Source organism: Streptomyces sp. NPDC058307, assembly GCF_042880295.1.
GTDB lineage: Bacteria > Actinomycetota > Actinomycetes > Streptomycetales > Streptomycetaceae > Streptomyces.
This window is the reverse complement of sequence record NZ_JBHVYZ010000005.1, coordinates 1-226880: the sequence shown is the minus strand read 5'-3', so window position 1 is coordinate 226880 and position 226880 is coordinate 1. Positions and strand designations below refer to the sequence as shown.

Sequence of the window (226880 nt, the reverse complement as noted above, 5' to 3'; positions counted from 1 at the left end):
CCTGGAGGCCTTCGAGAAGGCGCACGGCCTGGACTCCGGCCGGCTCGGCTTCGAGATCCAGATCGAGACCAGCCAGTCCATCCTCGCCACCGACGGCACCGCCACGGTCGCCCGTATGATCCAGGCCGCCGAGGGCCGCGCCACCGGACTGCACTACGGCACCTTCGACTACAGCGCCTGCCTCGGTGTCTCCGCCGCCCACCAGGCCAGTGACCACCCCGCCGCCGACCACGCCAAGGCGGTCATGCAGGTCGCGGCCGCGGGCACCGGCGTACGCGTCTCGGACGGCTCCACGAACGTGCTGCCGGTCGGGCCGACCGCGAAGGTCCACGACGCCTGGCGGTTGCACTACGGCCTCACCCGCCGCGCCCTGGCCCGCGCCTACTACCAGGGCTGGGACATGCACCCCGCCCACCTCCCGACCCGGTACGCGGCCGTGTTCGCCTTCTACCGCGAGGGCTTCGAGCAGGCCGCCGGCCGTCTCGCCCGGTACGCGGGCCGGGTCGGCGGTGACGTCATGGACGAGCCCGCCACCGCCAAGGCGCTCAGCGGCTATCTGCTGCGCGGACTCGACTGCGGCGCCCTCGACATCGGCGAGGTCGCACGGCTGACCGGTCTGACTCGGGCCGACCTGGAGGGCTACGCGGCGCCCCGGCGCGGTGATCTGACGGTCTCCACGAAGTAAGTAGAGGAGTTGGGGAAGACGTAGCGGCCCTGTCACAGACGCAACCGGCGGCTGGAGTTGTCACTCCTGCCCCGTAGTCTGTACGGCACGCATTGACGTGTCACAGAAACGGGGCAGCGGTGTCTTCGGGGGAGACCAACGGGAAGGGCCAGGACGAGGCCGGTCGGCTCCTGGCCGGGCGTTATCGGGTCGTGGCCCAGCTCGGGCGCGGCGGTATGGGCGTGGTCTGGCGGGCCGTCGACGAGGTCCTCGGCCGCGAGGTCGCCGTCAAGGAACTGCGCACCTACACCGACGCCGACGGCCCCGAACTGGCCGATTTGCGGCTGCGGATGCAGCGCGAGGCACGCGCGGCGGCCCGGGTCCGGCATCCCGGCGTCGTCGCGGTGCACGACGTGGCCGAGGTCGACGGGCGCCCCCTGATCGTCATGGAGCTGGTCGACGGCCCGTCCCTGGACGCCGTGCTGCGCAGCCGCGGCCCCCTCGACCCGCGTGAGGCGGCCGCGATCGGCGCCAAGGTCATGGACGCGCTGGCCGCCGCCCACGCGGTCGGCGTACTGCACCGGGACGTCAAGCCGGGCAACATCCTGCTCGACCGCTCCGGGCGGGTCCTGCTCACCGACTTCGGCATCGCCACCATGGACGACCCGGGCGACGGCTCGGCCACCAGCCTCACCCGCACGGGGCACCTCGTCGGGTCCCTGGACTACATGGCCCCCGAGCGCGCCCAGGGCGCCGATCCGGGACCGGCCTCCGACGTGTGGGGCCTGGGCGCCACGCTGTACGCGGCCATCGAGGGTGCCTCACCGTTCCGCCGTACGTCGACGTTCTCCACGCTCACCGCGATCGTCGGCGAACCGCTCCCCGAGTCCCACCGTGCCGGCCCCCTCGGCCCCGTCCTCCAGCGGCTGCTGGACAAGCGGCCCGAGGCCCGCCCGGGGGCCGAGGAGGCCCGCGTGCTGCTGCAGGCGGTGGCGGACGGTGCCGAGGCCGGGGCGGACAACGCCACGACAACCTTGCGCGGTACGGCGGGCTCGGCGGGGCAGGCCGGGACGGCACCCGACGTCCCGGCGGCGCCGGGATCCGGATCGCCGGCGAGGGATGAGGCCGAGCAGGACGGGCGGCACGAAACGGCGGGCCCCGCAGCGGCCCCGGGACCGGCGGCCACCCAGCCGACAGGGGCCGGGACTCCAGCCGTGGGTGCCACGGGACAGGTCGAGGCCCCGGCGCCTTGGTGGGTCGGGTCCGCTGCTCAGGGCGATGCCGTGGGACAGGCCGGATCGACTGGGCAGGGCTTCGCCCCTGCCTCCCCAGGCGGTGCTCCGGCACCTGGCTCGGCGGCATCCGCCGTACCCCAAGGCCCTGTTCCGGGACCGCCGGCACCCTTGGCGCACAGCTACGAGGCGCCCGTCCTTCGCGACACGCGCCCCATGGACCCCTCCCGAGCGCCCCGTCGCAACCGGCGCGTCCTGCTCTCCGCCGCGGCCGTCGTGGTCGTTCTCGCGGTGGCCGGCACGGTCGTCGCCCTGATGAACAACTCGGGCAAGGCCGAGGCCGACGCCCGCCCGATCGCGTCCGGCACGAGTGAGCCGGCCTCGGCCTCCGCCTCCGAGCGCACCGACGCCGACCACGCAGGCAGCGCCGCGCTCACGGACGGGGAGGCCAAGAAGACCCCGGGCGCGAAGAAGACCTCGGACCAGGGCGGCAGCGCCAAGCCCTCGAGCCGTGCCTCCGCGTCCGCCACGGCGAAATCGGCCGGCGGCGGCTCGGGTGGTGACCATGGCGGCGGCTCCGGAGGCGGCGCTACGACCGGCCACGACGACCCCAGCACCCCCGCCCCGGCACCGGCCTGCACCGCCATCGGCGGCGGCAAATACAACTGCACCGTCTGGAAGACCGCCAAGTCCTACACCGCCTCCGGCGCCGAGGCCGGCGTCCTCTACGCGGGCACCAACTATTTCTTCTGCCAGTCGAACCTGGGCCGCCGCGAGACCTCGGGCCAGTGGACCAACGTCTGGTGGGCGAAGACGGACGACGACAGCGGCAACACCGGCGTCTACGTCAGCGACGTCTACCTCAAGGGCGGCAACAACGACGAGCCGGTGCCCGGACTCCCGGTCTGCTGAGCCCTCACGTACCGCTCCAGGCCGGACTCCGTGACCCGCTTCTCCTCGGCGAACAGCCGGGTGCCCGCCGCGCACAGATGCCGGTCGGCGCGCGCCCGCGCCACGAACTCCTCCGGGGTGGCCCCGAACAGCTCCCGCAACCGGAACGATCCCACGAGGAGTTCGGTCAGCAGCTCCAGCTGGCCGGGGTGGGTACGCGGGGCGCCGGTGCCGTCGTGCAGGACGCCGTGGCGGTTGACGTACGAGTGGACACCGGGCAGGGTCACGCCGCCGGGCAGCTCGACCCGTACCTCGGGCGCGGGCAGCCAGGCCCGCCCGTAGTTGCCGTGCGCCAGGGGCACCCCCTCGCTCGCGTCGATGACCGTCAGTTGCTCGGCGTCCAGCCAGATGACGAACAACTCCCGTACGGCGTCCGGGGCGTGGAAGGGAGACGCCGACACGTATCCCATGCGGCTCACATGCGCGGAGACGCCCACGTCGACGCCGGTCACCCGTGCCTTCACCATCGGGATCGGCGAGGTGATCCCGAACTCGGCCATCTTGTGCCGCAGTTGCGCCGGACTGGCGTTGGAGCCGACCGCGAGGACGGGGGCGCGCTCCTCGTGCCACCTGTCCTCGCGGGGAAGAGGAACCAGCCGGTCACCGTCGAGCAGCGCGGAGTCCGCCGGCCAGGCGCCGGGGTACCGCAGCGGGTGATCGCGAGGTGCCTCGGCCAGGCCGAGGGTCTCCAGGGTGAAGTCCTCCATGACCGCTCAGTCCGCCGGCGGCAGCTCGCCCGAGCCCCGGGTGATCAGTCGGGTCGGGAGTTCGATCCGCTCCGGCGTCAGCAGCGTGCCGTCCAGCTGGCGGAACAGCCGCTCCGCGGCCGTACGACCCAGGGTCGCCGCGTCCTGCGCGACGACCGTGACGCCCGGCTGCAGCAGATCGGCGAGTTCGATGTCGTCGAAGCCGACGAGGGCGACCCGGCGGGTGTGCTCGGCGAGGACCCGGATCACGGTGACCGTCACCCGGTTGTTGCCGGTGAAGATCGCGGTGACGGGGGAGGAGCCGGAGAGCATGTCCTCGGCCGCCCGGCGCACCCGCTGCGGGTCGGTGACGCCCAGCGACGTCCAGGCGTCCGCCACCTCGATGCCGGCGTCCTCCATGGCGGTCCGGTATCCGCGCAGCCGCTCGACGGCCGTGTGGATGCGGGGCATGTCGCCGATGAAGCCGATCCGCCGGTGGCCGTGGGCGATGAGGTGGGCCACGGCGTTGCGGGCGCCGCCGAAGTTGTCGGAGAGGACCACGTCGGCGTCGATCCGGCCCGCCGGACGGTCCACGAACACCGTGGCCACGCCCGCCTTCAGCTCCGGCTCCAGATAACGGTGGTCGTCACCGGCCGGAATGACCACCAGGCCGTCCACCCGACGGGCGCACAGCGCCAGCACCAGCTCCTGCTCGCGCTCCGGGTCCTCGGCGCTGGAGCCGTTGATGAGCAGGGCGCCGTTGGCCCGGGCGATCTCCTCCACCGCGCGGCTGAGCGGGCCGTAGAACGGGTCGGCGAGGTCCTCCAGGACTAGGCCGATGCTGGCGGTACGGCCCTTGCGCAGTACGCGCGCGCTGTCGTTGCGGCGGAAGCCGAGGGCCTCGATGGCCTCCCGGACCCGGTGCTCCGTCTCGGGTGTGACCCCCGCTTCGCCGTTGACCACGCGCGAGACCGTCTTCAGCCCGACGCCGGCTCGCGCGGCCACGTCCTTCATGGTCGGCCGGTTGCCGTACCGGGTCGTGGCGAGGCGGTCTGCTCGGCTGTGGGTCTCGGGCACGATACGGCGTCCTGTCCTGTCGTCGACGGGGATGCGGCGTTCCATGATTTTGTATGAGGATGTGGCGTCGAGCATAGAGCCTGGACAACGTTGTCAGATGCGGGAGACACTGTCCACCGCAATCTGTCGGCCAGCGCCCCCACCGCGACACCGGCCTGTCCATTCCCAAGGTTGACCGGGGAGAACTGACACTGATGCACACCGACCTCGTGGCTGCGCTCGACATCGGCGGCACCAAGATCGCCGGAGCGCTGGTGGACGGCCACGGCCGGATCCTGCTCCGCGCGCAGCGCGCCACGCCCGCGCAGGAGGACGGCGAGAGCGTGATGCGGGCCGTCGAGGAGACCCTCGGCGAACTCACCGACTCGCCGCTGTGGGGACGCGCAGGCGCCCTCGGCATCGGCAGCGCCGGCCCGGTGGACGCCTCCACCGGCACCGTGAGCCCGGTGAACGTGCCCGGCTGGCGCGACTATCCGCTGGTCCGCAGGGTCCGGGAGGCGGCCGGCGGGCTCCCCGTCGAGCTGATCGGCGACGGTGTGGCCATCACGGCGGCGGAACACTGGCAGGGGGCCGCGCGCGGGCACGACAACGCGCTGTGCATGGTCGTGTCGACCGGGGTCGGCGGCGGTCTGGTGCTGAACGGCCAGCTGCATGCCGGGCCCACCGGCAACGCCGGTCACATCGGGCACATCAGCGTCGACATCGACGGTGACCCGTGCCCGTGCGGCGCGCGCGGCTGTGTGGAACGCATAGCCAGCGGTCCGAACATCGCCCGGCGGGCGCTGGAGAACGGCTGGCGGCCCGGTCCCGACGGCGACACCTCCGCCGCCGCGGTGGCCGACGCGGCCCGGGGCGGCGACCCGGTCGCCGTGGCCTCCTTCGCCCGGGCGGCCCGGGCGCTGGCCGCCGGTATCGCGGCCACCGCGACCCTCGTGGAGATCGACATCGCGGTCATCGGCGGCGGGGTCGGCAAGGCGGGCGACGTCCTGTTCGAACCGCTGCGCAAGGCGCTGGGCGACTACGCCACCCTGTCCTTCGTCCAGCGTCTGACGATCGTGCCCGCGCAGATGGGCACGGACGCCGGATTGGTCGGGGCGGCCGCGGCGGCGCTGGCGAAGCGGACCGACACGGCCGCCGTGGTCTGACACCGGGAAGTCCGGGCCGACAGGGTCGGAGAAACGTTCACTTGGCGGGCGGGTCCGGACACGGGCCCGCCCGCCAAGTGCGTACGGCAGCTCTCAGCAGCTCAACTGCGCGTCGGCCCAGTCGGCGTGGTCGGAGTCGATGCCGTCGCCGCCGTCGGTGACGACCAGCCTGACCAGCCGGGCACCGGTGACGTCCGCGGTGAGCGGTTGGGCCGGCATGGCGTTGGTCAGGACGCCGGTGGATGCCACCTTGGTGCCGTCCGCCCACACCTCGAAGGCGACCGTGCCGTTCGCGCCCTTCTCGTCGTCCACGCCGACCTGCGCGGTGACCGTCTCGCAGGCCGCGCCCGTGTAGTACTCGACGGCACTCTCGGCATGGACCCCGAGCCCCTTGGCGTACACCACCCCGCCGATGGTGAGCGGATGGCCGTCGCCCGCGGCGCTCTCCCCGTTGCTGGTGTTGCGTTCGACGGGACCGTAGCCGTTGGCGGCCGACAGCCAGGGCAGATCACCGAGCCCTGAGGTACCCGAGGGCGGCGGGACCACCACGGTCGCGGCGAAGGGCAGGGTGCTGTCGGCCCGGACGCCGGTGGGTGAGCGGTAACTCGCCTTCAGCGTCAGGTCGTACGACCCCGTCGGCGTCCCCGGCGGAGCGGTGACCGACCACTTCGTGCGCAGCGAACGGCCCGTGGGCAGGGCCGTGGCGGAGGTCGGTGTCGTCGCCCTCACGGTCCAGCCCTCGGGACCGGACAGCCGTACGGAGACCTGCCTGGCCGGGGTGCGTCCCAGGTCGGTGACCGTGGTCGTCAGTGCGGCAGGCGTGCCCGTCTGGACCAAGGTGCTGCCGTCCAGGCCGAGTTCGACGGCGGGCGGGTGCTGGCGCCACCCGCGGTCGGCCGAGACCCGTACGAGAACCGTCCCGTGCGCGGGGACGGTCGCCGAGATCGTGCCCGCGGTGTTGTAGCTCCGGTGCCGCCACAGGTCGCGCAGGGTGTACGCGTCGGCGGCGGGCAGGCCGACGGCCGCGGTGGTCGTTGCGATGCGCTGGGGGCTGCTCGACTCGTTGAACAGGGCGACCGTACGGCTGCCGTCCTTCATCTCCTTGGCGACGACCCAGCGCCCGCCCTCGGAGGAGACGACGCTGCCCTGCTTGCCCAGCGGATCCTGGTCGACGGCGATGACCTCCTTGTTGCCGAGGATCTCGAAGGTCTGTGCGGAGGCCGAGCGCAGGTCGCTGCCGATGAGCAGCGGGGCTGCCATGACGGACCACATCGAGAAGTGCGAGCGGTACTCGGTGGCCGTCATGCCGCCGTTGCCGACCTCCAGCATGTCGGGGTCGTTCCAGTGGCCGGGGCCGGCGTGCGCCGCGAGCGGCAGGTTCTGCTTGAGGATCGAGAGCATCGAACCCCAGGAGTCGCTGATGTCGCCGGTGGTGCGCCACAGGTGGCCGACGTCCGCCGCCCACTCCCAGGGCTTGTTCTGGCCCCATTCGCAGATGCTGTACACGATCGGTCTGCCGGTCGCCTTGAGAGCGTCGCGCATGGTCGTGTAGCGCAGCTTGGCGTCCACACCCTGGTTGTTGCAGTTGTCGTACTTCAGGTAGTCGACGCCCCAGTCGGCGAACTGCTGGGCGTCGCTGTACTCGTGGCCCAGCGCGCCCGGGAAACCGGAGCTGCTGCATGTCTTCGTGCCCGCGCTGGTGTAGATGCCGAGCTTGAGCCCCTTGGAGTGCACATAGTCGGCGACGGCCTTGATGCCGTTCGGGAAGCGGGCCGGGTCCGGGACGAGTTTGCCGTCGGCGTCCCGGTCCGGCAGGGCCCAGCAGTCGTCGAGGTTGACGTACTGGTACCCGGCGTCCTTGAGGCCCTTGTCGACGAAGATGTCCGCGATCCCCTTGACCATGGACTCGTTGAACTCGGCCCGGCAGTGGGTCGAGTTCCAGTTGTTGAAGCCCATGGGCGGCGTGAGGGCGAGGCCGTCGGCCAGGGCGGGGGAGGCGGGAGAGCCCGTGTCCTCTTCGGCCGCGACGGCCGGGGCCGCCCCGGAGGCCGCGAACAGCAGCACCGTGAGCGCGGTGACCATCCTTCGGCGGATCGTGCGGGTGTGAAGGTGACGCATCGTTACGTTCCTCCGAACCAGCGGAAGGTGCGATGACGGCATGTACGCGTCATCGTTTGGGCGTTTACGTTAGGACGTGTTGGACTCTGGTGGAAGGGAGCGGCCCGGGGTGCGGCAGCGTGACTCATTCCAGCCGGTGCCGTTGATCAGGCCATGAAGAAGCGCAGCATGCTCGCCATCGCCTCCCTCGCCACCGGCTTCGTCGTCGCGGCGATCACCCCCTCGCACGCCCTGGGTGAGGAACTCGATCACCTCGACGTCGACAAGAGCCTCAGCACCCTCGATCACACCGTCACTGCCGAGAGCCTGGACGGCCTGGACGAGACCGCTCTCGGGCAGAACGGCTGACGAGGACCGCACGGACCGCGGCACCGGGGTTCTCAGGACGAGGAGCCCCGGTGCCGCTTTTGCGCCCTCATCTGCGGCTGGTTTCCGTGGCAGGGTGGAACGGGCAAGCCACAGGGGGCCAAACAGAAGAGGGGGAGTCCGTGATCGTCTGGATCAACGGCGCGTTCGGTGCGGGGAAGACCACCACCGCACGGGAACTGATCGAACTGATCCCGAACAGCACGCTCTTCGACCCCGAGGACATCGGCGCGGCGGTCGTGCGGCTGCTGCCGCCCAAGCACCTCGCCGAGGTCGGCGACTTCCAGGACCTGCCGATCTGGCGACGACTGCTGATCGACACGGCCGCTGCGATGCTCGCCGAGCTGGGCGGGACCCTCGTGGTCCCCATGGCCCTGCTGCGCCAGGAGTACCGCGACGAGATCTTCGGCGGCCTCGCCGCCCGCCGGATCAGCGTCCGGCACATTCTCCTCGCTCCGGCGGAAACGATCCTGCGCGAGCGAATAGCCGGGCGGGAGGCCCCGCCGACCCTTCCGCTCGGCCAGCTGGGGCAGGGGCACTGGGCGTACGACCGCATCGAGCCCTACCGGGCCGCCCTCGCCTCCTGGCTCGCCGCCGACGCCCATCCGATCGACACCAGCGGGCTCACCCCGTACGAGACGGCCGTCCGCATCATCGAGGACCTCGGCGCCGGGACCGTGCCCGTGTGCGACATCGTGCAGACCCCCGAGCCCACCGCCGAGACCGTGGCCGCCGGGGTCCTCCTCTTCGACGAACAGGACCGGGTGCTGCTCGTCGACCCCACCTACAAGGCCGGCTGGGAGTTCCCCGGCGGAGTCGTCGAGCGGGGCGAGGCGCCCGCACAGGCCGGGATGCGCGAGGTAGCCGAGGAGACCGGCATCCGGCTGGACGACGTACCGCGTCTCCTGGTCGTCGACTGGGAACCGCCCGCGCCTCCCGGGTACGGCGGGCTGCGCCTCCTCTTCGACGGCGGGCGGCTCGACCCCGCCCGGGCGCGGGCTGTCCTGCTGCCGGGTCCCGAACTGCGCGGCTGGTGCTTCGCCAGCGAGGAAGAGGCCGCGGAGCTGCTGCCGCCGGTGCGCTACGAGCGGCTCAAGTGGGCCCTTCGGGCTCGGGAGCGTGGGGTGGCGCTGTACCTGGAAGCCGGAGTTCCGGTCGGCTGACCTCCGGATGGGCCCCGTCGGCGCGCACCGTCGACGGGGCTTCGTCATGTTCGAGCACGTTCGATTCAGGCAAGCGGGGTGCGAGAGCCCGTCAAGTAAATCGTCGCGATACCTCCATGTCAGAGCTAACGAAACGTCCCACCCTCGTCAACTCTTGGCAACGAGCGCAAACAATCCCCTTTCCGGTCATTTTCCGCCTTGACCGGTCTCTTGGCGGGTTGCGACAGTCCGCTCAGTCTCACGGCGCCGACAACGGCCGGCGACCGACGTCTTTCCCCTCAGGGAACACCCCATGACGAGACCCTGTCCGTTGGCGACGGCGAAAACTCCGCGCCGGCCCCAGCACATACCCGGGACGTCCGCACGATGACGACGCAACAGCAGCCGATGCCCGCCGACACCGGCACCACACAAGCCGGTGAACCCTCGCCGGACCCGCGGCGCGACGGCACGGTCATCACCGGGCGCTCGCCCGCCCGGATGGCCTGGCGGCGCATCAGACGTGACAAGGTCACCATGGCCGCTTTCGTGATCACGGTGCTCTTCATCCTGATCGCGCTGCTGGCACCGGTCCTGACGGCGGTCACCGGCTGGGGGCCGATCACCCCCGACGGCAGGGCGATCGACCCGGACACCGGCAACTTCCCGCGCGGGGCGCTGGGCGGCATCAGCCTCACCCACCTCCTGGGCGTCGAACCGGGCACGGGCTACGACCTGTTCGCCCGGATCGTCTACGGACTGCGCACCTCGCTGTTCGTCGGCCTCGCCTCGGCCGTCCTGTCCACCGTCGTGGGTGTCGTGGCCGGTCTCGCGGCGGGGTACTCCGGCGGCTGGGTCGACTCCGTGCTGTCGCGGATCATGGACGTGATGCTGGCCTTCCCGCAGCTGCTGTTCATCATCGCGCTGACCCCGGTCATCCAGAACGCGATGCAGACCAACAGCCACGGCGGCACCGACGAGAACCTCCGCCTGCTGGTCCTCGTCCTCAACATCGCGGTGTTCGCCTGGGCCTACACCGCCCGGCTGGTGCGCGGACAGGTCCTGTCGCTGCGCGAGCGGGAGTTCGTCGACGCGGCGCGGATCATCAGCGCGGGGCGGTGGCACATCCTCTTCCGGCAGCTGCTGCCCAACCTGTGGGCGCCGGTACTGATCTCCTTCGCGCTGGCCGTCCCGCAGAACATCACCACCGAGGCGGCCCTGTCCTACCTCGGCGTGGGCGTCATCCCGCCCAACCCGGACTGGGGGGCGCTGCTGTCGGACGCCTCGCAGTTCTTCCTCCAGGACCCCATGTACCTGTTCGTCCCCGGAGTCCTGCTGCTGATGCTCGTCCTGGCGCTGAACCTCCTCGGCGACGGCGTCCGGGACGCCCTGGATCCCCGCGCGGCCCGCGGCTGACGCGGTCCCCTCAACACCGGTCAACACCGGGGCGCACGGCCCCACTTGGGCCGCCGCCGAGTCCGTAGAAGAACGGAGTGTTACCTCATGACGCGCAGAAGGCGCTCGATCGCGCTCGCGGCCACCGCCGTGGCGATCGCCCTGGGGGCCACCGCATGCGGGGGCTCCTCCAGCACCACCGGAAGCGGCTCCCCGGCCAAGGGCGGCACGCTGACCGTCCTCGACCACGCCGACTTCGACCACCTCGACCCCCAGCGCGTCTACACCACCGAGGGTTCGAGCATGGACCAGGAGCTCGTGCGCACCCTGACCGGGTGGGACGAGACGGGCTCACAGCCCAAGCTCGTCGGCGACCTGGCCACCGACACCGGAACGCCCAGCAAGGACGACACGGTGTGGACCTTCCATCTGCGCAAGGGCGTCACCTGGCAGGACGGCAAGGCCGTCACCGCGCAGGACGTCAAGTACGGCGTCGAGCGGACCTTCTCGCCCGACATCAACGGCGGCCCGCCGTACGCCAGTCAGTGGCTGGTCGGCGGCTCCACCTACAAGGGGCCCTACTCGGGCAAGGAACTGGCCTCCATCGGGACGCCGGACGCGTCCACGATCGTGTTCCATCTCGGCCAGCCCGTCGCCGACTTCAACCAGACGACCGCCATGCCCGGCTGGTCGGCGGTGCCCAAGGCCCACGACACGGGGGCCACGTACGACACGCACGTCTGGTCCGACGGACCGTACATGATCAAGTCGTACACCAAGAACAAGGAACTCGTCCTTGTCAGGAACACCGCCTGGAAGCAGTCGACCGACCCGATCCGGCAGCAGAACGTCAACGAGATCGACGTGAAACTGGGTCAGGACCAGTCGGCGATCGACCAGCAGATCAAGTCCGACGCCGGTGCCGCCCAGACCTCGATCATGCAGTGGCCGATCGCGGGCTCCGACCTGACGACGATCTCCAGTGACCCGTCCCTGAAGTCGCGCCTCTACGACATCCCGGCCCCGGGCATCAACTACCTCGCGATCAACACCACCAGGGTCAAGGACCTGAAGGTCCGTCAGGCCATCGAGGAGGCGATCGACAAGACCACCGTGCGTGGCGCGTTCGGTGGCTCGGCGTACGGCGGCTACGCGAGCACCATGCTCAGCCCCGGTATCGGCGGCTACCGGAAGTTCAACTTCTACAGCACCAACCCCGCGGGCGACGCCACCAAGGCCAAGGCGTTGATGAAGCAGGCCGGCAACCCCAAGCTCACCATGTCGCTTGCGGTCGAGAACACCACCACCGAGGAGCACTTCGCCGACGCCGTGAAGACCTCGCTCGGCACGATCGGCATCACCGTGAACATCACGCCGATCGACGCGGCGAACTACTTCAGCACCATCGACAACGTGAAGAACCAGTACGACCTCACGTGGGGCGACTGGATCGCGGACTGGCCGAACGCCTCCACCGTGCTGCCCGTGCTCTTCGACGGACGGCAGATCGCGAAGCTGCCGCAGTCCAACCAGGACCTGTCGTACCTGAATGACCCCGCGGTCAACGGGCAGATCGACAAGATCGCCAAGATGACCGACGTCAAGCAGGCCGACGCGGCCTATGGCGCGCTGGACGAGCAGATCATGAAGGACGCCGCCGTGGTCCCGCTGATGTACATGAACTTCAGCGAACTGGCGGGCTCCAAGGTCGGCGGGGTCATCCCGGACCCCATCCTGGCCGAGCCCAGCCTGGTCCACGCCTACGTCAAGAGCTGACGCGCCAAGAGCTGACGCAGCCCTCCCAGTCCCGCCGGCGGCCCCGGCCGGCGGGCACACCCCCTCTCACGTCAGGGTCCAGCACGACATGCTTCGTTACCTCATCCGGCGCCTGCTGGCAGCGGCCGCGATCCTGCTGGTGATCACCGTGATCACCTTCGTGATCTTCTTCGCGCTGCCGTCCGACCCCGCGCTCCTGGCCTGCGGAAAGACCTGCTCGCCCTCCCGGCTGACCGAGATCAAGCATTCGCTCGGACTCGACCGGAGCTTCCTCACCCAGTTCTGGGAGTTCTTCAAGGGCCTCTTCGCCGGCCGGGACTTCGGCGACCAGAGCGTGCGGGTGCACTGCGGCGCGCCCTGTCTCGGCATCTCCTTCCAGACCGACACCCCCGTCCTCAGCACCCTGCTGGACGACTTCCCCGCGGACCTGTCGCTGGGCCTCGGCGCCGCGGTGTTCTTCCTGATCCTGGGCGTCGGCCTCGGCACACTCGCCGCGGTCCGCCGGGGCAGGGCGGCCGACAAGGCGGCGGTCGGACTCGCCCTGCTCGGTGTCTCGGTACAGATCTACTTCGTCGGCCTGCTGCTGCTCTACCTGTTCGTCGACAAGTGGCAGATCCTGCCCGCCTCCGGCTACACCCCGATCACCCAGGACCCGACCGCCTGGTTCCAGGGCCTGATCCTGCCGTGGGCCACCCTGGTCATCGTCTACCTCGCGCTGTACACCCGGCTCACCCGCTCCTCCATGCTGGAGGTCTTCGCCGAGGACTACATGCGCACCGCCCGGGCCAAGGGCCTGTCCACCGGCAGGGTCGTTCTCAAGCACGGTCTGCGGGCCGCGATCACCCCGATCATCACCATCTTCGGCATGGACGTCGGCTCCCTGATCGGCGGCTCCGCGGTCATCACCGAGTCGGTGTTCGGCATCAACGGCATCGGCAAGCTCGCGGTCGACTCGGTACAGAACTCCGACCTGCCGGTCATCCTCGGCACCACGCTCTTCGCGGCCACCTTCGTGGTGCTCGCCAACGTGGTCGAAGACGTGGTCTACGGCCTCGTCGACCCCCGCGTCCGCCTCGCCTGAGCCCCTCACCGCAGCAAGGAAAACCCCGTGTCCCTCCAGACCTCACCGCAACCGGCGGCCGCCGATCCCGCGGCCGCCCCCTTCCTCGACGTACGGGACCTGCGGGTGCACTTCCCGACCGAGGACGGCATCGTCAAGTCCGTCGACGGCGTCTCCTTCACCCTGGAGAAGGGCAGCACCCTCGGCATCGTCGGCGAGTCCGGCTCGGGGAAGTCGGTCACCTCGCTGGCCCTGCTCGGGCTGCACAAGGGCACGCGCGCCGCCGTCTCCGGCGAGATCAGGCTGGACGGCAGGGAGCTGGTCGCCCTTCCCGAGCGCGACATGCGCGCGCTGCGCGGCCGTACGGTCTCCATGATCTTCCAGGACCCGCTGTCCGCCCTGCACCCGTACTTCACCGTCGGCGCCCAGATCGCCGAGGCCTACCGGGTCCATCACAAGGTCTCGAAGAAGGAGGCCCGGGAGCGCGCCGTGGAGATGCTGAAACGGGTCGGCATCCCGCAGCCCGACCGCCGGGCGCGGGACTACCCGCACCAGTTCTCCGGCGGCATGCGCCAGCGCACGATGATCGCCATGGCGCTGGTCTGCGACCCCGAACTGCTCATCGCCGACGAGCCGACGACAGCCCTGGACGTCACCGTCCAGGCGCAGATCCTCGACCTGATCCGCGATCTCCAGGAGGAGTTCGGCTCCGCGGTCATCCTCATCACCCACGACCTCGGTGTGGTGGCCGACATCGCCGACGACATCCTGGTGATGTACGGCGGCCGCCGCATCGAGTACGGCACCGTGCACGACGTGCTCAAGGAACCCCAGCACCCCTACACCTGGGGCCTGTTGGAGTCGATGCCGCAGATCACCGGGGACGTCGGGCGACGACTGAACCCCATCGCGGGCTCCCCGCCGAGCCTCATCAACCCGCCCTCCGGCTGCGCCTTCCATCCCCGCTGCACCTACAAGGGCTGGGTGACCGGGGGGCGTTGCGCGGCGGAACGGCCCGAACTGGTGGCCGTCGCCGGAACCGGCCGGCACCTCGCCGCCTGCCACCTCACCCCGGAGACCAGAACAGAGATCCGCGGTCGTACGGCCGCCGGAGCCGCGCAGTGAGGGCGGCGGACGAACAGGAGCATGCCGTGAGCACCACACAGCCCGCCGCCGGGGAGCACCTGCTCGAGGTAAGCGGCCTCACCAAGCACTTCCCGATCCGCCACGGCATCGTCTTCCAGCGGCAGATCGGGGCCGTGCACGCCGTCGACGGCATCGACTTCACGGTCGGCGCGGGTCAGTCGCTCGGCCTGGTCGGCGAGTCCGGCTGCGGCAAGTCGACCACTGGCAGGCTGGTCACCCGGCTGCTGGAACCCACGGCCGGGAAGGTGGTGTTCGACGGCGAGGACATCACCCATACCCCGGAGAACCGGATGAAGGAGGCTCGCCGCAACCTCCAGATGATCTTCCAGGACCCGTATTCCTCGCTGAACCCCCGGCACACGGTCGGCACGATCGTGGAAACACCGATGCGGCTCAACGGCATCAACCCGCCGCAGGGTCACAAGAAGCGCGCCCAGGAACTGCTGGAGACGGTCGGCCTCAGCCCCGAGCACTACAACCGCTACCCGAACGAGTTCTCCGGGGGCCAGCGCCAGCGCATCGGGATCGCCCGCGCTCTGGCACTGCGGCCCAAGCTGATCGTCGCCGACGAGCCGGTGTCGGCGCTGGACGTGTCCATCCAGGCGCAGATCGTCAACCTGCTCCAGGACCTCCAGCGGGAGTTCGGCATCGCGTTCGTCTTCATCGCCCACGACCTCGCCGTCGTACGGCACTTCTGCGAACGGGTCGCGGTGATGTACCTCGGCAAGATCGTCGAGGTCGCCGACCGGCAGACGCTGTACACCGGGCCCCGGCACCCCTACACCCACGCGCTGCTGTCCGCGGTCCCCGAGGCCGACCCGGACGGCACCCGGCGGCGCGAGCGCATCCGGCTCGCCGGGGACGTGCCCTCACCGGTGGACCCGCCCTCCGGCTGCCGCTTCCGTACCCGGTGCTGGAAGGCACAGGACCGGTGCGCGACCGAGGAACCGCCGCTGGTGCGCCTGACGGGCAACGCCGAGGACCACCTGACGGCCTGTCACTTCCCGGAGGAGCCCAGCGTCGAGGCCCGGGCCGAGGACATCGTGCTCGATCCGGCGCTGACCGCATCGGGGGACAGTGCGTCGACTTCGTCGTGAGGGTAGGGCGTGAGCCTGCTCTCCTGCTCCAGCCGGCGGTTGAAGTCGCCGACCACGGTCGCCAGTCGGGCATGGCGTGAGATGAGGGCGGCGGCCGCCCTGGGGATCCCCTCGGGGCGGTTGCCGTCGGCGCACGCGCGGATGAAGTCCTCGCGTGCGTCCCTGGCGAGGCCGTACTGGTCCACGACCAGCCAGTGCACCAGGTAGGAGAGGGCGTAGGCGCGGTCGTAGCGGCGGTGGCGGGCCTGGAAGTCGCGTTCCTGCGCGGTGAGTCGGAAGCGGCTGGACAGGGACAGTCCGTAGTCGGCGAGGTAGAGCCGGCGTCCGTCGGTGAGGATGTTGCCGAAGTGGGCGTCGAAGTGGACGAGTTGCTGTTCGCGGAGGAAACCGGTGACGGCTTCGAGGCCCTGCTCCACGAGGGCGCAGGCCGAGTCGGCGTCCTGTGTGCGCAGCTGGGCGGAGAGCCAGTCGTGGACGGTGTGCGGCAGGTACTCCAGGAAGAGGGTCAGGCGCGCTGACGCGGTGCGCAGGGCCTCGATGCGCTGACGCCCGCCGCCCCAGTAGGTCACCGCCCGCTCCACGTCGGCGAGTGCCTCGGGCAGGGGGTGCGGGGTGTCGGGCAGCACCCGCCAGTGGTGCAGCAGCGGAAAGCCCGGGAAGCGATCCGAGCGCACCCAGTCGGTCGTCATCTCGTGCACGGCCAGCTCGCGCCATGCGCCGAAGCCGGGGCTGCCGATCTCGCCGATGCCGTAGTGGCAGTGGGCGGGCAGGTCGAAGAGGTTCGCCGTGGAGCGGACGTGGACCGGGTGGCGTTCGGTGTCGGTGAGCGGGACCTGTTTCACGAAGACCCGTACGCCGTCCACCTCCAGCAGCGTCGCCCGGCCACCGATCCCCGTGCCCGCGGGGGCGCCCGACGCCACCAGGTCCGCGAGGTCGCCGTCGCTCAGGAGGGCGAGGGAGGTGGCGGTGTCGGCGTGGGTGCTCAGGCGGGCGGGGGAGTCCATGGTCCCATGATCGGGTCCCCGTGACCGAAGCAGGCCAGGTTCGCGCCGAGTGCCGCCAACTTCGCGAAGGAGTCCAGGGCCTGGGCGCGGTCGACGTTGAACACGCCCAACATCACCTTTCCGTCGAACGGCGAGGCCGCCACCGCGTCCCCCGTGAACAGCACCCCGTGCTCCGGGAGATGGAGCGCGAGGCTGCCGGGGGTGTGGCCGGGGACGTGGACGACCCGGGCCCCGCCGCCGAAGTCGAGAACATCGCCCTCGGACAGCTCGGTGAGCTTCGGCGGCCTCGCGAACTCGCCCTGCGGCAGGTGCCGTAGAGCTTCCGCGTGCAGGGGGCGCTCCCAGTCCTCGAACACCGGTGGCGGACCCGGCACTTCGCCTCGTACGGCGAGGGCGTCGAGCCGGTGCGCGAGCACCTCGGCGCCGGTCACGGCGGCCAACTCGGCCGCCCCGCCCACGTGGTCCTCGTGGAAGTGGGTGAGCACGATCCGTCGCAGCTGCCCCTCGACGCGGGCGGCGATCGGCGCGGCGGAACCCGCAGGGCCCGCGTCGATCAGGGTCGACTCGTCGCCGTCGCGCCAGAGGTAGGCCTGGCCGACGGGGAAGCGCAGGAGGTGGAGGTGCGGGAGCAGCTCGATGACGTCCATGGGACGACCGTAGGAAGGCCCCCGTCCGTGGACGAGGGCCTTCTGCCGACAGCAGAGCTACCGGATCAGCTCGCCGCGTAGTTGCGCAGGAACAGGGCCTCCGCCACCGACAGGCGCTCCAGCTCCTCGGGGGAGACGCTCTCGTTCACGGCGTGGATCTGGGCCTCCGGCTCGCTCAGGCCGATGAGCAGGATCTCGGCGTGCGGGTAGAGCGCCGCGAGGGTGTTGCACAGGGGGATGGAGCCGCCCTGTCCTGCGTACTGCATCTCCTGGCCCGGGTAGGCCACCGCCATCGCGTCGGCCATCGCCGCGTACGCCGGGCTGGTGGTGTCCGCGCGGAACGGCTGGCCCTGGCCGATCTGCTCGGTGCGCACCAGCGCGCCCCACGGCGTGTGCGTCTCCAGATGCGCCTGGAGCAGCTTGGTCGCCTCGGCCGCGTCGATGCCCGGCGGTACCCGCAGGCTGACCAGCGCACGGGCGCTCGCCTGCACCGACGGGGTGGCGCCGACGACGGGCGGGCAGTCGATGCCGAGGACCGTCACGGCCGGGCGGGCCCAGAGGCGGTCGGCGACCGTGCCGTCACCGATCAGCTCGACGCCGTCCAGGACCTTGGCGTCCGCCCGGAACTGCTCCTCGTCGTACTCGAGGCCGTCCCAGGACGCGTCCGGCGTGAGCCCGTCGATCCTGGTCGTGCCGTCCTTCCCGCGCAGCGAGTCCAGTACGCGGATCAGCGCGGCCAGCGCGTCGGGGGCGGCGCCGCCGAACTGGCCCGAGTGCAGGTTGCCCTCCAGGGTGTCGACCTGGATCCGCATCATGGTCATGCCGCGCAGGGTGGCGGTGACCGTCGGCAGGCCGACGCGGAAGTTGCCCGCGTCGCCGATGACGACGGTGTCCGCCTCCAGGAGCGCGGGATGTTCCTCGGCGTACCGCTCCAGGCCGCCCGTGCCCTGCTCCTCCGAGCCCTCGGCGATGAACTTGACGTGGACCGGGATCCCGCCGTTGGCCTTGAGGGCGCGCAGCGCGAGCAGGTGCATGATCACGCCGCCCTTGCAGTCGGCGGCCCCGCGCCCGTACCAGCGGCCGTCGCGCTCGGTGAGCTCGAAGGGCGGGGTCGTCCAGCCGGCCTCGTCCAGCGGCGGCTGCACGTCGTAATGGGCGTAGAGCAGGACGGTCTTCGCGCCCTCGGGGCCGGGCAGGTAGCCGTAGACGGACTGGGTCCCGTCCGGGGTGTCGAGCAGGGCCACGTCCTGGAATCCGTCGGCAATGAGCGCGTCCGCGACCCAGCGGGCGGCGGCCTCGCTCTCGCTCCTCGGGAACTGGTCGAAGTCCGCCACCGACTTGAACGCCACCAGTTCGGTGAGCTCCGCCCGCGCCCTGGGCATCAGCTTGGCGACGGTCTCGGCGACCGGATTCGACGACATGGGCACGCTCCTTGTGGGTGCGACGTTGTACCTGTGAGTGCCGTAGATCCTCCCACAGTGGTCTGTGGGCGGGCCCGCCGTAGGATGCGGGAGACAGGTGCGGCAATGGCTTGATCGGGAGCAGCAGACCATCGTGAGCAGCGAGAACACTTCGGCGGGCGATTCTTCGGCGGGCGACTCCGCAGCGGACGCCCCCACGGCGGACGACTCTTCGGCGGACGGCGTCCAGGACGAGGGACGGCGGGTGTGGGACGTCGTCGTGGTGGGCGCGGGACCCGCGGGGGCCTCGGCCGCCTACGCGGCGGCGGTGGCCGGGCGGCGCGTGCTGTTGCTGGAGAAGGCCGAGCTGCCCCGGTACAAGACGTGCGGCGGCGGGATCATCGGCCCCTCGCGGGACTCGTTGCCGCCCGGCTTCGAGCTGCCGTTCCGGGACCGGGTGTACGCGGTCACGTTCTCGAACAACGGCCGCTTCACACGGACCCGGCGCTCCAAGCAGATGCTGTTCGGGCTGATCAACCGGCCCGAGTTCGACCAGCAGCTCGTAGAGCACGCGCAGAAGGCGGGCGCCGAACTGCGCACGGGCGCCACTGTGCAGCGCGTCGAGCAGCACGGCCCGGCGGTGCCCGACCGGCGTACCGTCGCCGTGGTCCTCCAGGGCGGCGAGACGATCCTCGCGCGGGCGGTCGTCGGGGCCGACGGCAGCGCCAGCCGGATAGGCGCGCATGTCGGAGTGAAGCTCGGCCAGGTGGACCTCGGCCTGGAGGCGGAGATCCCGGTGCCGGAGACCGTCGCCGAGGACTGGAAGGGGCGGGTGCTCATCGACTGGGGCCCGATGCCCGGCAGTTACGGCTGGGTCTTCCCCAAGGGGGACACCCTGACGGTCGGCGTGATCTCCGCGCGCGGTGAAGGCGCGGCCACCAAGCGGTACTTGGAGGACTTCGTCGGGCGGCTCGGCCTCGCCGGGTTCGAACCGAGCATCTCCTCCGGCCACCTGACCCGCTGCCGTGCCGACGACTCGCCGCTCTCGCGCGGGCGGGTGCTGGTGTGCGGTGACGCGGCGGGGCTCCTGGAACCGTGGACCCGCGAGGGCATCTCCTTCGCGCTGCGCTCCGGGCGGCTCGCGGGGGAGTGGGCGGTGCGGATCGCCGAGGCCCACGACGCGGTGGACGCCCGCCGCCAGGCGCTGAACTACGCGTTCGCCGTCAAGGCGGGCCTCGGCGTCGAGATGAGCGTCGGCAAGCGGATGCTGACCGCGTTCGAGCGCCGACCCGGTCTGTTCCACGCGGCGCTGACGGGTTTCCGGCCCGCGTGGAACGCGTTCAAGGAGATCACCCAGGGCTCGACCTCGCTTGGCGAGCTGGTCCGGGGCCGGCCGATGGCCCAGCGGGCCCTGGCCGCGCTGGACCCGCGTCCCGAGCGGCCCGCGGGCGGCGAGGTCACTTCGTGAGCGTGACCCGGAAGACGGGGTGGTCGGGGGCGATGCGGAGCAGGTCGGCGTCGGGGGAGTCGGGACCGACGCCGTTGAAGAAGACGCCGACCTCGGCCTTCCAGCGCTTGAGGTAGGCGCGCAGGAGCGGGACCTTCTCCTCGTCGGCGACCTCGGTGGCGGTGAAGGCGTCCACCTTCTTGCCCAGGTGCAGCTCGCCGCCGCCGGCCGCACGCATGTTGTGGGTCCACTGGACGTGGCCGCGCGGGGCGACCAGGTACTGCTCGCCGTCCAGGGTCATCAGATTGACCGGGGTGGTGCGCCATTCGCCGCTCTTGCGGCCGCGGACGGCCAGGACGCGTGAGCCCCAGACGCTGAGCCCGCGACGGGTCAGGAAGGCCACCGTGCGGTTGAGGACGTTGACCGTGAACCAGCCGGGCTTCTGTACGTGCGTGGACATGTGACCCCCAGGATTCGGGAGAGCGTCGCTCTCTTTTGTGAGCACCGCTCTCTTCCGGTGTCCAGTCTGGCACCGGGGCGGGCGTCAGGGCAAGAGCGGTGCTCTCGTTTGTGTGCACCGCTCTCATTCCATGGGAGACTGAGGCCCATGAGTACCGCACAAGGCGCCCGCGCCCGAGCCCGGATCGAGGTCACCGCCACCATCAAGGACGAGGCGCGCAGACAACTCGCCGCGGAAGGCGCCGCCAAGCTCTCGCTGCGGGCCGTGGCCCGTGAGCTCGGCATGGTCTCCTCCGCCCTCTACCGCTACTTCGCCAGCCGCGACGACCTCCTGACCGCTCTCATCATCGACGCCTACGACTCGCTGGGCGAGAGCGCGGAGCACGCGCACGCAGCCGTCGCCCAGGCGGGGCCGACGGAACGCTGGGTGACGGTGTGCGAGGCGGCACGCGCGTGGGCGCTCGCACACCCCCACGAGTACGCCCTGATCTACGGATCCCCGATCCCGGGCTACACCGCACCGCAGACGACGGTCCGGGCCGCCTCACGCGTGGGTCTCCTCCTCATCGGCATCACCCGCGACGCACACCGCGGCCCTGGCCTGACCGGGCCCGCACTCGCCGACGAACTGCGCCCCGAGGCCGAACGCATCGCCGCCGACCTCGCCCCCGACCTCCCGCCCGAGGTCGCCACCGCGCTCGTCGCCGCCTGGGCCCAGCTGTTCGGCCTGATCGGGTTCGAGCTGTTCGGCCAGTTCAACCGGGTGGTGGAGGACCGCGAACGGTTCTTCCGGCACGCCGTGACGCACCTCGCGCGGGGCGTGGGACTGACATGAGCGAGGGGAGCCGCGTCCCCCACGCGGCCCTCGCGCAAGGGAGGCCGTCGTACTCCGCCGGGAGTACGCGTGATCACCGCCCTCGGGGGACGTCCTCGCCGGCCCGGGACGTCTAGCGTGGCTGTCATGGACGGTGAGCGGGGCGTGCGCGGGGGCGGTTCGCCGCGGTGGTCGCGGCACGGGCCGTCGTGGCGGCGCGGTGCCGGCGACGACGGCCAGGGCACCCGGTGGCCGTGGCCGTCCACCCTGCTGATCACGTTCTTCGTGCTCGGGGGGTCGAACTACGCGGCCCATCAGCAGGTCGGCGACCGGGCCGCGCTCGATGTGTTCGCGCGGGTGCTGCTGGTGACCGGCTCCGGGCTGCTGTTGTGGCGGCATCGGCAGCCGGTGCTCGTCGTCTTCGGTACGGCGGCTGCCGCGATGCTGTACCTCGGGGCCGGGTATCCGTACGGGCCGGTGTTCCTCACCGTCGCCCTCGCCTGCTTCAGCGCCGTCGTGGCCGGGCACCGCAAGGCCGCCTGGACCGCGCTCGGGATGCTGTGGGCCGGGCACGTCCTGGTGGCTCACTGGCTCTACCAGTGGCTGCCCCCGTCCAGGGATCCGGCCGCGCCCTGGGGGCAGGAGGGCGTGATCGCCGCCTGGGTCGTCGCCATCGTCGCCGTCTCGGAGCTGGCGCGGACCCGCCGTGAACAGTGGGCCGGGGAACGGGCCGAGCGGGCCCGGGCCGCACAGCGGCGCGCCGACGAGGAGCGGCTGCGGATCGCCCGGGAACTGCACGACGTCCTCGCGCACAGCATCTCCGTCATCAATGTCCAGGCCGGGGTCGGTCTCGCCCTCCTCGACAGCGACCCCGAGCAGGCCCGCACCGCGCTCACCACCATCAAGGCCGCCAGCAAGGAGGCGCTCGGCGAGGTGCGGCAGGTGCTTGACACCCTGCGCACCCCCGGTGACGCGCCGCGCGCCCCCGCGCCGGGCCTCGACCGCCTGCCCGAGCTGGTGTCCCAGGCGGCCGGCGCGGGCCTCACCGTCGAGGTCGAGGGATCGGCGCCGGCCCTGCCGCCCGGCGCGGACCTCGCCGCCTTCCGGATCGTCCAGGAGGCGCTCACCAATGTCGTACGGCACTCGGGATCGCGGCACGCGCGCGTGCGGCTCGATCGCGACGAGGACGCGCTACGGCTGCGTATCGACGACGACGGGCCCGCGACCGGCGCCGACGCGGGCGGCAGCGGCAACGGTCTGGCCGGAATGCGGGAGCGAGCCGCCGCACTCGGTGGCACGATCGAGGCGGGCCCGCATCCAGGGGGAGGGTTCCGGGTGCTCGCCGTGCTGCCGCTCGAGGTGAAGGCCAAGGAGGACGACCGGTGATCCGCGTACTGCTCGCCGACGACCAGTCCCTCGTGCGGGCCGGTTTCCGGGCCCTGCTCGACGCACAGCCGGACATCGAGGTGGCGGGGGAGGCCCCGGACGGTCAGGAGGCGCTGCGCAAGGTGCGCGAACTGCGGCCGGACATCGTCCTGATGGACATCCGGATGCCGCTGCTCGACGGCCTCGCCGCGACCCGGCGCATCACCGAGGACGACGCGTTGAAGGACGTGAGGGTGGTCATGCTCACCACCTTCGAGCTCGACGAGTACGTCTTCGAGGCGATCCGTTCCGGCGCCTCCGGCTTCCTGGTCAAGGACACCGAACCGGAGGAACTCCTGCGCGCGGTCAGGGCGGTGGTCGACGGCGACGCGCTCCTCTCGCCGGGGGTGACCCGCCGTCTCATCGCCGAGTTCGCGGCCCGCTCCAAGGAGCCCGCGGCCGAGGGCGTCCTCGCCGGACTCACCGAGCGGGAACGGGAGGTGATGGCCCTGGTCGGCATCGGCCTGTCCAACGAGGAGATCGCCCGCCGCCTGGTCGTCAGCCCGCTCACCGCCAAGACCCACGTCAGCCGCACGATGGTCAAGCTCGGCGCCCGCGACCGCGCCCAACTGGTGGTGCTGGCCTACGAGTCGGGGTTGGTGCGGCCCGGCTGGCTGGGCTGAGGGCTCTCCCGCCGGAAGCGCACCAGCACACTGATCACCCGGGCGAAGAAGACCAGGGGTGCGATCGCGAGCCCGATGCGCAACAGCAACTTCTCCACGATGTCCGGCAGTTGGAACAGCAGCGCCGGTCCCGCCACCGCCCCGAACAGCACCGCCGCCGCGAACAGCGCACTGCACAGCGCGTATCCGATCTCGACGGTGATGGCATCCCGCTCGGCCTGGTTCCGGCGTCCCCCGTAAGTCTCCACTCCCCGAGTGTCACAGCCGTGTGCCCGGCGGAGCAAGCAGCTCGGCCGGGCACACGGTGTCGGAGGCGTCCCCCTAGTCACGTACGCTGACGCGCTCCGCCTCCCGCACAGTGGACTGGGCGACCACCACGGACCGCTGCGGGCGACGCGGGGTGCGCACTCCCGTGAGGGTGATCAGCAGCCCGGCCGCGGCGATGGCCGTGACCACGACAAGGCCGGGGCGGTAGCTGTCGAGGACGGCCTGCGGGGTGGCGTTCTCGGGGGCGCCCGCCGTCACCACGGCGGTCACGACGGCCAGGAAGATCGCCCCGCCGACCTGGACCGAGGTGTTGAGCAGCCCGGAGACCATGCCCTGCTCGTGGTCCTCGACGCCGTTGGTGGCCTGGATGTTGAGGGAGGGGAACACCAGTGCGCAGGCGGCGCCGATGAGCAGCATCGACGGCAGGATCGCGGCGGCGTACCCGGGGTTGAGGTCGACACCCAGGAACAGCGCGTATCCGACGACCATCAGTGCGAAGCCGGCCGGGATCAACCGCTGGGTGCCGAACCGGTCGACGATCGAGCCGACCTTCGTCGAGGACACGGCCACCAGTGCTCCCGCGGGCAGGAAGGCGAGCGCGGTGTGCAGTGCCGACCAGCCGAGCAGGGACTGCATGTACAGGGTCACGAGGAACTGGAAGCCCACGTACGAGCCGAAGAAGGCCATGGCACCCAGCTGGGCGCGGATCTGGGTGCCGGAACGCAGCACGCCGAGCCGGACCAGCGGACCCGGCGAACGCCGCTCGACCAGGACGAACGCCGTCAGCAGTACGGCCACGGCGAGGAAGGACAGCAGGGTGCGGGCCGAGGCCCAGCCGGACTCCGGAGCCTGGACGACGGTGAAGACCAGCAGCAGCATCGAGGCGGTGCCGAGAACGGCGCCGGGGATGTCGTATCCGTTGTGGTCCTTCTCCCGGGCGCTGCGCGGCAGCAGCCTGAGCCCGGCGAAGAGCGCGATCAGGGCGATGGGTGCGGGCAGCAGCATGGTCAGGCGCCAACTGGCCTCGGTGAGCAGGCCGGACAGCACCAGGCCCATGGAGAAGCCGGTGGCGGCGCAGGTGGTGTAGATGGAGAGCGCGCGGTTGCGCAGCGGGCCCTCCGGGAACGTCGTGGTGATGATGGACAGGCCGGCCGGAGCGGTGAAGGCCGCGCTGAGGCCCTTGATGAAGCGGCTCGCGATCAGCAGCGGGCCCGAGTCGACGAGACCGCCGAGGAGCGAGGCGACCGCGAAGACGCCGAGGGCCACCAGGAAGACCTGGCGCCGGCCCAGCAGGTCGGCGGCGCGGCCGCCCAGGAGCAGCAGGCCGCCGTAGCCGAGGATGTAGCCGCTGACGATCCATTGCAGCGTCGAGGTGGAAAGGCCCAGGTCGGCGCCGATGGACGGCAGCGCGACACCGACCATCGACACGTCCAGGGCGTCCAGGAACATCGCGGCGCACAGCACCAGCAGGGTGCCCCAGAGCCTGGGTGTCCAGCGGACCGCTGAGGACGGGTCCGCGGGGGTGGTGAGCGGAGAGGTCATGGCGAAGACACTACATGCGCATGCATCGAATGCAAACGCATTTAATTCCGATGCAATAATTCGCCTTCTCTGCTACGGTGCCGCGCATGGTGGCGAAGAAGCCCGAGCAGGCACTCGCGGAGCAGTGGCGGGACATCCTGGCGCTGCACGCGCGCACCCAGTGCGAACTGGACCGCGCTCTGCATCAACACGGCCTGTGCGCAAGCGACTTCGAGGTGCTGGATGTCCTGGCCCACGACGGCTGCGCCTACCGCGTGCAGGAGATCTCCGAGCGGGTCCATCTGAGCCAGAGCGCGCTGTCCCGGCTGATCGCCCGGCTGGAGAAGGACGGGCTCGTCGAGCGCGGGATGTGCGCGGAGGACCGGCGGGGCGTCCGCGTCTCACTCACCTCCAAGGGGCGCGCGTTGCATCGTGACGCCCTTCCGGTGCAACGCGCGGTTCTCACGCGGATGTTGGAATCCTCCTAGATCACGCCGGACTTCTCCCGCCACAGTGCGGCGACCGACGCGTCACCGCTCACCCGTGGGTACGGCAGCCGGTTCCACAGGGCCGCATACAGCCGCGCGGCGGGCCCGGACACCTCGCAGTCGGCGTCCCCCGCCTCACCGCGTTCGGTCGCCGGTGGCTCCTCGGTCAGTCGTACGGTCCACACGGCGCCGTCCGTGTCGCTCGCCCGCACCCGCAGCACCCGGGGCTCGGCGCTGCGGACCCGGCTCTTGTCGCGGGCGTGGAAGCCGCGCAGCAACTCGTCGATGCCGTCGGCCGCGAAGTCCCGCTCGAATTCCTCGGGGGCGCCGCCGCGCGCCGCCTCCGCGTCGAAGCGGTGCACGGCCGTCTCGTGCGCCTGCCGCCGGGCCCAGAAGGCGAGCGGTGAGGGGGCGGGCAGGAAATGCCAGCACCGCAGGTCGGGCGCGGCGGAGCCCAGCGTGTCGACCAGACGACGGTGACCGGCGCGGAACCAGGCCAGCAACTCCTCCCCGTCCAGGACCGGTTCGTCGCCGAAGGGGCGGAAGGCGGTCTGCTCCTGGGCCACGAACGCCGTGGCCCAGCGATGCACCGAGCCCGTGTGCCGCAGCAGGTCCCGCACTGCCCACTCGGGGCAGGTCGGCACCTTGGCGTCGGTGCTGGCCTCTTCGGCGGCCGACGCGAGCAACTGGCCCTCGCGGTCCAGGATCCGGATGAACTCGGCTGTCTCCATGGAAGGAGTGTGCCCGACGGCGCCGGGCCACCGGCTCCGCCGGGTTACCAGTCGCGGGCCGCCTGCAGCAGGTGGTCGCGGACCAGTGCCACGTGCGGATTGCCGGAGGTGCCGGGGCGCTGCACCAGGAAGGCCGTGTTGACGGGCGGGTCGTCGGGGTCGTGGAGCAGGACCAGCGCCCCCGACGCCAGTTCCTCGGCGCACAGATAGCGGGGGAGCACGGTGAACCCGGTTCCGCCGACCACCGCGGCCTTGACCGCGTTCAGGTCGGGCATGGTGACGGCCGGCTGCTGCACCAGGCGCCGGCCGAAGACGTGCCGCCAGTAGCGGCGGACGATGGGCAGGTCCTCGGCGTAGGCGACGAGAGGGACACCGTGCAGCGCTGCCGCGAGATTTTCCGGTGCGCCGAGCCGCTGGGCCCGGGCGGGGGAGGCGACCAGCACGAACTCCTCGTCGTTGAGCGGCAGGGCGGTGAGCGTGCGGCCGCGCGGCCGGAACGTGGCGATCACCAGGTCGTGGCGGCCCGCGCGCAGGTCGTCCAGGAGCGGTTCGGTCAGACTCGGTGTGATGCGCAGCCGTACCCCGTGGTCCACCAAGGGCGCGACACCGGGCAGGACGCACCGGGACAGCAGCTCGGCCGGGCCGGCGAGATGCACCGGCTCGGCAGGCGCGTCCTCCGTGCTCCCGGCGTGCCCCGCCACCGCGGCGAGCGAGTCCAGGGGCTGCATGATCCGGGCGGCGAGCTCGTCCGCGTACGGCGCAGGGGTCACGCCCCGCGCCCGGCGCTCGAACAGCTCGCGTCCCACCTGCCGTTCCAGGGTACGGATCTGGGTGGTGACCGTGGGCTGGGAGAGGCCCAGGAGACGGGCCGCGGCGGTGAAGGAGCCGGTGCGGTACACGGTGAGGAACGTCCGCAGCAGGTTCAGGTCCAGCGGGGCGCCGACGGTCTGCCCCGCATCCTCGGAGTCATTGGTGTTCCTATCCCTCATATATGCGAGCCTATTGGATTTCTATGGCCGAACAGGACTACGGTTTCAGCATGTCGAAGATCCTCTTTGTAATGACCGGCGCCGACCACTGGACCCTGGCCGACGGCACCCAGCACCCGACCGGCTTCTGGGCCGAGGAGGCTGTCGCCCCGTACGAGGCCTTCAAGGCCGCGGGACACGAGATCGTCGTGGCCACCCCGGGCGGTGTCGTGCCGACGGTGGACAAGGGCAGCCTCGCGGCCGAGGTGAACGGCGGCCAGGAGAACGCCGACCGTATCGCGGGGGTGCTCGCCTCGGCCCCCGAACTCCAGGCCCCGCTGCGGCTGGACGAGGTGAACCTCGACGACTACGCGGCCGTGTTCTACCCCGGCGGCCACGGGCCGATGGAGGACCTCGCGGTGGACGCGGTCTCGGGCCGTCTGCTCACCGGCGCCCTGGAGAGCGGCAAGCCCCTCGGAGTCGTCTGCCACGCCCCGGCCGCGCTGCTCGCCGCCACGAAGGCCGACGGTTCCAACGCGTTCGCCGGGCGCCGCGTGGCCGCCTTCACCAACGCCGAGGAGACTCAGGCGGGCCTCGCCGACAAGGCCAAGTGGCTGCTCCAGGACCGGCTCACCGAGGCCGGCGTCCAGGTCGAGGTGGCCGAGCCGTGGGCTCCGCATGTGATCGTCGACGGCAACCTGGTGACCGGGCAGAACCCGGCGTCCTCCGCGCCGCTGGCGGTGGAACTGCTGAAGAAGCTGGGCTGAGCCTCTGAGGCTCCTCAAGTCGCTTGGCGGCCACGGAACATGACCGTCACGATGACCGCATGTCGGCAATCGCGGGACTGAACAAGAAACACAACTTCGTGCTGCTCGTCCGGGACGCGGACGTCATCGCGGCGGCCCTGCGCCAGGCGCCGGCCGAGGCTCCGCCGGAGGAACGCCCCGGGCTGGAACGCGCCGTGGCACTCGTCGAGTCCACCGCCGCCGAGACGGTGCTGCGCGCCCGCTGGGCCCGCTCCAGGCTGGCCGCCGTCGGCTTCACCGGTGACATCGCCTCGGTGGCGGCGGTACGGGCCCTGCGCAAAGCGGAGCCGAAGCTGAGCCTGTTGGCGGCCGTGCAGTTGCAGAAGGAGGCGGTGGCTCATCCGGAGTGATCCGGATGAGCCTTTCGTTGTGTGGAAAGCGAGGGGTGCGGGGCGGTCGGCGCGTCCTGGGGGTCTTCGGCTTTGTGGGGGTTGGCGGGCGCGGGGCGCGTTTTGCGCTCCGGCGGTGATCCGAGGGAGCACCGCTGTGTCCCCTCGCGGTGCTGACGGCTCTGCGGGAGCGTGGGCGGAGTCGGGGCGTGGTCGGGTGTACTGCGGCGCGTCGGGTGCGCCCCGTGATGGTCGCGGTGGTGGGGGCGTTTCGTGGTCCGGCGGTGATCGGAGGCGGGGCGCCGGACTGTTCCGTCGCGGTGGTGATGCCCTGTAGGGGGCCTGGTCAGGCCGTTGCCGCGCGTCGGGTCAGCGCGGCGATCACCGCGGCGGTGGCCGCGAGTGCCGCCACGCTGGTGAGGGCCACGGGGAGTGAGAACCAGTCGGCCATGAAGCCGATGGCGGGCGGGCCGAGGAGCATGCCGCCGTAGCCGAGGGTGGAGGCGATGGCGACCCCGTCCGGCCCGGCCAGCCTGCCCGCCCGCTCGACGGCGACGGGGAAGAGGTTGGCGAGACCGAGCCCCGTGATCATGAAGCCGAGCAGCGCCGCCCAGACGGACGGGGCGAGGGCGCCGAGCAGCATGCCGAGCGCGGCGACGGTGCCGCCGCCCACCAGCGTGCGGGTCTGGCCGAGTCGTTCGAGCAGCCTGGTGCCGGTCAGCCGGCCGATGGTCATGGCGAGCGCGAAACACGAGTAACCGACCGCCGCGACGCCGGGCGTGGCGTCCAGGTCGTGCTCCAGATGCAGGGCGCTCCAGTCGGCCAGGGCGCCTTCGCCGTAAGCCGTGCACAGGGCGATCAGACCGAAGGTGACGACGAGGCCGCGGGTGCGGGTGCCCGGCGGACGGGGTGCGGACTTGTGCTGCGGTGTGTCCTGCGGGGGTGTCGGGGGTTGGATGCGCAGCAGGGTCCGGCCCGCGACGGCGGTGACGAGCAGACCGATCACGGTGAGCCCGAGCAGGTGCCGCGTGGGCGACAGGCTCCCGGCGACCAGCCCGCCGAGCCCGGCACCGAGCATTCCGCCCAGGCTGAAGGCCGCATGGAAGCTGGGCATGATCGGCCGCCGCAGCGCGGCCACCAGATCGACCGCCGCGCTGTTGAACGCCACGTTGATGCTGCCGTACGCGGCGCCGAAGACGAGCAGTACGGCGCCGAGTGCCGGCGCGGAGTGGGTGAGCGGCGGCAGGGCGACGCTGAGGGAGAGCAGGACGGCGCAGACGACGGTGACCCGGCGGGTGCCGTAACGGCGGCACAGCCGTCCCGTGAGCATCATGGTGATCACCGCGCCGGCCGAGACACCGAGCAGGGCGAGGCCGAGGGCGCTGGCGGAGGCGCCGGTCTGCTCCTTGATCGCGGGGATGCGGACGACCCACCCGGCGAAGATGAAGCCGTCGACGGCGAAGAAGACGGTGAGGGCGACACGCAGTCGGGTGAGGGAGTTGTCCGGCACGGCGATGCGGGTTCGCATTTTGTTTATCAGCGGCACAAAGTCAGGGTAGGCGTGTGCTCGATTGTGGGCAAGGGTGTTCGGGTGAGCGTGCGAGGGGCTCGTGGGTCACCGTCGTCAGATCTCCACTCATCTGCATGCCGACTTCACCCGGTTGCTCGTGAGTGGGCCCGGTTGCGTTGGATGCTGGACGTCACGGAGCTGTCGGGCGGTCGGCTCGGACCGGTTCTTCGGACTGGTTCGGCGGACCGGTTCGTCGGGGTGGTTCCCGGGGCGGAAGGAGCTCTCTCGGTGGTTCTTGGCGCGCATGCGGGCAGGGCGGCGGGGGCCGGCGCGGTCGAGATCGCGCGGCTGGGTGGGCTGTGGCGGGTGACAAGGCCCTGGCACCCGGGGCTGCGGCCGTACTTACGCAGCTATGTCGGCTACTGGGAAGCGGTGGCCACCCCGTACGAGGCCAGGCTGGTGCCGACGGGGCGTGCGACCCTCCTGATCAGTTTCTCGGAGCCGTTCTCGCAGGTGCGGCGGCTGGGGGCGCGGGGCGGCGGCAGCGGGAGCATCGGGTCGCTGGTGGTGGGGCTGGAGGACCGGCCCGCGATCTGTACGCATCCCGGCGGCCAGGAGGCGATCCGGGTGGAGTTCACGCCACTGGGCGCTTACCGGCTGTTCGGCATGCCGATGAGCGAGTTGACGAACCTGGCCGTCGAGGTGCGGGACGTCCTGGGACCCGGGGCCGGCGTACTGGTGGAGCGGATGGCAGCCACACCGGACTGGGCGGCCAGATTCGACCTGCTGGACGCGGCGCTGCTCGCCCGGCTCGAGCACGGCCCGCGGGCCACGCCCGAGGTGGAGCATGCCTGGCGACTGCTCTCCGGCGGCGCGGGGACGATCCCGATCGCCCGTATCGCCGCCGAAGTGGGCTGGAGCCAGGGGTACTTGATCCGCCGGTTCACCCAGCAGATCGGGCTCACCCCCAAGGCGTCCGCCCGGGTCCTGCGCTTCCGTCACGCCGTGGCGTTGCTCGGTCGCGGGACCGCGAGTCTGACCGAGATCTCCACGGCCTGCGGCTTCTACGACCAGGCCCACCTCAACCGCGAGTTCCGGGCCATCGCCGGGACCACGCCGGGACAGATGGTGGCCGCACGCCGGGTGGAGGGGGCGGTGGCTCTGTCCGGGAGTGCAAATTCTTCCAAGACCGCGGCGACGGCGGGCCGGTAGCCTCCCGCTGGTGCACCCGACGGCCGGTCGGACGGCGCGGGGGACCGTCCGACCGGCCCGGGCACCATCAGGCCGGGGGAAGCCCCCGACGAGGCCGCCGCCATCGACTCGGGAACCGGATTGACCGACAACGGCCTACGGCCGCGCGGGAGTTCGCCCGCCCTGCCCCCGTGACTTGTCCCCGGAGCAACGGGCCGTGGGGGAGACGAGGGGCAGGCGCTCCATCGAGTTGGGCGCGGCCTGGTTCATCGGCGGGCTGCTCGTCGCCGTCGTCACCTTTGGGCAGGTTCAGGGCGTGGGTGTGTACGTCGTGGTCTGGGGCCCCCTGGCCTCGGGCCCCGTGGTCTGGGGCCCCTTGGTCTACGGCGTGCACCGGGTCGGTTCCGGGCTCCAACTCATCAGGAAAACCCGGGGTGTTCGTGAGTCGGTACCCGGTCTCCTGAGCCGCGCGATCTCGGCATCGTCGATGCCATTCCGCAAACCCTCTCGCCCGGGGCAGTTCGCAATGACGCGCTCGGCGAGCAGTGCCTTCCCCGGGGCCCGGGCATGCGCGGGCATCCACCGGCCCACTTGGGTGATCGCGCGCAGGTGCTCCTGCGACTCGCGGGTGGCCACGTGGACGACGTCCGAACCGTCCAGCCGGACGAGGCGGACGGTGGCGCCGAGCACCTCCGACGCCTCGTCGGGATACGGCCGTACCCGCGCACGCCCGGGCTGCTGTCCAGGTGGGTCTGGAGGAGGGCGCGCCCACTGCTCCGAGGACCCGCAGTGCCCTCGCGCAGGGCGCCCCGCGCCCCGAGCGGTTGGCCGATCCGAAGTCGATGTACGCCCACCCATTGACCTTCGATGACACCTACATCTAGCCTCCGTCCTCATATGTAGACGATGTCTTTGTATGAGGACCGAGTTCAGTGGGATGACCTACCGGAATGCTCCGTTGAACTCTCCTCACCGCACTGCCGGTTCAAGGGAGAACTGACACATGCCGCTCGTCGTAGTCGGGATCAGCGTCCTCGTCCTGCTCTTTCTGATGACGAAGCTGAGACTCAACGGCTTCGCCGCCCTCCTCCTGGTCGCCGTCGGTGTCGCCCTGGTCCAGGGGATAGCGCTGGAGGAGATACCGGACGTCCTCTCCGAGGGCATCGGGGGCCAGATCGGCGACACCATGCTCACCATCGGGCTCGGCGCCATGGTCGGCCGGGTGATGGGGGACTCCGGCGCCGCCCAACGGATCGCCGGCAGGTTGCTCGACGTGTTCGGCCCGCGCTGGGTGCAGGTCGCCATGGTGCTGTCCGCGATGCTCATCGGCGTGACCATGTTCTACGAGGTCGCCTTCGTCATCATCGTGCCGGTCGCCTTCACCCTCGTCCGGGTCACCCGGGTCAACCTGCTCTGGGTGGGGCTGCCGATGTCGATCGCCCTGTCCACCATGCACAGCTTCCTGCCGCCCCACCCGGGCCCCACGGCCGTGGCCGCCACCTTCCACGCCTCCGTCGGACTGACCCTGTTCTACGGCCTGTTCATCGCGGTCCCGGTCGGCGCGTTCATCGCGCTGCTGTGGCCCCGCCTGCCGTTCGTCCGGCGGATGAACCCCGAGATCCCCAAGGGCCTGGTCAGCGAACGGGTCTTCGAGGAGGAGGAGATGCCCGGCATGGGCTGGTCGCTGGCGGTGGCCCTGCTGCCCGTCGTGCTGATCGCCGGTGCCGCGGTGACCGACCTGGCCACCTCGGGGGACAGTGCCGGACTGCACTTCGTCGCGTTCATCGGCTCCGCGCCCATCGCCCTGCTGCTCACGCTGCTCGTCGCGGTATGGGTGTTCGGGCCGCGGATGGGACGCAGTCTGGCGGAGGTCAGCACCTCGTGCCGGGAGGCGGCCCAGGCCATGGCGATGATCCTGCTGGTCATCGGAGCGGGCGGTGCCTTCAAGAACGTCCTGGTCGAGGGCGGCATATCCGACTACATCAAGGACGCGACCGACGGCTGGTCCATCTCCCCGATCATCCTGGCCTGGCTGATCGCCGCGATCCTGCGCGTGGCCCTCGGCTCCGCGACCGTCGCCGTCGTCACCGCCTCCGGCGTGGCACTGCCGCTGCTCGCGGGAAGCGGCGTGCACGCCGAGGTCATGGTGCTCGCCGTCTCCTGCGGGTCGATCGCCTTCTCGCACGTCAACGACCCGGGATTCTGGATGTTCAAGGAGTACTTCAACCTGTCCGTCATCGACGCGATCAAGGCACGCACCACGTACACGACGGTCCTCGCGCTCCTGGGCCTCGGCGGTGTACTGGTCCTGGAACAGGTGCTGGACGCCCTGAACGTCTGACCTCTCCCCACACTCGTCAGAACTCGTCAGAAAGACACCGCCTCGCCATGAGCCAGCCCGTCGTCACGAAGTTCTCCGTCCATCCGGTCGCCGGCCGGGACTCCATGCTCCTCAACCTCTCCGGCGCCCACGCCCCCTACTTCACCCGGAACGTCGTCGTCCTCGAGGACTCCGAGGGGCGCACCGGCCTAGGCGAGGTGCCGGGCGGCGACGGCATCACCCGGACCCTCCGCGACGCCGAGCCCCTGGTCGTCGGTGCCCGCGTCGGCGACTACAAGCGCGTCCTGCGCTCCATCCACGACACCTTCGCCGACCGCGACTCGGGCGGCCGCGGCGCCCAGACCTTCGACCTCCGTACGACCGTACACGCCGTCACCGCCGTCGAGTCGGCGCTGCTGGACCTGCTCGGACAGCACCTCGACGTCCCGGTCGCGGCCCTGCTCGGTGACGGCCAACAGCGCGATGCGGTAAGGGTCCTGGGCTATCTCTTCTACGTCGGCGATCCGGACCGCACCGACCTCGGCTACGTCCGTGAGCCCGACGCGGACATCGACTGGCACCGCGTCCGGCGCGAGGAGGCGCTGACCCCCGAGGCGATCGTCCGTCAGGCGGAGGCCGCCTACGACCACTACGGCTTCCGCGACTTCAAGCTCAAGGGCGGTGTCCTGCCGGGCAGCGAGGAGGTGAAGGCCGTACAGGCACTCAAGGAGCGCTTTCCCGAGGCCCGGATCACCCTCGACCCGAACGGCGCGTGGTCGCTGCGGGAGGCGGTCGAGCTGTGCCGTCCGCTCGTCGGCACGCTCGCCTACGCCGAGGATCCGTGCGGTGCGGAAGGCGGTTACTCCGGCCGGGAGATCCTCGCCGAGTTCCGCCGGGCCACCGGGCTGCCCACCGCCACCAACATGATCGCCACGGACTGGCGGCAGCTGACCCACGCCCTGGCCCTGCAGTCGGTGTCCATCCCGCTGGCCGACCCGCACTTCTGGACCATGCAGGGCTCGGTGCGGGTCGCCCAGCTGTGCCACGCCATGGGACTGACCTGGGGCTGCCACTCCAACAACCACTTCGACATCTCGCTCGCGATGATGGCGCACTGCGGTGCCGCCGCCCCGGGCGAGTACAACGCCCTCGACACCCACTGGATCTGGCAGGAAGGCATGGAGCGGCTCACCGTCGAACCGCCGCGGATCAGCGGCGGCGAGGTCGCCGTCCCGGACACCCCCGGCCTCGGCGTCCGGCTGGACCGCGACCGGCTCCGGGCCGCACAGGAGCTGTACGAGGAAGTGGCCTCGGCCGGCCGTGACGATGCCGCCGGGATGCAGTACCTGATCAAGGGCTGGACGTTCGACGCGAAGCGACCGTGCTTGGTGCGCTGAGTTCCGCGTGGTCGAAGTCGTCGACGTGGGCAGGGCCCGCTACAACAACCTCAGCGACCTGGGGCCATCCGCTTCGGTGGGGTGGCAGCGGCACCTGGACCGGTGCCCAGGCGACCGCCCTCGTGCGGCAGTTCGATTGTTCCTCGGCCAAGTTGTCCACCGGCGGCGGGCACTTCTGGCCCTACGGCCTGAACTACGAGAACGGGTTCTCCGGTACGGCGGCCGACCGCCACGTGCGGATCGTCGCCGCGATGGTGCGTGACGGTCTGTGAGCTGAGCGGTTGGTGTCCGGGGACGAAAAACGTCCCCGGACACAGTGCCGGTGCGCAGGACCGGTCCCCACGGGGAAGGGCCCTGTCGTCCGGCACGTCACCCGCGCGCACTGGAGGCTCCCTTGGACGCCCACGGCACCCACGACACTTCCCGGCCCGGCCCGCTCTCCCGGCGCAGATTCCTCCAGGCCGCCGGCGTGACCGCCACCGCCACCGCCGTCGCGGCCGCCGCTCCACCCGCCTCGGCGGCTCCCTCTCATACGGCCACGGCCACCCTCACCCTGACCGCCGTCACCGGCGGCTCCGCGACGCTCTCCCCGGCCGGTGACCGGCTCGTCGCCGAGGTGCAGAACGTGCTCTGGTCCCTTCCGCGCACCGGTGGCACCGCCCGCGCGCTCACCCCGCCCGGCCTGGAACCCACCCGCCCGCAGTTCTCGCCCGACGGCAGCCGTCTCGTCGTCTGCGCCTACCGCGGCGGCGGCTTCCACCTCTGGACGTTGCGGGCCGACGGCGGCGACGTACGGCAGCTCACCGACGGGCCCTGGGACGACCGAGGCCCCGCCTGGTCGCCGGACGGCACCCGGATCGCGTTCGCCTCCGAGCGCGGCGGCGACACCGTCTCCGGCAGCCCGTACCGCATCTGGGTCGTCGACGTGCGCTCCGGAGAGCTGACCCGGCTCACCGGGCACCCCGGACAGCACGGCCCGGCGCAGGGCGGTGCCTGGGAGGACTTCGACCCGACCTGGTCGGCGGACGGCGAGCGCGTGCTGTTCGTCCGCGCGGCCGTCACCGCCTCGGGCGCCCTGCGCGCCGACACCGTCGCCTCGGTCGCCGCCGACGGCTCGGGACCGGTCACCGTGGAGCACACCGACGACTCCGGCGCCCAGCTCATGACCCCGGCCGTCTCATCCGGCGGCACGCTCGCGTATCTGCGCACCACGCCCGCCCCCAGCGCCTCGTGCACCCTTGTCGTGGACGGCACGCCGGTCGCCGTCGACGGTGACGTGCTGCCCGCCCCGCCCCGCTGGACCGACGGCGAACGGCTCCTGCTCGCGGTGGACGGCCGCTTCCGCCTGACCGACCCCAAGGCGCCTGCGGCGGGGGAGGAGATCCCGTTCACGGCTCAGATGCCCGTGGAACGGCCCCGCTACCGGGGCAAGGCCTACGACTTCGAGGGCACCGGCATCCGGCGGGTGCGCGCCCTGCATCTGCCCGCGCTCTCGCCCGACGGCCGCAGCATCGCCTTCGCCGCGCTCAACTCCCTGTGGACCGCCGGGACATCGGGCGGCCGACCGCCTCGGAAGATCCTCCACGTCCCGCCCACCCGCTATGTGTCGGGGCCGACCTGGACACCCGACGGCACCGCCCTGCTGTACTGCGACGACCGCGACGGACTGTTCGCCGTACGCCGCCGCGACCTCGACTCCGGCGAGGAGACCGTGCTCGCCGACGGCGGCCGGGTCTTCCCCGCGCTCTCGCCCGACGAGACCCGGCTGGCCTGCCTGGACATGTCCGGCAACCTGGTCGTGCGCGACCTGCCGGACGGCGGCGAACGCACCCTCGTCGCCCCGCTCGGCGCGGGCGGGCTGCCCGGCCGCCCCAGCTGGTCCCCCGACGGCCGGTATGTCGCCCTGTGCGACCGCAACCGGCTCAACCAGCGCTTCCGCGAGGGCTACAACCTCATCAGGGTCGTCGACACCACCACCGGCACCGCCGCCCTGCACGCCCTCGCCCCGCACACCTCCCTGGCCGACCGCTACGACTCGGGCCCGGTCTGGTCGCCCGACGGCCGCTGGATGGCCGTCGTCGCCGAATCCGCCCTGTGGCTGCTCCCGGTCCGCGCGGACGGCACCCCCGACGGGACGCCGCGCCGCCTCACCACCGAGCCCGCCGACCACCCCTCCTGGTCCGCCGACGCCCGCACCCTGCTCTACCTCTCCGCCGGCACCCCGCGCCTGATCGACGTCCGCAGCGGCAAAGCCCGTACCGTCAGGGTGCCGTTGGGCTACCGGCGCCCCCGCCCCGCCGACACCCTCGTGCACGCCGGCCGGTTCTGGGACGGCACCGGAGCGGACGTCCGCGAGGACATCGACCTCCTGATCCGGGACGGCCGTATCGCCGAGGTCTTCCCGCACCGCGCCGGGCGGCCGGCCGCCCGACGGGTCGACGCGAGCGAGCGCACCGTGCTCCCGGGACTGTGGGACGCGCACACCCACCCCTGGCAGAGCACCTACGGCGGACGGCAGACCGCGCTCCAGCTCGCCTACGGCATCACGACCGCCGTCTCGCTGGGCGGCTTCGCCTACGAGCAGGCCCGCATCCGCGAGGCCGTCGCCGCGGGCGCGCTCGCCGGGCCGCGGCTGCTGGCCACCGGCGAACTGCTCGACGGCGCCCGCGTCGCCTACAGCATGGGCCGTGCCCACCGCACCCCCGAGGGGCTGCGCCGCTCGCTGGCGCGTGGGGCGGCGCTGGACTGGGACTTCGTGAAGACGTACGTCCGTGCCCCGGGCTGGGTGATGAAGGAGGCCGCCGACTTCGCGCACGAACGGCTCGGGGTGCGGTGCGGCAGCCACCTCCTCGCCCCGGGCGTGCAGCTCGGGCAGGACCTCACGACCCATCTGCAGGCCACGCAGCGGCTGGAGTTCGGGCATGCGACCACCGCCACGGGCCGCGCCTACCAGGACGTCCAGGAGATCTACACCCAGGCGGGCTTCCACCTGATCGCCACCCCGTTCACGGCGCTCGCCCTGCTGGGCGCGGACCCCGCGCTCGCCGAGGACCGCCGGGTCACCACGCTGATGCCGCCGTGGGACACCGCGCTGGTCCGTCAGCAGGCCGGACTACCGCCCACGTCTGCCCAACTCGCCACTCTCGACCGTGAGTCGGCCATCTATCGGCGGATCCTCGCCGACGGCGGTCTCGTCGCGCTCGGCACCGACCAGCCGCTCGTGCCGGTCGGACTGCATCTGCACCTCGCCCTGCGGGCCCTGCACCGCGGCGGACTCTCGCCGGCCGAGACCCTGCGCACCGCCACCCTGCTGCCCGCCCGCGTCTTCGGCGCGGACGCCGACCTGGGCACGCTGGAGGAGGGCAAGCTCGCCGATCTCACGGTCGTGGACGGTGATCCCTTCACCGACTTCGACACCCTGATCCGCACGGTGGCGGTACTGCGCGGGGGTGTGCTCTTCGAGCAGTCGGACCTCGTGGACGCCTTCGACTCCGTGCGGCGCTCAGACGCGTCCTCCGGCGCGTCCTCCGACGCGGAATGGCTCGAGGTGAGCCGGCAGATGCGGCGTGAGGGGTGCTGCGACCCGGGGGTCGAGCAGTGAAGGATCTGACTTGTCCGATTCCGGTGCGGCGCGCACCCTGGGTCTGTGAGGCACCTCACCGCGCGAATTGAGCAGGAATGGCCACTTTTGATCAAGGCAACGGTCACAGCGGGTGGTCATCGGATGTCGCGACGGTCACCCTCAGCCTGGACGGCGTGGTCACAGGATGGAGCGAGGGCGCTCGACGACTGCTGGGCCACCGCGCCCCGGAGGCCGTAGGGCGCGCCGCGACCGATCTGCTGCACGGTGCGGGAGTTCCCGGGGCGACCGGGCTCTCCCTCACCGGCTCCCAGGACTGGAGGGGCACGGCGGCACTGCGGCATCGGGACGGCCACCGCGTCGAGGCGATGCTGCACGCCCAGCCGTCGCTGGACGCCGATGGCAGGGCCCGGTCCTTCGTCGTGGCCCTCCTGCCGCACTCCGGCCCGCCTCTGGTGCAGTGGGCCTTCGACCAGTCCTCGATCGCGCTCTCGACCCACGCCACCGCGTCCGGCGCATGGCAGCGGAACGCGGTCGCACAGAGCGGAAGGCAGGGCGCTGCCGAGACGGACGGCGAGTGGCAGGCCCCCGCCCTCGCCGACGACGGCTTCCTCAGGAGCGTGCGCCGGGTCGCCGAGGAAGGCGTCCCGCTGCGCTACGAGTGTCTGGCCCCCGAACCGTCCTGTGCCCCCGGTGCCACACCCGCCGCACCCCTCCTCACCTCCGCCCACCACCGCGCCTGGGTCATCGAGCTGTGGCCCGTCCGCGACCCCGGCACCGGCGAGGTCGTCGGGGTCGGCACCGCCGCGTTCGACAGCACCGACCAGCACACGGCCCGGCAGCGGCTCGCCCTGCTGCAGGAGGCCGGCGTCCGCATCGGCACCACCCTGAACGTGACCCGCACCGCCCAGGAGCTCGCCGACCTCGCCGTGCCCCGCCTCGCCGACTTCGTCAGCGTGGACCTCCTCGACTCCGTGCTGCGGGGCGACGAACCCGTACCGGGACCGGTCGACGCGGCCGTGGTACTGCGCAGGGCCGCCCATCAGTCCACCGCCGAAGGGGAGGACGTACCCGAGGCTGCCATCGATCTGGGCGACATGGACACCTACCCGCCGTTCTCCCCGCCCGCCCGCTGCCTGGCCGACGGGAAACCGGTGCTCAGCGGCGTGGACGACCCCGACTTCGCCGCCTGGATCGCCGGGCACGAGACGCGCACCGCCCGCGTGGCGGAGTTCGGCTTCCACTCCGTCATGGCCACCCCGCTGCGCGCCCGCGGCATCACCCTCGGAGTGGCGGTCTTCACCCGGGTCAAAGGCTCCCCGCCCTTCGAACCGGACGACCTGCTCCTCGCCGAGGAGCTCGCCGGCCGGGCGGCGGTCGGCGTCGACAACGCCCGGCGCTACACCCGCGAACGCACCAACGCCCTCACGCTCCAGCGCAGCCTGCTGCCCCGGGATCTGCCCCGACAGGCGGCCGTCGAGGTGGCGTACCGCTATCTGCCCGCCGGGACCGGCGCGGGCGTCGGCGGCGACTGGTTCGACGTCGTGCCGCTGTCCGGGACCCGGGTGGCCCTGGTCGTCGGGGACGTGGTCGGCCACGGCATCCACGCCTCCGCCACCATGGGCCGGCTGCGCACCGCCGTCCGCACCCTCGCCGACGTCGACCTGCCCCCGGACGAACTCCTCACCCACCTCGACGACCTGGTCACGCACCTCGCCACGGACAAGGAGGACACCGCCCCGGACGAGCCCTACCTCGTCAGCGGCGAGATCGGCGCGACCTGTCTCTACGCCGTCTACGACCCGGTGTCCCGCGTGTGCACCCTCGCCAGCGCCGGTCACGTCCCGCCCGTCGTGCTGCTCCCCGACGGCACGGCCCGCGTGGTCGAGCTGACCCCCGGCCCGCTGCTCGGGGTCGGCGGGCTGCCCTTCGAGTGCACCGAGATCGAGCTGCCCGAGGGGAGTCTGCTGGCGTTCTGCACCGACGGCCTGGTCGAGACGCGCAACCGCGACGTGGGCCTGGGTCTCGAAAGGCTCTGCGACGCCCTGTCCGGCCCCGTCACCTCGCTGGAGGCCACCTGCGACACCATCCTGAAGGCCCTGCTGCCCGCAAGCCCCGCCGACGACGTGGCGCTGCTCCTGGCCCGCACCCGTGCTCTGCACGCCGACCAGGTCGCCGCCTGGTCGCTGCCCTCCGACCCGTCGGTCGTGGCCGACGCCCGCGCCCAGGCCACCCGCCAGCTCAGGGCGTGGGGCCTGGAGGAGGCAGCGTTCGTCACCGAGCTGGTGGTGAGCGAGCTGGTCACCAACGCCATCCGCTACGGCGCCGTACCGATCGGCCTCCGGCTCATCCGCGACCGGACCCTGATCTGCGAGGTCTCCGACGCCAGCAACACCGCCCCGCACCTGCGCCGTGCCCGCACCTACGACGAGGGCGGTCGCGGGCTGCACATGGTCGCCCAGCTCACCCAGGGCTGGGGCACCCGCCAGACCCCCACGGGCAAGACCATCTGGGCCGAACAGTCCCTCCCGGCCGGCTGACCATGGCAGAGCGACCCGGAACCGACGACGCCGGCCGTGGTACCCACACGCTCGGGCTCCTCTACCCGCCCGCCGGCCGCCTCGGCGAGTACACCACCATGCAGCTCGCCTTCGTCGGCGGGGTGGCCGAGGCCGCTGCCGCGCAGGGCTACGACCTGCTGCTCGCACCCGCCGGGGCCCATCACGACCCCTCGTTCCCGCGCATGGTCGACGACCGGCGGGTGGACGGTGTCATCGTCATGGAGATCCGCCGGGAGGACGACCGCGTCGAGTACCTGGCCGAGGCGGGTTTCCCGTTCGTGGCCATCGGCCGCAATCAGCGGGCCGACGCGGCCGGCTGGGTCGACCTGGACTTCGCCGGTCTGGCCGGCGGCTGCGTCCAGCACCTCGCCGACCTCGGCCATCGCAGGATCGCCTTCGTCAACCGGTCCGAGCAACTGTTCGACAGCGGCTACGGCTTCGCCCGGCTCGGGGACGAGGGCTACACCGAGGCGATGAAGAAACTGCTGCTCACCCCGCACGCCTACCTGTGCGACGACCACGTGGGTTCGGGGGAGGAGGTCGTGGAGCGGATCCTGAGCGACGACCCGGCGACGACCTCGCTGGTCACCATGAACGAAGCGGCCCTGGAGGGCGTCTACCGCGGACTCACCCGGAACGGCCGCAGCGTGCCGCGCGACTTCTCCGTCGTCGGCGTGGCGGCGAGCCCCTGGGCCGAACAGGTGAACCCGCCCCTGACGGCCGCCGAGATTCCCGCCAAGGAGATGACCCGGGTCGCCGTGGACCTGATGGTGCGGCGGCTGCGCTCACCGGACGCGCCTGCCCGGCACGTCCTGCTGAAACCGCTGATCACCCTGCGCGGGAGCACGGGACGCTGCCGACCGGTGCCGGGCTCGGAACCCGAGTCCGAACTCCCCGACCTGCCCGATTTCCCCGATATAGACCTGGATTTCTGATACGTCGGTCTCTGTGCCCGATCATCGAACCTCTGGGAGCAGACCATGTCGTACCCCGTCGACCGCCGTGGCTTCCTGCGTGTCACCGGCGCGGCGGCGGCCACCGCCGCCCTCGGTCTGACCTCGTGCAGCTCCGACACCTCGGGACCGGTGACCCTGAAATGGTGGGACTACTTCACCCTGGACAACTTCCAGCCCGGAATGAACCGCCTGATCAAGGACATCGAGGCCGGTGTCCCCGACGTCAGGATCGAGCGGCGCACCTTCCCCTTCGCCGAGCTGGAACGGCAGCTCACCCTCGGCGCGATCTCCGGCGACCTGCCCGACCTCGCCATCGTCGACAACGTGTCCATGAACACCCTCGGCGGCAGCAGGCTGCTGGCCGACCTCACCGCCCGAGTCGAGAAATGGGGCCAGGCCGACCAGTACTACAAGGGCCCGTGGCAGGGCTGCCAGGTCGGCGGAAAGACCCTCGGCATCCCCAACAACAGCAACTGCCTCGCCCTCTACTGCAACACCCGCCTGCTCAAGGCCGCCGGCGTCGAACCCCCCACCACCTGGGAGGAACTGGCCTCCGCCGCCCAGAAGCTGACCAGCGGCGACCGCTACGGCCTGGCACTGAGCGCGATCAAGACCGAGGAGGGCGTCTTCCAGTTCCTGCCGTTCCTCTGGCAGGCGGGCGGCGACCTGGACACCTTCGCCACCCACGGCCCCACCGCGCTCACCTTCCTCGACCAGCTGATCGCCAAGGGCTCCCTGTCCGAGCAGTGCGTGGGCTGGACCCAGCAGGACGTCAACACCCGCTTCCTCAACCAGCGGGCCGCGATGCAGATCAACGGTCCCTGGCAGATTCCCGCCCTCAAGCAGGCCGACTTCGACTGGAACGTCGTCGCCCTGCCCCGCGACAAGGAGGCCGCCACCTGCCTGGGCGGGGAGAACTGGGTCGTGATGGCGAACAGCAAGCACGTGGACAAGGCTTGGGAGGTCCTGCAGTACACACAGCGCCCCTCGGTCCTGGTGCCGTACCTGGTGTCCTTCGGTGACCTCCCCGCCCGCAAGGACCTCGCCGACCGGGGCAGCTGGGCCTCCGACCCCGCCCTGCGGCTCTTCCTCAGCCAGCTGCCCCTCGCCCGGCCACGCCAGTACGGCGCCCACTACGCCGAGGCCTCGCAGGCCGTCGCGGAGGCCGAGCAGGCCGTCCTCACCGGATCCGCGTCCCCGTCCGCCGCGGCCAGGACCGCGGCCGGAAAGATCGACAAAGCTCTGGGCGAGCAATGAGACGACCCCTCTCGCCCTCCGCGCACCGCCGCCGCACCGGCTACCTGTTCTGCCTGCCGGGCATGGCCTTCCTCGCCCTCTTCCTGGCCTACCCGCTCCTCTACACCGTGTGGACCTCCGTCCACGACGTCGACCTGGGCCAACTCCTCGGCGGGGCCGCGCGGTTCAACGGACTGGACAACTACCGGACCGTGACCGACGACCCGGCCTTCTGGCACTCGGTGCGCCTCTCCCTGGTCTTCACCCTCGGCTCGCTGCTGCTCCAGTTCACGATCGGCTTCGCCCTGGCCCTGCTCTTCGCCCGCCCGTTCCCCCTGGGCGGCCTTCTGCGCTCCCTCCTTCTGGTCGCCTGGCTGCTGCCCCCGGTGGTCAGCGGCACCCTCTTCCGCTGGATGCTGGACGCCGAATCCGGCGCCTACAACGCCCTGTTGAAGCCGGCCGGCCTCTCCCACGACTGGCTCACCGACCCGTCCACCGCGATGGCGGGGGTCGTCTTCGCCAACGTCTGGGTCGGCGTGCCCTTCAACATGCTGCTGCTCCTGGTCGGACTGCACACCATCGACCCCGAACTGCACGAGGCCGCCGCCATCGACGGGGCGAGCGCCTGGCAGCGCCTGCGCCACATCACCCTCCCGCTGATGCGGCCCGTCTCGGTGACCGTCCTCCTCCTCGGCCTCCTCTACACCTTCAAGGTCTTCGACCTCGTCTTCGTGATGACCGGCGGCGGCCCAGTCGACGCCACCCGCGTGCTCTCCCTCTACGTCTACGAGGTGTTCTTCACGTTCTTCCGGTTCGGCCAGGGCGCGGCGGCGGGCCTGCTGCTGCTCGTCGTACCGCTGCTGGCGGGCGTCTGGTACGTACGACGGCTGCGGCGCGAGGGCGAGGCGCCGGCGGGAGGTGCCGTATGAGACCACCGCGCCATCCCTGGCTGCTGACCGCGCTCGCCATGCTGATCACCGCCGTCTTCCTGCTGCCGGTGTACTGGATGGTGAAGACAAGCCTCACCCGGCCGGACCGCGTCCAGACACCCGACCCGCAGTGGGCGCCCACTCCCGTCACCGGCGAGAACTATTCGACGGCCCTGGGCTACGAGGGCCTGACCCGGGCCCTGTTCAACAGTCTCGTCATCTCCTGCGGGGTGGTCGCGCTCACCCTGCTGCTCGGTGTCCCGCTCGCCTACGCCCTCGCCCGGGTCCGGATGCGGGGTTCGGGCGCGATGGTGCTGGCGCTCCTCGTCGCCCAGCTCCCGCCCGCCATCGTGCTGGCGGCCCCGCTGTTCATCCTCGAAAGGCGGGCCGGTCTCACCGACACCTACCTCGGCCTGATCGCCGCCGACACCACACTTACGCTGCCCTTCACGGTGATCGTGCTGCGTCCCGTGATACGCAGCGTTGCCCCGGAGCTGGAGGAGGCGGCCCTGGTCGACGGCTGCGGAATGCCCGGCGTGCTGCTGCGGGTCGTGCTGCCGCTCATGGTGCCCGGTGTGGTCGCGGCGGCCGGACTGTCCTTCCTGATCGGCTGGGGCGAGTTCCTGTTCGGGCTCACGCTCGCCGAGCGGCCCGACGTCCAGCCCGTCACCGTCCTGCTGAACGCCTTCGTCGGGCAGCACGGGACCTCGTGGGGCGCCCTGATGGCCACCGCCACCCTCATCAGCATCCCGGTGGTCTGCGTCTTCGCCGTCTTCCAGCGCTTCATCGTCGGCGGGCTCACCACGGGCAGCGTGAGGGGCTGAACGCCATGCATCCTCGCGACCGCACGCCCTGGGTGGCACCGCCCCCGCCTCTGGTCCCGGTGCTGCTGGACCCCCTGGCCGGTGCTTCCGTCGCCTTCGCCGACAAGGACGGCGTGACCCTCGACGTGCACACGGCGGCCGGACGCACGGGCACGCTCCGGCTGCGCCCCGCGACGGCCAACTCCCTTCGGATCACCCTGCGGTTGGACGGCGTAGCCATGACACCCAGGGTCTGCGTCGTCACCGCACCGGCGGACACCGGCTGCCTGGTCGAGCAGTCGGCGGACGCCGTCACCCTTCACCTGGAGTCGTTGTGCCTCGAAGTCCTCCTGAGGCCCCTGGCCATGGGATTGACGAACCCTCAACTCCGGCAGGCGACCGACGTGAGCGACCCCAGCGGTCGCAGGACCGTCCTGCCCCTCGGCGTCACCGAACTCGCCGAAGGTCAACTCGCCTACCACGACAGCTGGTTCACCGAGCCCGACGAGCACTTCTACGGCCTGGGCGAACGCTTCACCGGCCCGGACCTGCGCGGCCGGCGCGTGGACTGCTGGGTCGAGGACGCCCAGGGCTCGACCGGCACCCGCTCCTACAAGGCGGTCCCGTTCCTGCTCTCCAGCCGGGGCTACGCCGTCCTCGTGGACACCACCACCGCGGCCTCCTTCGACCTCGCCCACAGCAACACCGGCGCCTGGTCGCTCACCGTCCCCGATGAGGAACTCGACTACTACCTGATCACCGGCACCCCCGGCCAGTGCCTGCGCACCTACCGCGACCTGACCGGCCCCGCCCTGCTGCCCCCGCGATGGGCCTTCGGCCCCTGGATCTCCGGCGGATTCCGCCGGGACAGCGCGGACGAGGTACGCGAGCGGGCCCGCCGCATCCGCGAACTGGGCTTCCCCTGCGATGTGTTGCACATCGACACCTACTGGCAGCGACCCGGCTGCTGGTCGGACATGGAGTGGGACAGCGAGGCGTTCCCGGATCCCCACGGGCTGATGACCGACCTGGCCGCACAGGGCTTCCACGCCTCCCTCTGGATGAACCCGTACATCAGCGTCTACAGCCCGCACTTCTCCGAGGTCGACAGCAACGGCTGGTTCCTGCACACCACTTCGGGCGGCACGTGGATCGGGCAGGTCTGGGGCGGCGCGCACCCCGACTCGGCCGTCCTCGACCTGACCCATCCGGGCGCCGTCGACTGGTTCCGGGGCCGGGTCCGCCAAGTCCTGGCAACCGGGGTGGCGGTCCTGAAGACCGACTTCGGCGAGGCGGTCCCCGTGGAGGCGGTGGCGTACGACGGGATGACGGGCGACCGACTGCACAACCTCTACCCCCTCCTCTTCAACGACCTGGTCGCCGAGGTCACCCGGGAAGTCGCGGGCCACGGCCTGACCTGGGGCCGCTCCACCTGGACCGGCGGCCAGCGACACGGCGCCAAGTGGACCGGCGATTCCAACGCGAGCTGGCAGGATCTGGCCTCGACCCTGCGCGCGGGCCTGTCGCTGTCCTTCTCCGGGCATCCCTTCTGGAGCCATGACATCGGCGGCTTCCACGGCACACCGGATCCCGAACTCTTCGTCCGCTGGGCCCAGTTCGGCCTCCTGTCACCCCTCAGCCGGTTCCACGGCATGACGTCCCGGCTGCCCTGGGACTTCGGTGAGGAGGCGTACGCGGCCGTCCTGCACGCGGCCCGGCTGCGCACGAGCCTGCTGCCGTACGTCCACCGGTCCGCCGCCGACGCGGTCCGCACCGGGGAGCCGCTCGCCCGCCCCATGGCCCTGGACCACCCGGACCGCCCGGACGCCCACGCGGCCGACCTCCAGTACCTGCTGGGCCCGGATCTGCTGGTCGCCCCGCTCTACGCGCCGGGTGGGCGCAGGCAGGTGTGGTTCCCGCCGGGGGAGTGGCTGGCGTACGCGGGCTCCGGAGGACCGATCGCCGGCCCCGCCTGGCTTCGGGTCCGTGTCCCCCTCACCGCCGCCCCGCTCTGGCTGCGCGCCGGGGCGCACGTTCTGTGAGCGGGGGGTCGCGCACCGCCCCGGTGGCGTGCGCCGACTGTCCGGGGTGCTGCGGAGGTGGGACTCTGGGACGGGAGAGGTATCCGCCGAGGGGACTCGGGAGGGCCCGATGGGACGTGACGTGCCGGCCCTGGTGTTCACGCGGGAGGACCGCCGACGGTACCGGGACAAGATGCACACCTGCCTCGACGTCCTCGCGCAGATGCTGCGCGAGTCCGGTTTCGAGAGCGAGCGGCCGCAGGTCGGGCTCGAGATCGAGCTCAATCTGGTCGGGCCGGACGGTCTCCCGGCGATGCGGAACACCGAGGTGCTCCAGGCGATCGCCGACCCCGCCTGGTCGACCGAGCTGGGCCGCTTCAACCTGGAGATCAACATCCCGCCCCGCCGCCTGGTCTCGGGCGGCCCCGGCTCCTGGGAGCAGGAGATCCGCGACGCCCTCAACCACGCCGAGGAACGCGCCGCGGCGGTCGGCGCGCACCTGATCATGGTGGGCATTCTGCCGACGCTGGGCGAGACGGACGTCGGCGAGACCGCCCTGTCCGGCGACCCGCGCTACCGGCTGCTCAACGAGCAGATCTTCGCGGCGCGCGGCGAGGACCTGCACATCAAGGTGGACGGCGTGGAGCGCCTCGCGATGTACGCCGACGCCATCACCCCCGAGGCCGCCTGCACCAGCACGCAGTTCCATCTCCAGGTCGCCCCCAAGGAGTTCGCGGACTACTGGAACGCGGCCCAGGCCGTCGCGGGCGTGCAGATCGCCCTCGCGGCCAACTCGCCGTTCCTGTTCGGCCGGGAGCTGTGGCGCGAGACCCGCATCCCCCTCTTCGAGCAGGCCACCGACACCCGCCCCCAGGAGATCAAGGCGCAGGGCGTACGGCCCCGGGTGTGGTTCGGGGAGCGCTGGATCACCAGCGTCTTCGACCTGTTCGAGGAGAACGTGCGCTATTTCCCCGCGCTCCTGCCGATCTGCGACGACGAGGACCCGCAAGAAGCCCTGGACAGCGGCGGGGTCCCGGAACTCGGCGAACTGACCCTGCACAACGGCACGATCTACCGCTGGAACCGCCCGATCTACGCCGTCACGGACAGCGGCCCGCACCTGCGCATCGAGAACCGGGTGCTGCCCGCCGGACCCACGGTGGCCGACATCATCGCCAACGGCGCCTTCTACTACGGCCTGACCCGCGCCCTCGTCGACGAGGACCGGCCGGTGTGGACGCGGATGTCCTTCTCGGTCGCCGAGGAGAACCTGCACACCGCCGCCCGTGACGGCATCGACGCCCGCCTGTACTGGCCGGGTGTGGGCGAAGTGCCGGTCACCGAACTGGTGTTGCGGCGTCTGCTGCCCCTCGCTCACCGGGGCCTGGAGCTGGCCGGCATGGACACGGCATGGCGTGAACCGCTGCTCGGCGTCATCGAGCAGCGGTGCGTCACCGGCCGCAACGGCGCCCTGTGGCAGGCGGAGACCGTCCACCACCTGGAGAAGGCGGGCTGCGACCGCCAGGAGGCGCTGCGGCGGATGACCTTGACGTACATGGACTACATGCACCTCAACGCACCCGCACACACCTGGCCCGTGGACTGATCAGCGCCACTTCTCCGCAGCCGTCAACGGCACCGCCGAAGGACGCTCCACCGACGTCGACAGCTCGATCCGCCGCCCCTCGGCCGACGAGCGCAGCAGCGCGGTCATCGTCTCCAGTACGTGCAGGGCGAGTTCACCGCTCGCGCGGGGCGCCCTGTGCCCGTCCGCGGCGGCGAAGTCGAGCAGTCCGACACCCCGCGCGGCACCGACGTATCCGGCCGAAGGCGGAAGGGTGCGCCACTGGGAGCCGCCGAGTTCGAGGAGGCGTACCTCGCCGTCGAAGTGGTTCGGGTCCGGGACCGCGAGGGTGCCCTTCTCGCCGTGGACCTCGATCGGCGCGGCCGTGGCGGCGACACCGTCGAAGCTCGTCGTGATCGTCGTCAGGACCCCGCCCTCGTGTTCGAGGACACCCGAGACATGGCTGTCCACCTCGACCGGTATTCGCTCGCCCGCGCGCGGGCCCGACCCGATCACCCGCTCGGTGCGCAGCCGGCTGGACGCCCCGATCACGGCACGCACCGGCCCCAGCAGATGCACCAGGGAGGACAGGTAGTACGGGCCCATGTCCAGCAGGGGGCCGCCGCCGGCCGTGTAGTAGAAGTCCGGGTGCGGATGCCAGCGTTCGTGGCCCGGGGTGACCATGACGGCCGAGGCGAACAGCGGGCGGCCGACGGCCCCGGCGTCCACCGCCGCCCGTGCCGTCTGCACGCCGGTGCCGAGGACGGTGTCCGGCGCGCATCCCACCCCGACCGCCGCCTTCGCCGCGGCGTCCAGGACGGCGCGGGCGTCGGTGAGTTCGGCGGCCAGCGGCTTCTCGCCGTAGACGTGCTTGCCGTGGCCGATGGCACCGAGGGCGATCTCGGCGTGCGCCGCGGGGACGGTGAGATTCAGCACCGTGTCGACGTCCGGGCTGCTCAGCAGTTCCTCGACGGACAGCGCCTGCACTCCGGGCAGTTCGGCGGCGACGGCGGCCGAGCGGGAGGCGTCCAGGTCGGCGACCGCGGTGACGCGCACGGCGGAGTGGCCGACGAGCGTGTCCAGATAGGCGCGGGAAATGACGCCGAGCCCTACGACACCTATGCGGTGCGCGTCGCCCACAGCATGCCCCTCTCGATGACGGTACGGACGTTGAGGTTCTCGAGGACGTCGAGGCTGTGCCCGGGGGTTGTCACCACGACACGTCCGGCACCCCACTGACGGGTCCAGACCGCAGGTGAGGTGACCGGGCGGTGCCAGGGCTGCCACGGCTGCGCCGGGTGGGTCGTGGTGGCGAGGACGTCGATCAGGTCGTCGTGCAGCACCCAGTACTGCTCGGTGTGCAGCTCGAAGTCCTCGAGGCCCACGGTGACGGGGTGCTCGCGGCCGAGCTCGGTGAGGGTGACGGTGTACGGCAGGAAGTTGTCCTCCTCGCCGCCCCGCCGCTCGCACGGTTCCTTGCCCGGATGGGTCACGAACTGGCCGCCCACCAGATGGAGGTAGTCGGAGGAGGCGCGGAACGAGTCGGCGATTCCGCCGTGCCAGCCGGTGAGACCGGTACCGGCCGCGACGGCCGCGCTCAGCCCCGACACCTGCTCGGCGGTGATCTCGGACATGGTCACGCACTGCACGACGAGGTCCGTGGCGGCCATCTCGGCGCTGTCGGCGTAGACGTCGGTCGACTCCTCGATCCGGACGTCGTAGCCGTTGCCCTCCAGAAAGGGCAGGAACAGCTCCGTGGCCTTCACCGGCTGGTGTCCCTCCCAACCGCCGCGGACCACAAGGGCTTTCTTACGCGTCATCTTGTTCCTTCGTGAGGCAGAAAAGGGCTCCTGGGGAGTTCCCCCGCACGGGCCCGGGGAAATCCCCCCTCCGGGGGCCAGGATTTCGACAACCTCGGTATTGGTATGGACCTGTCAATAATGAGTGGCTAGGCTCTGCCGAGCCACACCACTGAGAGCGCTCTCAGAGAACTCTGCTGTTCCACCCCCACCTTGTTGGAACGACGAAGGGCAATCTCCATGAGACGCAGTCGAATCATGCGCGCGGGCCTGGCTGTACTGGTCCTGCTCGGTGTCGGGGCGACCGCGGGCACGGTCCCCGCGGCCGCCGACGACAAGCAGCCCGCCTCGGCCGGACTCCTCACGGCGATGCAGCGGGACCTCCACCTCACGAAGGCACAGGCCGAGGCGAGGCTCGCCGCCGAGCAGCGAGCCACGGCTCTGGAGCCCAAGGTCCGCCGGGCCGCGGGCAGTTCGTACGGCGGCTCCTGGTTCGACGCCGCCAAGGGCACGCTGACCGTCGCCGTCACCCCCGACGCCTCCACCGCCGCCCTGCGCGACATCCGCGCGACCGGTGCCGCGGTCCGCACCGTCGCCCACAGCGCCCGGGAACTCTCCGCCACCCAGGCCCGGCTCGACAAGCTTCCCGCACCGGACGCCGTCAGCAGCTGGCACGTCGACCCGAAGGCCGGCGCGGTGGTGGTGGACGTCGTCAACGGCCGACAGACTGACAACGATGTCCGCGCGTTCATCACCCGTGCCCGTAAGGCAGGCCCCGTCACCGTGCGAGAGGTGCCCGCCGCACCGACCACCTTCGCCGCCGGAACCGTCGGCGGCGACCCGTACTACACCGGCAACGTCCGCTGTTCCATCGGCTTCTCGGTCTACGGCGGCTTCATCACCGCCGGCCACTGCGACCAGCACACCGGCAGCGTCTACGGCTGGGACCGCAGCTACGTCGGCACCTTCCAGGGCTCGTCGTTCCCCGACAACGACTACGCCTGGGTCAACGTCGGCAGCGGCTGGTGGACCGTCCCGGTCGTGCTCGGCTGGGGCACCGTCTCCGACCAGCTCGTGCGCGGCTCCAACGTGGCGCCCGTCGGCTCCTCCATCTGCCGCTCGGGCTCGACCAGCCACTGGCACTGCGGCACGGTCCTCGCGATGAACGAGACCGTCAACTACAGCCAGGGCGCCGTGCATCAGATGACGAAGACCAGCGTCTGCGCCGAACCCGGCGACTCCGGTGGCTCGTTCATCAGCGGCGACCAGGCGCAGGGCGTCACCTCCGGCGGCTGGGGCAACTGCTCCAGCGGGGGCGAGACCTGGTTCCAGCCGGTCAACGAGATCCTCAACCGGTACGGCCTGACCCTGCACACCGCCTGAGCGTCCGGGTGGGTCCGGCCTTCGGACCGGGCCCGCCCCCCGCGCCCGGCTCAGGTGACGTCGGCCACCGAGAAGATCCCCGGGCCGCTGACCCCGTACAGCACGTTCCCCACCAGCAGCGGCGGCACCGAAGTCGGCGACAGTTCCTCGAAGGAGCGGCCGGCCGTGTCGAAGGACGGGGCGGTGCGGCCGATCTCCTTGCCGGTCCTCGGGTCGAGGGCCACGATGCGGGTGTCCGGCAGCGTGACGTACAACCGGCCCGCGTGGTACGCCGGTTCGCTGAACACGCGCAGGTCGCGTGAGCTGGACCACAGCGGCTTGCCCCGCTTCACGTCGAGGGCGAGCAGGGTCTCGTTGCCGTAGTCGAAGATGTACATGGTGTCGCCCTGCACCAGCGGCGGCGCCTCCGGCTCGACGCTCCAGGGGAAGTCGATCCGGCGGGTCTTCCCGCTTGCGAGGTCCTGGACGAAGAAGAGCGCGGACACACCGGAGTCGTCCTCCCAGCGCGCGTAGTACGCCGTGCCGTCGCGGACCGTCGCCAGCCACAGGTCGCCTTTCGGCGCGTCGACACTGCCCAGGGTCCGGCCGGTCCGCGCGTCGAGGCGGGCGATGCGGCCCTCGCCGCCGCGCAGATCGGCGTAGAGCGTGTCCCCGGGGCCTTCGTAGAAGGGGCTCGACGAGGTGGAGGCCAGCTCGCGCCGCCACAACTCCTTGCCCGTGCGCGGCTCATAGGCCGCGAAGCGTGCCGTGTTGGTGGGACTCGGCTCGTGCAGGGGCACGAGCAGTACTCCGCCCAGTGCATCGAACTCGCCGAGCGGGCCCTTCAGTTGCCACAGCCGCTTGCCGGTCTTCCCGTCATAGGCGTCGATGCCCTGCGAGCGGTCCGTGCCGTAGACGAACACCACACCGTCATGGACGACGGGCCTGCGCACCGAGAAGCTGCTGACCTGCTTGCGGCTCATGGACTTCGTCCACTCGATGTTTCCCGTCGCCGGGTTCAGCCGCATCAAGGCGACCTGCTCGGAGGCGCAGAAGACACCCAGCGCGTCCAGAGTGCATGAGGGACCGATGCCCATCGGCTGGTCCTTCCCGTCCGACCCCACCGCGTTGTGCCAGGGCCGCCAGCCCGCCGGTGCCGTTATGCCGGGTGCCGTCGCGCCGGGCGTCGTCCGCGGGGCGAGAGCGTCGAAGTCGTCGACCGTGCTCGCCGGCTCGTGGCCCACCACGGCGACCGCGGCTGCCCCAGCCCCGCCGAGGAGTGCCAGGACGGCGACGGCGGCCCACAGTCTCCTCCCACGGCGCCTGCGGGGGACCGTCCCGGCATCGCCGAGCGGCGACGTCACCACGTCCGTCGGCGTCAGCCGCGGGGGCGGGGAGGGCTCTTGAGCCTCCTGCGCCTCGGGCAGTTCCTCCGGGAGGCCCGCCAGCCTCTCCAGGACCTCGCCCGACGTCGGCCGGTCCGCGGGTTCCTTCGCCAGACAGCGCGAGACCAACGGGCGCAGCTGCTCGGGCACTTCACCCAGCCGCGGCTCGCCGTGCACGGTGTTGTACGCGGCCAGATAGGCGTTCTCCGCCTCGAAGGGGCTGTGCCCGGTGGCCGCGTACACGAGGACCGCGCCCAGCGAGAAGACGTCCACCGCCGAGCCGACCTCGTGCGGGCGGCTGAACTGTTCCGGTGCCATGAAGGGCGGCGAGCCCATCACCATGCCGGTCTGGGTACGGACATCGCTGTCGGCCGCGCGCGAGATGCCGAAGTCGATGACGCGTACGGCGCCGTCGTCGCCCTCGCTCTCCAGCAGCAGCACATTGCTCGGCTTCAGGTCCCGGTGCACAACCTCCGCGCGGTGGATCTCCCGCAGCGCCTCCGCGAGTTCGGTGCCGAGGCGGCGCAGTGCGGGCCAGTCCAGCGGTCCCGACCCGTCGACCAGCTCCGCGAGGGTACGGCCCGGGACGAACGCGGTGGCCATCCACGGCCGTGCCGCCTCCGGGTCCGCGTCCACGACCGGCGCCGTGAACGCGCCGCTGACCCGGCGCGCGGCGGCGATCTCCTGCCGGAACCTGGCCCGGAACTCGGGGTTGTCGGCGTACCGCGTGTGAACGACCTTCACCGCGACGGCCCGTCCCGAGGCCGACCGGCCGAGATAGACCACGCCCATGCCGCCGGTCCCGATCCGCGATTCGATCCGGTAGCCGCCGACAGACTCCGGATCGCTCTCGCGCAGGGTCACCATGTCTCCTTCACCGCTTCTGGCCAGGACGGCTGCGGTCCGGACGCTTCTGACAGGGACCCCTCACTCTAGAGGGGCGTCGCCGCGAGGGGACGCCGATCCCGGCCTCGCCGTCCGGCCTGACGCGGCGGCATCAAGGTTCTCAAGGGGAACGTGCGGGTTCGATCCCGGCACCTGGCCCTATTCTGAGGAGGCATGAAGGGGGCTCGGGGCGGGAGTGCGTTCGGTGAAGTACCGGAATCCGAGGGGTCGTTCGGTCCGCTTGTCGTCGCCGGACCGCCGATGTATCTGAGGGCCGCGCATGTCGACCTTCCCGCGGAGAACCCCGACCCCACCGTGCTGCCCACGATCACGCTTCTGGGACGCGGCTGGGGCCCCGGCAACGACCCCGGGGAACTGCCGCTGCCTCCCGGGCAGTTGCTCGCGGGCCAGTACCGGCTGATCCGGCCGCTCGGCTACGGCGGCATGGGGGAGGTGTACCTCGCGCTCGACACGAAGGTCGACAACCGCGAGGTCGCCATCAAGATGCTGCACCCGGATCAGGCGGCCACCGCGGCCGCCGCGCTGGCCCGGGAGCGGCGGGCCCTCGTCGACCTCGGCCACGACGACATCATCCGCGTCTTCAACTACGGCCATCACCCCGGGGTGGGTGACTTCCTCGTCCTGCAGTACGTGGACGGGCTGACGCTGGAGGAGGTGCGGGCGCGGGCGAAACTGAACCCCGGGGAGTTCGGCGACCAGCGCTTCCACGAGTTCGTGCTCGCCTACGGTGTGCGGATCCTGTCCGCCCTCGCGTATCTGCATTCCGGCCGACCCGGCAAGGTCTACGGCGACCTGAAGCCGGACAACGTCATGCACGACGGCACCACGACGAAGATCATCGACGTGGGCAGCGTACGCCCGGCCGGGGTGCCTGGGATGACCACCGCCGGCTTCAGCGCCCCGACCGTGGGCCCGAACGGCGAGTCCCGGCAACAGGACGACCTGTTCAGCCTCGGCGAGACGTTGCGCCGACTGAGCGGACTGGGCACGTCGGCGCAGGATTTGGCTCGCTTGGGGGACCTTGGGATGGTGGGGGAGGGGTCCGGCGGGTCGACAGGGTTGGGTGCTGGGAGGGCAGCGGGGGCGGATGGCGGAACGGCGCCGGCTGCCGAGGTGGCGCGGGCGGCAGGGGGCGCCCTGTCGGCCGCCGAACGGACACGGGTAGCCGAGGAGGTTCTGACCACGGGCGGGACGCCGACCGTTGGGAAGGCCCTGGCTGCCGATGTGACCTCGGGCGACGGGAAGACACCCGCTGTTGCGCAGGGGACGGCTGCCGAGGGGGCACTGGACGTCGGTGAGGCGTCGGGTGTGGCTCAGACAGGGGGTGCTGCCCAGAGGACGGTGGATGTCCAGGCGTCGGGCGGCGAGGAGAGGTTGGGCGTCGGTGAGGCCTCGGCTGTGACTGAGACGCCGGACGCCGAGGGGCCGTCACGCGTGGAGGGGGTGGGCGGCGAGGAGGTGCCGGGAGCCGGTATGGCCTCAAGCGTGACTGCGGCGCCGGGCGCCAAGGGGCCGTTGTACGGTGAGGTACCGTCGGACGCCGGTGAGACGACGAGTGTCGCCCAGGGACTCAACGCCGGGGCGGCACGGCGGGTCGGTGAGAGCTCAGGCGTGGGGCGGACACCCGTCCCCGCGCCGACGCAGTCGCCGCGGACACCCGTCCCCGCGTCGACGCAGTCGCGGGACGATCCGGGCTCTCCGGGCCCTGCCCGGACATCGGGCGCCGGCCACCTGTCCGGCCACGGAGAGGCACAGGGCGACGCCGGGGTTCTTTCGGGGGCCGGGGAAGCGCCCGGCAAGGAACCGTGGGTGCCCGGCGACGCCACCGCCCCCGTGCCCCGCGGGCTCGGTCTCCTCTCGCTCGCCCGGGTCCTGCACCGCGCCACATTGAGCGAGCCCGCGGGGCGGTTCGCCGACGCGCGGGAGATGGAGCAGCAACTACGGGGCGTGTTCCGTGAGTTGAGGTCACTGCGCACCGGTGCCGAGACCTTCGAGCCCTCGCCGCTCTTCCTCCAGTCGCCCTACGCCCTCGACGGCGCCCTCGGCTCCGCGCCACCCCTCGCCCACTGGGCCGTCCCCGACGCGCCCTCCCCGTTCGCCCCGCCCTCGCCCGCCGCAGTCGCCCAGCGTCTGCCCGTCCCGCGCCCCGACCCCCACGACGAGCACCACGCCGAACTGAGCAGACTCGCCGACGCCGACCCGGAAGCCCTGCTCCAGCACATCGGCGACTGGCCGGACTCCACGGAGGTCCATCTCCTGCGCTGCCGGCTGCGGTTGCGCAACGCTGCCGACGGACCGGAAGCCGCCGAGCGGGAACTGCGCGCGGCCGAGGCACGGATCGGCCCCCGACGCGCCCCCTACGACTGGCGGCTGGACTGGCACCACGGGCTCCTCGCCCTCGCCCGCGACCAAGTCGCCACGGCCAGGCGGCACTTCGACCGGGTCTACGCCGCGATCCCCGGCGAGTACGCGCCCAAGCTGGCCCTCGGACACTGCGCGGAACGCCTCGGACGCCGGCACGAGGCCCTGACCTTCTACGAGGCGGTCCGGCTGCGCAACCCGTCCCTGGGCAGCGCGGCCTTCGGCGCCGCACGGGCCCGGCTGGCTCTGGACGGCGACAGGGCGCGCGAGGAGGCCGTACGCGAACTGGACGCCGTACCGCAGCACTCGCGGCACCGGACAGCCGCTCGTACCGCGGCCGTGCGGATCGGTATCGAGTACGTGCGCAGGGCCGCGCACGACGACGAGGTGCCGCAGCGGCTGAGCGAGGTACTGGAGCGCCTCGCCCTGCTCTTCCACGCGCACGGCCTGACCGACGAGGAGGCCAGGGTCCGGATGAGCGTCGAGGTCTGGGAGGCCGTCGAGGGCGCCCTCGCCCGTGGCGCCCTCGACGCGGCGGGCCTCGCGGCCCTGTCGGCCGGTGCGGACCCCCGGCTCGGCCTCCCGTCCGACGAGCACGGCCTGCGGGAGGACCTGTCCCGCCGCTACGTCACCCTCGCCCACCAGGCCGCCCGCTCCATCGCCCCCGACGACGCGGCAGTGGCCGAGATCCTTCTGGACCGCGCCTACGAGGTCCGCCCGTTCGCCTACCGACACCACAGGGACAGCCCATGGCTCGGCAAGAGAGTCGCCCACTGGCTCCGGACGGTCGCGCACGCGCCGTCACACAGGACACCCTCCGCGCCGTCGCACAGGGCACCCTCCGCCTCACGCGGGCCGTGGCCGCCGTAACCGCCGCACTCGTCCGCCGTATCCACCGTTACGCCTGGCCCTCCCGCGTCGGCCACCGCAACCGCGCTTACCTGCGGGACCGGCTCGTCGCGCTGCCGCTGCTCGCCGTGGTGGCCTTCGGCGCGCTCGGCTGGGCCTACGCGGGCGTGCGCGGCGACTCCGCGTACATCCGGGAACGCGCGGCGCCCGCGCTGGTCGACCTCGCGGACGCCCGGGCCTCGCTGCTCATCGCGCAGGGCGAGGCCGAGCGGAATCTCGCCGAGGGACGGGCGGCCGAGCTCAGCGGGCTCAGCGAGCGGTACCGGACCCGGATCGCCCGCGCCACGCAGAGCCTGAACCAGGTCACCCGCAGCGGGGCCCTCACCGTCGCCGAGGAACAGAAGCTGCGGGTCGTGTCCGCGCTGGTCGTCGACTACACCGGCTGGATCGGACGGGCCCAGGGCCATGCGACCGACCCGGTCCTGCGCGACGCCGAACTCACCTACGCGCGCAGCATGCTCTGCTCGCAGGCCGTGGTGGCGACCGGCAAGGATCCTTATCCGAGCTGTCCGGCCGCGACCGGCTCCGGCGCGACCTCGATCGTCGACCGGGTGAGCGGACTGGAGGGGCGGCTGCGCGCGCGGCTCGCCGACCGGGCCGCCTGGGGCGCCGGCACGATCGCCGCGACGGTGATCGCCGCGCTCGCCTTCGCCCTGCTCGCCGCCGGGCTGTGGCGGACGGTGTCCTTCCTGCGCCGCCGCTTCCGGATCCGGCTGAGCATCCCCCTCGCGGCCGCCGCCCTGCCGTTGCTCGCCGTACCGCTCCTGACGGTTGACGCCCTGCTGGCCCTGGACGCCCAGCACGAGACCGTCCCCGTCGCGGACGCGCTGGCGAAGCGGACCTCGCCGAGGACGGAGACGGTCGCCGAGGAGAGGCCCTTCGCCGGACCGGAGCCGCAGGCCATCGAGACGCTCGGAGCCCGGATCGACGAGGACCTGGCCGACGGGCGGCTCGCCTACCTCGACGGCGTCGCCCCGTTCGTGTTCCCCACGGGCCTCGCCGGCGCGGCCGTGATCGCCGGCACCCTGCACGCCTATCGCCGCGAGTACCTGGTCGTCACCCGCGCGGGAGCCGTCGCATGAGCCGGGTCCTGCGCGTCCTCCTCGTGGTGTGTCTGCTCGCGCTCGTCCCCGGCTGCGGTGCGGACACCCGCGACCCGCTGGTCGTCCTCGGACCCTGGACCGGCGAGGAGGGCAAGGCCTTCGAAGCCGTCCTCGACAAGCTGGACGACGGGACCGGACGGACTTACACCTACGAGGGGACCCGCTCACTGCGCGAGACGCTCGTCTCACAGCTGGAGGCGGACGACCCGCCGGACGTGGCGGTCCTCAACAGCATCGGCGAACTCACCGAGTACGCCCGCAGCGACCAGCTCAAGCCGCTCGCCGCGGAGACCGCCCAGCGTGCCTACCCGCCCTGGGTGCCCGTCATGATCGTGGACAACAAGGTGCGTGCGTACTGGGTGCCGCTGAAGGCCGACCTCAAGAGCCTGGTGTGGAGCAAACGGGACGCGCCCGACGACAAACCCAGCTGGTGTGTGGGGCTCGCCTCCCAGGCCACCTCCGGCTGGCCCGGCACCGACTGGATCGAGGACCTGGTGCTCCACCAGGCGGGCCCCACCCTCTACGACGCGTGGGCCCGGGGTCTCCTGGACTGGCGCGACCCGGCCGTCGAGCGTGCCTGGACCACGTGGGCGCGGATGCTCGGCAAGCGTCCCCCGGAGTCGGTGGAGCGGTCCCTGACCACGTCGTTCGAGGGCGTGTCCGGCGCCGGCGGACAGCCGCGCGGTCTGCTCCGCTCACCCGGCTTCGACTGCACGCACGAGCATCAGAGCGCCTTCATCCGGTACGTCTACGCGGGCGACGACGTGAAGGTGGAGCCGTCGGCCCGCTATCTGGACGGAGAGCCCGCATACCAGGACGACTTCGAGGTCGCGGGCGACATGGCCGCCGTCTTCAGTGAGGACCCGGACGCCCAGCAACTTGTGGAGCGGCTGTCGAGCCCGGCCGGGAGGAAGATCTGGCGGGCGCAGGCGGCTCCCTCGGTACGACCGCTGTTCCCGGACACGGCCGGGTTGTCCCCGCCGACCTCCGCGACGCCGGTCGAGCAGAAGATCGACTCTCTGCTCACCTCCCACGCCCGCACCCTGTGCTTCGACGCCTCCGACGTGATGCCGCCCGAACTGCGGGACGCCTTCCACCGAGCGGTCCTGGAGTTCTTCCGCGACCCGACCCAGCGGCAACTCGACTCACTGCTCCAGCAGTTGGAGACCGTACGCGTCCAGGTGAACTCGGCCTCCGGCACCGACCGCACGTTCCGGCCACCGCAGAGCATCTGCGCGTGACGGTCCCCCCTGCCCGTGTCGTGGCGGAGCGCGCGGCCGGGGGAACGGCCTGACATGGTGGTGTCATGTGCTGGAGTGCGAGCGCGGTGTCGTGGCGGCCGCGGCCATCGCGTCCGTCGGGGCGGCCTGCCTGATCCGGACCCGCGGAGCCGGGGACCTGCCCCTCGCCGCGCTGCCCCTGCTGCTCGGCGCCCACCAACTGGTCGAGGCCCGGATCTGGCACGCGGGGGCGGGACCGGCGCGGCCACCGTCACCTGGGCCGTCATCGCCCTGCCCGTGCTCGCCGTATGGGTGCCGGTGGGCGTGTGGTGCGCCGCCCCGCGCCGAGCCGGACGCCGGGTCGCGGTCCTCGTGGCGGTGGGCGCGCTGACCGCCGCCCTTCTCGGCCACGGTCTCGCCACCCGCCCGGTCCGGGTCGAGATACGCGGCCACACCATGGCCTACGTCATCGGACTGCCCAGGGCGGAACTGCTCGTCGCCGGTTACCTGATCGCCACGGTGGGCGCGCTGCTGCTCTCCGGCGACCGGTGGCTCACCGGGCTCGGAGTGCTGGCCGGGGCGGGCGCGCTGGTGTGCTCGCTGTTGTGGCGGCTGGAGTTCGTGTCGACCTGGTGCGCGTTGGCGGCGGTCTAATCGGTGGTCCTGTACGGATGGGTGAGCAGGCGTCCCGCCCCGAGGGCGGCTCTTCCGGCGATCAACTCCCACCCGTAGACGTGTCGTTGTCGCGCCATGCCCAGCCGGCCCCTGGACTGCCATGGCCAGGAGGGACGTTCACGCGGGCGGCCGTCCCGAGCTCTCCCGGATCACCAGTTCCGGCGCGGAGACCGGATGCGGAGTGATCGGCGCGGACTCCTCCAGCGCCGCGTGCAGCAGGGCGAACGCGGCCCGGCCCAGACCCGTGAAGTCCAGGCGTACGGTCGTCAGGGACGGCGTCAGATAGGCGGAGTGCGGGGCGTCGTCGAACCCGGCCACGCTGACCTCGCCCGGCACCGGGCGGCCCGCCTCGTGGAGAGCGCGCAGCACGCCGAGTGCGAGGTCGTCGTTGCCGCACAGGATCGCCGTGACGGACGGATCCCGGGCGAGTTCCAGGCCGGCCGCGTGACCGCCGCCGGGGCCCCAACTGCCCTGCACCGGACGGGGTTCCGGAGCACCGGCCTCCTTCAGGGCCTGCCGCCAGCCACCGGTACGGGCGCTGGTCGGTCGGGTGCCGGACGGGATGGCGACGTAGTGCACGGTCTCGTGGCCCAGGGACAGCAGATGCCGGGTTGCCTCGTAGGCGGCCTCGCGGTCGTCGGTCCACACCCACGGCCGGTTGTCGGTGGGCGTGCTCGCCGGGGTCTCGACCACGCCGACGAAGGGCAGCCCGGCCGGGACCGCCTCCAGGGCCCGGACGCCGGCCGGATCGTAGGCGATCACGATCAGTCCGCCGCCCATGTCGGCGGCACGCTGCACCTCTGCGGCGACGGCGGCCTCGTCGGCCGATTCGAGGACGCCCACGCCCACCGAGTAGGTGGCCGCGCGGGCCGCCTCCTCGACACCCTGGAGGATCGAGGCGTAGCCGTAGTGGGTGGTGTCGGCGGTGAGCACGGTCACGGCCCTGCTGCGGCCCCTGGCCAGGGCGAGCGCGGTGGCGTTGCGCCGGAAACCCAGCTCGTCGATGGCGGCGAGGACCCGCTCCCGCGTCGACTGCCGCACGCTCGGGTGACCGTTGATCACCCGGGAGACGGTCTGGTAGGAGACCCCGGCGGCCGCGGCGACATCACGGATGCTTGCCGGACTGCTCGTGTGACCGGTCACATTCATTCAGGGATTCTTACCGGCGCCAGTCGCGGCGTCAAGCTCGCACCCGAGCCCGTAGACCCTGTGGACCCTGTGGACCCTGTGGACCCTGTGGACACGGACACTGTAGAACGAGCCCGACGGCTGTGCGTCATGGCCGCCGGGCTCGCGGCGGCGCGACCGCGTCAGCGGGGCCGGTACGCCCTCGGCAGAGGCATGCCGCGCTCGGCCATGATCTGCCGTACCCGGTTCGGATAGTCGGTGATGACACCGTCGACGCCCATGTCCATGAGCGCCTCCACGGTGGCCGGGTCGTCACAGGTCCACGGGACGACCTTCAGGCCCCGGGCATGGGCCTCCTCGACCATGCTCCGGTCGGCGTAGAAACGGAAGCCGGGGTCGCCGACCTTGCCGCTCTGCGGGAAGCCGTAGTTGGGGGAGAGGGTTGTCACGCCGGGGATCGTGGCGGCTGCCCTGACGAAGTCGCCGCCGTAGTCGTCGGCGTCGATCCCGCCGAGCCACGGGGACGCGCCGGCCTTGCCGACCTGGAGGAAGTCGTAGTTGGTGAGCGCGACGAGCGGCCACTTCGGAGCCAGCTGGTGCATCGCCCTGAGCGCGCCCCAGTCGAAGGACTGGATGGTGACCTGCCGCTCGATGCCCGAGCGGTGGATCTCCTCGAACACGCGCCGCACGAACACCTCCCGTGGCGCGGTCTGTTCGGGTGCGCCGGCCTCGACCTTCGTCTCGATGTTGAGCTCGACCCGCTTGGCGCGGTAGCTCTTGACCAGGTTCAGCACGTCCTTCAGCTCGACCATCCGGAAGCCCTTGACCACCTCCTGCTCGGGGAAGCCGGGCAGCTGCTGGTAACCGCAGTCCATGCTCTTGATCTGAGCCAGCGTCAGATCCTTGATGAACTTGCCGACATACGGGTACATCGGGTCGCCGGCCGTCACCGGCCCGGTGTCACGGCACTTGACCGCGCTGATCTGCCGGTCGTGGTTGACGACGACCTTGCGGTCCTTGGTGACATGGGTGTCCAGCTCCAGCGTGGACACCCCGAGTCGCATCGCCTTCCCGAAGCCCTCCAGGGACTCCTCGGTCGTCATGCCGAGGCCGCCGCGGTGGGCCTGGAGGTCGAAGTGCGGCTTCGGTGAGGGCAGTTGGTGGCCGTCGTACGCCGTCGCGGGCCTGGCGGCCGACAGCGCGAGCACCGGCACCAGCGCCAGGCCGGCGAGGACATGTCTTGAGGACATCGACACCTCACTCTGTGGGTCGGGACGCCCACAGACGCTAGTGAGCTGACAGACCGGTTCAACCCCTCGGACGTGATCCCACCGTGAATGTCCCAGGAACGCGGTCCCTGTCGGCCGTACGGCATCCGGATACGCGGCGTCAGGGCGTGGGGATGCCCCGGGGCGGGCCGGACGGTCGAGACGGACCGGGACGCTCGGCGCGGTACAGCGGCCGGCGCGGATGGTCGTCGGGCAGGTGGGCCGGCCGCTCGGGGCCGCCGAAGAAGGCGTTGTGCATGCCCCAGCGGGCGGTGCGGAAATGCTCCGGACCGGTCAGCTCCTTGACACGTTCGCCGGTCCGCACAGTGCTGAGGCTGCGGGCGCCGCGCGGGCCGGGCCGGCGGCGCGAGCTGGTGTGGGTGACGGTGTCACCGGCCGTACGGACGCTCATCCGGGACCAGCGATACGGCAGCCGGAGGCCGACGCGTCCCGTCACCACCGGGATCTGCCGGGAGGCGTCCATCGACGGGACATCACGCCACGCCGCCGGTGCCCGCCCACCGAGTACCGGCGCAGGGCGGTCTCCGGAACCCTCTCGACATACGGCCCGCCCGCCAGCCACAGCCGGCTGGCCCGGTGTATCCGGAACGCGACCAGCCCGATCCAGGTAAGCCCGTCGCGGGTGTGGCAAAGAACGGTCGCTTCCGGCCGGGCGGTGGTGTCTCGGGGCGAAGGGACGGCGTCCCAGGACGAAGAACGGCGTCCGTCGAGCCGTGCGGCCCGGCAGACGCCGTCCCTCCTGTCGCGTCGGCGTCAGTTGCGGCGACCGGCGGCGGGATCCTGCACCGCGGTGTCGCGGCCATCGCCGGTGTCGCGGTCGTCGCCGGAGACCGGTGCGGGCGCGGCCGGTGTCTCCTTCGCACGGTCCGCGTGCCCGGGCCACCAGGCCGCGTGGCCGATCAGGGCGGTGATGCTGGGAGTGAAGAACATCGCCATGACGAAGGCGGCGACGGCGATGCCGAAGGAGACCGCGAAGCCCATCTCCGTGAGGAGGGCGTTGCCCGCCAGCATCATCGTGGCGAACGTCGCAGCCAGGATGAAGCCCGCCGCGGCCACCGTGGGACCCGCGTGCCGCAGCGCCATACCGGCCGCCTCACGTGGTTCGCGGCCCTCGCGGGCCTCCTCCCGCAGCCGGGCGATCATGAGGATGTTGTAGTCGGTGCCGATGGCGACCACGAAGAGATACATGATCACCGGCAGCATGAACATCAGCCCCGAGTGTCCCTGGCCCTCCTGGAAGATCCAGACCGTGGCACCGAGCGTCGCGCCGAAGCCGAGGCCCACCGACGCCATCAGGTACAAGGGCGCGACCACGCTGCGCAGCAGCAGGCCCAGGATGAGCATGATCAGGGCGGCGGCGACGGGGAAGACCGTCCGGTAGTCGTGGTTCACCGCCGTGTCGATGTCCTTGAAGATCGAGGACATGCCGCCGACCACGGCCTCGGTGCCGTCCGGGGCGTCGGAGTGCGCCACCTCACGGACCCGGCCCACCGTCTCGAGGGCCTTGTCCGTCGACGCCTCGTACTTGAGGGTGACGGTGAAGTCGACGGTCGTGCCGTCCTTGTTCTTCTGCGCCAGGCGAGAGTTCGCCACACCGTCCACGGCCCCGAGCTTCTTCACGTACCCGTCGAAGACCGTCGTGTCGATCGGCTTGCCGTCGGTGCTGGACAGGTAGACGTCGGTCGGCGCGGCGGCGCCCGCCGAGTACGCCTTCTGCATCTCGTCCTGGACGACCATCGACTCCTTGGTCTTGGGCATGGAGCCGGACGCCAGGTCGAACGTGGCGTTGTAGCCGAACGTCCCGAGCGACAGCGCGACCAGGATGAGCCCGGAGAGCCCGGCGGTGAGCGCCGGACGGTTCCGCACGCCGCGCCCCAGGGCGGCGAACCGGGCGTTCTCCGGTTCGCGTTGCCAGGACTTGGACGGCCAGAACACCTTCGGGCCGATGAGGGAGACGACGGCCGGGATCAGTGTCAGGCCCGCGATCAGGGTGACGGTGACCGCGATCGCGAGCGCCGGACCCATCTGCTTGAGGAAGCCCAGCGTCGACAGGACCAGCGCGAGGAAGGCGATGATGACCGCTCCGGCGGCGGAGGCGATGGCCTCACCGACCCGGTCGACGGCGTTGATCATGGCCTGCTTCGGTTCGTCGCCGAGACGCAGGCGTTCTCGGTAGCGGAACATCAGGAACAGGAAGTAGTCGGTGCCCACGCCGAAGAGCACCACGATCAGGATCGACGAGATCGAGCTGTTGGCCTGGAGGTCGAACAGCTTGGTGGCGTAAGCGATGAGCCCGTTGGCGATCGCCGACACCAACCCGATCGTGATCAGGGGCAGGAAGGCCAGAATCGGCGCCCGGAAGATGATCAGCAGCGTCACCAGGATGATGAGGAAGGTGCCGATGCCGATCAGCGCCTCACCGCGCTTGGACGAGTCCTGCTGGTCGAGGGCCTGGGCGGCGGAGCCGCCGAGCTTGACGTCGAGATTCGTGCCCTTGGCCAGTTGTTTGACGTCGTCGCGCAACACCTTGGCCGCGTCGGCCTGTTTCGGCTGGCCGGCGTTCTTGCTGTCCATCTGGACCAGGGTCAGGGCGTACCTGCCGTCTGAGGACGGCTGGCCGGGGACGACCTTCTGCACCTGGTCGATCTTCTTCTTGCCCAGCTCGGAGGTGATCCGGGCGACGTCCTTCTGGTCGGCGGCGGTCAGTTTGCCGCCGTCGGTGCGCTTGTACAGCGCGATCGCGGACGGGGTGAAGGCGCTGGGGAACGCCTTCTCCTGGAGTTCCGCCGCTTTGATGGACTCGTAACTTCTGGGGAGAAAACTGCTCTCGTCACTGTTCGAGGGCAGGCTCGGAGCGGTGGCCACGATCGCCACAGCTGCGATCAACCACGCAACGATCGTCCAGACGGGATGTCGGACGACAGCGTTGCCAATACTTCGGAACATGCGGAAGGTCCTCCTGGGAAGGAAGATCACCGCAGCCCGGGGAGCGGACCCTGGCATCGGCGACCCCCGGCCCGTCCCTCAGGGTCCCCCCGTTGGACCGGCCGGAATGGTTGTCTTGAGCTCTCATCGTAGAGATCAAGGATCGAGATCGCTTGACCGGGAGTCAGTTTGAACCGGGTTCTGCCGGAGCCTGGCTGGGAGCAGGCCGGAATCGTGAGTGCCTCCTCGGCGTCGTACCCGTGGATCCAGGCAGGTGGGTGCCGTTCCGGCGGGCGGGGCTGACGTGCCGGAGGCGGGTGGTGCTGGTGGTGCCAGCGTTGCTGGCGGACTCGTGCGTCCCAGGGCGGGTCGCGGCCCGTCGACGGGCCGGCCGGACAGGGGACTGGGGCGGCGGTGTCCTCGACTGCTTGGGCCGCGTCCTGAGGGAAGAACAGGGCCATCGGGTGGGCGGCATCGCCCGGCAGCGTGTCTCCGGCCCCGGCTTCACCGTCGGAGTGCCGCCCGGTCCAGCCACGCCCAGCGCCCGGCGCACCCCCTGCGCGATCCGGCCCGTCACCCCCTGGCCCCGGTCGGCGAACCCGGCCCGGAACTCCTCGACCGTGGCCGTCGCGCTCCACGAGTCGTCCGGCCCGCTCGCCCGGTCGGAGCATCCCGCTGTAGTTCTCGTCACCCGGACCCCTCTATATTTACTAGGACGTCCTACTATTTTCTCAGCCCGTGTTCTTCCGACGTGCCCCGGGAAGGCTCCGCCATGAGCGACCTGCATCGCCCCGTCCACCCCGTCCGCCTGGTCACCGCCTCGGCGCTCTTCGACGGGCACGACGCCTCGATCAACATCATGCGACGGATCTTCCAGTCGCAGGGCGCCGAAGTCATCCACCTCGGGCACAACCGATCCGTCCGCGAAGTCGTGGACGCGGCTCTCGAAGAGGACGCGCACGGCGTGGCGGTCTCGTCCTATCAGGGCGGACATGTCGAGTACTTCGAGTACCTGGTGGCCTCGCTCCGCAAGCAGGGCGCGGAGCACATCCGGGTGGTGGGCGGCGGTGGCGGGGTGATCGTGCCGGAGGAGATCGCCCGGCTCCGGGAGAGCGGGGTGACGATCTTCTCGCCCGAGGACGGCCAGCGACTGGGCCTCGCCGGGATGGTGAACACCGTCGTCAGGGACTGCGACTTCGACCTCTGGGACGGCAAGCCGGCCGACCTCACCGCGGTTCTGACCGGCGACCGTTTCGCCGTAGCCCGCGCCCTCACCGGGGCCGAACTCGGCAAGCTGTCCCCGGAGTTCCGGCAGGAGCTGCGGGCAACGGCGGCGGCGCGGCGCGTGCCGGTGCTCGGTATCACGGGCACCGGCGGCTCGGGGAAGTCGTCGCTGACCGACGAGCTGGTGCGCCGGTTCCGTGTCGACCAGCGGGACACCCTGCGCATCGCCGTGATCGCCGTCGACCCGACCCGGCGCAGGGGCGGTGGTGCGCTGCTCGGCGACCGGATCCGGATGAACTCCCTCGACGGAGACCGCGTGTTCTTCCGCAGCCTCGCCACCCGTGGCAGCCGCGAGCTGCCCGAGCACCTCTCCGACGTGATCGACGTCGTGAAGGCCGCCGGCTTCGACCTGGTGATCGTGGAGACGCCGGGCATCGGGCAGGGCGACGCGGCGATCGTGCCGTTCGTCGACGCCTCCCTGTACGTGATGACTCCGGAGTTCGGCGCGGCCTCGCAGCTCGAGAAGATCGACATGCTCGACTTCGCCGACGTCGTGGCGATCAACAAGTTCGAGCGGCGCGGTGCCAAGGACGCCCTGCGGGACGTGGGCCGCCAACTGGTCCGCAACCGCGAGGCGTTCGGTCAGCGGCCCGAGGACATGCCGGTCTACGGCACCTCCGCGGCCACCTTCAACGACGACGGCGTCACCGCACTCCACCAGCACCTCACGGCCGTTCTCGCGGAGAAGGGACTGCCGCTGCCCGAGGGCACCCTGCCGCGGGTCGACGTACGCCACTCCTCCGGTATCCGGCAGGTGGTTCCGCCGGACCGGGTGCGCTATCTCGCCGAGATCACCGAGGCCGTCCGGGCGTACCACGCCGACACCGAGCGGCTGGCCGAGGCGGCCCGGCGGGTGCAGCGCCTGGAGCTGGTCGGGGCCGAACTCGCCGACGCCGGCTCCGACCCCGCGAACGTGCACGCGCTGCTCGACGACGCCCGCACCCGCCTCCCGCACGACCTCGTCCGGCAGATCGAGGACTGGCCCGCCGTCATCGCCTCCTACTCCGGCGACGAGCAGGTCGTGAAGGTCCGCGACCGTGAGATCCGCACCAAGCTGACCCGTGAATCCCTGTCGGGCAACAAGATCCCCCGTGTCGCCCTGCCCCGCTTCACCGACCACGGCGAGCTGGTGCGGTTCTGGCGGAACGAGAACCTGCCGGGCCACTTCCCCTTCACGGCAGGGGTGTTCCCCTTCAAGCGCGACGGCGAGGACCCGGCGCGCATGTTCGCCGGCGAGGGCGACCCGTTCCGCACCAACCGCCGCTTCAAGCTCCTGTCGCAGGGCCAGCCGGCGACCCGCCTGTCCACCGCCTTCGACTCGGTGACCTTGTACGGCCGCGACCCCGACGAGCGCCCCGACATCTACGGCAAGGTCGGCACCTCCGGCGTCTCGGTGGCCACTCTGGAGGACATGAAGGCGCTCTACGACGGCTTCGACCTGGTGGCGCCCACGACCTCCGTCTCCATGACGATCAACGGACCGGCACCGGCGGTCCTGGCGTTCTTCCTCAACACCGCGATCGACCAGCAGATCGAGCGGTTCCGCGCCACCGAGGGCCGTGAGCCCGCACCGGAGGAGGCGGCCCAACTGCGGGCGCACGCGCTGGCGAACGTGCGCGGCACCGTGCAGGCCGACATCCTCAAGGAGGACCAGGGCCAGAACACCTGCCTGTTCTCCACCGAGTTCAGTCTGCGGATGATGGCCGACATCCAGGAGTGGTTCATCGCCCACCAGGTCCGCAACTTCTACTCGGTGTCCATCTCCGGCTACCACATCGCCGAAGCCGGCGCGAACCCCATCAGCCAGCTCGCCTTCACCCTCGCCAACGGCTTCACCTACGTCGAGGCGTACCTCGCGCGCGGCATGCGCGTCGACGACTTCGCCCCCAACCTGTCGTTCTTCTTCTCCAACGGCATGGACCCCGAGTACTCGGTCCTCGGCCGGGTCGCCCGCCGTATCTGGGCGGTGGCGATGAAGGAGAAGTACGGCGCGGGGGAGCGCAGCCAGAAGCTGAAGTACCACGTCCAGACCTCCGGACGCTCCCTGCACGCCCAGGAGATGGACTTCAACGACATCCGCACCACCCTCCAGGCGCTGACCGCCATCTACGACAACTGCAACAGCCTGCACACCAACGCCTACGACGAGGCCGTCACCACCCCCACCGAGGAGTCCGTACGCCGGGCCCTGGCCATCCAGCTGATCATCAACCGGGAGTGGGGCCTGGCGATGAACGAGAACCCGCTCCAGGGGTCGTTCATCATCGACGAACTCACCGACCTGGTCGAGGAGGCCGTGCTCCAGGAGTTCGAGCGGATCAGCGAACGCGGCGGCGTGCTCGGCGCGATGGAGACCGGCTACCAGCGCGGCCGCATCCAGGACGAGTCGATGCTCTACGAACAGCGCAAGCACGACGGCTCGCTGCCCCTGATCGGCGTCAACACCTTCCGCAACCCCCACGCCGACACCGCCGAACCCGGCGTCGTCGAACTCGCCCGCGCCACCGAGGAGGAGAAGCAGTCCCAGCTGGTACGCGTACGTGACTTCCACGCCCGCCACCACGAGGAGGCCCGGGCCGCCCTGGACGCCCTCAAGGAGGCGGCGGTACGCGGCGAGAACGTCTTCGCCGTACTCATGGACGCCACCCGCGTCTGCTCCCTCCAGCAGATCACCGAGGCGTTCTTCGAGGTCGGCGGCCAGTACCGCCGCAACGTCTGACCGTCCTGCGGTGAGCCTCATCCGCCGAGCGCCTCCTGTTCGGTCCCGGCCGGTGCCCGATGGCGCCGCAGCCCGGGAAGAACAGGAGGAGGGCGAGTGCCGCCACGACGGTCAGGGCGCCGCCGCCCGTCACGGTCCAGGTGACACCGAGGGCGGCGCCGACCGTGCCGTGCAGGAGGTCGCCCAGCCATGGCCCTCCGACCGCCACCACCGTGTCGATCCCCTGGAGCCGCCCGCGCATCCCGTCGGGAACGGCCGTCTGCAGCACCGTCCTCCGGAACACACCGAGCGCGAGGAGCGCGCCACCGGCCGGCGGCCGCCGTTTGCTCCGCACCATGGAGCGAGGCTGCGGGCTCCCCTTGGGGCAAGGTCAACCAACGGGGGCGAGCACCTCGGGCGCCACCTTGAGGAAGTTGCCGTTCCCCCCGGTCCCTCGCGAACAGCACCCGTGGTCGGATCGTGCGCGAAGATCCGCCGCCGCGTTCAACCCCGCGGTGACCCGGTGCTTCCCCTCACCACCAGTCGGGTCGGGACGAGGTCGGTGCCGGGTCGGCCGGTTCCGCCCGCGCGGATCTGCTGGAGCACCTTCTGGACGCAGCGATGGCCCACCTCCGCGAAGTCCTGGTGGACGGTGGTGAGCGGCGGCACGAAGAACGCCGCGTCGGGGATGTCGTCGAAACCGACCACGCTGACGTCGTACGGCACGGACAGCCCCCGCTCGTGGAACGCGCGCAGCAGACCCAGCGCCATCTGGTCGTTGGCGGCGAACACCGCCGTGCAGTCCGGCGGTTCGGCGAGCACGAGCCCGGCCGCGTAACCGGACTCGGCCGACCAGTCGCCGTACAGCGCGGGCGGCACCGGCCGCCCGGCCTCCCGCAGGACCGCACGCCAGGCCTGGGTCCGGCGCTGCCCCGCGAAGGACTCCTGGGGGCCGGTCACGTGCCACACGGTGTGATGGCCCAGGTCGAGGAGGTGCTGTACGGCCTGTCGCGCGCCGTCGGCCTGGTCGGTGTCGACCACGCTGTAGCGGTCGCCGGCGTCGGAGTCCACCACGACCACATGCACCCCGGGCGGCAGCTGCACCGTCCCGGTGTCGAGGAGATGGATCTCCATGATGACGATGACCGCGTCCACGGCCAGCTCGCCCATGCGCGTGAAGGCCCCCAGGACATTGTCCTGCGTCGGGACGTCGATGGGGATCAGGGTGATCGCGTACCCCTCGGCCGCCGCGTGTGTGGCGATCGCCTCCACCGTCCGGCTGTTGCCGGTCGAGGACAGGCTGAACAGGATCACGCCGATGGTGTTGAACTGGCCGTACCGCAGCGCCCGCGCGGCACTGTTGGGCCGGTACCCCAGTTCCCGCATCGCCGACAGCACCTGCTCGCGCGTGGAAGCGATCACCCCGGGCTGACCGTTGGCGACCCGCGAGACGGTCTGCGAGGAGACGCCCGCGAGCTTGGCCACGTCGGCCATGGACACGCGCTGCTTGCGCCGGCCTCCGGGGACACCGGAACCGCCCCGCTCCACCACTGCTGCCTCCTTCATTCGCACACGAACGTGTTGCGTGTCGCACCGGATGTTACGTGTGGGAAACCTTGACGGTCGCCGAGCCGGATGCCACGATTCCGGCGCCGTCATGTTTACGTAAACATGCTGTCATTCCGAAAGGGTTTGGTCGATGCGCAAGACCCCCGCCAGCACCCGTCGCGCCCCGAGGCTGCGTGCCTCGCTCGTCGCCCTCGCGATCGCCGCGGTCAGCGGCGCCACCCTCACCGGCAGCCCCGCCTCCGCCGCCGCGCCGACCACCGACACGACCCAGTTCAAGGGCGTCAACTGGGCCGACCCGCGCGACAACTTCGCCGACGACGAGCTCCAGTTGTCGGGCCTGTCGACCTCCGACACCTACGCCCAGACGTACACCAAGGCGAGCCGCATCATCTCGGCGTTCCGCGCGAACCTCGGCGCCAACACCGTCCGGCTGCCGATCAACCCGTACACCGTCAACGGCTCCTACTGGAAGTCGTACCGGGGCGTCATCGACGCCGCGACGGCCCACGGCTTCAAGGTCATCGTGTCCTACTGGGAGGGCACGGGCGACCGCAAGGACGGCTTCATCGACGACGAGGCCACCTACTGGCCGATGTGGAACACCGTCGTCAAGGCCTACAAGAACAACTCCCGGGTCTACTTCGAGCCGATGAACGAGCCGCACGGCTACACCGACGCCCAGTGGGCCGACATCGCCGCGAAGTGGCTGGACACCTACAAGTCGGTGCCGCGCAACCGCGTCTTCGTCAGCGGCGCCGGCTACAACGACCACGTCACCACCGTCTGCGCCGACCCGCGCCTGAAGGGCACCTACCTGTCGCTGCACCACTACGGTTTCTGGAAGTCGTACGCCACCTACGACGAGTGGGTGGCCGACCTGAAGGTCCGCATCGGCGACTGCGCCAACCGGACCGTGGCGGACGAGTTCGGCGCGCCGATGACGACCGGTCTGAACTACAACGTGAAGACCCCGGACGACAACTTCGTCAACTTCATCCAGGCCGTCACGGACACCTTCCGCGAGCTGAAGATGGGTTCGGTGTACTGGCCGGGCCTGCGCACCGACGACATCTACTCGGTGCAGAAGCTCGTCGGCCCGGCCAACCGCCCGTGGCTGCAGACCACCAACCAGTCGGGCGCCGACCGCCTCGCCTGGGCCTGGGGCCGCGGCAAGCCCGTCAAGGGCTGACCCGTTCCCCGGCGGCCGCGGTGCCTTCGGGTACCGCGGCCGGCCGCTGTCCACGGTGGCTGTTCGGACATGGCCGACTCGCGCCCTTCCCACGCCCTCCCGCACTGCCCAGACTCCTGGACAGGGACACCGGGGGGGGTACGGCCGCTCGCAGACGGCGGGCGCTGAGGATCAAGTGGGGCGAGCGAGGCGGCGCGGTGGCGCTGGTCCTCCTGGTGGTGTTCTGGGCGAGCGTGTGGCCGTATCTGTTGGGTTTCCTGCTGGTCGGTGTCGTCGGCACGATCGGCTGGCGGCTGTGGCGGACGGACCGGCTTCTGCGCGGCCGGGACCGGCGCTGGCGCGAGGAGGACGCGGTGGAGGCGGGCCGCCGGACTCTCGCCGAGGTGGACGTCATGACGGGCACCGAGTTCGAGGAACTGGTCGCCGCGCTGTGCCGGCGGGACGGGTGCACCGAGGTCCGCCGAGTGGGCGGCGCGGGTGACAACGGCGCCGATGTCCTCGGGCGGCTGCCGGACGGCCGGACGATGGTCGTCCAGTGCAAGCGGTACGCACCGAGCAGGGCGATCCCGAACCGCGAGCTGCGCGATCTGCTGGGCGCCCGGGTGCACTTCCGCACCGACGTGGCCGTCTTCGTGACGACCTCGCGCTTCACCGGCCCCTCCGAGAGGTTCGCGCTGGAGCACGGCATCCTCGCCGTGCACCGCGACCTCCTCGGCCTGTGGAACAACGGGGCCTCCCTCGTGTCACTGGGCGAGGTGAACGGCAGGGGCCAGGGGGACGCACGGCATCGGGCCCGCTGGAAGAAGGCGTACGGCGGCTAGGGGACCCGTCCCGAGGAGACGCAGGTCACATCTGTACCTGTCACAATCCGCCGGTCCATCCAGTCATAGGTGTGTAGCCATCGACAACGGCAGAAGGAGCACACCATGGAAGCCCGACTCGACGTCTTCGCCAGCCCGCTGGCCGGCAAGCTGCTGAAGCACTTCGCCTCCGCGGGCAAGGTGGTCTCGGACTCGGGACTGCCGGTGACGACCCAGGAACTGGTGAAGATCCGCGCGAGCCAGATCAACGGCTGCGGGTTCTGCCTCGACATGCACACCAAGGAGGCCGCCGCCGCGGGCGAGACCGCGCAGCGCCTCCACATGGTCGCCGCGTGGCGTGAGGCCAAGGTCTTCACGGAGGCCGAGCGGGCCGCGCTGGAGCTGGCGGAGCAGGGCACCCGCCTCGCCGACGGGACCGGCGTCCCGGACGAGGTCTGGGAGAACGCGGCCAAGCACTACGACGAGGACCAGCTCCTCGCCCTGGTCTCCCTGATCGCCGTCATCAACGCCTTCAACCGGCTGAACGTCATGACCCAGCAGCCGGCCGGCGACTACGTGGTCGGTCAGTTCGGCTGATCGTGAGGACCTGATCTGAGGACCGGGTGACCGGCCAGGGGGCTGCAGACCCCTGGCCCGACCCCACGGCCTCAGCCGGTCAGCGGGTAGTGACAGGCCACCTGACGGCCGGAGGCGTTCGCCGTGAGCCGCGGGCGTTCCACCGCACACAGCTCCCGGGCGTACGGGCAGCGCGTGCGGAACGGGCACCCCGTCGGCTTGTCCGCCGGACTGGGCACCTCACCGGTCAGCACGATGCGCTCCCGGGGCGGTCCGTCCTCCGCGAGCGTCCCGTCGTCGATGTCCGGTACCGCCGACAGCAGGGCCTGCGTGTACGGATGGGCCGGGTCCGAGTACAACGCCTCCGTTCCGGCGAGCTCGACGATCTCACCGAGATACATGACGGCGATCCGGTCGGACACATGACGGACCACACCGAGATCGTGCGCGATGAAGACGTACGTGAGGCCGAAATCGTCCTGGAGGTCGGCGAACAGGTTCAGCACCTGCGCCTGGATCGACACATCCAGCGCGGACACCGGCTCGTCGGCCACGATCAGCTTCGGATTCGTCGCCAAGGCGCGTGCGATGCCGATGCGTTGGCGCTGACCGCCGGAGAACTCGTGCGGGTAGCGGTCCAGATGGGCCGCCGCCAGTCCTGCGACGTCGAAGAGTTCCCGGACCCTGCGGCGGACCGCGGTCGCGTTGCCGTACCGGTGCACGAGCAGCGGCTCGGCCACGATGTCCCCGGCGCGACGGCGGGGGTTGAGCGAGGCCTGCGGGTCCTGGAAGACCAGTTGCATGCCCGGGCGTACCGGGCGCAGCCGGCGCGCGGACAGCGTGGAGATGTCCTGACCGTCGAACTCGACGCGCCCGCCCGTGAGTTCGGTGAGCCGGACCAGGCACCGGCCGAGCGTGGACTTGCCGCAGCCGGACTCCCCGACCACGCCGAGGGTTTCGCCGCCGCGCACCGCAAGGGAGACCCCGTCGACGGCACGCAGCACCTGGCGTCTGCCCCGCACGGGGTAGTGCTTGGTGACGTCCGTGGCCCTCAGGAGGACCTCTCCGGCGGTCGGTGCGTCCGTGTCCACCGCCACGATGTCCTGTGCCGTCACGACGCCGCCTCCGTGTCTCTCGCGCTCACTCTCAGGCCGGCCCGGTCGCCGGACGGCAGCCAGCAGGCGTCGAGGTGGGTGTCACCCGACAGAACGGGCCGCTCCTCGCACCGGTCGTGCCGCAGCCGGCAGCGCGGCGCGAACGCGCACCCCTCCGGGATGCCACCCGGTGCGACCGGCACGCCCGCGATGGTGGGCAGCCGCCGCAGCCGGGGACCGCCCACCCGGGGCACCGAGTCGAGCAGACCCCAGGTGTACGGGTGTCGCGGACCGTGGAACACCGCCCGCCGCGGGCCCTCCTCGGCCGCCCGGCCGCCGTACATGACCAGGACCCGGTCGGCGATCTGGGAGACCACGCCCATGTCGTGGGTGATGAGCACCATCGCGGAGCCCCCTCGGTTGAGTTCCCGCACCAGGTCGAGGATCTGGGCCTGGACCGTGACGTCCAGTGCCGTCGTCGGCTCGTCGGCGATCAGCAGTGAGGGGCTGCAGGACAGCGCCATCGCGATGACCGCGCGCTGCCGCATTCCGCCGGAGAACTCGTGCGGATAGGCGTTCACCCGCGAGGCCGCGTCGGGGATGCCGACGTCCGAGAGCAGCCGGACGGCACGCGTGTGTGCCTCCTTGCGGGAGACCTGTTCGTGCGCCCGGATCGCCTCGGCGATCTGCCAGCCCACCGTGTACACCGGGGTCAGCGCGGTCATCGGGTCCTGGAACACCATCGCGATCTCCCGGCCCCGCACCGCACGCATCTCCCGGTCGGGCAGAGTGAGCAAGTCCCGTCCACGGAAGAGGACTTCACCCGACACACTCACGTTCGGGCTGGTCAGCAGCCGCAGCACGGCGAGCATCGACACGCTCTTGCCGGAGCCCGACTCGCCCACCACGCCCAGGACTTCGCCGGGAGCGACCGAGAAGGAGAGACCGTCCACGGCCGTGACGAGGCCCTGGCGGGTGCGGAAGCGGACGCGCAGGTCACGTACGTCCATCAGTGGTTCAGGCATGGCGGGCCCTCGGGTCGAGTCGCGCGTACAGGATGTCCACCAGGGCGTTGGCGAGGACCACGAAGAACGCCGCGTACAGCACCGTGCCCATGATCACGGGCAGGTCCAGGTTCTGCAGCGCGTCGAAGGTGAGCTTGCCGATGCCGGGCAGACCGAAGACCACCTCGGTCAGGAGCGCGGCCCCGCCGACGAGCGCGCCGAAGTCCAGGCCGAACAGCGACACGATCGGGATCAGCGAGCAGCGCAGGGCGTGCCGGAGCAGGATCCGCCGCTCCGGCAGGCCCTTGGCGCGGGCCGTACGGACGTAGTCCTCGTTCAGCGCGGTGACGACCTCGCCGCGCAGCAGCCGGGCGTAGATCCCGGCGTACAGCAGGGCGAGCGTCAGCCAGGGGAAGAGCATGTGCAGCGCCCACTGGCCGGGGTCCTGGCCGAGACCGACGTAGCCGGGCGGGGGCACCCAGGAGAAGACCGAGTCGTGCAGCTGTTTCTGGGTGAGGAGGTTGACGACCTCGCCGAGCCAGTAGGCCGGGAGCGAGACGCCGACCACGCCCACCAGCATGATCAGCGGGTCGGCTGCCCGGCCGCGCAGCGCCGCCGCGGCCGTGCCCATGAGGATGCCGGCCGTCATCCAGATCAGGGCCGCGCCGATGACCAGGGACAGGGTCACGGGGGTGGCCTGGATGATCTGCGGGATTACCCGGGAGCCGCGGTTGACGAACGACTCCAGATCACGGTCGACCAGCAGGTGACGCATCATCAGCAGATAGCGGACCGGCATCGGCCGGTCCAGGCCGAAGGAGTGCCGCACCTGGGCGAGGGTGGCCGGGTCGGCGTTGCGGCCCGCGATGCGTGCCGCCGGGTCGACGCCCGGGGTGGCGAAGAAGATCAGGAACACCAGCACGCTGATCGCGAACATCACCAGCAGGGCCGAGCCGAAGCGCTTGAGGGCGAAGACGAGCATGGTCACACCCCTCCGCGCAGCCGGGCACTCGGGTCGAGCGCGTCACGCACCCCGTCGCCGAGGACGTTGAGCGCGGCCGTGGTCAGGGCGATCAGCAGACCGGGCGCGATCGTCACGGCGGGCCGGGTGTAGAGGAGCCCCAGACCGTCTTCGATGATCGTGCCCCAGCTGGCGTCGGGCGGCTGGACGCCGACGGACAGGAAGGACAGCGCCGACTCGGTGAGCATGGCGAGCGCGGTCATCAGCGGGACGAACACGATCGCCGTCGGCACCACGTTCGGCAGCACCTCCCGGCGCAGGATGCGCGAGGTGGGCGCGCCGGAGCCGACGGCCGCCTGGATGTACTCCTTGTTGCGCAGCACCAGCACCTGACCGCGCAACGGCCGTGCGATGTACGGCACATAGATCGCCGCGATGATCGTGACGGGCAGCCAGAGGCTTCCCGCGTCGACGGTGACCGGGCCCAGCTCGAGACCGTTGGTGAGCAGGACCACCGACAGGCAGATGGCCAGCAGATAGACCGGGAACGCCCAGACGACGTCCAGGACCCGCGAGATGACGGCGTCCACGATCCCGCCCGCGTACCCGGCGACGACCCCCACGGCCGTACCGACGACGCAGGTCAGCAGCGCCGCCGTGAACCCGATGAACAGGCTCGTACGGCCGCCGTACAGCAGCCGGGCCAGCACGTCCCGGCCCTGGTTGTCGGCGCCGAGGAAGTAGTGGGCGGGGTCCCAGGTCGGGCCGATCGGCGTGACGCCGAGTCCGAGGCCGGTGCTGCTCGGGGTGAGCACCGGCACGGTCTTTCCGGCCACGACCGTGGTGCCGGAGACATGGGACTGGAAGGGGTCGGTGTGGGCGATGTGGTCCGCGTAGAGCGGGGCGCACAGGCTCGCCAGCACGACGAGGAGCAGGACCGCGGCGGCGGCCAGTGCCGTCCGGTTGCGCAGCAGGTCGCCGGCGGCGGTCCGCCAGGGGCCCGGCGAGCGCCGGGCCCCTGGCGACGGGGAGAGGGTCACTTCACCCACAACTGCCCGACCAGCATGTAGAACTGCTTGCTGAACCGGTAGTCGCCGACCCGCGTCGACGTGAAGTCGATCAGCTTCGGGTTGATCAGCGGTACCACCGGCGACTGGCCCATGACCGCTTGGTCGATGGCCCCCCACTGCTTGTCGGCGCTCGCCTTGTCGGTCTGCGAGGTCTTCAGAGCCGCCTGCATCGTGGCGTCGACACCCTTGTCGCAGAACCCGGAGATGTTGATGCTGGAGTCGCTGCCGGGGTGGTAACTCGCGCAGGAGAGCAGCACGTTGAGGAAGTCGGAGGCCGCGGGATAGTCCTGGTACCAGGACGTCAGGGCGAGTTGCACCTTGTTCTTGGTGTTCTGGATGTAGGTGAACTGGATGTTCGCCGACAGCGGCTTGAGCGTGGCCTTGTAGCCGAGCTGGGTGAGCAGGCTCTGCAGGTACTGCCCGATCGACTTGTTGACGTCGTCGTCCTGGACGACGATGCCGACCTCCTGCCCCGCGGTGCCGGACTGCTTCACCAGCGCCTTGGCCTTGGCGAGGTCAGCGGCCTGCCAGGTCGTCCCGCCGCCCTTGGTGTAGTCGCAGGAGTCGACGTGTCCGGGGAAGCCGGGCGGCAGGACCGTGCACGCGGGAGAGGCGAGGTTGGTGCCGCCGTACAGCCGCACCACGGCGGACCGGTCCACGGCCCAGTTGATCGCCTGACGCGCCGACTTGTTGTTGAAGGGAGCCATATTGACGTTGAGCGTCGCGTACCAGAACGCCGTCAGCGGGCTCACATGCGCCCGCGAGGCGTACTTGGTGCCGATCTCGTTGAGACGGTCGGCGGGCGGCGCGTCGAACATCCAGTCCGCCTGGCCGTTCTCGACGGCGGTCACCTCGGACTCGACGGTCTGGCCGAAGGTGTAGTCGATGGCGTCGGGATAGCCCTGCGGCTCCGCCTGCCGTGACCACTCCTTGAAGTGCGGGTTGCGGACCAGCTTGAGCGCCCGGTTGGGGTCGTACGACGTCGCCGTGTACGGCCCGGTCGACGGCAGCGGCCTGGTCCCGGCGTCCTTCGTCGGCGAGTCCTTCGGTACGACGACGGCGTGCGGGACGGCCAGTTTGTACTCGAACTCAGGGTCCGCGGCCGTCAGGTTGATCGTGACCGTGTTGGCCTTGGCGTCACCGATCACGCCCTTGGACAGGGTGCAGGAGGCGGGTGCCTTCAGACAGGCGTCGGCGCCGACGATGCCGTTGTAGAAGGTGCCCGCGGTGGGGCTGGAGACCTTGAAGATGCGCTGGAAGGAGGCCACCACGTCATCGGTGGTGAGGGCTTTGCCGTTGGAGAAGGTGATGCCCTTGCGGAGCGTGAAGGTGTAGGTCTTGCCGCCGTTGGTCACCTTCGGCATGGCCGTGGCCAGGTCGGGGACGACGGTGAAGGACTCCTGTCCGTCGACCTTCTTGAAGGCGAGCAGCCCGTCGTACATCGACTGGAACAACTGCCAGTACTGGAGCGTGTAGTTGACCTGTGGGTCGAAGCTGCCCGCGGCCGCGTGGGCGACGAGCTTGAGGGTGCCGCCCTTGTGCTGCGTCTGGAACGCGGAGGACCCGGAGCCGGAAGCGCTCGGGCCGGAGGAGGAGCCCGGGTCGGAGGAGGACGAACAGGCGGCCGCGGTGAGCGTGAGGGCGACGGTGGCGGCGGCGAGCGCGACCCGTCTGGTGGTGTGGGACATGGCTGGGAACTCCCGGGTCGGTCAGTCGGTGGAGTCGAGGAACTCGCCGACGACCCGGAGGTAGAGGTCCTCCTCCTCGACGTGCGGCATGTGGCTCGAATGCTCGAACATGTGCCAGCGCACATCGGGGATGAGGTCGGCGAAGGGGCGGAGGGTCTCGGGAGTCGCCTCGTCGAAGCGCCCGGACACCAGCAGCGTCGGCACCTCGATCAGGTGGAGCCGGTCTATGACCGACCAGTCCTTGAGGGTGCCGACGACATGGAACTCGTTCGGGCCGTTCATCGTGTGGTACACGGTCGGATCGGCCGCGATGTTGTCCCACGTGGCCTGCACCTCCGGCGGGTTGGGTGTCAGACGGCACACATGGCGTTCGTTGAAGACCTGTTCGGCTGCCCGGTAGTCGGGGTGGTCCGTGGTCCCGGCCGCCTCGTGGGCGTGCAGGGTGTGCTGGACCTCGTCCGGTAGTTCGGCCCGCAGTTCGGCGGCCGCCTTGAGCCACAGCCGCATGGACGCGGGGGAGTTGGCGATGACCAGTCCCCGCAGCCCGGCCGGGCGGCGGACCGCGTGCTCGGCGGCGAGCATGCCACCCCAGGACTGACCGAGGATGTGGTAGCCGTCGGCGATGCCCAACTCCGCGAGGAGGTTGTCGAGTTCGTCGAGGAAGAGCTGGACGGTCCAGAAGTCGGCGCCCTTGCCGGGCAGATGGGTGGAGAACCCGGTGCCGAGCTGGTCGTAGTGGATCACGGGGCGGCCCTGCTCGGAGATGCCCGCGATGCTGAGCGTGTAGTGGTGGCCGGCGCCGGGGCCGCCGTGCAGGACGACCAGGGGTGTCCTGCCCGGTTCGCCCGTGATCCGGTACCAGGTGGAATGGCCGTTGAAGTCGACGGTTCCGGTGTGCTTCGGTTCGGGGATCGCCACGGGGAAGCCTCCCAGACCGGTCGGAACCAGCCGACCGCTGTCTGAAAATCGTTGGGATGTGACGGATGGATGCGATAGTGAGGGGGCAAAAGGTCAGTCCACAAGACCTTTTGGCGGGGTGAGGGAAAGAAGTAACAGCGGGTTCACGTGGCCCGTGCGCGTTTACACATACGACGACTTGCGGGAGGACAACTGACATCCGCACCTGAACCAGGCGACGAGTTCTCGCGCGTCCTCGACCGTGTCCTGCTCGGCGACGGCCCGTCGTCCTCGCTGCGTCCGGTCCGGGTGAACTCGGCGGTCGACGAGGTCGCCGACCGGCTGCTCACCGCGATCGCCGTCGGGGACTTCCTGCCCGGCGAGCGGCTGCCCGCCGAACGCGAACTCACCGCGCTGCTGCGCGTCAGCCGCCCCACCGTGCGCGAGGCGGTCGCCCGCCTCCTGGCGTTGGGCGTCATCGAGATCCGCCGGGGCCGCAGCGGCGGAGCGTTCGTCCGTGACAGCTGGACCGAGTCCTCCGGCGCCGCGGTCCGCCGTACGCTGCTGCCCCGCTGGGAGGAGTTCGAGCAACTCTTCGACCTGCGCGGGCTGGTGGAGGGCATGGTGGCCGCGACGGCCGCCCGGCGCCGGCGCCCCGAGGACCTGGAGCCGATGCGCGAGGCCCTCACGGCACATCTCTCCGCCGCCACACCCCGTGAGGAGCAGGCCGCAGACAGCGCGTTCCACCGGGCGATCTGCGCGGCCACCCACAATCCGCAGATCGCCCAGCTCAGCCGGGACCTGCTGACCAGGGTCAGCCTGGGCTTCCCGATCGAGCCCTGGGGCAAGGGCGAGCGCTCCCACCACGAACAGGCAGGTCACGGGCACACGGCGCTCTACGAGGCCGTCGCGGCGGGCGAGCCGGAGCGCGCGGAGGGGATAGCCCGGGAGCACTTCATGATCAGCGCCGACATGATCCGGGAGGTCCTGGCCCGGGTACGGGCGGCCGAACCTCCCTGACCCGGGCTACACCTCCCGGTGATCGATCCCCAGCAGACTCGCCGCGGCCCCGAAATCGGCGCCGTGGTGACCCACCGCCAGCGACCAGTGGTGCCCGACCCCCGTCGCGCTCCACGCGTCCACCCATTCGCCGGGGTCCCGGCCGAAGTCGACCCTGCTGGTGGTGTTGCCGATCTCCAGCAGTGGCCCGGGGACGACCGTGCCCTCGGAGGTGATGAACGACAGGCTGCCGTCGGCGTCCTGGCCGAGGCCCAGCAGGGTCACGGGGCCGTGCCGGACGTCGAACTCCACGCTGACACCCCAGCCACGCTTGCCGTGGTAGACACCGAGGCCGCGCAGCAGCGGATCGCGTGCGCTCAGCGCGAGGTGGGCGGGTCCGTCGTGGCCCATCTCCACCACCCCGTCCTCGAAGTTCAGCGCCTGGATCTCCGTGAAGGAGCCCCCGGCGCCGACGCTCTGCGAGGCCAACTGGGCAAGACTGGTGCGCAGTTCGAACTCACCGGCCGCGGGCACACCCCGGGCGGTGAGCAGCGAGGCGCCCAGGATCATGCCCGCGCCGAGCCGCTCGTGCTGCTCGCCGTCGAGCCCCCGGTGGTAGTACGCGAGGGTGTCGAGGCCGAAGTCCTCCACCAGCCGGTCGAGAGCCACCGACACGGTCGCGCCCCACGCGAAGTCCTCGTCCACCACGCTGTCGTCGACGGTGAAGATCCGGCGGGCGAGCTCCACCCGCTCCCGGGTCTGCGCCTCGGTCACCTTCTCCACCCGGTGCCGCAGATCGTCGAACTCCAGCACCTCGACGTGCGAGCCGAACGTCGCCGACAGCAGCGTCGGATCGGTCTGTACGTCGAGCATCCCGGGATACACATGCCCCATGAGCCCGTGCCGGGCGTGCCGGAGCGCGGCCCGGACGTGCGCGGCCCGCACCCACCGCTCGATGCGCCGCCAGGCCGACTCCTGCCGCAGCCAGCCCGACACCGACCGGAACGGGATACCGGCCCGGCGGAAGACGTTTCCGACCTCCGGCACGGAGCACTGCGAGCAGTACGCCAGCCAGTTGCCGGTGTCGAAGGAGGCGTGGTCCATCCGCTCGGACGGCTGGAGGTCGACGACCAGCACCGGTGTGTGCGTGCGCTGCGCGATCGGCAGCACCATCGACGAGGTCAGGTAGGTCGTCAGGAACAGCACGATCAGATCGCAGTCCACCTGCCGGAGCCGTTCGGCGGCGGCCGCGCCCTCCTGTGCGTCGGAGACGAACCCGGCGTCCGTCACCTCCGCGTCCAACTGCCCCAGCCGCTCGGCGACATAGGCCGCCGACTGCTTCAACTGGGGCAGCAGTCCGGGGAACTGCGGCCAGTACGTGCCGAGCCCGCCGGAGACCAGTCCGATCCGCGGGCGGCGCCGGGTCACGGGCGGGAGCAACTCGCCCAGACCGGGCCCCCGTTCACCGGCGTACGTCGTGGTGGATTCGGTCGTCGCCATGGTCGGCGCTCCTTCGGGATTCGGTTCAGGTCTGCGCGACCTTCAGGTCCGCCGGTGCGGTGGCGACCGGGGACGAGCGGGGAACGAGGACACGCACGATGTAGAGGCCCGCGACGGCCGACAGCCCCATGCAGCCGGTGATCACCCACAGCAGCAGGCTGGGGCTCCGGTCGAGCAGCGCGGGCGTGACGAACGCGACGCCCGCGAAGACCCCGCGCGAGACGGCGTAGGTCATCCCCTGCGTGGTACCACGGGTCTCCGCGGGCAGCGTCAGTTGCGACCACACCTTGTAGTTGGCCTCGCCCGCGAAGGGATAGGACAGCTGGTAGAGGATGTAGAAGACGAGGAAGCCGACGATGACGCCCACGGTCAGCGAGGCGATGGCGAAGGCCGCGATCTGCACGACCGTGGCGACGTAGAACATCCGGTCGCGCCGCGGGCCGTCGGCGATCTTGACGAAGGCGAGCGTCAGCACCAGACCGATGGGGAGACAGGCGAGGTTGATGCCGGTCGCCACGCTCTGCGAGGCACCGCTGACGGTGACCAGCAGATACGTCGTGAACTGGCCCATGGTGTTGGCGCCCAGACCCCAGGTGACGTAGAAGGCGAAGGTCGCGAGCATCGGCACCAGCGCGGCCCGGGTCCAGACGTTCTTCAGCGCGACACCCTGCTGCTCGCCCGGGACCTGGTCCTGCTCCGGATTCGGCCCGGTGGCCAGTTCCAGCCGGGAGCGCAGATGCCAGGTGACCAGGGCGGCGACCGCCAGATGGCCGGTGATGAGGCGGGCCCCGAGCATGCCGGTGTCCGACAGGGCGAAGCCGACGAAGACCACGACGATGATGCCCAGCATCCACATGACCTGCGTGAAGGCGATGAGCCGCCCCCGGGCGTAATCGGGGGCCGCGTCCGAGACCACGGCCAGGGACGTCGGCAGGTCGGCACCGGCCGCGAGACCGGCGAGCAGGACACCCACCAGCAGGGTGATGTCGTCGGGCGCCAGCGTGATGACGATCGCCCCGACGGCGTAACAGAGGATGTCCAGGTTGTAGAGGCGGCGTCGGCCGAAGACGTCGGCGAGACGACCGCCGACCAGGGAGCCGACCGCGATGCAGATGGTGACGATCGCGCTGATCGCACCGGCCATCCACACGCCCATGTCGTAGGCGTCGCGGTAGATGGCCAGGTTGACACCGATGCTGACGATGAGTGCGGCATCGAGGTAGGACGCCATGCCGGAGAGGGTCGCGACCTTCCACAGGCGCTTCTCGATGGGCGGTTCCGGCTGGTTCGGGGCAGGCGAGGTTCGGGCCATGATGCGGCTCCGTCTGGGGAGAGAGGGTCCGAGCGGAGGGGGACGTCGCTGTTCTCGGCCGATGTCCAGCGACTATAGGAGGGTAAAAACGTTCCAACAAGACGTCATGCGGCCATCCGTGGAAACGACCTGACGGCCCCGCAGCTCTGGTGGGGGCCGTGGGGGTGTCCTACGGTGAGGCTGACGTAAAACGTTTTTGATCCGTGAGAGTGTCCGGGCCGTAGTCGGAAGGACCCATCCGTGATCTCTCCAGCCCTGCGACAGCTGTTCGACAATCCGCCCCGGGACTTCGGCCCCACCCCGCTGTGGTGGTGGTCCGGCGCGAAGGTCACCCGTGACCGCCTGGCCTGGCAGCTGCGCCGGTTCGCGGACGGCGGCGTCCACAACCTCGTGGTGATCAACCTGGCACCGGCCGGCCCGACCTTCGGCGCCCGCACCGACGACCCCGTGTGGTTCGGCGAGGAGTGGTGGGCCCGCTTCCAGGAGGCCTGCGAGATCGCCGGGGACCTGGGCACGCGCCTGTGGTTCTACGACCAGATCGGCTTCTCCGGCGCCAACGTCCAGGGCGGCATCACCCGCCGGCACCCCGAGGCGGCGGGCCGCGCCCTGCGCTCGCGCCGGGCGGTCGTCACCGGCGGCACGGTCACGCTGGGGGGCACGGAGACACTGCTGGGCGCGTACGACAGCACCGGTGCACGCCTGCCGGTCCACCGTCCGGCATCAGGGCGGCCCGGCCCCGCCGGCCATGCAGGACCGCCACGGATCGAGGCCCCCGACGGCACCGAGGTGCGCCTGGTCCTCGCCGTCCCCACGGCCTTCGACTACCTGAACCCCGCGGCCGTCGCTCTCCTGTTCGACGCCATCCATCACGAATACGACCGCCGCGTACCCGACCACCTGGGCAACGTCATCGCCGGCAGCTTCCAGGACGAGCTGCCCGCCACCAACTCCTGGACCGGCCGCTTCCCCGAGGAGTTCCGCTCCCGGCGCGGCTACGACCTCCTCGACCACCTCCCCGCCCTCTTCACGGGGGACGACTCCGAGCGGGCAGGGCGGATCCGCGCCGACTACTACGCCGTCCGCGCCGAACTCACCGAAGAGGCCCTCTTCCGTCCCCTGGCCGCCTGGCACGAGGAGCGCGGCCTGCTCCTGGGCTGCGACCAGAGCCACCCCGCCCGCTCCGGCTTCCCGGCCCAGTCGACACAGCTCTACACGGACTACTTCCGCACCCACCGCTGGTACAGCGCCGCCGGCAGCGACCATCACGGCGACGCCAAGGTCCACTCCTCCATGGCCCACCTCTACGGCCACGAGCGCGTCTGGATCGAGTCGTTCCACTCCTCCGGCTGGGGCGGCACCCTGGAGGAGACCTACGACTGGCTGCTGCCGTTCCTGCGCAGCGGGGCCAACTTCTACAACCCGCACGCCAGTTACTTCGGCACCGCGGGCGGCTGGTTCGAGTGGGCGCCGCCGTCCACCGACTGGCGCCAGCCCTACTGGCGGCAGTACCCCGCCTTCTCGCGGGCCGTCGCCCGGATCTGCTCGATCCTGTCGTGGGGCACCTACAGCGCCGACGTCGCGGTTCTGCACCCCACAGCCACCATGCAGTCCCTCATCCCCCTCGACGCTCCCGTCCAGCACTTCGGCGACGGCCGCCTCGGCGAGGCCCACGCCGACGTCGACGAGACCCAGCGCCACTACCTGGAGCTGTGCGGCACCAACAACTGGCTCAGGCCCGCCGTGGGCGCCCTCGACCGCCACGGGATCTCCTTCGACGTCATCGACGACGCCTCGATCCAGGGCGCCAAGGCCGGCGACGGGGCCCTGCGGATCAGGGACCTGGCGTACACCACCGTCCTGCTGCCCTCGGCGAGCGTCCTGGAGCACGAGACGGCCCGCCGACTGGCCGAACTCCTCGACACCGGAGGACGGGTCGTGGTCGTCGGCCGCCCTCCGGCACGGGCGGCCGGACTCGCCGGTGACGACTCCGTCGTGGCCGCGCTGCTGGACCATCCCCGCCTGGAGCGGGTGACCGACGCCGAGGCCGGTGCGGCGGCGGTGGCCGACCACGCCGGATACGCGACGGGCCAGGTGCCGCTGCTCGTCAGGAGGAAGGGCGACGCGGCGGTCGCGCTGGTCACCGGGGCGTTCCCCGACGCCCGGACGCATCCGCCCGGGGACCACCACGAGATCGACCCCGGACGCTACGCCCGCACCTCCTCGGTCACCGTGCGGGCCCCGGTGGCCGAGGCCGAGATCTGGAACCCGGCGACCGGCACCCGCCGCCCGGGACGCGTCACCGTCACCGACGGCGTCTCGACCATCGAGGTCCCGCTGGAGGGCGCACCCGCCGCCCTCGTCGTATGGCGCGAAGGCCCTCCGGCGGACGCCGTACCCCCGCCGCCCACGGGGCCGACGGAGTCCGTCGACCTGTCCACCGGCTGGGAGGGCCGTCTCGTACCCACCATGGACAACACCTGGGGCGACCTGGCCCTGCCCGCCGGATCCCCCCTCGCCGAACCGCAGATCTGGACCATGCGGTGGACCGAGACGGAAGCCTCCTGGGAGCCGGTACGGGCCACCTACGGCAACCGCGTCCGCGTCCTGGCGCCCGTGCCCCCAGCGCAGGCGCCGACGCCTCTGGACAGTGCCGCCGTCGAGCAAGTCCTGTCCGGAGAACGTGAGTTGGCTTCCGCGGACTGGGATGTCTCGCTGTACTCGTCGAGCCGTGGCATCCCGGACCCCGACGGTCTGCTCGGCAACAAGGGCCTGGTGCCGGAGGAGTTCGTGCGGGTGCCGGTGCCCGTGAGCGGGACGGTTGCCCGGGTCAGGGCCGTCGTGGAGACCGACCACCGCGGGCCCGCCGACCTGCATGTCGGCGCGGCGGCGGCCAAACGCGTGTGGTGGAACGGCACTCTGCTGGAGAGCGGCGGCGGCTATCTGTCGTCGGCCCGGGTGGAGGTCGGACGGGCCCGCAACGTGCTGGAGTACGAGCTGTCCGACGCCCAGGACCGGCCGCAAACCATCTCGGGCGCCGCCGACACCCCGCTGGGCAGCTACTTCTGCCTGTCCCGCCCGGACGGGTTCGCGTCACGCCCGCTGTTCATGCGCCTGCCCGACGGCGTACGACCGGACGGCAGCGTGAGCTACCGCGGCCGGATCACCGCCCCGGACCGGGCAGCGACGGCGGTCCTCGTCGTGGGCGCCGCGGTGGGCGTGACCGTCCTCGTCGACGGAGCCGTCGTGGCACGGCAGGAGAAGGTCGAGTACTACGAGTCCGACTGGGGCGCGGTACCCGCGTTCTTCCGGCACGAACTGACGCTGGACGGCGGCGATCACGTGCTCGACCTGGTGGCCGACAGCGTCGACGCGCGGGACGGGATCTACGTCGACCTCGTGGCGGACACGAACGCCCTGGTCAGTGGCCCCGGTTGGGAAGCCCGGACGGGGGAGTGGCACGGGCGGACCGTCGAACACAAGGGCCGCTGGGGGGAGTTGCAGCACTGCGGCGCCGCGGTACGACCCCACCCGCTGCCCGGGGCCGAGTGGCTGGCCGGCGCCCCCGTGCTCGGCTTCGCCGTACTGCCGCTGCGGTCCACCGACGATCTCCGGGAGGCCGAACAGCGCTTCCGGTTCACCGTGCCGGCGGGGACCGTGTCACTCGACCTGCCCCTGGAGCTTCCCTCGCGGGTGAGCATCGACGGGGGCCCCGAACTGTCCCTGCAGGGCGATGAGTTGATGCTGGACCGGCCACTCGACAAGGCGGCCGAGTGCGAAGTCGTCACCGCCCCCACGGCCGTGCTGCGCGGTGGCTCCGCCTGGCGGGGGCCGGTACGGGTACGCACGGTACCGGCACCCCTGCCGCTGGGGGACTGGGGCGAACTGGGGCTGGGCGGCTGGAGCGGGGGTGTGACCTACGCCCGGACGTTGGAGGTGCCGGCCGGGCCGGACCCGGTGCTGGATCTGGGTCGGGTGCGCGGCAGCGTCGAGGTGTGCGTCGACGGCGAACCCGTCGGCGAGGCGTTCTGCGCGCCGTACCGCTTCGAACTGCGCGGCACCGCCGGGCGTACCGTCCGCCTCGAGGTGACCGTCCACAACACCCTGGCCCCGTACCTGGCCGAGGCCACGCCGACCGCCTGGGCCTTCCCCTCCCAGCTTCCCTCGGGACTGCTGGGACCGGTGCGGCTAGAAAGGCGCGTCTGAGGAAGTCCGGGTGGAGTCCCGCAGGACCAGTCCCGGCGCGAACACCCTTGCCTCGTGGGCGTGTTCCGCGCGGGCCTCCACCTCGTCCAGGAGCATCTCGACGGCCGCCCGGCCGAGTTCCTCGACCGGCTGGCGGACCGTCGTCAGGGTCGTGCCCACGAAGCTCGCGATGTCCAGGTCGCCGTAGCCGACCACCTGCACGTCCTCCGGGACCTTCACACCGCGCTCGCCCAGCGCCCGGCACAGGCCCGCCGCGAGGAAGTCGTTGGTGCAGAACACGCCGTCGGGCAGCTCGTCGAGGCCATGGGCTATCTCGCTGCCGTACGCGACCGTCATCTCCTCGGCGACGACCTGGCCGAGGCGGGCATCGCGCCGGGTGCGCACGGCCTGACGGGCGCCCTGGTAGCGGTCGGCGCACTGACGGATCGTGCGCTCACCGTTGACGACGAGGATGTCGCGCGCCCCGCGGTCCAAGAGGTGCTGCACGGCGATGCGGCCGCCGGCGATGTCGTCCACCGAGACCGAACAGCCCTCCTGGGCGGGAATCGCACGGTCCGCCAGCACCAGCGGGATACCGCGCTCGCGCAGCCGCGACAGCCGCGTGGGATCGGCGCTGAGCGGGACCACCACCGCGCCGACCGCCCGCTGTTCGACGAGCATGGTGAAGTAGCCCTGCTCCCGCTCCGGCGCGTCCCCGCTGTCGCACAGGACGAGGGAGTAGCCGTGTTCGTACGCCGCGTCGGCGGCGCCACGTGCGATGCGCGAGTAGAAGGAGTTGGCCACGTCCGGCAGCACCAGGCCGATCGACGACGAGTGTCCGGTGCGCAGACCGGCGGCTCCCGGATGGGGAACGTAGTCGAGTGCGGCGACCGCGACGCGGACCCGCTCGGCGGTGCGCGCGTTGACCCGCTCGGGTCGGTTCAGGACGTTGGACACCGTGGAGACCGAGACCCCGGCGGCGGCCGCGACGTCCTGGATGCGGGCGGGGCGAACCGACATGGCGTCCACCCCTTCGCTGCTCCCCATGGGCGACGCAAGTCTACTCCGGTCGTGAGTAAAACGTTTTCCGCCCCAGAGGCAGAGGAGCGGGGCGCATCGAAAATCCGGTGGACCTGCACACCGTTCACCCCTCGGTCACGCGGAAACCGAAGGGAGTGGTCATGGCCGCACCGGACGGGACGCTGCTGCCGCAAATCCTGTGAAGAAACAGGTGGATTGAGTGACCGTCTGGCGCCGCTGGTGAAGACGGACACCGGCACATGCCATGAGCTGCGGTCGGCTGAGTGGCCGTGTTCATGACCGGCGTGCTTCCATCCGGTGTCCCCCCTCCTCGAGGATTGCTCATGCGAAAGGAACCGCGCGCCATGAACGTCACCCCCCACATCGAGGCCGCCGAGCTCACCGACGCCGACCTGGACACCGTCTCCGGTGGCGTCACCGCCGCGGCCACTGCCGGTCTCCACCTGCGCGTGGCGCACCTCGAGGTCTGCGCCGACGCCGGCGCCCTCGTCTCCGCCGAGGGTGTCGCGGTCGGCGTCAAGGCCCACGCCGGCGTGAACTGACCGCACACCCGCCACGGGCCCCGGATCGGCCGATCCGGGGCCCGTTGTGGTCCGGCGAGACTCCGTCCGTCTCGAAGCCGAGCCCCGGCCGGACGGTCGGTGCCATGCTGGCAGCCTCGGAGCGTTTCAGGAGGCCCTCATGCACGAGCAGCCGTCCCTTCTCGCCGCCCTGGTGTCCGCCCTGCGGACCGGTTCGATCGAAGTCGTCAATCTCACCTCGCCCTTGTCGTCGTCCACACCGGTGATCCAACTGCCGCCGGAGTTCGGCCAGACGGCGATCTTCGAGCTGGAGGAGATCAGCCGGTACGACGACCGTGGACCGGCCTGGTACTGGAACAACTTCCGCAGCGGGGAGCACACCGGCACCCACTTCGACGCCCCGAACCACTGGGTCACCGGAAAGGACCTCGCCGACGTGGCGTCCGTACCGCCGCAGCGGCTGATCGCCCCGGCCGCCGTACTGGACTTCACCGCCGCGGCGGCCAAGGACCCCGACTTCCTCGTGGAGGTGGACCACGTCAAGGCCTGGGAGGAGCACAACGGACCACTGTCGGAAGGGGGTTGGCTGTTCCTGCGCACCGGCTGGGACGCCCGTTCGCACTCCCAGGAGGACTTCCTCAACGCCGACGAGAACGGCCCGCACACTCCGGGTCTGTCCCCCGACTGCGCCCGCTGGGTGGCCGAGGAGTCGCCGGTGATCGGCCTCGGTGTGGAGACGGTCGGCACGGACGCCGGGCGCGGGCACACCTTCGACCTCGCATTCCCCTGTCACTCCTACCTGATGGGCAGTGACAAGTACGGCCTGACCCAGCTCCAGAACCTCGCAGCGCTGCCCGCCACCGGCAGCGTCGTCGTCGCGGGGCCGCTGCCCATCGTCGCGGGCTCCGGCTCGCCCGCGCGCGTGCTGGCGCTGGTGGAGCGGTCATGAAGGTCGCGGAGGCCGTCGGTCGGGCCCTGTACGCGGCCGGGGTCGAGCAGGTCTTCGGCGTGGTGGGATCCGGGAACTTCCATCTGACCAACGCGATGGTCGCGGCCGGCGCCCGCTTCGTCGCCGCCCGCCACGAGGGCGGTGCGGCGACGATGGCCGACGCGTACGCGCGCGTGAGCGGCACGGTGGCCGCGGTCAGCGTCCACCAGGGGCCCGGGCTCACCAACGCGATGACGGGGATAGCCGAGGCGGCCAAGAGCCGTACACCGCTGGTGGTGCTGGCGGCCGAGGTGACCAGGCCGACCTCCAACTTCTACGTCGACCAGGACGCGCTGGGCGCGGCGGTGGGCGCGCTGCCGCTGCGGATCACCTCGGCCGAGGACGCCGTGGCACAGGCGTGTGAGTCGGTGCGGCGGGCCCTGCACGAGCGGCGCACCGTGCTCCTCAACCTCCCTCTGGAAGTCCAGGCGTCGGACTCCCCCGAGGGTGCCCTCGCTCAGGCGGCACCACCGCCGCCACGACCGGCGGTCGAACCGGCCGCATCCGAAGTGGCGGCGCTGGCGCGGGTGTTGGAGCAGGCCCGGCGGCCGGTCTTCGTGGCCGGGCGCGGCGCACGCTCGCCCGCCGCCCGGGACGCCCTCGAAGCCCTCGCCGAGCGCTGCGGCGCGCTGCTGGCGACCTCGGCCGTGGCGCGCGGCCTGTTCCACGACAACCCCTGGTCACTCGACGTGTCCGGAGGCTTCGCCTCGCCGCTGGCGGTCGAACTCATCGGCGGCGCCGACGTGATCGTCGGCTGGGGCTGCGCACTGAACATGTGGACCATGCGGCACGGCGCCCTCATCGGCGCCGACACGACCGTGGTGCAGGTCGACGACCCCTCGGCACTGGGCGCGCACCGGGAGCTGCATCTCGGGGTCACCGGCGATGTCGAACTCACCGCGCGGCACGTCCTCGCGGCCTCCCGCGGCAAACGGCAGGGCCTGCGGACCCCTGACATCGCCGCGGCCGTCGCCGCTCGCGTGCGCTGGCGTGACGTGCCGTACGAGGACACCAGCACCCGCGACCGGATCGACCCCCGCACCCTCAGCATCGCCCTCGACGACGTCCTCCCGGCGCAGCGGGTGATCGGCGTCGACTCCGGCAACTTCATGGGCCACCCGAGCATGTTCCTGTCCGTGCCCGACCAGGACGGCTTCTGCTTCACCCAGGCCTACCAGTCGATCGGCCTCGGCCTCGCCACCGCGATCGGCGCGGCCCTCGCCCGTCCGGACCGGCTGCCGGTGGCCGCGCTCGGCGACGGCGGCGCGCTGATGGGCGCCGCCGAGCTGGACACCGTACGGCGGCTCGGGCTCCCCATGGTCGTCGTGGTCTACAACGACGACGCCTACGGAGCGGAGGTGCACCACTTCGGCCCCGCCGGACACCCGCTCCACACGGTGGAGTTCCCGCCGACGGACATCGCGGCCGTGGCCCGCGGCTACGGCTTCGAGGCGGTGACCGTGCGCACGCGCACGGATCTGAAGGCCGTGGAGGACTGGGTCGCCGGCCCACGATCCGCCCCGCTGCTCATCGACGCCAAGGTGGTGCGGGACCGCGGGGCGTGGTGGCTGGAGGAGGCGTTCCGCGGACACTGAGGGCCCTTGTGACCGATCCCCGGAAAAAGCAGGAGCGGGATCGCCCTCTCCGTGCCAGCCTGGCCGACCGGACGACTGGACGACTGGACGACCCAGGGGAGCACCGATGACCGCAGGACCGCGCCTCACCCCGCTGCTCGACCAGTTCGACTGGTCCTGCGAGCGCCTGGCCGCGCGCCTCGCAGGGCCGGTCATGGACAGCGGCGACGGCTCACGGACCCCGGTCGGGGCGATGACCGACGAGGAGTACCTCTGGGAGCCGGTGCCCAACTGCTGGTCGGTCCGGCGGCGCGCGGACGGACCCGGGGCGCGGGCGACCTTCCTGGCCGGGACCGGCGACTGGGGCAGGGACGCCGCGCCCTACCCGCACCCCGTTCCGCCGCCGTTCACGACCCTCGCGTGGCGGCTGAGTCATCTCAGCGAGATGCTCCTGCTGCGCGCCGACCACACGACGGGCACCCACACCCTCACCCGGGACGACTACCGCGTCAGCGGCACCGCCGCCGACGCGATCGCCGCCTTCGACTCGGCCGTCGACGCCTGGCGCACGACGCTGCGCACCACCGACGACACCGACCTCGACACCGTCGGCCGCTCCACCTACCCGCACGGCAGCGACCCCGAGGAACCCTTCGGGGACATCGTGTGGTGGGTCAACCAGGAAGTCCTGCACCACGGCGCCGAGATCGCCCTGCTGCGCGACCTGTACCGGGAACGACGGCACTGACCGGCCCGTCCGGACCGCCGGGTCAGACCGCGGGCGCCGGATAGGTCGGGTACTCCACTCCGGTCACGTGCTGTACGACCCGGACCACCTGGCAGGAGTAGCCGAACTCGTTGTCGTACCAGAGGTAGAGGATCGCGTTGTCCCCGTCGACCTTGGTGGCACCGGCGTCGACGATCGAGGAGTGGCGCGAGCCGATGAAGTCGCTGGAGACCGCGTCGGGGGCCGTCGTGAAGTCGATCTGGCGCTTGAGCGGGGAGGTCAGCGAGACGTCCCGCAGGTGGTCGAGGACCTCCTCGCGGGTGGTCTCACGGCCCAGGCGCAGGCTCAGGATCGCGATGGAGACGTCCGGCACCGGCACCCGGATCGAACTGCCGGTGATCGGTGCCTTGAGGTCGGGCAGCGCCTTGGCCACGGCGGAGGCGGCGCCCGTCTCGGTGATGACCATGTTGAGCGGCGCGGAACGGCCCCGGCGGTCCGCCTTGTGGTAGTTGTCCAGCAGGTTCTGGTCGTTGGTGAACGAGTGGACCGTCTCCACATGGCCGCGCAGCACGCCGTACTCGTCGGCCATCGCCTTCAGCGGCGGCACGATCGCGTTGGTCGTGCACGACGCGCAGGACAGGATCTGCTCGTCCGGCTTGATCGTGTCGTGGTTGACGCCGTGCACGATGTTGGGGACGTCGCCCTTGCCCGGTGCGGTCAGCACGACCTTGTCGATGCCGGGGCGCAGGTGCTGCGAGAGGCCCTCGCGGTCACGCCACTTGCCGGTGTTGTCGATGAGGATCGCGTTCTTGATGCCGTACGCCGTGTAGTCGACCTCGGACGGGTCGTTCGCGTAGATCACCTTGATGGTGTTGCCGTTGGCGATGATCGCGCTCTCGGCCTCGTCGACGGTGATCGTGCCCTGGAACTGGCCGTGGATGGAGTCCCGGCGCAGCAGCGAGGCCCGCTTGATGATGTCCTGGTCGCCGCCTCCGCGTACGACGATCGCGCGCAGCCGGAGGCCGTTGCCGGAGCCCGCCTTCTCGATCAGCAGCCGGGCCACCAGGCGGCCGATCCGGCCGAAGCCGTAGAGGACGACGTCCCGCGGCTCACGGCGGTCGATCTTGTTGCCGCCCGTCGCGCCGGCCACGGCCTCGGCGGTGAACTCGGCCACCGACAGGCCGCGGTCGTCGGCCTGGTAGATCTCGGCCAGCCGGCCGATGTCGATCTGCGAGGGACCGAGGTCCAGCGTGGTGAGGGCCTGGACGAAGGGCAGGGTGTCGGTGACGGAGAGCTCCTCGCCGGCGATCTGCCGGGCGAACCGGTGGGTCTTGAGGATGCTGACCACCGACTTGTTCACCAGGGAACGGCTGTGCAGGAGAACCGTTACATCACGCTCCCGGTGCAGCCTCCCGATCATCGGGATCATCGATTCCGCGATCTCCTCGCGGTTCTTCCAGTCGGTGAACGAGTCGTCCTTGACAGTCACAGAATTCTCTTTCGAGCTAGGCGGCGCTCATATGCTAAACCCCCTGACGCGGTGATCGATCGTCGGGGTGTCACGGTTCACTGGCCCAGCAGCCGCGGCCGTGTGGCGTCCGGAACCGGCCGCAGCAGCGAGGGGTGCGCGTCGGCCACCCGTTCCCTCGCGAACGCGGCCACGATCCGGCGGGCCAGCAGGGGATCGGCCGGCAGCGTGTGCGCGGCGAACCAGCGGGCGGGCGCCGGGTCGGGGGAGGGCTCGACGAACTCCGCGCCCGCGTAGTCGTCCAGTGGCGGGTCGTAGATGTAGCCGCAGACCACGTCGTGCCGCACGAGCCGCCGTACGAGGGCGTCGCGGTCGTGGACCAGGAGCGGCACCCGGAAGAGGGGCAGAGGGCCGTCGTGGGCCGTCCGGTCGCGCAGTGCCGGTGAGGCCCAGGGCGTGCCAGCCAGCAGGGCGACCCCGGCCCTGCGCCGGGCCAGGTCCTCGTCGAGCCGGGCCATCCGCAGGCCCAGCCGGCCGCGGACCAGCGAGCCGTGCCGGGAGCGGTAGCCGCGCAGATCGACACGGACCCACCGCTCGTAGGCGGTCAGGCTCGGTGCCTCCCGGGCGGAGGTGGCGAGCCGCGGTGCGTGCAGCTCCATCCGGAACGCGTCGCGCTCCATCAGCCCGAGGCGCTCCATGGTCCGCCACACCGGGCGCACCAGATGGAGCGAACGGACGGCGGACCGGGCCAGCGGGCGCAGGGTGGTGGTCAGGTCCTCACGCAGCCGGCCGGGGGTCAGCAGGTCGTCCCGCAGCAGCTCCAGCTCCCGGCGGGTGCGCGCGTCCTCGACGGCGAGAAAGCCGCCCGCCATCCCGGCCACGTGCTTGGACAGGCTGAACGCCGCCGCCCTGCCGAAGGTCCCGACCGGCTGCCCGTCCACATGGCTGGCGATCGCGTGCGCGGCGTCCTCGAACAGCGGGATCCCCAACTGCTCGCAGCGGCGCCGCAGTTCGAGGACCCGGTCGGGCACGCCGTACCGGTTGGTGGTCAGGACCGCGTCCACGTTGCGCCAGGTCGACTCCGGCACGACGGCCGGGTCGATGTTGCCGTCCCACACGGACACGGGCGCCTGCACGGGGCGCAGCCCGGCCGCGAGGACCACGAACAGGATCACGTCGTCGTTCACCGGTGACATCAGCACCCGCGGGCCCGGCCGGCACCAGCGCCTGAGCGCCAGGTACAGGGCCAGTCGGGCCGAGGGTGTGTGGACGCATTCGCGTCCCAGTCGCCGGGTCATCGTCGCGGCCAGCCGCGAGCCGTACGGCATCGGCACCCCTTGTGTCGATGGGCCAGGAAAGGGCCGTGGAGGAGAACAACACGCCCGGACGTCGAGTCGGCAGCCTCAGCTCGCCAGCGGGCCCGCGCGGTCGGAGTCCGAGCGGTGCCCGGATGTCCGCAGGGTGCCGACCGTCTTCAGGAGGCGGTCGGCGGGCTCGCGCAGGGCCGGGTGGGCGTTGACCGTGTTGCGCAGACCCCGCACCGGCCGACGCCACAGACGGTGGGCCGTCGCGACTGGATGGGGACGGGTGGCGAATCCTTCCGCCACGCGCAGCTCACGGGTCTTGAGCCAGTCCTTCCACTCCTTGTCGCCGCGCCCCATGTCCATGAGCCGGGCCCCGCGCCGGCCCGCCGCCTCCGCCATCCGCAGGTGCATGATCAGGCCGGGGGAGTAGTAGCGCAGCTCGGGGTCGTACGCGGTGAACCAGGGGGCGAACACCGTGCGCGAGGTCGGCCCGAAGTGGGCGGCCACCGGCCGGTCACCGGCGTACACCACCGACAGGACCCCGGTGAAGTGCTCCTCGCGGACCTGGAAGAGGTCCTCCACGAGGTGCACGATCCACGGTCGCGCGAACCGGTCCATCCGGCCCGTCCTGCGGTACTGGGCCGACTTCCACCGCATCAGCGTGCGCAGCGCGTCCGGGTCCCGCTCGTCGAACACGAACCGCAGCTCGCCGAGGTCGCGGGTGAGCCGGCGTTCCTTCTTCAGGGTCGTCTTGGCGAGCCCCGGGTACGCGCCGCGCAGCCACTCGGGGTAACTGTCGCTGCCGACCTTCAGGTCGATCACCGGGGAGGCGAACTTCCCGGTGACGTAGGGGGCGAAGGGCTGCTGCTCCTCGACGAGATGGTCGAACTCGAACACCGAGAGCCGGCACGCCTTCAGCAGTGCCGGGGTGTCCCAGGTGACCCCGGGGCGGTGCACGAGGCCCTGGCAGTCGGACAGCCCGAGCCCGATGGCCCGCCCGACGCCGAAGGAGCCCCGTTCGTACGGGAGGAAGCCCACGGCCTCGCCGTGCTGGTGCAGGATGGCCACCCGGGCGCCGCCGCGGTGTCTGCCGATCCCGGCCGCGAACTCCGGTGCCAGGAACGGGTTGGCGTATTCGGGCGACTCGTCCATCGCCCGGTGCCAGGCCGTGCGGAGCGAGGCGGCGAGTTCTTCGGGTCTGTGGATCGTTATGTCCGTATCACTGCTCATGGATCGCATGGGCGACCGTTCCCCCCAGTTTCCCCCCACGACGCGGCGTCCGCGTCCCGCCGATCGAAGCGTCGGCAAGGATCAAACGTCGCCAAACAGTACGCATGCTGTCAAGGGTGCCAGCCGTAACGGAAGAGTGCGGAATCGGATGCGCCTGGTTCCCGCCGCCGGTCACGACAGCAGCCGTCGTTCCTTGGCGACGGCCACCGCGCCCGCCCGGGTCTCGACGCCCAACTTGCCGTAGATCCGTCCCAGATGGGTCTTCACCGTCGCCTCGCTGATGAACAGGGTCCGGGCGATCTCCCGGTTGCCGAGGCCACGGGCGAGTTGCGCGAGGATCTCGTGCTCGCGGGCGGACAGGGCCGGACGCGGGCTGCGCAGCCGGGTCAGCAGCCGGTCGGCCACCGGGGCGGACAGCGCGCTGCGGCCCGACGCCGCGTCACGGATGGCCGAGAACAGCTCCTCGGGCTGTTCCGCCTTGAGGAGATAGCCGGTGGCGCCCGCCTCGATGGCCCGGGTGATGTCGGCGTCGGTGTCGAACATGGTGAGCACCAGGACGCGGGGGCCGTTCCCGGACGGTGCGGCCAACCGCCGGATGGCCGTCACCCCGTCCATGCCGCCGTCCAGTTGGAGATCCATCAGTACGACGTCGGGGTTCAGGTGGGCCGCCATGGCGAGCGCCTCCTCGCCGGTCGCGGCCTCCCCGACCACGTCGATGCCCTCCGCGCTGGAGAGCAGGGCGCGCAGCCCGGCGCGTACGACGGCATGGTCGTCGCAGATCAGGAGCCGGACGGGGGAGGCTGGCGACAACGTACTCACAGGGCAGGCTCCTTGACGACGAGCGGGACGGCGGCCGACACCACGGTGCCCTCTCCCGGCGTGGACTCCACGGTGAGCGTGCCGCCGGCCTGCCGGGCCCGGATCCGCATGGCGGGAAGCCCGTGCCCACGCGTAGTCGACCGGAACGCAGCCGGTTCGGCGGTCTGCTCGAACCCCCGCCCGTTGTCGGCGATGTCCAGCGAGACCTGGTCCTCCAGCCACGTCAGCGTGAGCGCGGCCCGGGTCGCCGCCGCATGCTCCCGTGCGTTGGCCAGCGCGCCCTGGGCGATCCGCAGCAGCGCCGCCGCGACCCGCTCCGGCAGCGGCCCCTGTTCCCCGTCGAGCCGGAACTCCACGGCCAGCCCCGGGCCGCTCGCACGCCGGGCCAGCTCGCCGAGGGCCTGCGTGAGCGAAGCCTCCGCCAGGTCGGCCGGGGCCAGGTCGTGCACGAACCGGCGGGCCTCGGCGATGCTGCGCGAGGTGATCTCCGCCGCCGCCGTGACGTGCTCCCGAGCCGCGCCCTGGTCGGTCCCCCACACCCGCTCGGCGGCCTGGAGCAGCATCCGCTGGCTGGACAGCTCCTGCGCGAGGGTGTCGTGGATCTCCGCGGACAGCCGCTGCCGCTCCGCGAGGACACCGGCCCGCCGCTCGGTGGCGGCGAGTTCGTGCCGAGTGCGCACCAGGTCCTCGATCAGTACGCGCTGCCGGGCGCCCTGCCGTTGCAGGTGCACGAGTACGGCGGTGGCGACCGCAGCGACGGCCGGCGGGGCCACGACCATGTTCGGGTTGAGCGGCCCGTCGGCCACCCGTATCTCCGAGAGCACGACCAGCGCGGTGAGCACGGCCGCCGCCGGTACCGCGATCCTCGGCGGCAACGCGTGCAGTCCGGCGAACAGCAGCGGCATCACACACCAGGTGGCGCTCGGCGCGAGCGCGAGCAGGACGGCCCACACGGCGGTGACCGAGCTCAGCCACGCCAGATGACGCCGGGTGGGCGGCAGTCCCGGGAGGGGCGGCGGGGCCACCAGATGCCCGAGGACGTACAGCACACAGAAGAAGGCAAACAGCGCCACCACCCAGCCGGTGCGCGCGCCGCCCTGGTCGCGGCTCAGGAAGCGGACGAACGACGAGCCGAGCAGCACGAAGAACGCGCCGTGCACGACCGCGCCCAGCCAGCGCTCGTCCGGATCGGTGTGGTTCATGCTCCGTGTCTAACGTGCCGGACGCCGGACCGCATCAGCCGATCGGCTGACATGGCGGTCGCCCGAACTTCCCCGGGGCAGGAGCCTGTTGGCCGATCCGGACCGTCGACCGCCGCCCCGAGGCTTGGCAGCAGAGCGAAGACCTGCGAAAGGCCTCACGATGCCCGCCAAGAACCTCACCGCCAACCGTGCCGCCCTCGGCCACCGCGTCGGCTACGCCCTGCGCCACCCCGACCGCGTTCCCCGCCATGTGGCCCGCGCCGCCCGCGACCTGTGGCTGCGCCGCCGGCACCCGGACCACATCTCCTACTACCGGGCCGTGATGCGCTCGGACACCCGCACCGACCCGGACGCGGCCGTCGGCAGCCGCAGCCGGGAACGCTGGCTGGCGCTCGGCGCTATGCAGTTCGACTACCTGCTCGGCCACGGGCTGCGCCCCGAACACCGCATGCTGGAGATCGGCTGCGGCAACCTGCGCGGCGGCTGGCGCTTCATCCGCCATCTGGAGCCCGGCCACTACTACGGCATCGACATCTCGCCCGACATCCTCTTCGCCGCGCAGGACACGATCACCGAGATGTCCCTCCAGAAGCGGCTGCCGAACCTGACCCCGGTCCGCGACCTGACGCTGGGCTTCCTGCCGGACGCCCACTTCGACGTCGTCCACGCGCACAGCGTCTTCTCGCACTCGCCGCTGCAGGTGATCGAGGAGTGCCTGGCCCACGTCGGCCGGGTCCTCGCTCCGGGCGGCTGGTTCGACTTCACCTTCGACCGCACCGAGGGCGAGGAACACCATGTGCTCCGGGAGGACTTCTACTACCGCGTCGAGACGCTCGTGGCCCTGGCCGAGAAGCACGGCCTGCACGCCCGCTTCATGGACGACTGGGAGGAACTCCCGCACGGCCAGTCCAAGATCCGGGTGACACACGGGGACGCGATCCGGTGAGGGCCGAGGGAATGTCCTCCTGGCCGGTGTCGCAGTTGAACCAACAGGCCCTCACGTGCATCCGCTGCGCGTCGGGGACGATGGCGCGCGCTGCGTCGGCACGCATCGGATGCGGTGGGGCGCAGGGCGCTACATGCGCGGGCGGCGCAGAGCGGTCTTCCTCAGTTGCTTATGCCTCATGGTGACCTGGTGGTGGTGCCGTAGCCGGGCATGCGGGTGTCATCGGAGCCGGGGCGGGGGGTCAGGGTGTCCGCAGTGTCGCTGCGGCCTTGTACGTGCGCAGCACCGGGGCCGTTTCGATGTGCGTTATCGCTTCCCGCGTCAGACGCCGCGTCAGGTACGTGTGGAGCGCCTCCGCGTCCCGGCACAGCGCGTGGGCGACCAGGTTCGTCGGTCCGGTCGTCGCCGCGACCACCGCCAGTTCCTCGTGGCCCGCCAGCGCGGTCGCCACCGTGTCCAGGTGCGCGGGCGAAATCTGCATCCACAACAGCGCCGACACTGTGACGCCCATCAGTGCAGGGTCCACGTCCACGTCGAAGAACAGCGCGCCCCGCGCCCGCAGTTCGGCAAGTCTGCGGGCTGCCGTCGACGCCGTCGTGCCGGCCGCCGCCGCCAGATCCGCGTAGCTGATCCGTGCGTCCTCGCGCATTGCGCCCAGCAACACCCGGTCCGCGTCGGTCAACACGTACGGCTCTTCCTCGGGGGCGGCGGTGCGCCCTCTCGTACCGACTGGATCCTGTTCGGCGCGCAGCCGGTCCTGCTGGCACTGGTCCAGCACGTTCACCCGCCCCCGCCACGCGGTCGGGCCGCCGAGGTAAGTGTGCAGCAGGTAGTGCGCGGAGACGGAGGTGATTCCGGCGGTGCGGGGGATGTCGCGCAGCAGCAACGCGTGCGCGTCCGGACCGGACGGCGGTGTGTGGATGATGGCCACGATCTCCGTGCCGCCGGATGTCAGCCGCACCCACGAGGTGTCCGGCCGGCGCGCGAGCGCCACGGCGATGTCGTGCGCGCTGCGCGTCGCGGCCGTCAGCCGCACAAACCATTGGTGCACGCCCGCGCTGCGCGGCGTTGGCAGCGCTACCACTCGCATCCCGGCCTGCGAGTACAGGCGTCGGTAGCGCCGGACGATGGTTTGCGTTGAGGAGCCGAGCACCTCGGCGATGAGCGTGAACGGCGCCCGCGCGTTCACCTGCAGGGCATGGATCAGGCCTAGGTCCACATCATCCAACTTGAGCATATCGAGCAAACTAGTCGATCCAAATGGAAGTAATCATCCATCGATTGCGAAAAAATGGAAGCTCACGCGGATGGGCGGGCACGGTGGTCACCGGCCTGTCGCCGTCTGTATCTGGGGGAACGTATGTCCCGCACTGTCCGCACACCCGCTCCAACCACCGACCCCGCCCTACCGCCGACCGCCTTCAACAGCGCGCCGTACCGATGGCGCTGGATCGCGCTCGCCGCGCTCCTTGCCGCCGAGGCCATGAACCTCCTCGACGCCACGATCGTCCAGGTCGCCGCCCCCGTCATGCACACCGACCTTGGCGGAGCGGACGCCACCATCCCGTGGTTCAGCGCCTCCTACACCCTTGCCTTTGCCCTCGGCCTGCTCAGCGGCGGCCGCCTCGGCGACATCCACGGCCGCAGGCGCGTCTTCTGCGCCGGGGTCATCGCGTTCGCCGTGACCTCCCTGGCGTGCGCGCTCGCTCCCACCGCCGTTGTCCTCATCACCCTGCGCGCCGTGCAGGGCGCCGCCGCGGCCGCGGTCATCCCGCAGACGTTCGGGCTGATCCGCGCCATGTTCACCGGCCCGGAACTGTCCAAGGCCCTCGGCATGATCGGTCCCGTCATGGGGCTGTCCGCCGTCGTCGGCCCCGCGCTCGGCGGCGTCCTCACCCACGCCGACCTGCTCGGCGCCTCCTGGCGCGCCGTCTTTCTCGTCAACCTTCCCCTCGCCGCCGCTGTCCTGGCGGCCACACCCTGTCTGCGCGAGGACCGCGCCCCCGTCCGCCCCCGCCTCGACCCGGCCGGCACCGCGCTGGCCATGGTGGGCACCGCCCTGCTGGTGTGCCCGCTCGCCACCGGCCACCCGGGGCCCGCCGCCTGGGCGACCGCCTCGTCCGGCGCCGCTGTCCTGACGGTGTTCGTCGCCCAGCAGCGCCGCACCGCCCGCCGCGGAAAAGCCCCGCTGATCGAACCCGCCCTGCTGCGCGGCCGCTCCTTTCCCGCCGCACTGGCCACGTCCACGCTGTTCTTCGCTGTGATGAACGGTGTCATGATCACCGTCGTCCTCCACCTGGAGCTCGGGCTCCACGAGGGGCCGCTCACCGCCGGACTCACCCTCCTGCCCTGGTCCACGGGACTGGCCGTCGCCTCGTGGGTTGCCGGAAGCCGCCTCGTCCCCCGATACGGTGACCGCGTCATGCACGCCGGCATCGCCACCCTCGCCGGCGGACTGGCCGCAGCCGCGTTCGCCTACCGCGCCGCCGCCTCCGACGCCTACCCGACGGCCCTCCCGTTCGCCCTCGCGCTGGCGGGTCTGGGCACCGGACTGTTCACGCCGCCGTTCTTCACCACCGCGCTGTCGGCCGTCGGGCCGCAGGAGACCGGATCTGCGGCGGGACTGCTCAACGCCGTCCAACAACTCGGCGGAACCCTCGGTATCGCCCTGGTCGGCGGGACCTACCTCGGCACGACCGGCGGCCCCCGCACCGCGGCCGGAAACGCGCTCGGCGCGGCCGCCGTGCTCCTGGCCGCCACCGCTGCGGCCGCCGGTGTGATGACTGGCCACACCCGACCGGCTGTTCCCGCCGACGAGGAGGCGGGCTGACGTCGTACCAGCGGAGCCGACTGCGTCGGGAGAACACCGACCTGCGCCGCACCGTGGCCCTGTACGAGGAGGCCATCCGCCAGCTGGCCCTCGAAAACGACGGCCTGCGCAGCGGCAGCACTGTCGTCCCCCTGCCCACCCGCACCGTGCCCGCCTCGCCTTGACCCGGCACAGCCTGGAGGCGCCTGTCGTGCGGACCGGGGCGGACCTGGTGAGAAGTGGCAGAGTGACGCTGAATCCTCCGATCGAGCCGATGCTCGCCGAAGCACGGTGTGCCTGGCCCCGTGACGGGACGCCGGGACCATGCCCTTACCGGTGGTGTCACAGCACTGGGCGGCATCGGTGTCCCGACGATCCTTCTGGGTCATGCCGTTCCGTTTCGGCCCGAGCGATGTCCGATGACTATCGTCCCCCTACCACGCAGCCGCCTTGATCACGTCCACTGCGATGTCCTCGACCGACCGGCCGTCGGTCGGTATACGGACCGTGCCCGCTGGAGCCCTCTCGTCCAGTTCCCGTGCGTTCCGCAGGCTCCGCTCGATGTGGGCGGTGAGCTGCGAGCCGATTTCGCGTTGGGCGAGGCGTTCCCGCACGGTCGTCTCCCCTGCCGTGAGCAGGACGCAGGTGGCTCGGACCTCGCCGCCGCCCATGGCCCGGCTGATCATCGGCGCTTCCAGGATGCTCACCGTGTTGGAGTAGACGAGGCGATGCTGGCCGAGAGCGGCGTAGTTCGACCAGACCGCCGCGGTGTTCCGTTCGGTGATGGCAGCGCGGTGAGGGTCGCCCTGTGGGGCCGGATGGATCTGGTCCATGTAGTCGCCCTCGATCAGACAGTGGGCCGTTCCCCTTCCCTGCAACGCCGCAGACACCTCCCATGCAACGGTCGTCTTTCCGACGCCCGCCCCACCACCTATAAGCAACAGTTCGTAAGCGGTCATGGTTGGGCAGCCTGACAGAGTCCGGGCCGCCTGGTCGACCGGAAACAAACGGGTTGCCGTGGAGGTCCGTGACACGGGTGCTCCCGCCATGCCAGGCCAACCAGTTGACGGTGTCGCCTCAGACGATGCGCACGTTGGTGGACCAGCAGTTCCCGGGTGGCAGTGTCTGCCCGTCATGAACGTCGCCCGCGCAGGGGGCGGTCAACGCTCTCTTGTGTGCGCGGATGTCGCGCAGGTCGGCCGACGCGATCTTCAGGAGTGTGGTGCCGTGTGTTCCTCGACGATCAGTCCCGCGGGAGCGGAAACCGATTCGATGCGGCCGTCGGAGGCGAGGGTGATGTCGAGTCGCTCTCCCGCCACGCTGAGTCCTGCAACGGTGAGGGCGCCGACGGGGAGTGGGCCTGTAGGGCGGAGGTGGAGACGGCCGGCGGGGACGTTGGGATCGAGCCCGGTCAGTGCCGTCATGAGGGCGACAGCGGATGCCGCCGACCATGCTTGTGGTCGGCAGGCGGCGGGGTAGGGCACGGGTGCGGGGGTGTCCGCGCGGGCGTCGCCGCCCCACAGTTCGGGCAGGCGGTAGTCGAAGGCCGGTGCCGCGTCGAGGATGCCCTCGATGAGGCGTGCGGCGGCTTCGTGGTGGCCGGTGCGGGCGAGGCCGGTGACGGCGATGGCGGTGTCGTGGGGCCAGACGGTTCCGCAGTGGTAGCGCAGCGGGCCGAAGCCGCCGGACTGGGACGACATGGTGCGCAGTCCGTAGGCGTCGGACATGTCCGGGGCGGCGAGCCGTGCGGCGACGGCGGCGGTCTCCTCAGCGTTGAGGATGCCGGTGGCCAGGAGGTGGCCCATGTTGCTCGTGACGGCGTCGACCGGGCGGCCCGCGCCGTCGAGCGCCATGGCCGGGTAAGGGCCGTGCTGGTCGGAGACCCAGAACCGGGTTCGGAACCGGTCGGCGAGGTCGGCCGCGAAGGTCCGCCAGCGTGCGCTGTCCGGCAGGGCGAAGGCGTCGAGCAGTGCCGCCCCGGCGAGGGCCGCCTCGTAGGCGTAGCCCTGTACTTCGGCGAGAGCGAGAGGAGCGTCGGCGAGGCGGCCGTCGGCGAACCGGGCGGCGTCGCCGGAGTCCTTCCAGCCCTGGTTGGACAGACCGGTGCCGCTGTGGTCGATGTAGGAGAGGAACCCGGCTCCGGCCCGGGCGGCGGCGTCGATCCAGTCGAGCGCCGCCTTGAGCGTGGGCAGCAGCGGTTCGATGTCGGCGGCGGGCAGGCCCCAGCGCCATGCGTCGTGGAGCAGGCAGATCCACAGGGGTGTCGCGTCGACCGTGCCGTAGTAGACCGGCGGCAGGACAAGGCCCATGCCGTCGTCGAAGACCCCGCGCCGCACCTCGTGGAGGATCTTGCCCGGTTCTTCCTCCGTCGCCGGATCGGTGCGGGTGCCCTGCTGGGCGGCCAGGGTGCGCAGGGTGCCCAGTGCGAGGTCGGTGCCCAGCGGCAGGAGCATCCGTGCGGCCCACAGGCTGTCCCGGCCGAAGAGCGTGAAGAACCACGGGACGCCCGCGCCGAGGAACGTGTCACCGGGCGATGCGGCCATGGCCATACGCAGCGACTGGAGGTCGTCCAGGCTCTGCTCGACGAGGGCGGGCAGGCGGCGGTCGTCGGCGGTGACCTCCGGACGCTGCCAGGTGGGCCGGGGGCCGGCGGCCGTGACGACCGCGGCCGTGTCAGAGACCTCGACGGCCAGGTGCAGGTCGACGTTCTCGCCCGGCTTGACCGTGAGGGTCCAGGTCAACGTGGAACGCTCCACGTCGACCACCGCGCCGGGGGCGCTCACGGTGACCGCGACGCCCTTGTCGCCCCAGCACAACACGCCGTCGCCGGACGGCAGTTCGCCTGTGGGCCCAAGAGGGGGCCGGGGCGCCAGGCCCGCCTTCGCGTGCTCCAGCGTCACAAGGTCCCCGGCGATTTCGACCCGGACGGCGAGATGCACCGGTGCCGTCGCGGTGGAGCGCACGGTCAGCCGTTCCGTGAGCCGGCCGGGGGCAACGGTGCGCCGCCGGTCGACCCGGACGGTCGGGTCGGGAACGGCGTCGCCGAGCGACCGGGCCAGGCCGACGAAACGACTGTGGCCGGGTCCGTCCGTCGCGTTCATGACCGCGACGACCGGCAGCCAGCCCCCGTCGCTGTCCGTCGCCCTGCCGCTGTCCGCGACTGCGGCACCGTCCACCGCCCCGACGTCGGGGCGCAGCGTCACGCGCAGCAGACTCACCGCGCGCACATCCGCGTGGAAGAGCCCCTGCACCGCGGCCCCGGGAGCGGAGGCGTCGAGGTCGCCGTCCGGCCCGGACAGGACGACCGTCGGGGCGGCGAGGGTGACCGAGAGGTCGTGCAGGAGCGGCTGCCGCTCGGGTGAAGTCATGGAAGCTCCGTCCGGTGCCCTCGTGTCTCGTGGGCGGTTTGTGAGGGCGGTTCGTTACTGCGCCGACTCTTGACAGGCCGGGCGCCGATCGCCACAGTAACCGATTGGAACGCTAAATTTAACGTTCAAATCAAAGCGTTACGGCGATACACCGCGGTACCACCACGGCGGATACGCTGCGGCGCAGAGAATTTATGGAGGTGGCTTCGCGATGGCGCGAGTAACACTCGAGAGCGTGGCGCGGCATGCCTCCGTGTCGATGCAGACCGTGTCCAACGTGATCAACGCTCCGCACCGGGTGCGACCGGAGACCCTGGCCCGCGTACAGGCCGCCATCAAGGAGCTCAACTACCGCCCGAACCAGGCTTCCCGGACGCTGCGGACCCGGCGTTCCCGTCTGATCGGCGCCCGCATCGAGCCACCGCGCGACGGCGTCAACGGCGCCGTCCTGGCCCACTTCCTCCAGTCGCTGACCGCCCGTACCCAGGAGGCCGGCTACCGGATCGTGGTGTTCACGGCCACCCACGACGACCACGAGTGCTCCCTGTACGAGCAGCTTCTCGACGATCACGACCTCGACGCCTTCGTCCTGCACGCCACACACGCCGGCGACAGCCGGACGGCGTGGCTGACCGAGCGCCGGGTGCCGTTCGTGACCTTCGGCCGACCTTGGGGGGCCGAACCGGATGCCCCGGAGCGGCACGGTTGGGTCGATGTCGACGGCGCGCAAGGGACCCTTGCCGCGACCCGGCACCTCATCGACTCCGGCCACCAGCGGATCGCCTTCCTCGGCTGGCCGGACGGTTTAGAAGTCGGCGACGACCGGCGCACCGGCTGGGCCTCCCTCCTCGCCGTGTCCGGAATCGACGTGCCTGTCGGCTACGACGCGGGCGTCCCCGACGGGCTCGACACCGGCCGTAAGGCCGCCGCGACGATGCTCGACCTGCCCACGCCGCCGACCGCCATCGTCTGCGCGAGCGACTCACTGGCACTTGGGGCCTGGACCGAGATCACCGCGCGTGGACTGCGTCCCGGGGTCGATGTCGCGGTGGTCGGCTTCGATGATTCCCCGACCGCGGCGGTCGTCGGCCTCAGCAGCGTGGCCCAGCCGTACGACGAGGCCGCCGCCGCCTGTCTGCGGATGCTCCAGGAACTGCTGGCCACCCCCGAACCGCCGGCCGCCCCGCCGACCCCGGTCCTGCTGCCGCCCCGGCTCGTCGTCCGGGCGAGTGGCTGAGCCGGTCCGCGGCACCCGCACCCTTTCCACCCTGCCGAACGGCGCCCTGTAGGCCGTTCCAGCGGCACCCGCGATCCCTTCACAGCCGCCAGTGCGGCGACGGGACGTGGTCCCCTCTACCACCGGCGCGTCAGGCCGGCCTGCACAAGGAGATTTATCATGAGAAATCCGCGTACCCGTTGGGCTGTTGGTGGCGTCGCGCTGCTGTCGCTCAGCCTGTCGGCCTGTGGTGGCAGCGGCTTCGACAGCGGCACCGACAGCCAGCAGTCGGCCGGCCCTGCCTCGATCAAGGTCCTCATCGCCTCCAGCGGCGACGCCGAGACGAAGGCCGTCACGGACGCGGCCAACGCGTGGGGGACGAAGTCCGGCAACAAGGCGACCGTCACCCAGGCCCAGGACATCGCCCAGCAGTTGGGTCAGGGCTTCGCCTCGAACAACCCGCCGGACGTCTTCTACGTCGACGCCGCGCGCTTCGCGACGTACGCCAGCGCGGGCAGCCTCGAACCGTACGGCGACAGCTTCGCGGGGAAGGACGACTTCTACCCCGCGCTGCGGCAGGCGTTCACCTACAAGAGCAAGCTCTACTGCATCCCCAAGGACTTCTCCACGCTCGGTCTGCAGATCAACACCACGGCATGGGCGAAGGCCGGCCTGACCGCCGCGGACTATCCCACCACCTGGCAGCAGTTGGCGTCCGTGGCGAAGAAGCTGACCACGGGCAAGCAGGTCGGACTCGCCCTGGGCGACACGCGCGACCGGATCGGTGCCTTCATGGTCCAGGCCGGCGGCTGGGTGACCAACAAGGACGCCACCAAGGTCACCGCGGACTCTCCCGAGAACCTCAAGGCCCTGAAGTTCGTCCAGTCGTTGCTCGCCGACGGCTCGGCCAAGTACCCCAAGCAGCTCGACTCCGGCTGGTCGGGTGAAGCCTTCGGCAAGCAGAAGGCCGCCATGACGATCGAGGGCAACTGGATCGCCGGCGCCATGAAGAGCGACTACCCGAGCGTCAAGTACACGACCGTCCCCCTGCCGACCGGTCCCACGGGCAAGAAGGGCACGCTCGCCTTCACCCAGTGCTGGGGCATCGCGGCCAAGAGCAAGCACAAGGCCGCTGCCCTCGACTTCGTCAAGGCGATGACAGCGAAGGACAACCAGCTGACCTTCGCCAAGGCGATCGGCGTGATGCCGTCGCGGCAGTCCGCCCAGGCCGAGTACGTAGCCCAGTTTCCGCAGGACAAGGCGTTCATCGACGGCGCCGCGTATGCCCAGGCCCCGGTGAACGTCGCGAAGATCGACCAGGTGCTCGCCGACTTCGACACCGGCCTGCAGTCCCTGCCGGGCGGCGACCCGAAGCAGATCCTCGCGCGGCTTCAGAAGAACGCGCAGGCGGTCGTAGGCCAGTAACCCGGACAGTCCGGACACGAACAAAGCGAGAGTGAACCTGCGATGAGTGAACCGAATCCCGGGCCCGCCAAGGGCCCGGGCAGCGGCCCGGCACCAGGCCGGGCGGCAGACACCGCCAAGGCCGGCAAAGGCCGCGTCCGACGTGACCGAGCCTCCCGCGGTATCCGGGGCGGGGAGGGTCTGGCCGGCTGGCTGTTCGTCTCACCCGTCCTCGTCGTGCTCGGACTCTTCCTGGTCGTGCCGATCGCCATGGCGCTCTGGGTCAGCCTGTCCGACTGGAAGGGCCAGGGCAGCCCCTTCTCCTCGGGCGTGCACTTCGTCGGCGGAGAGAACTACGGGCAGCTCGTCACCAAGTCCGGCCTGGCGCAGAGCGACTTCATGACGAGCCTGCGCAACAACGCCTACTACGTGCTCTTCGTCGTCCCGCTGCAGACCGCGCTCGCGCTGGGCCTGGCGCTCCTGGTCAACGGGAGACGGCTGAAGGGCAAGGGCTTCTTCCGGACCGCGTACTACTTCCCCTCGGTGACGAGTTCGGTCGCGATCTCGGTCGTCTTCCTGTTCATCTTCTCCTCCAGCGGAGTGGTCAACTCCCTGCTCGCGAAGGTCGGAGTCGACGGACCGGCCTGGTTCGCCGATCCGCGCGGCATCATCCATCTCGCCCTCGGCGCCTTCGGCGTGAACCAGGACGCGCCACCGTCCGCACTCGCCGACACCACGGTCGGCGGACTGTCTCTGTGGGACTGGATCTCCGGCCCCAGCGTCGCCATGACCGCGATCATCGTGCTGGTGGTGTGGACGACGGCGGGCACGTTCATGCTCATGTTCCTCGCGGCGCTGCAGGACATCCCCCTCGAAGTCGAGGAGGCTGCCGAGATCGACGGCACCGGGCGCTGGCAGCGGTTCCGCCACGTGACGCTGCCCATGCTCAAGCCGACCCTCTTCCTCGTCCTGACCCTCGGACTCATCGGCACCTGGCAGGTCTTCGACCAGATCTACGTCATGAGCCAGGGCAGTCCGGGAAAGACGACACTGACCCCCGCGTTCCTCTCCTACCAGACCTCGTTCATCAACAACGAGTGGGGACAGGGCAGTGCCATCGCCTTCATCCTCTTCGCGATCATCGTCGCGATGACGCTCCTGCAGCGGTTCGTCCTGCGGGACAAGGACGAGGCCCGCGCCAAGGCCACCACCCGGCGCGCGGCGAAGGCGGCACGCTCCGGGTCCGGCCCGACCACGGGAGCGGCCTGATGACGCACCCCGCCGCAATCGCGCCCACCACCGAGGCCGCTCCGGCGGCCACAGCCGACGTCCACCACAGAGGCACGCGATGAGCACACCACACAGGCTCGCCGACGCGGACACCACAGCGCACACCGGCGACAAGCGCACCACCCGCACTGCAGGCAACCGCACCCGCCACGGCAGCCGCCTCACCCGCGCGCTCGGCTACACCGCCCTCGTCGTCGTCGCGCTGCTCTACATCTACCCTTTCCTCATCCAGCTCGCGACGAGCTTCAAGACCGACGCGGACGCCACCAGCCACCCCCTGTCGCTGTGGCCGACCCACTTCACGACAGCGGCGTTCAGCCGGCTCGCGGAAGCCGACTATCCGCGCTGGTTCGCGAACTCCGTCGTCGTCGCACTCTTCGTCACCGCGGGCCGGGTCTTCTTCGACTCCCTCGCCGGATACGCACTGGCCAGGCTGCGCTTCCGCGGCCGGGGAGCCCTGTTCGCCGCCGTCATCGCGGTCATGGCCGTACCCCCCGTCGTCCTGCTCATCCCGAAATTCCTCGTGCTCAACCAGATCGGGATGTACGACTCCTACTCGGGCATGATCGTCCCGCTGCTCGCCGATGCCGCGGGGGTGTTCATCATGAAGCAGTTCTTCGAGTCGATCCCCGTCAGCGTCGAGGAAGCAGCTCGCATCGACGGCGCGAGCACCTTCCGGATCTTCTGGTCGGTCGTGCTGCCGATGGCCCGCCCGGCCCTCATCACCCTGACCATCCTGTCGTTCCAGGCATCGTGGAACGAACTGCCGCACTTCATCGTGTCCCGTCAGAGCCCGGACCTGAACACCCTCACCACCGGGGTCGCCTCACTCGTCTCCGGTCAGCTCGGCCAGGGCAACCAGTACCCGATCAAACTCGCGGCGACCTTGCTCATGACCATCCCCGTCGCACTGGTCTTCTTCGCCTTCCAACGGCACTTCGCCCGCGGCGGCACGGAGGGCGCGACCAAGGGATAGCCGGGCCAGAGCCCCGATGCGACACGCCCCACCCGGCCGGCCCGGTCGCTTCGACCAGCGGCGGTGCGGACCATGCGCCCCCTCCGACAGGACCGAACCACATGAGCAACCCGCCTCTCGCCAACGAGGCCGCGAACGACGCCTGGTGGCGCTCCGCGGTCATCTACCAGGTCTACATACGCAGCTTCGCCGACGGTGACGGCGACGGCACCGGTGACATCGCCGGCCTACGCTCCCGCCTGCACTACCTCGCCCACCTCGGCATCGACGCGATCTGGATCAACCCCTGGTACCCGTCCCCGCTGGCCGACGGCGGCTACGACGTCTCCGACTTCCGCGACATCCACCCCGCATTCGGCACCCTCGACGAGGCCCGGAAGCTGATCACCGAGGCCCACGAACTGGGCCTGCGAGTGATCCTGGACATCGTCCCGAACCACGTCTCCGACCAACACGCCTGGTTCCAGGAGGCGTTGGCGGCGGCGCCCGGCTCCCCGGAGAGGGAGCGGTTCATCTTCCGAGAGGGGAGAGGGGAGAACGGCAGCGAGCCCCCCAACGACTGGCACGCGGCCTTCGGCGGCCCCACCTGGACCCGCACGCCGGACGGCCAGTGGTACCTCCACCTCTTCGCCCCCGAACAGCCCGACCTCAACTGGGACAACGACGAGGTCCGGGTCGAGTTCGAGTCGATCCTGCGCTTCTGGTTCGACCTGGGCGTCGACGGCTTCCGCATCGATGTCGCCCACGGCATGGCCAAGGACCCGGCCCTGCCGGACCTGGGCCTGACGGAGTTCTCCGTCATCGCCCACGAGGACAACCACCCGCACTGGGACCGCGAGGGCGTCCACGACATCTTCCGCAGCTGGCGCGCCATCGCCGACAGCTACCCGGACCCCCGCGTCCTCGTCGCCGAGGCCCACGTCCGCCCCGGCCGCCTGCCCGACTACCTCCGCCCCGACGAACTCCACACCGCCTTCAACTTCGACTTCCTCAAGTGCGCCCTGGAAGCAGACAAGTTGAGGGAGGTCATCGACCGCACGATCACCGATCTGGAGACGGTCGGCGCCCCCGCCACCTGGGTCCTCTCCAACCACGACGAAGCCAGGCACGTCACCCGCTACGGCCGCGCCCACACCGGCGTGACGACCCCCATGCACGACCAGGGCCACCCCACCGACCTGGCCCTCGGCACCCGCCGGGCCCGGGCGGCGGCCCTGCTGATGCTGGCGCTGCCCGGAGGCGCGTACATCTACCAGGGCGAGGAACTCGGTCTCTACGAGGTCGAGGACCTCCCCGAGTCGGCCCTCCAGGACCCCACCTGGGAGCGCTCCGGCCACACCGTCCGAGGCCGCGACGGCTGCCGCGTCCCCCTCCCCTGGACCGGCGACACCCAGCCCTTCGGCTTCGGCACGTTCCTGTCCGCCGCCCCCTGGCTGCCGCAGCCCGCCGACTGGAAGTCGTACACCGCCGAAGCCAACCAGGCCGACCGCACCTCCATGCTCCAGCTCTACCGCTCCGCCCTGCGCCTGCGCCGCACCAACCCCAGCCTGCGGGGCGAGGAGTTCCGCTGGCTGGACAGCCCGCCCGGCACGCTCCTCTTCGAACGCGGCAACGGCCTGCTGTGCGCGGTCAACCTCTCCGACCAGCCGATCCCACTGTCCGACGCCGGCAGCCCACTGCTCGCCTCAGGGCCGTTGGACAAGGCCGGACTGCTGCCCCCCGACACGACGGTCCTGCTGCATTTGGACTGACTGACGGTCGGCGACGGGATCACCGCAGCCGACCTCCGTCGCGCGCCCAGCCGCGCCCGAATACGCCAGGGCTTGTCCGGTGTTCACTCCCCGCCGACCGGACAGGCCCTGGTCCATCTGTGGCGAGCTCGTGATTGGCATCGAATGAGTCTTCTGGCCCCGGCGGAACGAGTCCTTTGGCCGGGGGGCGATCTCTGGGGCCGGTTGCGAACGACTCGATTGGCCTCACTGGGTCGAGCCGTGTGCGGCCTCGCGGGGGTTGACCGTTCCGCTGACATCCCGTTGCGCCCCCTTCGCCCGTGCCTGGCTGGAGTTGAGGAGTGGGAGGGCGGGATGGGCGGCGGCCGTGGCCGGGATCGGGTGCCCTCGCGGTGTTGCGCGCCGGGCGGAGCCGCTGCACCCGGGCCGTCGGCGGTGCGGCGGCCACGGGCAGGAGCGGTCGGGGCGGAGTCGGCGGTGTGGTCGAAGCCGCGCAGCAGAGGCCAGGTCGGCAAGCGGACCGCGCTGACGCAGATGGAGCGGATTGCCGACCTCACCCGCGAGCACCGCAGGGCGACTGTTGCACTCGTCCGGCAGAAGAGGCCGATCATGGCGACCACGCTGGGCTGCTGCGCGAGCACGGCCGGGCCGGCCTGCGGCCGCGTGGCCCCAGCTGTCTGGTGAGCGCGCGGTAGGCGATGTCGGGTGGCTGGGGTCCGGTGATCTGGAGGCGCAGGTTCCACTGCTTCACCGGGCCCCAGCTATGAGGCCCGGTTCCCGGGAAGGTGGTAGTTACACCGTTTGGGCGGTGGGATGTCCTGATCCGGAACATGTGTGTGGGCTCCGAATACACCCGGAGCCCACACACATGTCGCTGACAGCTGGGGGGTGTTACCAGCGATACCAGCGGCCCTTGCGGCCGCCTGTGTCAGCGGAGCGCATGACGAAGCCCAGCAGCCAGACGACCAACACGATGACGGCGATCCACCACAGTGCCTTCAGCGCGAAGCCCGCGCCGAAGAGGATCAGTGCCAGAAGAAGAACGAGAAGCAGGGGAACCATAGTTATCAACCTCCGTCGCTCCTGATGCCCGGCGAATGCAGGAACACACGGTCGATTTCCCTGGTTTCTTCACGGCCCTTGCGGGCAGTGAACTCAGTTTCTCCACGGCCTTCGCCTCACCGTCCGGCCGAGTGGAACGCAGAATTGGCCGGGCGGCACCGGCGCCCCTACTCGGACGCCGGTGCCATGTGCGACGTGGTCGTGCTCGGCGGTGCTGGACGAACCCGGTGTACGCGCGGGTGCCGCCGGTGCGTGACGTGTTCGACCCTTCCGCCAGCGAACGATCGGCCAGTTGGCAGATCCACTGGTCGGCACCCGATCGGCGCAGCCTGGCGGCCGCAGGGCGGGTCCTGGCACGGTTGGCCCCGGGCCGCTTGCCCGATGGCGCGGCCCGCGCGGACACGAGGGGGACCGTGCGGGCGTGAAATGCAGACCATGGATCTTTCGGTGTAATCGTGCTGATGCTCAGGATGATCCCTTTGGCCTACGACCTGGTGCACGCGGGCACGGACAACTCCGAGCGCACCAAGCTGGGTCGACGGTGGTTCCACCACATGGCGGGCACGGGGAGTTCCGGTACTGGCGGGAGTCCCCTCACACGGGAGCCCGGGCCAGTGAGGCCGGCCGGGGAAATTGCCTACCGCCGGGGCCGGTGAGGGCACAGACTCGTGCCATGGCTGACATGGGGGAGTTCCGGGACGCGGTCACGGCGTGGGCGGCCGGTGGTCCCGGTGACCCGGCACGCGAACTCGCCGCCCGGCTGTCCGTCCGGACCGTCGTCCTGCTCGAAGGGCCGAGCGACGTGGCGGCGGTCGACGCGCTCGCCGCGAGCCGGGACCGGGACCTCGCCGCCGAGGGGCTCTGCGTCCTGGCGATGGGCGGGGCGATGAGCGTCGGCCGCTTCGCGGGCCTACTCGGACCGTCCGGTCTGGGCCTGCGCCTGACGGGCCTGTGCGACGAGCGGGAACAGCCCTTCTACGCCCGGGGCTGGGAGCTGGCCGGCGCGGCACCGGACGGGTACTTCGTCTGCGCGGCGGACCTGGAGGACGAACTCATCCGCGCGCTGGGTGTGCCACGGGTGAAGGAACTCGTGGGCGAGGAGGGCGACCTGCGGCCCCTGCAGACCTTCCTGTCCCAGCCCGCCCAGCAGGGCCGCCCGCCTCAGCAGCAGCTGCGGCGCTTCCTCGGCACGAAGAAGGGCCGCAAGATCCATTACGGCCGCGTCCTCGTCGAGGCCCTCGACCCCGACCGCGTACCCGCCCCGCTCGACGACCTGTTCGCGACTCTCTGACGGAGGCCTCCGACAAGGACCTCCGACCGCGGACCTCCGACCGCGGACCTCCGACCGCGGACCTCTGCGCGGTGTGCGTGTCGTGGTCACCGATATCACCGCCCGGGGTCTTGTTAGGACAATCGCCGGGGATCTAGGGTCGACTCCGGGGAGCAAGCGCTTTCCCCGCACGTCAGCGTCCCCTTGCCGGACGTCCGAGGAGGACCCGTATGCCCCGTCCAGCCCGCCGCCGCGTCGCCGTGGTCGGCACCGGCGCCATCGTCAGCGGCAGCCATCTGTCCGCGCTCAGGGCCCACGCCGAGCGCACAGAACTGGTCGCCGCCGTCGACGTGGACCAGGGCAGACTCGACGCCTTCCGCGAGCTCGCGGGCGGCGAGGTCGCCGGGTACACCTCGATGGCCGCGATGCTGGACGCCGAACGCCCCGACCTGGTCCTCATCGGCACCCCGCCGTCGCTGCACAGGGAGCAGACGGTGGCCGCCCTCAAGGCCGGCGCCTGGGTGCTGTGCGAGAAGCCGCTGACCCTCTCGCTCGCCGAGTACGACGAGATCGCCGCGGCCGAGGAGGCGTCCGGGGCCTACGCCTCCGTGGTCTTCCAGCACCGCTACGGCTCCGGCGCCGTCCACGCGCGTGAACTCCTCACGAGCGGCGAGCTGGGCGCCCCCCGGGTCGCGCACTGCCAGACCACCTGGCACCGGGACGCCGCCTACTACGCCGTACCGTGGCGCGGCACCTGGGCCAGTGAGGGCGGCGGCCCCACCATGGGCCACGGCATCCACCAGTACGACCTCCTCCTGCACCTGCTCGGCCCGTGGGCGGAGATCCGCGCGATGGCGGCCCGGCTGGTCCACGACACCGAGAGCGAGGACGTCTCCACGGCCCTCGTCCGGTTCGAGAACGGCGCCCTCGCCACCGTCGTCAACAGCGTGCTGTCACCCGACGAGGTGAGCCGCATCCGCATCGACTGCGCCGACGCGACCGTCGAACTCACCCATCTGTACGGCCACCGCAACGAGGACTGGACCTACACGCCCGCCCCCCACGTGGCCGCCGACCGCGTCGACGCCTGGCGCACGCCCGCCGCCGACGTGCCCAGCTCGCACACGGCCCAGCTCGGCACGCTCCTCGACGCGTACGACAACGGTGTCAGGCCTCCCGGCAGCGGCGCCGACGCGCGTGCCACCCTCGAGTTCGCCGCCGCGCTCTACAAGTCCGCGTTCACGGGGCGGCCCGTGCACGCGGGCGAGATCGTGCCGGGCGACCCCTTCTACCCGGCCATGCACGGCGACCACCCCCACTGGGCCCCCAAGGAGCGCGCATGAGCATCCGCGTCAGCCACGTCCACGGCGAGCACATCGCCGTCGAGGCGGCGAACGGCACGGAGATCCTCCGCTACGTCTACCGACCCGACCCCGAGGCCTTCGAGGCCCAGAAGCCCTACGCGCATCCGGTGCGCACCCTCGGCGGCCGCACGGTGACCGGCTACCGGCCCAACGACCACCGCTGGCACAAGGGCCTGCAGATGACGGCGAGCCATCTGTCGGGGCAGAACTTCTGGGGCGGCAACTGCTATGTCCACGGGCAGGGTTATCTGCCCCTGCCGGAGCGCGTCGGCTCCATGCGGCACGACGGCTTCACCGCGTTCACGGCTTCCGAGGCCCGGCTGGACGTCACCGAGGCGCTGACCTGGGTGGAGAACGGCGGCGCGGAGTGGGCCCGCGAAGAGCGTGGCCTGGCCGTGCACTCGGTCGACGAGGCCGCCGGCTCCTGGGCGCTCGACTGGTCGATCCGGCTCACCAATCTGCGCGCCGAGCCGCTCGCCTTCGGTTCCCCCACCACCGCGGGCCGTGAGATGGCCGGTTACACCGGACTCCAGTGGCGCGGTCCCCGCGACTTCACCGGCGGCGCGGTCTTCGCCCCGGACACGGACGGCGACGCGGACAAGCTGATGGGCAGCCAGAGCCCCTGGCTCGCCTTCACCGCCGAACACGACGACGTGGACGCCCACTCCACGCTCGTCTTCGCGCACGCCCCCGAGAACCTCGACGCGGGGACCGCGATCCACGAGTCGCACTGGTTCGTGCGCTCCCAGCCCTTCCCGACGGTCGCGTTCTCCTGGGCGTTCTTCGAGGAGTTCGAGCTGGCGCCGGGGGAGTCCTTCGCGTACCGCTACCGGCTGGTGGTGGCCGACGGCGCCTGGGACGAGGGACGCGTCTCCTCGTGTCTGGAAGGCCTGCCCTGGTGAAGCCCGGCCTTCCCCACCCCCTGCCGGGCGCCGTGGGACTGTCCCACCTGAGCGCCTACGACTGGGAGGCCGCCGACGGCGTGTGCGGCGGCAGCCCGCATCTGCACCTGGTGTGCACGGAGGCGTACGTCGTCACCGGCGGCCTGGGCGCGGTGCAGACCCTGAGCCCCGACGGATACCGCGAGATCCCGCTGGAGCCCGGCTCGATCGCCTGGTTCACACCCGGCACCGTGCACCGTATGGTCCAGGGCGGCGATCTGCGCATCACCGTGCTGATGCAGAACAGCGGTCTGCCCGAGGCCGGGGACGCTGTCTTCACCTTCCCGCCCGAGGTGCTCGCCGACTCCGCGCGGTACGCCGCGGAGGCCCGGCTCCCGCCCGGGACCGGACCTGACACGGCCGCCGCCGCCCGGCGCCGCAGGGACCTCGCCGTCGAGGGCTACCTCGTGCTGCGCGAGGCCCTGGCCGACGGCGACAACGGCCCGTACCTGGAGTTCCAGCGCTCGGCCGCCCGCCTGGTGCGGGACAAGGTGCCTCACTGGCGCGAGCTGTGGCAGGCCGGCGCCCTGGCCACCGCCGAGCGCACCGGGGCCCAGCTCGCCGCGCTGGCGTCCGGGGAGCCGTCGTACCTCGGCGAGTCGACCGCCCACGAGGCCACGCCGACCCGGCTCGGCGGCTTCGGGATGTGCGGCAGACGCGACGAGTACAACCTGCCGGGGACGACACTGCCGTCCCACGGCGAGTAACCCCGTTCCTTCTGGCGGACCTCGCGCCGGCCGGGGCCGGGGCCGGGACTCCGGGGGCACCGCTGTCCGCGGCGGTGGCCCCGGCGATCGGCGCGGGCGTTCTCATCGGGGGTGTGCGGGCCTGCGCCCGTCCCGAAGTCGGTCACCGACTGCCCGAACGCCGTGCGGTACGTCGGCGGGAGCGCCCTGGTCCTGCTCGCGGTGGCCACGGCGGTCCTGTGCGCCTGGATGCTGGTACCGCTGGCCTCCTGGTGCCCGGCCACTTGCCGAGCCGGATGGCGTCCGTCACGGCCGTCACGGCCCGCAGGTCACCCGGCGAGCTGGCGCTCTCCACGAAGCCTCAGGCGAGCACGGCCCCCGACCCTCAGCCGATGCGGGCCCCCGAGCCGCTCACCCGGATCCGGGAGTCGCCCGCGCGCAGGGTCACCGTGAGCTCGCCGGGGCGGCCCAGGTCCTCACCCTGGTGCAGGGTGAGCACGGCGTCCTCGGGGACCAGGCCGAGCTCGCGGACGTATGCACCGAACGCGGCGGCCGCGGCCCCCGTGGCCGGGTCCTCGACGACGCCGCCGACGGGGAACGGGTCACGCACGTGGAAGACGGTGGCCGACTCTCGCCACACCAGCTGGACGGTGGTCAGGTCCAGCCGGTGCATCAGTGCTTCGAGGCGGGCGAAGTCGTACGCCAGGTCCGCGAGGCGTGCCCGGGTCGCCGCCGCCAGGACCAGATGACGGGCACCGGCGAACGCGATCCGGGGCGGGAACGCCGGGTCGAGATCGGTGGCCGGCCAGTCGAGCGCGGCGAGCGCCTCGGTGAGGTCGGCCTCGGAGACCGCCTTGACGTGCGGCTCGACACTGGTGAGCGTGGCCACAGCCGTCCCGCCCTCCTCGGTCACCGCCACCGGCACGGTCCCGGCGCGCGTCGCGAACACCAGCTCCCCGGGTCCGATCCGCTCCGCCAGCGCGAGAGCCGTCGCGACGGTGGCGTGCCCGCAGAACGGCACCTCGGCCTTGGGGCTGAAGTAACGGATGGTGAACATCCGCCCCTCCGGCCCGGCAAGACCCTCCGGGGGAGCGGTGAGGAACGCGGACTCCGAGTATCCGAGCTCGGCGGCGACGGCCAGCATCTCGCCGTCGTCCAGGGCGGAGGCGTCCAGTACGACACCTGCGGGGTTTCCGCCCTCGGGGCTGCTGGAGAAGGCGGTGTACCGCAGGACCTCGGTGCGCGGCGCGTTCGTCGTCATGCTGACGGAAACGGGAGGCGGGCCGACGGCTATTCCCTGACCGGGTCCTCAGCCGAGGGCCCGGTCCAGGTTGAAGGCCGCGCTGATCAGGCCGAGGTGGGTGAACGCCTGCGGGAAGTTGCCCTGCTGCTCACCGGTGTTGCTGATCTCCTCGGCGTACAGGCCCAGATGGTTGGCGTAGGTGAGCATCTTCTCGAAGGCCAGCCGCGCCTCGTCGATCCGCCCGGCGTGCACCATCGCCTCGACGTACCAGAACGAGCAGATCGAGAAGGTGCCCTCGTCGCCGCGCAGTCCGTCGGGGCTCGCCGTCGGGTCGTACCGGTAGACGAGGGAGTCCGACACCAGCTCCTCGGTCAGCGCGTCGAGGGTGGACAGCCACTTGGGGTCGGTCGGCGCGATGAACTTGGTCAGCGGCATCATCAGGACGGCCGCGTCGAGCACGTCACCGTCCTCGTGCTGGACGAACGCCTGCCGGGTCTGCGACCAGCCCCGGTCCATGATCCGCCGGTAGATCGTGTCGCGGCACTCCCGCCAGCGGTTCAGGTCGGCGGGCAGCCCGCGCCGGTTCGCCATGCGGATCGCGCGCTCGATCGCCACCCAGCACATCAGCCGCGAGTACAGGAAGTTCTTGCGGCCGCCCCGGGTCTCCCAGATGCCCTCGTCGGGCTGGTCCCAGTGCTCGCACACCCACTCCACCAGCGTGCACACGTCGTCCCACTGACCGCTGGAGATCGGCTTGGCCCACTTGTCGTACAGGTAGACCGAGTCGATCAGGGCGCCGTAGATGTCGAGTTGGAGCTGGTCGGCGGCAGCGTTGCCGACCCGGACCGGCGCGGAGCCCCGGTGTCCTTCCAGATGGCCGAGTTCACGCTCCGTCAGATCGGTGCGGCCGTCGATGCCGTACATGATCTGCAAGGGCCCGGAGTGGCCGTGACCGGACGGGCTGACGTGCCGGATCAGGAAGTCCATGAACGCCTCGGCCTCGCTGGTGAAGCCGAGCCGCAGCAGCGCGTACACGGCGAACGCGGCGTCGCGCACCCACACGTACCGGTAGTCCCAGTTGCGCTCGCCGCCGAGCTGTTCGGGCAGGCTCGTGGTCGGGGCGGCCACGATGGCGCCGGTGGGCGCGTAGGTGAGCAGCTTGAGGGTGAGGGCGGAGCGGTGCACCATCTCCCGCCAGCGGCCCCGGTACTTGGAGGCGGACAGCCACTGCCGCCAGTAGGCGACCGTGCTGTTGAACTGCTCCTCGGCCTCGGTGCGCGCGCACCGGCGCGGGGTCACCTCACCGCCGACCTGGTCCAGTGCGAACACCGCCGACTCGCCCTCGGAGAGCGTGAAGTCGGCGCGGGCGTCCGGCCCTTCGGTCTCCAGCGGCACGGTCGCGGTCAGGCCCAGCGACAGCTTGGGGGACTCGAAGACCGCGACGTCCCCGACCATGCGGAGGGTGTGCGGCTGGGCGCCGTAGTCGAAGCGCGGCGCCACGCGGGTGCGGAACGGGATCGAGCCGCGGACGCACACCACCCGCCGGATCAGCCGGTGCCGCTCGGTCTCCACCATGTCGCCGTCGACCGGCATGAAGTCCTGGACCTCGCCCACCCCGTCCTCGGTGTAGAACCGGGTGATCAGGACGTTGGTGTCGGGGAAGTAGAACTGTTTGGTCCGCGCCGGCACGGCCGCCGCCAGTTCGAAGGCGCCCCCGCGCTCCGCGTCCAGGATCGACGCGAAGACACTCGGCGCGTCGAAGGACGGGCAGCAGTACCAGTCGATCGTGCCGTCGGTCCCGACCAGCGCCACACTGCGCAGATCGCCGATCAGACCGTGCTCGGCGATCGGCAGGTAGCCCGTGTCATCCCCAGGTGATCCGCTCATCGCAGCCTCCTGCGGATCAGCCTAAGCACGATCGGCCACGGGTGTCAGGGGAACGGCCCGCCCGCCGCGGGGACCCGGTCCTCACACCGTGAGGACCCGCACCCCCGCCTCCTCGAAGGCCCGGACCGTTTCCGGCGCCGCCGCCGAGTCCGTGACCAGCGTGCCGACCTTCTCGGCACCGCAGATCCGGGCGAACGCCCGCTGCCCCAGCTTGCTGGAGTCGGCGGCCACTACCACCCGCTCGGCCCGCTCGCACAGGAGCCGGTTGATCGCGGCCTCCGCCTCGTCGTGGGCGGCGGCCCCGTGCGTGACGTCGAAGGCGACGACACCGAGGACCGCGACATCGAGGGTGATCTGACCGAGCACCCCGTCCGCGAGCGGCCCGACGAGCTCGTACGACTGCGGGCGCGCGACCCCGCCCGTCAGCACGATCTTGAACTGGGGGCGTACGGCCAGCTCATTGGCGATGTTGAGGGCGTTGGTGACGATCGTCAGCGCGGGGGAGCCGCTGGAGAGGTCCCCGCGCACGGCGAGCGCCCGCGCCACCTCCGTGGTGGTCGTGCCGCCGGTCAGCCCGACGGCCTCGCCGGGCGCGATCAGCTCCCCGACCGCCTTCGCGATGCGCTGCTTCTCGGAGGCGTGGCGGGCCGTCTTGTACCGCAGCGGCAGCTCGTACGACACCCCGTGCACCACCGCCCCGCCCCGGGTGCGCACCAGCATCTGCTGCTCGGCCAGCTGGTCGAAGTCTCGGCGGATCGTCGCGGCCGAGACCTCCAGGTCGGCGGCCGCCTCCTCGACGTCCAGCCGGCCCCGCTCGACGAGCAGCTCCAGCAGCGCCTTCCAACGGGCGTCCCGCGACATCCGCACCCTCCGCTCTCCATCTTTCGGCGACCTTAGCGCACCGTCCTTGCGTCTAAATGCTTGATTGTGCTCGAAAGAGGGCTATATCTTGCACGAACAATCAAAGTGAGGAGGGCGTGCCGCATGACCCATGTCGAGGACGAGCTGACCAGCCAGCCTGAGTGCTGGACCCGCGCCGCCGCGGAGGCCGCGCGCCACTCCGGCGCGCTTCCGGCGGCCGGGGAGCGGGTCGCGATCGTCGGGTGCGGCACCTCGTACTTCATGGCGCAGGCGGTGGCGGCGCTGCGCGAGGGCGCCGGCCAGGGCGAGACGGACGCCTTCGCCGCGTCGGAGTTCCCGCGCGGCCGCTCCTACGACCGTGTCGTCGCCCTCACCCGCTCCGGTACGACGACCGAAGTCCTCGACCTGCTGGACCGGTTGAAGGGAGACACCCGCACCACCGCCCTCACCGCCGACCCCGCCACCCCCGTCATGACCGCCGCCGACGAGGTCGTCGTCCTCGACTTCGCCGACGAACGCTCCGTCGTCCAGACGAGGTTCGCGACCACCGCCCTCACCCTGCTCCGCGCCCACCTTGGCCTGCACAGCGACGCCGTCGTCGCCGACGCCCGCACCGCGCTCTCGACACCCCTCCCGGAGGGCCTCGTCGAGTGCACGCAGTTCACCTTCCTCGGCCGGGGCTGGACCGTGGGACTGGCCAACGAGGCCGGACTGAAGATGCGCGAGGCCTCCCTCGCCTGGACCGAGGCCTACCCGGCGATGGAGTACCGGCACGGCCCCATCAGCGTCACCACCCACGGCACCGCCACCTGGATGCTCGGCGAGGCACCCGAGGGACTGGCCGCACAGGTCGGGGAGACCGGCGCACTGTGGGTGCCGGGCGCCCTGGACCCGCTCGCCGAACTGGTCCGCGTGCAGCGCCTCGCGGTGGCCGTCGCCGCGGCCCGGGGCCTCGACCCGGACCGGCCCCGCCACCTCACCCGCTCGGTGATCCTCGCCCGCCCCTAGGAGACGTCGTGCCCCTGGCCACCACCGGCGAGCTCGTCATCCGGGCCGCCGCCACCCGCTCCGCCGTCGCCGCCTTCAACGTCATCACCCTGGAACACGTCGAGGCCGTCATCGCCGCCGCCGAGTCCCTGGACGCGCCCGTCGTCCTCCAAGTCAGCGAGAACGCCGTCAGGTTCCGCCACGGCCGCGTCCTCCCGCTCGCCCGCGCCGCCGTCACCGCGGCCCAACACGCCGCCGTACCCGTCGCGTTGCACCTCGACCACGTCCAGAGCGACGACCTGCTCCACCAGGCCGCGGACGCCGGCTTCACCTCCGTGATGTACGACGCGGCCCACCTGCCCTACGCCGAGAACCTCGCGGCGACCCGGGTCGCGGCCGACTGGGCGCATTCCCAAGGGCTCTGGATCGAGGCGGAGTTGGGGGAGGTGGGCGGGAAGCAGGGCCGGCCCCCGCTGGACGCCCACGCCCCCGGCGCCCGCACCGACCCCGCCGAGGCCCGCGCCTTCGTCACCGACTCCGGTGTGGACGCCCTCGCCGTGGCCGTCGGCAGCGCCCACGCGATGACCGAACGCACCGCCACGCTCGACCACGAGCTCCTGAAGCGTCTCTCCACCACTCTGGACGTCCCCCTCGTCCTGCACGGCTCCTCCGGAGTCCGCGACGAGGAACTCACCGCGGCCGTCGCGGGCGGCATCGCCAAGGTCAACGTCGGCACCGCGCTGAACCTCGCGATGACCGGCGCGATCCGGGAGTTCCTGGCGGCTCACCCCGGGGCGGCCGACTCGCGCACGTATCTGAGCGCGGGCCGGGACGCCATGGTGGAGGCGGCCCGGCGGATCATCAGGCTGCTCGGGCGGTGAGGACGGGCTGGTAGAACCCGCTGTCGGCCGGATCGTGCCACCGCACGCCGACGAAACCGGCCGCGGCCACGAACTCCGTCAGCTGTGCGCGTGTCAGCGCCCACGAGGTCGTACGCCGGACGCGGACCGCCCAGTCGTCCCGGTCGCCGGGCAGCAGCTGGAAGTGCTCCTGCTCGTAGTGCTCGCCGTCCTCGTGCCAGTGCCACAGCTGGAAGGTGATCACCCGGCCGTCGGAGGTCTCGGAGACCTGCAAAGGCGCGGTCGCGGGCCTGGTCCGGCGGATCTCGTCGTAGTCCCTGAGAGTGAGCAGCAGCAGACCCCCGTCCCGCAGAACCCGTCGCATGTCCGTGAGCGCGGCTTCCGCGTCCGATGCCGTCAACAGGTGCGCCATGGAGTTGTCGGCGCAGACGACCACGTCGAAGACGGACGGCACGAACGGCAGCCGGCGCATGTCCGCGGCGGCTGCCGGCACCTTCGTCCCACGGGCCCCGGCCTCCCGGGTGGCACGTGCGGCGGCCACCGGACTGAGATCGCTGCCGACGACCCGGTGCCCGGCCAGCGCCAGCCCGATCGCCTGGGTCCCGATCCCGCACGAGCAGTCCAGCACCCGGTGCGTCCCCGGCCCCAGCAGCGCGCCCAGTGCCGCCGCCTGCCGCGCCATGCTCATGTCCCAGTCCGCGAAGATGCGGTGGTAGTCCGGAGCCAGCGAGTCGTAGAAGTCCCGCGCCGAAGAATCAGCCACTCGGCCTTTTTACCGCCTTGAGGACCACGAACTTGGGGTCGCTTGCGACCAGTTGGCTGTTGCCGAACAACTTCCGCAGCTTCACGTGGTACCCGAGGTGCCGGTTCCCGACGACCCACAGCTCGCCGCCGGGCCGTAGCGCGCTGCGCGCTCCCGTGAACATCCGCCAGGCCGTCGCGTCGGTGGTGGCCTGGTGGGAGTGGAACGGCGGGTTGTTGAGGACGAGGTCGACGCTGCCCGCCGGGACCCCCGTCAGACCGTCCCCGACCCGGAACTCCGCGTGCCCCGACACCCCGTTCGCCTTGTACGTCCCCTCCGCCGAGGCCACGGCCTGGAAGGACTCGTCGACGAAGAGCACCTCGGCCTCGGGGTTGGCCAGCGCCATGGCCGTACCGACGATTCCGTTGCCGCAGCCCAGGTCCACGATGCGCCGGGAGCCGCGGCTGTCCGGCAGGTGCTTCAGGAAGAACCGGGTGCCGATGTCGAGCCGGTCCGCGCAGAAGACGCCCGCGTGATTGACGACGGGACGCCCGGAGGCGGCACCGATACCGTCCGGGAGGGTGTAGCCGTACGGCCAGGGGTTGGCGGGCCGGTCGAGCGACGGCTGCGGTGTGCAGAAGACGAGCCGGGCCTTCTTGTCGGCGAGCGAGGTGCGGGTCGGCCCGAGGATCCGCTCGAACAGCCGGAGCGTCGAGGTGTGGATCTCCTTCACCATGCCGGTGCCGACGACCACTGTGTCCTTGTGCACCGCGGGCGCCAGCCGCGACAACTGGTCCTCCAGCAGGGCCAGGCTCTTCGGCACGCGCACCAGCAGGACGTCGACGCGGCCGGGCGGCGGGTCCTGAGTGGTGAGCAACTGGACGGCACCGGGCTCGACACCCGCGCGTTCGAGGTTGGCGCGGGTCGCCTCCTGGCCGAGGAAGGAGTCGGTGATCTGCACCGGCCGATGCGCCGCCAGCGCGGTCACCAGGGCGCCCCAGCGGTCCCCGACCACGACGACCGTGCCGGACAGCGGCACCCCCTCGTCCGCGAGATGCCTCAGCAGATACGCGTCGGAGGCGTCCCAGGCGCGCAGCCGGTTGTGCGGGTCCTCGGGGAAGCGGGTGAGGGCGAGCTCGCCCCAGGGAGTCGTCATCAGGTCGTCCATCGTGCGTCCAGGCTAGCGGAGCCGCAGCTCAGGCCCGCTCGGGCAGGATGGAACCATGGAAGCCGAGCTGTTCCCCAGGGATCGTACGGAGGTCGCGCCGGGTGCGGTGCACGTTCCGGACTGGCTGGGGCCGGAGCGGCAGCGCGAGCTGCTGGCGGCCTGCCGGGAGTGGGCGCGCCCGCCCGCCGGACTGCGCACGGTCCGCACCCCGGGCGGCGGCACGATGACCGCACGGCAGGTCTGCCTGGGCCGGCACTGGTACCCCTACGGCTACGCCGACACGGTCGTCGACGGCGACGGGGCACCGGTGAAGCCCTTCCCGCACTGGCTCGGCGAGCTGGGCCGGGAAGCGGTGCGGGACGCCTTGGACACCGAGGTCTCCGGATACGACATCGCACTGATCAACTTCTACGACGGCGACGCCCGCATGGGCATGCACCGCGACAGTGACGAGAAGTCGGACGCGCCCGTGGTCTCCCTGAGCCTCGGCGACACCTGCGTCTTCCGCTTCGGCAACCCCGAGACCCGGACCAAGCCGTACACGGACGTCGAGCTGTGCAGCGGCGACCTGTTCGTGTTCGGCGGCCCGTCGAGACTCGCGTACCACGGGGTGCCCCGTGTGCATCCGGGCACCGCCCCGGCCGAGTTGGGGCTGACCGGGCGGCTCAACATCACGCTGCGCGTCAGCGGCCTCTGACCGGGGTGGCGAACGGATCATGGGAGACTCGCCCTCATGAGCGGCAAGGCGGACCCCCGGCCGGCGGGGGAAGGGACCACCTCGAGGGCGCGGCTGGACCGGGGGCGCGGTGCGCTCGGGCCCGCGTTGGAGCTCGTGCACACCGGGCGCGCCCCCACGCGGGCCGTGCTCACCGCCGAACTCGGGGTGACGCGGGCGACGGCCGGCGCGGTCGCCGCCGAGCTGGAGGCGCTCGGACTGATCCGCGTCGACGCCCGGCCCACCGCGGCCGCCGGTTCCCAGGGCCGGCCCTCGCACCGCCTCGCGGTCGCGGAGGACGGCCCTGTCGTGCTGGCCGCGCAGGTGCACGCCGACGGTTTCCGGGCCGCCCTGGTCGGTCTGGGCGGCCGTATCGTCGCCACCGCGCCCGGCTGCGAGACCGTCGACGCCGACCCCGCGAAGGTCCTCGGCTCCGTCGTGGAGGCGGGCGCCGACCTGCTGCACACGACCGGCAGACGGTGCGTCGGCGCCGGACTCGCCGTGCCGTCCGCGGTCGCCGAACCCGAGGGGCTCGCCCTCAACCCCCTCCACCTGGCCTGGCCCGCGGGCGCCCCGGTCCGCCGCATCTTCGACGAGTGCGTGCGTGCCGCGGGCATCACCGGACCGGCCTTCGCGGGCAACGACGTCAACCTCGCCGCCCTCGCCGAGCACCGGCACGGCGCGGGCCGCGGCGCCCGTGACCTGCTGTGCGTGGCGACCGGACACCGGGGTGTGGGCGGGGCGCTGGTGCTCGACGGGCGTCTGCACACGGGCAGCGCGGGCCTGGCCCTGGAAGTCGGCCACCTCACCGTGAACCCCGAGGGCCGCCCCTGCTACTGCGGCAGCCGCGGCTGCCTGGACGTCGAGGCCGACCCGCTGGCCCTGCTCACGGCAGCGGGACTCGACCCCGGCCCCGAACAGTCCCTGCTCCGGCAGGCCGACGACCTCGTCCGCGACCACTACGACGACCCCGCCGTCCGTACGGCGGCCCAGGCGCTGATCGACCGTCTGGGCCTGGGTCTCGCCGGTCTGGTCAACATCCTCAATCCGGACCGCATCATCCTCGGCGGCCTGCACCGCACCCTCCTGGACGCCGACCCCGAGCGCCTGCGGGCCGTCGTCGCCGAGCGCAGCCTGTGGGGACAGAGCGGCGGCGTCCCCATCCTGGCCTGCACGCTGGACCACAACAGCCTTGTCGGAGCGGCCGAGTTGGCGTGGCAGCCGGTGCTGGACGATCCGCTGCGGGCACTGAGCCGTGGCTGAGCTGCTGGAGGCGGAGGGGCTGCGCCTGCTCGAAGTGGCGCCCCCGGTGGTTCCGCCCGGGACGCGGACGGCCATGAACCGCGAGTGGGACCAGGCGGTCCTGGCCAACCCGGCGCTCTTCGACGGTCCGGTGGCGGTCTGCGCGGGACTGACCCGGGAAACCCCGGACACCCTGCTCCTCTCCTGGTCCCGCGTCACCTATCGCTACTTCGCCCTGCGCCGCGTCCCGGGCGCCACCACCCTGCGGTCCCTGTTCGTGAGCGTGGTGCAGCCGACGCGGGACGGACGCGTACTGGTGGGCCGTATGTCGTCGTCCACCGCCACGCCCGGCCGCTGGCAGTTCCCCGGCGGCTCGGTGGAACCGCCCACCGGCGACGCACCGCTCGACGAGGACGCACTGCGCCGCCACGCGGCCGTGGAGCTCGCCGAGGAGACGGGCGTCGACCTCCCGGCCGCCGACCTCACCCGCTGTCTGATCACCCACGGCGAGGAGGGCCAGATCGGCGTCCACTACCTGGCGCCGCCCCTGCCCGCGCCCCGCCTCCACCAGCGTTTCGAGGCAGTCGTGGCCGCAGAGACGGCACGAGGGCGGGCCCCGGAGTTCGACCGGATCGCCCTCGTCGGCTCACCCGCCGAACTGGCGGACCTCACCGGTCCGCACGTCGACTACCTGGAACCCGTCGTCCGTTGGGCGAACCGCCGAGTAGGCTCGTGACATGCGGATCTCCGTCTCCTCGGACATGGACGAACCAGTGGCGCGCACCCTCGTCGAGGAGCTGCGCGCGCGGGGCCACGAAGTGGTCGCCCACGGCGCCCTGAGCCCTGGCGCCGACCCGCAGTGGGCCGTCTGCTCCGAGGCCGCGGCCCGCGAGGTGGCCGCGGGGACGGCCGACCAGGCCGTCGTGTGCTGCTGGACCGGCACCGGCGCCTCCATCGCCGCGAACAAGGTCCCCGGCGTACGGGCCGCCCTGTGCACGGACGCCTACACCGCGGACGGCGCCCGCCGCTGGAACGACGCCAACGTCCTCGCGCTCGGCCTCCGCCTCACCTCCGAGCCGCTCCTCAAGGAGATCCTCGACGCCTGGTTCACCGCCGAGCCGAGCGAGGACGCCGAGGACCGGGAGAACGTGGCCCGGGTGGGGCGCCTGGACACCGGCCGGGCTTAGCAGCGCGCGTCGCTCAGCCTGTCGCTCAGGCGCTGAGCGCGCCCGCCACCTTCAGCTCCCCGTGGTCGACCAGCCATCGCACCGACTCCAGTACGGCGGCCTCCGGTTCGTAGCGCGGGGCATACCCGAGGAGGGTCTTGGCCTTCTCGATGGTGAGGCACTGGCTGCGGTGCAGGTGCTCCCAGCTCACCTCGGCGTGTTCCGGGGCCGTGGTCCTGCGGAACTGCTCCCAGGTCACCGGCTCCAGCGTCGCGGTCCGATCGAACCAGCCTGCCGCGACGCGGGCGTATCCGCGGACGTTCAGCGCGGTGGGGGCGACGATGTTGAAGTCCTCTCCGGCCGCCGCGTCCCGGTGCTCGATCGTCCGCTCGAAGGCCTGCGCCACGTCGTCCGCGTGCACATGGTGCATCAGCTCGACACCGCTGCCGGGGATCCGCAGCGGCTGTCCCGCCGAGAGCGCGTACCAGACAGCCGGGTCGAGGCTGCCCAACGGACCGATCGGGTGCCAGCCGGGGCCGACGATGTGCCCGGGGTGCAGCGACGTGGTCACCAGGCCGCCGGAAGCGGTCTCCTCCTTCAGCATCCGGGCGATCCGGTCCTTCTGGATGCCGTACTCCCCGACGGGCGGGGTCCCCGTGGTCTCCGAAATCGGCAACTTGTCGGCGGGGCCGTGGCGCCACACGCTGCCGCAGTGCAACAGGTGCCCGGTCTCGCCGCGCAACCGCTCGACCAGCGCGGTGGCCGAGTCCAGGGTGAAACAGACCAGGTCGACGACGACATCCGGGCCCAGCCCGGCAACCCGGCGCCCGAAGCCGCCCTCCCTGTCCTCCTGCTCCCGGTCGGCGACCACCTGACGCACGTGCTGCCATTCGGGGGCCTCGGCGTAGGCGGTGCGCGTGCCACGGCTGATGTTGACCACTTCATGGCCGGCCCGCACGAGGCGGGGGACCAGGAAGGTGCCGATGTGCCCGCTTCCGCCGATGACGACGACTCGCATGTTCTTCCCCTCGCTGTCGGGTCGGTCGGGTCAGTCTGGGCAGGCCACCGGCGGCGCCGTCAAGCTGAGAGGACGCGGGCAGGCGCGGCGGTGAAACTACTGCCCTCGGTGGACATCTCTATGGCGAGGGCCGTTGTCAGTGGCCGCGACTAGCCTGCGGGACATGATCGACACGACCGAGGGCGACCGCGCCTTCCCGCCCGCCCTGGCCGACGTGGCCCGCGTGCAGTTCGACTACGACGACGGCGAGGGCGTCGACTTCGAGCCGTACGACGCCTTCGACTCCGCCGAGGAGACCACCGACTGGCTGCGCCACTGGACCGGCAACCAGGAACTGGACGGCGACGCCTACCGGGTCTTCGGACAGGACGGTACCGGTGGTCTCGCCGCTCTGTGGCGCGTACGGCCGGGGCGGCCCCTCGTCGAGCAGCCCGTGGTGTTCCTGGGCTCGGAGGGCGAGCGCGGTGTGGTCGCGGCCAGCCTGTCCGACTTCCTGTGGGTGCTGGCCGACGGCCTGGGGCCGATGGAGGTCGTGGAGCATGAGCAGTACGACGCTCGCCCGAACGAGGCGCTGACCGAAATCGCCGAGCCTCACGCGAGCACCCCGCGCCGTCCTACCCGCGACATCGTCACCTCCGCCCGGTCGGAGTTCCCGACCTTCTCCGAGGACATCGACGCCCTCTGCCGGTGAGCGCCCGCTGGCGGAGAGCGGCGTCAAGAGCCGCTCCACTCCACGGCCAGGGCCCGACCGGGGTTGTCGACGAAGATGTGCCGCACCGCTTCCTCGCCCAGCTCGGCGGCGAGCCGCGGACGCACCCGGCGCAGCAGATACGGCATCCCGGGGCCCCCGTCGACCGACCGGGCGGCCGCGGTCGTGGTGTCGCCGCCGAGGAGCAGACGGTCCCCGTGACCCGCCTCGGCGAGGGCGCGTACCGCATCCGGCATGCGCCAGTCCGTGGCGTGGTTGGCGCGCGACGGCCCGTCGAAGGCGAGGTAGCAGCCCGAGGCCGCGGCCTGGGCGTGCACGGTGAAGTCGGGAGAGCGGTTGAGGTGTCCGAGGACGACCCGCTGCGGCGGCACCCCCAACTCCCCGCACAGCAGGTCCAGTACGTCCAGCGCACCGGTCCCCAGCTCCAGGTGGACGGCGATCGGCGCCCCCGTCGCCCGATGGGCCTCGGCCGCCGCGGACATGGTCCAGCGGGCGTGCGCGTCCAGGGCGTGGAACCCGCCCGCCACCTTGATCAGCCCCGCGCGGACCCCCGACTGCCCTATGCCCTCGGTCAGTTCGGCGACGAACACATCGGCGAGCCTGCCGCGCAGTCCGGCGAGCGTGGCGTCGTCGTAGTGGACGGCCTGGTGCAGCCCGGTCGCGGCGACGATCCGCACCCCGGTCTCCCGCGACAGCGCAGGCAGTTCGGCGGCCCGCCGTCCCAGCCCGTACGGCGTCCACTGCACTACGGCGCCACCGCCCTGCGCCGCGAACGCCGCCAGCTCGGCCCGCGCCGCCGAGACATTCCGCAGTTCCTGCCCGGGCAGTCGGGGACTGCCGAAGAACAGGTGGTCGTGCGCGTCGCACACCCCGAGTTGCTCGGCGGGCACGTCACCGGCCACCGTACGGACCGCGGCCGCGCTCACCACTGCCGTCCCCGCGGCAGCCGCCCCCGGCCCGGCGCCGACACATGCAGCACCTCGAACACCTCACCGTCCGCCGTGGGCGACTCATGCGTCCAGAGCGAGAAGTGGACGAGCTCCCAGCGGGCGGTATCCACTGCGGCCACCGCCAGCACCGCGCCGTCCTGCCCGGCCAACCGCTCCGTCTCACCCACCGCGTCCGCCATCGCCTGGGCCAACTCCCCGCCCTCCGGCACCGGTTGACACCGCCGCACGGCCCATCGGGCGGGAGAGCCGGCGGCGCCTCCCTCCTCGTACGACAGACCTGTCCACTGGCGCACCGACGGCCGCCCGAAGTCGTCGCTGAGCCCCTGGAAGGCGCCTCCCCAGAGGAAGGTGTTCATGCCCTCCACGGTGTTCCAGAGGTAGAAGGGCGCGTACTGGTTGACGGGCGAGCCGTTCACCCCGCGCTCGCGCATCAGATACGACTTGAGACCGAGCCCCTCCCAGTCGTCCAGCACGTGCCCGATCCGGGCCACGCGCGCGCGGACGACGTCCATCTCGTAGTCGGCGGGCAGGGTGAGTGCGTACTGCATCGCGTGCATCGGTCGCCTCCTCGGGCGGGACGGTCCTCGTCGAGCGACGTGAAGGAACTGGCTTACGACGCCTGGGGATTCAGCAGCGAGAGCAGACCCCGCACACCCGTGTCGAACGCGGCGGGTGAGCCGGACGCACGGGCCAGGACATAGCCGCCCTGGACGGTCGCGAGCACGGTCGCCGCGATCTCCTCGCCGTCCAGCGACGCCGCGAACTCGCCCTGTTCCTTGCCCTCTTCGACGATTCCGGCGATGCGCTCACGGATCCAGGCGATCGTCTCGTCGACCGGGGCGCGCATTTCGTCGCTGGCGACGACATCCGGATCCATGGTGAGCCGGCCGATCGGACAGCCGCGCAGTACGTCGCGCTCGCGCCGCAGATACGCCTCGATGCGCTGGTACGGCGTGCCGGGCCCGCCGAGTACTCCCTCGGCGTTGGCGCGCAGCTCCTCGGCGCTCCTTCGGATCGCCGCGAGGGCGAGGTCGGGCTTGCCCTTGAAGTGGTGGTACATGCTGCCCTGTCCGGCACCCGCGCGCTCCAGGATGGCCTTGGGGCTCGTCCCCGCATAGCCGCGCTCCCACAGCAGCTCACGGGTGGACTCGATCAGTCGGTCCGAGGTGCTCATGCGGTCACTGTACATACTAGTAGTTACAGAAGTCGAGGTCTTTGGGAGCAGGCGCAACACACCCGCGTACTCCCCGGGGGGTACACGCACTGCCGCTGGCCGTACGACGACTCGACCCCCTCCCCGGAGCCAGTCTCGAAGCAGCGCCGAAGGACACCTTCAGACTCCAGGGAGATGAACCGACATGCAGACTCTCGCGAACTGGGACGGCGGCCCGGGCCCGTGGATCCTCTTCTTCCCGTTGATCTGGGCGGCCGTCGTGCTCGGCGTCGTCACGGTCCTGCGCCGCACCGCGTGGCGCGGCCGCCGCGGTCTCTGGCGTGCTCCGGCCGACGCCGGCCCCTCCGGGGACTCGCCGATCGCCATGCTCGGCCGCCGCTTCGCCTCCGGCGAGATCGACGAGGACGAGTACTGGCGCCGGCTGTCCGTCCTGGACGAGCAGTTCGGCCGTGCGGCGGGCAAGGGCGGTGCGGCATGACCGTCACGACCGCCTCGACGAGGACGTTGCCGGCCGCCCGGGTGGTGGACGCCGTGAAGGTGTACGGCAGCGGCGACACCGGCGTGCGGGCCCTGGACGGGGTGAGCGTCGACTTCCCGGCCGGCCGCTTCACCGCGATCATGGGGCCCTCCGGCTCCGGCAAGTCCACCCTCATGCACTGCGCGGCCGGCCTCGACACGCTCACCGAGGGCGCCTCCTACATCGGGGAAACCGATCTCGGCTCCCTCGACGACCGTCGCCTGACCCGTCTGCGCCGGGACCGGGTCGGCTTCGTCTTCCAGGCGTTCAACCTGGTGCCGACGCTGACCGTCGAGGAGAACATCCGACTGCCGCTGGACCTCGCGGGCGGCAAGGGCGACCCCGAGTGGATCGACGCGCTGATCGACGTCGTCGGCCTGCGCGACCGGCTCCATCACCGGCCTTCCGAGCTCTCCGGCGGGCAGCAGCAACGCGTCGCCGTGGCCCGGGCGTTCGCCGGCCGGCCCGATGTCGTCTTCGCGGACGAGCCCACGGGCAACCTCGACTCCCGCTCCGGCGGAGAGGTCCTCGGCCTCCTCGGCAGGACCGTGCGCCAGACGGCCCGCACGGTCGTCATGGTCACCCACGACCCGGTGGCCGCCGCCCACGCCGACGAGGTCGTCTTCCTCGCCGACGGACGGCTGGTGGACCGGATGGAATCCCCGACCGCCGACAGGGTCCTGGACCGCATGAAGGCCTTCGAGGTGCCGACCCGCGCGGATGTGTCACCCCGGGTGGGGGTGCTCTGCCGGGAGGGGGTGCCCTCCCGGACGGAGACGACGTCCCGCGCGGAGGTGCCCTCCGGGGAGGGGGTGCCCTCTCGGCCGGAGGTGTCGTCCCGGGTGGGGGCGCCTTCCGAGGAGGGGATGCCCTCCCGCGCGGAAGTGACGTCCAGCGCGGAGGTCTCGTCCCGGGCGGAGGGGGTTTCTCGGTCTGAGCCGATCTCCCGGATGGAGGGGGTTTCTCGGTCCGAGTCGATCTCCCGGGCGGAGGGGGTCTCTCGGTCCGAGTCGATCTCCCGGGCGGAGGGGGTCTCTCGGTCCGAGCCGACCCCCCAGACGGAGGCGTCCCCCCGGACCGAGGCGCCCCCGCGCGCGCAAGCCCCCACGCAGCCACAGGCGTCCTCGCCGACCCGAGTCCTCCCGGAACCGGAGACTCCCTCTCCGACCCGAGTCCTCCCGGAACCGGAGACTCCCTCTCCGACCCGGACGGAGGATCCCTCATGAACGCCTCCCTCCGCCTGAGCGTGTCCTCCCTGCGTGCCCACAAGCGCCGCTTCGCCGGGACCTTCCTCGCCGGAACACTCGTCATGGGCGACACCCTCCGCGCCAACTTCGACACCATGTTCGGCAACGCGACCAGCGGCACCGACGCCGTGGTCCGCAGCGCCGAGGCCATCACCACGCCGGGGGAGAGCCAGGGAGTGCGCGAGCCGGTCGCCACCGACCTGGTCGAGGCCGTCGAAAAGGTCCCCGGCGTCGCGGCCGCCGCACCCGACATCCAGGGCGCCGGCCAGCTCGTCGGCAAGAACGGCAAGCCCATCGGCGGTCAGGGTCCGCCCACCCTCGCCGGCAACTGGATCGACGACCCGAGGCTGAACCCGTATCAACTCGCCGAGGGCCGCGCGCCGGAGAGGTCCGGCGAGGTCGTCGTCAACCGCGGCACCGCCGAGAAGGGCGACCTGAGGATCGGCGACACGACGGTCCTGCGTACGCCCGACCCCGTCGAGGTGACCGTCGTCGGCCTCGCGACCTTCGGCGGCGAGGACGGCATGGCCCAGGTGACCTTCACCGGCATGACCCGGGCCGACGCCGAGAAGTACCTCACGGCCGGGCCCGGCGAGGCCTCGAGCATCAAGGTGCGCGCAGGTCCCGGTGTCGGCCAGCGCGAACTCGTCGACCGGCTCACACGCGTACTGCCCCAGGGCGTCGAGGCGATCACCGGTCAGGAGTCGACCGAGGAGAACACCGACATGATCTCCAGCCAGTTCCTGACCGTCTTCACGACCTTCCTGCTGGTGTTCTCGGGCGTGGCCCTCCTCGTCGCCACCTTCTCCATCCACAACACCTTCGCGATCGTCGTCGCCCAACGCACCCGGGAGAACGCCCTGTTGCGGGCACTCGGCGCCTCCCGCCGCCAGATCACCGCGGCGACCCTCACCGAGGCCAGCGTCGTGGCCGTCACCGCCTCCGCCGCGGGCCTCGCGGGCGGCCTCGGGATCGCCGCCGGCCTCCAGGCACTGTTCCCGGCAATCGGATTCCCCTTCCCCGACGGGGACTTGGTGGTCAGCACGCTGTCGATGCTGCTGCCGCTCGCGGTCGGCGTCGTGGTCTGCCTCGGCTCGGCGCTGCTGCCCGCCGTACGCGCCGGACGCACGGCGCCTCTCGCCGCCCTGCGCGAGACGGCCGTCGACCGGTCGGGCGCCTCCCGCGTCCGTCCCGTCACCGGAGCCGGCCTGGCCGCGCTGGCCGTGGCCGTCACCCTCACCGGCGTCCTGGTGTCACCGTCCCTCTGGCTCGCGGGAACCGGCGCGCTCCTGGCGCTCGTCGCGTTCGTGGTCCTCGGCCCGGTCGCCTCCACGACCGCCGTACGTGTGCTCGGCGGCCCCCTCGACCGGCTCCGCGGCGTCACCGGCTCCCTCGCCCGGCGCAACGCCCTGCGCAGCCCCAGGAGGACGGCCGCCACCGCGAGCGCGCTGATGATCGGCGTGGCCGTGGTCTCGCTGTTCACGGTGTTCGGGGCATCCTTGAAGGCCACCATGGACCAGACCGTCTCCCGGTCCTTCGCGGGCGATGTCGCCGTCAGCACACCGTCGTTCGGCGCGGGCGGCAGCGGACTGAGCCCCCGGCTCGCCCGAGCCGTCCAGCAACTGCCCGAGGTGGACACGGCCGTGGGTCTCGGGCGCGGTGTCGCCGAAGTCGACGGCGAGGGACGGGCGTTGACCGTCACCGACCCGCTCGCCCTGGAGCGCACCTTCGACCTCGGCACCGTGCGGGGCTCCCTGCGCGACCTCGGCACCGACGGCATCGCCATCACCGAGGCGGAGACGCGAAAGCAGGGCCTCACGACCGGCGACAGGGCCCGACTCACCTTCACCGACGGCGAGAAGGACATGTTCACGGTCCGCGCGGTCTACGGACGGTCCGAGCTGGCGGGAGACTACGTCATCACCCGCGCGGCCTGGGCCCCGCACCGCACGCAGGACTCCGACACGCTCGTCGCGGTCTCCTTCAAGGACGGTGTGAGCACCGGCGCGGGCAAGGCGGCGGTGGAGAGGGTGGCGGCACGGTACGGCCATCCCGAGGTGCAGACCCGCGACGAGTACGCGCAGTCCTCGGCCGGCGCGATCGACATGATGCTCACCCTGGTCTACGCGCTGCTCGCCCTCGCGGTCCTCATCGCGCTGCTGGGCATCGCCAACACGCTGACCCTGGCGATCCACGAGCGCACCCGCGAACTGGGTCTGCTGAGGGCCGTGGGCCAGACCCGTTCCCAGCTGCGCGCCATGGTCCGCTGGGAGTCCGTCCTGGTCGCCGCCTTCGGCACGGTCGGCGGACTCACCCTCGGCGCCTTCCTCGGCTGGGTCCTGGTCAAGGCATCGGACGGCACGAGCGACAGCACCTTCGCCTTCGCGATGCCACCGCTGCAACTCGCGGTGGTCGCCCTGGTGGGCCTCGCCGCGGGAGCCCTCGCGGGCCTGCGCCCGGCCCGGCGCGCCGCCCGTCTCGACGTACTGCGGGCGATCGCCACCGAGTGAGACCGGCAAGAGCCGACGTCGGCCCCGGCCGACCGGACCTCGCCGTGCGCGAAGTCCGAGGGTCACCGAGTCGGCGCGTCGGCCGCGGGAGACCCGGAGGGGCGCGCCCCGTGGGCGCACGAGCGGAAGAAGGAGCCGTCACCGCCCGGTCAGCCGGCAACGGCCGACCGGGCGGGAGCGTGTTCGGGCCTGCGGCTGTCGACCCGCACCTCGGCGAACCTGAGCGCGGTCTTGTCGAGGACGGTGCGCCGCGGTGGCCGCGTGGCGGAGGGCGTCGGGAGGGTGAACCACACGAACTTCCCCGACTCGCCGTCCGGCCGTACGCCCCAGCTCTCGCTGACCGCGGCGACCATCGCGAGCCCTCGCCCGCACGTGGCGAGCGGTTCGGTGTCCTTGATGTCGGCCACGACCGGCAGACGCGGGTCGTGGTCGTGCACCGAGACCATGAGCCGGTCGAGCAGCAGCTCGATCTTCACGGTGCACGTCTTGTCGGGCTGGGCATGGCGGTGGACGTTGGTCAACAGCTCCGTCACACCGAGCACGGCCCGGTCTATGAGGGGATCCAGATGCCAGTAGCGCAACTGTGCGGAAAGGATTCTGCGGACCTGGCCGATCCGCGACGGCAGAGCCTGGAGCTCCACCGTGCAATGCTTGCTTGGGTGACTGATCACGGCTGCGACTCCCCGACGTGAGGTCCGGAAGAACACGGAGTTCGGATCGATCCGGCAGGTGCCTTTCGTGAAACGGCCGCCTGCCGTCGTGCCCGGCGGGCTGTGTACAGCGTGATCGCCGGTAAACCCAGAGTGATGTGAGATCAGCGTGACGCAAGAGGTACGACTTCGCAACTCGCGGTGACCTATTCGCTACGCCCCGCAGCCCTGCGTACGGCCTCGATGAACCGGCGTGCCGCGGGCGGCCCCGGCTTGCCCGGAGCGGGGTCGTGCTCGCCCAGGGTCAGCAGATACCGGTTGCCGTTGAGGTCCGCGAGAGCCCGGTCGTCCGCGGCGAACCACGGCTTGGAGGCGCGCACCGCCTGTACCGGCGCGCTGTCGATCTCGCTGCCGTAACTGGTGAGCAGTTCCAGTCTGCCGTCGTTGATCCGGACCTGACCGGCCCGGGTGAGCGAGCGCAACCTCTTCCCGATCCGCACGCCCATAGCCGTGAACTCCGGCTCCGCCATGCCGCCCCGCCCCCTTGTGCGCGTCGGTGTGCCGGTCCCTGCTCCCGCGTGGGGTTCCCGCGTGGGCCGAGAGCCGGCTTCTGTCGTGATCCAGTGTGCGCGCCCCCGTCCGAGACCTCCGTCCCGCCCGGTGCAGTCTGCCCGCCACGGGCGTCGAGCACCAGTGCGCATGACATCTCGCCGGGGGCGCCCGGAGCACTCGTCCGAATGCGCCCCCGCCGCCGCGCTCCGCTGCGACCCCAGGGTGCCTTTGGGGCCCTCAAAGGAGTGTTTATGCAGGTGAGAAGCGTGCGGAAGGTGTCTATGATCGAGACATCGGCCGCGCGACGCGCCGTCGGCGCGCAGTGTTAGGAGCCCCGCCGTGAGCACCCCCCAGCAGACCCGGACCGGCGCCACCCTCGACGTCGACCGCAGTGACACCGCCTACCGCGGCTGGCTGAAAGAGGCCGTCCGGAAGGTCCAGGCCGACGCCAACCGCTCGGCCGACACGCACCTTCTGCGCTTCCCGCTGCCGGAGAGGTGGGGCATCGACCTGTACCTGAAGGACGAGTCGACCCACCCCACGGGCAGCCTCAAGCACCGGCTCGCCCGCTCGCTGTTCCTCTACGGCCTGTGCAATGGCTGGATCAGGCCGGGCCGCCCGGTGATCGAGGCGTCCAGCGGCTCCACCGCCGTGTCCGAGGCGTACTTCGCGAAGCTGATCGGCGTGCCCTTCATCGCGGTCATGCCGCGCACGACGAGCGCCGAGAAGATCCGCCTCATCGAGTTCCACGGCGGCCGCTGCCACTTCGTGGACGACCCGCGCACCATGTACGAGGAGTCCGCCCGCCTCGCGGTGGAGACGGGCGGCCACTACATGGACCAGTTCACCTACGCGGAACGGGCCACGGACTGGCGCGGCAACAACAACATCGCCGAATCCATCTTCCGGCAACTGGAGTTGGAGCATTTCCCGGAGCCCGCGTGGATCGTCGCCACGGCCGGCACCGGCGGCACCTCGGCGACCCTCGCCCGGTACGTCCACTACATGCAGCACGACACCCGCATCTGTGTGGCCGATCCGGAGAACTCCTGTTTCTTCGAGGGCTGGAGCACCGGCGATCCGGACGTCACCTGCGACTGCGGCTCGCGCATCGAGGGCATCGGCCGACCGCGCATGGAGCCGAGCTTCGTACCCGGGGCGATCGACCGCATGATGAAGGTCCCGGACGCGGCCAGTGTCGCCGCCGTGCGCGCTCTGGAGCGGGCCATCGGGCGCCGGGCGGGCGGCTCGACGGGCACCGGACTGTGGAGCGCGCTGAAGATCGTCGCGGAGATGGTGGCCGAGGGGCGCCGGGGGAGCGTCGTCACCCTGCTCTGCGACCCCGGCGACCGGTACCTGGACAAGTACTACTCGGACACCTGGCTGGCCGAGCAGGGCCTGGACATCGAGCCGTACACAGCGGCGATCGCCGCACTGCTGGAAACGGGGGTCTGGCCCGGCCAGGCCGCTCCCGTCAGCCCCTAGGGTCCTGGGCCCTGGTCGACGAGGGTCCGCTTCGGGCGGACCACGCAGAACTCGTTGCCCTCCGGGTCGGCCAGCACCGTCCACGACTCATCACCGGTCTGTCCGACGTCCGCCCTGCGGGCGCCGAGCGAGAGGATGCGCTCGATCTCGGCCTCCCGGTCCTCCGCACCGGACGTCAGATCGAGAGGCAGGCGGTTCTTGACCGACTTGCGGTCCGTCACCGGCATGAAGCAGATGCCCATCGCCGCGCTTTCGTCCGGGCCGATCACGACCTCCCGCTCCCGCTCGGACAGGATCCGCCGACGCAGCACACCGGCCCAGAACCGGGCCAGGGCGGGCAGGTTTCGTGTGCGTCGATCACAAGGTGATGCAGAGTGACAGGCACGCCTGAGAGTGTGCCCGTGGGACGGTCGGACACGCCGTGTGCCCGCCCCGGCGGTGAACGCCCGGGGCGCCCGGCTAGGAACCCTGTACCCCGAGCCGCCGGTCCAGCGTCCGGACCGCGTCCCGGAAGGCCCGCCCCAGCCCGGCCCGCCCCAGCTTCGCGACCACGCGGAACGCCGCCGTGCCGTCGGCGGCGAAGGTCCAGCGCACGTGGGTGCCCGCCCCGGCGGGAGTGAGCCGCCACTCCTCGGCGATGGCGCGGGCGCCGGGAGCGTTGGCCACGTCGACCCGGTAGGCGTACAGCTCGGGGGCCTTCGCCGCGAGGATCGTCTCCCGGAAGCGCCCGCCGCCCTTGAGGTGGATCTCCCGGGTCGAGCCGTCCCCGGTCGAGCGGGCCAGCGTCACCGCGGAGAACCATTCCTCCCAGCCCGGCACGTCCTCGGCGAGCGCCCGGTGGACCGCCTGAGGCGGAGCCGACATCTGCTGGACGAACACCAGCCGTACGGGTGCGGTCGCGATGAAGTCGAGTCCCACCTCGCGCAGTTGGTGAGCCATGGGCAACCCCCCAGGTGTGATCGGGAAGGGTCACCCTAGTTGACGCTCAGTCAGATGTCTGTACCGTCAACGGACTCGCCCGCCACGACCAGCCGCCGCAGATGCTCCGAGATCTCCGCACGCGCCGACGCCGGCAGCCCCGCGTCCGTCACCAGCGTGTCGACCTGCTCCAGCGAGGCGAATGAACTCAGGCCCACCGTGCCCCACTTGGTGTGGTCGGCGACCACCACGACCCGCCGAGCCGACTGCACCAGACGCCGGTTGGTCTCGGCCTCCGCGAGGTTCGGCGTCGACAGGCCGGCCTCGACCGATATCCCGTGCACACCGAGGAAGAGCACGTCGAAGTGGAGCGCCCCGATCGCCTGGTCGGCCACCGGCCCCACCAGCGAGTCGGAGGGAGTGCGCACACCGCCGGTCAGTACGACGGTCGCCGCACCCTGACGGGGGCCCGTGGTGCGCTGCGCCGCGTGGAACACGTCGGCCACCCGCACCGAGTTCGTCACGACGGTCAGATCCGGCACGTCGAGCAGATGGTGGGCCAGCGCGTACGTCGTCGTACCGCCCGACAGGGCGATCGCGGTACCCGGGGCGACCAGCTCCGCCGCGGACCGCGCGATGTCCTCCTTGGCGGTCAGCTCCAGCCCCGACTTCGCCTCGAATCCCGGCTCGTGGGTGCTCGCCTCGACCACCGGGACCGCGCCGCCGTGCACCTTCTCCAGCACACCCTGGCGGGCCAGCGCGTCCAGATCACGCCGTACGGTCATGTCCGACACGCCGAGCTTGCGGGTCAGCTCGTTGACGCGCACCCCGCCTCGGCGCCGGACCTCGTCCAGGATCAGGGCGCGCCGCTGCTCCGCGAGGAGGTTCTGATTCTCACTCACGTACGCTCCGGTCCTTTCGCCTGCGGCTGTCCGACACGCCCTGCGCACCCTCTCCGACAAGCACATTTTGCCGGTCCCTGGCTGCGCGGGACGACCCATACTCGCACGTGCCCCCACCCGGAGCGCCACCGACCGCCCTGTCCCACTCGTGCCACCGGGGTGACACCCGGGCTCCGGCTGTCGCCCGGATCGGGGAGATTCCGTGACGAGTGGTGTGCGCGACGCGCCGAACGGGAGATCCTGGTTCCCGCACGGACAGATGCCGACAGCGCGTCACGGGGGAAGTGCAAAGACAGTGGAACGTGTCCCGGCCATGGGCGCGGACGGCTCGCCCGCCCGGCCCGCAGCATCCGGAACCGCCCTGGAACTCCTGGTCCACGGAGTGGGCGGCACCACGCCGGAGAAGATGCTCGACGATCCGCGCACGGTGCGGATCACCGGCGACGACATCGCGGCCGTCTTCCGACGCGCCGACGACGTCGACGCGGAGAAGGGACAACGCGACGGCCCGGTGCCCGAGGCGTACGTCTGGTGCAACCTCACCTCCGGCAACGGCACCCGCGCCCTGTGGCTGCTGTTACTGCCGTTCATGGTGGTCAACCTCGCCCACTGGATGCGCCCCACCGCCCGCGGCCGAAAACGGACCGTGCGCCTCTACGGCCTCCTGGTCCGGCTCGCCGGCCTGACCCTGACCGTTCTGCTGGTCGCCGCCGCCTGCGAGGTCGCCCTGGACCTCGCGGCCTGGCAGTGCGCGGGCACACGCGCGTGCGCCGAGTCGCACTCCTGGCTGGGCTTCCTGTCGCCCGACGTGTCGGACGCCGGCTGGTGGAGCAGACCCGGTCGCCGCCTCGCCCTCGCGGCCCTGGTCCCGGCCGCGCTGACCGCCCTGCTCTGGTACCTGTCCCACCGCACCTGGAGCGCCTACGAGTCCCAGCAGCCCATGTCCCGCAAGGGCGAGCCCGAGGAGGACCACGGCCGCACCGCGCTCAGCCGGCCCGGCTTCTGGTACGGCCGCCGCCTGGTCGCCCGCCTGCGCGCCGCGCACACCGCCGCCGGCCTGCTGACGATCGCCGCCGCGGTCAGCTCCACGGCGGCCCGCTTCGACCGCGAACCCGGCGGCCCCGTGCTCCTGGACACGCTGGGCCGGCTCCTGCTGGCCGGTCTCGTCGCCGCCGGGGTCGCCGTAGTCTGGGTGGTGTGCCGCCGCGGCCGCACCGAGCGGTATCTCGACCGGCAGCTCGACCAGCGTCTCGTACGGCGCCTGCCGCTCGCCGCGCTCCTCCTGCTCGCCCTGGCCGCGGTGTACGCCGGGTGGGAGCGGCCGGGGTGGCAGTCGCACGGCCGACTGTCGGGGGACGCCACCTTCGGCGGCATCGCCTTCATGCAGGGCCTGCTGGTGGTCGCCCTGGCCGCGGTCGCCCACCTGCTCTACCGCACGCATCCCGACCCGCGCGCCGCGCTGCGGGGCCTGGCCGGACCCGCCGTGGCGACGCTGGCCTGCGCGCTGGGCGGCGTGATGTCCGGCGGCGTCTCGCAGCGCGTGGCGGACTGGCTGGACGGCACCGGCGCCACCATCCTCGGCCCGCCGGTCCTGCTGACCTGGCAGGCGTCCGTGATCCCGCTGGTCCTTCTTGTGCTGCTGGTGCACTGCGCCTGGCTCGGCCGGCGCACCTGGCGCTCCGGACGGGCCCAACTGGGCGCGGTCGAGAGCGAGTACCCCGCCGAGCCCAAGGACGCGGCACGCACCCGCCGCATCGCCCGCACCCGCGCGATGGCGGCACTGACGGACCGGGGACCGCGCCTGCTCGGAGTGACGTCGGCCAGCACCCTGCTCCTGGGAGCCGGGGCCCTCGTCGGCGCCCTGACCTCCCGCAGGACACCGGCCCAGGCCGCCGAGGGCGCGTACGTCTTCGTCCAGGGCGCCGCCGACACCGCGCAGGCCCTCGGCTCCTGGCTGATCGGCCTCGGCTTCATCCTGTTCGTCACCTGGGGCCGCCGCGCCTACAAGGACCCCTCCGCGCGCCGGACCATCGGCATCCTCTGGGACGTGGGCACCTTCTGGCCGCGCGCCGCCCATCCCTTCGCCCCGCCCTGCTACGCCGAGCGCGCGGTACCGGACCTGACCTGGCGGATCGCGACCTGGACCCGGGCCACGCGCGGCCGACTGGTCATCTCAGGACACTCCCAGGGCAGTGTGCTGGCGGCCGCCGCGGCCTGGCAGCTGGAGCCGACGGTCCGCAAACGCGTCGGCCTGCTGACCTACGGTTCCCCGCTGGAGCGCCTCTACGGCCGCTGGTTCCCGGCCCACTTCGGTCCGGCCGCGCTCTCCGCGCTGCACCACGACGTGGACTGCTGGCGCAACCTCTACCGGCTCACCGATCCCATCGGCGGCCCGGTCCGGCTGCCCGGCGACTGCGGCCCCGAGGTGGACCGGGCACCCCTCAAGGACCCGCTAGCCTACGGCCGCACTGAGTTGCACCCGCTGCCCGCGCCGATCCTCGGCCACTCCGACTACCAGGCCGACCCGGTCTTCGCCGAGGAGCGGGCGAGACTGCTGGGCCGGCTCCAGCCGGACGTGCCGGGCCCGCGGCCTCAGGAGGACTCGGGCAGGTCCTCGGCGTAGAGGAGGGTCAGATCGTCCGTGGTCGGGTCGGCCACCTGGGCGACCCGGCTCGCGTGCCGCTCCACCATCGCCTCGAAGGTCTGGCGCGCGGTACGGCCGTTGCCGAAGGCGGGCCCCTTGGGCAGCACGGTGAAGTACTTCAGCAACGCCTCCGGGGCGCCGGGCGCCAGCCGGTACTCGTGCTCCTCGGCCTGCTGCTCCACGATGCTGAGGAGTTCCTCGGGGTTGTAGTCACTGAAAGTGATGGTCCGTGAGAAACGGGACGCCACACCCGGGTTGACCGACAGGAACCGCTCCATCTCGGCGGTGTAGCCCGCGACGATCACCACGACCGACTCGCGGTGGTCCTCCATCAGCTTCACCAGCGTGTCGATGGCCTCCTTGCCGAAGTCCCGGCCCGAGTCCTCCGGCGACAGCGCGTACGCCTCGTCGATGAACAGCACTCCGCCGCGCGCCTTGTCGAAGGCCTCCTGGGTGCGGATCGCGGTGGAACCGATGTGCTCGCCGACCAGGTCGACACGGGACACCTCGACGAGATGTCCCTTCTCCAGGACACCGAGGGAGGCGAGGATCTCGCCGTAGAGCCGGGCGACCGTCGTCTTGCCGGTGCCGGGGGAGCCCGTGAAGACCAGGTGGCGCTTGACGGACGCCGCCTTGAGGCCCGCCTCCTGGCGTCGCCGGCCCACCTCGATCATGTCGGTGAGCGCCCGCACCTCGCGCTTGACGCTGTCCAGGCCCACCAGCGCGTCGAGCTCACCGAGAACGGCCTTCGAGGTGCGCGAGGGCTTCTCCGGCTCGGCGGGGCCGGTCGGCGGCTCCGGCTCGGTGACCCGCTGCCCGGGGATCGTCCCCAGCAGACCGGGGGAGCCGGACTCCGTCTGTACGACCGTCTCGCGGGCCGCGGGCGGCGTCGGGCCCCCGCTCTCGTCGCTCGTGCAGTCCTCGACGACGGGGCCCGCTCCGGCCGCCGCGTCGGGGGCGTCGGCGAACTCGTAGCCCCCGCGCGCGCAGCGCTCCGTGCGGCACTTCCTGAGGGTCGTACGGCAGCCGTCTATGACATGGAAGCCGTAGCCGCCGCTGCCCGTCACCCGGCAGTTCAGGAAGCTGCCGCGACCGCCCGCCGACACGTAGAAGCCCGCCTCCGCGGGGGAGTCGACCGTGCAGCGCTCTATCGTCGGATCGGCGCCCTTGGTGACGATCACGCCGGTCTGGGTGCCGTCGACGGTGCAGTTGTTGAGGGTGCCGCCGCTGCCGTGGTCACGGAACCAGGCGCCGGTCGCCGCGTCCCGGATCCGGCAGTCGTCGAGCTGCGCGGTGGCGCCGTCGCTCACGGACACGGCCGTGTTGCGGACCTGGGAGATGTCACTGTCGACGACGTCCGCGCGGGAGCCGCGGTCGAGGACGAACAGGGCGTCCGGCACGTCGTGCACCCGGCAGGAGTCCAGTACGGCGGTGGCGCCGTCGCTGATCCAGACGGCCGGGTAGTCGCCGGTGCTGTCGAAGATCTCGCACTGGTTGGCGTCCACGCGTGTGCCCGGATCCCACACCGACAGGCCGTTGCGCCCGAACTGACGGACCGTCGTGCGGGTCAGGGTGAGCACCGAGCGGGAGCGCAGGTCGACCGCGTTCTCCGGGATGTCGTGGATATGGCAGTCGGCCAGGGTCAGTACCGCGTCGGTGTCGAGCGTGACGCCGTCGCCGGTGGTGCGGTGCACATCGCAGTCGGTGAGGTGCGCGGTGGCCCGGCCGGTGATCTGCACCCCGCTGCCGCGGACCTCGTAGACCTCACAACCCACGGCCTCCAGCGCGGAGTTCTCGCCGGTCGCCGCCAGCCCCGCGCCCGAGGTGTGGTGGACCCGGCAGCGCTCCAGGCGGGGGTGGGCGCCGCCGCGCACCGAGACACCGGACTGGCCGGCCGCCACGATCTCGCACTCCTCGAACACCCCGCCCGCGCCGTCCAGTACGGCGATGCCGATGCCGGCCGGGTTGTCGACGGTGCAGCGCCGTACGGTCGGGCGCGCGCCGCCGCGCACCTCTATGCCGGCCGCGGACCGCGTGACGATCCGGATGTCGGCGAGCTCCGGGGTGCCCTCCTCGACGAGCAGGGCGGGCGCGGCCGCGTCCTGGCCCTCCACGTGCAGGTCCTGCACCACGGCGGAGGCCCGCACCGTCAACGGCACCCCGTCCAGGGGCGCGATCCGCACGGAACCGGGCGACCCCTCGGGGCCGCGCAGGGTCACCGCCCGCTGCACGACGAGGTTCTCCCGGTAGGTGCCGGGCGCGACCGTGAGGACGTCCCCGTCCGCCGCGGCCTCCAGGGCAGCGGCGAGTGACGCGTACTCACCTGTGCGGCGCCGCCACCGCGATGTACCGGTGTGCGTCACCTGGACCGTGCCCTGTGCCATGGCGTTGCTGTGCCCCCACCTCGTCGTACGCGGGTTTCTGCTGCCGAGGAACCTCGGCCGGTCCACCGTAGCGTGCGCGCGGGTGGTGGGTTGACCAGAGCCGTGAGGCCGTCAGCTGCCGGTGCCGGTCCGGCCCCAGTCCGGGCCCGCGCGCTCCCAGGCCTGGTCCCAACGGGCGTACCGGCGACGGACCATGCGCCAGACCGCGAGCCGTCTTGCGCACTCGATCAGGCCCGTGGTCAGCAGGGCCGCCCCGGTGCCCGCGAGGACGGCATGGGTGGTGGCGGTGGCCGAGTCCAGCGGCCGGGCCGCGGTGCGGCCGTGGAGGTCCGTCCACATGCTGAAGTGGTCGCCGCGGTGCGGGGTCCGGAGGGCGGCCATCACCGTGCCCTGGTGCGTGGTGCCGTCCGGCGCGGTCCAGCCGGCCACCACTCGGCTGCGCACATCCCGGCCCGAGGCGGCCTCGGGGTCGGTGTCCAGCGGCGAACGCTCCAGCTTGCGGATCACGGTCGCCGTCACCAGCCGACGGGAGTCCTGCTGTTCACGGACCGATTGCTGCAGCGCTCGCTGGGCCGCGTCCCCGGTGACGGAGCCGATCACCGGTCCGACGACCAGGATCAGCAACAGGGCCAGGAGGCCGGCCCAGGCCTCGGCCAGGTCGGTCCCGCGGCGCAGCGGGTTGCGCCGCCAACGCCACAGTCCACTGATCGCTCGCACCGTCCGCACCCCCTTCCCGCTCCGTGATAACCCCCGACCAAGTCGTTCACGCGCGGGACCGGCCGAAGAGAGAGCGAAATCACCTGCGGCCGGGTCCTCTCATGAACTCGTCATGAAAGCCCCAACGTGCAGGCCCCCGGGCGGTGTTCCTGTGGCCGGGGCCCGGGCGGATCTTTGACGGAACTTTGTCCGCCGGCCGCCGCGCCGCCCCTGTGCTCGCTGCCCGCTCGCTGCCTATTCGAGAATCGTCACCGGGTCACCGACCCGGATCGTGCCGCGGGAGCGGGGCACCAGGTTCTGCCCGAAGACGAGCTTGCCGCCGACGCGGCGGTGCCGGCCCAGGCTGTGCAACGGCTCCTTGCCGCGGACGGCCCGGTCCTGGTCGGTGGTGGTCACCACGCACCGCCCGCACATCTTGGCCACCCGGAAGGTGACGTCCCCGATGGCGACGAGCGACCAGTCGTCCTCGGCCCAGGCCTCGGTGCCGCCCACCACCACGTTCGGCCGGAAACGGTTCATGGGCAGGGGGCCCTCGGCCGCGTGCGGGCCTTCGGAGATCAGGGAGTTGAGGGCGTCGAGGGAGGCCGCGGAGGTCAACAGCAGCGGGTATCCGTCGGCGAAGGTCACCGTCTCGCCCGGCAGCGCGTACTCGGGCTCGACCGGGCGGCGGGTGGCGGGGTCGTCCATGTGGACCAGCCGGGTCGGAGCGCCGAGGTACTCGGTGCACCACGCGTGCGCGGCCGCGTCGGCGGCGGGCACGCCCTCGACCTTGTCCCCGAAGATGTCCAGCGTGACGGTCTCGCCCGGCTCGGGGACCGGCACGGTCAGCGGATCCAGACCGGGCGCGGACAGAACGACGCCGCCGCCGGGCATCAGCTCGGCGGCGGCCTGCGCGAGACGCGGCTGCTGTCGCTGGGTGACGACCTTTCCCCCGTCGTCGACCAGCGCCCAGCGCCGGTCACCGGCCAGCCCCCAGGGCTCCACCTCGGCCTCCCGGAGCGCCAGACCCCGGAACGCCTTGACCGGATGGACATGAACCGACAGCAGCTGCGCATTCCCCATGAGGCCATCGTGCCAGGCGGCACCGACAGCCCGGGAGGGGAATCAGTACCCGCGGTACTGCTGGTTGTTGTACGGATCCTGGTAGGGAGCCGCCGCAGCGGGCCGGGGAGCCGCGGGGCGCATCGCCTCGTAGCCCGTGCCCATGCCGGGGCCGGCCGGACGCGGCTGCTGTTGCTGCGGCCCGGGATAACCGCGCGGCGCGGCGGCCTGCTGCGGGATGTACGCCCCGGGCGCCTGCTGCAGCGGAGAGGGCTGCTGCGCCTGCGGGTAGCCGTAGGAGGAGTAGGAGGGACCCGCATAGGAGGGACCCGCGGGAAGAGCGGGCAGCGCGGACGGCAGCGCGGGCAGGTGGCTTGCCGGGACGTCGTACGCGGCCGGGACCCGGATCGGGGCGATCTGCGGGGTGCCCCGCTCGGCCACGAGTGAGTCGTAGATCGGAGTGTCCGGGAAGGAGGCGGAGTAGTAGCCGCCGCCATAAGTGGAGCGGGGGGAGGTCATGGCACATAAGTTAAGCCCACGATGTGCTGGTTGGGGAGACCGATAAGAGGGTTGTTTTCCGTGTCGGCAGTGACGTGGGACCCCCAATGCGAGCGAACTCGGCAAAAAAGGACGCCAATCCAGGTCCCGTCCTGGTAAAAGCCGAGTTCCGAGCGGGTTACCGCCGGTTGGCCGGTGATCTTCCTGTGCGCGGGATGGGAGTTCGCCGTCCCGGGGGAATAGGTTGAGCGGGTAGAACTCGAAGGGCCGCCGGGGCGCGTCCTGGCCTGCCGACACCTGATGGGGGCGGACATGTCAATGCCGAAAGGCTCGAACGCTCCGGTGCCCACGACGGCACTGCGCGTCGAATTGGGCTGGCGCACCGGGCCGGGGGTCCCCGACGCGGATGCCTCGGCGCTGCTGCTCGTCGGCGGAAAGGTCCGTTCCGACGCCGACTTCGTCTTCTACAACCAGCCGCAGCACTCCTCCGGAGCCGTGCGCCACGAGGGCAAACGGACCGACGGCGGCCGGGTGACCGACACGCTGCTCGTCGATCTCGCGCGCGTGGAGCCGTCGGTGGAGACCGTCGTACTCGCCGCTTCCGCGGACGGCGGGACCTTCGCCCGAATCCCCGATCTTTACATCGAGGTACAAGATGCGGCGCAGGGCACAGTGGCGGCACGGTTCGACAGCACGGGCGCGACTGTAGAAACCGCTTTCGTGCTCGGGGAGTTCTATCGACGGCAGGGCGCGTGGAAATTCCGTGCCGTCGGTCAGGGCTACGACAGCGGACTGGAAGGGCTGGCAACGGACTTCGGTATCACCGTGGACGAGCCCCAGCAGACGGTGCCGGTGACGCCACCGCCCGCCCCCTCTTCGCCACCGGTCCGCCTCTCCAAAGTCACGCTGACCAAGGCGGCTCCCTCCGTCTCCCTCGCCAAACAGGGCGGCACCTCGGGCGCGATGCGCGTGAACCTCAACTGGCAGGTGCACAAACAGTTCTCGGGCTGGAGCGGCAAGCGCGGCCGCGCGGTGGCCATGCACGCCGACCTCGACCTGGACCTGTGCGCCCTGTACGAACTCGCCGACGGCCGCAAGGGAGTCGTACAGGCACTGGGCAACGCCTACGGAGCCCTGTACCAGCCGCCCTACATCCACCTCGACGGAGACGACCGCACCGGTGCCGTCGCGAGCGGTGAGAACCTCACCGTGAACCTCGACCGCAAGCGCGACTTCCGGCGCATCCTCGTCTTCGTGACCATCTACGAGGGCGCGCGTTCCTTCGCCGACCTGCACGCCACGGTCACCCTCGAGCCGCAGCACGGTGCCCCGATCGACTTCTCCCTCGACGAGTGCACGGTGCCCTCGACGGTGTGCGCCCTTGCCCTGATCACCAACACCGGTGACGACCTGGTCGTCCAGCGCGAGGCCCGCTATCTGGTGCCCGAGCGCGGAGTGAGCCCGCAGCGGACGGTGGACCACGCCTACGGCTGGGGCATGAACTGGACACCGGGCCGCAAGTGAGACCTCAGCGCTCCTCGCCGACGACGGCGTCCGGGCGGGCGTAGGTGCGGCCCTTCCAGGCCGCGCCGCGCCCCCGGTAGTGCTGCACCGCCGAGTCGACCGTCATCAGGAGATAGAGGAACGCGGTGAACGGCAGCAGGGGAGCGAGCCACAGGGGCTGCCGGTAGTAGCGGAGCATCGGGACGTAGGTGCCCGTCATGACCAGCCACGCGAGAGCACCGGGCACCACGGTCGCCGCACTGCCCGTCGCCAGGCCCGTGACGAGGGCGATCGGCGGCACGAGATAGACCAGCGCGAGCCCGGCCACCGTTCCCAGCAGCACCAGGGGGTTGTGGCGGAGCTGGGCGTAGGCGCTGCGCGACACCATCCGCCACAGGTCGTGCAGCCGGGGATAGGGGCGCACACTGTCCACCCGCTCGGCGAGGCCCAGCCAGATGTGGCCGCCACCGCCCTTGACGGCCCGCGCGAGGGCCACGTCGTCGATGACGGCATGCCGGATGGCGTCCGGGATCCGCGCCCGCTCGGCGGTGTCTGCGCGCAGCAGGACACAGCCACCCGCCGCGGCCGCCGTCCGCGCGCCCTTCCTGCGGATCCGGCGGAACGGATACAACTGCGCGAAGAAGTAGACGAACGCCGGCACCACGAGCCGCTCCCACAGGCTCTCCACCCGCAGCCGTGCCATCTGCGAGACGACGTCGAAACCCCCTGCGTGCGCGGCGGCGACCAGCCGTCGCAGACTGTCCGCCTCATGGGCGATGTCGGCGTCGGTCAGCAGCAGGTACTCGGGCCCACGCGCGCGTGCCAGCCCGACGCCGTGGCGTACGGCCCACAGCTTGCCCGTCCACCCCGCCGGCGGCTCACCCGGTGAGGACACGGTCAGCGGCAGTCCGCCGTACCGGTGCGCCAGTTCGCGTGCCAGCTCTCCGGTGCCGTCGGTGCTGCCGTCGTCGACGAGGAAGACCTCCGCCCGCCCCGGATAGTCCTGGGCCAGGAGAGAGGGCAGGCTCACGGACAGCACCTCCGCCTCGTCGCGGGCCGGCACCACCACGGCCACGGACGGCCAGACCCCGGGATCCCGCTCCGGCGGGAGCCTCACGTCCGTGCGCCAGAAGAAGCCCTGGCAGAGCAGCAGCCACAGCCAGGCGGCGAGGGATACGGCGGCGGTCCACGCGATGGCGCTCACGCCCGCAGTCTGCCCCACGGAACCGGCCCCCAAGGGCTCATCGTCTATCGTGGCCGGGTGAAGATCGCGCTCTTGGACTCCGGAATCGGTCTGCTGGCGGCCACCGCCGCGGTACGGCGACTGCGCCCCGACGCCGATCTCGTGCTCTCCCTCGACCCCGACGGCATGCCGTGGGGTCCCCGGACACCGGACGACATCATCGGGCGCGCCCTCACCCTCGCCGAGGCCGCCGCCGCCCATGGTCCAGAGGCGCTGATCATCGGCTGCAACACCGCGACCGTGCACGCCCTGACCGCCCTGCGCGCCCGTCTCGAACCGGATCTGCCGGTCATCGGCACCGTTCCCGCGATCAAGCCCGCCGCGGCGGCCGGCGGTCCCTTCGCCATCTGGGCGACCCCCGCCACCACCGGCAGCCCCTACCAGCGCGGTCTCATCGAGGAGTTCGCCGACGGGGTGCCGGTCACCGAGGTGCCCTGCCACGGCCTCGCCGAGGCGGTGGAGCACGCCGACGAGGCGGCCGTCGACGCCGCCGTCGCCGCGGCCGCCGCCCTGACCCCGGCAGACGTGACGACCGTCGTCCTGGGCTGCACCCACTACGAACTGGTCGCCGAGCGCATCCGCACCGCCGTGCAGCGCCCCGGCCGTCCGCCGCTCGTCCTGCACGGCTCCGCCGGAGCGGTCGCCGCCCAGGCGCTGCGCCGGATCGGCGAGCAGCCCGCTCCCGACGCCGCCGCCACCGGCACCCTCACGGTGCTGCTCAGCGGACGCGAGGGCGCCGCCCTGCCCGCGCCCGCCCTGGCCTATGCGGAGGGCCGGCTCCTGCGGACGGCCACCCCCGCCCGCTGACCACCTGTCGGCGGCCGGAAAGTTCTGCCCGGAGCAGTCACTCTGCGCGACGAGGTACCAGCGCGGCGAAACCTGAGTAACCTCGTAGGCATGAGGGACCACCCCCACGGCGAGCACACCTCGCAGCACACCGACGTCTGGACCGGCCGCGCCTCCAACCGGATCCAGTGGCTGCTGGCGCTCGGGGGCGCCGCGATCCTGGCGCTCGGCGTCGAGCTCGCCGTCGACTCGGCGTGGACCTCCGGCGCCGCCCCCCTCGTCATGTCCGTGGTCGGCTGCATCGCGGCCGGACTGCTGGTTCTCTTCCTCACGCTCGCCTTCGTCCATGTCGCCCTCAAGGTCGACATGGACTCCCTGGAGGTGCGCTGCGGCCACATCGGTGTGCCGCGCCGCCGGATCCCGCTGGAGCATGTCGCCGGAGCCGAGTTCATTCCGCACGTCACCCCGCGTCAGTGGGGCGGCTGGGGCTACCGCTGGCGCCCAGAGAAGGGCACCGCCGTCGTCGTACGCCGTGGCGAGGGCGTGGTCCTTCAGCTGTGGGACGGCCACACCTTCACGGTGACCGTGGACGACGCGGAGGCCGCCGTACGCATCATCCGCGACCGGCTGCGGCCCCGGTCAGCGGGTCCGCGACGCTGAGACCGGGCCGATCGCTCACTTCTCGGCCGGTTCGTCGGTGAGCGGGTGGGCCGTCGTCAGGCCCGCCAGGAACCCGACGCCCACCGACACGATCGTGAAGCTCAGCGCGTTGCCGACCGCGGCGATCGCCGCCAGCGCCGTCAGGGCCGCTCCCGCCGTGAGGACGACCGGCGTGGGACGGGGAGAGCGCCACAACGCGTACAGCAGCCAGCAGAAGGCCGCAGCCAGCAGCAGCACCCCGATCACCCCCTGCTCGGCGGCCATCTGAAGCGGTGCCGAGTGGGGTTTCCCGTCGGGCAGCAGGGACTGGCCCGCCGTCGTGCTCAGCTCCTCGAAGCGGCCCGGACCCACCCCCAGGGCGGTGTTCTCGCGGGCCAGATGGAGGGCGTCGTGCCACAGGCCGATCCGGTGCGAGGTGAGCCGGCCGCGCAGGGAATCGGCGAGCCCGTCAGGTACGGCGTTCCCGGCCACCGCCCAGGCCAGTCCCGTCACCGCGGTCGCGGCGAGGGCGAGAGCGGCGATGCCCGGACCACGGTGGCGCATCCGGCCCGCGGCGAGCGAGCACAGCAGCACCGCGACGCAAGTGACCAGCCCTGACACCGAACCCAGGGCGGCCGAGGCCACCGCGATGCAGGCGGCCAGCAGCCGCAGCAGGAGCCGCAGGCCAGGAGAGCCGGTGGTCCAGGCGGCGCAGCAAGCGGCACCGGTGGCGAGCGTCAGCAGGGCGGCCGTGGCTCCCGCGTGACCCAGCGGGCCGACGATGTCCGGTCCGGGCGCGAGATGCGGAAGTCCCACCGTCAGGCCCAGTCCCGTCAGCGCGGCGGCGCACGGGGCGGCGACCGGCAGCAGCGCCCCCGAGATCCGGCCGGCGGCGTACCCCGCGGCGACGGCCAGCAGGGCGAGCAGCACACCCTCCGGACGTCCGTCGTGCGCCGCCGCGGTGATCAGCGACCAGGCGGCACAGGCGCCGAGCACCAGTACGCCCACCACGTCCGAAACGTTTCGTCTGTCGCCGTCCTCCTCGGAAGAACCGGCCACAGACGTGATCCCCGTGGAACCCACCCCGCCCCCCGAAACCCCGGTCCCCCGATCTGTGGCCCCGCCGCCCGGACGCTGTCGGCCCGTACGACAGGGACTCCGGCACACCGTAACGGCTGATGGGCGAATTGTGGACGACTCGTGCGGGAACTGCGCGGCCCGGGTGCGCGGGCGGCGCCACCGCCGGCAGGCGGACCGCGCTGTGGACGCCGAGGTCAACCGCCGTACACTCCCGGAGTGACCGTCACCGCAACTTCCGTGGACGAGTCGGACCGGCTGGAACCGCAGTCCGCGCCCGCCTCCCGCTGGGCCGTCCGGCTCCGCCGTCTCGTCCCGGCCGCCGCCGCGGCACTCTCCGGAGTGCTGCTCTACGTCAGTTTCCCGCCACGCACCCTGTGGTGGCTGGCCCTGCCCGCCTTCGCCGTCTTCGGCTGGGTGCTGCGCGGCCGCGGCTGGAAGGCGGCCTTCGGTCTCGGCTATCTCTTCGGCCTGGGCTTCCTGCTGCCGCTGCTGGTGTGGACCGGCGTCGAGGTCGGCCCCGGGCCCTGGCTCGCGCTGGTGGCGATCGAGGCGATCTTCGTCGCGCTGGTCGGCGTCGGCATCGCCGCCGTCTCCAAGCTGCCCGGTGCGCCGGTGTGGGCGGCCGCCGTGTGGATCGCCGGAGAAGCGGCACGCGCGCGTGCGCCGTTCCACGGCTTCCCCTGGGGCAAGATCGCGTTCGGCCAGGCTGACGGTGTCTTCCTGCCGCTCGCCGCGGTGGGCGGCACGCCCGTGCTGGGCTTCGCCGTCGTGCTGTGCGGCTTCGGCCTTTACGAGCTCGTCCGTCTGGTCGTGGAGCGGCGGAGCATCGGCGCCGTACGGCGTCCCGCCGCGGTCGTGGCCCTGCTGAGCGTGGCCGTACCGGTGCTCGGCGCGCTCGCGGCCCGGACGCTGGTGAGCGACAAGGCCGAGGACGGCACCGTGACCGTCGCGGCCATCCAGGGCAACGTGCCGCGCGCCGGGCTGGAGTTCAACGCCCAGCGGCGGGCCGTGCTCGACTACCACGCGCGCGAGACCGAGCGGCTGGCCGCCGAGGTGAAGGCCGGCAGGATCGCGAAGCCCGACATCGTGCTGTGGCCGGAGAACTCCTCCGACGTCGACCCCTTCACCGACGCGGACGCGGCCGTGGTCATCGAGCAGGCGGCCAAGGCCATCGACGCGCCGATCTCCGTCGGCGGCGTCGTCGAGCGGGCCGGCAAGCTCTACAACGAGCAGATCCTGTGGGACCCGGTCAAGGGCCCCACCGACACCTACGACAAGCGGCAGATCCAGCCGTTCGGCGAGTACCTCCCGCTGCGCTCCCTCGTCGGCGCCATCAACAAGAACTGGACCTCCATGGTCCACCAGGACTTCAGCCGGGGCACCAAGCCGGGTGTGTTCCAGATGGCCAACGCCAAGGTCGGCCTGGTCACCTGCTACGAGGCCGCCTTCGACTGGGCCGTGCGCTCCGAGGTGACCGACGGCGCACAGCTGATCTCCGTGCCGAGCAACAACGCGACCTTCGACCGCAGCGAGATGACCTACCAGCAGCTCGCCATGTCCCGGGTGCGCGCGGTGGAGCACAGCCGGACCGTCACCGTGCCGGTGACCAGCGGCGTCAGCGCGATCATCATGCCGGATGGACGGATCACCCAGCGGACCGGCATGTTCGTGCCCGCCTCGCTGGTGCAGAAGGTGCCGCTGAGGTCCACGCAGACCCCGGCGACCCGGCTCGGCATCCTGCCGGAGATGGCCCTGGTGCTGGTCGCCGCGGGCGGGCTCGGCTGGGCGATCGGCTCGGGGCTGCGCGGGCGTCGCGCCGAAAGCGTGTAACCGTACGCCGGTCCTGCGCCCTCCGGAAGATCACCGAGGTGTCTTCGACGGCGGTTAGGGTCGGCGCATGGCTACTCCTGATTTCATCCGGACCCTCCGGACGTCCATCGGTCACGATCTCCTCTGGCTCCCCGGCGTCAGCGCCGTCGTCCTCGACGACGAGGGCAGAGTGCTGCTCAACCGCCGCTCGGACACCCGCAAGTGGTCGCTGATCGGCGGCATCCCGGAACCGGGTGAGCAGCCCGCGGCCTGTGCCGTGCGGGAGGTCGAGGAGGAGACGGGCGTGCACTGCGTCGTCGAGCGGGTGATCGTCGTCCAGGCGCTCAAGCCCGTGACGTACGACAACGGCGACATCTGCCAGTACATGGACATCGCGTTCCGCTGCCGGGCCGTCGGCGGTGAGGCGCGGGTCAACGACGACGAGTCGCTGGAGGTGGGGTGGTTCGCGGTGGACGCCCTCCCCGGACTGAACGAGTTCGGGCTGCAGCGGATCAAGCAGGCGCTGACCGACGCACCCACATGGTTCGACTCTACGAGTTCCGAGTGAAGTATGGGGTGTGACCACATGTGGTGCGCGGTGGGTCCTGCCTAGAGTCGGAACATGACCGCCAGCAGCGCCCTCCCGGGCCCCCACGCCTCCACGCTCGACCTCGGCGGCCGCACGGCCCTCGTCACCGGCGCCGCCGGCGGCATCGGCCGTGCCTGTGCGCTGCGGCTCGCGGCGGCCGGGGCCAAGGTGAGAGCGGTCGACCGGGACGTGGCCGGCCTGGACGCGCTCGCCGGGCAGTCCGCAGGACTGGCGGGCACCGTCGAGCCGCACGTCCTCGACCTCACCGACCTGGACGCCGCCGAGGACGCCGCCGCGGGCACCGACGTCCTCGTCAACAACGCCGGCCTCCAACTGGTGCGTCCCATCGAGGAGTTCCCGCCCGAGGTGTTCCACACGGTGCTCACCGTGATGCTGGAGGCGCCGTTCCGACTGATTCGCGGCGCCCTGCCGCACATGTACGGACAGGGCTGGGGACGGATCGTCAACGTGTCCTCGGTGCACGGTCTGCGCGCCTCGCCCTACAAGGCTGCCTATGTGGCCGCCAAACACGGTCTGGAGGGGCTGTCCAAGACGGCCGCCCTCGAAGGCGCCCCCCACGGAGTGACCTCGAACTGTGTGAACCCCGCCTATGTGCGCACCCCACTGGTCGAGCGGCAGATCACCGACCAGGCCCGGGCGCACGGCATCCCCGAGGAGCGGGTGGTGTCCGAGGTGCTGCTCCAGGACAGCGCGCTCAAGCGGCTCATCGAACCGGAGGAGGTCGCCGAGGCCGTGGCCTACCTGTGCGGCCCGCACGCGTCCTTCGTCACCGGTACGTCGCTCGTCCTCGACGGCGGCTGGACCGCGCACTGACCGGCATCCGGCCGCACGCCGCCCCGCCCGGAGTTTTCCACAGGCCTGACGGGGTGAGCGTGCGATGAGCAATCCTGTGGGCATGTCCAGCGATCACGCGCAGTCCCTCGAGCGCCCCGCCGGCAGTGCCGAGGCACCCTTCCTCGCACTGCTGGCCAGGGGAGCGTCCGCCGACGCCTACGAGCAGCCGGTGCTGATCGCCCGCGCCGAGGGAAGCCCGGCCGAGCGGATCGCCGCGCTCGAAGCGGCCAAGGCGGTCGCCCTGCGTGTGCGCTCCGAGCTGGAGGGACGGCGGCGGCGGGAGGCCGAGCTGTCCGCCCTGTTCGAGACCGCCCACGACCTGGCCGGGCTGCGGGACCTGGACGCGGTGCTGCGGGCCATCGTGCAGCGCGCCCGGTCCCTGCTCGGCACGGACGTGGCCTACCTCAGCCTCAACGACCCGGTGCGGGGCGACACCTACATGCGGGTCACCGAGGGCTCGGTCGCCGCTCGCTTCCAGCAGTTGCGGCTCGGCATGGGCGAGGGGCTCGGCGGACTGGTCGCCCAGACCGCCCGCCCCTACGTCACCGACGACTACTTCAAGGACGACCGCTTCCAGCACACCCTCACCATCGACGCGGGTGTACGGGACGAGGGCCTGGTCGCCATCCTCGGCGTGCCGCTGACCCTGGGGCACCACGTCATCGGCGTGCTGTTCGCGGCGGACCGGCGGGCCCGGGTCTTCGAGCGGGAGCAGATCGCGCTCCTCGGGTCCTTCGCCGCGCTGGCCGCGGCCGCCATCGACACCGCGAACCTGCTCACCGAGACCCGCTCGGCCCTGACCGAACTGGAGCGGGCCAACGAGATCATCCGGGACCGCAGCGGTGTCATCGAGCGCGCCTCCGACGTCCACGACCGGCTCGCCGAACTGGTGCTGCGCGGTGGCGGGGTGCACGACGTGGCGGCGGCCGTGTCCGAAATCCTCGACGGCACGGTCGAGTTCACCGAGATCGCGCCCACCCGGGCACTGGAGACGTCCCGGGCCGAAGGCCACGCCGTACGGCAGGGCGACGACTGGATCGCCGCAGTCGCCGCCGGCGGGGAACTCCTGGGCGCGCTGGTGCTGCGCGGACACCCGGGGCTCGACCCCGTCGACCAGCGCACCCTGGAACGCGCCGCGATGGTCACCTCGCTGCTCCTGCTGGCCAGACGTTCCGCCGCCGAGGCCGAACAGAGGGTGCGCGGCGAGCTCCTGGACGACCTGCTCGACGCGCGCGACCGCGACCCCCGCCTGCTGCGCGAACGGGCCGCCCGGCTGGTCGCCGACCTCGACGCCACCCACGTCGTGCTGGCCGCCCGTCTCGACGGCCCCGCGGCCGACGCCGACCAGGAGGCGGCGGCCCGCAGACGCCTGTGGTCCGCGGCCTCCCACCTCGCCGCCACCCGGCACGGCCTGGCCGCCGCCCGCGACGGCGGCACCGTGCTGCTGCTGCCCCTCACCGCCGGGGACACGGCCACCGAAGTGGCCCGCCGCACCGCCGGGCACCTCGGAACAGCCGTCCACGAGGCGGTGACCGTCGGCGCCTCGGCCCCGGTCCGCGACCTCGCCGTCCACCCGGACGCCGTGGCCGCCGCCTACGAGGAGGGCAGGCGCTGCCTCGACGCGCTGCGGCTCCTGGGCCGCTCAGGAGACGGCGCCGCCGCCGAGGACTTCGGCTTCCTCGGGCTGCTCCTGGCCGGTGACAGGGACATCGCGGGCTTCGTGGACCGCACCATCGGCCAGGTGGTCGCCTACGACGACCGGCGGGGCACCGATCTGCTGCGCACCCTCGACGCCTACTTCGCGTGCGGGATGAGCCCGGCCCGCACCAAGGACGAACTGCACGTCCACGTGAACACCGTCGCCCAGCGCCTGGAGCGCGTGGGCCGTCTGCTCGGCGAGGACTGGCAGAGCCCCGCGCGCGCGTTGGAGGTCCAACTCGCGCTGCGGCTGCACCGGTTGTCGGCGCCGACACGCCCGTGACCCCCGCACGTGGGGGCGTACGGGGGCCGGTCGGATCCGGGGCGGGTTCAGGCGGTCCGGGCGTCCGCCGCGGGGGACGCGGCGGCCGGCTCCGGTTCGGCGTCCGGCTCGACGTCGGCCAGGTCCCGGTGGCGGGTCTCCTCGGCGACACCGACGGCTATGACCGTCAACACGGCCGCGGCGATGACGTAGAGCGCGATCGGGGTGGAGCTGCCGTAGTCGGAGAGCAGCGCGGTGGCGATGAGCGGGGCCGGGGCGCCTGCCGCGACGGAGGCGAACTGGGCGCCGATGGAGGCGCCGGAGTACCGCATCCGGGTCGCGAACATCTCGGAGAAGAAGGCCGCCTGGGGCGCGTACATGGCGCCGTGCAGGACGAGACCGACGGTCACCGCGAGGATCAGGTTGCCGAAGCCGCCGGTGTCGACGAGCCGGAAGAACGGGAACATCCACAGCCCGACGCCGACCGCGCCGAGCAGGTACACCGGGCGCCGGCCGACGCGGTCCGAGAGGGCACCCCAGGCGGGGATCACCGCGAAGTGCACCGCCGAGGCGATGAGCACCGAGTTGAGGGCGGTCTGCCTGGAGACTCCGGCCGACGTGGTGGCGTAGACGAGGATGAACGCGGTGATGACGTAGTAGCTGATGTTCTCCGCCATCCGCGCGCCCATCGCGACCAGTACGTCACGCCAGTGGTGGCGCAGCACGGAGACGATCGGCAGCTTCTCGGCCGCGCCGTCCTGCGTCGCCCTGCGGGCCTCCGCTTGCGCCAACGCCCGCTTGAAAACGGGGGATTCGTCGACGGACAGCCGGATCCACAGACCGACGACCACCAGGACGCCGGAGAGCAGGAAGGGAATCCGCCAGCCCCAGCTGCCGAACGCGGCGTCCGACAGAACGGCGGTCAGCAGGGACAGCACACCCGTGGCGAGGAGTTGCCCGGCCGGCGCGCCGGTCTGCGGCCACGAGGCCCAGAAGCCGCGCCGCCGGGCGTCTCCGTGCTCGGACACGAGCAGGACGGCGCCGCCCCACTCTCCGCCGAGCGCGAAGCCCTGGACCAGGCGCAGCACGGTCAGCAGCACGGGAGCGGCCGCGCCGACGGTCGCGTGCGTCGGCAGCAGCCCGATCGAAAACGTCGCCCCGCCCATCAGCAGCAGGCTCAGGACCAGCAGCTTCTTGCGTCCGAGCCGGTCACCGTAGTGCCCGAACACCAGGGCACCGAGCGGACGGGCGGCGAATCCGACGGCGTACGTCAGGAAGGAGAGCAGCGTGCCGACGAGCGGATCGGAGTCGGGAAAGAACAGCTTGTTGAAGACGAGGGCGGCCGCGGAGCCGTAGAGGAAGAAGTCGTACCACTCGATGGTGGTGCCGATGAGGCTGGCGGCGACGATGCGCTTCAAGTTGTTCGGCGTCGGGGGAGCGGATGCTGCGGAGGCCATGTGCGCCACTTCCTCGTGTGCGGTGGGGACGGGTACGTGTTCGCACACCGTAGGAACGCGCACGTCGAGGGCACATGTGGCGGCGCAACATAGTTCTGAGGGTGGTTATGCGTGTCGCGACCACGTCTGAGTGGAAGTCAGCACCGCGCCTCTGCAGTGGGAAGCAGGCCAAGGGGTGGCGGTTGAGTTGACGATCACGCCCCGCCGGACGCGACGGCCCGTCAGTGGCGCACCTTCACCTTGCTGGGCGCGGCCACCCCGAGCGCGGCCACGGCGATCTGGATCAGCCACTCGATCCAGTCGACGCCGTTGGTGTCGGCGACATCGAGACCTGCCCGGTGGGTGCGTGAAAGTCCCGCGTGGCCAGGGTCGTACCTCACTTGGCGGCTGGCACTCGACCGCGGTGACATCCTCACGCACCCGCCGCCGCCAACGACGAGTGCCAGGCCCACTTTGCCCCGCGGACCGCAGAGCATCCAAGAGGGGCGCGGCGCGAGATGGCCCACCGCCGCCTCTGTGCGGCGGTGGGTCGGGCCGTGCGCCGGGCATCCGGGACGACCAGTGTGGAGCGGGCCGGCAGCACCCGGACCACCGATGGACCCTGCCGGAGCACCGATGGCAACTCGCGGATCAGTTCCGCGAGTTGCCGAACAGCAGGCGGTAGCCGATCAGGAGCACCAGGGAGCCGCCGATCGCCGCGCCCCAGGTGTAGAGGTCGAAGAAGTGGCTCTGGACCGGGCGGTCGAGGAGACGCGCGGAGAGCCAGCCGCCGACGAACGCTCCCGCGACACCGATGAGAGTGGTGCCGATCAGGCCGCCCGGGTCACGGCCGGGCAGCAGGATCTTGGCGATGGCTCCGGCGAGCAGACCCAGAATGATCCAGCCGATGATGCCCACGTTGTAGTCCTCCAGTCGCGTCGGACCGAGTGAAATCCACCGGGGCTCCGACGCTTCGGTTGCCTGATTGCGCAAGCCTATGGACCGGCGCCGGGGAGGAACGAGGTCCGAGGTGTGCTGGTGACAAGTCGTCGATGTTCTTTCACACACTTATTACATTGCGCAAGCGATGAAGTGGAGGTGCTCGCACGATCCATACCCCAGCCGCTTACACTGAGACAGCACACGTGCGTTGACAGTGACCGGGGCGGGACAGGAGGGGACCGTGGCGACACTCGCCGGTGGCTTCGAGGATCCGTCCGTCGAGGTGCTGACCGAGGCGGCCGCCGCGTTCGGACTGCTCGCCTCCTCCGCCCGGTTGCACATCATGTGGGCGCTGTCCCAGGGCGAGAGCGACGTCACCCACCTCGCCGACCGGGTCGGCGGCGCACTGCCCGCGGTCAGCCAGCACCTCGCGAAGCTGAAGCTCGCGGGACTCGTGCGCTCCCGCCGCGAGGGCCGACGGCAGGTCTACTACGTCGACGACCCGGACATCGTGACCGTGGTCCGCGTCATGGTCGGCCAACTGACCGCCCGTACCGGCCCGGTGGCCGCGCACAGCACCGCCTCACGCGGCTCTTAGTCCGCCTCCTGTACGAAGGGTGCGGGAGAGAGGGGCGAGGCATGGCGGATGCCCGGGCGTCGAGGCGCCGGCGCTGGATCCCGGTGGTGGTTCTCGCCCTGGCGCTGTACGTCATCGTGCGCGCGGCGAACACCTCGCAGGGCGATCCGTCGGCTCCGGCCCCGACGGACATCCCCACACCGACCCCCACGACCGACGCAGCCACGCCTTCGAAGGCGTCTTCGGTCACGTCGTCGCCCGCGCCTTCACCTTCCGCGACGACCTTTTCGCCGTACGACCCCGCCGACTACGCCCCCCAGGTCCGCAGCCGTGCCCGCCAGACCGGTGTCGACGCCCGGCTGCTGATGGCGATCCTCTACAACGAGGCGTACAAACCGCACGTCCCGTCCCTGGAGCGGGCCTGGCAGAAGGTCAAGCCGGACGCGGCCTTCGGTATCGCCAACATGCACCGCGCCACGTTCGACGAGGTCAAGAAGGGCCGGGACTTCGCGCACCGCGGCTGGGAGGAGCTGCCCGACGACCGGGACCTCGCCATCGAGGCCGAGGCCTGGTACCTGCACGACCTGGCGGCCGCACTGCCGACCACCTGGGCCGCGCCGTATGCCAAGGACGAGCTGCTGGCCCTCGGCTACAACACGGGCGCGGGCAACATGCTGGCCTTCGCGCGCGGTGTGACCCCGGGCGGCCAGGCCCAGTCCTACCTGGAGAAACTGGGTGCGAACTGGGCGAAGGCGGCACGCGCCCTGGGTGAAGGCTGAGGTGCCTCGGAGGTTGCCGCGTTCCTCCATGAGATCTCTCACCCGTGAAATGCGATGGTGTCCGTGCTGGCCGGGCCAGGGGTTTGTTAGATTGCGCAACTACGCAACCTAGGCGAGTTTCCCGCTTCGCCTGCCTTACACCGCCGCGCACGCCCGGCCGCCCACTCGATGGCCCGGCCTGAGGGGCCCGACCGTTTCGTGGGAGTGGTAGATGAGCGACCCGTGGGACGGCCCGGGCGGTCAGGCCACGCGCAGCCGCACCGGCCGGGTGCCGGGACAGCGGGAGGGCGAGGCCGGCGCGCCACCGCGGCCCGGTGGCCGGGCCGCGGCCCGGGAGGCGGCCCGCTCGCACGGGGGCAAACGGTCGCGTCGCAGGACCCGTCCGGCACGGCGCGGCAGGCGGGTGCTGAAGATCGTCGGAATGTGTCTGGCGATCCTCGTCCTGGGCACGGCCGGGGTCGGCTGGTGGTTCTACCAGCACCTCAACGGCAACATCAACAGCGTCGCGCTCAACGGCAAGGGCGGCTCGGAGAAGGCCGACGCGTTCGGCCGCACCCCGATCAACATCCTGGTCATGGGCTCGGACGGCCGGACCAGCAAGGCGGACTGCAAGCTGGGCGGCGGCTGCTCCCAGACCGGCGTGCAGAGTGGGAACGGCAACGCGGACGTGCAGATGGTGGTGCACATATCCGCCGACCGCTCCAACGCCACCGTCATGAGCATCCCCCGCGACACCATGGTCGACGTCCCGGCCTGCAAGGACAGTGAGAGCGGCCAGTCCACGCCGGGCTACTACGGCCAGATCAACAGCGCCCTCCAGTACGGCCCCGCCTGTCAGGTGGCCACCATCCACCAGCTCACCGGCATCCCCATCGACCACTTCGTCAAGCTCGACTTCTCCGGCGTGGTGAAGATGTCCGACGCGGTCGGCGGTGTCTCCGTGTGCGTCAACAACAACGTGTACGACACCTACTCGCACCTGAAACTGTCCAGGGGCGACCACACCCTCAAGGGCGAGGCGGCCCTGGAGTTCGTCCGTTCGCGGCACGGCTTCGGGAACGGCAGCGACATCGGCCGTACGGTCTCGCAGCACATCTTCCTCAGCGCGATGATCCGGAAGTTCAAGAGCGCGGGCACCCTCACCGACCCCACCGCGGTCTACGGCCTCGCCGACGCCGCCACCAAGGCGCTCACCGTGGACGACGGGCTCGGCAGCGTCAAGAAGCTGATCGGGCTCGCGGCCGACGTGAACAAGGTCCCCACCAAGCGGATGACCTTCACCACGATGCAGACCGCCGCCGACCCGAACAACAGCAACCGCGTGGTGGTGGGCGCGGGTGCCAAGTCCCTCTTCTCCAGCATCGCCGACGACCAGTCCCTGACCACCGGTTCCGGCAAGAAGTCCTCGGCGGCCTCGGCGACGGCCACGGCATCGGCGGTGCCCGCCTCCGAGATCGCCGTGACCGTCGAGAACGGCACCGAGATCACCGGTCGCGCCTCCGACATCGCGAACGCGCTCACCGGCCAGGGCTTCAGCTCCGCCACGACCACCGCCAACGCGCCGAGCCCCGCGACAACCACCACCCTCACCTACGGCACCGGGCAGAAGGCCGAGGCGCAGACGGCCGCCAAGGCGCTCGGGCTGCCCACCTCGCACGTCGAGGCGGGCACCGGAACCGGCCTGACCCTGGTGATCGGCAGCGACTGGACGAGCGGCAGCACGTTTCCCGGCGGTTCCTCCTCGCCGACGCCGGCCGACACCAAGGCCGCCGTCTCCAACGCCAACGCGCAGACCGCCGACGAGGCCAAGACCTGCGCCCAGGTCAGCCCCTACAAGACGGTCTCCCTCCACGGGGTCGCGATGACACCGGCGCAGGCGTACGCGGAGGCCACCGGCAAGAAGGACTCCGACGAGTGAGGCCGGTACCGGGCCTGCGGGTTGTACAGTTGCGCAAGCTGGCAACAATGAGCGTAGAGAAGGGACGTGCGGCATGCTGCGCAACGGACTGGAGCCCTGGCACCTGCTGATCGTGGCGATCGTGATCATCGTGCTGTTCGGCTCGAAGAAGCTGCCCGAGGCCGCCCGCGGGCTCGGCAAGTCGATGCGCATCCTCAAGAGCGAGGCCAAGGCCATGAAGGAGGACGGCACCGCGCAGAGCACCGCCGCCCCGGCCTCCGCCCCGGCCGAGCAGACCGCGCCGGCCGTGCAGGCCGCACCCGGAGAGCCCGCGGCAGCGCATCGGACGGCCGAGGGCAACCCGGCCCACTGAGCTCCCGAACGCCGTCCTCGCCCACCCGTCGGGGAGCCGCCTGACGCCCGCTGTCGTGATCGGGGACGCGGCGAACGCTGTCGGTGGGGGCCACTAAGCTCCCGCCCATGAGTGAGGCAGGCGAGGGCCCCGGCAGACGAGTCGTCGACGGGCGCTTCGAGTTGGAGACCCGTCTCGGCGGCGGCGGGATGGGCACGGTCTGGCGGGCCAGGGACCTGGTGCTGCACAGGATGGTCGCCGTCAAGGAGGTCCGCCCGCCCGACCGGGACCTCGCCGAGTACGACCCCGACAGCGCGCGGATGCTGCGGGAACGGGTGCTGCGCGAGGCACGGGCCCTGGCCCGGATCGACCATCCGAACGTCGTCACCATCCACCACATAGTCGACGGCGGCAAGGGCACCTACCCCTGGATCGTGATGGAGCTAGTCGGCGGCGGCTCGCTCGCCGATAGGCTTGCCCAGGGGCCGATGCCGCCGGCCGAGGCGGCGCGGATCGGCAGGGGTGTGCTGGCCGCGCTGGCCGCAGCGCACGACGCAGGTATCCAGCACCGGGACGTCAAGCCCGCCAACGTCCTGCTGAGGTCCGACGGGCGCCCCGTCCTCACCGACTTCGGCATCGCCGCGATCCGCGAGACGACCAGCCTCACCGCCACCGGATCCATCATCGGCACCCCCGACTTCATGGCACCGGAACGGATCTCGGGCCACGAGGGCGGAGCCGCCTCCGACCTGTGGTCGCTCGCGATGATGCTGTACACCGCCGTGGAGGGACACCACCCGCTGCGCCGCGGCAGCACCCTCGCCACCCTCGCCGCGGTCCTCAACGAGAACGTGCCGCCACCGGTGCGGTCCGGTGCCCTGGGCGACGTACTCATGAGCGTGCTCGTACGGGATCCGGCGGCGCGGCCGTCGTCCGCCGAGCTGGACCGGTGGCTGGCCGAGATCGAGTCGGGGCGAGGCGATCCGGTGACCGCGTGGCACCCGCCCGCGACTCCCTTCGTCGGCGCCCCCGCCGGAACCGGTCAGCCGGTGACCTCACCCGTCCGCGCGGGCCGCGGGAACCGGACCGGACCTGGTGTCCTGCTCGGCGTCACGGGAACCGCCGTCGCGAGCGCCCTGCTCGTGATGTGGTGGCTGCTGCCCTCCGGAGGAGACTCGGGCGGTTCGGGCGGCACCGGGGACACCGGCGCCTCGTCCTTCGCCACCCCGGCCCCAGAGTCGACCGGCTCCGCGAGCGCGGCCCCGGCGGCTCGCCAGTCGAAGGACACGGCGGCCACGAGCCTGCTCACCCCCGACGGCATCCGCACCGCCGTCAAGGCGCTGCGGCAGGGGAGCGGCCGGGACAGATTCGGCGACTTCACCGTCTACGACGACTTCGTGTCGGCCGACATGATGGTCAACGGCAGCGACAGCAAGTACGACTCCTACACCTACCGCCCCGGGACGGGCGTGGAGAAGGGCATCATCAAGGGCACCCTGTCCGGCGGTGACCAGCCCTTCGACCTCGACGGCTTCGACTGGAACAAGGTGCCCAAGCTCCTCGAAGAGGCCCGCAAGAAGCTCAACGTCGACCAACCGAACACCCGTTACGTGCTGGTGAAACAGCCCAACGACACGTTCGACACCCCCCTCGGCATGGCCGTGTACCTGAGCAACGAGTACAGCCAGTCCGGCTATCTGGAGGCGACCCCCAAGGGCAGGGTGACCCGCGTGATGCCCGCGGAGGACTGAGGGTCCCGTACGACGACATCGGGGCGCCGTGGCGCCGCGGCGGGTCCGCTCAGAGGCGGATGACGACCAGTGCGGTGTCGTCGGCGTTGCCGGTGGGCGGGAGGAGGTCCGTCAGGAGCGCGTCGGCCAGATCCTCGGGGCCGGCGCGGCGGTGGCGGATGAGCGCGTCGGTGAGACGGGCCAGGCCGGTGTCGATGTCCTCGGTGCGGCGCTCGATCAGACCGTCGGTGTAGAGGACCAGCGTGGCGCCCTCGTCGAAGGGCGAGACGGCCTCCGGACGGGTGGCGTGCTCGGGGCTGGCGCCGAGCGGAGGGTCGGTGGCCCGGTCCAGGAAGGACACCGTGCCGTCCGGGTGCAGCAGGGCGGGCGGCAGGTGGCCCGCGCTGCTGTACGTGAGGGTGTGGTCGTCCCAGTCGATGAAAGCCGTCGCCGCCGTGGTGGACTCGGCGCCGTCCACGGAGCGGGCGTACAGCCCGAGGGCCTCCAGGGCCCGGGCCGGGCCGTCGGCGACGCGGGCGGCGGCGCTCAGCGCGCTGCGCAACTGGCCCATGACACAGGCGGCCGCCAGACCGTGACCCACGACGTCACCGACGGCGACGGCGAGGCGCTCGCCCGGCAGGTCGACCAGGTCGTACCAGTCACCGCACACGTTGAGGGCGCCGACCGCCGGCCGGTAGCGGACGGCCGCCTTGTGGTGACCCACGGGCCTCGGCGCGGGCAGCATGGCCTCCTGAAGAGCCAGGGCGACCTCCCGTTCGTGGGCGTGGGCCTTACGGAGGCGTTCGTTCACCTCCTGGAGTTCCCTGGCCCGGGTGTAGAGCTCGGCCTCCAGCACGTGGGCCCGGCCGCCGCTGCCCGGTCCGCCGTGGGCGCGGATGAGCTCGGTGACCTCCTCCACCCGGTGCACGAGCAGGGTCACCTTCCCGTCGGCGCCGAGGACGGGGGCGTTGACCGGGCTCCAGAAGTGCTCGTGCCAGTGGCCGACACGCTGGGCGTCCTCGATGTCGTAGCGGACCACCGCCATGGTGTCGCGCTCGCCGGTGGCCACCGCGCGCAGCATCGATTCCCGTGTCTCCCGCATCCCGGCCGCGGCCGCGTCATGGGGGTTCTCGGGGAAGACGTCGAAGATGTAGCGGCCCAGCAGCTGCTCACGGGCGCGACCGGAGAGCCGTACGAAGTCGTCGTTGACGTCGACGTACACCAGTTCGGGCGTCAGTAGCGCCACCATGCCGGGCAGGGCCCGGAATACCGCCGCGTAGTCGATCTGCGGATTCCTCATGTGCAGCCTGCCTCGACACGAGCCATCATGATGTGATTTTCCACGATAGAGGGGATCCTGCCGACGTCTCGACAGCTAACGTCATCAGGCGGCAGCGAACGACCTGGTTCGGATTCGTCATGGGCACGGCCCCCGCGGCCCCTGCGGCCGGTTCACCCGAGTCCCGGAAGGACCCACTCGTATGCGTTACGCAGTCCTCGGCACCGGAATCGTCGGCCGGACGCTGGCCGGCAAGCTCGCCTCCCTCGGTCACGACGTCGTCATCGGCACCCGCGATCCCAAGGCCACTCTCGCCCGTACCGAACCCGACGGCATGGGCAACCCGCCGTTCGCTCAGTGGCACGCCGGCCACGGCCAGGTGCGTCTGGAGACCTTCGAGGCGGCCGCGGCCTTCGGTGAGACGGTCGTCAACACCACCGCCGGCGAGCAGAGCCTCACCGCCCTTGAAGCGGCGGGCGCGGCCAACCTGAGCGGCAAGATCCTCATCGATGTCGCCAACCCGCTGGACTACTCCGCCGGGATGCCCCCGACGCTCGACCCGGTCAACACCGACAGTCTCGGCGAACGCATCCAGCGCGCATTTCCCGAGGCCAAGGTCGTCAAGACCCTCAACACCATGAACTGTTTCGTCATGGTGGAGCCCGCCCGGGTGCCTGGGGAGCACACCGTGTTCGTCAGCGGCGACGACACCGGCGCCAAGAAGGCCGTCACCGCGCTGCTGGGCTCCTTCGGCTGGCCCGAGACGAGCGTCATCGACCTGGGCGACATCACCAGCGCCCGTGGCGCGGAGATGCTCCTGCCGATCTGGCTGCGCCTGTACGGCACGCTCGGCCACGGCGACTTCAACTTCCATGTCCAGGGCGCCCGGCACGGCGGCTGATCCGGGGTCCACGAAGTCAGCGGGGAGGAGAGGTCATGAGCGAGCAGTCCACCGACCTGCGGGAGGCGGTGCGCCGACGCTATGCGGCGGCGGCCGTCCAGGTCACCGAGGGCGGTGAAGCCGGTTGCGGGCCGGAGCCGGTCGAGGCCGACGAGAACTTCGGTTCGACCAGGTACGGCGCGGACGAGCGCGGGACGCTGCCCGCCGAGGCCGTCGCCGCCTCCCTCGGCTGCGGCAACCCGATCGCCGTGGCCGAACTGCGCGAGGGCGAGCGGGTCCTCGATCTCGGGTCCGGCGGCGGCATCGACGTCCTGCTCTCCGCGCGCCGCGTCGGGCCGACGGGCAGGGCGTACGGGCTGGACATGACGGAGGAGATGCTCGCCCTCGCCGTGGCCAACGCGGCGAAGGCGGGCGCCACCAATGTGGAGTTCCTCAAGGGCACCATCGAGGCGATCCCGCTGCCCGCGAACACGGTCGACGTCGTGATCTCGAACTGTGTGATCAACCTGTCCGTCGACAAGCCCGCCGTCTTCGCGGAGACCTTCCGCGTCCTCAGGCCCGGCGGCCGCATCGGGGTCTCCGACGTCGTCGCCGACGACGCCCTCACCGCCGCACAGCGGGCGGAATGCGGGGAGGACGTCGGCTGCATCGCGGGAGCCCTGTCCTTCGCCGAGTACCGCACGGGCCTGGAGGCCGCGGGCTTTACCGGCGTCGAGATCGTCCCCACCCACCCGGTCGCCGACGGCCTGCACTCGGCCATCGTCCGCGCCACCAAGCCCGCCGCGGACCCCGACGGTACGGTCGGTGAGGCCACGACTTGACGCGGTGGCCTGCCGTCCCGGACTGGCTAGTTCTTGCGCATGCGGACGGCGACGAAGAACGGCGTCCGGTGGGTCTTGAGGTAGCGGCTCTCGTCGACACGGCGGGCGGCCTCCGTGGCCCGTGGCTCCACGAACCGCTCCAGGGCGAACCCGGCGTCGAGGAGTTCGCCCAGGAAGGTCTGCATCGTCATACGGCGGTAGGAGTGCGTGGTGCCGCTGTCCCCGAACCGCGTCTCGACACGGTCCTCGTCGAAGTAGGAGCCGCCGTGCCAGACCCAGTCTGCGGTCGGGTGCAACGTGGAGACCAGCAGGGTCCCGCCGGGGCGCAGGGTGCGGTGGACTTCGGCCAGCAGTTGCCGACGGGCCTCCAGATGATGGTGGACCAGGGCCATGACCGCCAGGTCGAACGAGTCGTCGGGCAGGAAGCCGAGGGGTTCCTCCAGGTCGTGGTGGTGCAGGGTGACGGCGTCGTCGTCGCCGACGCGATCCCGGGCATGGCGCAACAGGGTCCCGCTGCCCTCCACGCCGACCACCTCGGCCGCGCCTCGTGCCCGCAGTTCCGTGATGTAGTGCCCGGCACCGCAGCCGATGTCCAGGACGCGCAGCCCGGTGACCTCGCCGGCCAGGGCGAACATGGCGGGCCGGTCGGTGTGGGCGTTGTAGGGGCCGTCGGTCGCGTTGTCGGCGAAGTGGTCGCCGAGGGCGCCTTCGTAGGCGGTGTTGATGCGCATCACGGCATGCTGCCAGCGGGTTCAGGCAGGGACAACAGGTGATGGGGCGGGGCCGGGGTCCCCGGTCAGCCGTAGGGTCGGGAGGGTGGTCAGTCCTGCGGTGAGGCCGAGGGGGAGGAGGGCTGCGGGGATGGTTGTGCCGAGTGGGGTGAGCGTGTGCACGGGGCCCCAGGCGGAGGCGGTGTCGTCGATCGCTGTGCTGTGCGTGCTGCCAGCGGGTTCAGGCAGGGACAACGGGCGAGGGGGCGGGGTCACGGTCCCCGGTCAGCCGTAGGGTCGCGAAGGCCGCCAGTCCTGCCGTGAGGCCGAAGGTGAGGGCTGCGGGGACTCCTGTGCCGAGCGGGGAGAGCATGTGCACGGGACCCCACACGGAGACAGTGTCGTCGACCGCCATGTGCAGGACCTGGCTCGCGAACAGGCCCAGCACGGTCGCGCAGACCGTTCCCACCGCCATCGCCGGCGCGGTGGTCCGGGTGAGCAGGCCGGGCAGCAGGCGCAGCGACCACCACACCACCGCCAGCAGGAGCACGTCGGCGGCCCGGTACACCAGCCATCGGCCCAGCGTCGTGGTCGACGGACCGCTCAAGGCGCCGAGCACGAGCCACTGGCGCAGCAGGTCACCGGGCTCGGCCAGCGGGCCCGCGCCGCTGAACGCCGTCTGGATCCGGGCTGCCACCGAGTCGTACGACAGAACCACCAGCGACAGCGCGACCACCGCCGTTCCGACGCTCGCGGCCAGGCGGGCGGCACGCGGCGGCACACTGCGCCGGGGCAGCGGGTCAGCGCCCTTGGTGGTGACCCGCGCCACGACCACCGTGAGCAGGGCGGTCGCCAGCCCCGCGAACACCACGACCGGCCCGCTCGACCCGATCACCCATGCCAGCTGCGGCAGGACCCGGTAGCCGCCGCGCCCCCGGGACGCGATCAGCCAGGGCGCGGAGACCGTCACGGCCAGGGTCGCGGCCACCGGCCCCCAGGCCCACAGCGCGAGCAGCGTGGCCGGCGCACGGCCCTGCACGGGAGGGATCCTGCGCAGCAGGGGCAGTGCGCCGGCCAGGAAGAACGCGAAGAGGGCCACGAACCTGATCTGCATCGCGGTGCTGTACAGATCGGCGTACCGGGTGCCCTGGCCCGGGTCCATGCCCGCGGTCCCGTCGGAGGAGAGGACCGCCGAGGAGTCGTACGACCAGGGCGTGAGCCACCGCCGGAGTTCGTTCACCGAGTCCACGTCCAACACGCTTGTGCTGCCCCGCAGTTGCAGTGCCTGCACGCTCGCCCCCGCCCACCACAGCAACAGGGTGATCAGCAGCCCGCCGACCAGGGCCGGTATCACCGCGCGCCGATATGCCATGTGTGTCGTCCCCCGCCTCGGCCGTGTCCGTAGGTGTCTCGAACAGAGGAAGAGTAGGGGGTGATGATCGCGTGCGGTATGCGCGGGGTCATGGCGGTGACGGGGTGACGAAGAGGCGCTCGGCGATCTCGCTGTCGGATCTCGAGCCACTCCATACGGGTCCGGGACGGGTCGTTCCCCCGTACGGGCGCTGCCGTCTGGTTCTGCTCGACTGCTTCCCCGCCCTCAAGGTCATCGTCGGCACGGACGCCCGCACCCGGACCGTGCGCATCACCGACCTGCTGCCGCCCGAGAGCTATGACTGGGCCGGTCACCAGCTCGACGCCGAGTGAAACAGGCCGACCGGATGGATGAGAGCCTGGCATGGTCATCTATGGCGGCCGGCCGAAACAAGGAGCGACAACCATGCGGTACCGCACACTCGGCAGCTCTGACCTGAACGTCTCGGAGATCTCGCTCGGATCCTGGCTCACCTACTCCGGCGGCGTCGAGGCGGACGCGACCCGCGCCTGCACCGAGGCGGCGTTCGACGCGGGCATCAACTTCTTCGACACCGCCAACGCCTACGGCCGGGGGGCCGCGGAGACGGCGTGGGGCGAGATCCTCTCCGCCCACCCCCGGGACTCCTACATCCTGGCCACCAAGGTCTACTTCCCGATGTCGGACGACCCGGCCGACCGGGGACTGTCCCCCGCCCACATCGCCCAGCAGATCGACGCCTCCCTCAGCCGCCTGAAGACCGACCACGTCGACCTCTACCAGGCGCACCGCTTCGACTCCACCGTGCCGATCGAGGACACCGTGGAGGCGTTCCAGAAGGTCGTCGAGCAGGGCAAGGCCCGCTACATCGGCTTCAGCGAGTGGACCCCGGAACAGATCCGGGCGGCGATCGACCTCGCTGGCCCCGAACTGTTCGTCTCCTCCCAGCCGCAGTACTCCATGCTGTGGCAGGCCCCCGAGGCCGAGGTGTTCGGCCTGTGCGCGGCCAACGGCATCTCGCAGATCGTGTGGTCGCCGCTGGCCCAGGGCGTGCTCACCGGCAAGTACAAGCCGGGGCAGCCGGTGCCGGAGGGCAGCCGGTTCGCCTCCGCGGACATGGCGGTCTCGAAGGACCTGGTCTACAACGACACCATCCTCGAAGCGGTTCAGCGCCTCGTGCCCATCGCCGAGGAGGCGGGGCTGAGCATGCCCACCCTGGCGCTCGCCTGGGTCCTGCGCCGCGGCGAGGTCGCCTCGGCGATCACCGGTGCTTCCCGGCCCGACCAGGTCCATGCCAACGCCGCCGCCTCCGGCGTGGAACTCTCCGACGACCTGCTCGCCGCCGTCGACCGGGCCCTCGGTGATGTCCCCGTCACCGAACCGACCCTCGCCCCGGGCGCCGAGGCCGGCGTCAAGCACCGGTGAACGGGTTCCTGGGCTACTCCGTCCAGGCGGCGGTGGCGGTCCATCGTTCCTGCCACCGCCGTACACCCGAGCCGTTCGGTTTCCAGCGGTGGCAGAACTCCCTCAGCGCTTCGCAGCGGGCCAGCATGGCGGCCTGCCGGACCGGCCAAGGGGGCACGTCGTCGCCGTAGGCCCGGAAGAAGTGCGGGAGTGCCTGACGTTGGGCGGGGTGGTGCATCCGTACGATCCACTCGCACCAGGCCAGATCCTCCACCGGGTCTCCGACGTGGGCGAACTCCCAGTCGACGAGGGCGGTGACCGTGCAGGTGGCGGGATCCAGCAGCACGTTGTGGGGACCGAAGTCGCCATGCACGAGCACTTTCCCCGCCGTCGGCGCGCCCACCGTCGGCACGTCCGGCCCGGTTTCGTGGAGGCGGCGCAACACCTCTCCGCAGCTCGCGAGGACCGCTGCCGCTCGGCCCGAGTCGAGTAGTTCCTGGCCGGGCGTGCCCCGCACGAAGCCGAGCGTGAGGGTGGCGTCGTCCGCCGCCTCCACCGGCGGCACCGGCAGCCGGCCCCGGAGCCGGGTGAGCAGCACACGTTCGCGGTGGAGCCTGAGTTCGGCATCGGGTCCCGCGTACGTCTTCTTCACGACGGCACCGTCGCTCAGAGTGCGGTTGGTGTAACCGTGCTTCAACGGGCGCATACGCTGATCATCCCCCGACTGCTGGACACTTCAACTGCCGGCAGGTGATTGACGCCCCCGCGCCCCCTGCCTACCGTCGCCCCAACACGTCTGAACAGGCAGGTCGACGATGACGGACTCCTCGGGACCCCCCGACGACAGATCCCCCGACAAAAGATCCACCGCCCGGCAGCTCCAGGTGGAGACGCACGGGCTGGACGTGATCGGCGACGCCGAACGCAAGGGCACCCCGCGGACCCTGTTCTGGCCGTGGTTCGGCGCCAACGTGTCCGTCCTCGGCCTGAGTTACGGCTCGTTCGTGCTCGGCTTCGGGATCTCCTTCTGGCAGGCGCTGGTGGCCGGCGTAATCGGGATCGTCTTCTCGTTCCTGCTCTGCGGGTTCGTCGCGGTCGCCGGAAAGCGGGGTTCCGCGCCGACGATGGTGCTCAGCCGCGCCGCCTACGGGGTGCGCGGCAACCGCCTTCCCTCGGTCGTCTCCTGGGTGCTCACCGTCGGCTGGGAGACCGTGCTGTGCGCCCTCGCCACCCTGGCCACGGCGACCGTCTTCGGACGGCTCGGCTGGGGCGGGGGCACACAGACCCAGGTGATCGCCCTGATCGTGGTCGCGGGGCTCACCGTCGTCGGCGGGGTGATGGGCTTCGACCTCATCATGCGGCTGCAGACCGTGATCACGGTGGTGACGGGCGCACTGACCGTCGTCTACGTCGGTCTCGTCGCCGACCACATCCACTGGAGCACCGTCAGCGCCCTCCCGGCGGGCTCCGCCCAGGACTTCATCGGCGCGCTGGTCTTCATGATGACCGGCTTCGGCCTCGGCTGGGTCAACGCCGCCGCCGACTACTCCCGTTATCTGCCCCGGACCTCGTCGAGCCGGGGCGTGGTCGGCTGGACCACCTTCGGCGCCTCGGTGGCCCCGCTGCTCCTGCTGGTCTTCGGACTGCTGCTGGCCGGATCGTCCACCAAGCTCAGTGACGCCGTCGCCGCAGACCCGATCGGCGCGCTCACCACCCTCCTGCCGACCTGGTTCCTGGTGCCCTTCGCCGTCGTCGCCGTCCTCGGCCTGGTCGGCGGCGCGGTCCTCGACATCTACTCCTCCGGCCTCGCCCTGCTCTCGGCGGGCCTGAGGATCCCGCGTCCGCTGGCGGCGCTCGTCGACGGCGTCCTGATGATCGCGGGCGCCGTCTACATCGTGTTCTTCGCCGACGACTTCCTCGGCCAGTTCATGGGCTTCCTCACCACACTCGGCGTCCCCATCGCCGCCTGGTGCGGCATCATGCTCGCCGACCTCTCCCTGCGCCGCGGTGACTACGACGACGCCGACCTCTACCGCCCGAGCGGCCGCTACGGCGACGTACCGCCCACCCCGCTGATCCTGACGCTCCTCGCCACCGCCCTCGGCTGGGGCCTGGTCACCAACTCGGCCGCGAGCTGGCTCGATTGGCAGGGCTATCTCCTCGACCCGTTCGGCCTCGGCGGCACGTCCGGCGCCTGGGCGTACGCCAACCTCGGCGTCCTGGCCGCGCTCGCGGCCGGCTTCCTCGGCACCCTGGCCCTCGGCCGCGGACCGGTCCGCGCGCAGGAGGCCGTCGTATGACGACAGGGACGGCAGGGTGGCTCGCCGTCATCGACATGCAGCGCGTCTTCGCCGAGCCCGACAGCCCCTGGGCCGCCCCGCGTTACACCGAGGCGGCGGCAGGCGTACGACGACTGCTGCCGGCCTTCGCCGAGCGGGTCACCTTCACCCGCTTCGTCGCCCCCGACCAGCCCACCGGCGCCTGGCGGGCCTACTACGCGCGGTGGTCCTTCGCCCTGCAGCCGCCGCACGCCCCGCTGTGGCGCCTCACCGACGACTTCGCGGACCGGGCCCCGCACATCCTGGACGCGACCACCTTCGGCAAGTGGACCCCCGAACTCGCCACCCGTGTCGGACCCGAGGGCCGCCTGGTCCTGGCCGGTGTCAGTACCGACTGCTGTGTCCTGTCCACCGCCCTCGCCGCCGCCGACGCGGGTGTCGAGACCCTGGTGGTGTCCGACGCCTGCGCCGGGGCCGACGACGACTCGCACGCCAGGGCGCTGGAGGTGATGGCGGCGTACGGGCCGCTGATCCGGGTCGTCACCGTGGATCAACTGATCGGAACCTGACCGGACTTGGCGATATCCGGTCGGTACCGGGCGGCGCTCGGCCGTGTTGAATCGCTCGTAGCGCAGCACGGAAGGACGGCCCCACACGTCAGGAGGCACCGTGACCGCCGCACCCGAAACCGGCCCCACCGAGCAGGAGATCATCGAACGGGCCGTGGCCCTCAGACCCGCGCTGCTCACCCGCCAGGCGGAGACCGAGCGGCTCACGCACTACCCCGAGGCCACCCACGACGACTTCCTGAGGGCCGGTTTCTACCGCATCCTCCAGCCACGCCGCTACGGCGGCCACGAGTTGGGCCTGCCCGTCTTCTACCGCGTGGTCGTCGAGATCGCCCGCGGCTGCCCCTCCAGCGGCTGGGCCCTGTCCCTGACCGCCGCCCATGTGCTCCAGGTCTGCACGGTCTTCGAGGAGAAAGCCCAGGACGAGCTCCTCGGCGCCGAGGGCGACTTCCGGGCCGCCTCCACGGTCGCGCCCGTCGGCGTCGCGCGACCCGACGGCCCCGACCACGTGATCCTCGACGGCACCTGGCCCTACTCCTCGGGCGCCCCCTACTCCACGCACTACCTCGGCCAGACCCTGCGCGCCCCCGAGAAGCCCGGCGACCCGCCCGGCCCGCCCGTGCTCTTCGTCGCCCCGCGCTCGGTGTGGACGGCCCTCGACGACTGGCGCGGCTCCCTCGGCCTGCGCGGCACCGGATCCAACAGCATCCGCATGCAACAGGCCCGTGTCCCCGCGCATTTCACGCGCGAGACGAGCCTGCCGGACCTGCCGGTGGAGGGCGGAAGCGTCGGCTCGAAGCTGCACGGCAACCCGATGTACGCGGGACGCGCGCCCAGCTTCTTCCACGGCGAGCTGGCCGCCGTCATGATCGGCACCGCATACGCCGCCGCCGACGAGTACGCCCGGATCGTCGCCGCCCGCCCGCTGCTCCTGGAACCCGAGCGCACCCGCGCCGACCTGCCCGACTACCAGCGCCACCTCGGCGAGGCCCTCGGCATGATCAACCTGGCCGAGGCGGCCCTCCGGCAGAGTGCCGAGGACTGGATGGAGGCCTGCCGCCGCAACGTGAGCGGCGAGGCACCCTTCACCGCGGCCGAGGACAACCGGCTCGCCCTGACGTTCCTCAACGCCGGCCGCCTGGCCTGGGACGTCCTCCAGGGCATCCTGTTCCGCACGGCCGGCTCCCGCCACGCGCGCGACGGCGAACGGATGCAGCGCTACTTCCGGGACGCGGCCACGTACTGGACCCATGTGGGACCCGGCATGTACGAGCCCCTCGTGCGGCGGGTCGGATGCGACACCCTGGGGCTGCCCTCGGAGCACATCGCGCTGATTCCCTGACGTCCGAGCGCATGCTCTCGGCACCCTCGGGTACGCGAGCAGCACCGCGCCTCCGGGCGATCATGCCCGTGGGCGGGCCGCACGACCGCCGCTACCAGGGGATCTGCCATGGACACACCCGCCAATGACCACAGCGCCACCCCGGCCCAGCGGGCCCTGGACGCGCTGACGCAGAACACCGACGACGCGACGGCGCTGGACACGCTCGCGACCAGTGACGTGCTCATCCCGGTGCCCGACGACGCCGCGGACGAGGACTCGACCGTGGCGCTGCCCGTGCTGGAGCAGCAGGACGGCGCCCCCATCGTGCCCGTGTTCACCTCGGAGACGGAGATGGCCGAACTTCTGCCGTTCGTCTCCCGCTACCGTCTGGTGCCGCTGGGCGCGCTCGCCGCGCAGTGGCCGGACGGCGATCTCTCGCTGTCGATCGACGCCAGCTCCACCCACCCGCTGACGCTCACATCCGAGGGCGTGCGCACACTGCTGGCGCGGCCGCAGGGCTGAGCCGCACGCCGGGCCTCACACGGTGGGGCCCGGCCACCACATACGACGGAGGGAGAGCGGCCGGGCCCGCCGAGGGTGCGACCCGAACTCCCGCTGCCGCACCTTGGTTCTCGCATGCGGAAACAGAGATGAGCGGCGCCGACTCTGCTCATCCCCGGGCCGTGCGATCGCCGTGCCCCGACCATAGGACCGATCCGGCAGGCCGTCGCTCCGGAAAACGTGGCGCGTGTCCGCAAAACGCGGCGGATCGGCGGGCGGGCCGGCTCACGCGGCGCGCAGTGTCTGCGAGGGCGACTCCCCGTAACGCTCCCGGTACCGTCGCGCGAACCGGCCCAGATGGACGAACCCCCACGCGTGGGCCACGTCCGTCACGGTCGTCGTCCCCGGCGCCGCCGCCCGCAGCTGCCGGTGGACGCGCTGGAGCCGCACCTCCTGGACGTACGCCATGGGCGACATGCCGACATGCCTGCGGAAAGCTTCCTGAAGGGTGCGCAGACTGACCTGGGCGATGGCCGCGAGCCGGTTCGCGTCGTAGGGCTCGGCGGGCAGCTCCTGTACGGCGTCCATGACCCGCTTCACCGACGCCGGGCGCATCGGTGGGGGAGGCGCCTCCAGCGCTGCGCGGAAGGTGTGGTCGGTGGCGAGCAGCATCCCCTCCAGCAGGGTCTGCTCGAGACTGCCACGGATCATCGGATGGCTCAGCAGCCCGAGCGGGACATCCCGCTCCAGCAGGCTCCACAGCGCGAGGCGCACCCAGCTCAGGCCCGGCCCCCGCGAGACGTCCATGCAGGGCCCGAAGCGTGGTGGGCGCCGCACCGACCGGCCCAGCAGCACCTCCAGCTGCCGCAGCACGGCCGTCTTGTCGATCTTGACGGTGAGTGCCTGGCAGTCGGCGGACCAGGCGTCGATGTGGATGTCCCGCGCCGGATCGAAGACCAGCGCCCGCCGCTCGTCGGCGAACCCCACGTCACCGTGCCCCTCCCGGAGGCTGAAGCAGCCGCCGAAGGGGACGGCGACGTGGTACACGCCCGGCTCGCCGAAGCTCATCCGCATCTCGGTGCCGAAGCGGATGTCGCCGACGGTGAGCGCACCGAGTTCCACGACACTGAGCCGGGTGGCGAACTCCGAGGCGTGCCCGACGACTTCGAGCCGCAGGTCGTAGTAGTGGGCCGCGATGGCGTCGTGCGCCTCGTCCAGCGAGTTCGTGGAGTAGCTGCTGAACTCGGCCGCCACGTCTGCTTCCACGGCCACGGCGTCCCCAACTCCTCCCCGCTCGGCGTCTTCGGCGTCTGCTGTCCAGCATGACCCCAAGCCGGGACTACAACGCCTTTCCGGGGTTGAGAATGCCCCGCGGGTCGAACACCTCCTTGATCCGCCGCTGCAACGCGTGGGCGGCGGGCCCGAGTTCCTCGGCCACCCACTGCCGCTTGAGCACCCCCACCCCGTGCTCCCCGGTCAGCGTCCCGCCGAGCCGCAGCGCCAGCGCGAAGATCTCGCCGGCCGTCTCCCACGCGGCGTCCGGCAGCCCGTCCAGGGACCGGTCGACGACGATGATCGGATGCAGGTTCCCGTCCGCCGCGTGCGCGATGGTGAACACGGGCACGTCATGCCGGGCCGAGATCGCCCGGATCTCGCGCACGGCCTCGGCGAGCCGGGAGCGCGGCACCGCGATGTCCTCGATCAGCGGGCGGCCCAGCCGTTCCAGCGCGGGCAGCGCGAGACGGCGCGCGGACAGCAGGGCCTCCGCCTCTGCCGGGTCCTCGGTCACCTCCACCGTCGAGGCGAGGGGTGCCAGGAGCCCGGCGACCGTGGCTGCCTCGGCCGCCGCGCCCGCGCCGTCGCACTGCACCACCAGCAGCGCGGCGCCCCGCTCCCGCAGCGCGGGGTCGACGGCGTGCAGCACCGGCCCGTCGACCAGCTCGGCCAGCGCGGGCTCGACCCCGGCCCGGGTGAGGGTGTAGGAGGCCTCGGCCGCCGCCTCGAAGGAGGAGAAGTACGCGGCGAGCGTGGCCGTCGCGACCGGAACGGGCCTGAGCCGCAGGGTCGCCGAGGTGATCACCGCGAGCGTGCCCTCCGAGCCGGTCAGCAGCGCGGTGAGGTCGTAGCCGGTGACCCCCTTGACGGTACGGCGGCCGGTGCTGATCACCGTCCCGTCGGCCAGCACCGCCTGCAGGCCCAGCACGCTGTCCCGGGTCACCCCGTACTTCGCGCATCTGAGGCCGCCGGCGTTGGTCGCGATGTTCCCGCCGATCGTGGACAGGGCCGCGCTCGCCGGGTCCGGCGCGTACCGCAGGCCGTGCGCGCCCGCCGCCCGGTCCAACTCGGCGGTGATGACCCCCGGTTCGACGACGGCGAGCTGGTCGTCGGCCGACAGGTCGAGGACGCGGTTCATCCGGGACAGATCCAGGACGAGCACGCCGTCGCCCGCGGTCGCCCCGCCCGACAGGCCGGTGCCCGCCCCGCGCGGCACCACCGGCACCCCGAGGGCGTGCGCGTGCCGCAGCGTGACGGTCACGTCCTCGGTGCGCCGGGCGTGCACGACCGCGAGGGGTTCGCCGCCCGGTGCGGTTCCGGAGCGGTCGGTGGCGTGGGCGGCGAGCACGTCCGGGTCGGTGGTCAGCCGGTCGGGCGGCAGATCGCGGGCGAGCAGCCCCAGGAACTGCGCGGACACGGTGGTCTCCGGTGCTGCTGTCACGGGTTCAGTGCCTTCGTTCCGATGGCGAGCAGGGAGATGTCCTCCTGGGGCGCGTGCACGGGCGCGCACTGGATGTCCCGGAAGTGCCGCTCCAACGGGTTGCCCCGGGACAGGCCCGGGTTGCCCAGCAGCCGTACGGCGAGCTCCACGGCCCGCACCCCGTGCCGGTCGGCCAGCACCCGGGCGCCCAGGGCCTGTTCGGGGGTGTACGCCGGGTCGTCGGCGTCCAGCTTCGCGGCACCGTCGAACACCAGCTGCTCGGCGGCGGCGAGCAGGACCTCGATCTCCCCGGCCGTGCGGCGGAAGCGTTCCGTCCGGGCCACCGGATGACCGAGGTTGGCGGGCACGCGCGCGTGGGCGAAGGTGTGGAAGAACGCCTGCGCGGCGCGTGCCACGCCCAGGTAGAGGGCGGCGAGCGGCAGATGCAGGGCGGCGCCCGCCCGGTTGTCCTGTTCGGCGCCCGGCCCGTGCGGCGCGAGCCCGATCACGTGCTCGTACGGCACCTCGGCGTCCCGGAAGGTCACGTCGTGGCTGCCGCTCGCCCGCAGCCCCAACTGGTCCCAGCGGCCGGTGATCTCGACACCGGGCGAGTCACCGGGCACCAGGAAGGTGCCCACCCGCGGTTCCTCCTCGTCGGTGGTCGCCCACACCAGGAACCAGTCGAGCCCCTCGGCCCCCGTCACGAACCGCTTGGTGCCGCTGACCGCCCACCCGTCGGCGGTGCGCCTGGCCCGGGTCGCGGGCAGCCCGCCCCGCGCTGGGGAGCCCAGATCGGGCTCCACGCGCGCGTGGTTGAGCAGCACGGGACGCTCGAACGACTCCTTGACCACGCGCGCGTACAACTCCTCGGGCCAGTGCGGCTGTACGGCCTGACGGGCGTGGCCCGCGAGCGTCATCGCCGCGATGAGGGCGACGGACGGGTCGCCCCGGCCCAGGGTGTGCAGGATGCGCGCGCTCTCCTCGACGCCCGCGCCCCGGCCGCCGTACCGCTCGCCGATGGTGGCGGTGAGCAGGCCCGCCTCGTGGGCGACGCGCAGGGATTCGGCGGGGAAGGCGGCCGATCGGTCGTACTCCGCGGCCAGTTCGGCGATGCGTTCGGTCACAGCGCCTTCTTCAGGTCGGCGTCGAGGGCGGTGGTCCAGAACGACTTCACGTCCAAGTGCTCCTTCAGTGCTCCGAGTTCGGTGAACGCGTCGGCGACCTTCTGCTGCGAGGCGATGGTGTCGGCGCCCACCGTGCGGGCCCGGGTCGGGCGTTGCGCCTGGGCGTCCGCGAGGTCCTTCTTCGCCTGGGCGAGCGGCTGGTGGGTGGCGTCGGCGGTGACCTTCGCGAAGCCGTCGAGGTGTCCGTCGCGGACGTACGCGTACGCCTTGGTGATCCGGGCGATCAGATCGGCGGCGGCCGCCTTCTGCGCCGGGCTCTTCAGCACGCTGTCCCGCGCCGACCAGAGGAAGTTGCCGGACAGGATGTCCTTGCCCGAGCCGATGGTCGTGGCGCCCTGCTGGTGGGCGGTGATGATCGAGGTGCCGTAGGAGGCGAAGGCGTCGATGCCGCCGCCGTTGAGGGCGGCCAGGCCGTCATTGGGCAGCAGCGGCTTGGCGTCGATGTCGGACCACTTCAGGCCTGCCTGCTTGAGCAGCTCGTACAGGAAGTAGTGGGCGGTGGTGTTCTGGACGTAGCCGACCTTCTTGCCCTTCAGACCGGCGATGCCGGTGACCGCGGAGCCCTTGGGGACGACGACCTCCTGGTTGAGGGTCGCGCCCTTCTGCACGGCGACGACCTTGAAGTTGGGGCTGCCGTCGGCGGCGGCGAAGATCGGCGGGATCTCACTGGAGGAGGCGAGGTCCAGCGCCCCGGCCCGGATGGCCTGGAGCTGCTTGTCACCGCCTTGGAAGAGGCTCCACTTGACTTTGTACGGGGTGTCGTCGAGGTGGGCGTACTTCAGCACCGCCTCCTCGACCTTCCAGCCCGTGGCACCCACGGTGAGGGTGACGGTGGGGGACTCGGCCTGGGCGTCGCCCCCGCAGGCCGCCGCGAAGGGCAGCAGCAGGGCGAGGACGGCGGCGGACGTGCGCAGAGAACGGTGGAACAACACGGGGTCTCCATCAGGCTGCGTGGGCGCCGACGGCGCGGTGGGCGAGTTCCTGCCGGACCAGCGGCAGGACGTGACGGGCGTAGTCGATGGCGTCGTTGAGCGGGTCGTAGCCGCGGATCGAGAGCAGGTCGCAGCCGATGTCGACGTAATCGAGGAGGGCCTTCGCCACCGTCTCCGGGGAGCCGACCAGCGCGGTGGAGGCGCCGGCCGCGTTGGTGGCGACCGCGGGCGCGGTCCACAGGCAGCGGTCGTGGACCTCGCCCCGCTCGGCGATGTCGAGCAGCCGCTGCGAACCGACGTTATCGGGGCGGCCGGCGGTGCGGTAGTGACGCAGCGACTCGGCGCTCGCGGCCTGGTCCTTGAGCACCCCGAGCGTGCGGTGCGCCTTCTCCCAGGCCAACTCGTCGGTGGGCGCGATGATCGGGCGGAACGACACCCAGATACGGGGACGGGGACGCCCCGTGGCATCCGCGACCGCGTTCACGGCGGCGATCTGCTCGGCCGTCTCCTTCAACGGCTCGCCCCACAGGCCGAAGATGTCGCCCTGCTGCCCGCCGACCCGGTAGGCGTCCTGCGAGGAGCCGCCGACCGAGACCGGGATCAGCCCGTGGTAGGGCTTCACGTCGGAGGCGTAGCCCTCGAACCTGAAGTACTTGCCCTCGTGCGAGACCGGTCCGTCGGCCTGCCAGACCTTCCTCAGGATCTGGATGTACTCGTCCGAACGCTCGTACCGCTCCGTCTTGCCCAGGTAGTCGCCCTCCCGGCGCTGCTCCTCGTCGCTGCCGCCGGAGATGATGTGCACCGACAGCCGCCCCTTGCTGATGAGGTCCAGGGTGGCCAGCGCCCGGGCCGCGTGGGTCGGGAAGATCACGCCCGGCCGGTGCGCCAGGATGGGGCGGATCCGCTCGGTGTGGGTCGCGACGAACTGGGCGATCTGGAAGGCGTCCGGGGACGCCGAGTGGTAGGCGACCAGGGTGTGGTCGAAGCCGCCGTCGTCCAGGGCGCGGGCGTACCTGCGCACGAAGTCCGGGTCGAAGCCGGTGCGGACGCTCGCGGGACTGTTGGTGCCGGAGTCGGTGTGGACGGCACTGATGAACTCGACAGGCATGAGGAACTCCCGTGTCGTGAGGGTTACTTGAGGAGCGAGGTGTCGGCCGACTTCGCCACGTCGACGTTCGGGTCCAGGACCCCGATGCCGTTCATGAGGTCGGCCACGCCCTGGACGGTCCGGTTCACGTCGGCGGTGATCGGCAGGACCTTGCCGTACGCCGCCGAGGCCAGCGTCTTCGCCACGGTGGCGTCGGCGCCGTTGCGCTCCTGGATCGCCTTCGCGTAGGCGTCCTGGTGGGTGCTCGTCCACTGCAGGGCCGTACCGAGGCGCTTGAGGAAGTCGGCCAGCGCGGCCTTCTTGGCCGAGTTGCCGAGGGTTTCGTCGGAGGCGTTGATGAACCCGATGCCGCTGACCCGGCCGTCCGCGCCGTCGACCAGGAGCTTGCCGCCCTGCTCCAGACCGACGGCCTGGTAGACCCCGAAGGTGGCCCAAGCCTTGATCTTCCCGGAGGCGAAGGCGGCCTGTGCGTCGGTCGGGAGCAGGTACTGCACGTGGACGTCCTTGTAGCTGAGGCCGTTCTGCTTGAGCACGTTGGCCAGCAGGTACTCGGCGACACTGCCCCTGGCCGAGGACACCACGACCTTCTGGCCCTTGAGGTCCTTCACACTGCCGATGCCGGAGCCCTTGCGGACGACGATCCCGACATGCCTGCCGTCGTTCTGGAGCGCGGCCACGTTCTTCACCCGCACCCCGCCGCTGAGCGCCTGGAGCGCCGGCAGGTCCGCCGAGTAGCCGGTGTCGGCGGCACCCGCCTGCACGGCCTGGTAGAGCGGGGCCGCGCCCTGGAACTCGGCCCACTTCACCTTGTACTTGGCGCCCTTGAGGGCGTCGGAGGCGGCGACGATGGTCTGGAGGGTCTTGGCCTGGTCGCCGATGGTGAGGGTGACCTGCTTGGAGGACGAGGCCTCGGCGGAGGAGTCCGCGCCACAGGCGGTCAGCGTCAGCAGTGCGGAGAGGCCGAGCGCGGCAGCGGCGATTCTGCGGATCACGAGGGGGTTCCTTCCAGGGTGCGGGTCACGCCGAGCCAGTTCAGGAGGCGGGCGCGCAGGGTCACGAACTCGGGGGCGGTCAGGTCACGGGGGCGGGGCAGGTCGACGGTGAGCTCGTGGGCGATGCGGCCCTCGTCCATCACCAGGACGCGGTCGGCGAGCAGCAGTGCCTCCTCGACGTCATGGGTGACCAGGAGGATCGCGCAGCCGTGCCGCTTCCACAGCTCGGCCACCAACTGCTGCACCCGGCCCCGGGTCAGGGCGTCGAGGGCGCCGAACGGCTCGTCCAGGAGCAGCAGTTCGGGCTCCCGGACCAGGGCGCGGGCCAGGGAGACCCGCTGGGCCTGGCCGCCGGAGAGCGTCTTGGGCCAGACGGTCGCGCGGTCCGCGATGCCGACCTCGTCCAGTGCCTTGTCGGCGAGCGCCCGGTCCGGGCGGCCCGGCAGGCCGAGGACCACGTTGCGCCACACCTTCAGCCAGGGCAGCAGCCGCGGCGACTGGAAGGCGGCACTGCGCCGCGCGGGCACGGTCACCTCGCCGCCGATCTCCTCGTCGAGCCCGGCCAGGATCCGCAGCAGCGTCGACTTGCCGCAGCCGCTGTGCCCGAGCAGGGCCACGAACTCGCCCTCACGGATGTCGAGATCGAGCTCGTGCAGGACCGTGTTGCCGTCGAAGGCCCGCGAAAGGCCCCGTATCTCCACGCTGTTGGCCATGAGACTCACGCCCCGCCCTCGAAGTTGGCCCGCCAGGTCAGCAGGCGGCGCGAAAGGATCCGTACGGCGAAGTCGCAGGCGAGCCCGAGCAGCGCGTACACGACGAGGCACAGCACGATGACGTCCGTGCGGAAGTACTGCTGGGCGTTGCTCATCAGATAGCCGAGACCCGCGTCCGCGTTGATCTGCTCGGCGAAGACCAGCGCCAGCCAGGCGGTGGACAGCGCGTACCGGAGCCCCACGAGGGCGCCGGGCAGCGCGCTCGGCAGGATCACGTACTTGATGAGGCCGAGCCTGCCGAGGCCCATCATCCGCGCGGCCTCGACGAGTTGGGAGTCGGTGGAGCGGATGCCGCCGTAGATGTTGAAGTACAGCGGGTAGGTCACCCCGAGCGCGACCAGGGCGATCTTCGGGGTCTCCTCGATGCCGAACCAGACGATGAACAGCGGGATCAGTCCGACCCAGGGAATCGCGCGGAACATGCCCATGGAGGAGTCGATGACGTCCTCGCCGAGCCGGAACAGTCCGGCCAGCAGGGACAGGCCCAGGGCGATCGTCCCTCCGATCAGGAAGCCGGTGGCGGCCCGGCGGCCCGACGCGGCGATGGCGTCGGGGAGTTCGCCGTTCCTGGTGAGCTCGATTGCTTGCTTGACCACGTCGACCGGGGAGGCCAGCACGGACTCCGGCAGGACTCCGGTGGCCGAGGTCAGGAACCACAGGAGGACCAGTCCCACGGGGCCGACGGCCCGGCGCACGGAGCGGGGGAGCGTGAAGCGGCGGCCGGTCCTGGTGACGCCGCGAATGGTGACCCGGGTGGAGGGCGGGGGCGTCTCCAGGGCGGGCAGCTCCAACGGTTTCGTCGTCATGGCCGGCCTCCCGCCGCCGCCGCGCGGCCGGGATCCGCCGACCAGGCGGACCAGGAGCCGGGGAAGAGGGCGGCCTCGAAACCGGCGATCTGAAGCGCGGCGATCTGGTGGGCGGCGGTGACGCCCGAGCCGCAGTACACGCCGATGCGGTCCGCGGCACCGGCGCCCCGTTCCTCGAACCGCTTGCGCAGTTCGTCGGCCGGCAGGAAGGTCCCGTCCGCCGCGAGGTTCTCACCGGTCGGCGCCGAGACCGCGCCCGGGATGTGGCCCGCCCGGGGGTCGACCGGCTCCACCTCACCGCGGTACCGCTCGCCCGCCCGCGCGTCCAACAGCAGTCCGGAGACGATGAGTTCGGCGGCCCCGTCCGCGTCGACCACCGGAAGCGCACCCACCCGCAGGACGACGTCACCCCGCGGCGGATCGGCGACCGGTCCCGACTCCAGGGGCAGCCCGGCCGCACGCCAGGCGCCGAGGGCACCGTCGAGCAGTGTCACCCGGGTCAGGCCCGCGTAGCGCAGCAGCCACCAGGCACGGGCGGCTGCCGTGTTGCCCAAGTCGTCGTACGCCACGACCGGTTGGTCCTGCCGGATGCCCCAGCGCCGAGCCGCCTCCTGGAGGTCCTCGATCGCGGGCAGGGGATGCCGACCGCCCTGGGGACTGGGAGCGGAGGCCAGTTCCGTGTCCAGGTCGACGTACACCGCGCCCGGGACGTGTCCTTCGGCGTGGTGCGCGCGGCCGTGCGGATCGCCCAGTGCCCAGCGGACGTCGAGGAGGGCCGGGGGAGTGTCGGCGGCGAGGAGCTCGCGGAGCTCCGCGACGGTGGTCGTGACGGTCATGCCCGCTCCTCGGCGATCAGCGGCAGCTCGGGGGACAGGCGCAGCCGCTCCAGGAAGAGGACGACCGTGGCGGCGGCGGTGCGGTGCAGGGCGTCGTTGAGGACGTCGTGCCGGCCCCCGTGGAAGACCACGGTCCGCGCGTCGCCGTAGGCGCGGAGGGCCTCGTCGAGCGGGCTGACCACGTCGTCCTCGCCGTGCAGGGCCAGGACGGGGACGCTCACCAGGTCGAGGCGCGGTGCGGGCGGCTCCGGGACGGAGCCGAGCGCGCCGCGCCGGAAGTCCGGGTCGTTCGTCAGGCGACCCTGGTGGGTCGGGCAGGCGGTGCGGGCCCCGGCCTCGGCCTCCCAACTGCCCGCACTCCAGGCGGAGGTGGGCAGACCGGCCAGGATCAGGGCGTCGACGTCCCCGGCCCGCTCGGCGGCCAGCTGAACGGCGTACCGCGCACCGGTGTCCGATCCGACCAGCACCTTCGGGCCGGGCAGCGACTCGTCGGCGAGCAGCTTGGCCGCCTCGTCGAGCACGGACGGATCGGCGGACGCGTCACCGAGGGCGCGGACCCGGTAGGCGTCGAAGGCGAGCCGGCGGCCGAACCGCTCGTACACACCGCCGTGTTCGCCCCGGCCGGCCAGCACGATCAGCGTGCCACGCGCGGCGAGACCTTCGGGTTCGTCCCAGGAGGAGGGTGAGGGCATGAGGGGGCAACTCCCTTGTCGGGGCAGGAAAAAGAGCCAGGAAAAGAGCCAGGGAAAAGGGGCGGGACAGAGGTGGGGAAAAGGGGCAGACGGAGAGAGCTGTCACGTGTCAGCGCGGCAATGCGACGGAGAGAATGCGTGATCAGTTCAGCGGTGGCCGGGCACCGCGGGGAAGGTCAGCGACAGCGCGCGCTGCACGCCACGCCGAAGTCGATGACTCGGCGCTGCGTCAGAAAGGCAGCAGAAGCGGTCGTGTGCATGCGCCCATCATGACCGGCCGTGACGGACCGCGTCCAACGACGATTCCGCATCGAAACCGATCAGCAATCGAGATCGATCGTGTGGAGCGGTTAGTGTCGCGGCATGCCCCAGCCCGTCCTGGACCTCGTAGCCCTGCGCAGTCTGACCGCGATAGCCGACTGCGGCGGCTTCCACCGCGCCGCCCAGGTCCTCGCCCTGAGCCAGTCCGCGGTCAGCCAGCATGTCCGCAAGCTGGAGAAGACCCTGGGGCGTCCCGTCGTCGAGCGCGAGGGACGCGGCACCCGCTTCACCCCCGAGGGACGCCTGCTGCTCGAACAGGCCCGCAGGATCCTCGCCGTCCACGACGAGGCCGTCCGCACACTCCTCGGCGCCGAGGGCGACGTCGTGACCATCGGTTCCACCGAGCACGCCGCCGACCAGTTCCTGCCCCGGCTGACGGCCGCCGTGCAGCAGGTGCGTCCCGGCTGTCGGGTCCGCTTCCGCATCGACCGCTCCGCCCGGCTCGTGGAGGCCGTGGAGCGCGGGAGCGTCGATGTCGCGGTGTACGTCACCGAGGCCGCCGCGACCGAGGGCACCCGGGTGGGCGGCCTCCCGCTGACCTGGCACGCCGTGCCCGGCTGGGAGCCGCCGCAGGCCCCCGCGCCGGTTCCGCTGGTGGCCATCGAGGACCCGTGCGCGATCCGGCGCCGGGCGATCGCGACGCTGGCCGCGCGCGGGGTTCCCGCCGCGGTCGTCGGGGACGCGGGCTATCTCGCGGGCGTCCTGGACATCGCCCGCACCGGGCAGGGAGTGGCACTGCTCGCGGCGGTCGGACCCGCGCCCGACGGGCTGACCCCGTACGAGGGCCTGCCCGAGGTCACCCCGATCCCCATGAGCGCGCTCGCCCGCCCGGGCGCGGACCCGGCGACCGTCGAGGCCGCCTTCGCCGCCGTGCGGGAGTTGCTGGCGTAGGCCGTGTCGCCCGGCTGGGCCGGTTTGTGGCCGCGCTCAGGGTGAGAGGGGTGAGGGACCGCCTGCTAGTCGCTGAGCGTCTGCGCCAGCACGCCGCGCTGCAGCGGCAGCACCTCGGCGTGCAGGTCGCGGCCCTTGCGGGTGAGGGAGACGTATACGCCCCGTCGGTCCTCCACGCACATGGACCGCTCCACCAGGCCGTCCTTCTCCAGGCGGCCGATCAGCCGGGACAGCGCGCTCTGGCTCAGATGCACCCGCCCGACGAGGTTCTGCACCCGGCACTGGTCGCCCTCCCGGGGCGACTCGGTGGCGAGGATGTCGAGCACCTCGAAATCGCTCGCTCCCAGCCCGTACGGGTGCAGCACGCGGTCGATCTCGCACATCGTGCGCGCGTGCACCGACAGGATGTCCCGCCACCGCTCTTCGAGGCCGGTCACGACCGTGTTCACCGCCATACATGCACGGTAACACCGATCCGGCCTTTGTTGCCTGTGCAACTACTGCGTATGCAAGTAATCCTCAGGCCTGCGGGTCCTGCGTGATCCCGACCAGGTTGCCGTCCGCGTCCTTGACGAAGGCGATCAGCTTGCCGCCGCCGACGTCCTGGACGTCCTGCAACGTCTCGGCCCCGGCCGCCACCAGCGCCGCGAGCGTCGCCCGGATGTCGTCGACGTGCCAGTACGGCACCGGGCCGGTCATGCCCCTGGAGTGCCCGTTCGGGTCGAGGCCGACGTCCTGGCCCGCGTCCTTGAAACCGACGTAGTACGGCTCGTCCGCGTACGGCTCCACCCCCAGCAGCGCGCTGAACAGGGCCTTCGCCGCGGTCAGGTCCTTGACGGGGTAGATGATGGTCTTGAGGCCGGCAGTCATGGTGTGCTCCTCGGTGAGATCGTCCCGACGGTCGGTGTCGGTGGTTTCACGCTAGGCCGGGGGAGGCCGAGTGCGCTTCTCCGATCCTGACCGGTCACGGCCCCGGCGGCCTGCTGGAGCAACGTGGGCTGTCGTGGGCGGTCTCCGTGACCGTGGTTGTCGTAGGCGGTCTCCGTGACCGTGGAATGTCGTAGGCGGCCTCGTAACCATCGTGCGCACTGCCTTCACGGACCGCGCCATGCAGGGCTGCTGCGCGCCCCGTCCTCGCGCCCGTCGGACATGTCGCCCTCCGTCGTCGGGACCCCTGAGAGCGTGCATGCGCGTGCCGGTCTGATCGCCGTGCCTTGGGCTGCCCGCGCCCACCGTGGGCTGTTGTCCGACGCGGGATTCCAGAAGGTACCCGGGCGGCCGTACGCACCGGCAGACAACGCTGCCGCTGCTCGTCAGCCTGTCGGCCCGCCCCGTTGACCGGGTCGCCGAGCAGCATGAACGCGTCGGCGAGCGGGGTCGGTTGTCAGTGCCCCCTGCCGACGGACCTCATGTGGCCCACCGGGCCATCCCCACCCCGGCTCACGTCGACTCGCGTCGCACCAGCTCCGTCGGCAGGATCACCGCCGCCGGATCCTCGCCGCCCAGCTGGGCCAGCAGCACCCGAACCATCTCGGCGCTGATGCGGTCGTAGGGCTGGCGGATCGTGGTGAGGGGAGGGGTGGCCTCCGTGGCCGCGACGGAGTCGTCGAAGCCGCCCACGGCCACGTCCTCGGGGATCCGGCGGCCGGCCCGGCGCAGCGCCGCCAGGGCGCCGAGCGCCATGAGGTCGGAAGCGACGAACACCGCGTCCAGGTCCGGGGCCTGCGCCAGCAGCCGTTCGGCGCCCGCTTCTCCGGCGGCCCGGCTGTAGTCGCCGGAGACGACGAGCCGCTCGTCGATCTCGACACCCGCCTCCGTCAGCACCTCCCTGTAGCCGGCCAGCCGGTCGACCCCGCCGGGCGAGTCCAGCGGTCCGGTCACGATGCCGATCCGGCGGCGGCCCAGCGACAGCAGGTGGCGCACCATGTCCCGGGCGCCGTCGCGGTCGTCCGCGGCCACGTAACTCACCTTCGAACCTGACCTCATCGGCTTGCCGCACTGCACGACGGGCACGCCCGCCTTGTGCAGTTCCTCGGCCACCGGGTCGGCGGAGTGGCTGGTCACCAGCAGGACGCCGTCGAGGTGGCCCGCCGTGATGAACCGCTTGATCCGGCGCCGCTCGTCCTCCGTCCCCGCCAGCATCAGCAGCAGCGGGATGTCGTGCGCGGCCAGCGCCTGGGTGCAGCCGCGCAGCAGCACATTGAAGTTGGGGTCCTCGAAGAACCGCTCCTGGGGCTCCGTGAGCAGGAAGCCGACCGAGTCGGAGCGGCCGGTGATCAGTGAGCGGGCGTGCCGGTTGACGACGTACCCGGTCTTGCGGATGGCGGCGTTGACCGCCTCCAGGGCGGGAGGGCTGACGTAGTGTCCGCCGTTGAGCACACGCGAGACGGTGCCCCGCGAGACCCCGGCCTCGCGGGCCACGTCGTGGATCGTCGGTGGTTTGCGCCGGCCCCCCGCATTGTTCATGGTCACGACTCTAAGGCCCTGGCGGGCGCGGAGGGGTGTGCGTACGGCGGGACGGTTCCAGAAGGACGGGAACTGGCTGGGATCGTGCACAGAAATGTCTCAGGTAAGGCACTTGGCAAGCCTCGCCTATGTACGGTTATCTTGGGCCGCACGCTGTTGGAGCCGTGTGTGCACGTTCCCATCCAATTGAAACGGGAGAGACCCATGCCGGAGACCACCCCCAGGGGCCTCACCAGGCTTGCCTTCGGCGGGGACTACAACCCGGAGCAGTGGCCCGAGAGCGTCTGGGACGAGGACGTCCGGCTGATGCGCGAGGCCGGGGTGACCATGGTCAGCGTGGGGATCTTCTCCTGGGCGCTCCTGGAGCCGGAACCGGGTGTGTACGACTTCGGCTGGCTGGACCGGATCATCGGGCTGCTCCACGAGAACGGCGTCCGCGTCGACCTCGGCACGCCCACCGTCGTCCCGCCCGCCTGGTTCTACCGCGCCCACCCCGACGCGCTGCCCGTCACGGCCGACGGCACCCGCCTCGCGTTCGGCTCCCGCGGCGCCATCTGCCACAGCAACGGCGCCTACCGCGCCGCCGCCGCGAACATCACCACCCGGCTCGCCGAGCGCTACGCCGACCACCCGGCCCTGGCGATGTGGCACGTGCACAACGAGTACGGCGTCCCCGTCTCCGCCTGCTACTGCGACTCCTGCGCCGCCCACTTCCGCCGCTGGCTCGAGACGACGTACGGCGGTGTCGACGGCGTCAACGAGGCCTGGGGCACCGCCTTCTGGGGCCAGCACTACACGAGCGTCGAGCAGATCGACCCGCCGCGCACCGCGGCCACCGTCGGCAACCCCGGCCAGGCGCTGGATTACAAGCGGTTCGCCGACGCGACCATGCGCGAGAACTTCGTCATGGAGAGGGACATCCTGCACCGGCTCTCCCCGGGTGTCCCGGTCACCACCAACTTCATGACCGCGCTCAGCCAGTGCGACTCCGTCGACTACTGGGCCTGGGGCCGCGAGGTGGACATCGTCACCAACGACCACTACCTCATCACCGACGGCCGCCGCACCCACGTCAACCTCGCCATGGCCGCCGACCTCACCCGCTCGGTCGCGGGCGGCGCCCCCTGGATCCTGCTCGAGCACTCCACCTCGGGCGTCAACTGGCAGCCCCGCAACCCCGCCAAGGCCCCCGGCCAGATGGCCCGCAACTCCCTGGCGCACGTGGCCCGCGGCTCCGAGGGCGCCATGTTCTTCCAGTGGCGCCAGTCCCGGCGCGGCGCCGAGAAGTTCCACTCGTCGATGGTCCCGCACGGCGGCACCGACACACGCGTGTGGCGCGAGGTCGTCGAACTGGGCGCCTCTCTGGACTCGTTGAGCACGATCCGCGGCACCCGCACTCAGGCGGACGTGGCCGTCCTGTGGGACTGGCACTCCTGGTGGGCGCAGAACCTCGACTGGCGCCCCAGCGAGGACCACGACGCCCGCGAGCGCGCCGACGCCTTCTACGAGGCCCTCTACGACCGCCACCTCACGGTCGCCTTCGCCCACCCGGAAGCCGACTTGTCGGCTTATCCCCTTGTCGTCGTCCCCGCCCTGTACCTGATGACGGAGACCGCGGGGCACAACCTCAAGGAGTACGTCGCGAACGGCGGCACGCTCGTCGTGTCGTACTTCTCCGGCATCGTCGACGAGTACGACGCCGTCCACGCGGGCGCGTACCCGGGCGCGCTCAGGGACGTCCTGGGCCTGACCGTCGAGGAGTTCTCGCCGCTGCTGCCGGACCAGCTGGTCCGCATCACCGGCCCCGACGGCTCCGAGCTCACCGGCGACGTGTGGACCGAGTTCGTGGTGCCGCGCGGTGCCGAGACCGTGTGGACGTACGCCGACGGCCTGGCCGCCGGGCACCCGGCCGTCACCCGGCACCGGCACGGCGAGGGCACCGCCTGGTACGTCTCCACGCGCCTGGCCGCCCAGGGCCTGGACGCGCTGCTCGGCTGGGCCGCCGAGGACGCCCAGCTCCCCTCGCGCGCCGACCTGCCCCACGACGTCGAGGTGGTCCGACGCGACGGGGAGTCCGGTTCCTACGTCTTCGTGATCAACCACACCGCGTCGGAGGCCAAGGTGCCCCTGGACGCGGCGGGCACCGAACTGCTGACCGGCGAACGCGCCGCGGGCCGACTCGCCGTCCCGGCGGGCGCCGTGCGGGTCGTACGACTCGACGGCTGAACCGACTCCCCTCCGCCCGCGAGACCACGAGCCGCGGGCGGAGGGGGCCTCACGCCACCAGGTGGCGCACCTTCCCCTCCCGACGGGCCGTACACACCGAACGGCCTTTTGCCACCGGGGAGTTCGATCTCGGACAAGCTCGGCGACTCCGGGACACGGCGGCTTCGACTGCGGGACAGTGGAGACACGCAGAGGAGGGGCGGAGGGGACGAGATGCTGAGGACTCCGGCCAACCAGAGGCGCCTGGACATCCTGGAGTGGCTGAAGGATCCCGCCAGGCACTTCCCGCCGCAGCGGCACGGCGATCCCGCCCAGCACGGAGTCACCGCGGACGCGGTCGCGGCCAGACTCGGCGTGCCCCGCTCGGTCGCGCAGACCCACCTCGGCCTCCTCGTGGACATCGGCCTGCTGCGCACCAGGAGAATCCGGTGGCGCACCTACTACCGGCGCGACGAGATGCGCATCGCCGAGGTGGCCCGGATGTTCGAGAAGGGCTGGTAGCGGCCGCACCGGTGGTTTTCCGCTTCCGCATGGCCACCAGTGTCTGCGAGGCCCGGTGCGAGCCGGCCGTCGTGAAGTGACCCCGGCGGCGACCCGGCGTTACCCTGGTCCTCGGTCGCGATCACCCTCGCGGCACGGCGGTGGGGCCCGCCGTACCCGAACCGCGGCGAAGGCGCCGCCAACGGTCCCTACTCGCGATGGAACGCGCCCGTACGCCCGGGCCCCGGCGAGTAGGAGAGCACGACGATGACAGCCCCGGAGAGCGTGCAGGCCCCCGTAAAACCCCCACGACGGTCCCTCCGGCAGGGCCAGGCACCCGTGGTCGCGGTGGTCGCGCTCGGCGGCGCCCTGGGCGCCACGGCCCGCTACGCCCTCTCCCTGCACTGGCCCACCCCGCCCGGCGGATTCCCCTGGGCGACCTTCTGGACCAACGTCGTCGGCTGTGCCCTCATCGGCGTGTTCATGGTGGTCATCACCGACGTGTGGGCCGCCCACCGCCTGGTCCGCCCCTTCTTCGGCACCGGCGTCCTCGGCGGCTTCACCACCTTCTCGACCTACGCCGTCGACATTCGGAAACTCCTCAACCACGACCGGCCCGGCACCGGCCTGGCCTATCTCGCCGCCACCCTGCTCGCGGCCCTCACAGCGGTGTGGCTCGCGTCCACGGCGGCCCGCCGCGTCCTGAAGTGGAGGCAGCCATGACGAGGCTGACCGGCAACGCCCTGCGCCTGACCGTCCACATCGGCGAGAACGACACCTGGCACCACAAGCCCCTCTACGCCGAGATCGTGCACCGCGCCCACGCCGCCGGCCTCGCCGGGGCCAGCGTCTTCCGCGGCATCGAGGGCTTCGGCGCCTCCTCCCTCATCCACACCTCCCGGCTGCTCTCCCTCAGCGAGGACCTGCCGGTGGCAGTCGTCATCGTCGACACCGAGGCACGCGTACGGGAGTTCCTGCCACAGCTCGACGAGCTCGTCACCGAGGGCCTGGTGACCCTCGACGAGTGCGAGGTCATCCGGTACGTCGGCCGCGAAGGCACCCAGGGCACAAGTCAGGGCAGAGCGGGCAGGAAGGGTAAGAAGTCGTTGTGAACTGGCTGCTGGTCGTCACGGGTGCCATGGTCGGCGCCCCGCTCCGCTATCTCACCGACCGCGCGGTGCAGTCGCGGCACGACTCGGTCTTCCCCTGGGGCACCTTCACCGTCAACGTCACGGGCTGTCTGGTCCTCGGCCTGCTCACCGGCGCGGTGGCGGCGGGGGCCGCCGGGTCCCACCTCCAGCTGTTGCTGGGCACCGGTCTGTGCGGGGCGCTGACGACGTACTCGACGTTCTCGTACGAGACGCTGCGGCTGACGGAGACCGGGGCAGGCGTCTATGCCGCCGCCAACGTGGTGGCGAGCGTGGGGGCGGGGCTGGGGGCGGCGTTCGCGGGGGCGGCGCTGGCGCAGGTGGTGTGGGCGTAGGGAATCCGTTCTCGCCCGCGTGTAGTAAGACTGTGGCCTCCGCACCTGCGTTCCCCTGAGAAGAACTGGATCCCATGAGCGTCATCAGCGTCGGTCAGGCCGTCGTCCTCGGAGCCGTCGAGGGAGTGACCGAGTTCCTGCCCGTCTCCTCCACCGGCCATCTGAAGATCGTCGAGGGGCTGATGAACATCCCCGTCGACGACGACGCCGTCGTCGGGTTCTCGGCCGTCATCCAGGTCGGCGCGATCGCCGCCGTGCTCGTGTACTTCTTCAAGGACATTGTGCGGATCGTCTCCGCGTGGGGGCGCGGGCTGGTCAACAAGGAGGAGCGGTACCACCACGACTACAAGTTCGCCTGGTGGGTGATCGCCGCGACCGTCCCGATTGTCGTCGTCGGCCTCGCCGCCAAGCCGCTCATCGAGGGGCCGCTCGCGTCCCTGTGGGTGGTCGCGGGCTCCCTGATCGTCGGCAGCGGCGTGATGTGGGCGGCGGACCAGATGGGCCGGCACAAGCGGGGTGAGGACGACACCTCGTTCAAGGACGCGATGCTGGTCGGCAGCTCGCAGATCCTCGCGCTGCTCTTCCCCGGCTTCTCCCGCTCGGGCGCCACCATGTCCACGGCGCTCATCCTGGACCTCGACCGCGTGGCCGCCACCCGCCTCTCCTTCTTCCTCGGTATCCCCGCCCTCACCGGCGCCGGCATCTACGAGCTCAAGGACGCCCTGGGCGCGGGCGTGGGCGCGGCCCCGCTCGCCGTGGGCACGGCCGTCTCCTTCGTCGTCGCCTACGCCTCCATCGCCTGGCTGCTGAAGTTCGTGGCCAAGCACTCCTTCAACGCCTTCGTGATCTACCGCATCGTCGTGGGCCTGCTCCTCTTCGGCCTGCTGGCCACGGGGACGCTCGACAGCTGACCTGACCGCACCGCCACGGGGTGGCAGCGGGCACGCCGGCCCGACGTCGGCGTCCGTCCCTGCCGTTCGGCGGCCCTGTCCGCGTCGGGAGCCGCCAGGGACGCGACGAGGGCGCTCGGGAGACCATGGAGACCCGGGGGAGCGCCCTCGCCGGGTGCCGCATGGTGCCGCCCGGTGCCACCGGGTGTCACCGGGCCCGTCGGCCCGGCGTCGGCGCCCGTCCCTGCCGCTCGGCGGCCCTGTCCGCGTCGGGAGCCGCCACGGGCGCGCCGAGGGCCCTCGGGAGACCTGGAGACCCGGGGGAGTGCCCTCGTCCGGGTCCGTCGGCTCCGGACGTGGCCGAGGGCTCGGCGGCCGTATTGCAGCGACGCGGTGACCGTCACGGGGTGCGAAACGGTCTGCGCTGCTCGCACCCCGTGCACCGCGCCTCCTCACCGCCTGTCTCACCCGCCTCCTCGCACCCCGTCTCACCCGCACCCTTGACAGCACCCTCCCGTCGCCCGGAGTATCACTCCCGTGAACCTGTCAGACAGCCGGACAGCCAGTCAGCCGCCGAGGCGCATCAGCGCCATGGAGGCGGTCCTGGCGCATCTGCGTGACGCCATCGAGCGCGGGGAGTACGCCATCGGCGACAAGCTCCCCTCCGAGGCGGAGCTCTGCCGCACCCTGGAGATCAGCCGGCCCGTCCTGCGCGAGGCCCTCAGGGCCCTGCAGACCATGGGCCTGACGGTCTCCAAGACCGGCAAGGGCACCTTCGTCGTGGCCAACGCGGTGGAGGACCCCACCTTCGGCGACTACGCGGCCAGCGACCTCCTGGAGGTGCGCCGCCATGTCGAGATCCCGGTCGCCGGGTACGCGGCGCTGCGCCGCACTGCGGAGAACCTCGACCACCTGGCCCACCTGCTGGACCGGATGGAACGGGAGACCGACACCACGGCCTGGGTCGCGATGGACACCCTCTTCCACCTCGCCGTGGCCGAGGCCGCCCAGAACCCGGTCTTCCGCCGGGTCATCGAGGAGATCCGGGACGCACTGGCGCGTCAGTCGGCCTTCCTCAACGAGCTGGGCGGCCGCCGGGAGCAGTCCAACCGCGAACACCGCGCGATCGTCGAGGCGCTGATCGACGGTTCCGAGCACGACGCGGTGGAGGCCATGTCCCACCATCTCGACCGCGTAGAGACCACCCTCACCGACATCGTGCGTTCCCCGCGCACGGGCGGTTCCACGGAAGGCGGATCAGAGGCGTGAGCGAGCAGTCCCTGCACGACGGAGTGCAGAAACGATCCGGCCATGTCGACGCCGGAGACCAGGGCTACAGCAAGTCCCTCAAGTCACGGCACGTCAACATGATCGCCATCGGCGGCGCGATCGGCACCGGCCTCTTCCTCGGCGCCGGCGGCCGCCTCGCCGACGCCGGCCCCTCCCTGTTCATCGCCTACGCCGTCTGCGGAGTCTTCGCCTTCCTCGTCGTGCGCGCCCTCGGCGAACTCGTCCTGTACCGCCCGTCCTCCGGGGCCTTCGTGTCGTACGCCCGGGAGTTCCTCGGCGAGAAGGGTGCCTATGTCGCCGGCTGGATGTACTTCCTGAACTGGGCCACCACCGGCATCGCCGACATCACCGCCGTCGCCCTCTACACCCACTACTGGGGCATGTTCTCCGACGTCCCGCAGTGGGTGATCGCCCTCGTCGCGCTCGCGGTCGTCCTCACCGTCAACCTCATCTCGGTGCGGATGTTCGGCGAGCTGGAGTTCTGGTTCGCGATCATCAAGGTGGGCGCGCTCGTCGCGTTCATGCTGATCGGCGTCTTCCTGCTGGCCACCAGGCACCCGATCGACGGCCACCACCCCGGTCCGTCCCTGATCACCGACAACGGCGGCGTCTTCCCCAACGGCATGCTGCCCATGCTGCTGATCATCCAGGGTGTCGTCTTCGCCTACGCCTCCGTCGAACTGGTCGGCGTCGCCGCGGGCGAGACCGAGAACCCCGAGAAGATCATGCCCAAGGCGATCAACTCGATCATGTGGCGCGTCGGCGTCTTCTACGTCGGCTCGGTCCTCCTGCTGTCGATGCTGCTGCCCTGGAACAAGTACACGGGCGGCGAGAGCCCCTTCGTGACCGTCCTGTCCAACATCGGCATCCCGGCGGCCGGCGGCGTGATGAACCTCGTCGTCCTGACCGCGGCCATGTCCTCGCTCAACTCCGGCCTGTACAGCACCGGCCGCATCCTGCGCTCCATGGCGATGTCCGGGTCCGCCCCGAAGTTCACCGGCGTGATGAGCCGCAGCCAGGTCCCCTACGGCGGCATCCTGCTCACCAGCGGCGTCTGCGTCCTCGGTGTCGGCCTCAACTACGTGGTCCCCGCCGACGCGTTCGAGATCGTGCTGAACTTCGCCGCCATCGGCATCCTCGCCACCTGGGGCATGATCATGGTCTGTCACCTGCTCTTCTGGCAGAAGACCGAGAAGGGCGACCTGACCCGCCCCGGCTACCGGCTGCCGGGATCCCCCTGGACCGAACTCGTGACGCTGGCCTTCCTCGCCTCCGTCCTGGTCCTCATGTACGCCGACGGCGGCGCCGGCCGCACCACCGTGCTGTGTCTCCCGCTGATCGTCGCGGCACTGGTCGCCGGGTGGTTCGCCGTGCGCGGCAGGGTCTCCCGTACCTCCACCGAAAGCCGATCCACTGGCGCGTGATCGCTCGCGCGCACACCGCACCCGAATCGACCGGCACGCACGCGTGATCCGCGTGACGTCCCGGAGAAGCAGGAAGTGATGCACAGCAGTCCCGTCGCGGCCGCACCCCTGGTCCGTGAACCCCTCCACGCTCCGGTCGCCCACCTCATCCGCGGTGGGCTGATCGAGGGCACCCACTACGGTTCCGTCGTCGTCCTTAACGGCGACGGGGACGTCCGCTTCCAACTCGGCGACATCGAGGCCGCGTTCTATCCGCGCTCGGCTCTCAAACCCGTCCAGGCCGTCGCCATGGTCCGGGCCGGGCTGCCGCTGGACGGCGAGCTCCTCTCGCTCGCCGCGGCCAGCCACTCCGGCGAGGAACGCCACCTCGCCGGGGCCCGGCGGATCCTGGAGGTCGCGGGTGTGTCCGAGGACGACCTGCGCAACGTCCCGGACATGCCGTTCGGTCCGGCTGTGCGGGACGCCTGGATCCGGGAGGGCCGCGGGCCCTCGCGGCTCGCCCAGAACTGCTCCGGCAAGCACGCGGCGATGCTGTACACGTGCGTGCTCAACGACTGGCCTCTCGAGGGCTACCTCGACCCCTCGCACCCGCTCCAGCAGGCGATCGCCGAGATCGTCGAGGACCTCACCGGGCAGCGGATCGCGCGGGTGACCGTCGACGGCTGCGGTGCGCCCTTGTTCTCCGTCTCGCTGCACGGCCTCGCCCGAGCCGCCGCCCGGATCACCTCGGCGGCTCCCGGTACGCCCGAGGCCCGGGTCGCCGACGCGATGCGGGAGCACGCGGAGATGGCGTCCGGGGCTGGGCGGGACGTGGCCGCGCTGATGAAGGCCGTACCGGGGCTGCTCGCGAAGGACGGGTTCGAGGGCGTTCAGGTCGCCGCGCTTCCGGATGGGCGCGCTGTCGCCGTGAAGATCTCCGACGGGGCGAACCGGGCGCGAGTGCCGGTCGCGGCGGCGGCGCTGGCGTGGGCCGGGGTTTCGCCGGATCTGCTCACGGAGTTCCAGGGGGAGGCGCTGCTTGGAGGCGGCGTTGAGGTCGGGTGTGTGCGGCCCGTTCGTTCGCTGGAGCCGGTTGTTGCCTCGGCGTGCGCCTAAGGGCTCGGGACGACATGTCGTTGTGCGGCTGCGGGGCGGCTGTGGCTGATCGCGCAGTTCCCCGCGCCCCTGAAAGAACTCACCTGACCGCCTGCAGACAAGGACCCGCACCCTCATGACCGTCATCATCCGCAGCGAGCACGACCTCCTCGGCGACCGCGACGTCCCCGCCGAGGCCTACTGGGGTGTCCACACCCTGCGGGCCACCGAGAACTTCCCCATCACCGGGACGCCGATCTCCGCCTACCCGCACCTCATCGACGCCCTGGCCGCCGTGAAGGAGGCCGCCGCGCTCGCGAACGAGGAGCTCGGGCTGCTGGAGCCGACGAAGGCGGCCGCGATCGTCGAGGCCTGTCGGGAGATCCGGGACGGCAAACTGCACGAGCAGTTCGTCGTCGACGTGATCCAGGGCGGGGCCGGCACCTCCACCAACATGAACGCCAACGAGGTCATCGCCAACCGGGCGTTGGAGCTGCTGGGCCACGAGAAGGGGCAGTACTCGTTCCTGCACCCCAACGAGGACGTCAACCTGGGTCAGTCGACCAATGACGTCTACCCGACCGCCGTCAAGGTGGCCACCGTGTTCGCCGTGCGTGGGTTGCTCGAGGCGATGGCTGTACTGCAGGACGCGTTCGCCCGTAAGGCCGTCGAGTTCCGCGATGTGCTCAAGATGGGCCGTACACAGTTGCAGGACGCGGTGCCCATGACGCTCGGTCAAGAGTTCTCGGCCTATGCCGTCATGATGGACGAGGACCGCCACCGTCTTGACGAGGCCGTCCAGTTGATCCATGAGATCAACCTGGGTGCCACGGCCATCGGGACGGGACTCAATGCGCCCGTCGGTTACGCCGAGTCCGCCCGCCGCCACCTCGCCGAGATCACCGGCCTGCCGCTGGTCACCGCCGCCAACCTGGTCGAGGCCACCCAGGACTGCGGCGCGTTCGTCCAGATGTCGGGTGTGCTCAAGCGGATCGCCGTCAAGCTGAGCAAGAGCTGCAACGATCTGCGGCTGCTGTCCTCCGGGCCGCGCGCCGGCCTGGGTGAGATCAACCTGCCGCCCGTACAGGCCGGTTCGTCGATCATGCCCGGCAAGGTCAACCCGGTGATCCCCGAGGTCGTCAACCAGGTCGCCTTCGAGGTGATCGGCAACGACGTCACCATCACCATGGCCGCCGAGGCCGGACAGCTCCAGCTCAACGCCTTCGAGCCGATCATCCTGCACTCCCTCTCGGAGTCGATCACGCACCTGCGTGCCGCATGCCTCACCCTCGCCGCGCGCTGCGTGGACGGCATCACCGCCAACACAGAGGCGCTCCGGGCGAGCGTGGAGAACTCCATCGGCCTGGTCACCGCCCTCAACCCGCACATCGGCTACACGGCCGCCACGGACATCGCCAAGGAAGCCCTCGCCACCGGTCGCGGAGTGGCCGAACTCGTCCTGGAGAAGGGCCTGTTGCCGGCCGAAACCCTCACCGAACTCCTGCGCCCGGAGGTCCTCGCGGGCAGCGGCTCCCCGTCTGCCTGACGGCCCCACCCGTGGAGACACGCGCCAGGACAGGCCCGGAGGCACAATAGTGATCATGACAACGACCTCGTCGCTCACCTTCCAGCCGGTCCTGGAGCGCATCGCCGAGGAGATCGGACGCAGCCCGGGCCGCGGCCGAGCCGCCGACTACATCCCGGCGCTCGCCGCGTGCGACCCGCGCAGCTTCGGCATGGCCGTCGCGGAGCTGGACGGCACGGTCTACGGCGTCGGGGACTGGCGGGAGCCGTTCTCGACGCAGTCCATCACCAAGGTCTTCACGCTCGCGCTCGACCTGGCCCGCGAGGGCGACGAGCTCTGGGAGCACGTGGGCCGCGAACCCTCCGGCAACCCCTTCAACTCCCTGGTGCAGCTGGAGTACGAGAACGGCATCCCGCGCAACCCGTTCATCAACGCGGGCGCTCTCGTCGTCACCGACCGCCTCCACAGCCGTACCGGAGACGCGGCGGGCGAGCTGTTGTCGTTCCTGCGCGAGGAGAGCGGCAACCCGGCCCTGGACTTCGACGAGGAGGTGGCCGCCTCCGAGTCCGCCCACGGTGACCGCAACGCCGCCCTGGCCCACTTCATGGCCGCGTACGGCAACATCGACAACGACATCCCGGTCCTGCTCGACCAGTACTTCCGGCAGTGCTCGATCAGGGCGTCCTGCGCCGACCTGGCCCTCGCCACCACCTTCCTGGCCCGCCACGGCATCCGCGCGGACGACTCCCGCCTGCTCACCCTCAGCCAGGCCAAGCAGATCAACGCGATCATGCTGACCTGCGGCACGTACGACGCGGCGGGCGACTTCGCCTACCGGGTGGGCCTGCCCGGCAAGAGCGGAGTGGGCGGCGGGATCATCGCGGTGGTACCGGGCCGCTGCACGCTGTGTGTCTGGAGTCCGGGCCTGGACGAGCGCGGCAACTCCGTGGCGGGGGTGGCGGCCCTGGACAGGTTCACGACACTGACGGGTGTGTCCGTGTTCTGAGGCGGGCTGAGCGCCCCAGCCCCGACCAGCGCGCTGACCGGACTGACCGCCTGTCTGGTGAGCCCGCTCACTACACCTGGATCACCCTCGGCCTGCTCCGATGGCTCCCGGCGGGTCAGCGTCGCACCGCGCGCCCGAACCGGGACCGCAGCGCCACGGCCATCGACCCCGCACCGAGCCCGGCGGCGCCCAGGATGGCCCAGGTCTCCAGCCAGCCGGGCCCGGCGTCCCGTGGCGGGACCGCCGCCGCGACCGGCACGGCCGCGGGCCCCGGCTGTGGCCTCGCCCGCAGCGCGTCCAGAGAGCCCACCGGGTCCACCCGTCCGGCCGCGCCGAACCCCCAGTCGAGCAGCGCGCGCGCCTCCTCGTAGACGGCGAAGCCACCGCCCGACTGAGGATTCATCACCGTCACGACGAGCGTCCTCTCGCCCCGGCGGGCGGCGGCGACGAGCGTGTTGCCGGCGTGGCTCGTGTAGCCGTTCTTGATGCCGATCAGCCCGTCGTAGGGCTCCACCCCGTCGGCACCGGTCAGCAGCCGGTTGGTGTTCCGGATCCCGTACGACCATCCGCCCCGGCCGGGGAACCGCGCCTCGGCCGTGCCGCAGTACCGGGCGAAGTCCGCGTTACGCAGTCCCGCCCGGCCGAAGACCGCGAGGTCGTACGCGGAGGAGACCTGGCCCGGGGTGTCGTAGCCGTCGGGGGAGCGGACGTGGGTGTCGCGGGCGCCCAGGGCGCGCGCCTTGGCCTGCATCCGGGCGGCCGTCGTACTCCAGCCGCCGCTGAGCTCCGCCAGGACGTGCACGGCGTCGTTGCCGGAGTTGAGAAAGACCCCGCGCCACAGGTCGGACACCTGGTACGTCTCTCCCTCGGCCACCCCGACGAGACTGCTGCCGGGCCCGATGCCCGCGAGTTCCTGCTCGCCGACCGTGTGCCTGAGGCCGCCGGGCAGTACCGGCAGGACGGTCAGGGCGAACAGGGTCTTGAGCGTGCTGGCCGGCGGCAGCCGGCGGTGGGCGTCGTGCGCCGCGAGGATCTCCCCGCTGTGGGCGTCGGCCACCACCCACGACAGTGCGGACACCTCCGGAACCGGGGGCACGCCCGGGTGCGGCCGGACCTGGATGCCGGGGCGGTACAGCAGGGCGGGCGGTGCGGCCGCGGCCGGTGGGGCGCCGGGCGCGCCGGGGTCGGCGTTCGGGTGGGCAGCCGCTGTCGCGGACGTGAACACCAGCAGGCCCGTCGTGCACAGGGCGCAGGCCGAGACGGCCATCCGAGAGGGAAAACCGATTGTCATACCGCAAAGCTAGGAACGGACCCGCCATACATCGTGCTGCCCGGGCCGTGCGGGGCCCGCGAGCACCCGGACGGGGGATGGCCCGTCAGCCGGCGGGCAGGGTCGGCTGGATGCGCCGCAGGAAGGTCGCGTTGTCCGGGGTCTCGCGCATCCGCTGAAGGAGCGTCTCCAGATTGCCCTGGCCGTCTCCGTTCTGGAGAACCCGCCGCAGTCCTCGTACGGCGGTCAACTCCGCCGGGGCCAGCAGGAGTTCCTCGCGGCGGGTGCCCGAGGGGTTGATCGAGACGGCCGGGAAGACGCGGCGGGAGGCGAGTTCGCGGTCGAGGCGGAGCTCCATGTTGCCGGTGCTCTTGAGCTCCTCGAAGTAGAAGTCGTCGGCGCGCGAGCCAGTCTCCACCAGGGCGGTGGCGAGGATGGTGAGCGAGCCGCCCTCCTCGGTGAGCCGGGCGGCACCGAAGAACTTCTTCGGCCCGATCAGCGCGGTCGCGTCCACGCCGCCGCTGAGAGTGCGGCCGTTGCCGGGGGCCGCGTTGTTGTGGGCCCGGCACAGCCGGGTCAGGGAGTCGAGCAGGATCACGACGTCCTCGCTGGCCTCGACGAGCCGCTTGGCCCGCTCGATGACCAGCTCGGCCAGCGCGATGTGCTGCTTGGGTGTGCGGTCGAACGTCGAGGCGTACACCTCACCGCGCACGGAGCGCCGCATGTCGGTGACTTCCTCGGGGCGTTCGTCGAGCAGCACCACCATCAGGCGGCACTCGGGGTGGTTGCCGGCGACGGCGGCCGCGATCTGCTGGAGCAGGACCGTCTTGCCGGTCTTGGGCGGGGCCACGATCAGCCCGCGCTGCCCCTTGCCGACGGGCGCGATCAGATCGGCGACCCGTCCGGTCACGCCGGACGCCGGGTGTTCGAGCCGGATCCGCTCGCGCGGGTGCAGTGGTGTGAGGTCGTGGAAGCTCCGACGCCCCCGGTCGGGGTCGTGGCCGTTGACGCGGGCGACCTCGGTCAGGGCGCGCTGGGTGCCGCGCACCCCGTCGACGACGTCCCCCTTGCGCAGGCCGAACCTGCGGATCAGGGCGGGGGAGACCTGGAGGTCGGAGGGCGAGGGCAGCAGGCTCGCGGCGCGCAGGTGACCCTTCCCGCCGGAGTCGACGTCGAGGACGCCGGTGACGGCGCGGACCGGGGTTTGCTGCTGGCCCGGAGGGGTTTCGAGAGTGGTGGTCATGGTGGTCTGTCCTTTCGAGGACGGAAGGCATGGGACATGCGGAAGGAAGGGGTGAAGCCGCGAGAAGGAAGGCGGAGAACGCCTTCGGCGGCGGGGAACAGCGCCTCGGGTACGGCTGTGAGAGCCCTGATCACGAGGTATTGCTGAAGAGCTGACCTGACTGTCAGCGGGGAGTGGTAACCGGCACCGGCGCCCAAGACGGGGCGTACACAAGTGCTAGCCGCAGAGTAGCACAGGGTGTGTCAGAGGTCGGCCACAAGGCCGTAGAGAAGCGGGATCCGCGGAGCGGGAAGGCGCCACCAGCCGGACGGTGTACGCACCATCTGCGGCCAACGCGGCCAGGGCAACTCGTCGCTCTCGCGGAGGTGCCGGATCGTCAGTCCCGCCCCCGTCAACGCGTTGATGACTTCTCCTATTCCGTGCATCCACTCGTAGCTCGCCGTGGCACCCTCGACGGCCGGGCCGTCGGTGTACGTGTGGGTCGCGTCCCGGTGCACGGGGCCGTCGCCGCCCAGGTAGTCGTGGCGCAGCAGCAACTCCGGCCCCTCGTCCGGTGCGGGCTTCGGGCCCAGCGAGTTGAGCAGCGGATGGAACTCGACCACGTACAACAGACCGCCCGGGCGCAGCAGTTGAGCGATCACGGCCGCCCACCGCTCCAGGTCGGGTAGGTAGCACAGGGCGCCCTTCCCGGTGTACACGACGTCGAACCGCCGCCCTCCCAGCGCCTCGACGGCGTCGTACACGTTCGCCCGCACGTACTCGACGTCCACGCACGCCCGCTCCGCGATCCCATGTGCGGCCGCCACGGAAGCCTCGGAGAAGTCGAGGCCCACCGCCCGGGCCCCACGGCGGGCGAGGACGAGGGTCTCGGTGCCGAGATGGCACTGGAGGTGGAGCACATCACGGCCGGCGAGCTCGCCGAGGTCCTCCCACTCGAAGGCGGCGAACCAGCGCTCGGGATCGAGGTCCTGGTCGAGGCCGTAGAACCGGCTGGCGAGGTGGACGGGGGTGCGGGCGTCCCAGTTGGCCTGGTTGACCCTCATCAGCCGCGCGTGCTCGTCGGACGTCATGACACCATCCAAAACCTTTTTCTGCGCCCAGGTGTCGATTCGGACCGGTCCCGTTCGTCGGCGGGGTGTAGGAAGCTCATGAGGACCAGGAGGAACCATGAAGTACATGCTGCTCGTCTGCGGCGACGACACCAACGACGCCTCGGGCATGGCCCCCGTCGAACCCTGGGTCGAGGAGCTCGGCGGCCGCCGCGTACGGCTGCACGGGCACCGGCTCGCCGAGCCCGCCGACGCGGTCACGGTGCGGGTGCGCGGCGGCGAGGTGCTGCGCACCGACGGGCCGTTCGCGGAGACCAAGGAGTACGTCGCCGGCTTCGACGTCCTGGAGTGCGACAGCCTGGAGGAGGCGATCGAGGCGGCCGCGAAGCACCCCGTGGCGACCATCGGGGCCATGGAAGTGCGGCCGTTCTGGGAGGACGAGGACCCCGAGGGGCAGATCCGCCGCCTCGACGCCGAACTGACGGAGGCGGCGCGCACGGGGGACACCGAGCGCAGGGTCGCCTGCTACGCGCAGGACGCGGAGGTCGTGACGCAGGGCCGGCACCACAAGGGTGTCGAGGCGCTCCGCAAGGCCCTCGCCGAAGCGCCCACCGGGCCGGTCACCCGCGAGGTCCTGGAATTCCGGGTCCACCTCGACGAGAGCATCGCCTTCGGGCACGCCCTCATCCGCAGCGACGACAAGTTGCTGCGCGTCACCACCGGCTACCGCGACATCGGCCCCCGCTGGCTGATCGTCCACGAGCACGTCACGGAGGCCACGTCATGAAGTACGCCCTGCTGATCTGCACCCCCGTCGCCGGCGAGGAACTCAGCCCCGCCGAGATCGCCGAGGACCCCCGCTTCATCTCCTACATCGAGGAGGTCCGCAGCCGCGACCTCGTCAAGGGCGGAGCCCGTCTGCGCCCCGCATCCGACGCCACCACCGTGCGCGTCCAGGGCGACGAGGTCCTGCTCACCGACGGCCCGTTCATCGAGTCCAAGGAGTACATCGCCGGCATCGACATCATCGAGGTCGCCGACCTGGACGAGGCGATCTCCCTCGCGTCCCGGCATCCGGCGGCCCTCGGCGGCGGCTCCGTCGAAGTACGGCCCGTGTGGGAGTGACCCCGGAAGAGGCCGTCGCCGCCGCCTTCCGGGAGGAGTGGGGCCAGGTCGTCGCCACCCTGATCCGGGTGACCGGTGACTGGGACCTCGCCGAGGAGTGCGCGCAGGACGCCTTCGCCCAGGCCCTCGACCGGTGGCGGCGCGACGGCGTCCCGCGCCGCCCCGGCGCCTGGCTCACCACGACCGCCCGCCACCGGGCCATGGACGTACTGCGCCGGGAGGCGGTCGGAGCACGGAAACTACGGGAGGCGGCCATGCTCACGGCACCCGAGGAGCCGTACGACGACAGCGGTGTCCAGGACGACCGGCTGCGGCTGATCTTCACCTGCTGCCACCCCGCGCTGCACATCGAGGCCCGGGTCGCCCTGACCCTGCGCACCCTCGCGGGCCTGACGACACCGGAGATCGCCCGCGCCTTCCTCGTCCCCGAGGCGACCATGGCGCAGCGCCTGGTGCGCGCCAAGAAGAAGATCCGCAACGCCGGCATCCCCTACCGCGTACCGCCCGCCCACCTGCTTCCCGAGCGCACGACGGGCGTGCTCGGCGTGATCTACCTGTTGTTCAACGAGGGCTACGCGGCCACCTCGGGCACCGATCTCGTACGACGGAACCTGTGCGCGGAGGCGATCCGGCTGGCCCGGGTCCTGGCCCGCCTCATGCCGGACGAGCCCGAGGCCCTCGGCCTGCTCGCGCTGCTGCTCCTGCACGACGCCCGCCGCGGGACCCGGGTGGACGCGGACGGCGAACTGGTGACCCTGGAGGACCAGGACCGCACCGCGTGGGACCACGCGGAGGTCGACGAGGGAGCAGCCCTGCTGGAGACGGCGCTGCGACGCGGCCGGCCGGGGCCGTACCAGATCCAGGCCGCCATCGCCGCCTGCCACACCACCGCCGCCACGGCGAAGGACACCGACTGGGCCGACATCGCCGCCCTGTACGGCGAACTGCTCCGCTTCGTGCCCTCGGCCGTGGTCCGCCTCAACCGCGCGGTGGCCGTCGGCATGGCGGAGGGCACAGAGGCCGGACTCGCGCTGGTCGCGGAACTGGAGCGGGAGGGCGAGTTGACCGGCTACCACCTGCTCCCGGCCACGCGCGCCGACCTGCTGCGCCGCAGCGGCCGTACGACCGAGGCGGCCCGGGCCTACGAACGGGCCCTGGAGCTGGTGGAGAACGACGCCGAGCGGCACTTCCTGGAAAAGCGGCTCGCGGAGTGTCGATCCGCGTAGGAGGCGTTCGTCGGTGGGGTGAAGGCAACCCCGAGACACCGGAGGCCCCCATGACCGCCACCGACTCCCGCCGCTGGTACGCACTGTGTCTGCTCTGCGTCGCCGGTTTCATGGTGATCCTGGACGCGCAGATCGTCGTCCTGGCCCTGCCGTCGATCACCGACGGCCTCGGCTTCTCCGCGAGCGGCGCTCAATGGGTGATGAGCGCCTACCTGCTCTGCTTCGGCGGACTGCTGCTGCTCGGCGGAAGGATCGCCGACCTGCTGGGCCGCCGCCGCGTCTTCATGACGGGCACTCTGCTGTTCGGGCTCTCCTCGCTGCTGTGCGGGTTCGCCGGCTCGGCCGCCGTGCTGATCGCCGCCCGAGCCGTCCAGGGCGTCTCGGCCGCCGTCATGGCGCCCACCGCCCTGTCGATCCTGCTGAACACCTTCGAGGAGGGCCCCGAGCGCAACAAGGCGCTCGCGTTCTGGTCCGGCAGCGGGGGCTTCGGCGCGACCGCCGCCCTGCTGATCGGCGGACCCCTCACCGACGTCCTCGGCTGGCAGTGGGTCTTCTTCCTCAACGTGCCCGTCGCGCTGGTCATGCTGGTGCTGAGCCCGCTGCTGCTCAGCGAGAGCCGCACGGAGGCTCGCACCCGCTCCTTCGACCCGGTCGGCGCCCTCACCGCCACCGGCGCCCTGGTCGCCTGCGTGTACGCCGTCGTCGAGGCGCCCCGCGCGGGATGGCTGTCGCCGCGGACGATCGCCCTGCTGGCCCTCGCGGTCGTGCTCGCCCTGGTCTTCCTGCGCACCGAGTCCAGGTCGAAGGCTCCGCTCGTCCCCCTGCGCCTGCTGCGTTCCCGGACGGTGAGCGGCGCCAACCTGGTCGTGTTCCTGCTCGGCGCCACCGCCTTCGGGATGTCGTACACGCTGTCCCAGTACGGCCAGGGCGTCCTCGGCTGGTCGCCGCTGCGCTTCGGCCTCGCCAATGTCGTGATGCCGCTGGGGGCGGTCGCCGGGTCGTACGCCGGGCAGGCCCTGGTCACCAGGGTCGGCGCCCGCGCGGTCTCCGCCGGCGGCCTGGCGCTGTCCGGCCTCGCCGCCCTGCTGCTGGCCGGGGTGCCGGTGGACGGCGGCTTCCTGCGCGATCTGCTGCCCGCGCTGCTGCTCTTCGGGCCGGGCGTCGGGGCCTGCGCGGTCGCGGGGTCCATCGCCGCGCTGACCGGTGTCGGCGAGCGGGACTCGGGGGTCGCCTCCGGGGTCCAGACGGCCGCGTTCCAGATCGGCGGGGCCTTCGGTGTCGCCGTCGTCACCTCCGCGACCGTGTCGCACACCGCCGGCACCGAGCGGCTCGCGGCTCTGACCAACGGCTACCAGGCCTCCTTCACCGCATGTGTCGTGCTCGCCGTGACCGGCCTGGTCTGCGCGCTGGTGCTGCTTCGTGCCCCGCGTGTCACGGGGCGTCGGCTCGTACTCGCGGCCCGCCCTGATGAGCAGCTCGTCCCAACTCAGGTGGGTGGATTCAGGAGGCGGCGGCCCTCACCGCTGCCTCCTTCGCGACCTCCTCGAACCGCGCCCCCATCGCCGCCGCGAGGGCCTGCGCGCCCGACAGTGGACGGACCATCACCGTCAGCCGGTCGATCAGGCCGTTGTCGTCGAGATGGATGAAGTCGCAGCCGTCCAGCGCCCGTTCACCGACCCGGGTCGCGAAGACCAGCGCGTGGTCACGGCCGTCCTCGCTGCTCAGCTCAGTCACATAGCGGAAGTCCTCGAAGACCTTGACGACCGTGCCCAGGATCGCCGCCGTGATGGCCTTGCCCTCGTACGGCTTGAAGACCACCGGACTCGTGAAGACCACGTCCTCGGCCAGCAACGCCTCCACAGCGCCGAGGTCACCCGCTTCGACCGCTTCTCGGTACGCTCGCACGCCGCCTCCATAGTCAATTTGTTGAGTAGGTGTGGAGTAGACTAATCACCCGCTGCTAGCGTGTCCACATGTCGCTCAAGTACGCCGTCCTGGCCGCCCTCCTCGAGGGCGAGGCCTCGGGCTACGAACTGTCCAAGGCCTTCGACCTCTCGCTGGCGAACTTCTGGCCGGCGACACCTCAGCAGCTCTACCGCGAGCTGGAGCGCCTGGCGCGGGACGGGCTGATCGAGGCACGTGTGGTGCAGCAGGAACGTAGGCCCAACAAGCGGCTGTTCACCCTCACCGACACCGGCCGGCGCGAGCTGAGCGCGTTCGCCGCCGAGCCGCCCCGCAGGCCGGCCGCCCTCCGCGACGAGCTGTTGATCAAGATTCAGGCCATGGACGGCGTCGACCCCGGAGTCACCCGGGCGCTGGTCGAGGAGCGCCTGTCCTGGGCGCGCGGGAAACTCGCCCGCTACGAGCGGGTCCGCGACCGGTTCCTCGACGGCCGCACCGAGGAGCAGTACCTCGCGGAGGCCGACCGGATCGGCCCTTACCTCACGCTCATCGGCGGAATCGCCCTGGAGGCGCAGACCATGCGCTGGTGCGAGCGCGCGCTTGGCATCCTGAAACGCCGCGCTCCCCTAAGCTGACCCGGATGTTCAGCCCAGAAGGCCCCAGCCTCCGCGAACTCGCCGTCCAGGCGCTGTCGTCCGTCGAGCGCGGCTACGACCTGCTCGCCCCCAAGTTCGACCACACCCCCTTCCGCACGCCCGACTCGGTGCTGGACGCCGTCGCGTCCGCGCTCCGCCGGCTGGGCCCCTTCGAAACGGGACTCGACCTGTGCTGCGGCACCGGTGCCGGGGCCCGGGTGCTGACGCGGGTCTGCCGGGAGAGCGTGACCGGGGTCGACTTCAGCGCCGGGATGCTCGACGTGGCCCGGAAACGGACCCGGTCCGGGGGGCCGCGGGTGTTCTGGGTGCGGGGTGACGCGCGTGCCCTGCCGTTCGCCCCCGCTTCCTTCGACCTCGTCGTGAGCTTCGGCGCCTTCGGCCACTTCCTGCCGCGCGAACTGCCCGGCCTGTTCGCCCAGGCCCGCGAAGTGCTGCGACCGGGCGGCTGCTTCGCCTTCCCGATCGTCGCCCCACCGCGACCGTCGTCTCCCGCTTACTGGACGCTCCTCGGTTTCGACGCCGTGATGCGGGTGCGCAACGCCCTGTGGCGACCGCCGTTCGTCATGTACTACCGGGCCTTCCGGCTCGGGGACGTGCGCCGGGAACTGGAATGGGCCGGCCTTCAGGTGGAGTTGCACGCCCTGCCCGGGTTCGGCGTGCGTCGGGACGGCAGTCCGCGGGTCCGGATGGTCGTGGCCCGGCGCCCGCTCTAGTCGGTCGCAGAGGTTGCAGAGGTTGCAGAGGTCGCAGCGGTTGCCCTGGTGGCGGACTGCCGTCTGTCACAGGGCGCTGTACAACGCCTCGATCAGCGCCGTCTTCCGTGGATCGTCGGCGATGTGCGGCCCCATCCGGTTCATGACATAGCCCAGTGCGACCCCCGCCTCCGGATCGGCCAGCCCGCACGACCCACCGAAACCGTCGTGACCGAAGGCCCGGGGATTGGGCCCGTAGGAGCCCTTCGGCCCGCTGAGCCACAGGCCGAGCCCGAGCTCCGTCTCGCTGTCGAGCCCCGCGCCGAGCACCAGGTCGCGGCACCTGCCCTGGCTCTCGCGGACCCGTTCGGCGGCCTCGGGGGACAGGACGCGGTGGCCGTCGTGGGAACCGCGGCCCGCGAAGATCCCGTAGAGCGCGGTGACGGCCCGGGCGGTGCCGTGGCCGTTCGCGGCGGGGATCTCGGCGGCCCGCCACTCAGGGGTGTTCGCCTCCGCGGCGCCCGCCAAGGGGTTGGTCAGGGCGGCAATCGCTGCGGGCGCCAACCGGGCGAAGACCGCGGCCTGTTCACCGGCCGAAGTGACCGGCGGATGCACCAGCTCGGCGGCCCGCCCGGCCTCCTTCTCCGGCAGGCCGATGGTGAAGTCGATGCCGAGCGGCCCCGTCACCTCCCGATCGAGGAAGGCGCCCGGCAGCAGCCCCGAGACCCGCCGGACGACCTCCCCGACCAGGAAACCGTACGTGAACGCGTGGTATCCGGACACCGTGCCCGGCTCCCACCAGGGCTCCATGGCCGCGAGCCGCTGTGTCGTCAGCTCCCAGTCGAAGAGGTCGGCGAGGGTGTGGGGCTCGCGCAGTCCGGAAAGGCCGGCCCGGTGCGACAGCAGGTGCCGTACGAGGACCTTCTCCTTGCCCGCGGCGGCGAACTCCGGCCAGTAGGCGGCCACGGGGGCGTCGAAGTCGAGCAGGCCCCGGTCGGCGAGGAGGTGGGCGCACAGGGCGGTCGGGCCCTTCGTCGTCGACCACACGTTGACCAGCGTGTCGCGCTCCCAGGGGCGGGTGCGGGCCGCGTCGGCCCAGCCGCCCCACAGGTCCACGACCGTCTCGCCGCCGACCGTGACGCTCACCGCGGCGCCCAGCTCGGCACGGTCCCGGAAGTTCTCCTCGAACGCCGCCCGCACAGCCGCGAAGCGCTCGTCGCAGTGGCCGTGGACAGTCGGCCGGGGCTCTGACATGGACCCTCCGTCGTCGCCGGAAGCCCGGACCGCCACACTGCGATCCGGGTCCCGAGAACATACCGACTGGTCGGGCTGGAGGGAAGGCTCCCGGCAGGACTCAGACGTACGAGCGCAGCCAGTTCAGCTTCGCCGCCTCCTGGTAGGGGCCGCCGCCCTCGTGGTCGTTGAAGTCGTAGACCTCGATCGTCTTGTCGTCGTGGGCCCAGGCGTTGAAGGCCGCGAAGACGGTGGAGGGCGGGCAGGTCTGGTCCTCGAGGGCCGCAGAGAAGAGCGCCGGGGTGCGGGCGCGGCTCGCGAAGTGCACGCCGTCGAAGTAGGCGAGGGTGGCGAGGACGTCCTCGAAGCGGCCGCGGTGCGTCTTGAGGTAGAGGCCGATCTCGCGGTAGGGGTGACGGTCCGTGAGGGTCGCCGCGCGCGGGAAGTCGCACAGGAACGGCACGTCCGGGGCGACCGCCGCCAGGTCCGGGACCAGGCCGCCGACGGCGATCGAGATGCCCCCGCCCTGGCTGCCGCCGAGGACGACCGTGCGCGCCGGGTCGGTCAGCGGGTGCGAACGGGCCGCCTCCACCGCACGCACACCGTCGGTGAACACCCGGCGGTAGTAGTAGTTCTCGGGGGCGTCGACGCCCCGGGTCATGAACCCGGGGTACGAGGGCGCGCCGGCCACCGGGTCGGCGGTGCCACCGCCGCCGCCCCAGGCGCTGCCCTGACCGCGGGTGTCCATCACGAAGTGCGCACGGCCCGTGGAGGCCCACAGCAGATGCTCGTGGGGCAGGCCGCGGCCGCCGCCGTACCCGATGAACTCCACGACCACCGGGACCGGCGCGGAGACCTCGGCGGGGATCGTGAACCAGCCCTTGACCGGGTGGCCGCCGAACCCGGCGAACGTCACGTCGTACACCTTCACCGTGGACAGGCCCGTGTCGACGAGTTCGAAGCGGGCGTCCAGATCGTGCTCGCGGGCCTCCTGAAGGGTCTTGGACCAGAACGCGTCGAAGTCCTCGGGCTCGGTGGAGTCGCTGCGGTACTCGCGCAACTCGTCGATGGGGAGGTCGAACAGGGCCATGCAGGACCGCCTTTGCGAAGGGACAGTGCCGGATGATCACACCGTACGTGTGTCGTCGGACGAATCGCCAGGCTTTTGCGGGCGCCCCGGGGCCCACGCGGTCAGGCCCGGCGACGGGTCCACTGCGGCTCGGTGAGAGCCCAGTCGCGTTCCCACTCGACGAGCCGGCGGCGGTCCGCCACGCCGCGGACGAGTGAATGCCCGAGGAGGATCACGGCGATCGTGCCGCCGGCGCCACAGGCGCCCATCACCAGGGTGTGCTGCCAGATCGCGGTCTCGTCCGGAGGCGCGGGCACGCTTCGGCCCCGGGAGTCGAACCACACGTCGACCTTGTCGCCCTGGTCGGTACCCGCCGGGACCCGGGCGGTGGCGGTCTTCGTGGCGCCGCCCGCCTCTGTCCAGCGCACGGTCACCCGGTAGGAGCGCTCCCGGCCGCCCTGGACCGTGGGCGGCGAGTCCGGGACCCTGCCGGCGACCTCCGCACGGACCCGATGGCGTTCGGAGCGCTGCTCGGCCGCCACCGCGCGGGCGTCGTCATGCGCCCACCAGCCCACGACCGCGCCCATCAGCGGCGCGGCCAGCAGCATCAGTACAGCGACGGCCAGCACCGTCCACGCCTCGACGACGTCCGACCGGCGCCTGAGCGGATTGCGCCGCCAGCGCCAGCCGCGCACCCGGGTTCGCATGTCGACCTCCGCACCCCGCACCCCTGCGAGTGGGCCTACAGATGTAGTACCCCTCCATTCGCGTCGTTCACGTGTGGTGGGGCGCACATATGCGCCTGGTGTGCCTGCGCACGACCGTCAGCCGAAGCGTTCGATGCGGATACGGTCCACCGGCTGACCGGCCTCCACCAGCAGTCGCGAGGCATGCTCGGCGAACGCGTTGGAACCGCACACATAGGCCTCCCATCCATCTTCGGGCTGTTCGGCCAGGAGTGGCGCCACATGTGCGGCCGACATACGTCCCACGGGCACCCCGTCCGGGGCGTTCCGCGTGAACACGGGGGTCGTCTCGGCGCCGAGCTCCCGGGCGTAGATCAGCTCCTCGGGGCTGCGCGCCGACACCAGCAGCCGCAGCGGCACGGACAGCCCGCGCGCCCGGTGGTGGCGCACCATCGACATCAGCGGTACGACCCCGGAACCGGCCCCGATCAGCAGCGCGGGCCGGTCGCCGGGCCAGGCGAAGAAACCGCTCAGCGGCCCCCGCACCTCCACCTCGTCACCGGGTGCGGCCACCGTGTGGAACCAGGTCGAGACCTCGCCGCCCTCGACATGGTCCAGAGTCAGCTCGATGTGCCCGGAGTCCTCCGGCGGCGACGCGATCGAGTAGTGGCGCTGGGCCGTGTAGCCGTCCTCGGCGGTCAGCCGCAGCAGCAGATGCTGGCCGGGCAGTTGCCCCTGCCACCCGGGCACGGCGAAGCGGAACGTGGACGCGTAGGGGGTCTCGCGGCGTACCTCGGTGAGCGTGGCGGTCTGCCACTCGGAGGCGGCACGGTTGCTGACCGCGATACGCCCGGGCACCGCGAACCGCGTGACGGGAGCGAAGGCGGGCGAGGAGAGCGTCTCAGTCACCGGAGTACCTCTGCTCCTCCCACGGGTTGCCTCGCGCGTGATAGCCGTTCTGCTCCCAGAAACCCGGCTCGTCGTGGTCGAGCAGCGTCAGCCCCGCGACCCACTTGGCGCTCTTCCAGAAGTACAGGTGCGGCACCAGCAGCCGCGCCGGACCGCCGTGTTCGGCGGGCAGCGGCTTCCCGTCGTACTCCCACGCGATCCAGGCCCGTCCGCCGGTCAGGTCCGCGAGGGGGAGATTCGTGGTGTACCCGGTGTGCGAGTACGCGACGGCATGGGTGGCCGACCCATGTGGCCGCGCCACAGCCAGGAACGCGTCCAGTGACACACCCGCGAACCGCACCCCGAACTTCGACCAGCTCGTCACGCAGTGGATGTCACCCTCGTAGGCCGAGACGGGCAGCGTGTGCGCCTCGTCCCAGTCCCAGGTGTGCGGTTGTTCGACCAGCCCGTCCACCCGGAACGTCCAGTCGGCCGGCGACAGGTCCGGCGTGACCTCAGCGGACAGCACGGGCCAGTCGTCGCCCGCGTCGTACTGGCCGGGTGGCAGCCCGCCGCCTTGGACACGGGGGCGTCCGGTGAAGCCTCGGGTGACGTTCATGCATCAACCGTACGCCGTCCCCGCGCGTGCTCCTCCCCAGGTCAGTGCCCCTATCGTTGCGGCCGTATGAACACTGTGCGGCACCGGGAATAGCCGCCGCGCGCCGATCCTTGGCGCTGGAGTGCCGGGCCGGTGTCCCGGTGACAGTGCGAGAGAGTGAGGAAGCAGATGCCCAAGGCGTACGTCTTCACACGGTACGGCGGACCGGAGACCGAGGCGTTCGTGGACGTGGACCGGCCGAGTCCCGGCCCCGGACAGCTTCTCGTGGCCGTCAGCGCGGCGGGCGTGAACCCCGTGGACTGGAAGCAGCGCACGGGCTACCGGCGCCCCGGCGAGAGCGACGATCGGGTCTTCCCCGTCGTGTTCGGCAACGAGGTCTCCGGTGTCGTCGAGGAGATCGGGGACGGCGTCGAGGGGTTCGCCGTCGGGGACGCGGTCTTCGGCACCGCACTGACCGGCGGCTACACCGAGTACACCCTGGTGCCGGCCGCCATCGCCGCGCACAAGCCCGCGGAGCTGTCCCACACGGTGGCCGCCACCCTGCCCGTCGCCGCCGCGACCGCGTACGACGGCGTCCGCCAGCTCGACCTGCCCCCGGGCGCCACGCTGTTGGTGACCGGCGCGGGCGGGGGAGTCGGCGCCGCGGCCGTACAGATAGCCCGCGCCTTCGGTCTGAGGGTCGTCGGCGTCGCGAGCGACGCCAAGAAGGACTTCGTCGAGTCGCTCGGTGCCGACCACGTGGCTTCCGGCCCCGGATGGGCCGAGCGGGCCCGGGCGAGCGCACCGGACGCCGTCTACGACCTGGTGGGCGGTCAGGTGCTCGCCGAGGCCGCCGAGTTGCTCACCGACCGCACGAAGCTGATCACCGCCGGCGCCCCGGAGGAGGAGGTGCGGCGGCTGGGCGGCGCGCGAGTGGCGCGGGCCCGCAACGCGGCCGTACTGGAGGAGGTCGCCCGGCTCGTGGTCAAGCGGGACCTGGACCCGCACATCACCGAGACGTTTCCCCTCGACCGGGCGGGCGACGCGCTGCGCACGGTCGAGGAAGGCCACGCCCGCGGCAAGACGGTCATCGAGGTCACCCGATGAGCGCCGGCGCACGGCACGTCCTCGACAACCCGGCCCTCGCCTCCCTGACCGGCCCGCACGCCCACTTCGCCGAGAGGCGCGGCCGGGTCCTCCGCTACCCGACCGACGTCTCGCCGTGGCTCGCCCTGCCCGACGAGCCCGACGCCGGCGACTGGGCCGACCTCGCGGCGCTCGCGGGTGCCGGCGTGGAGGTGCCGCTGCCGGGCTACGCGGGCCAGGTGCCCGAGGGCTGGGAGATCACCTTCCAGATCGAGGGCGTGCAGTTGGTCGACGAGGGTCTCGACGCCGCGCCCGACCCGGAAGCGGTCCGCCTCGGCCCCGCCGACGTGCCCGAGATCCTCGACCTGATTGCCCGCACCCAGCCCGGGCCCTTCCTGCCCCGCACCATCGAGATGGGCACCTACCTGGGCATACGCCGGGACGGCGCCCTAGTCGCGATGGCGGGGGAGCGGCTGCATCCGCCGGGCTGGACCGAGATCAGCGCGGTCTGCACCGACCCCGCCGCCCGTGGCCAGGGCCTCGCGACCCGGCTCATCCGCGCCGTCGCCCACGGCATACGCGAGCGCGGTGAGACGCCCTTCCTGCACACCAGCGCCGCGAACACCCAGGCCATCCGGCTCTACGAGGCCCTCGGCTTCCGGCTGCGGCGCACCACCGCGTTCCTCGCCGCACGGACAACCGAGCGGTTGCCGGAGGCGGTCTCCTAGCCGCCGTCGTCGGGCGGACCGGGCCAGGCGTTGTACCGCACGAGGTACTCGGCGAACCGCTCCAGGTCCTCCTGCGACCACTCCGCGAGCCGTTCACCGACGGCGGCGCGGCGGCTCACGGTGACCCGGCCCAGGATGCGCCGGCCGGCCGCGGTCAGATGCAGCACCTGGACCCGGTGGTCCTCCGGGTCCTGGCGCCGCTCGATCAGGCCGGCCCGCTCCAGAGCGGCGACCTGACGGCTCACCGTGGACTTGTCCAGGGCGTAATGGGCGGCCAGGTCGGTGGCGCGGCAGCCGTCGCGCTCCTCCAGATGCCCGAGGAGTGTGTACGACACCAGTGACAGCTCGGGATGCAGGCGGCCCGCCGAGGCCCGGGCCCGTCGCGCGAAGGCCGTCATCTCACGCTGGATCGTCTCCACGGTCGTTGCTGCTTCCACTGGACCTCCCTCGCAGTACTGGTTGCAGAGTACAACTCGGTGAGCTCTGGGGTAGGGTGGCCCTCCGGCTGAGGGCGGTCCCAGCCGTGAGGTACCGAGGAGGTGAGACCCATCAACGCTGTGTCAGCTCGGGTGCTCTCTCCTCGAACCGGCGCGGATCACCGCCGCTAGGCCCAGGTGACCGCGGGAGCGCCCTTCGGCTCTCGAAAGGCCCCCGGCTTCCATGCCTTCACTGTCTCCCCGTTTCACCTCCGCCGACTCCGTCGTCGCCGCCCTGCGCACCGCGGGCTGTGTCTTCGCCGAGGACGAGGCCCGGCTGATCCTCGCCGCCGCCCGTACCCCGGCCGAACTGGCCGACATGGTCGACCGCCGGGTCATCGGCCACCCCCTCGAACTCGTCGTCGGCTGGGCCGAGTTCCGGGGACTGCGCGTCACCGTGGCTCCCGGCGTCTTCGTGCCGCGCCGGCGCACCGAGTTCCTCGTCGACCAGGCCCTCGCCCGGGTGCCGGACGCCTCGGTCGTCGTGGACCTGTGCTGCGGCTCGGGTGCGGTCGGCGCCGCGCTCGCCGTCGCCCTGGGCCCGGTCGAGCTGCACGCCGCCGACATCGACCCGGCCGCGGTGGACTGCGCCCGCCGCAACACCGCCGACGCGGGCGGCCGGGTCCACACCGGCGACCTCTTCCAGGCCCTCCCCGCCGAGCTGCGCGGCCGTATCGACATCCTCGCGGCCAACGTGCCCTACGTCCCCACCGACGAGGTCGCTCTCCTGCCCACCGAGGCCCGTGACCACGAGCCCCTGGTCGCCCTCGACGGCGGCACGGACGGCCTGGACGTCCTGCGCCGGGTCGCGGCCGAGGCCCCTCGGTGGCTCGCCCCCGGCGGCTGCCTCCTCGTCGAGACCAGCGAACGCCAGGCCGACGCCGCCCTCGACGCCTTCACCCGCAGCGGCCTGACACCCCGCCTGGCGGTCTCGGAGGAGCTCTACGCCCATGTCGTGATCGGCACCAGGGCGGCTTAGGCCCAGCTCGGGGCCCATGTCCCCGCGCTCGGCGGTTCGGGCCGCGTCGCGTGCAGGTGCGCCCGGAGGGCGGCGAGCGCCGGGTGCGGGTTGTCGGCGCGCCAGAGCAGGGAGTGGGGGTAGACCGGGGTGGGCCCGTGGACCGGGATGCGGCGCAGGTCCTGGTCGGACAGCCAGACCAGACGGGTCAGCTCGCCGACCAGGGTCGCCAGGGCGGGGGAGTCGGCGATGGTGTCGAGAAGGGGGTCGGTGCCGAAGTCGGGGCCGGTGACCTCGATGGTCAGGCCGAAGGCGGCGGCGAGGTCGTCGTAGTAGGTGCCCCACTCGGTTCCGGTGACCAGGCCGGGCATCCAGATGCGGTGCCCGGCCAGCCGGGGGAGTTCCACCGAGCGGGCTCCCGCGAACGCGTGGCCGGGGCCGGTGAGCAGTTGGACCGGTTCGTCGTAGACCCGCACGGACTCGATGCCATCGGTCGACTGCCCCGCGGAGTGCGGGACGGCGCGGAACGTGGCGTCGATCGTGCCGGACCGGAGGGCGGCGAGGGCCGCGTCAGCGTCGAAGAGGGTGACGACGTCCAGTTCGACACCGGGGTGCGCGCGGTGGAAGGCGCGCAGCAGCTCCGCCGGGGCGAGCCGACGGCCGATCACGTCGACGCGCAGGGCCCGGCTGCCCGGCCGTACCGAAGCGGCCGCCCGTTCCGCGACCCGGAGCAGTTCGCGGGCGTGCGGCAGGAACGCCTGTCCGTCGATGGTCAGCCGCGCGCCGCGCGGGGTACGGGTGAACAACCGCGCCCCGAGGTCCTTCTCCAGCGCGGCGACCCGCTTCGACACGGCCTGCTGGGTGACCGCCAGCCGGTCGGCGGCCTCCTGGAACCGCCCCGCGTCCGCCACGGCGACGAAGGTGCGTACGGCGTCGAGATCCATGCCACGAGCCTAGGCCGTCACTGCACAACCACGGGTTGTGGTCGGTAGGTGCGCTGGTTGTTTGATCGGCAGGCCCGGCACTCGGTTGGATGGCGTCGGTCAACGTGAGGTTGTCGGCGAGGGGGTTGGGCGTGGGTGGGAGACGGTCGCTGGGGCGGCGGTTCGGGTGGCTGTGGGCGGCCTACGCGGTCAGTGCGTTCGGCACCTCGCTGTCGTTCGGTGCCTTTCCCCTGATCGCCGTCCTGGTGCTGCACGCCGGCCCCGCCGCGGTGTCCGCGCTGGCGGCCTCGGGGCTCGCGGTCGGGGCCGCGGTGGCCGTGCCGCTCGGGCCCTGGGTGGAGTTCCGCCGCAAGAGGCCGGTGATGGTCGCGATGGACCTCGTGCGCTTCGCGGCCCTCCTCAGCGTTCCCGCCGCGTACGCGCTCGGTGTGCTCGGCTACGTCCAGCTCCTGGCCGTGTCGGTGGTCGTGGCGGCGGCCGACATCACCTTCGGCGCCGCCTCCGGGGCCTTCCTCAAGTCCCTGGTCGGCCCGGACGACCTGTTGATCGCCAACGCCCGGTTCGAGGCCACGAACTGGTCCAGCATCGTGATCGGGCCTCCCCTCGGCGGGGCCGCCATCGGGCTCTTCGGTCCTGTGACGACCCTGCTGGCCGACGCCGTCAGCTACCTGCTGTCGGCGTTGGGGATCCGCGCCATCGGCGGCGGCGAGCCACGGCCCGTGCCCACCGCCGGGGCGGGGAAGGGGTCCCTCCTGGAGGGCTGGCGGCACATCCTCGCCAGCCCCGTCCTGCGCCCCCTGTTCTTCAACACGGTCCTCGTCAACGCCCTGATCATGGTGCCGGTGCCGCTGCTGACCGTCCTCATGCTGGGCCCGCTGGGCTTCGCGCCCTGGCAGTACGCCCTCGCCTTCTCGGTGCCCTGCCTCGGCGGCCTGCTCGGCTCACGGATGGCGCGCCCCCTGGTCACCCGGTTCGGACAGGACCGCGTCCTGATCACCTCGGGCATCCTGCGCGCGTGCTGGGCCCTCGGCCTGGCCTTCGTCGGACCCGGTACGGGCGGGCTGCTGCTCGTGATGGCCGTCGAGCTCGGGGTGATCACCTCCTGCGCCGTCTTCAACCCGGTGTTCTCCACCCACCGGCTGAGGATGACACCGACGGACCGGGTGGTGCGCACCCTCTCCGCCTGGTCGGTGACGGGCAAACTGACCACCGCGGCCCTGACCGCCCTGTGGGGCCTGCTGGCAACGCTCACCGGAACCCGTGAGGCGATCGCGCTCGCCGGTCTCCTGCTGCTGGCCACCCCGCTCCTGCTGCCCCGGCGACCGGCCGCCGCACCCGACGCGAGTCAGGACGCCCTGCCGTCCTCCGCCGGGTCCCCGTGACGCCGGGCGCCCCGTGCACCCCCCGGTGTGCGAGTCGACGGTGTCACGCCCCAGGTGTCTGCACCCGTGCGATCAGCAGGGCCACGTCGTCGGAGTTGTCCGGCTGGTGCAGGGTGCGCAGCAGCAGGTCGCAGATCTCCTCCAGCGGGCCGTCGGGGGTGTCGAGCAGGTCCAGGAGCGCGTCCAGGCGCTCGTCGAGCGGGTGCTGGCGGGTCTCGACGAGACCGTCCGTGTACAGCACGAGCCGGTCACCCGGCGCGAGGTCGACGGTGGTCGTGGAGAAGGCGACACCGCCCACGCCCAGCGGCGCCCCCGTCGGGAGTTCGAGCAGTTCCGGCGGGCGGCCGGGGCGCAGCCGTACCGGAGGCAGATGCCCGGCGTTGGCGATGCGGCACTGCCCGACCCGCGGATCGTGCACGGCGTACACGCACGTGGCGATGGAGTGGTCCAGCTCCTGGGTGATCCGGTCGAGGTGTTCGAGGAGCCTGGCCGGGTCGAGGTCGAGGGAGGCCAGGGTGTTGGTCGCGGTGCGCAGCCGCCCCATCGTCGCGGCGGCGTTGATGCCGCTGCCCATCACATCGCCCACGACCAGCGCGGTCTTGCCCTCGTCCAGCGGGATCACGTCGAACCAGTCGCCGCCGACCTCGGCGGTGGCGCCCGCGGGCTGGTAGCGGGAGGCGACCTCCAGGCCGCCGGTCACGGAGGGGTGGCTGGGCAGCAGGCTGCGCTGGAGGGTGAGAGCGGTGTTGCGGGCGTCCTGGTACCAGCGGGCATTGTCGATCTGCACCGCCGCGCGGGCCGCCAGCTCCCGCGCCAGCAGCACGTCGTCCTCGCCGAACGGCTCCGGATTGCGGACGCGCTTGAGGTCGAGGGCGCCGAGCACCTCGCCGCGCGCGATCAGCGGCACCGCCAGATAGGAGTGCAGTCCGGCCCTGGCCAGCTGTGCGGCCGCCTCGGGTGAACGGGCGATGCGGGCGAGGTCCTCGGGCCCGACCTGCGCCACCAGGACCGGGCTCCCCGTGCGGACGCACTCGGTGACCAGGCGCTCGGGGGCGTACCGGACGACCTGTCCGGGCGGATCGGCCGCGGCCAGGGCGTCCGGGGCACCGGCCGCCTCGACGGCCAGCGGACGCATCACGGCGGGTTCGGTGGGCCGCAGGGTGCTCGGTCTGCCCTGCACCACCGCCTCCAGCAGGTCCACGGCCGCCACGTCCGCGAGCTCCGGCACGGCCACGTCGGCCAGCTCCCGGGCGGTGCGGTCCAGGTCGAGGGTGGTGCCGATGCGGGCGGAGGCGTCGGCGACGAGCGCGAGCCGGCGCCGGGCGGTCTCGGCCTCCACGGTCGCCAGGTGCTGCTCGGTGACGTCCAGGACCGAGCCCGCCACGCCCAGGACGGTCCCCAGCGCGTCCTCAAGGCGGTACAGCGAGACCGACCAGGCGTGGTCCGTGTCGGGGTCCGCGGGTGTACGGCCGATCGTGTGCTGGTCGACCAGCGGCTTGCCGGTCCGCAGCACCTCGCGGGCGGCGGCCTCGAACGCGGCCACGTCCAGCTGCGGCAGCACCTCGCCGATCTTCCGCCCGACGTGGTCCTCGGCCGGCACACCGTTCAGCTGCTCCAGAGCAGGGTTCACCGAGACGTACCGCAGCTCGGTGTCCAGCACGGCCAGTCCGATCGGGGACTGGGAGACCATCCGGGTGGACAGCGCCACGTCCCGCTCCAGGCGGCGCACGGTCGACTGGTCGGCGCACAGCCCGAGCGCGTAGACGTCACCGTGGTCGTCCAGCAGCCGCATGTTGCGGAACTCCACCAGCTTGGTGGAGCCGTCCTTGCGCCGGATGGGGAACGCGCCGGCCCAGCTCTGGCCGGTCTCCATGACGTCGGCGAACAGCTTGACCACCAGGTCGGCGTGCTGCTCGTGGATCATCAGATGGGCCGCGTACTGCCCCAGCGCCTCCTGCGCGGTGTAGCCGAACAGCTCCTCGGCCTGCGGGCTCCACAGCACGATGCGGCCCTGGGCGTCCAGCACCACCGAGGCCATGCCCAACTCGTCGAGCAGCCCGCTCCGCCGTACCGCCCCGCGCGGCGGGTCTCCGCCCTCTGACGCGGGTATTCCGGCTGCACCCATTGCACGAACCGCCTTAGACCGTCCTCGCGGCACGCCGTACCCCCGTGCCGACTCCCCTTGTTCTACCGCGTTCAACCGTCTCCGTGACCACGCGGTCGTGTTCTTCCACCATCCCTCAACACGAGGGCGCGCGTCCGGTGAAGTGCGCCGGGGTGACGAAGGCCGCTCATTCGTTCGATCAGTCTGTACATGACTGCTCGATTGGTATGTACATGACTGCCGTGGGCACGTCAGACTGTCCGCCGACCGACCGCACCCCCGCCCCAGGAGCCCCAGGAGTCCTTCATGCCCCTGCGCGCCGGACAGCGTTGTCACGCGCTCCTCGCCGCCCTCGTCACCCTCACCGCGACGGCCCTCCTGGCCGCCGCACCGCCGGCCTCCGCCGCCGACACCTGGACCGAGACCGGTGCCGACCGGGCCGACCCGCTCACCGAGAGCCAGGGCCTCACCTCGGTCGAGGTCCCCGCCGGATCCGCCAACCGCTACACCGGCATCGGCACCATCCCCATCGGCGTCTCCAGCCGCGGCTGGAACCACGTGGGCGACCCGGACGCCTCCTACGACGGCCACTACATCGAGCCCTACCAGGCCGACTCGGGCACCGCGAAGATGTTCCGGGTGCAGGCGCCCGACGGCACCTGGTCCGAGTACGTCCACTCGCTCAGCCCCGGTGAGGCGCTCAACAACTCCTGGGTCGCGATCTCGCCCGACGGACAGTGGACGCTGTCCGGTGAGTGGGGCACCATGACCCGCTTCCTGGTCTTCCCCACACCCGGAGTCAACGCGAGCACCTCGCCCTCGGCGAACCTTCCGCAGGCGGCCACCGTCACCCTCGACCACGCCGTCCGGGACGTACAGGGCTGCGACTTCCTGAGCGCCACCCAGCTGCTGTGCTCCTCCGACGACCCCGCGGGCACGCTCTTCGGCTACACCAAGCCGCTCCTGCAGATCGACCTGTCCGCCGCCCCGACCGGCTCGGCGAACGTCTCCGGGCATGTCACGGCGCTGCGCCAGCTGCCCCTCCGCAGCTCCTGCTCGGGCGAGTTCGAGGCGGAGGGCATCGACTACGACCGCCGGAGCGGAACTTTGCGGGTGATCGTCGTCTCGCCCGGCTTCTGTGTGCTGACAGACAGCAAGACGTACCGCTTCACCAGGAGCTGAGCCTCTGACGGGCGGGTGCCGGTCCTCCTCGAAATGAGGGCCGGCCCCGCTGGCGGGGCCCAGCGGCCGGATACGACGGTGGCGCGACCACCCCGGCGCCTTCCTGGCCGCCGCGTTCCTCGCCCGCCTCGCCCGCCTCGGCGGCCTCGGCGGCCGGGTCGGCCGGGTCGGCCTGCCGACCGTCTCGCTGTCATGCTCGCCGTCCCCGATCCGTACCGGCCCCCCACGATGCTGGAGACCGCCGCCGGTAGTGATCCGGGAAAGGTGGTGCTTATCCGGGGATGTGGCGCGGCTCGCGGGGAACCCGGCGTTCTGGTCATCGCCACGAGAGGAGCGACCACGATGGATCGTGAGCAAGCGCACGAGGAGTCCGTCTCCCTGGAGATCAGCGGAGGCAGCGCGGAGGACGCGCGGATCGTCTTCGACACGCTGGCCGCGTGTTTCGAGTCGGACCGGGGTGCGGACGAGGCGCCGCAGCAGCTTCATGAGTCGCGGCCGATGGTGTGGCTGGGG

General features: G+C 71.6%; 196 protein-coding genes and 6 pseudogenes (1 of these 202 running past the window's edge). 110 read left to right on the top strand and 92 right to left on the bottom strand.

Annotated features, from left to right (window positions below; genetic code table 11):
* Positions 1 to 685, top strand: the 3' portion of a protein-coding gene (locus ACFVYN_RS06465) for a DUF6986 family protein (protein WP_389993344.1). Its footprint begins 620 nt before the window's first position; 685 of the gene's 1305 nt are visible here — the last part of the coding sequence; its start codon lies beyond the left edge, outside the window; the stop codon is at positions 683 to 685.
* Positions 686 to 804: 119 nt separating this feature from the next.
* Positions 805 to 2808 carry a serine/threonine-protein kinase gene (locus ACFVYN_RS06460; RefSeq protein WP_389993341.1) on the top strand — a complete coding sequence of 668 codons (2004 nt, stop codon included), beginning with the start codon at positions 805 to 807 and terminating at the stop codon, positions 2806 to 2808.
* Here ACFVYN_RS06460 and ACFVYN_RS06455 read toward each other — a convergent pair.
* Together ACFVYN_RS06455 and ACFVYN_RS06450 are read right to left on the bottom strand one after the other, a co-directional pair.
* On the bottom strand, positions 2754 to 3554 hold the full coding sequence (locus tag ACFVYN_RS06455; RefSeq protein WP_389993338.1) for a hypothetical protein: 801 nt from the start codon (positions 3552 to 3554) through the stop codon (positions 2754 to 2756). The genes ACFVYN_RS06460 and ACFVYN_RS06455 overlap by 55 nt on opposite strands.
* Before the next feature lie 6 nt (positions 3555 to 3560).
* A complete protein-coding gene (locus ACFVYN_RS06450) occupies positions 3561 to 4610 on the bottom strand; it encodes a LacI family DNA-binding transcriptional regulator (protein WP_389993377.1) in 1050 nt (349 codons plus the stop codon).
* A 194-nt stretch (positions 4611 to 4804) separates the two neighbouring features.
* Between ACFVYN_RS06450 and ACFVYN_RS06445 the strand changes: the two genes are divergently transcribed.
* Positions 4805 to 5755, top strand: a complete 951-nt coding sequence (locus ACFVYN_RS06445) for an ROK family protein (protein WP_389993335.1) — start codon at positions 4805 to 4807, stop codon at positions 5753 to 5755.
* A 93-nt stretch (positions 5756 to 5848) separates the two neighbouring features.
* Here the strand turns inward: ACFVYN_RS06445 and ACFVYN_RS06440 are convergent, their stop codons facing one another.
* Complete coding sequence (locus tag ACFVYN_RS06440; RefSeq protein ID WP_389993332.1) at positions 5849 to 7873, bottom strand: NPCBM/NEW2 domain-containing protein; 2025 nt, start codon at positions 7871 to 7873, stop codon at positions 5849 to 5851.
* Positions 7874 to 8026: 153 nt separating this feature from the next.
* Between ACFVYN_RS06440 and ACFVYN_RS06435 the strand changes: the two genes are divergently transcribed.
* The 7 genes from ACFVYN_RS06435 to ACFVYN_RS06405 all read left to right on the top strand — a co-directional run bounded on the left by ACFVYN_RS06435 (position 8027) and on the right by ACFVYN_RS06405 (position 15855).
* The gene (locus ACFVYN_RS06435; protein ID WP_389993329.1) at positions 8027 to 8221 is read left to right on the top strand and encodes a hypothetical protein; all 195 of its coding nucleotides are present in this window, start codon (positions 8027 to 8029) and stop codon (positions 8219 to 8221) included.
* 140 nt (positions 8222 to 8361) lie between these two features.
* Complete coding sequence (locus tag ACFVYN_RS06430) at positions 8362 to 9402, top strand: NUDIX domain-containing protein (protein ID WP_389993326.1); 1041 nt, start codon at positions 8362 to 8364, stop codon at positions 9400 to 9402.
* A 366-nt stretch (positions 9403 to 9768) separates the two neighbouring features.
* On the top strand, positions 9769 to 10797 hold the full coding sequence (locus tag ACFVYN_RS06425; RefSeq protein ID WP_389993324.1) for an ABC transporter permease: 1029 nt from the start codon (positions 9769 to 9771) through the stop codon (positions 10795 to 10797).
* A gap of 87 nt (positions 10798 to 10884) precedes the next feature.
* Positions 10885 to 12552 carry an ABC transporter substrate-binding protein gene (locus ACFVYN_RS06420; protein ID WP_389993321.1) on the top strand — a complete coding sequence of 556 codons (1668 nt, stop codon included), beginning with the start codon at positions 10885 to 10887 and terminating at the stop codon, positions 12550 to 12552.
* Positions 12553 to 12640: 88 nt separating this feature from the next.
* Positions 12641 to 13633, top strand: a complete 993-nt coding sequence (locus ACFVYN_RS06415) for an ABC transporter permease (RefSeq protein ID WP_389993318.1) — start codon at positions 12641 to 12643, stop codon at positions 13631 to 13633.
* A gap of 27 nt (positions 13634 to 13660) precedes the next feature.
* Complete coding sequence (locus ACFVYN_RS06410; RefSeq protein ID WP_389993315.1) at positions 13661 to 14737, top strand: ABC transporter ATP-binding protein; 1077 nt, start codon at positions 13661 to 13663, stop codon at positions 14735 to 14737.
* A complete protein-coding gene (locus ACFVYN_RS06405) occupies positions 14734 to 15855 on the top strand; it encodes an ABC transporter ATP-binding protein (RefSeq protein ID WP_389993312.1) in 1122 nt (373 codons plus the stop codon). Before ACFVYN_RS06410 ends, ACFVYN_RS06405 begins: the two co-directional genes overlap by 4 nt.
* On the opposite strand, the gene ACFVYN_RS06400 is transcribed toward ACFVYN_RS06405, so the two are convergent.
* The 3 genes from ACFVYN_RS06400 to ACFVYN_RS06390 all read right to left on the bottom strand — a co-directional run bounded on the left by ACFVYN_RS06400 (position 15756) and on the right by ACFVYN_RS06390 (position 18927).
* Complete coding sequence (locus tag ACFVYN_RS06400; RefSeq protein ID WP_389993309.1) at positions 15756 to 16859, bottom strand: protein kinase family protein; 1104 nt, start codon at positions 16857 to 16859, stop codon at positions 15756 to 15758. The two genes, ACFVYN_RS06405 and ACFVYN_RS06400, sit on opposite strands and share 100 nt — an antisense overlap.
* Positions 16838 to 17506, bottom strand: a complete 669-nt coding sequence (locus ACFVYN_RS06395) for an MBL fold metallo-hydrolase (protein WP_389993307.1) — start codon at positions 17504 to 17506, stop codon at positions 16838 to 16840. The genes ACFVYN_RS06400 and ACFVYN_RS06395 overlap by 22 nt, the downstream gene beginning before the upstream one ends.
* A gap of 65 nt (positions 17507 to 17571) precedes the next feature.
* Positions 17572 to 18927 carry a dipeptidase gene (locus ACFVYN_RS06390; protein WP_389993304.1) on the bottom strand — a complete coding sequence of 452 codons (1356 nt, stop codon included), beginning with the start codon at positions 18925 to 18927 and terminating at the stop codon, positions 17572 to 17574.
* Between the two features lie 244 nt (positions 18928 to 19171).
* On the opposite strand from ACFVYN_RS06390, the gene ACFVYN_RS06385 reads away from it, so the two are divergent.
* Positions 19172 to 20374, top strand: a complete 1203-nt coding sequence (locus ACFVYN_RS06385; protein ID WP_389993374.1) for a geranylgeranyl reductase family protein — start codon at positions 19172 to 19174, stop codon at positions 20372 to 20374.
* Here the strand turns inward: ACFVYN_RS06385 and ACFVYN_RS06380 are convergent.
* Positions 20364 to 20813, bottom strand: coding sequence for a nitroreductase family deazaflavin-dependent oxidoreductase (locus ACFVYN_RS06380; RefSeq protein ID WP_389993301.1), 450 nt, complete (start codon positions 20811 to 20813; stop codon positions 20364 to 20366). The two genes, ACFVYN_RS06385 and ACFVYN_RS06380, sit on opposite strands and share 11 nt — an antisense overlap.
* 147 nt (positions 20814 to 20960) lie before the next feature.
* On the opposite strand from ACFVYN_RS06380, the gene ACFVYN_RS06375 reads away from it, so the two are divergent.
* The 3 genes from ACFVYN_RS06375 to ACFVYN_RS06365 all read left to right on the top strand — a co-directional run bounded on the left by ACFVYN_RS06375 (position 20961) and on the right by ACFVYN_RS06365 (position 23674).
* Entirely contained in the window at positions 20961 to 21647 is a 687-nt protein-coding gene (locus ACFVYN_RS06375; RefSeq protein ID WP_389993298.1) for a TetR/AcrR family transcriptional regulator, read from the top strand.
* Between the two features lie 126 nt (positions 21648 to 21773).
* Positions 21774 to 23012, top strand: coding sequence for a sensor histidine kinase (locus tag ACFVYN_RS06370; RefSeq protein ID WP_389993296.1), 1239 nt, complete (start codon positions 21774 to 21776; stop codon positions 23010 to 23012).
* Positions 23009 to 23674, top strand: coding sequence for a response regulator (locus ACFVYN_RS06365; RefSeq protein ID WP_389993293.1), 666 nt, complete (start codon positions 23009 to 23011; stop codon positions 23672 to 23674). The genes ACFVYN_RS06370 and ACFVYN_RS06365 overlap by 4 nt, the downstream gene beginning before the upstream one ends.
* On the opposite strand, the gene ACFVYN_RS06360 is transcribed toward ACFVYN_RS06365, so the two are convergent.
* Both ACFVYN_RS06360 and ACFVYN_RS06355 read right to left on the bottom strand, forming a co-directional pair.
* Positions 23635 to 23922 (bottom strand): DUF6332 family protein, encoded by a 288-nt coding sequence (locus ACFVYN_RS06360; protein ID WP_389993290.1) that lies wholly within the window; start codon positions 23920 to 23922, stop codon positions 23635 to 23637. The two genes, ACFVYN_RS06365 and ACFVYN_RS06360, sit on opposite strands and share 40 nt — an antisense overlap.
* 73 nt (positions 23923 to 23995) lie before the next feature.
* Positions 23996 to 25483, bottom strand: a complete 1488-nt coding sequence (locus ACFVYN_RS06355) for an MFS transporter (RefSeq protein WP_389993287.1) — start codon at positions 25481 to 25483, stop codon at positions 23996 to 23998.
* Between the two features lie 86 nt (positions 25484 to 25569).
* Here ACFVYN_RS06355 and ACFVYN_RS06350 point away from each other — a divergent pair, with 86 nt between their 5' ends.
* Positions 25570 to 25950, top strand: coding sequence for a MarR family winged helix-turn-helix transcriptional regulator (locus ACFVYN_RS06350; RefSeq protein WP_389993284.1), 381 nt, complete (start codon positions 25570 to 25572; stop codon positions 25948 to 25950).
* On the opposite strand, the gene ACFVYN_RS06345 is transcribed toward ACFVYN_RS06350, so the two are convergent.
* Both ACFVYN_RS06345 and ACFVYN_RS06340 read right to left on the bottom strand, forming a co-directional pair.
* On the bottom strand, positions 25947 to 26681 hold the full coding sequence (locus ACFVYN_RS06345; protein WP_389993282.1) for a maleylpyruvate isomerase family mycothiol-dependent enzyme: 735 nt from the start codon (positions 26679 to 26681) through the stop codon (positions 25947 to 25949). The two genes, ACFVYN_RS06350 and ACFVYN_RS06345, sit on opposite strands and share 4 nt — an antisense overlap.
* A 44-nt stretch (positions 26682 to 26725) precedes the next feature.
* Positions 26726 to 27670: a LysR family transcriptional regulator gene (locus ACFVYN_RS06340; RefSeq protein WP_389993279.1), complete on the bottom strand. Its 945-nt coding sequence runs from the start codon at positions 27668 to 27670 to the stop codon at positions 26726 to 26728.
* Positions 27671 to 27720: 50 nt separating this feature from the next.
* Between ACFVYN_RS06340 and ACFVYN_RS06335 the strand changes: the two genes are divergently transcribed.
* Positions 27721 to 28416: a type 1 glutamine amidotransferase domain-containing protein gene (locus ACFVYN_RS06335; protein ID WP_389993276.1), complete on the top strand. Its 696-nt coding sequence runs from the start codon at positions 27721 to 27723 to the stop codon at positions 28414 to 28416.
* Positions 28417 to 28475: 59 nt separating this feature from the next.
* A complete protein-coding gene (locus ACFVYN_RS06330; RefSeq protein ID WP_389993273.1) occupies positions 28476 to 28805 on the top strand; it encodes a hypothetical protein in 330 nt (109 codons plus the stop codon).
* Between the two features lie 325 nt (positions 28806 to 29130).
* Here the strand turns inward: ACFVYN_RS06330 and ACFVYN_RS06325 are convergent, their stop codons facing one another.
* Positions 29131 to 30312 (bottom strand): MFS transporter, encoded by a 1182-nt coding sequence (locus ACFVYN_RS06325; RefSeq protein WP_389993270.1) that lies wholly within the window; start codon positions 30310 to 30312, stop codon positions 29131 to 29133.
* Positions 30313 to 30582: 270 nt separating this feature from the next.
* On the opposite strand from ACFVYN_RS06325, the gene ACFVYN_RS06320 reads away from it, so the two are divergent.
* From ACFVYN_RS06320 to ACFVYN_RS06265, 12 genes and pseudogenes are all read left to right on the top strand, one after another.
* Entirely contained in the window at positions 30583 to 31506 is a 924-nt protein-coding gene (locus ACFVYN_RS06320) for a helix-turn-helix domain-containing protein (protein WP_389993267.1), read from the top strand.
* 982 nt (positions 31507 to 32488) lie between these two features.
* Positions 32489 to 33826 carry a gluconate:H+ symporter gene (locus ACFVYN_RS06315; protein ID WP_389993264.1) on the top strand — a complete coding sequence of 446 codons (1338 nt, stop codon included), beginning with the start codon at positions 32489 to 32491 and terminating at the stop codon, positions 33824 to 33826.
* Between the two features lie 47 nt (positions 33827 to 33873).
* Positions 33874 to 35202 carry an enolase C-terminal domain-like protein gene (locus ACFVYN_RS06310; RefSeq protein ID WP_389993261.1) on the top strand — a complete coding sequence of 443 codons (1329 nt, stop codon included), beginning with the start codon at positions 33874 to 33876 and terminating at the stop codon, positions 35200 to 35202.
* A gap of 74 nt (positions 35203 to 35276) precedes the next feature.
* Positions 35277 to 35474 (top strand): annotated as a pseudogene (locus tag ACFVYN_RS06305) (hypothetical protein); the annotation flags it as partial.
* Between the two features lie 122 nt (positions 35475 to 35596).
* Positions 35597 to 38803 (top strand): amidohydrolase family protein, encoded by a 3207-nt coding sequence (locus ACFVYN_RS06300; protein ID WP_389993258.1) that lies wholly within the window; start codon positions 35597 to 35599, stop codon positions 38801 to 38803.
* A 77-nt stretch (positions 38804 to 38880) separates the two neighbouring features.
* Complete coding sequence (locus ACFVYN_RS06295) at positions 38881 to 41322, top strand: SpoIIE family protein phosphatase (RefSeq protein WP_389993255.1); 2442 nt, start codon at positions 38881 to 38883, stop codon at positions 41320 to 41322.
* A 2-nt stretch (positions 41323 to 41324) separates the two neighbouring features.
* Positions 41325 to 42278 (top strand): LacI family DNA-binding transcriptional regulator, encoded by a 954-nt coding sequence (locus ACFVYN_RS06290; protein WP_389993252.1) that lies wholly within the window; start codon positions 41325 to 41327, stop codon positions 42276 to 42278.
* Positions 42279 to 42323: 45 nt separating this feature from the next.
* The gene (locus tag ACFVYN_RS06285; protein WP_389993249.1) at positions 42324 to 43556 is read left to right on the top strand and encodes an extracellular solute-binding protein; all 1233 of its coding nucleotides are present in this window, start codon (positions 42324 to 42326) and stop codon (positions 43554 to 43556) included.
* On the top strand, positions 43553 to 44464 hold the full coding sequence (locus ACFVYN_RS06280; protein WP_389993246.1) for a carbohydrate ABC transporter permease: 912 nt from the start codon (positions 43553 to 43555) through the stop codon (positions 44462 to 44464). Before ACFVYN_RS06285 ends, ACFVYN_RS06280 begins: the two co-directional genes overlap by 4 nt.
* Complete coding sequence (locus ACFVYN_RS06275) at positions 44461 to 45288, top strand: carbohydrate ABC transporter permease (RefSeq protein WP_389993243.1); 828 nt, start codon at positions 44461 to 44463, stop codon at positions 45286 to 45288. The genes ACFVYN_RS06280 and ACFVYN_RS06275 overlap by 4 nt, the downstream gene beginning before the upstream one ends.
* A gap of 5 nt (positions 45289 to 45293) precedes the next feature.
* Positions 45294 to 47309: an alpha-xylosidase gene (locus ACFVYN_RS06270; RefSeq protein WP_389993241.1), complete on the top strand. Its 2016-nt coding sequence runs from the start codon at positions 45294 to 45296 to the stop codon at positions 47307 to 47309.
* Positions 47310 to 47418: 109 nt separating this feature from the next.
* A complete protein-coding gene (locus ACFVYN_RS06265) occupies positions 47419 to 48894 on the top strand; it encodes a glutamate--cysteine ligase (protein WP_389993238.1) in 1476 nt (491 codons plus the stop codon).
* Here ACFVYN_RS06265 and ACFVYN_RS06260 read toward each other — a convergent pair whose 3' ends face one another.
* Together ACFVYN_RS06260 and ACFVYN_RS06255 are read right to left on the bottom strand one after the other, a co-directional pair.
* Complete coding sequence (locus tag ACFVYN_RS06260) at positions 48895 to 49992, bottom strand: Gfo/Idh/MocA family protein (protein ID WP_389993235.1); 1098 nt, start codon at positions 49990 to 49992, stop codon at positions 48895 to 48897.
* A complete protein-coding gene (locus tag ACFVYN_RS06255; protein ID WP_389993232.1) occupies positions 49971 to 50672 on the bottom strand; it encodes a ThuA domain-containing protein in 702 nt (233 codons plus the stop codon). The genes ACFVYN_RS06260 and ACFVYN_RS06255 overlap by 22 nt, the downstream gene beginning before the upstream one ends.
* A gap of 219 nt (positions 50673 to 50891) precedes the next feature.
* Here ACFVYN_RS06255 and ACFVYN_RS06250 point away from each other — a divergent pair, with 219 nt between their 5' ends.
* Positions 50892 to 52034 (top strand): S1 family peptidase, encoded by a 1143-nt coding sequence (locus ACFVYN_RS06250; RefSeq protein ID WP_389993229.1) that lies wholly within the window; start codon positions 50892 to 50894, stop codon positions 52032 to 52034.
* Between the two features lie 50 nt (positions 52035 to 52084).
* Here ACFVYN_RS06250 and ACFVYN_RS06245 read toward each other — a convergent pair whose 3' ends face one another.
* A complete protein-coding gene (locus tag ACFVYN_RS06245) occupies positions 52085 to 54265 on the bottom strand; it encodes a PQQ-binding-like beta-propeller repeat protein (protein ID WP_389993226.1) in 2181 nt (726 codons plus the stop codon).
* 279 nt (positions 54266 to 54544) lie between these two features.
* Between ACFVYN_RS06245 and ACFVYN_RS06240 the strand changes: the two genes are divergently transcribed.
* The 4 genes and pseudogenes from ACFVYN_RS06240 to ACFVYN_RS06225 all read left to right on the top strand — a co-directional run bounded on the left by ACFVYN_RS06240 (position 54545) and on the right by ACFVYN_RS06225 (position 60629).
* Positions 54545 to 57535 (top strand): tetratricopeptide repeat protein, encoded by a 2991-nt coding sequence (locus ACFVYN_RS06240; RefSeq protein ID WP_389993371.1) that lies wholly within the window; start codon positions 54545 to 54547, stop codon positions 57533 to 57535.
* Positions 57523 to 58656: a hypothetical protein gene (locus ACFVYN_RS06235; protein ID WP_389993223.1), complete on the top strand. Its 1134-nt coding sequence runs from the start codon at positions 57523 to 57525 to the stop codon at positions 58654 to 58656. The genes ACFVYN_RS06240 and ACFVYN_RS06235 overlap by 13 nt, the downstream gene beginning before the upstream one ends.
* Complete coding sequence (locus ACFVYN_RS06230) at positions 58653 to 59918, top strand: extracellular solute-binding protein (protein WP_389993221.1); 1266 nt, start codon at positions 58653 to 58655, stop codon at positions 59916 to 59918. Before ACFVYN_RS06235 ends, ACFVYN_RS06230 begins: the two co-directional genes overlap by 4 nt.
* A gap of 65 nt (positions 59919 to 59983) precedes the next feature.
* Positions 59984 to 60629 (top strand): annotated as a pseudogene (locus ACFVYN_RS06225) (DUF6629 family protein).
* Positions 60630 to 60689: 60 nt separating this feature from the next.
* Here the strand turns inward: ACFVYN_RS06225 and ACFVYN_RS06220 are convergent.
* The 5 genes from ACFVYN_RS06220 to ACFVYN_RS06200 form a co-directional block, all read right to left on the bottom strand.
* On the bottom strand, positions 60690 to 61721 hold the full coding sequence (locus ACFVYN_RS06220; protein ID WP_389993218.1) for a LacI family DNA-binding transcriptional regulator: 1032 nt from the start codon (positions 61719 to 61721) through the stop codon (positions 60690 to 60692).
* 161 nt (positions 61722 to 61882) lie between these two features.
* Positions 61883 to 62950 carry a glycerophosphodiester phosphodiesterase family protein gene (locus ACFVYN_RS06215; protein WP_389993215.1) on the bottom strand — a complete coding sequence of 356 codons (1068 nt, stop codon included), beginning with the start codon at positions 62948 to 62950 and terminating at the stop codon, positions 61883 to 61885.
* A gap of 139 nt (positions 62951 to 63089) precedes the next feature.
* Entirely contained in the window at positions 63090 to 63452 is a 363-nt protein-coding gene (locus tag ACFVYN_RS06210) for a DUF2071 domain-containing protein (protein WP_389993213.1), read from the bottom strand.
* Positions 63422 to 63571: a hypothetical protein gene (locus ACFVYN_RS06205; RefSeq protein ID WP_389993368.1), complete on the bottom strand. Its 150-nt coding sequence runs from the start codon at positions 63569 to 63571 to the stop codon at positions 63422 to 63424. The genes ACFVYN_RS06210 and ACFVYN_RS06205 overlap by 31 nt, the downstream gene beginning before the upstream one ends.
* Positions 63572 to 63742: 171 nt before the next feature.
* Positions 63743 to 65935 carry an MMPL family transporter gene (locus tag ACFVYN_RS06200; protein WP_389993210.1) on the bottom strand — a complete coding sequence of 731 codons (2193 nt, stop codon included), beginning with the start codon at positions 65933 to 65935 and terminating at the stop codon, positions 63743 to 63745.
* 751 nt (positions 65936 to 66686) lie between these two features.
* On the opposite strand from ACFVYN_RS06200, the gene icmF reads away from it, so the two are divergent.
* Positions 66687 to 69917 carry a fused isobutyryl-CoA mutase/GTPase IcmF gene (gene icmF / locus ACFVYN_RS06195; protein WP_389993207.1) on the top strand — a complete coding sequence of 1077 codons (3231 nt, stop codon included), beginning with the start codon at positions 66687 to 66689 and terminating at the stop codon, positions 69915 to 69917.
* On the opposite strand, the gene ACFVYN_RS06190 is transcribed toward icmF, so the two are convergent.
* Together ACFVYN_RS06190 and ACFVYN_RS06185 are read right to left on the bottom strand one after the other, a co-directional pair.
* Positions 69868 to 70254, bottom strand: a complete 387-nt coding sequence (locus tag ACFVYN_RS06190) for a hypothetical protein (RefSeq protein ID WP_389993204.1) — start codon at positions 70252 to 70254, stop codon at positions 69868 to 69870. The genes icmF and ACFVYN_RS06190 overlap by 50 nt on opposite strands.
* Positions 70255 to 70400: 146 nt before the next feature.
* Positions 70401 to 71462, bottom strand: coding sequence for a LacI family DNA-binding transcriptional regulator (locus ACFVYN_RS06185; protein WP_389993202.1), 1062 nt, complete (start codon positions 71460 to 71462; stop codon positions 70401 to 70403).
* Between the two features lie 133 nt (positions 71463 to 71595).
* Here ACFVYN_RS06185 and ACFVYN_RS06180 point away from each other — a divergent pair, with 133 nt between their 5' ends.
* The 3 genes from ACFVYN_RS06180 (at position 71596) to ACFVYN_RS06170 (ending at position 74051) form a co-directional block, all read left to right on the top strand.
* Positions 71596 to 72654 (top strand): glycoside hydrolase family 5 protein, encoded by a 1059-nt coding sequence (locus tag ACFVYN_RS06180; RefSeq protein ID WP_389993199.1) that lies wholly within the window; start codon positions 71596 to 71598, stop codon positions 72652 to 72654.
* Between the two features lie 197 nt (positions 72655 to 72851).
* Positions 72852 to 73475 (top strand): restriction endonuclease, encoded by a 624-nt coding sequence (locus ACFVYN_RS06175; RefSeq protein ID WP_389993197.1) that lies wholly within the window; start codon positions 72852 to 72854, stop codon positions 73473 to 73475.
* A gap of 105 nt (positions 73476 to 73580) precedes the next feature.
* A complete protein-coding gene (locus ACFVYN_RS06170; RefSeq protein ID WP_389993194.1) occupies positions 73581 to 74051 on the top strand; it encodes a carboxymuconolactone decarboxylase family protein in 471 nt (156 codons plus the stop codon).
* A 71-nt stretch (positions 74052 to 74122) separates the two neighbouring features.
* Here ACFVYN_RS06170 and ACFVYN_RS06165 read toward each other — a convergent pair whose 3' ends face one another.
* From ACFVYN_RS06165 to ACFVYN_RS06140, 6 genes are read right to left on the bottom strand one after another with little or no spacing between them, the layout of a single operon-like run.
* Entirely contained in the window at positions 74123 to 75145 is a 1023-nt protein-coding gene (locus ACFVYN_RS06165) for an ABC transporter ATP-binding protein (protein ID WP_389993191.1), read from the bottom strand.
* Positions 75142 to 76149 (bottom strand): ABC transporter ATP-binding protein, encoded by a 1008-nt coding sequence (locus ACFVYN_RS06160; protein ID WP_389993189.1) that lies wholly within the window; start codon positions 76147 to 76149, stop codon positions 75142 to 75144. The genes ACFVYN_RS06165 and ACFVYN_RS06160 overlap by 4 nt, the downstream gene beginning before the upstream one ends.
* The gene (locus ACFVYN_RS06155; RefSeq protein ID WP_389993186.1) at positions 76142 to 77110 is read right to left on the bottom strand and encodes an ABC transporter permease; all 969 of its coding nucleotides are present in this window, start codon (positions 77108 to 77110) and stop codon (positions 76142 to 76144) included. Before ACFVYN_RS06155 ends, ACFVYN_RS06160 begins: the two co-directional genes overlap by 8 nt.
* A gap of 2 nt (positions 77111 to 77112) precedes the next feature.
* Positions 77113 to 78129: an ABC transporter permease gene (locus ACFVYN_RS06150; RefSeq protein WP_389993184.1), complete on the bottom strand. Its 1017-nt coding sequence runs from the start codon at positions 78127 to 78129 to the stop codon at positions 77113 to 77115.
* Positions 78126 to 79847, bottom strand: a complete 1722-nt coding sequence (locus ACFVYN_RS06145; RefSeq protein ID WP_389993181.1) for an ABC transporter substrate-binding protein — start codon at positions 79845 to 79847, stop codon at positions 78126 to 78128. The genes ACFVYN_RS06150 and ACFVYN_RS06145 overlap by 4 nt, the downstream gene beginning before the upstream one ends.
* Before the next feature lie 21 nt (positions 79848 to 79868).
* The gene (locus ACFVYN_RS06140) at positions 79869 to 80765 is read right to left on the bottom strand and encodes a proline iminopeptidase-family hydrolase (protein ID WP_389993179.1); all 897 of its coding nucleotides are present in this window, start codon (positions 80763 to 80765) and stop codon (positions 79869 to 79871) included.
* Positions 80766 to 81053: 288 nt separating this feature from the next.
* Between ACFVYN_RS06140 and ACFVYN_RS06135 the strand changes: the two genes are divergently transcribed.
* The gene (locus ACFVYN_RS06135) at positions 81054 to 81764 is read left to right on the top strand and encodes a FadR/GntR family transcriptional regulator (protein WP_389993176.1); all 711 of its coding nucleotides are present in this window, start codon (positions 81054 to 81056) and stop codon (positions 81762 to 81764) included.
* Between the two features lie 6 nt (positions 81765 to 81770).
* On the opposite strand, the gene ACFVYN_RS06130 is transcribed toward ACFVYN_RS06135, so the two are convergent.
* Together ACFVYN_RS06130 and ACFVYN_RS06125 are read right to left on the bottom strand one after the other, a co-directional pair.
* Positions 81771 to 83243, bottom strand: coding sequence for an arabinose isomerase (locus ACFVYN_RS06130; protein ID WP_389993174.1), 1473 nt, complete (start codon positions 83241 to 83243; stop codon positions 81771 to 81773).
* A 25-nt stretch (positions 83244 to 83268) separates the two neighbouring features.
* The gene (locus ACFVYN_RS06125; protein WP_389993172.1) at positions 83269 to 84555 is read right to left on the bottom strand and encodes an MFS transporter; all 1287 of its coding nucleotides are present in this window, start codon (positions 84553 to 84555) and stop codon (positions 83269 to 83271) included.
* A 240-nt stretch (positions 84556 to 84795) separates the two neighbouring features.
* Here ACFVYN_RS06125 and ACFVYN_RS06120 point away from each other — a divergent pair, with 240 nt between their 5' ends.
* Positions 84796 to 88758, top strand: coding sequence for a glycosyl hydrolase (locus tag ACFVYN_RS06120; protein ID WP_389993170.1), 3963 nt, complete (start codon positions 84796 to 84798; stop codon positions 88756 to 88758).
* Here ACFVYN_RS06120 and ACFVYN_RS06115 read toward each other — a convergent pair.
* Positions 88741 to 89766 carry a LacI family DNA-binding transcriptional regulator gene (locus tag ACFVYN_RS06115; protein ID WP_389993366.1) on the bottom strand — a complete coding sequence of 342 codons (1026 nt, stop codon included), beginning with the start codon at positions 89764 to 89766 and terminating at the stop codon, positions 88741 to 88743. The genes ACFVYN_RS06120 and ACFVYN_RS06115 overlap by 18 nt on opposite strands.
* Positions 89767 to 90122: 356 nt before the next feature.
* On the opposite strand from ACFVYN_RS06115, the gene ACFVYN_RS06110 reads away from it, so the two are divergent.
* The 4 genes from ACFVYN_RS06110 (at position 90123) to ACFVYN_RS06095 (ending at position 93609) form a co-directional block, all read left to right on the top strand.
* Complete coding sequence (locus tag ACFVYN_RS06110) at positions 90123 to 90320, top strand: hypothetical protein (RefSeq protein WP_389993167.1); 198 nt, start codon at positions 90123 to 90125, stop codon at positions 90318 to 90320.
* Between the two features lie 139 nt (positions 90321 to 90459).
* Entirely contained in the window at positions 90460 to 91248 is a 789-nt protein-coding gene (locus ACFVYN_RS06105) for a cyclase family protein (RefSeq protein ID WP_389993164.1), read from the top strand.
* Positions 91245 to 92882 (top strand): thiamine pyrophosphate-binding protein, encoded by a 1638-nt coding sequence (locus tag ACFVYN_RS06100; RefSeq protein WP_389993161.1) that lies wholly within the window; start codon positions 91245 to 91247, stop codon positions 92880 to 92882. The genes ACFVYN_RS06105 and ACFVYN_RS06100 overlap by 4 nt, the downstream gene beginning before the upstream one ends.
* 106 nt (positions 92883 to 92988) lie before the next feature.
* Positions 92989 to 93609: a DinB family protein gene (locus ACFVYN_RS06095; protein ID WP_389993158.1), complete on the top strand. Its 621-nt coding sequence runs from the start codon at positions 92989 to 92991 to the stop codon at positions 93607 to 93609.
* A gap of 22 nt (positions 93610 to 93631) precedes the next feature.
* Here the strand turns inward: ACFVYN_RS06095 and ACFVYN_RS06090 are convergent, their stop codons facing one another.
* The 5 genes from ACFVYN_RS06090 to ACFVYN_RS06070 form a co-directional block, all read right to left on the bottom strand.
* The gene (locus ACFVYN_RS06090; protein ID WP_352386389.1) at positions 93632 to 95077 is read right to left on the bottom strand and encodes a glyceraldehyde-3-phosphate dehydrogenase; all 1446 of its coding nucleotides are present in this window, start codon (positions 95075 to 95077) and stop codon (positions 93632 to 93634) included.
* A gap of 77 nt (positions 95078 to 95154) precedes the next feature.
* Positions 95155 to 96384: a DegT/DnrJ/EryC1/StrS family aminotransferase gene (locus ACFVYN_RS06085; protein WP_389993154.1), complete on the bottom strand. Its 1230-nt coding sequence runs from the start codon at positions 96382 to 96384 to the stop codon at positions 95155 to 95157.
* Positions 96385 to 96459: 75 nt separating this feature from the next.
* Positions 96460 to 97599 (bottom strand): GNAT family N-acetyltransferase, encoded by a 1140-nt coding sequence (locus ACFVYN_RS06080; protein WP_389993151.1) that lies wholly within the window; start codon positions 97597 to 97599, stop codon positions 96460 to 96462.
* A gap of 162 nt (positions 97600 to 97761) precedes the next feature.
* Complete coding sequence (locus ACFVYN_RS06075) at positions 97762 to 98409, bottom strand: response regulator (protein WP_389993148.1); 648 nt, start codon at positions 98407 to 98409, stop codon at positions 97762 to 97764.
* The gene (locus tag ACFVYN_RS06070) at positions 98406 to 99611 is read right to left on the bottom strand and encodes a sensor histidine kinase (protein ID WP_389993146.1); all 1206 of its coding nucleotides are present in this window, start codon (positions 99609 to 99611) and stop codon (positions 98406 to 98408) included. The genes ACFVYN_RS06075 and ACFVYN_RS06070 overlap by 4 nt, the downstream gene beginning before the upstream one ends.
* A 160-nt stretch (positions 99612 to 99771) precedes the next feature.
* Here ACFVYN_RS06070 and ACFVYN_RS06065 point away from each other — a divergent pair, with 160 nt between their 5' ends.
* The gene (locus tag ACFVYN_RS06065; protein WP_389993143.1) at positions 99772 to 100557 is read left to right on the top strand and encodes a class I SAM-dependent methyltransferase; all 786 of its coding nucleotides are present in this window, start codon (positions 99772 to 99774) and stop codon (positions 100555 to 100557) included.
* A 241-nt stretch (positions 100558 to 100798) separates the two neighbouring features.
* Here the strand turns inward: ACFVYN_RS06065 and ACFVYN_RS06060 are convergent, their stop codons facing one another.
* Positions 100799 to 101794: an Lrp/AsnC family transcriptional regulator gene (locus ACFVYN_RS06060; RefSeq protein WP_389993140.1), complete on the bottom strand. Its 996-nt coding sequence runs from the start codon at positions 101792 to 101794 to the stop codon at positions 100799 to 100801.
* 123 nt (positions 101795 to 101917) lie between these two features.
* On the opposite strand from ACFVYN_RS06060, the gene ACFVYN_RS06055 reads away from it, so the two are divergent.
* Positions 101918 to 103387: an MFS transporter gene (locus ACFVYN_RS06055; protein ID WP_389993137.1), complete on the top strand. Its 1470-nt coding sequence runs from the start codon at positions 101918 to 101920 to the stop codon at positions 103385 to 103387.
* A 413-nt stretch (positions 103388 to 103800) separates the two neighbouring features.
* Here ACFVYN_RS06055 and ACFVYN_RS06050 read toward each other — a convergent pair whose 3' ends face one another.
* A complete protein-coding gene (locus tag ACFVYN_RS06050; RefSeq protein ID WP_389993135.1) occupies positions 103801 to 104325 on the bottom strand; it encodes a hypothetical protein in 525 nt (174 codons plus the stop codon).
* Positions 104326 to 104577: 252 nt separating this feature from the next.
* The gene (locus tag ACFVYN_RS06045) at positions 104578 to 106734 is read right to left on the bottom strand and encodes a glycogen debranching N-terminal domain-containing protein (protein ID WP_389993133.1); all 2157 of its coding nucleotides are present in this window, start codon (positions 106732 to 106734) and stop codon (positions 104578 to 104580) included.
* A gap of 211 nt (positions 106735 to 106945) precedes the next feature.
* On the opposite strand from ACFVYN_RS06045, the gene ACFVYN_RS06040 reads away from it, so the two are divergent.
* The 5 genes from ACFVYN_RS06040 (at position 106946) to ACFVYN_RS06020 (ending at position 113371) form a co-directional block, all read left to right on the top strand.
* The gene (locus ACFVYN_RS06040; protein WP_389993130.1) at positions 106946 to 107971 is read left to right on the top strand and encodes a LacI family DNA-binding transcriptional regulator; all 1026 of its coding nucleotides are present in this window, start codon (positions 106946 to 106948) and stop codon (positions 107969 to 107971) included.
* Between the two features lie 159 nt (positions 107972 to 108130).
* Positions 108131 to 109375 carry an extracellular solute-binding protein gene (locus tag ACFVYN_RS06035; RefSeq protein WP_389993127.1) on the top strand — a complete coding sequence of 415 codons (1245 nt, stop codon included), beginning with the start codon at positions 108131 to 108133 and terminating at the stop codon, positions 109373 to 109375.
* Positions 109376 to 109417: 42 nt separating this feature from the next.
* Positions 109418 to 110623 (top strand): carbohydrate ABC transporter permease, encoded by a 1206-nt coding sequence (locus ACFVYN_RS06030; RefSeq protein WP_389993125.1) that lies wholly within the window; start codon positions 109418 to 109420, stop codon positions 110621 to 110623.
* 79 nt (positions 110624 to 110702) lie between these two features.
* Positions 110703 to 111620: a carbohydrate ABC transporter permease gene (locus tag ACFVYN_RS06025; RefSeq protein ID WP_389993122.1), complete on the top strand. Its 918-nt coding sequence runs from the start codon at positions 110703 to 110705 to the stop codon at positions 111618 to 111620.
* 101 nt (positions 111621 to 111721) lie between these two features.
* Entirely contained in the window at positions 111722 to 113371 is a 1650-nt protein-coding gene (locus ACFVYN_RS06020) for a glycoside hydrolase family 13 protein (protein WP_389993119.1), read from the top strand.
* Between the two features lie 870 nt (positions 113372 to 114241).
* Here ACFVYN_RS06020 and ACFVYN_RS06015 read toward each other — a convergent pair.
* Entirely contained in the window at positions 114242 to 114412 is a 171-nt protein-coding gene (locus tag ACFVYN_RS06015) for a DUF5670 family protein (protein WP_030933194.1), read from the bottom strand.
* 673 nt (positions 114413 to 115085) lie between these two features.
* Here ACFVYN_RS06015 and ACFVYN_RS06010 point away from each other — a divergent pair.
* The 4 genes from ACFVYN_RS06010 to ACFVYN_RS05995 all read left to right on the top strand — a co-directional run bounded on the left by ACFVYN_RS06010 (position 115086) and on the right by ACFVYN_RS05995 (position 118694).
* Positions 115086 to 115703 carry a TOPRIM nucleotidyl transferase/hydrolase domain-containing protein gene (locus tag ACFVYN_RS06010; RefSeq protein ID WP_389993116.1) on the top strand — a complete coding sequence of 206 codons (618 nt, stop codon included), beginning with the start codon at positions 115086 to 115088 and terminating at the stop codon, positions 115701 to 115703.
* Positions 115704 to 115912: 209 nt separating this feature from the next.
* Positions 115913 to 117025, top strand: a complete 1113-nt coding sequence (locus ACFVYN_RS06005; RefSeq protein ID WP_389993113.1) for a Gfo/Idh/MocA family protein — start codon at positions 115913 to 115915, stop codon at positions 117023 to 117025.
* Positions 117022 to 117948: a PmoA family protein gene (locus ACFVYN_RS06000; RefSeq protein WP_389993110.1), complete on the top strand. Its 927-nt coding sequence runs from the start codon at positions 117022 to 117024 to the stop codon at positions 117946 to 117948. The genes ACFVYN_RS06005 and ACFVYN_RS06000 overlap by 4 nt, the downstream gene beginning before the upstream one ends.
* Positions 117924 to 118694 carry a cupin gene (locus ACFVYN_RS05995; RefSeq protein ID WP_389993107.1) on the top strand — a complete coding sequence of 257 codons (771 nt, stop codon included), beginning with the start codon at positions 117924 to 117926 and terminating at the stop codon, positions 118692 to 118694. Before ACFVYN_RS06000 ends, ACFVYN_RS05995 begins: the two co-directional genes overlap by 25 nt.
* A gap of 364 nt (positions 118695 to 119058) precedes the next feature.
* Here ACFVYN_RS05995 and ACFVYN_RS05990 read toward each other — a convergent pair whose 3' ends face one another.
* The 3 genes from ACFVYN_RS05990 to ACFVYN_RS05980 form a co-directional block, all read right to left on the bottom strand.
* Positions 119059 to 119934, bottom strand: coding sequence for a PhzF family phenazine biosynthesis isomerase (locus tag ACFVYN_RS05990; protein ID WP_389993104.1), 876 nt, complete (start codon positions 119932 to 119934; stop codon positions 119059 to 119061).
* Positions 119935 to 119982: 48 nt separating this feature from the next.
* A complete protein-coding gene (locus ACFVYN_RS05985; protein WP_389993102.1) occupies positions 119983 to 121803 on the bottom strand; it encodes a glycoside hydrolase family 15 protein in 1821 nt (606 codons plus the stop codon).
* An 81-nt stretch (positions 121804 to 121884) separates the two neighbouring features.
* The gene (locus ACFVYN_RS05980) at positions 121885 to 122664 is read right to left on the bottom strand and encodes a DeoR/GlpR family DNA-binding transcription regulator (protein WP_389993099.1); all 780 of its coding nucleotides are present in this window, start codon (positions 122662 to 122664) and stop codon (positions 121885 to 121887) included.
* Positions 122665 to 122787: 123 nt separating this feature from the next.
* Between ACFVYN_RS05980 and ACFVYN_RS05975 the strand changes: the two genes are divergently transcribed.
* Together ACFVYN_RS05975 and ACFVYN_RS05970 are read left to right on the top strand one after the other, a co-directional pair.
* Positions 122788 to 123672 (top strand): SIS domain-containing protein, encoded by an 885-nt coding sequence (locus tag ACFVYN_RS05975; protein ID WP_389993096.1) that lies wholly within the window; start codon positions 122788 to 122790, stop codon positions 123670 to 123672.
* An 8-nt stretch (positions 123673 to 123680) separates the two neighbouring features.
* A complete protein-coding gene (locus ACFVYN_RS05970) occupies positions 123681 to 124532 on the top strand; it encodes a ketose-bisphosphate aldolase (protein ID WP_389993093.1) in 852 nt (283 codons plus the stop codon).
* On the opposite strand, the gene ACFVYN_RS05965 is transcribed toward ACFVYN_RS05970, so the two are convergent.
* The gene (locus tag ACFVYN_RS05965) at positions 124513 to 125274 is read right to left on the bottom strand and encodes a class I SAM-dependent methyltransferase (RefSeq protein ID WP_389993090.1); all 762 of its coding nucleotides are present in this window, start codon (positions 125272 to 125274) and stop codon (positions 124513 to 124515) included. The genes ACFVYN_RS05970 and ACFVYN_RS05965 overlap by 20 nt on opposite strands.
* Positions 125267 to 126409, bottom strand: coding sequence for a methyltransferase (locus ACFVYN_RS05960; protein WP_389993087.1), 1143 nt, complete (start codon positions 126407 to 126409; stop codon positions 125267 to 125269). The genes ACFVYN_RS05965 and ACFVYN_RS05960 overlap by 8 nt, the downstream gene beginning before the upstream one ends.
* Positions 126410 to 126476: 67 nt before the next feature.
* Between ACFVYN_RS05960 and ACFVYN_RS05955 the strand changes: the two genes are divergently transcribed.
* The 4 genes from ACFVYN_RS05955 to ACFVYN_RS05940 are packed head-to-tail and all read left to right on the top strand — an operon-like array spanning position 126477 to position 129565.
* Positions 126477 to 127118 (top strand): alpha-ketoglutarate-dependent dioxygenase AlkB family protein, encoded by a 642-nt coding sequence (locus ACFVYN_RS05955; protein ID WP_389993084.1) that lies wholly within the window; start codon positions 126477 to 126479, stop codon positions 127116 to 127118.
* Between the two features lie 36 nt (positions 127119 to 127154).
* A complete protein-coding gene (locus ACFVYN_RS05950; RefSeq protein ID WP_389993081.1) occupies positions 127155 to 128399 on the top strand; it encodes an ROK family protein in 1245 nt (414 codons plus the stop codon).
* On the top strand, positions 128392 to 129114 hold the full coding sequence (locus tag ACFVYN_RS05945) for an NUDIX hydrolase (RefSeq protein ID WP_389993078.1): 723 nt from the start codon (positions 128392 to 128394) through the stop codon (positions 129112 to 129114). Before ACFVYN_RS05950 ends, ACFVYN_RS05945 begins: the two co-directional genes overlap by 8 nt.
* Before the next feature lies 1 nt (position 129115).
* The gene (locus ACFVYN_RS05940; RefSeq protein ID WP_389993075.1) at positions 129116 to 129565 is read left to right on the top strand and encodes an RpiB/LacA/LacB family sugar-phosphate isomerase; all 450 of its coding nucleotides are present in this window, start codon (positions 129116 to 129118) and stop codon (positions 129563 to 129565) included.
* 25 nt (positions 129566 to 129590) lie between these two features.
* Here ACFVYN_RS05940 and ACFVYN_RS05935 read toward each other — a convergent pair whose 3' ends face one another.
* On the bottom strand, positions 129591 to 130562 hold the full coding sequence (locus tag ACFVYN_RS05935; protein ID WP_389993072.1) for an NAD-dependent epimerase/dehydratase family protein: 972 nt from the start codon (positions 130560 to 130562) through the stop codon (positions 129591 to 129593).
* Positions 130563 to 130725: 163 nt separating this feature from the next.
* On the opposite strand from ACFVYN_RS05935, the gene ACFVYN_RS05930 reads away from it, so the two are divergent.
* On the top strand, positions 130726 to 131253 hold the full coding sequence (locus ACFVYN_RS05930) for an SMI1/KNR4 family protein (RefSeq protein WP_389993069.1): 528 nt from the start codon (positions 130726 to 130728) through the stop codon (positions 131251 to 131253).
* Between the two features lie 23 nt (positions 131254 to 131276).
* On the opposite strand, the gene ACFVYN_RS05925 is transcribed toward ACFVYN_RS05930, so the two are convergent.
* Genes ACFVYN_RS05925 through ACFVYN_RS05915 form a run of 3 tightly spaced genes read right to left on the bottom strand, consistent with a single transcriptional unit; the run spans position 131277 to position 133410 of the window.
* Positions 131277 to 132200 carry a phosphotriesterase gene (locus tag ACFVYN_RS05925; protein ID WP_389993066.1) on the bottom strand — a complete coding sequence of 308 codons (924 nt, stop codon included), beginning with the start codon at positions 132198 to 132200 and terminating at the stop codon, positions 131277 to 131279.
* On the bottom strand, positions 132194 to 132778 hold the full coding sequence (locus tag ACFVYN_RS05920) for a DUF4865 family protein (protein WP_389993063.1): 585 nt from the start codon (positions 132776 to 132778) through the stop codon (positions 132194 to 132196). Before ACFVYN_RS05920 ends, ACFVYN_RS05925 begins: the two co-directional genes overlap by 7 nt.
* 53 nt (positions 132779 to 132831) lie before the next feature.
* Positions 132832 to 133410 (bottom strand): TetR/AcrR family transcriptional regulator, encoded by a 579-nt coding sequence (locus tag ACFVYN_RS05915; RefSeq protein WP_389993060.1) that lies wholly within the window; start codon positions 133408 to 133410, stop codon positions 132832 to 132834.
* Between the two features lie 169 nt (positions 133411 to 133579).
* Between ACFVYN_RS05915 and ACFVYN_RS05910 the strand changes: the two genes are divergently transcribed.
* The 3 genes and pseudogenes from ACFVYN_RS05910 (at position 133580) to ACFVYN_RS05900 (ending at position 137669) form a co-directional block, all read left to right on the top strand.
* Complete coding sequence (locus ACFVYN_RS05910) at positions 133580 to 133873, top strand: SHOCT domain-containing protein (protein ID WP_389993058.1); 294 nt, start codon at positions 133580 to 133582, stop codon at positions 133871 to 133873.
* Positions 133870 to 134625 (top strand): annotated as a pseudogene (locus ACFVYN_RS05905) (ABC transporter ATP-binding protein); the annotation flags it as partial. The gene ACFVYN_RS05910 and the pseudogene ACFVYN_RS05905, both read left to right, overlap by 4 nt.
* 509 nt (positions 134626 to 135134) lie before the next feature.
* Positions 135135 to 137669: an ABC transporter permease gene (locus ACFVYN_RS05900; protein WP_389993055.1), complete on the top strand. Its 2535-nt coding sequence runs from the start codon at positions 135135 to 135137 to the stop codon at positions 137667 to 137669.
* A 149-nt stretch (positions 137670 to 137818) separates the two neighbouring features.
* On the opposite strand, the gene ACFVYN_RS05895 is transcribed toward ACFVYN_RS05900, so the two are convergent.
* Both ACFVYN_RS05895 and ACFVYN_RS05890 read right to left on the bottom strand, forming a co-directional pair.
* Positions 137819 to 138340, bottom strand: a complete 522-nt coding sequence (locus ACFVYN_RS05895) for an ATP-binding protein (protein ID WP_389993053.1) — start codon at positions 138338 to 138340, stop codon at positions 137819 to 137821.
* Positions 138341 to 138525: 185 nt separating this feature from the next.
* Positions 138526 to 138849, bottom strand: a complete 324-nt coding sequence (locus ACFVYN_RS05890; RefSeq protein WP_389993050.1) for a hypothetical protein — start codon at positions 138847 to 138849, stop codon at positions 138526 to 138528.
* Positions 138850 to 139210: 361 nt separating this feature from the next.
* Between ACFVYN_RS05890 and ACFVYN_RS05885 the strand changes: the two genes are divergently transcribed.
* Entirely contained in the window at positions 139211 to 140356 is a 1146-nt protein-coding gene (locus tag ACFVYN_RS05885) for a PLP-dependent cysteine synthase family protein (RefSeq protein ID WP_389993047.1), read from the top strand.
* Here the strand turns inward: ACFVYN_RS05885 and ACFVYN_RS05880 are convergent.
* From ACFVYN_RS05880 to ACFVYN_RS05870, 3 genes and pseudogenes are all read right to left on the bottom strand, one after another.
* Positions 140353 to 140741 (bottom strand): annotated as a pseudogene (locus ACFVYN_RS05880) (VOC family protein). The gene ACFVYN_RS05885 and the pseudogene ACFVYN_RS05880 sit on opposite strands and share 4 nt — an antisense overlap.
* A 74-nt stretch (positions 140742 to 140815) precedes the next feature.
* Complete coding sequence (locus tag ACFVYN_RS05875) at positions 140816 to 141295, bottom strand: SRPBCC family protein (protein WP_389993044.1); 480 nt, start codon at positions 141293 to 141295, stop codon at positions 140816 to 140818.
* 50 nt (positions 141296 to 141345) lie between these two features.
* Positions 141346 to 142176, bottom strand: a complete 831-nt coding sequence (locus tag ACFVYN_RS05870; RefSeq protein ID WP_389993040.1) for a DeoR/GlpR family DNA-binding transcription regulator — start codon at positions 142174 to 142176, stop codon at positions 141346 to 141348.
* Positions 142177 to 142489: 313 nt separating this feature from the next.
* Here ACFVYN_RS05870 and ACFVYN_RS05865 point away from each other — a divergent pair, with 313 nt between their 5' ends.
* Positions 142490 to 144799 (top strand): hypothetical protein, encoded by a 2310-nt coding sequence (locus ACFVYN_RS05865; protein WP_389993363.1) that lies wholly within the window; start codon positions 142490 to 142492, stop codon positions 144797 to 144799.
* Here ACFVYN_RS05865 and ACFVYN_RS05860 read toward each other — a convergent pair.
* The 4 genes from ACFVYN_RS05860 to ACFVYN_RS05845 form a co-directional block, all read right to left on the bottom strand.
* Positions 144769 to 147204 carry a right-handed parallel beta-helix repeat-containing protein gene (locus tag ACFVYN_RS05860; RefSeq protein WP_389993038.1) on the bottom strand — a complete coding sequence of 812 codons (2436 nt, stop codon included), beginning with the start codon at positions 147202 to 147204 and terminating at the stop codon, positions 144769 to 144771. The genes ACFVYN_RS05865 and ACFVYN_RS05860 overlap by 31 nt on opposite strands.
* A gap of 111 nt (positions 147205 to 147315) precedes the next feature.
* Complete coding sequence (locus tag ACFVYN_RS05855) at positions 147316 to 147921, bottom strand: hypothetical protein (protein ID WP_389993036.1); 606 nt, start codon at positions 147919 to 147921, stop codon at positions 147316 to 147318.
* A 234-nt stretch (positions 147922 to 148155) separates the two neighbouring features.
* Positions 148156 to 148983, bottom strand: a complete 828-nt coding sequence (locus ACFVYN_RS05850; protein WP_389993033.1) for an MOSC domain-containing protein — start codon at positions 148981 to 148983, stop codon at positions 148156 to 148158.
* Positions 148984 to 149025: 42 nt separating this feature from the next.
* Positions 149026 to 149481 carry a DUF6643 family protein gene (locus ACFVYN_RS05845; RefSeq protein WP_389993031.1) on the bottom strand — a complete coding sequence of 152 codons (456 nt, stop codon included), beginning with the start codon at positions 149479 to 149481 and terminating at the stop codon, positions 149026 to 149028.
* A gap of 297 nt (positions 149482 to 149778) precedes the next feature.
* On the opposite strand from ACFVYN_RS05845, the gene ACFVYN_RS05840 reads away from it, so the two are divergent.
* The gene (locus tag ACFVYN_RS05840; RefSeq protein ID WP_389993360.1) at positions 149779 to 150984 is read left to right on the top strand and encodes a TerD family protein; all 1206 of its coding nucleotides are present in this window, start codon (positions 149779 to 149781) and stop codon (positions 150982 to 150984) included.
* A gap of 4 nt (positions 150985 to 150988) precedes the next feature.
* Here ACFVYN_RS05840 and ACFVYN_RS05835 read toward each other — a convergent pair whose 3' ends face one another.
* Positions 150989 to 152167: a glycosyltransferase gene (locus ACFVYN_RS05835; protein ID WP_389993028.1), complete on the bottom strand. Its 1179-nt coding sequence runs from the start codon at positions 152165 to 152167 to the stop codon at positions 150989 to 150991.
* A gap of 57 nt (positions 152168 to 152224) precedes the next feature.
* On the opposite strand from ACFVYN_RS05835, the gene ACFVYN_RS05830 reads away from it, so the two are divergent.
* Both ACFVYN_RS05830 and ACFVYN_RS05825 read left to right on the top strand, forming a co-directional pair.
* On the top strand, positions 152225 to 153013 hold the full coding sequence (locus tag ACFVYN_RS05830) for a glutamate racemase (protein ID WP_389993025.1): 789 nt from the start codon (positions 152225 to 152227) through the stop codon (positions 153011 to 153013).
* A 90-nt stretch (positions 153014 to 153103) separates the two neighbouring features.
* The gene (locus tag ACFVYN_RS05825) at positions 153104 to 153652 is read left to right on the top strand and encodes a hypothetical protein (protein ID WP_389993023.1); all 549 of its coding nucleotides are present in this window, start codon (positions 153104 to 153106) and stop codon (positions 153650 to 153652) included.
* Between the two features lie 15 nt (positions 153653 to 153667).
* Here ACFVYN_RS05825 and ACFVYN_RS05820 read toward each other — a convergent pair whose 3' ends face one another.
* A complete protein-coding gene (locus ACFVYN_RS05820; RefSeq protein WP_389993020.1) occupies positions 153668 to 154690 on the bottom strand; it encodes an O-antigen ligase family protein in 1023 nt (340 codons plus the stop codon).
* 237 nt (positions 154691 to 154927) lie between these two features.
* Between ACFVYN_RS05820 and lnt the strand changes: the two genes are divergently transcribed.
* The 4 genes from lnt to ACFVYN_RS05800 all read left to right on the top strand — a co-directional run bounded on the left by lnt (position 154928) and on the right by ACFVYN_RS05800 (position 159945).
* Positions 154928 to 156541, top strand: a complete 1614-nt coding sequence (gene lnt / locus ACFVYN_RS05815; RefSeq protein ID WP_389993017.1) for an apolipoprotein N-acyltransferase — start codon at positions 154928 to 154930, stop codon at positions 156539 to 156541.
* Positions 156542 to 156608: 67 nt separating this feature from the next.
* Positions 156609 to 157088 carry an NUDIX domain-containing protein gene (locus ACFVYN_RS05810; protein ID WP_389993014.1) on the top strand — a complete coding sequence of 160 codons (480 nt, stop codon included), beginning with the start codon at positions 156609 to 156611 and terminating at the stop codon, positions 157086 to 157088.
* A 54-nt stretch (positions 157089 to 157142) separates the two neighbouring features.
* Complete coding sequence (locus tag ACFVYN_RS05805; protein ID WP_389993011.1) at positions 157143 to 157943, top strand: 3-hydroxybutyrate dehydrogenase; 801 nt, start codon at positions 157143 to 157145, stop codon at positions 157941 to 157943.
* 82 nt (positions 157944 to 158025) lie between these two features.
* Complete coding sequence (locus tag ACFVYN_RS05800) at positions 158026 to 159945, top strand: helix-turn-helix domain-containing protein (protein ID WP_389993009.1); 1920 nt, start codon at positions 158026 to 158028, stop codon at positions 159943 to 159945.
* A gap of 47 nt (positions 159946 to 159992) precedes the next feature.
* Here the strand turns inward: ACFVYN_RS05800 and ACFVYN_RS05795 are convergent, their stop codons facing one another.
* From ACFVYN_RS05795 to ACFVYN_RS05785, 3 genes and pseudogenes are all read right to left on the bottom strand, one after another.
* The gene (locus ACFVYN_RS05795; protein ID WP_389993007.1) at positions 159993 to 161381 is read right to left on the bottom strand and encodes an MFS transporter; all 1389 of its coding nucleotides are present in this window, start codon (positions 161379 to 161381) and stop codon (positions 159993 to 159995) included.
* Between the two features lie 221 nt (positions 161382 to 161602).
* Positions 161603 to 161716: pseudogene (locus ACFVYN_RS05790) on the bottom strand (GlsB/YeaQ/YmgE family stress response membrane protein); the annotation flags it as partial.
* Between the two features lie 295 nt (positions 161717 to 162011).
* A complete protein-coding gene (locus ACFVYN_RS05785; protein WP_389993004.1) occupies positions 162012 to 162278 on the bottom strand; it encodes a GlsB/YeaQ/YmgE family stress response membrane protein in 267 nt (88 codons plus the stop codon).
* A 265-nt stretch (positions 162279 to 162543) separates the two neighbouring features.
* Between ACFVYN_RS05785 and ACFVYN_RS05780 the strand changes: the two genes are divergently transcribed.
* The 5 genes from ACFVYN_RS05780 to ACFVYN_RS05760 all read left to right on the top strand — a co-directional run bounded on the left by ACFVYN_RS05780 (position 162544) and on the right by ACFVYN_RS05760 (position 167658).
* On the top strand, positions 162544 to 162900 hold the full coding sequence (locus ACFVYN_RS05780; RefSeq protein ID WP_389993002.1) for an ArsR/SmtB family transcription factor: 357 nt from the start codon (positions 162544 to 162546) through the stop codon (positions 162898 to 162900).
* Positions 162901 to 162941: 41 nt separating this feature from the next.
* Positions 162942 to 163658, top strand: coding sequence for a lytic transglycosylase domain-containing protein (locus ACFVYN_RS05775; protein ID WP_389992999.1), 717 nt, complete (start codon positions 162942 to 162944; stop codon positions 163656 to 163658).
* 211 nt (positions 163659 to 163869) lie between these two features.
* The gene (locus ACFVYN_RS05770; RefSeq protein WP_389992997.1) at positions 163870 to 165576 is read left to right on the top strand and encodes an LCP family protein; all 1707 of its coding nucleotides are present in this window, start codon (positions 163870 to 163872) and stop codon (positions 165574 to 165576) included.
* A 73-nt stretch (positions 165577 to 165649) separates the two neighbouring features.
* Positions 165650 to 165928 carry a Sec-independent protein translocase subunit TatA gene (gene tatA, locus ACFVYN_RS05765; RefSeq protein ID WP_389992994.1) on the top strand — a complete coding sequence of 93 codons (279 nt, stop codon included), beginning with the start codon at positions 165650 to 165652 and terminating at the stop codon, positions 165926 to 165928.
* 107 nt (positions 165929 to 166035) lie between these two features.
* A complete protein-coding gene (locus ACFVYN_RS05760) occupies positions 166036 to 167658 on the top strand; it encodes a protein kinase (protein ID WP_389992991.1) in 1623 nt (540 codons plus the stop codon).
* A gap of 49 nt (positions 167659 to 167707) precedes the next feature.
* On the opposite strand, the gene ACFVYN_RS05755 is transcribed toward ACFVYN_RS05760, so the two are convergent.
* A complete protein-coding gene (locus ACFVYN_RS05755; RefSeq protein ID WP_389992988.1) occupies positions 167708 to 168937 on the bottom strand; it encodes a PP2C family protein-serine/threonine phosphatase in 1230 nt (409 codons plus the stop codon).
* A gap of 181 nt (positions 168938 to 169118) precedes the next feature.
* Between ACFVYN_RS05755 and ACFVYN_RS05750 the strand changes: the two genes are divergently transcribed.
* Positions 169119 to 169817 (top strand): NADPH-dependent F420 reductase, encoded by a 699-nt coding sequence (locus tag ACFVYN_RS05750; protein ID WP_389992986.1) that lies wholly within the window; start codon positions 169119 to 169121, stop codon positions 169815 to 169817.
* A 35-nt stretch (positions 169818 to 169852) separates the two neighbouring features.
* Positions 169853 to 170638: an arsenite methyltransferase gene (arsM, locus tag ACFVYN_RS05745; RefSeq protein ID WP_389992984.1), complete on the top strand. Its 786-nt coding sequence runs from the start codon at positions 169853 to 169855 to the stop codon at positions 170636 to 170638.
* 26 nt (positions 170639 to 170664) lie between these two features.
* On the opposite strand, the gene ACFVYN_RS05740 is transcribed toward arsM, so the two are convergent.
* Both ACFVYN_RS05740 and ACFVYN_RS05735 read right to left on the bottom strand, forming a co-directional pair.
* On the bottom strand, positions 170665 to 171369 hold the full coding sequence (locus ACFVYN_RS05740; protein WP_389992982.1) for a class I SAM-dependent methyltransferase: 705 nt from the start codon (positions 171367 to 171369) through the stop codon (positions 170665 to 170667).
* A gap of 220 nt (positions 171370 to 171589) precedes the next feature.
* On the bottom strand, positions 171590 to 172720 hold the full coding sequence (locus ACFVYN_RS05735) for a hypothetical protein (RefSeq protein ID WP_389992980.1): 1131 nt from the start codon (positions 172718 to 172720) through the stop codon (positions 171590 to 171592).
* 104 nt (positions 172721 to 172824) lie between these two features.
* Between ACFVYN_RS05735 and ACFVYN_RS05730 the strand changes: the two genes are divergently transcribed.
* Positions 172825 to 173052 carry a hypothetical protein gene (locus ACFVYN_RS05730; protein WP_389992977.1) on the top strand — a complete coding sequence of 76 codons (228 nt, stop codon included), beginning with the start codon at positions 172825 to 172827 and terminating at the stop codon, positions 173050 to 173052.
* Positions 173053 to 173125: 73 nt separating this feature from the next.
* Complete coding sequence (locus tag ACFVYN_RS05725) at positions 173126 to 174124, top strand: aldo/keto reductase family protein (protein WP_389992975.1); 999 nt, start codon at positions 173126 to 173128, stop codon at positions 174122 to 174124.
* A 13-nt stretch (positions 174125 to 174137) separates the two neighbouring features.
* Here the strand turns inward: ACFVYN_RS05725 and ACFVYN_RS05720 are convergent, their stop codons facing one another.
* A complete protein-coding gene (locus tag ACFVYN_RS05720) occupies positions 174138 to 174809 on the bottom strand; it encodes a phosphotransferase family protein (protein WP_389992972.1) in 672 nt (223 codons plus the stop codon).
* Between the two features lie 109 nt (positions 174810 to 174918).
* Between ACFVYN_RS05720 and ACFVYN_RS05715 the strand changes: the two genes are divergently transcribed.
* The 4 genes from ACFVYN_RS05715 to ACFVYN_RS05700 all read left to right on the top strand — a co-directional run bounded on the left by ACFVYN_RS05715 (position 174919) and on the right by ACFVYN_RS05700 (position 178797).
* The gene (locus tag ACFVYN_RS05715; protein WP_389992969.1) at positions 174919 to 176403 is read left to right on the top strand and encodes a purine-cytosine permease family protein; all 1485 of its coding nucleotides are present in this window, start codon (positions 174919 to 174921) and stop codon (positions 176401 to 176403) included.
* Complete coding sequence (locus tag ACFVYN_RS05710; RefSeq protein WP_389992967.1) at positions 176400 to 176951, top strand: cysteine hydrolase family protein; 552 nt, start codon at positions 176400 to 176402, stop codon at positions 176949 to 176951. The genes ACFVYN_RS05715 and ACFVYN_RS05710 overlap by 4 nt, the downstream gene beginning before the upstream one ends.
* Positions 176952 to 177051: 100 nt before the next feature.
* Positions 177052 to 178293: an acyl-CoA dehydrogenase family protein gene (locus ACFVYN_RS05705; RefSeq protein ID WP_389992964.1), complete on the top strand. Its 1242-nt coding sequence runs from the start codon at positions 177052 to 177054 to the stop codon at positions 178291 to 178293.
* Between the two features lie 108 nt (positions 178294 to 178401).
* Positions 178402 to 178797, top strand: a complete 396-nt coding sequence (locus tag ACFVYN_RS05700) for an SseB family protein (RefSeq protein ID WP_389992962.1) — start codon at positions 178402 to 178404, stop codon at positions 178795 to 178797.
* 264 nt (positions 178798 to 179061) lie between these two features.
* Here the strand turns inward: ACFVYN_RS05700 and ACFVYN_RS05695 are convergent, their stop codons facing one another.
* The 10 genes from ACFVYN_RS05695 to ACFVYN_RS05650 all read right to left on the bottom strand — a co-directional run bounded on the left by ACFVYN_RS05695 (position 179062) and on the right by ACFVYN_RS05650 (position 188794).
* Positions 179062 to 180048, bottom strand: a complete 987-nt coding sequence (locus ACFVYN_RS05695) for an AraC family transcriptional regulator (RefSeq protein ID WP_389992959.1) — start codon at positions 180046 to 180048, stop codon at positions 179062 to 179064.
* 67 nt (positions 180049 to 180115) lie between these two features.
* Positions 180116 to 181492, bottom strand: a complete 1377-nt coding sequence (locus tag ACFVYN_RS05690) for an FAD-binding oxidoreductase (RefSeq protein WP_389992957.1) — start codon at positions 181490 to 181492, stop codon at positions 180116 to 180118.
* The gene (locus ACFVYN_RS05685) at positions 181489 to 182595 is read right to left on the bottom strand and encodes an acyl-CoA dehydrogenase family protein (protein ID WP_389992955.1); all 1107 of its coding nucleotides are present in this window, start codon (positions 182593 to 182595) and stop codon (positions 181489 to 181491) included. The genes ACFVYN_RS05690 and ACFVYN_RS05685 overlap by 4 nt, the downstream gene beginning before the upstream one ends.
* Positions 182592 to 183587 (bottom strand): ABC transporter substrate-binding protein, encoded by a 996-nt coding sequence (locus ACFVYN_RS05680; RefSeq protein ID WP_389992953.1) that lies wholly within the window; start codon positions 183585 to 183587, stop codon positions 182592 to 182594. Before ACFVYN_RS05680 ends, ACFVYN_RS05685 begins: the two co-directional genes overlap by 4 nt.
* A 10-nt stretch (positions 183588 to 183597) precedes the next feature.
* The gene (locus tag ACFVYN_RS05675) at positions 183598 to 184695 is read right to left on the bottom strand and encodes an LLM class flavin-dependent oxidoreductase (RefSeq protein WP_389992951.1); all 1098 of its coding nucleotides are present in this window, start codon (positions 184693 to 184695) and stop codon (positions 183598 to 183600) included.
* Positions 184696 to 184718: 23 nt separating this feature from the next.
* Entirely contained in the window at positions 184719 to 185687 is a 969-nt protein-coding gene (locus ACFVYN_RS05670; protein WP_389992948.1) for an ABC transporter substrate-binding protein, read from the bottom strand.
* Complete coding sequence (locus ACFVYN_RS05665; protein WP_389993357.1) at positions 185684 to 186400, bottom strand: ABC transporter ATP-binding protein; 717 nt, start codon at positions 186398 to 186400, stop codon at positions 185684 to 185686. The genes ACFVYN_RS05670 and ACFVYN_RS05665 overlap by 4 nt, the downstream gene beginning before the upstream one ends.
* 5 nt (positions 186401 to 186405) lie before the next feature.
* Positions 186406 to 187266 (bottom strand): ABC transporter permease, encoded by an 861-nt coding sequence (locus ACFVYN_RS05660; protein WP_389992946.1) that lies wholly within the window; start codon positions 187264 to 187266, stop codon positions 186406 to 186408.
* Entirely contained in the window at positions 187263 to 188102 is an 840-nt protein-coding gene (locus tag ACFVYN_RS05655) for a sulfurtransferase (RefSeq protein ID WP_389992944.1), read from the bottom strand. The genes ACFVYN_RS05660 and ACFVYN_RS05655 overlap by 4 nt, the downstream gene beginning before the upstream one ends.
* Positions 188099 to 188794, bottom strand: coding sequence for an alpha/beta hydrolase (locus ACFVYN_RS05650; protein WP_389992942.1), 696 nt, complete (start codon positions 188792 to 188794; stop codon positions 188099 to 188101). Before ACFVYN_RS05650 ends, ACFVYN_RS05655 begins: the two co-directional genes overlap by 4 nt.
* 363 nt (positions 188795 to 189157) lie before the next feature.
* Here ACFVYN_RS05650 and ACFVYN_RS05645 point away from each other — a divergent pair, with 363 nt between their 5' ends.
* Positions 189158 to 190006, top strand: coding sequence for a LysR family transcriptional regulator (locus ACFVYN_RS05645; RefSeq protein ID WP_389992940.1), 849 nt, complete (start codon positions 189158 to 189160; stop codon positions 190004 to 190006).
* Positions 190007 to 190071: 65 nt separating this feature from the next.
* On the opposite strand, the gene ACFVYN_RS05640 is transcribed toward ACFVYN_RS05645, so the two are convergent.
* The 3 genes from ACFVYN_RS05640 to ACFVYN_RS05630 form a co-directional block, all read right to left on the bottom strand.
* Entirely contained in the window at positions 190072 to 190461 is a 390-nt protein-coding gene (locus ACFVYN_RS05640) for a MarR family winged helix-turn-helix transcriptional regulator (protein ID WP_389992938.1), read from the bottom strand.
* Positions 190462 to 190525: 64 nt separating this feature from the next.
* On the bottom strand, positions 190526 to 190876 hold the full coding sequence (locus tag ACFVYN_RS05635) for a VOC family protein (RefSeq protein ID WP_389992936.1): 351 nt from the start codon (positions 190874 to 190876) through the stop codon (positions 190526 to 190528).
* 570 nt (positions 190877 to 191446) lie between these two features.
* Positions 191447 to 192478, bottom strand: a complete 1032-nt coding sequence (locus tag ACFVYN_RS05630) for a LacI family DNA-binding transcriptional regulator (RefSeq protein ID WP_389992934.1) — start codon at positions 192476 to 192478, stop codon at positions 191447 to 191449.
* Positions 192479 to 192676: 198 nt separating this feature from the next.
* On the opposite strand from ACFVYN_RS05630, the gene ACFVYN_RS05625 reads away from it, so the two are divergent.
* From ACFVYN_RS05625 to ACFVYN_RS05575, 11 genes are all read left to right on the top strand, one after another.
* Positions 192677 to 194698, top strand: a complete 2022-nt coding sequence (locus ACFVYN_RS05625) for a beta-galactosidase (protein WP_389992932.1) — start codon at positions 192677 to 192679, stop codon at positions 194696 to 194698.
* A 213-nt stretch (positions 194699 to 194911) separates the two neighbouring features.
* Positions 194912 to 195199, top strand: a complete 288-nt coding sequence (locus tag ACFVYN_RS05620; RefSeq protein WP_389992930.1) for an ArsR/SmtB family transcription factor — start codon at positions 194912 to 194914, stop codon at positions 195197 to 195199.
* Between the two features lie 246 nt (positions 195200 to 195445).
* Positions 195446 to 195901 carry a fluoride efflux transporter CrcB gene (gene crcB, locus ACFVYN_RS05615; RefSeq protein ID WP_389992928.1) on the top strand — a complete coding sequence of 152 codons (456 nt, stop codon included), beginning with the start codon at positions 195446 to 195448 and terminating at the stop codon, positions 195899 to 195901.
* Positions 195898 to 196290 carry a DUF190 domain-containing protein gene (locus ACFVYN_RS05610; RefSeq protein WP_389992926.1) on the top strand — a complete coding sequence of 131 codons (393 nt, stop codon included), beginning with the start codon at positions 195898 to 195900 and terminating at the stop codon, positions 196288 to 196290. The genes crcB (ACFVYN_RS05615) and ACFVYN_RS05610 overlap by 4 nt, the downstream gene beginning before the upstream one ends.
* Positions 196287 to 196661, top strand: coding sequence for a fluoride efflux transporter CrcB (gene crcB / locus ACFVYN_RS05605; RefSeq protein ID WP_389992924.1), 375 nt, complete (start codon positions 196287 to 196289; stop codon positions 196659 to 196661). Before ACFVYN_RS05610 ends, crcB (ACFVYN_RS05605) begins: the two co-directional genes overlap by 4 nt.
* A gap of 74 nt (positions 196662 to 196735) precedes the next feature.
* Positions 196736 to 197572: an undecaprenyl-diphosphate phosphatase gene (locus ACFVYN_RS05600; RefSeq protein ID WP_389815676.1), complete on the top strand. Its 837-nt coding sequence runs from the start codon at positions 196736 to 196738 to the stop codon at positions 197570 to 197572.
* 570 nt (positions 197573 to 198142) lie between these two features.
* On the top strand, positions 198143 to 198820 hold the full coding sequence (locus ACFVYN_RS05595) for a FadR/GntR family transcriptional regulator (RefSeq protein ID WP_389993354.1): 678 nt from the start codon (positions 198143 to 198145) through the stop codon (positions 198818 to 198820).
* Positions 198817 to 200265, top strand: coding sequence for an amino acid permease (locus ACFVYN_RS05590; protein WP_389992921.1), 1449 nt, complete (start codon positions 198817 to 198819; stop codon positions 200263 to 200265). The genes ACFVYN_RS05595 and ACFVYN_RS05590 overlap by 4 nt, the downstream gene beginning before the upstream one ends.
* Before the next feature lie 78 nt (positions 200266 to 200343).
* Positions 200344 to 201360 carry an asparaginase gene (locus ACFVYN_RS05585; RefSeq protein WP_389992919.1) on the top strand — a complete coding sequence of 339 codons (1017 nt, stop codon included), beginning with the start codon at positions 200344 to 200346 and terminating at the stop codon, positions 201358 to 201360.
* A gap of 115 nt (positions 201361 to 201475) precedes the next feature.
* Entirely contained in the window at positions 201476 to 202885 is a 1410-nt protein-coding gene (gene aspA / locus ACFVYN_RS05580; RefSeq protein ID WP_389992916.1) for an aspartate ammonia-lyase, read from the top strand.
* A gap of 55 nt (positions 202886 to 202940) precedes the next feature.
* Positions 202941 to 203870 carry a glutaminase gene (locus ACFVYN_RS05575; protein ID WP_389992914.1) on the top strand — a complete coding sequence of 310 codons (930 nt, stop codon included), beginning with the start codon at positions 202941 to 202943 and terminating at the stop codon, positions 203868 to 203870.
* 115 nt (positions 203871 to 203985) lie between these two features.
* Here ACFVYN_RS05575 and ACFVYN_RS05570 read toward each other — a convergent pair whose 3' ends face one another.
* The 3 genes from ACFVYN_RS05570 to ACFVYN_RS05560 all read right to left on the bottom strand — a co-directional run bounded on the left by ACFVYN_RS05570 (position 203986) and on the right by ACFVYN_RS05560 (position 207453).
* Positions 203986 to 205161 carry a D-alanyl-D-alanine carboxypeptidase family protein gene (locus tag ACFVYN_RS05570; protein WP_389992911.1) on the bottom strand — a complete coding sequence of 392 codons (1176 nt, stop codon included), beginning with the start codon at positions 205159 to 205161 and terminating at the stop codon, positions 203986 to 203988.
* 85 nt (positions 205162 to 205246) lie between these two features.
* The gene (gene rho / locus ACFVYN_RS05565; protein WP_389992908.1) at positions 205247 to 206383 is read right to left on the bottom strand and encodes a transcription termination factor Rho; all 1137 of its coding nucleotides are present in this window, start codon (positions 206381 to 206383) and stop codon (positions 205247 to 205249) included.
* 242 nt (positions 206384 to 206625) lie between these two features.
* A complete protein-coding gene (locus ACFVYN_RS05560) occupies positions 206626 to 207453 on the bottom strand; it encodes a class I SAM-dependent methyltransferase (RefSeq protein ID WP_389992906.1) in 828 nt (275 codons plus the stop codon).
* A 97-nt stretch (positions 207454 to 207550) separates the two neighbouring features.
* On the opposite strand from ACFVYN_RS05560, the gene ACFVYN_RS05555 reads away from it, so the two are divergent.
* The 4 genes and pseudogenes from ACFVYN_RS05555 to ACFVYN_RS05540 all read left to right on the top strand — a co-directional run.
* Positions 207551 to 208219, top strand: a complete 669-nt coding sequence (locus ACFVYN_RS05555) for a YciI family protein (protein ID WP_389992903.1) — start codon at positions 207551 to 207553, stop codon at positions 208217 to 208219.
* Positions 208216 to 208557, top strand: a complete 342-nt coding sequence (locus ACFVYN_RS05550) for a YciI family protein (RefSeq protein ID WP_389992900.1) — start codon at positions 208216 to 208218, stop codon at positions 208555 to 208557. The genes ACFVYN_RS05555 and ACFVYN_RS05550 overlap by 4 nt, the downstream gene beginning before the upstream one ends.
* Positions 208554 to 209783: an RNA polymerase sigma factor gene (locus tag ACFVYN_RS05545; RefSeq protein ID WP_389992896.1), complete on the top strand. Its 1230-nt coding sequence runs from the start codon at positions 208554 to 208556 to the stop codon at positions 209781 to 209783. The genes ACFVYN_RS05550 and ACFVYN_RS05545 overlap by 4 nt, the downstream gene beginning before the upstream one ends.
* 50 nt (positions 209784 to 209833) lie before the next feature.
* Positions 209834 to 211234 (top strand): annotated as a pseudogene (locus ACFVYN_RS05540) (MFS transporter); the annotation flags it as partial.
* A gap of 49 nt (positions 211235 to 211283) precedes the next feature.
* Here ACFVYN_RS05540 and ACFVYN_RS05535 read toward each other — a convergent pair.
* Positions 211284 to 211688: a nuclear transport factor 2 family protein gene (locus ACFVYN_RS05535; protein ID WP_389992893.1), complete on the bottom strand. Its 405-nt coding sequence runs from the start codon at positions 211686 to 211688 to the stop codon at positions 211284 to 211286.
* A 68-nt stretch (positions 211689 to 211756) separates the two neighbouring features.
* On the opposite strand from ACFVYN_RS05535, the gene ACFVYN_RS05530 reads away from it, so the two are divergent.
* Both ACFVYN_RS05530 and ACFVYN_RS05525 read left to right on the top strand, forming a co-directional pair.
* Positions 211757 to 212320 (top strand): PadR family transcriptional regulator, encoded by a 564-nt coding sequence (locus ACFVYN_RS05530; RefSeq protein ID WP_389992890.1) that lies wholly within the window; start codon positions 211757 to 211759, stop codon positions 212318 to 212320.
* Positions 212321 to 212325: 5 nt separating this feature from the next.
* On the top strand, positions 212326 to 213054 hold the full coding sequence (locus ACFVYN_RS05525; protein WP_389992888.1) for a methyltransferase domain-containing protein: 729 nt from the start codon (positions 212326 to 212328) through the stop codon (positions 213052 to 213054).
* 66 nt (positions 213055 to 213120) lie between these two features.
* Here the strand turns inward: ACFVYN_RS05525 and ACFVYN_RS05520 are convergent, their stop codons facing one another.
* From ACFVYN_RS05520 to ACFVYN_RS05500, 5 genes are all read right to left on the bottom strand, one after another.
* The gene (locus ACFVYN_RS05520) at positions 213121 to 214287 is read right to left on the bottom strand and encodes a serine hydrolase domain-containing protein (RefSeq protein WP_389992885.1); all 1167 of its coding nucleotides are present in this window, start codon (positions 214285 to 214287) and stop codon (positions 213121 to 213123) included.
* 100 nt (positions 214288 to 214387) lie between these two features.
* The gene (locus tag ACFVYN_RS05515) at positions 214388 to 215356 is read right to left on the bottom strand and encodes an acetylxylan esterase (protein WP_389992883.1); all 969 of its coding nucleotides are present in this window, start codon (positions 215354 to 215356) and stop codon (positions 214388 to 214390) included.
* Between the two features lie 101 nt (positions 215357 to 215457).
* Positions 215458 to 216042: a DUF3592 domain-containing protein gene (locus ACFVYN_RS05510; RefSeq protein ID WP_389992880.1), complete on the bottom strand. Its 585-nt coding sequence runs from the start codon at positions 216040 to 216042 to the stop codon at positions 215458 to 215460.
* A 117-nt stretch (positions 216043 to 216159) separates the two neighbouring features.
* Positions 216160 to 216930 (bottom strand): ferredoxin reductase, encoded by a 771-nt coding sequence (locus tag ACFVYN_RS05505; protein ID WP_389992878.1) that lies wholly within the window; start codon positions 216928 to 216930, stop codon positions 216160 to 216162.
* Positions 216923 to 217528 carry a sulfite oxidase-like oxidoreductase gene (locus ACFVYN_RS05500; protein WP_389992876.1) on the bottom strand — a complete coding sequence of 202 codons (606 nt, stop codon included), beginning with the start codon at positions 217526 to 217528 and terminating at the stop codon, positions 216923 to 216925. Before ACFVYN_RS05500 ends, ACFVYN_RS05505 begins: the two co-directional genes overlap by 8 nt.
* Before the next feature lie 168 nt (positions 217529 to 217696).
* Between ACFVYN_RS05500 and ACFVYN_RS05495 the strand changes: the two genes are divergently transcribed.
* Both ACFVYN_RS05495 and ACFVYN_RS05490 read left to right on the top strand, forming a co-directional pair.
* Entirely contained in the window at positions 217697 to 218614 is a 918-nt protein-coding gene (locus ACFVYN_RS05495) for an NADP-dependent oxidoreductase (RefSeq protein WP_389993352.1), read from the top strand.
* The gene (locus ACFVYN_RS05490) at positions 218611 to 219321 is read left to right on the top strand and encodes a GNAT family N-acetyltransferase (protein ID WP_389992873.1); all 711 of its coding nucleotides are present in this window, start codon (positions 218611 to 218613) and stop codon (positions 219319 to 219321) included. Before ACFVYN_RS05495 ends, ACFVYN_RS05490 begins: the two co-directional genes overlap by 4 nt.
* Here the strand turns inward: ACFVYN_RS05490 and ACFVYN_RS05485 are convergent.
* Complete coding sequence (locus ACFVYN_RS05485) at positions 219318 to 219719, bottom strand: MarR family winged helix-turn-helix transcriptional regulator (RefSeq protein WP_389993349.1); 402 nt, start codon at positions 219717 to 219719, stop codon at positions 219318 to 219320. The two genes, ACFVYN_RS05490 and ACFVYN_RS05485, sit on opposite strands and share 4 nt — an antisense overlap.
* Positions 219720 to 219981: 262 nt before the next feature.
* Between ACFVYN_RS05485 and ACFVYN_RS05480 the strand changes: the two genes are divergently transcribed.
* Entirely contained in the window at positions 219982 to 220776 is a 795-nt protein-coding gene (locus tag ACFVYN_RS05480; RefSeq protein ID WP_389992870.1) for a putative protein N(5)-glutamine methyltransferase, read from the top strand.
* Here the strand turns inward: ACFVYN_RS05480 and ACFVYN_RS05475 are convergent.
* The gene (locus ACFVYN_RS05475; protein ID WP_389992867.1) at positions 220773 to 221699 is read right to left on the bottom strand and encodes a LysR family transcriptional regulator; all 927 of its coding nucleotides are present in this window, start codon (positions 221697 to 221699) and stop codon (positions 220773 to 220775) included. The two genes, ACFVYN_RS05480 and ACFVYN_RS05475, sit on opposite strands and share 4 nt — an antisense overlap.
* Before the next feature lie 131 nt (positions 221700 to 221830).
* Here ACFVYN_RS05475 and ACFVYN_RS05470 point away from each other — a divergent pair, with 131 nt between their 5' ends.
* Entirely contained in the window at positions 221831 to 223081 is a 1251-nt protein-coding gene (locus tag ACFVYN_RS05470; RefSeq protein ID WP_389992864.1) for an MFS transporter, read from the top strand.
* Between the two features lie 43 nt (positions 223082 to 223124).
* On the opposite strand, the gene ACFVYN_RS05465 is transcribed toward ACFVYN_RS05470, so the two are convergent.
* Positions 223125 to 225206, bottom strand: a complete 2082-nt coding sequence (locus tag ACFVYN_RS05465; RefSeq protein ID WP_389992861.1) for a SpoIIE family protein phosphatase — start codon at positions 225204 to 225206, stop codon at positions 223125 to 223127.
* Positions 225207 to 225491: 285 nt separating this feature from the next.
* Between ACFVYN_RS05465 and ACFVYN_RS05460 the strand changes: the two genes are divergently transcribed.
* Complete coding sequence (locus tag ACFVYN_RS05460; RefSeq protein ID WP_389992858.1) at positions 225492 to 226367, top strand: hypothetical protein; 876 nt, start codon at positions 225492 to 225494, stop codon at positions 226365 to 226367.
* Positions 226368 to 226880: the final 513 nt, after the last annotated feature.

Excerpts from the sequence above, each read along its gene's own strand:
- ACFVYN_RS06455 (WP_389993338.1), bottom strand. The coding sequence starts at position 3,554 with ATGGAGGACTTCACCCTGGAGACCCTCGGCCTGGCCGAGGCACCTCGC.
- ACFVYN_RS06445 (WP_389993335.1), top strand. The coding sequence starts at position 4,805 with ATGCACACCGACCTCGTGGCTGCGCTCGACATCGGCGGCACCAAGATC.
- ACFVYN_RS06440 (WP_389993332.1), bottom strand. The coding sequence starts at position 7,873 with ATGCGTCACCTTCACACCCGCACGATCCGCCGAAGGATGGTCACCGCG.
- ACFVYN_RS06435 (WP_389993329.1), top strand. The coding sequence starts at position 8,027 with ATGAAGAAGCGCAGCATGCTCGCCATCGCCTCCCTCGCCACCGGCTTC.
- ACFVYN_RS06425 (WP_389993324.1), top strand. The coding sequence starts at position 9,769 with ATGACGACGCAACAGCAGCCGATGCCCGCCGACACCGGCACCACACAA.
- ACFVYN_RS06420 (WP_389993321.1), top strand. The coding sequence starts at position 10,885 with ATGACGCGCAGAAGGCGCTCGATCGCGCTCGCGGCCACCGCCGTGGCG.
- ACFVYN_RS06415 (WP_389993318.1), top strand. The coding sequence starts at position 12,641 with ATGCTTCGTTACCTCATCCGGCGCCTGCTGGCAGCGGCCGCGATCCTG.
- ACFVYN_RS06400 (WP_389993309.1), bottom strand. The coding sequence starts at position 16,859 with ATGGACTCCCCCGCCCGCCTGAGCACCCACGCCGACACCGCCACCTCC.
- ACFVYN_RS06395 (WP_389993307.1), bottom strand. The coding sequence starts at position 17,506 with ATGGACGTCATCGAGCTGCTCCCGCACCTCCACCTCCTGCGCTTCCCC.
- ACFVYN_RS06390 (WP_389993304.1), bottom strand. The coding sequence starts at position 18,927 with ATGTCGTCGAATCCGGTCGCCGAGACCGTCGCCAAGCTGATGCCCAGG.
- ACFVYN_RS06380 (WP_389993301.1), bottom strand. The coding sequence starts at position 20,813 with ATGTCCACGCACGTACAGAAGCCCGGCTGGTTCACGGTCAACGTCCTC.
- ACFVYN_RS06375 (WP_389993298.1), top strand. The coding sequence starts at position 20,961 with ATGAGTACCGCACAAGGCGCCCGCGCCCGAGCCCGGATCGAGGTCACC.
- ACFVYN_RS06370 (WP_389993296.1), top strand. The coding sequence starts at position 21,774 with ATGGACGGTGAGCGGGGCGTGCGCGGGGGCGGTTCGCCGCGGTGGTCG.
- ACFVYN_RS06355 (WP_389993287.1), bottom strand. The coding sequence starts at position 25,483 with ATGACCTCTCCGCTCACCACCCCCGCGGACCCGTCCTCAGCGGTCCGC.
- ACFVYN_RS06350 (WP_389993284.1), top strand. The coding sequence starts at position 25,570 with ATGGTGGCGAAGAAGCCCGAGCAGGCACTCGCGGAGCAGTGGCGGGAC.
- ACFVYN_RS06345 (WP_389993282.1), bottom strand. The coding sequence starts at position 26,681 with ATGGAGACAGCCGAGTTCATCCGGATCCTGGACCGCGAGGGCCAGTTG.
- ACFVYN_RS06340 (WP_389993279.1), bottom strand. The coding sequence starts at position 27,670 with ATGAGGGATAGGAACACCAATGACTCCGAGGATGCGGGGCAGACCGTC.
- ACFVYN_RS06335 (WP_389993276.1), top strand. The coding sequence starts at position 27,721 with ATGTCGAAGATCCTCTTTGTAATGACCGGCGCCGACCACTGGACCCTG.
- ACFVYN_RS06330 (WP_389993273.1), top strand. The coding sequence starts at position 28,476 with ATGTCGGCAATCGCGGGACTGAACAAGAAACACAACTTCGTGCTGCTC.
- ACFVYN_RS06325 (WP_389993270.1), bottom strand. The coding sequence starts at position 30,312 with ATGCGAACCCGCATCGCCGTGCCGGACAACTCCCTCACCCGACTGCGT.
- ACFVYN_RS06315 (WP_389993264.1), top strand. The coding sequence starts at position 32,489 with ATGCCGCTCGTCGTAGTCGGGATCAGCGTCCTCGTCCTGCTCTTTCTG.
- ACFVYN_RS06310 (WP_389993261.1), top strand. The coding sequence starts at position 33,874 with ATGAGCCAGCCCGTCGTCACGAAGTTCTCCGTCCATCCGGTCGCCGGC.
- ACFVYN_RS06295 (WP_389993255.1), top strand. The coding sequence starts at position 38,881 with ATGGCCACTTTTGATCAAGGCAACGGTCACAGCGGGTGGTCATCGGAT.
- ACFVYN_RS06290 (WP_389993252.1), top strand. The coding sequence starts at position 41,325 with ATGGCAGAGCGACCCGGAACCGACGACGCCGGCCGTGGTACCCACACG.
- ACFVYN_RS06285 (WP_389993249.1), top strand. The coding sequence starts at position 42,324 with ATGTCGTACCCCGTCGACCGCCGTGGCTTCCTGCGTGTCACCGGCGCG.
- ACFVYN_RS06280 (WP_389993246.1), top strand. The coding sequence starts at position 43,553 with ATGAGACGACCCCTCTCGCCCTCCGCGCACCGCCGCCGCACCGGCTAC.
- ACFVYN_RS06275 (WP_389993243.1), top strand. The coding sequence starts at position 44,461 with ATGAGACCACCGCGCCATCCCTGGCTGCTGACCGCGCTCGCCATGCTG.
- ACFVYN_RS06270 (WP_389993241.1), top strand. The coding sequence starts at position 45,294 with ATGCATCCTCGCGACCGCACGCCCTGGGTGGCACCGCCCCCGCCTCTG.
- ACFVYN_RS06265 (WP_389993238.1), top strand. The coding sequence starts at position 47,419 with ATGGGACGTGACGTGCCGGCCCTGGTGTTCACGCGGGAGGACCGCCGA.
- ACFVYN_RS06255 (WP_389993232.1), bottom strand. The coding sequence starts at position 50,672 with ATGACGCGTAAGAAAGCCCTTGTGGTCCGCGGCGGTTGGGAGGGACAC.
- ACFVYN_RS06250 (WP_389993229.1), top strand. The coding sequence starts at position 50,892 with ATGAGACGCAGTCGAATCATGCGCGCGGGCCTGGCTGTACTGGTCCTG.
- ACFVYN_RS06245 (WP_389993226.1), bottom strand. The coding sequence starts at position 54,265 with ATGGTGACCCTGCGCGAGAGCGATCCGGAGTCTGTCGGCGGCTACCGG.
- ACFVYN_RS06240 (WP_389993371.1), top strand. The coding sequence starts at position 54,545 with ATGTATCTGAGGGCCGCGCATGTCGACCTTCCCGCGGAGAACCCCGAC.
- ACFVYN_RS06230 (WP_389993221.1), top strand. The coding sequence starts at position 58,653 with ATGAGCCGGGTCCTGCGCGTCCTCCTCGTGGTGTGTCTGCTCGCGCTC.
- ACFVYN_RS06220 (WP_389993218.1), bottom strand. The coding sequence starts at position 61,721 with ATGAATGTGACCGGTCACACGAGCAGTCCGGCAAGCATCCGTGATGTC.
- ACFVYN_RS06215 (WP_389993215.1), bottom strand. The coding sequence starts at position 62,950 with ATGTCCTCAAGACATGTCCTCGCCGGCCTGGCGCTGGTGCCGGTGCTC.
- ACFVYN_RS06210 (WP_389993213.1), bottom strand. The coding sequence starts at position 63,452 with ATGGACGCCTCCCGGCAGATCCCGGTGGTGACGGGACGCGTCGGCCTC.
- ACFVYN_RS06200 (WP_389993210.1), bottom strand. The coding sequence starts at position 65,935 with ATGTTCCGAAGTATTGGCAACGCTGTCGTCCGACATCCCGTCTGGACG.
- icmF (WP_389993207.1), top strand. The coding sequence starts at position 66,687 with ATGAGCGACCTGCATCGCCCCGTCCACCCCGTCCGCCTGGTCACCGCC.
- ACFVYN_RS06190 (WP_389993204.1), bottom strand. The coding sequence starts at position 70,254 with ATGGTGCGGAGCAAACGGCGGCCGCCGGCCGGTGGCGCGCTCCTCGCG.
- ACFVYN_RS06185 (WP_389993202.1), bottom strand. The coding sequence starts at position 71,462 with ATGAAGGAGGCAGCAGTGGTGGAGCGGGGCGGTTCCGGTGTCCCCGGA.
- ACFVYN_RS06180 (WP_389993199.1), top strand. The coding sequence starts at position 71,596 with ATGCGCAAGACCCCCGCCAGCACCCGTCGCGCCCCGAGGCTGCGTGCC.
- ACFVYN_RS06170 (WP_389993194.1), top strand. The coding sequence starts at position 73,581 with ATGGAAGCCCGACTCGACGTCTTCGCCAGCCCGCTGGCCGGCAAGCTG.
- ACFVYN_RS06160 (WP_389993189.1), bottom strand. The coding sequence starts at position 76,149 with ATGCCTGAACCACTGATGGACGTACGTGACCTGCGCGTCCGCTTCCGC.
- ACFVYN_RS06155 (WP_389993186.1), bottom strand. The coding sequence starts at position 77,110 with ATGCTCGTCTTCGCCCTCAAGCGCTTCGGCTCGGCCCTGCTGGTGATG.
- ACFVYN_RS06145 (WP_389993181.1), bottom strand. The coding sequence starts at position 79,847 with ATGTCCCACACCACCAGACGGGTCGCGCTCGCCGCCGCCACCGTCGCC.
- ACFVYN_RS06130 (WP_389993174.1), bottom strand. The coding sequence starts at position 83,243 with ATGGCGACGACCGAATCCACCACGACGTACGCCGGTGAACGGGGGCCC.
- ACFVYN_RS06125 (WP_389993172.1), bottom strand. The coding sequence starts at position 84,555 with ATGGCCCGAACCTCGCCTGCCCCGAACCAGCCGGAACCGCCCATCGAG.
- ACFVYN_RS06110 (WP_389993167.1), top strand. The coding sequence starts at position 90,123 with ATGAACGTCACCCCCCACATCGAGGCCGCCGAGCTCACCGACGCCGAC.
- ACFVYN_RS06105 (WP_389993164.1), top strand. The coding sequence starts at position 90,460 with ATGCACGAGCAGCCGTCCCTTCTCGCCGCCCTGGTGTCCGCCCTGCGG.
- ACFVYN_RS06100 (WP_389993161.1), top strand. The coding sequence starts at position 91,245 with ATGAAGGTCGCGGAGGCCGTCGGTCGGGCCCTGTACGCGGCCGGGGTC.
- ACFVYN_RS06095 (WP_389993158.1), top strand. The coding sequence starts at position 92,989 with ATGACCGCAGGACCGCGCCTCACCCCGCTGCTCGACCAGTTCGACTGG.
- ACFVYN_RS06085 (WP_389993154.1), bottom strand. The coding sequence starts at position 96,384 with ATGCCGTACGGCTCGCGGCTGGCCGCGACGATGACCCGGCGACTGGGA.
- ACFVYN_RS06080 (WP_389993151.1), bottom strand. The coding sequence starts at position 97,599 with ATGCGATCCATGAGCAGTGATACGGACATAACGATCCACAGACCCGAA.
- ACFVYN_RS06070 (WP_389993146.1), bottom strand. The coding sequence starts at position 99,611 with ATGAACCACACCGATCCGGACGAGCGCTGGCTGGGCGCGGTCGTGCAC.
- ACFVYN_RS06065 (WP_389993143.1), top strand. The coding sequence starts at position 99,772 with ATGCCCGCCAAGAACCTCACCGCCAACCGTGCCGCCCTCGGCCACCGC.
- ACFVYN_RS06060 (WP_389993140.1), bottom strand. The coding sequence starts at position 101,794 with ATGCTCAAGTTGGATGATGTGGACCTAGGCCTGATCCATGCCCTGCAG.
- ACFVYN_RS06055 (WP_389993137.1), top strand. The coding sequence starts at position 101,918 with ATGTCCCGCACTGTCCGCACACCCGCTCCAACCACCGACCCCGCCCTA.
- ACFVYN_RS06050 (WP_389993135.1), bottom strand. The coding sequence starts at position 104,325 with ATGACCGCTTACGAACTGTTGCTTATAGGTGGTGGGGCGGGCGTCGGA.
- ACFVYN_RS06045 (WP_389993133.1), bottom strand. The coding sequence starts at position 106,734 with ATGACTTCACCCGAGCGGCAGCCGCTCCTGCACGACCTCTCGGTCACC.
- ACFVYN_RS06040 (WP_389993130.1), top strand. The coding sequence starts at position 106,946 with ATGGCGCGAGTAACACTCGAGAGCGTGGCGCGGCATGCCTCCGTGTCG.
- ACFVYN_RS06035 (WP_389993127.1), top strand. The coding sequence starts at position 108,131 with ATGAGAAATCCGCGTACCCGTTGGGCTGTTGGTGGCGTCGCGCTGCTG.
- ACFVYN_RS06030 (WP_389993125.1), top strand. The coding sequence starts at position 109,418 with ATGAGTGAACCGAATCCCGGGCCCGCCAAGGGCCCGGGCAGCGGCCCG.
- ACFVYN_RS06025 (WP_389993122.1), top strand. The coding sequence starts at position 110,703 with ATGAGCACACCACACAGGCTCGCCGACGCGGACACCACAGCGCACACC.
- ACFVYN_RS06020 (WP_389993119.1), top strand. The coding sequence starts at position 111,722 with ATGAGCAACCCGCCTCTCGCCAACGAGGCCGCGAACGACGCCTGGTGG.
- ACFVYN_RS06015 (WP_030933194.1), bottom strand. The coding sequence starts at position 114,412 with ATGGTTCCCCTGCTTCTCGTTCTTCTTCTGGCACTGATCCTCTTCGGC.
- ACFVYN_RS06010 (WP_389993116.1), top strand. The coding sequence starts at position 115,086 with ATGGCTGACATGGGGGAGTTCCGGGACGCGGTCACGGCGTGGGCGGCC.
- ACFVYN_RS06005 (WP_389993113.1), top strand. The coding sequence starts at position 115,913 with ATGCCCCGTCCAGCCCGCCGCCGCGTCGCCGTGGTCGGCACCGGCGCC.
- ACFVYN_RS06000 (WP_389993110.1), top strand. The coding sequence starts at position 117,022 with ATGAGCATCCGCGTCAGCCACGTCCACGGCGAGCACATCGCCGTCGAG.
- ACFVYN_RS05990 (WP_389993104.1), bottom strand. The coding sequence starts at position 119,934 with ATGACGACGAACGCGCCGCGCACCGAGGTCCTGCGGTACACCGCCTTC.
- ACFVYN_RS05985 (WP_389993102.1), bottom strand. The coding sequence starts at position 121,803 with ATGAGCGGATCACCTGGGGATGACACGGGCTACCTGCCGATCGCCGAG.
- ACFVYN_RS05980 (WP_389993099.1), bottom strand. The coding sequence starts at position 122,664 with ATGTCGCGGGACGCCCGTTGGAAGGCGCTGCTGGAGCTGCTCGTCGAG.
- ACFVYN_RS05975 (WP_389993096.1), top strand. The coding sequence starts at position 122,788 with ATGACCCATGTCGAGGACGAGCTGACCAGCCAGCCTGAGTGCTGGACC.
- ACFVYN_RS05960 (WP_389993087.1), bottom strand. The coding sequence starts at position 126,409 with ATGACGACTCCCTGGGGCGAGCTCGCCCTCACCCGCTTCCCCGAGGAC.
- ACFVYN_RS05955 (WP_389993084.1), top strand. The coding sequence starts at position 126,477 with ATGGAAGCCGAGCTGTTCCCCAGGGATCGTACGGAGGTCGCGCCGGGT.
- ACFVYN_RS05950 (WP_389993081.1), top strand. The coding sequence starts at position 127,155 with ATGAGCGGCAAGGCGGACCCCCGGCCGGCGGGGGAAGGGACCACCTCG.
- ACFVYN_RS05940 (WP_389993075.1), top strand. The coding sequence starts at position 129,116 with ATGCGGATCTCCGTCTCCTCGGACATGGACGAACCAGTGGCGCGCACC.
- ACFVYN_RS05935 (WP_389993072.1), bottom strand. The coding sequence starts at position 130,562 with ATGCGAGTCGTCGTCATCGGCGGAAGCGGGCACATCGGCACCTTCCTG.
- ACFVYN_RS05930 (WP_389993069.1), top strand. The coding sequence starts at position 130,726 with ATGATCGACACGACCGAGGGCGACCGCGCCTTCCCGCCCGCCCTGGCC.
- ACFVYN_RS05920 (WP_389993063.1), bottom strand. The coding sequence starts at position 132,778 with ATGCACGCGATGCAGTACGCACTCACCCTGCCCGCCGACTACGAGATG.
- ACFVYN_RS05915 (WP_389993060.1), bottom strand. The coding sequence starts at position 133,410 with ATGTACAGTGACCGCATGAGCACCTCGGACCGACTGATCGAGTCCACC.
- ACFVYN_RS05910 (WP_389993058.1), top strand. The coding sequence starts at position 133,580 with ATGCAGACTCTCGCGAACTGGGACGGCGGCCCGGGCCCGTGGATCCTC.
- ACFVYN_RS05900 (WP_389993055.1), top strand. The coding sequence starts at position 135,135 with ATGAACGCCTCCCTCCGCCTGAGCGTGTCCTCCCTGCGTGCCCACAAG.
- ACFVYN_RS05890 (WP_389993050.1), bottom strand. The coding sequence starts at position 138,849 with ATGGCGGAGCCGGAGTTCACGGCTATGGGCGTGCGGATCGGGAAGAGG.
- ACFVYN_RS05875 (WP_389993044.1), bottom strand. The coding sequence starts at position 141,295 with ATGGCTCACCAACTGCGCGAGGTGGGACTCGACTTCATCGCGACCGCA.
- ACFVYN_RS05865 (WP_389993363.1), top strand. The coding sequence starts at position 142,490 with ATGGGCGCGGACGGCTCGCCCGCCCGGCCCGCAGCATCCGGAACCGCC.
- ACFVYN_RS05860 (WP_389993038.1), bottom strand. The coding sequence starts at position 147,204 with ATGGCACAGGGCACGGTCCAGGTGACGCACACCGGTACATCGCGGTGG.
- ACFVYN_RS05850 (WP_389993033.1), bottom strand. The coding sequence starts at position 148,983 with ATGGGGAATGCGCAGCTGCTGTCGGTTCATGTCCATCCGGTCAAGGCG.
- ACFVYN_RS05845 (WP_389993031.1), bottom strand. The coding sequence starts at position 149,481 with ATGACCTCCCCCCGCTCCACTTATGGCGGCGGCTACTACTCCGCCTCC.
- ACFVYN_RS05840 (WP_389993360.1), top strand. The coding sequence starts at position 149,779 with ATGCCGAAAGGCTCGAACGCTCCGGTGCCCACGACGGCACTGCGCGTC.
- ACFVYN_RS05825 (WP_389993023.1), top strand. The coding sequence starts at position 153,104 with ATGAGGGACCACCCCCACGGCGAGCACACCTCGCAGCACACCGACGTC.
- ACFVYN_RS05810 (WP_389993014.1), top strand. The coding sequence starts at position 156,609 with ATGGCTACTCCTGATTTCATCCGGACCCTCCGGACGTCCATCGGTCAC.
- ACFVYN_RS05805 (WP_389993011.1), top strand. The coding sequence starts at position 157,143 with ATGACCGCCAGCAGCGCCCTCCCGGGCCCCCACGCCTCCACGCTCGAC.
- ACFVYN_RS05800 (WP_389993009.1), top strand. The coding sequence starts at position 158,026 with ATGTCCAGCGATCACGCGCAGTCCCTCGAGCGCCCCGCCGGCAGTGCC.
- ACFVYN_RS05795 (WP_389993007.1), bottom strand. The coding sequence starts at position 161,381 with ATGGCCTCCGCAGCATCCGCTCCCCCGACGCCGAACAACTTGAAGCGC.
- ACFVYN_RS05775 (WP_389992999.1), top strand. The coding sequence starts at position 162,942 with ATGGCGGATGCCCGGGCGTCGAGGCGCCGGCGCTGGATCCCGGTGGTG.
- ACFVYN_RS05770 (WP_389992997.1), top strand. The coding sequence starts at position 163,870 with ATGAGCGACCCGTGGGACGGCCCGGGCGGTCAGGCCACGCGCAGCCGC.
- tatA (WP_389992994.1), top strand. The coding sequence starts at position 165,650 with ATGCTGCGCAACGGACTGGAGCCCTGGCACCTGCTGATCGTGGCGATC.
- ACFVYN_RS05760 (WP_389992991.1), top strand. The coding sequence starts at position 166,036 with ATGAGTGAGGCAGGCGAGGGCCCCGGCAGACGAGTCGTCGACGGGCGC.
- ACFVYN_RS05755 (WP_389992988.1), bottom strand. The coding sequence starts at position 168,937 with ATGAGGAATCCGCAGATCGACTACGCGGCGGTATTCCGGGCCCTGCCC.
- ACFVYN_RS05750 (WP_389992986.1), top strand. The coding sequence starts at position 169,119 with ATGCGTTACGCAGTCCTCGGCACCGGAATCGTCGGCCGGACGCTGGCC.
- arsM (WP_389992984.1), top strand. The coding sequence starts at position 169,853 with ATGAGCGAGCAGTCCACCGACCTGCGGGAGGCGGTGCGCCGACGCTAT.
- ACFVYN_RS05740 (WP_389992982.1), bottom strand. The coding sequence starts at position 171,369 with ATGCGCATCAACACCGCCTACGAAGGCGCCCTCGGCGACCACTTCGCC.
- ACFVYN_RS05735 (WP_389992980.1), bottom strand. The coding sequence starts at position 172,720 with ATGGCATATCGGCGCGCGGTGATACCGGCCCTGGTCGGCGGGCTGCTG.
- ACFVYN_RS05725 (WP_389992975.1), top strand. The coding sequence starts at position 173,126 with ATGCGGTACCGCACACTCGGCAGCTCTGACCTGAACGTCTCGGAGATC.
- ACFVYN_RS05720 (WP_389992972.1), bottom strand. The coding sequence starts at position 174,809 with ATGCGCCCGTTGAAGCACGGTTACACCAACCGCACTCTGAGCGACGGT.
- ACFVYN_RS05715 (WP_389992969.1), top strand. The coding sequence starts at position 174,919 with ATGACGGACTCCTCGGGACCCCCCGACGACAGATCCCCCGACAAAAGA.
- ACFVYN_RS05710 (WP_389992967.1), top strand. The coding sequence starts at position 176,400 with ATGACGACAGGGACGGCAGGGTGGCTCGCCGTCATCGACATGCAGCGC.
- ACFVYN_RS05700 (WP_389992962.1), top strand. The coding sequence starts at position 178,402 with ATGGACACACCCGCCAATGACCACAGCGCCACCCCGGCCCAGCGGGCC.
- ACFVYN_RS05675 (WP_389992951.1), bottom strand. The coding sequence starts at position 184,695 with ATGCCTGTCGAGTTCATCAGTGCCGTCCACACCGACTCCGGCACCAAC.
- ACFVYN_RS05665 (WP_389993357.1), bottom strand. The coding sequence starts at position 186,400 with ATGGCCAACAGCGTGGAGATACGGGGCCTTTCGCGGGCCTTCGACGGC.
- ACFVYN_RS05660 (WP_389992946.1), bottom strand. The coding sequence starts at position 187,266 with ATGACGACGAAACCGTTGGAGCTGCCCGCCCTGGAGACGCCCCCGCCC.
- ACFVYN_RS05655 (WP_389992944.1), bottom strand. The coding sequence starts at position 188,102 with ATGACCGTCACGACCACCGTCGCGGAGCTCCGCGAGCTCCTCGCCGCC.
- ACFVYN_RS05650 (WP_389992942.1), bottom strand. The coding sequence starts at position 188,794 with ATGCCCTCACCCTCCTCCTGGGACGAACCCGAAGGTCTCGCCGCGCGT.
- ACFVYN_RS05645 (WP_389992940.1), top strand. The coding sequence starts at position 189,158 with ATGCCCCAGCCCGTCCTGGACCTCGTAGCCCTGCGCAGTCTGACCGCG.
- ACFVYN_RS05640 (WP_389992938.1), bottom strand. The coding sequence starts at position 190,461 with ATGGCGGTGAACACGGTCGTGACCGGCCTCGAAGAGCGGTGGCGGGAC.
- ACFVYN_RS05635 (WP_389992936.1), bottom strand. The coding sequence starts at position 190,876 with ATGACTGCCGGCCTCAAGACCATCATCTACCCCGTCAAGGACCTGACC.
- ACFVYN_RS05625 (WP_389992932.1), top strand. The coding sequence starts at position 192,677 with ATGCCGGAGACCACCCCCAGGGGCCTCACCAGGCTTGCCTTCGGCGGG.
- ACFVYN_RS05620 (WP_389992930.1), top strand. The coding sequence starts at position 194,912 with ATGCTGAGGACTCCGGCCAACCAGAGGCGCCTGGACATCCTGGAGTGG.
- crcB (WP_389992928.1), top strand. The coding sequence starts at position 195,446 with ATGACAGCCCCGGAGAGCGTGCAGGCCCCCGTAAAACCCCCACGACGG.
- ACFVYN_RS05610 (WP_389992926.1), top strand. The coding sequence starts at position 195,898 with ATGACGAGGCTGACCGGCAACGCCCTGCGCCTGACCGTCCACATCGGC.
- ACFVYN_RS05600 (WP_389815676.1), top strand. The coding sequence starts at position 196,736 with ATGAGCGTCATCAGCGTCGGTCAGGCCGTCGTCCTCGGAGCCGTCGAG.
- ACFVYN_RS05595 (WP_389993354.1), top strand. The coding sequence starts at position 198,143 with ATGGAGGCGGTCCTGGCGCATCTGCGTGACGCCATCGAGCGCGGGGAG.
- ACFVYN_RS05585 (WP_389992919.1), top strand. The coding sequence starts at position 200,344 with ATGCACAGCAGTCCCGTCGCGGCCGCACCCCTGGTCCGTGAACCCCTC.
- aspA (WP_389992916.1), top strand. The coding sequence starts at position 201,476 with ATGACCGTCATCATCCGCAGCGAGCACGACCTCCTCGGCGACCGCGAC.
- ACFVYN_RS05575 (WP_389992914.1), top strand. The coding sequence starts at position 202,941 with ATGACAACGACCTCGTCGCTCACCTTCCAGCCGGTCCTGGAGCGCATC.
- ACFVYN_RS05570 (WP_389992911.1), bottom strand. The coding sequence starts at position 205,161 with ATGACAATCGGTTTTCCCTCTCGGATGGCCGTCTCGGCCTGCGCCCTG.
- rho (WP_389992908.1), bottom strand. The coding sequence starts at position 206,383 with ATGACCACCACTCTCGAAACCCCTCCGGGCCAGCAGCAAACCCCGGTC.
- ACFVYN_RS05560 (WP_389992906.1), bottom strand. The coding sequence starts at position 207,453 with ATGACGTCCGACGAGCACGCGCGGCTGATGAGGGTCAACCAGGCCAAC.
- ACFVYN_RS05555 (WP_389992903.1), top strand. The coding sequence starts at position 207,551 with ATGAAGTACATGCTGCTCGTCTGCGGCGACGACACCAACGACGCCTCG.
- ACFVYN_RS05550 (WP_389992900.1), top strand. The coding sequence starts at position 208,216 with ATGAAGTACGCCCTGCTGATCTGCACCCCCGTCGCCGGCGAGGAACTC.
- ACFVYN_RS05530 (WP_389992890.1), top strand. The coding sequence starts at position 211,757 with ATGTCGCTCAAGTACGCCGTCCTGGCCGCCCTCCTCGAGGGCGAGGCC.
- ACFVYN_RS05525 (WP_389992888.1), top strand. The coding sequence starts at position 212,326 with ATGTTCAGCCCAGAAGGCCCCAGCCTCCGCGAACTCGCCGTCCAGGCG.
- ACFVYN_RS05520 (WP_389992885.1), bottom strand. The coding sequence starts at position 214,287 with ATGTCAGAGCCCCGGCCGACTGTCCACGGCCACTGCGACGAGCGCTTC.
- ACFVYN_RS05515 (WP_389992883.1), bottom strand. The coding sequence starts at position 215,356 with ATGGCCCTGTTCGACCTCCCCATCGACGAGTTGCGCGAGTACCGCAGC.
- ACFVYN_RS05510 (WP_389992880.1), bottom strand. The coding sequence starts at position 216,042 with ATGCGAACCCGGGTGCGCGGCTGGCGCTGGCGGCGCAATCCGCTCAGG.
- ACFVYN_RS05500 (WP_389992876.1), bottom strand. The coding sequence starts at position 217,528 with ATGAACGTCACCCGAGGCTTCACCGGACGCCCCCGTGTCCAAGGCGGC.
- ACFVYN_RS05495 (WP_389993352.1), top strand. The coding sequence starts at position 217,697 with ATGCCCAAGGCGTACGTCTTCACACGGTACGGCGGACCGGAGACCGAG.
- ACFVYN_RS05490 (WP_389992873.1), top strand. The coding sequence starts at position 218,611 with ATGAGCGCCGGCGCACGGCACGTCCTCGACAACCCGGCCCTCGCCTCC.
- ACFVYN_RS05485 (WP_389993349.1), bottom strand. The coding sequence starts at position 219,719 with ATGACGGCCTTCGCGCGACGGGCCCGGGCCTCGGCGGGCCGCCTGCAT.
- ACFVYN_RS05480 (WP_389992870.1), top strand. The coding sequence starts at position 219,982 with ATGCCTTCACTGTCTCCCCGTTTCACCTCCGCCGACTCCGTCGTCGCC.
- ACFVYN_RS05475 (WP_389992867.1), bottom strand. The coding sequence starts at position 221,699 with ATGGATCTCGACGCCGTACGCACCTTCGTCGCCGTGGCGGACGCGGGG.
- ACFVYN_RS05465 (WP_389992861.1), bottom strand. The coding sequence starts at position 225,206 with ATGGGTGCAGCCGGAATACCCGCGTCAGAGGGCGGAGACCCGCCGCGC.
- ACFVYN_RS05460 (WP_389992858.1), top strand. The coding sequence starts at position 225,492 with ATGCCCCTGCGCGCCGGACAGCGTTGTCACGCGCTCCTCGCCGCCCTC.